Raw genomic sequence first — 226,424 nt, forward strand, 5'->3', positions numbered from 1 at the left:
TGATTTCGCCTGCGAAAATGGCGACCTCCTCGGCGAAGTCCATCATGGGGATCATTTTCAGCCAGATCCGGCAGGTTTGGTAAAACAGCCGCTCGGAGACTTCCACCAGCGGCTGATTGTCGGTCAGCCGCATGAAGGCATGAAAGAAATCGATGTTCAGTCTGGCGAACACCTTCATGTCCGGCGCAGCCTGCAACTCTTCGGCCCGTTTCCTGAGCTCCTCGAACAGTGCCAGCGTCGCCTCGTCGGGATGTTTCGGCGACAACCGTCCGACCAGTTCGTTGAGTTCCATCCGCAGCTGGTAAACCTGGGTCAGCCCTTCGAGATCGACGTCGGTCACGATAGTCCCGACGCCTTGAACCGACTGCAGCAAACCGTCCGCTTCCAGGATCTTGAGCGCCTTGCGCAAGGGGCTGCGGCTAATTCCGAACTCGGCAGCGAGCGCTTCTTCGCTGAGCCGCATACCGGGCGGATAATCCGACATGCTGATGCGTTCGCGCAGCGTGCCGTACAGGATCTCGAACCGTTCCTGGGCGCCATTAGCGTTTTCAAGCCTGGCCGCCAGTTCATCGGACGATGTCATGGCCGCTGTTCCAGGGCTGACGACAGGCCGGACAACATGTCGAGACTGGACTGGAGCTGGCTAACGCTGACATATTCGTCGGGCTGATGGGCCTGGGCGATCGAGCCTGGACCACAAACGACGACGGACATGCCGAGCGACTGGAACAGCCCGGCTTCGGTTCCGAACGCCACCACGTCGCACAGGTCGGATCCGGTCAGCTTGCAGACGATGTCCCGGGCCTCATTGTCCGACATGACCTCAAGCCCTGCCACTTCGCCGATGATTTCGGTGACAATACGAGCATCCGCGGAGACCACCTGCATCTCCGGCAACAGTTGCGTCCGGCAGTACTCTTCAAGCGCCTCCTTGATCAGTGTGGCATCGGCCTGCTGCACCGGCCGCATTTCCCATTCCACGGAACAGTTGCGCGCGATGACATTACGGGCCTTTCCGCCCTCGATCCGCCCGACCTGAACGGTCGTCCAGGGTGGCTGATAGCGCTCGTTGGAAAATTTCGCGCCCGCCTTCACCGTTTCACCCAGTTCCATGAGCCGCGTCATGAAACGCACGGCGTAATGGATGGCATTGACCCCCTTGTCCGGGTCCGAGCCGTGCCCGTCGGTCCCGTGAAAACAGGTGGTATACTCGTAACAGCCCTTGTGACCCTCGATGACCCGCATCGAGGTTGGCTCGCCGATGATGGCAACCGAGGGGCGGATCTCCTGGTTCTTCAGTTCCTCCACCAGATGCCGGGCGCCGAAGCAGCCGGTTTCCTCATCATAGGTCAGGGCCACATGCAGGGGGCGCTGCAGGTTCAGCTCCGCATGGTGTGGGGCCATTGCCAGAACGGTGGCAATGAAACCTTTCATGTCGCAGGTGCCCCTGCCGAAAAGCAGATCGCCCTCCTGGCGCAGCCGGAAGGGATCCGATGTCCAGTCCGATGCATCGGCCGGCACGACGTCGGTATGGCCGGACAGGACGATGCCGTCGGGCGCATCCGGACCGAGGGTGGCGAAAAGATTGGCCTTCTTGCCGGTTTCATCGCGCGAGACCGTCGTGCGGAACCCGTGGTGCTCCAGCAATTCCGAGGCATAGACGATCAGCTCCAGGTTGCTGTCGGAGGACACCGTCGGAAAGGCGATCAGCCGGTCCAGAATTCCGATCGTCTCGTTCATGAGGCTCATGATAGCGCCACCATCAGTCTTTCACGTAGAGCTTGCGCGGCTTGGAGCAGAAACATTCTGCCGGCCCCTTGTCCCTGATCAGAATGCTTTCGGTGATCTCGAGCCCCCAATCGTCCATCCAGAGACCCGGCATAAAATGAAAGGTCATTCCGGGCTCCAGGATCGTTTCGTCCTCGTCCCGGATCGATATCGTGCGCTCACCCCAGTCGGGCGGATAGGACAGGCCGATCGGATACCCGGCTCTGGCTCCGCGCTCGATCCCGGCAGCTTCCAGCGGTTTTGCGAGAGCCCTTGCGATGTCGCCCGCCCTGTTGCCGGCAACGGCAGCCTCAAGCCCGGCTTCCAGACCCTCCACGAGAGCGGCTTCCGCATCCTTCATGAATTGCGGCGGCTTGCCGAGAAAGACGGTCCGGCACAGGGGCGCGTGATAGCGGCGGTGGCAACCGGATATCTCGAAAAATGTCGCCTCACCCTTTTCAAGCAGCCGGCCGTCCCATGTCAGATGCGGCGCGGCGGCATCGGCGCCCGACGGCAATAGCGGTACGATAGCCGGATAATCGCCCCAGGCATCGTCCAGACCGCGGACGGCATCTGCGTAGATTTCGGCAACCACATCCACCTTGCGCACACCCGGTTCGACCCGAGCTAAGATCCCGTCGATGATCTTTTCTGAAATCCGCGCCGCCTTGCGGATATAGACGATTTCCTCTTCCGACTTCACCGTACGCTGCCAGTTCACCAATGCGGTCGCATCAACGAAGGTGGCATCGGGAAGTTCTTCTGTCAGGGTCAGATAGGCCTTCGCGGAGAAGTAATAGTTTTCCAGTTCGACACCGATCCGTTTGCCGGCATAGCCCTTGTCGCGAAGAATGGCGGCAAGGGTTTCCATCGGGTGCAGCTGGCTCGACTGGATGTATTTGTCGGCATATTTGGTGACCCGCTCCGGCGCCATCCATACGGTCCTCAAGGCGCCATTGGCGTCCTGACTCCGGCCCCACCAGATCGGATCTTCGTCGTGGAAGACGATAACGCCCTGGTGCACGTAAAACGACCAACCGTCGTAACCCGTGACCCAGGCCATGTTTGACGGATCTTCTACGAAAAGAACGTCGATATCCCGGCGCGCCATTTCCTTGCGGACCTTGGCAATACGGCGGTCATATTCGGCGGAACTGAACGGCAAATCATTCGCAGGCATGGTCGGGCATCTCCAAAACACCGTTATTGTGCACAACAGTTCTCCTAAAACGCGATTTACGCAAGCATTTTTCACGCAATCTCATTGACCGGCGACATTTTTCTGCGATGTTGTACACAACACGACATCGACCCTGTTCGATACCCGTCTCCAAAAGAGGAAACCCGACGCATGTCCTTGTCGCTGGCCGATGTGTTCGCCGCACAAAAGACAATTGCCGGGCAGGTCGTCCGAACACCTTTGATCCCCTCTCCGTTCCTGTCGGAGAGAGCAGGCGTGCCGTTTCTTCTCAAGATGGAAACCATGCAGCCGACAGGCGCTTTCAAGCTGCGTGGCGCCACCAACGCCATTCTGAATGCGCCCGCAGGCACCAAGGCGGTCACCTGTTGCTCCACCGGCAACCACGGCCGCGGCGTCGCCCATGCCGCGCGGCGGCAGGGGATCAACGCGACCATCTGCATGTCGTCCCTCGTTCCGCAGAACAAGGTCGACCGAATCCGGGCGCTCGGCGCGGACGTCAGGATCGTGGGTACTAGCCAGGACGACGCGATGGCCGAGTGCCTGCGCCTTTGCGATACGGACGGCTTCGTCGACATCTCGCCCTTTGACGATGGCTATGTGATCAGCGGCCAGGGCACCGTCGGCCTGGAGATGCTCCAGGAACAGCCGGATCTGAACATGCTTCTGGTGCCCCTGTCCGGCGGCGGACTGGCCGGAGGTGTGGCGCTCGCGGCAAAGGCCATCAATCCGGATATCCGGGTCATCGGCATTTCCATGGATCGGGGCGCGGCCATGGACGCATCGATCAAAGCCGGGCGGCCGGTGGAGGTCACCGAAGTCGCCAGCCTCGCGGATTCCCTTGGCGGCGGCATCGGCCTGGAAAACAAACTGTCCTTCGATCTGTGCCGAACTTTGCTGGACGAAATCGTGCTGGTAAGCGAAGGCGAAATCTACCAGGCCCTGCAAACGCTCTATTTTGAAGACAGTCACATTGCCGAAGGGGCGAGCGTCGTCGGCATTGCCGCCCTCCTGGCGGACAAGCTGCCGCTCCCGAACGGACCGGTCGCCACGATCATAACCGGCCGCAATGTCGATATGGCCCAATTTACCGACGTGATCACCGGCCGCCCGATCCAACTTGGCGACACCATCGTTGAGGGCAAATCCTATGACGCATGACATGAAAATCCTGACGGAGACGGAATTGCGCCGGGTGATTCATCTGGACCTTTCCGCAATCGACTGTATCGAGAAGGCCTTTGGTCTGCTCTCAACGGATAAGGTCGTGATGCCGCCGGTGCTGTCCATGGCGCTGAAGGACGCCAATGCCGAAGTCGATGTAAAGACGGCCTATGTTCCGGGTTTCGACGGGTTTGCAATTAAGGTCAGTCCCGGCTTCTTCAACAATCCGTCGATCGGCCTGCCGAGCCTCAACGGACTGATGATCCTGTTTTCTGCAAAGACCGGTCTGGTGGAAGCCGTTTTCCTCGACAACGGCTACCTGACCGACGTCCGCACAGCCGCAGCCGGCGCGGTCGCCGCCCGGCACCTGGCGCCCAAGGTGGTCAAGACCGCAGGGGTCATGGGAACCGGCGTGCAAGCGCGGCTCCAATTGCAGGCCGCTCATCTCGTTCGCCCCTTTGAAAAGGCCCTTGTCTGGGGGCGCGATTTGGAAAAAGCGAAAGCGACGGCCTCGGATCTTCAAAAAAACCTCGGTGTTCCGGTGGCTGCGGTCGAAGACCCGGAACAGCTCGTTTCCGAAAGCCAGTTGGTGGTGACGACCACTCCGGCAACCGAGCCGATCCTGTCCGCCGACTGGCTGCACTCGGGCCTGCATATTACCGCCATGGGCTCCGATCAGGACGAAAAGAATGAAATCGATCCGCAGGTCCTTCGGCGCGCAGACCTAGTCGTCTGCGACAGGGTCTCCCAGTGCGAGTTGCTCGGGGAACTCAGAAGCGCTCTTGCCGCGGGCACTATTCAGGATCAAAGTTCCTTCGTTGAACTTGGCGATATCGTCAGCGGAGAGCATGCGGGCCGCCAGGGCGACGATGACATAACCTTCTGCGATCTGACCGGAACAGGGGTTCAGGATACGGCAATTGCCACCTTCGTTCGGAGCCGTCTGCAAGGGACGGATATCGGCACCACCCTTTCGATTTGATCCGTTTTTTAAGGTCAGCACCCGATGCTCAAGTTGGACGACCGGGATCTTCAAATCCTGAAAGTGCTGGCGAATGAGGCCCGCATTTCAAAGGCGGATCTTGCCAAGAAAATCAACCTCAGCCCAAGCCCCTGCTGGAAACGGCTCGAACGGCTCGAAAAGGCCGGCATCATCGAGGGCTATCATGCCCGGATCGCGCTGAAACAGGTCGCGCCCCACGTCACGGTTTTCGTCACCATCGAACTGGAACACCACCGGGCGGAATATTTCCAGAGGTTCGAACAGGCCATTCGCGACCGGGACGAAATAACCGCCTGCTGGGCGATCGGCGGCGGCCTCGATTACCTTTTGCAGATCGTCACGCGGGATATCGACACCTACCAGCGGCTCATCGACGACCTCCTCGACCAGGGGCTCGGGGTGGTGCGCTATTTCACCTATGTCATGACGAAGGCGGTGAAAACCGGAACCGCCCTACCCCTGGACCTGCTCGCTCCTGCGTTTGCGATGGACGCTGTCGAAACCGTCACCGGCGAAATGAAATAATTCTCGGCAACCAAGCGCTTATTCAGTCAGATCGTCTGCAAAGACCCCATAATACGATAAAATCGTCTTCATCCCTGCCTGTAGGCTTTGTTTCAAGCCAGTCAGGGGGAAAGCACAGTGCAGACCGTTGAAGACGCACCTCTTTGCAAATCTCTTTTTGCCCAGATCGGCAATCGCCATCTGATCCGGCAGTTCGGTTATGTGAACGGACGCTGGCTGGAATCCGACACGCGGGTCTGTTTCCCGGTCACCGATCCTGCTGACGGCGCATGGCTTGGCGATGTCGCGAAACTCTCCGCCAGCCAAAGTGCCGACGCGGTGGCGTGTGCCGACCGGGCCTTTGAACCCTGGGCGGCGCTGCTGCCCCAGGAGCGGGCCGCTTATCTGATGAAGTGGCATGACCTGATCCTGGAAAACCGGGAAGACCTTGCCGTCATCATGACCCGGGAACAGGGAAAACCACTGTCTGAATCCCGTGGCGAGATCGACTACGCCGCGTCCTTCGTTTCCTTCTATGCCGAGGAAGCGAAACGGCCGAATATCGAAGGCGTTACCTCTCATCTGCCCGACGCGGAAATGGAAGTGTGGCGCGAGCCGGTCGGCGTCGCGGCGTTGGTGACACCGTGGAATTTCCCTTCCGCGATGATCACCCGGAAGGCTGCAGCAGCGCTTGCTGCCGGCTGCACCGTTCTGGTCCATCCCTCTGCGGAGACCCCGTTTTCCGCCCTTGCGCTTGCCGAGCTAGCCGATCAGGCGGGCCTGCCTCCTGGTGTTTTCAACGTCGTGACCGGTACGGCCTCCGAGATCGTCCCGTCGTGGACCGAAGATCCCCGCGTCCGTGCACTGTCCTTCACCGGGTCCACCGAAGTTGGCCGCCTGCTCTACCGCAACAGTGCAGACACCATCAAACGCCTGGTTCTGGAGCTCGGCGGCCATGCCCCGATGCTGGTGTTTGCCGACGCGGACCTCGATAAAGCCGTCGAACAGGCCGTATCGGCGAAGTTCGCGACCTCAGGACAGGATTGCCTTGCCGCAAACCGGATATTCGTCGAGCGCCCGGTCTATGACGCATTCTGTGCCGCTTTTGCGAAACGGACCGCCGCACTGACGACGGGCCCGGGAATGAACGACAGCGATATTGGTCCCATGATCAACGAACGTGCTGTCGAAAAACAGGAAGCGCATGTTCAGGATGCGCTCGCCCGCGGGGCGAAACTTCTGACCGGTGGCAAACGCCACTCGGCCGGATCCCTGTTTTTCGAACCGACGGTGGTTGCGGACGTTCCCGCCGACGCCCTGATCATGCGGGAAGAAACCTTCGGGCCGGTCGCGGCCATCGCTTCCTTCGAAGGAGAGGAAGAAGCGCTGCGGATTGCGAACGAAACCGAATACGGGCTGATCGCCTATCTGCACACAAAGGATCCGCGCCGGATCTACCGGGCCAGCCGCAGGCTTGCCTATGGCATGGTCGCAGTCAACCGCACCAAGGTGACCGGTGCTCCGATCCCGTTCGGTGGAATGAAACAGTCCGGCCTCGGGCGCGAAGGCGCCCGTTTCGGCATGGAGGCCTTCATGGACGTCAAATACGTCTGCCGCGACTGGGCGTGAACCAGAACCAAACCCGCAAACAAACGTTGATCATGAATGAAAGGAAGACCGATGTTGAAGAATGACAGGCTCGATGAATGGGACAGATCGAGTTTTTTCCATCCTTCAACGCATCTTGCCCAGCACGCGCGCGGTGAGAGCCCGAACAGGATCGTCACCGGCGGCTCCGGCGTCTTTATCGAAGACCGGGACGGAAACCGGCTGCTGGATGCGTTTGCAGGCCTCTACTGCGTGAACGTCGGCTACGGCCGGACGGAAATCGCCGACGCGATTGCCGAACAGGCGCGCGAACTCGCCTATTACCACGCCTATGTCGGCCACGGCACGGAAGCCTCGATCACCCTTGCGAAGATGGTGATGGACAGGGCTCCGAAGCACATGTCCAAGGTCTATTTTGGCCTCGGCGGATCCGATGCCAACGAGACCAACGTAAAGCTGGTCTGGTACTACAACAACATCCTGGGCCGCCCGGAGAAGAAGAAGATCATTTCACGCTGGCGCGGCTATCACGGCTCCGGCCTCATGACCGGTTCGCTGACCGGGCTGGAGCTGTTTCACAAGAAGTTCGACCTGCCGTTGTCCACGGTTCTGCATACCGTCGCTCCCGATTATTTCCGGCGCGAAGACCTCTCCATGTCGGAGAGCGACTTCGTTGCTTATTGCGTGGCCGAGCTGGAAGCTCTGATCGAGCGCGAGGGTGGCGACACCATCGCCGCGTTCATCGGCGAACCGGTTTTGGGAACCGGCGGCATCGTTCCGCCTCCTGCGGGCTACTGGGAAGCAATTCAACCGATTCTGAAAATGCATGACATCCTGCTGATTGCCGATGAGGTGGTCACTGGATTCGGCCGGCTCGGCAGCATGTTCGGCTCCGATCACTACGGCATGGAGCCGGATATCATCACGATCGCCAAGGGCCTCACCTCCGCCTACGCGCCGCTATCCGGGTCCATTGTGTCCGACAAGGTCTGGACCGTCCTGGAAAATGGCACGGATGAATTCGGCCCGATCGGCCATGGCTGGACCTATTCGGCCCATCCGATCGGAGCAGCCGCCGGTGTCGCGAATCTCGAACTGATCGACAAGCTCGGGCTGGTCGGAAACGCGGCAAAGGCAGGCGCCTATTTCAAGGCCGCGCTCACAGACACGTTCAAGGATCATGCTCATATCGGCGATATCCGCGGTGAAGGTCTGATGTGTGCACTTGAATTCGTCGAGAACCGGGCCGGCAGGACTTATTTCGATCCGGCCAAAAAGGTCGGTCCGCAAATCTCGGCAGCGTTGCTGGCGCAAGGCGTCATCGGTCGGGCCATGCCGCAGGGCGACATTCTGGGCTTCGCCCCGCCGTTGTGCATCAGCGAAAGCGAACTCGATCAGGTCGTCGACGCGACCAGGCAGGCCGTGGCGTCGGTTTTGAAATAACGAAGGGTACAAGGGCCGGCCCCTGGCCGGCCTGACCCGCCCTCGAATGTCGTGAAGTCCACAACGGAAGTAGCCGGCTGAACCAGTCGCCGACCGCCTTCCGGATAACAATTTTCAGTCGGAAACCGGCCCCGCCGTTCCGGCCTTTTTGCGTTGAACAAATTTTTCCCTGAAAATGCCCTTGAGCTAAATTTTGCAGCACCTAAGGGCAAAAATTACTCACTTTTTTCCTCCATCCCCCTTCCCTTCTCGCACAGATTTTGTTTTTCTTTCGGAGACTTAACCGAGCGGCATCAACAGACACCCATCAAGGGTGCGGGTACCGGACGGTTTTGAAGACAGAAGAATTAAAAGTCAGAACTTGGGGACAGCATGGCGGATAACCGGGGCGCGGCAGTACGCTACGAAAACGTCCAGAAGAGCTACGACGGGGAATCTCTGGTCGTTAAGAATCTTAATCTGGACATTCCACCGGGCGAGTTTCTTACGATGCTCGGACCCTCCGGATCGGGAAAGACGACCTGCCTGATGATGCTGGCAGGTTTCGAGCCAGCAACCCACGGCGAAATTTTCCTGAACGATCGACCGATCAACAACGTTCCGCCGCACAAGCGCGGGATCGGAATGGTCTTTCAGAATTACGCTCTTTTCCCGCACATGAGCGTAGCCGAGAACCTGGCATTCCCGCTCCAGGTGCGGAAGATGGGCAAGGCAGAGCAACAGGAAAAGGTCAAACGGGCCCTCGAAATGGTAGAGCTCGGTGACTTCGGCAATCGACGCCCGGCCCAATTGTCCGGGGGCCAGCAGCAACGTGTGGCCGTTGCCCGCGCTCTGGTGTTCGATCCCGAGCTCGTCCTCATGGATGAACCCCTCGGGGCGCTCGACAAGCAGCTGCGCGAGCAGATGCAATACGAGATCAAACACATCCATGAAAACCTCGGCGTAACGGTCGTCTACGTGACCCACGACCAGACCGAAGCGCTGACCATGTCCGACCGGGTTGCTGTGTTCAATGACGGCATCATCCAGCAGCTGTCGACCCCGGATTCGCTTTACGAAGATCCGCAAAACTCGTTCGTTGCCCAGTTCATCGGCGAGAATAACAAGCTGAACGGCAAGGTCGTCGAAGTGAACGGCAGCCAATGCCTGGTGGAACTCGGCGACGGCACGCGGCTGAAGGCCGACAAGGTCAACGTCAGCGGCGTGGGCGACAAGACCACTTTGTCGTTGCGTCCGGAACGCGTCGAGTTCGATCCAAGCGACCAGATGGACAATCTGGTCAAGGGCCGTATCGAGGAACTGATCTATCTCGGCGACCACATCCGCGTGCGCATGAATGTCGCCGGGAACGACGAGTTTATCGTCAAGGTGAGGAACCGGGGCGAAAAGCGCAAGCTCGATACCGGAGACATGGTTCAGATCGGCTGGGCGCTCAACGACTGCAAGGCACTCGACGCAGTCGGATAAGATCACTGGCGGCGCACGCCACGTGCCCGCCCGGGTGAGAAGACGGGAATTCCCGTTCATAACCAGAAAGAGGGAGCTATATCTATGAAGCTCAAATCAGCAATTCTTGCAGGGACTGCACTGGCCCTGTTCAGCACCGCCGCCGTGGCAGAAGACATGACGCTTGTGTCCTGGGGTGGTGCATACCAGGCGTCCCAGAAGGCCGCCTACACCGATCCGTATGTGAAGATGCATCCGGACGTTAACGTGATCTGGGACGAATCCTCCGCGGAAGCCGTGGCCAAGCTGCGCGCCATGAACGAAGCCGGCAACGTCACCTGGGACCTCGTTGACGTCGTGGCATCCGACGCTATCCGTCTTTGCGACGAAGGCCTGGCCCTGCCGATCGATCCGGACAAGGATCTGGCCGCAGCTCCGGACGGCTCGTCCGCTGCTGATGACTTCGGCGATCTTCTGGTTTCGGAGTGCTTCATTCCGCAGATCGTTTACTCCACCACCTTCGGCTACCGCACCGACGTTGACGAATGGGGCGGCAAGACGCCGGACGACATCTGCGACGTGTTCGACCTGGAAGCCTTCCCCGGCAAGCGGTCTCTCGAAAAGCGCCCGATCAACAACATGGAATGGGCTCTTCTCTGCGACGGCGTCGCGAAGGACGAAGTCTACGACGTTCTGGAAACCGAAGAAGGTCAGGCCCGCGCCTTTGCGAAGCTCGATACCATCAAGGACCAGGTCGTTTGGTGGTCTGCCGGTGCTGAAACGCCGCAGCTTCTCGCCGACAAGGAAGTCGTGATCGGTTCCACCTACAACGGCCGCCTGTTCTCGCTGATCGAAGAACAGAAGCAGCCGGTTGCCATGCTCTGGGACGCGCAGGTGTTCGATCTGGATGGCTGGATCATCCCGACCGGTCTGCCGGAAGACCGCCTTGCCGCTGTGAAGGAGTTCGTCAAGTTCGCGACCGACACGCAGCGTCTTGCCGACCAGGCCAAGTACATTTCCTACGGCCCGGCTCGTAAGTCCTCCGCTCCGCTGGTTGGCAAACACGCTGACCTGGGCATCGACATGGCTCCGCACATGCCGACCGACCCGGCAAACGCCAAGAACACCTTCCTCTATAACTACGAGTGGTGGGCTGACTACCGGGACGACATCGACGCCAAGTTCCAGGCTTGGCTGGCTAAGTAAGCCGTTCCCTGACACAGGACGGGGCCAACCGGGCCCCGTCCACCCCTCCGATTGAAAAAACCGGGACCGGTAGTCCAATGAGCGAAGCCAGCGATACAGTTCTGACGACAAAGGACGGACGTCCTTTGAAGGCAAGCCTTCGAAAGGCCCTGCGCCGCGAGAAATTGCGGGCATTCCTACTGATCGCACCACTGCTGGTGTTCGTCATTGTCACCTTCGTAGCGCCCATCGTGGACATGCTGCTTCGCTCCGTCGAAAACAGCATCGTGGAAGAAACGCTGCCTGAAACGGTCCAGGCACTGGCGAGTTGGGACCCGACGTCTGGGCAACTCCCGGACGAAGCGGTGTATGCGGCGCTGGCCGACGACCTCAAGGTTGCGGTGAAGGAAAAAACCCATACCCGGCTCGGGTCACGGCTGAACTACGAAGAAACGGGCATGTCCAGCCTGTTCCGCAAGACCGGCCGCAACGTCAAGAAAATGAAGGAAGGGCCCTACAAGGAGCAATTCCTGAAGGTCGACAAGGACTGGGGTGACCTCGCGGTCTGGCAGACGCTGAAACGGTTCTCGCCGCCTTATACGCCCGGCTACTACCTCGCGGCCGTCGATGCGCAGCAGACCCCGGACGGTATCCAGATGAAGCCGGAAGACGAGCGGGTTTACCTGCTGCTGTTCGGCCGGACGTTGTTCCTGTCGATCATGATCACGGTTTCCTGCCTCCTGCTTGGCTACCCGATTGCCTTCCTGCTGGCGGCCTTGCCGCTCAGAACCTCGAACCTCCTGATGATCCTCGTTCTCCTGCCTTTCTGGACGTCGCTGTTGGTGCGCACGTCCGCCTGGAAGGTGTTGTTGCAGCAACAAGGGGTCATCAACGATTTCCTCGTCTGGGTCGGCGTCGTGGGCGACGCGAACCGGCTGGTCATGATCAACAACCAGACCGGCACGATCATCGCCATGACCCATATCCTGCTGCCGTTCATGATCCTTCCGCTCTACTCGGTGATGAAGACAATTTCTCCGTCTTACGTACGCGCCGCAAAGAGCCTCGGCGCGACCGATTGGACCGCCTTCTGGCGGGTCTATTTCCCGCAATCGGTGCCCGGGATCGGCGCCGGTGCCGTGCTCGTGTTCATTCTCGCGATCGGGTACTACATCACGCCGGAACTCGTCGGCGGAACCAGCGGTATCTTCATCTCCAACCGGATCGCCTATCACATCTCCAGTTCGCTGAACTGGGGTCTCGGGGCGGCGCTCGGAACGATGCTGCTTGCCGCGGTTCTCATCCTGTTCATCGTCTACGACAAGATCGTGGGCATCGATAACGTGAAGCTCGGATAGGAGGCAGACCATGAGCGACCTTCCTGCATACGCCTCCACCGGTCAGCGCGCCTGGTACTATGGTTTCCGGATCATCTGCGGGCTGATCTTTTTCTACCTGATCTTCCCGATCCTGGTGATCCTGCCGCTGAGTTTCAACGCCGAGGATTTCTTCACCTTCACGAAGGCAATGCTGGCTTTCGATCCCGCCGGCTACTCGTTGAAGCACTATGAGGACTTCTTCACCAATCCGGACTGGCAACAGGCGCTGACCAACTCGTTCCTGATCGCGCCGGTGGCGACGATCCTGGCAACCGGTTTCGGAACCCTTGCCGCCATCGGGCTTTCCCAGTCCCACGTGCCGTTCCGTTCAGCGATCATGGCCATCCTGATCTCGCCTATGATCGTGCCGCTGATCATATCGGCCGCCGGCATGTATTTTTTCTACTCGCGCATCGGCCTGCAGGGCACTTACTGGGGCGTGGTCCTCGCCCATGCGGCGCTTGGCACCCCCTTCGTCATCATCACGGTGACGGCAACGCTGGTCGGGTTCGACCGCAGCCTGGTCCGTGCGGCCGCCAGCATGGGGGCAAACCCGGTCACGACCTTCTTCAAGGTGCAGATGCCGCTGATCATTCCGGGGGTCGTCTCCGGTGCTCTGTTCGCCTTCATCACCTCCTTCGACGAAGTCGTGGTCGTGCTGTTCCTGGGCTCCGCGGGCCAGAAAACCCTGCCCTGGCAGATGTTTACCGGTCTGCGCGAGCAGATTTCGCCGACCATTCTGGCGGTTGCCTCGCTCATGGTCGCGATCTCCGTCGTGCTCCTTACCGTTCTTGAACTTCTGCGCCGGCGGTCGGAACGCCTGCGCGGTCTTACCCCGGGATAAATCCGGGGTCCTGTTCCTCACAGAGGCCGGTGGCGGTACGCCAGTCGCCGGAGGTGATCGCGAGGCGATCTTCCTGGCAGACAACAAAATTCAATCAGGCCTGGCGGGCCGGCTTCTTCCAGAAGCCGGCCCGTTTTCCGTTTGGCCTCCAATGCAAGGAGAAAGTGAAATGAGTGCCGATATGGATCGTGTCTATGAAATGGAAAACGGCGAGAAGGCGTATCTGCCTTTTTCAGCCGCTGAAATGGACGGCCGGCAGGCAAGATTGCGCAAGCTGATGGAAGCGAAGCGGATCGATGCCTGCCTGTTCACCTCCTACCACAACATCTGCTACTTCTCCGGCTTCCTCTATTGTTCATTCGGGAGGAAATACGGATTCCTGGTCACGGACACGATCGCCACGACCATCTCCGCCGGGATCGATGGCGGCCAGCCCTGGCGCAGAACCCACGGCAACGCCCTCACCTATACGGACTGGCGCCGGGACAACTATTTCTTCGCGATCCAGTCGCTACTGAAAATGCCCAATCCGGCGATCAAACGGATCGGCATCGAGTTCGACCACGTGTCGCTCGACCTCAAAGCACAGCTGGAAGCCGCCCTGCCGGGGGTCGAGCTGATCGATATCGCCGCCGATGTGATGACCCAAAGAACCATCAAGAGCGCGGAGGAACATGTCCTGATCCGCGAAGGCGCGCGTATCTGCGATATCGGCGGTGCGGCCACGGTGGACGCGGTCGCCGCCGGCGTACCCGAGCACGAAGTCGCCATTGCCTCCACCAACGCCATGATCCGCGAAATCGCCCGTTCCTTCCCGTTCGTGGAGCTGATGGACACCTGGACCTGGTTCCAGTCGGGCATCAATACGGACGGCGCGCATAACCCGGTCACAAACAAGACAATCGAACCGGGCGACATCCTCAGCCTGAACTGCTTTCCGATGATCTTCGGCTATTACACGGCGCTCGAACGCACCCTGTTTTGCGACTATGCCTCCGACGCTCATCTGAAACTCTGGAACATCAACTGCGACGTCCATCGTGCGGGGCTCGACCTGATCAAGCCCGGGGCGCGCTGCTGCGACATCGCCACCGAACTCAATGACATTTACCGCAGCCACGATCTGCTGAAATACCGCTCGTTCGGCTACGGCCATTCGTTCGGCGTTCTCAGCCACTATTATGGACGTGAAGCCTCCGTGGAACTGCGCGAGGACGTGGAGACGGTTCTGGAGCCGGGCATGGTTGTCTCCATGGAGCCGATGATCATGGTACCGGAAGGTCAGCCCGGCGCCGGTGGTTACCGGGAACACGACATTCTGATCGTCACGGAAACGGGAGCTGAAAACATCACCGGCTTCCCGTTCGGTCCGGAACACAACATCGTCGCGTCCTGAATGCACGCCAGGCCGGGAAACCACATGGTTTCCCGGCCCACCGGACCGGAAATCAAGCAAGCATGATCTAGATCAATTCCCTGCCGCTTTGCTTTATTTAACATCGCAATTAATTAGATCGCCGCTTAGCCGCGACGCATAAGGGCTTTGTTATTCGGGAGGACGTCATGGGCGAAATCGTACTAGCCGCCAAGATCACGCATGTACCGTCAATTCTGTTGTCGGAGATGGAAGGGCCGCTGAAAGGCTGTCGCGACGGGGCCATGAAGTCCTTGCGCGAAATCGGCAAGCGGGCGCGCGACCGCGGTGCGACGACTTATATCGTCTTCGACACCCACTGGCTGTCGAACTTCGGCTTCCACATCAACGCCAATGCGCATCACAAGGGCACCTATACCAGCCACGAAGCGCCGCACATGATCCAGGATCTCCAGTACGAAATGCCTGGCAATCCGGCCCTCGCCGATGCGATCGCCGCGCGCGCGGCGGACAAGGGCCTGCAAATCCGCTCTCATCATGTTCCGACGCTGGCGCTGGAATACGGCACCGTCGTGCCCATGCATTACATGAATGATGATGGTGCCCAGACCGTGGTCTCAATCGCCACGCCGCTGTTTGCCGACTTCGAAGAAATCCGCAAGGTCGGCGAAGCGGTCAAGGAAGCGGTTGAGCAATCGGGCGAAAAAGCCGTACTCCTGGCCAGCGGGTCGCTGTCCCACAAGCTCTGGCCGAACAAGAAGCTCGGGCCCGATGCCTGGACCTCGATCTCGAGCGAGTTCAACAAACAGGTCGACATGCTGGTCCTCGATCTATGGCGCCAGCGCCGCTATCCGGAATTCCTCGAAATGCTGCCCGACTATGCCGTCAAGTGTGACGGCGAAGGTGGAATGGCCGACACGATCATGCTGTTCGCCGCCCTCGGCTGGGACGCCTATACCGGTGAAGCCGAGCAACTCTGCGACTACTTCCCAAGCAGCGGCAGCGGCCAGATCAACGTCGAGTTTCACGTGTAGCGGGAAACTTATTCGCTTCCCCTAAAGGATCAGGCGGGCTCAATTCACGAGCCTGCCTTTTTATTTTTTTGCCTATTTTTTTATCACATAAATCATGATTGCATACAATCTAGCTTCCAAGTCACGTTTCAAACAGCGCGCCCATATTCTAAAGCCACCGATATCCTCCATATTTTCTCCGTAATTACAATAATTTATCCCCTCTTTCCCACGAACACCCAACGGTTGGCACACAGGTTGCTAACTCCTTAACGAGGCCGTGGGCGGAGCTCTTCCTGCTCCCCTGCTCCAGTCCCTTAGGAGGTGCACCATGTCGAAATTTGAACTCAACCGCCGTTCTCTCTTGAAAACGTCCGCAGCCGGTCTGCTCGGACTGTCTGCTGCCGGCCTGCCGCGCATGGCATCCGCAGCCGGCCTGACGGTCGGCATCGTCTATGTCGGCCCGCGCGACGACTTCGGCTGGAACCAGGCACACGCCGTTGCGGCCGCCGCGCTGAAGGAAGTGCCGGGCGTGACTGTGGTCGAAGAAGAAAACGTGCCGGAGACCATCGCCGTTCAGAAGTCGATGGAATCCATGATCAATCTCGATGGCGCCGAGCTGATCTTCGCCACCTCCTTCGGCTACTACAAGCCGTTCGTGCTCGATCTCGCCGCCAAGTACCCGGACGTTCAGTTCCGTCACGCAGCGCCGCTGTGGACCGATGCGGACCCGAAGAACGCTGGCAGCTATTTCGGCTATCTGGACCAGGCCCATTACATCGACGGCGTTGCCGCAGGCCTTTCCACCACGACCAATAAGCTCGGCTTCGTTGCCGCCAAGCCGATCGGCACGGTTCTGCGGAACATCAACTCGTTCCTGCTGGGTGCAAAAAAGGTCAACCCGAACGCGACCGTCCAGGTCATCTTTACCGGTGAATGGTCCATGCCGGTGCGTGAAGCGGAAGCGGCCAACGCTCTGGTCGACGCCGGTTGTGACGTGCTGACCTGCCACGTGGACGGCCCGAAGGTGGTGATCGAAACCGCCGAAGCCCGTGGCATCAAGTGCTGCGGCCACAATGCCTCCCAGGCGCCGCTCGCGCCGAAGGGCTTCATCACCGGCGCCGAATACAAATGGGCCACCATCTACAAGATGTTCGCCAACGACCTGACCGAAGGCAAGACCCTGCCGAACTTCACAGGCGGCGGTTTCGACCTCGATTTCGTCCAGAGCACACCTTATGGCGCCGGCGCAACCGAAGCGGCGATCGCAGCAGCAGACGAAGCCCGCGTGGCCGTGAAGGCCGGTAAGCCGATCTTCACCGGTCCGATCAACAAGCAGGATGGCACACCGCTGCTGGCTGCCGGTGCAAGTCTCGACAACTACGATCCGTCCCTCGACCAGACCGACTACCTGATCGAAGGCGTGATCGGTTCGATCACCTGAGGCGACGCACGAACATCACCCCGGCAAATGGCCGGGGTGATGGCAAAAATGTAGCTCAGGACAGGCTAACGGCAGCGGGGACATTCACATGGTCGATGTGACCAAAGCGGACAGATTGGCGAGCGGACAGGGCAGCGCCTTCGCCGATACACTCGACCGGTTTCGGCGATCCTCCGAATTCGTGATCATGCCGATCCTGGCCCTGATTGTTTCCGGGGTTCTGTTTTCCATTTTCCTGCTGGCCCTCGGCAAATCGCCGGCCGACTTCTTTTCTCTGGTCTGGCGTGGCGGCTTCGGCACCAGCTTTTCCTGGCAGAACACGCTGGTGCGGGCTTCGCCGCTGATTTTCACCGCCCTCTGCGTCGCCATTCCCGCGCGGTTGGGGCTCGTGATTATCGGCGGCGAAGGGGCCCTGGTTCTCGGCGGCTTCGCGGCGGCAGCGATCGCGATACCCATGGTTCCCTGGGCTCCGGCCCCGCTTCTGCTTCCGGTGATGGCACTCGCCGCGATCGTTGCCGGTGGCATTTGGATTGGCTTCGTCGGGGCCCTTCGGCACTACCGCGGGGTCAACGAAACCATCGCCTCGCTGCTGTTGTTCTATATCGCCGTTTCGATCCTCAACTTCTTCGTTGAAGGCGCCCTGCGCGATCCCTCCGATCCGAACAAACCCTCCACCATGCCGATCGGGCGCGACAACATGATCGGCGCCATTCCCGGCACCGACGTTCACTGGGGCCTGGTCTTCGGTATTGTGCTTTGCATTCTCCTCTACCTGCTGATGAACCGCACCACGTTCGGTTTTGCCGCCCGGATTACTGGCGGCAACCTGCGCGCGGCTCAGGCACAAGGGCTGCCGGTCGGAAAGCTGATGGTGATCTCCTGCGCCATCGCAGGTGCCTGCGCAGGGCTTGCCGGTTTCTTCGAGGTGACCGCCATTCACGGCAAGGCTAATGCCTCGCTGATCGCCGGCTACGGCTTTACCGGCATCCTCGTGTCCTTCCTCGCCCGGCACAATCCGTTGGTGATCGTACCCGTCGCCATCTTCCTCGGCGGCATCGCGGCGTCCGGCGGCCTCGTACAGCGGCGCATGGACCTGCCCGATGCCACCGTGCTCGTGCTTCAGGGCCTCATCTTCGTGGTCCTGCTGGTGTCTGAAACCTTCTACGGCCGCCTGCCGTTCTTCCGGTCCAAGGGAGATCTCTGATCATGTTCGAAGATTCAGGCATTGCCACGGTTCTTATGGCGATGTTCGCAGGCGCGATCCGCGTCTCCACGCCGTTTCTGTTCGTCAGCCTTGGCGAAACGCTGACGGAAAAATCTGGACGGATCAATCTCGGCCTGGAAGGCACGCTGGTCTTCGGCGCCATGTCCGGCTACGCGATTTCCTATCATACTGGCTCTCCCTGGCTGGGCGTTCTGGTCGCCGGTCTGTGCGGGTCCTGCTTCGGTGCGCTGCACGGCTATTTGTGCAAGCTGCCGAAGGTCAATGACATCGCCATCGGCATTGCCCTGATGCTGTTCGGCACCGGCCTCGCCTTCTTCTTCGGCAAGGCCTATATCCAGCCCCAGGCACCGCGCCTGCCCTCGATTTCCTTGGGCTCCTGGACCGACAATCCGTCTCTGAAGCAGGCGCTCGAAATCAACCCGCTGTTCCTGCTCGGCATCGTTCTCGCCATTGTCCTGTGGTGGGGGCTGAAGAACACCCGCTGGGGCCTGACGGTGCGCACGACCGGAGACAGCGCGCCGGCGGCGCTTGCACTCGGCATCAACGTCAATCAGGTGCGGCTGCTCTCCACCATGGTCGGCGGTTTTTTCGCCGGCGTCGGCGGCTCGTTCCTGTCGCTCTACTATCCGGGAAGCTGGACCGAAGGGCTGTCTTCCGGTCAGGGCCTGATGGCTGTCGCCCTGGTGATCTTTGCCCGCTGGAACCCGCTGTACTGCTTCCTGGCCGCCCTTCTGTTCGGAGCGGCCGGCGCGCTCGGGCCTGCGCTGCAATCGATCGGCATCTCGCGCGGCTACCACTTCTTCAACGCGGCGCCCTACATCATGACCCTTCTGATCATGATCGCCAGCACATCGCCCAAGCGTTCCCTGAAGGGCGCCCCGGGCGAACTCTCCATCACCAAATAAGGAGCAAATCCATGAACGGACTTGGAGGTCTCAACAAATCCCCGAACGGTGTCGTTCTCGGCATGGTCCAGCTGCAGCTGCCGGTGGTGACCAACGAGATCGAACTGGCGGCCCAGACCCAGGTCATCGTCGACATGGTCGGAAAGGCCCGGCGCAACATGGCGTCAATGGACATGGTCGTCTTCCCGGAATACGCCCTGCACGGCCTTTCCATGGACACCAACCCGGAAATCATGTGCACGCTCGACGGACCGGAGGTCGCCGCCTTCAAGCAGGCCTGTATCGACAATGACATCTGGGGCTGCTTTTCCATCATGGAATTGAACCCAGGCGGCATGCCCTACAACTCGGGCCTGATCATCGACAACAAGGGCGAGCTGAAGCTCTACTATCGCAAGATGCACCCCTGGGTTCCGGTCGAACCCTGGGAGCCCGGCGATCAGGGCATTCCGGTCATCGAAGGTCCCAAGGGTTCGAAAATCGCGCTGATCATCTGCCATGACGGCATGTTCCCGGAAATGGCGCGCGAGTGCGCCTACAAGGGCGCGGAAATCATGATCCGCACGGCCGGTTACACCGCGCCGATCCGGGACTCCTGGAAGTTCACCAACCAGTCCAACGCCTTCTGCAATCTGATGGTCACGGCCAATGTCTGCATGTGCGGCACCGACGGCACCTTCGACAGCATGGGCGAAGGCATGATCGTCAATTTCGACGGATCGATCATTGCCCATGGCACCAGCGGGCGGGCGAACGAGATCATCACGGCGGAAGTCCGTCCGGATCTGGTCCGGGAAGCACGCATTAACTGGGGGGTTGAAAACAACATCTACCAGTTCGGCCATCGAGGCTATGTGGCCGTCAAAGGCGGCGCGCAGGATTGCCCCTACACCTATATGACCGACCTTGCGGCCGGCAAATACCGCCTGCCCTGGGAAGACGAGGTGGTGCACACCGACGGCATCTCCTGCGGCTTCGACGCCCCGACGCGAGCTTTCGGAGAAAAGGCCCTGAGCGATGCAGCGGAGTGACCTGCCATGAGCGTAGTTGACATCAAGACAGGCGAAGTCATGGGCGAACGTGAAGGCCCGGTTGCCGCCGATCCCTATCCCTGGCCCTACAATGGCGATCTGCGGCCGGAGAATACGGCGCTGATCATCATCGACATGCAAATCGATTTCTGCGGCGCAGGCGGTTATGTGGATGCCATGGGGTATGACATATCCCTGACTCAGGCGCCGATCGAACCGATCATGAAAGTGCTCGCCGAGATGCGGGCGCAGGGCTATCTCATCATCCACACCCGCGAAGGCCACCGGCCGGACCTTTCCGACCTTCCAGCCAACAAGCGCTGGCGCTCGCAGCGGATCGGCGCCGGCATCGGCGATCCCGGCCCTTGCGGCAAAATCCTCGTGCGGGGAGAGCCGGGCTGGGAGATCATTCCGGAACTTGCTCCGCTTCCGGGCGAACCGGTCATCGACAAGCCGGGAAAGGGTTCCTTCTGCGCGACAGACCTGGAATTGCTGCTGAACACAAAAGGTATCCGCAATATCGTTCTGACCGGGATTACAACCGATGTCTGCGTCCATACCACCATGCGTGAGGCCAATGATCGTGGCTTCGAATGTCTGATCCTGTCCGACTGCTGCGGGGCGACCGACAAGGGCAACCACGATGCGGCGCTGAAGATGGTCACCATGCAGGGCGGCGTCTTCGGCGCGGTTGCAGACAGCGCCACCTTCCTGGCGGGCATGAAGAACGCGAAGACGGGGAACTGAACCATGAGCCTGGCTGTCGAAACCCAAGCTGACGTCCGCCGCGCGATAGGTGTCGAGACCGTGGGCATGTCCAAAATCTTCGGCAGCCTCGTTGCGCTGGACGATGTCTCCATCCGCGTCACCCCCGGTTCGTTTCACGCGCTCCTGGGCGAAAACGGTGCAGGCAAGTCGACGCTCGTCAAATGCATGATGGGCTTCTACCAGCCGACGAAAGGCTCGGTTCTGGTCAACGATGCTGAAGTGGAGATCCCGAACCCGCGTGCCGCCCATGCGCTCGGCATCGGCATGGTCTATCAGCATTTCACGCTGGTCCCATCGCTGACCGCTGCGGAAAACCTGGTGATTTCCCGGGCCGACACGCCGGCGATCATCGACTGGACCAAGGAACGAAAAGGCCTGGAAGCCTTTCTGGAGACAACCCCGTTCAAGGTCCCGCTGAACGTGCCTGTTTCAGGACTGTCGGCAGGCGAAAAACAGAAGCTGGAAATCCTGAAGCAGCTCTACCTCGACCAGCGCTTCCTGATCCTGGACGAACCCACATCCGTGCTGACGCCGGACGAGGCCGACGAAGTGCTCGGTCTGCTGCGCGGCATGACGCAGGCGGGCGATCTCACCATCCTGATGATCACCCACAAGTTCCGCGAAGTGACCGCTTATGCCGATGCGGTCACCGTGCTCCGTCGTGGGCGGATGGTCGGAGCAGGCAAGGTCGCCGATCTCTCGGTGGAAGACATGAGCCACATGATGATCGGCGACACCACGATCCGGGAAAGTGCGGCCCGCCAAGTCCATGCGGACGCCAAGCTGAAACTCGAGGTCGCGGGGCTTTTTGCCGAAGACGATGAACAGCTGCCCGCACTGGAAGCGATCAACCTGAAGGTTCACAGCGGCGAAATCCTGGGGATCGCCGGCGTTTCTGGCAACGGCCAATCGGAGCTGATCGAGGTTCTCTCCGGCCAGCGGATTCCATCGGACGGCCGTATCTTCATCGACGGCAAGCCTTATGAGCCGGAACGCAAGCTCATGGACACCTTCAAGGTCTTCGGCTTTTCCGAGGAGCCGCTGAAGAACGTCGCGGTGCCGCGCATGAGCGTAGCCGAGAACATGGCGTTCCGGACTTTCGACAAACCTCCGATCTCGCCGTTCAAGGGCTGGCTGTCGCCGGCGCCCATGCGCCAGAAGGCACGGGACCTGATCGCCTCCTACAGGGTCAAGACGCCTTCCACGGAAGAGCCGATCGAAAACCTGTCCGGCGGCAACGTCCAGCGGGCGATCCTCGCCCGGGAACTGTCCGGCGAGGTCGATATCCTGATCGTCGCCAATCCCTGCTTCGGTCTGGATTTCGCGTCGGTCGCGGAAATCAGGGCCCAGATCATGGATCAGCGCAACCGGGGCGCCGCCGTGCTTCTGGTTTCCGAAGACCTCGACGAAATTCTGGAACTCGCGGACACGGTCGCGGTCATGTCGGAAGGCAAGATCACCTATACCTCGCCGATGGAAAAGACGGACCGGGCTACCATCGGCCATGCCATGGCGGGGCATCACTGATGATTACGGTCGATGCCAAACCCTTTGGGTTTTCCTTTGATCCGGCGTCCGTTGCACTGATCGTGATCGACATGCAGCGCGATTTCATCGAGCCCGGCGGCTTCGGCGAAACGCTCGGCAACGACATTTCCCACCTGCAGCGGGCGGTCCAGCCAACAGTCGATCTCCTGACCCTGTTCCGCAAAGAAGGCTGGCCGGTGATCCATACGCGCGAAGATCATCTGCCCGACCTCTCGGACTGTCCGCCAGCGAAACGCGACCGCGGCTCGCCAACACTGCGCATCGGAGATCCCGGTCCCATGGGGCGGATCCTCGTCCGCGGCGAACCGGGCGCTGAGATCATTCCGGCCTGCGGCGCGATCGAGGGCGAGATCGTCATCGACAAGCCAGGCAAGGGAGCCTTCTACGCCACGGATCTCGGTCCTATTCTGAAAAAGCTCGGCACCAAAAGCCTCGTCTTCGCCGGAGTGACCACGGAGGTCTGCGTCCAGACCACCATGCGCGAGGCCAACGACCGCGGTTTCGAATGTCTCCTGATCGAGGAAGCAACTGAAAGCTATTTCCCGGAATTCAAGGCGGCCGCGCTGGAGATGATCCGGGCGCAGGGCGGGATCGTCGGCTGGACGGCGCCGCTTGACACCCTGAAAGACGCAATCGCAAAGGAGGCGGCAACATGAGCGAGCCATTCGATGAAAAGGCCCATGTGGCGCATATGGAAAAGGTCATGGGTCTGACCATCAAGGACGACTGGCGTCCGGCCGTCGAGGCGAATGTTGCCGCGACCGCAAAAGCCGCGGAGCTTGTCATGTCCTTTCCTTTCGACGACGATCTCGAAGCCGCACCGGTGTTCCTTCCATGAGCAGTCTACCGAGCGATCAGAAAAGCTGGACGGCCGCACAGACCGTCAGCGCGGTAACCGGTGGGGATATCAGCGCCGAAGCGGTCGCGACCCATGCCTTGCAGACCGTCGACAAACTGGATGCACGAATCCAGGCCTTCACCGATATCACCGCGGACCGTGCCCTTTCGGAAGCCAGAGCCGTTGACGAAGCGCTTGCCGGTGGCGCGAAGTTGCCGCTGGCCGGCGTTCCCTATGCCGTCAAGAACCTGTTCGACATGGAGGGTGTGACAACGCGGGCCGGCTCCAAGATCAACCGGGAAAACCCGCCTGCCGCATCGGACGCGACCCTGATTGCCAAAATGAAGGCCGCGGGCGCAATCCTGATAGGCGGGTTGAACATGGGAGAATATGCCTATGATTTCACAGGCGAAAACGTTCATGACGTTAACTGCCTGAACCCCCATGACACGACCCGCATGACCGGAGGATCGTCGTCCGGATCGGGCGCAGCCGCGGCAGCCGGAATGGTTCCTGTCACCCTCGGGTCGGATACCAACGGCTCGATCCGCGTCCCTTCCTCCTTCTGCGGGCTGTTCGGCCTGAAACCGACCTTCGGCCGATTGAGCCGTACGGGATCCTTTCCCTTCGTCGGCAGTCTCGATCATCTAGGGCCCCTCGCCCGGTCCGCCGAGGATCTGGCACTCATTTTCGACGTGCTGCAGGGCCCGGACCCGAAAGATCACGCACAGGCAGACAAACCGGTGCTGCCGACGCTGGGCGAACTTTCCAAGGGCATCGACGGGCTCAAAATCGCCGTTGCCGGCGGCTATTTCAGGCAGCGGGGCATGCCCGAAGCCTTTCAGGCAGTGGACTTGATCGCAAGCGCACTCGGTGCCATTGGAGAAATCGAAGTTCCCGAAGCGGCGCGTGCACGCGCGGCTGCCTATGTGATTACCACCGTCGAGGGATCTTCGCTCCATCTGGACCGCATCCGCACGCGGCCTGACGACTTCGATCCGGACACGCGGGACCGGTTCATCTCCGGTGCCATGGTCCCAGGCGTCTGGGTCCAGCAGGCACAGCGTTTCAGAAGCTGGTTTCAGGCCATGATGCGCGAACTCTTTTCCCACGTGGACATCCTGCTGGCACCGGCGACGCCGTTTCATGCCCTGCCGTCGGGAACCAAGACGATCGTGCTCGATGGCGAGGAAATGCCGGCGCGACCCAATATCGGGATCTATACCCAGCCGATTTCCTTCATCGGCCTGCCGGTGGCAACCGTCCCAGTCTGGCTGGACGGTGCGAGCCTGCCGATCGGCGTCCAGGTGATCGCACCGGCGTGGCGGGAAGACCTGGCGCTGCGGGTCGCCCATCATCTTCAGACGACGGGCGTCGCTTCGGCTCCCGTTGCAAAACTCCAATAACAAAGAGGATTTCATGAGCGACGCACGCTGGGCAGGACGCAATTCCGACAAGGATCTGGTCCGCGACCGCATCTGGAATACACTGGTGGACACGGGTGTCAACGTCGGCCCGGTCCATAGTCGGATCCCGAACTATGCAGGCGCAGACCTTGCCGCCCTCAATCTATCCAAACTGGAAGCATGGAAAGCTGCCCGCACGGTCAAATGCAATCCGGACCCGCCCCAGATCCCGGTCCGGCTGCGGGCGCTCTATGACGGCAAGATCGTCTATGCGCCGGTGCCGGAGCTGGTGAAACCCTTTCCCTTCGTCCGGCTCGATCCGGAAAAGTTGGCAAAGCAGGGTATCCAGTTCGAACTGGCCGCCGTCTCCCAAGGGTTCGTCGAATATGGCGAACCGGTTGAATTCGAAGAGATGGAGATGCTCGACTTCGTTGTCGTCGGCTGTGTTGCCGTCACCCGCGAGGGCGGACGCACCGGCAAGGGTGGCGGCTTTGCCGATCTGGAACTCGGCATCTTCCGGGAACTGGGCAAGCTCAAGCCGGACACCCTTTTGACGACGACTGTCCATTCCTGCCAGGTCGTCCCCAACGATGACGTGATCATGCAGGCCCATGACAGTGCGCTGCACTACATCGCGACCGAACAGGAACTGATCGATACGAAAACGCCCTACCCGCAGCCGACCGGCGTTGCCTGGGACTTCGTCCAGGACGACCAATACCGGGACATTCCGTTTCTGAAGACCCTGCGGGATCGCATCGTCGCCAAGGCCGGAGCGCTCTGAGATGGAAATCAACAATCCCGGCGTGAAGGCCGAAGTCGAAAAAATCTTCGAAGAATACGAGACGGCGCTGGTGACCAATGACGTCGAGGTGCTTGACCGGCTGTTTCTGGATGCCCCGACGACGATCCGCTACGGTGGCGGCGAGAACCTCTACGGCTACGCTGAGATTGCGGCCTTCCGGTCCGCACGGCCGTCGTCGGGTCTGGAGCGATCCCTCGACAAGACGGTCATCACCACCTATGGCGCCGACTACGCAACGGCCTCGACGTTGTTTTACCGTGACAATGCACCGGGAAAGGTCGGACGGCAGATGCAGACCTGGGTCCGTACGCCGGAAGGCTGGAAGGTTGTCGCGGCCCATGTCAGCGTGATTGACGCGCCATGACCAAAGCGCGCACCGGGTTGTCGCGATACGCTGGCTGGATTAGGTGATTTGGAGATATTCCACCAATGCCTCCGACCACCCGGGTTCCGATCGTGTCCACAAAAGCAGAAATGAAACCCGCGAGCCGTACCCGCACCGAGGACATCCGGCTTCAACTTGCCGATGAGATCGTCAAGGGAGACCTGACGCCGGGCACCCAGCTCGACGAGATGGGCCTTGCGGCACGGTTCAAGGTTTCCCGGACCCCCATCCGCGAGGCTCTGCGCCAACTGGAAACCAGCGGGTTGGTGGAACTGAAGCCCCATCGCGGCTGTTTCGTCACCTATCTGTCCGCGGAAAAGCTGCAGGAAATGTTCGTGGCCATGGCAGAGATGGAAGCGATCTGTGCCGGGCTGGCAGCGATCAACATGACCCGCAAGGAACGCCGCGACCTCGAAGCTCTGCTCGAGGCGCTTGCCGAACCGATGCGTAAGGGCGATCCGCAGCGTTATCACGAGCTCAACGAAGAGTTCCACAACGCCATCTACGCCGGCAGCCACAACAGCTACCTGGCAGACCTGACGCTTGCCACCCGCAGACGGCTCGCCCCTTTCCGTCGGGCTCAATTTCGGACGCTGGGGCGGCTTGCCCGTTCGCAGGCGGAGCATACGGATATCGTGGAAGCAATCCTGCGGGGCGACCGGGATGCGGCGGCCGAAGTCATGCGCAGCCACATAGATACCGTGCGCAATGCGTTCGATACCTATGTGGAGCAGCTTTAGGCGTCTCTCCTAGCGCGTCAGCGATCCCGCCATGACGCACAGCAGTTCGAACATGATCGAAACGCCGAGCCAGGCGGTCCCACCGGAAGCATCGAAGGGCGGCGAGACCTCGACCAGATCGGCGCCCATGATGTTGACCCCCTCCAGCTCGCGAACGACCTGAAGCGCCTGGAAGGAATTCGGTCCGCCGACTTCCGGCGTGCCTGTGCCTGGCGCGAAGGCGGGATCGACAAAGTCGATATCGTAGGAGACATAGGTGGGTTTATCCCCGACGATCTCCCGCGCTTCGGCCATCACATCCTCAAGACCACGCTTGAAGAATTCCTCGATTGCAATGACCCGGATGCCAACGCTGTCGGCAAAGTCGCGATCTTCCCGGTCGTAAGTCGTCCCACGAATGCCGATCTGCACAACGCGCTTCGGGTCAAGGAGACCTTCCTCGACGGCCCGGCGGAACGGCGTGCCGTGGGTGTACATGCAGCCGTCGAAGTAGCTGTGAAACAGGTCCGTGTGGCTGTCGAAATGGATCATTCCGACCGGCGCATCGGAAGCGAGACCACGCAGGATCGGAAGCGAGCACAGGTGGTCACCGCCTGCGGTCAGCGGCACGACGCCTTTTGCCTTCACCTTCGCGTAGAATTCGGAAAAGCGCCTCAGGCTGTCCTGCACGTCTGCCGGATTGGGCGCGACATCGCCGATGTCGGCGCAATTGACCATCTCGAAGGGACGGACGCCGGTGGCGCCGTTTCCGGCCCGGATCATCGTGGAGAGATCACGCAACTGGCGCGGCCCGTGGCGCGGGCCCGGACGGTTCGTGGTGCCGGTGTCCCAGGGCGCACCGACAAGACCGATCTGCACATCCGCAATCTTCGGATCGTCCAGCGTCACATGCGGCAAGCGCATGAAGGTCGGGACGCCGGCAAAACGCGGCAGGTCGAAACCGGAAACAGGCTGGTAAAAGGGATCACTCATAGTGCACTCCAGGGGTCATCAATACATGGCACTGCCGCCATTGGCGCCGTAGCACTGGCCGGTGACGAAGCGGGCGCCGTCGCCGGCAAGATAGACGGCAAGAGCGGCGATTTCTTCGGGCCGGGCAAAACGGGCCAGCGGTGTTGCAAGGTCTTTCGCCAGGGCTTCCGGGCTCATGGTGTCGACACTGGTCATGTCCGTATCGACCGGCCCGGGGGCAATGGCATTAACAAGAATATCAGGCGCCAGTTCGCGCGCCATGGACCGGGTCAGGGACACGATGCCGCCTTTCGACGCACAATAGGCCGGCATCGCTTCACGGCCGAGAAAGGCGAGATCCGAAGCCATGCTGATGATCCGCCCCGGCCCTTCGGCTGTCGCCTGGCTGGCCATAAGGCGGGCCGCTTCCCTCGACACCAGGAACGCGCCCTTGAGATTAACAGCGATCACCTCATCGAACTCGGCGGCACTGGTGTCGAGCAGCGGCTTTTCACGCAGGATGCCCGCGTTGTTGACGAGAATATCAAGACCGCCGAACGCCTCACCGATCTCCGCGACCATATCGCAGACATCCTGCTCGACCGAGACATCGGCCCTGATTTCCAGCGCCTCCGGGTCGAACTCCTTGAGTTCTACCAGGGTCAAATAGGCTTCCGGATCACCGGGATGACAGATTGCGACACGAGCGCCCTCGCGGGCAAAGGCAAGGGCGATGGCGCGGCCGATGCCGCGCGATCCGCCGGTGACCAGTGCCCGTTTGCCTTGAAGGGCGCCGCTCATACCATGACCTCGCCGCGATCCGCATTGATCGCCTGACCGGTAATGTTGGCGGCCGCATTGGAGGCCAGAAACAGATACAGGCCAGCGACGTCCGCCGGTTCCATCAGCCCACCAATCGCCTGCGCGGAGACGATTTCATCCAGAAGGACATCCGGTGCGGCACCGGTCTTGTCCGCCATGGAATGAAGCGAGCGCATGGAGGCCTCGGTCTTCACCCAGCCCGGGCAGACCGCATTGACGGTGATGCCACGGGGTCCCAGTTCCTTCGCCCAGGTCCGGGTCAGCCCGATCAGGGCATGTTTGGAAGCGATATAAGCTGAGAAGTCCGGAACGGCGGTCTTGCCCCAGATAGACGAGGTAATCACCACCCTGCCCGGTCCGGCAGCTTCGAAAGGGCCTCGCGCGTGACGTTATAGGTGCCGGCCACGTTGACCGCCATCACGCGGGCAAATGTGTCATCGACTGCTGATTCCGGGTCGTTGAGCGGCGTCGGCCGCTCAAGTCCTGCATTATTGATCAAAACGTCGATCCGGTCGAAGCCGGCAATGGCGCGGGCGACATCGCCTCTGTCGGTGATATCGCAATGGAGACCCCGGACGGGAGAACCGGAAAGGCCGGACAACCGCTCCGCCGCTTCGTGAACGTCCTCGCCTTCCGCTAGAATGGCGAGCGTTGCACCAGATCGGGCAAAGCCTTCGGCAATGCCATAACCGATCCCCCGGCTCGCGCCGGTAACGAGGACCGTTTTTCCGGAGAAATCGAAAGCCGCCTGCATGACCCGATCCTATCCCAGCTCGTAGAATTCCCGTTTAACCGCCTTGGTAATATCGCGCCGGTATTGGGCCGCGATCAGCGCGCCTTTTTCCGGCGATGCACCCTTGGCGGAAATCAGCGAGCCTTCCGGCGCCACCCATTCCTTGCGCGGCGGCCAGACGTCATAGCATGGCGCATCGCCCGGCGCATTGTCCGGCACGAGATCGAAGCGAACCAGTTCGGGATGGAAATTCATCATCAGCGAGGTTTCGAGAACCGCGGCATGTTCCAGTTCGATCCCCGGATAGCCGTCCGGGAACACCTGGGCCAACGTCTCTTCCGTCAGGAATTCCCAGTGCTGCAGACACATGATGCGCACTCCCTTGTCGCCGACCTCGCGCATGGCAAGATCGATGCCTTCGGTCAGGAACCACAGGTTCTCATAGTTGCCGTCCAGCACGCAGATGCGCCGGGCGCCGTGGCGGACCAATTCGCGGATAATGTCGCGCAGGACAGCCGTCAGTGTCGCCCCGTCAAGACCGGTGCTGCCAGGGAAAAACGGACCGCCGGCGGACCGGGTCTGGGACTTGTAGCCGTAGGTGACGGGTGCCGCGACGACACCGCCGACTTCAGTCGCGATTTCACGGGCAATGGCGGACGGCAGCAGGTAATCCACCGCCATGGGCAGATGGGGCCCATGCTGTTCCAGTGCACCGGTCGGGATGAAAACCACCGGGTTCCGCTTCAGCGCGTCTGCATATTCCGGCCAGGTCATTTCCGACATCATGACGGGCGTTTTCGCGGTTGCTGCATTCTTCATTACTTGGAACCTTCTTCGCGCATCAGGCGCATGATGTGGCGTTCAAGGGCGCTGTAGCCCTCAAGCGAAATGACCTTTTCCTTGTCGGCGATGCGCTCACCCCGTTTGAATTCCGGCCGGATTTCTTCCTTCACGCGGCCGGGATGGCGCGACATGAAGACGATCTGGTCCGCGAGGAAGATCGCTTCCTCGATGTCGTGGGTGACCATGACAATGGTCGTGTCGGCGGTCTCGGCGATTTCCACCAGCAGTTCCTGCATGTGCCAGCGGGTTTCCGCGTCGAGGGCCCCGAAGGGTTCGTCCATAAGCAGGAGTTCCGGATCGTTGGCGAGCGTCCGGGCGATGGCGACGCGCTGGCGCATGCCGCCGGAAAGCAGGGTCGGATAGGCATCGGCGAATTTTGTGAGGCCGACCAGTTCGATGAAGTGATCCGCCCGCTCCCGACGCTCGGCCGCGGGGACCTGATTGACCTTCATGCCGAATTCGACGTTCTTGCGAACACTCAACCAGTCGAAGGATGTGTAGGCCTGAAACACCATTCCTCGATCCCTGCCCGGCCCGTCGATCCGGCGGCCTTCAAGGTCGAGTATTCCCGACGTCGGCGTTTCCAAACCCGCGATCATGCGCAGGACCGTCGACTTGCCGCATCCGGACGGGCCGAGAATGACGCAGATGTCGTTCTTCTTGACGTCGAAGGACACGCCGGAAATGGCTTCCACCGAGCGGCCGCGGCCAAGATCGAAGGTCTTGGAGATGTTCTGCAGCGACAGGATGGTTTCGCCGGGCGCGATTGTTTCGTTTGCCTGGGCCATCAGCGCTTCTCCTGCAGATAGGGGAACAACCAGCGGTGCAGGCGGTCGAACAGCAGGTCGAAGGTCAGGCCGAGCACGCCGATGACGATGATGCCTGCCATGATTTCATCGGTGTGCAGGAAGCGGCGCGCGCGCATCATCATGGCCCCGATCCCGGTGGTGGACGCGACGATTTCCGCGATCACCAGATAGGTCCAGGTGACCGCCAGCATCTGGCGCATGGCGACGACGATGTTGGGCAGGACGGCGGGCAAGATCACCGAGCGGACGATAGTGCCGCGGCCCGCACCGAGGGTCAGCGCCGTCTCGATCAGCTCGTTGCGGACATTCTTGGTGTGATCCATCACCAGCGTGATCAAGAAGAACACCACGCCGATGAACAGCAGCGCCAGTTTCGGCGCCTCGCCGGTGCCGAACCACATCAACAGAACCGGAATGAACGACGGTGCCGGCAGGTAGCGCCAGGCGGAAACGAAGGGATTGAAGATGGCCTCTGCCGCGGGAAAGGCGCCCATCACCACGCCGAGCGGAATGGCGACCAGGGATGCAGCCAGAAAGGCGACAATCACGCGACCGATACTGATACCGACATCGGCAGCAAATCCGCGTTCGACAAAGAGTTCATAGATGGTCACCAGCACCTTTTGCGGCGCCGGGACGAGAAGCTGATTTACGGCACCGGTTTCGGTTGCAAGCAACCAGATGCCGAAGAAGACGACCCAGATCCCGATTGCCGATACGATAATCTGGTATCGGGACACGGGCTGGCGAATGGCGAAGAATGGCCGCCGGGAGGATTTCTCTGAAACAGGATCTGGCATGATGCCCTCTGATTTCGATCAGCGGGAGAAAGGAAAAGTGCGGCCCGCATGCACAGTTCTACGAGCCGCACTTTTTCTCAGTTAGCCGTGAAGGACTGCCGGTAACCGCTGGCTACCAGATCGCCCATCAGGCTGCAGTCGATACCTTTTGCGGCATCGATCTTGTTATTCATCAAACCAAGCTTGATCCACCAGTCGTTGGTCAGCGTGACCACATCCGACATGGACCCGTTGGCGAGGCCGAACGGAGGTTCGCCGTCCAGGACGCCGCACATACGGGCCGCCTCGTCGAAGTCGAACATGTAGATGCCGCCTTCGAAGCTCTTGCCGTTGGTGCCGATGACGTAACCGACGTCTTCGAGGGGCCACTGCAAGTAGTCTGCAATGAGCGCATTGGTTTCTTCGGTGTGGTCATGCCAGTAACCGAGACCATCCCAACGCGCTTTCAACATCGCCACTGCCGCTTTGCGGTTCTTTGCGATGAAGTTCTTGTTCATGAACAGGGAGTCCATGAAGATACCGGTCTTCAGCATGGCCGGATCGGCGGTGTTGACGACGCTGTGCGCGCCCTTCATCGCTTCCAGAACCTTGCTGATCCAGGGTTCGTACATGTAGGCCGCCGACAGATCGCCGGAGAGCATAGGTCCGACGGCTTCATCGGCGTTCAGGTTCACCCATTCAACCTGATCCGGCTTGATCCCCTGGCTGTCGAGCCACAGGCCCATCAGCAGGTGGCCGATATAGGCCTGCGGTGCGCTGACCTTCTTGCCGGGCAGGTCTTCCGGCTTGACGTCCGGCGCCAGGATGATGTGGTCGACGCCGTAGGACGGGTTCATGAAGGCCACGTTGACCACGTCCGTACCGCTGTCGACGGTCAGCGGAATGTAATCCGCGGTACAGCCATAGACGTCGATCTGACCGGCCGCCAAAGCCGAGTGCCCGCCGAGCGGATCCTCGAAAATGGTGATGTTCATGTCGTAGTCAGGAACGAGGTTCTTTTCCTGCGCGACCTTCAGCATCGCGTAGCCCGGCCAGGACACGCAGATACCGACATTGATGGTTTCCTTCGCCTGGGCCGAAGGAATGGCAGCGGCGCCGGCAATCGCCAGCGCGCCCAGGAGCGATTTGATTCCGTTTTTCATAGTCACGACTCCGAAAGGTTGATCCCTGTTGTTGTTTTGATAATTTTTAGTCACATAAAAGTTTTTTGTGCAATACAATTTTTTAGACATTAAAGCTTTTAAATGCTAGAAATCCGATATGTCATTCAAATGCCGTTGGAATTCAGCCCATGACCAATTTGCGCGAGCGCCAGAAGGAAAGCCGGCGCCGAAAAATCCTCCAGGCCGCGCGCGAACAGCTGGTCGCCAACGGGTTTGAAGCCACCACGATCGAAACGATTGCGGAAGAAGCGGAAGTGTCCGCGGTAACGGTCTATAACTATTACGGAACAAAGACCGGCCTGCTGCTGGCCCTGGTTTCAGAGAGCGACACGCTGCTGCTGGAGCGCATGCAGGAGCTCCTGAAGACACCTTCCGAAACCATCGTCGACACCTTTTCCGCCTTTGCCGAAGTCATCCGGCAACACGCCCTTTCCTTCCTGACAAAGCCAGTCTGGCGTCAGGTCATTGCAGCCAGCATCATCGAAGGCGATTCCCAATTCGGCAGGAGTTATGCCCAACTAGACCGGGAGCTCGCCCGTCAGTTGACGAAGATCCTGGAGAAGCTCAAGGACCGGGGCGGTCTCGGCGCCGATACCAATCTCGATGTGCTTGGCGATTGTCTTTTCCAGCTGCAGAACGCCCGTTTCCTACAGTTCGTTTCGTCGGATGACATGACCAACGAGGCGGTGGACCGGTATTTGCGGGAGGACATGGAGGCTCTTTTGGCAGCGTGTCCGGACTAGGGTGCGGATCCATAACCGCCGCCGCTGACGATCAACTGATCAATTAAATGGCAGAGCCCACAAATGCTCTGCCTTTTTTTTGTGCACCTGATCGAAGGGCCGTTGGGTCGTCACCGACAGGATCTTTCCATGCCAACCGATAACCCATTATTTTTTCGATATATTTCTGGAGCCAAACCGAAATCAGAAGCCGTTTGGCACAGGCCTTGCGAGAGTTGTGGTGTGCAGCGCGCCTAGGGATCCGCTCTCGATTGAGAGACAGGACCGAGAGGTGCAAGCCGGACAGACGCAGGACAACCTGCCCGATAGGTCCGGTGACACGGCGGGACAAAAACCCGGGAGACCACTGCACAGGTTTGCGCGCGCAGACCTTCTCCCGGATGTGCGCGAGAACCTCGTTTAACGGCTGCGCCAACAGCGGCCCAGACAGGAGACGCGTACTGTTATGATCCGAACTTTCGCCAAATCCCTTTGCCTGGCAGCAGCGGTCGCTTTGCCTCTTTCTGCCTCCTCCGCCTTCGCCGAAGTGAAAACCGACTTCAAGGTCGCCTGGTCCATCTACGCTGGGTGGATGCCATGGGGATACCTGCAGGAGTCCGGCATCATGAAGAAATGGGCCGACAAATACGGCATCACTGTCGAAGTGGTGCAGCTCAACGACTATATCGAGTCCATCAACCAGTACACGGCTGGTGAATTCGACGGTTGCGCCATGACCAACATGGACGCGCTCTCCATTCCTGCTGCCGGTGGTGTCGACACCAGCGTTCTGATCGCCGGCGACTATTCCAACGGCAACGACGGCCTGATCCTCAAGGAAGGCGGGGAACTTGCCTCCATCAAGGGCCAGAACGTCAACCTGGTCGAACTGTCCGTCTCCCATTACTTCCTGGCACGCGCACTTGAGTCCGTCGGCCTGTCTGAAAAGGATATCACGGTCGTCAACACCTCGGACGCCGACATGGTCTCCGTTTACGGCACGCCGGAAATCACGGCGGTCGTGACCTGGAACCCGATGCTGTCCGAAATTCTCGCCAACCAGAAGGGCGAGCTTGTTTTCGACAGCTCCAAGATCCCGGGTGAAATCATCGATGCCATGATGATCAACACCGAAACGCTCAAGGACAACCCAGCCCTCGGCAAGGCCCTGGTCGGCGCATGGTTCGAAACCTTGTCCCTGATGGCGTCCGATACGCCGGAAGGCAAGGCCGCCCTGGAATCCATGGCTGCTGCCTCCGGCACAGATCTCGCCGGCTACAAGGCACAGCTCGCAGCCACCGCGCTGTTCTACACCCCGGAAAAGCTGCTTGAGTTCACCACCGATGCCAAGCTGAAGCAGACCATGAAATTCGTTGCCGAGTTCCTCTACGACCACGGCATTCTAGGCGAAGGCGCTCCGAGCCCCGAATTCGTCGGCGTCGCTTTCCCGGACGGTTCCGTCTACGGCGACACCAATAACGTGAAGCTGCGCTTCGACAACAGCTTCGTGGAAATGGCCGCCAAAGGCGCGCTCTGACCAACCTGGACCCCGCTCCCTAGGAGGGCGGGGTCCCCCTCCTCCTTCGGAAATCCCGTTCGAAAGCAGGCCAGCCATGTCGAATAAACTGACCGCCTTTACCGAACTGCCCGCCGTTGACGTTTCCGGGCTCTATGACAGCGATCCGGACGCGCGACAGGCCGTTGCCCGCGAGCTTTACAAGGCCGCATCTGAGGTCGGCTTTCTCTATGTGACGGGGCATCCGGTGAACCGCGACCTGCGCGACCGGCTAATCGCCCAGACCAAACGCTTCTTCGACCTGCCTTACGAAGAGAAGATGAAGATCTACATCGGCAGGTCGACCAGCCACCGGGGCTATGTTCCCGAAGGCGAGGAAGTCATGGTCGGGGGAAAAAAAGACCGGAAGGAAGCGCTCGATCTCGGGTACGAGCTTTCTGAAGATCATCCGCTGATCAAGGCCGGCACGCCGATGGTCGGGCCGAACCAGTGGCCGGACCTGCCGGGCTTTCGCGAAGACGTCTATGCCTATTACAAGGCCATCTTCGACCTCGGCAAACACCTGATCCGAGGCTTTGCTCTTGCGCTTGGCCTGGACGAAACCTTCTTCGACGGTCTCATCACCGCGCCGCCTAGCCAGTTGCGGCTGATCCATTACCCGTTCGATGCCGAGGCCAGCGACGTGCAGGGTATCGGTGCGCATACCGATTATGAATTTTTCACGCTGCTGCTGCCGACCGCCCCCGGTCTGGAAGTCATGAACGGTGCGGGCGAATGGATCGACGTGCCGCTGCTTCCAGACGCCTATGTGGTCAATATCGGCGACATGCTGGAGATCCTGAGCAACGGCACCTTCGTCGCGACCTCCCACCGGGTCCGCAAGGTCAAGGAAGAACGCTACTCCTTCCCGCTGTTCTTCTCGTGCGATTATCACACGCGGATAGCCCCCCTTCCGGAGCTGGTCCCTGCTGACGGAACCTCGAAATACGAGCCGCTGATCGCGGGTGATCACCTCTACGCCCAGACCGCGCAGAGCTTCACCTACCTGATAGAAAAGCTGGCGCGGAAGGAGATTACCCTGCCGGACAACGCCAAGGACCTGTCGTCCTTCGGTCAGTTTGCCCGTCACGCGGATAAGCAGGACGCCTGACGGTATGAAGCTCATCAACCGTAAACCGTCCCGGCGCCTGACCCTGTTCCTGGGTCTGCTGCCGTTCGCCGCCCTGCTCGTTACCTATCTGATCGCAAGCGACATGCGGCTTGCCGTCAACCCGTCGGACAAGCTGCTGCCGTCTTTCGAGACCATGGCCAACACCATGAGCCGGATGGCGTTCGAACCGGACAAGCGCAACGGCGACTACCTGTTGTGGACGGACACGGCCGCAAGCCTCTACCGCCTGTTCGCCGGGCTCGCCATTTCCGCGGTCATTGCAATTGTCATCGGTCTTGCCATGGGTGTGCTGCCGGTGGCCCGCGCCTTCTTCGCCCAGTTCACAGCGGCGTTTTCCCTGATCCCGCCGATCACCGTGCTGCCGATCCTGTTTATCACCCTCGGCCTTGGCGAGGCAGCCAAGATCGGGTTGATCATTGTCGGGACGACCCCGGCGATGATCCGCACCCTTGCCCAATCCGCGCTCGACATTCCGCGCGAACTGGTGATCAAGGCGGAGACCCTTGGCGCGTCGAGCTGGCAGATCACGACACGGCTCTACCTGCCCCACATCCTGCCAAATCTCCTTGTCGCTCTGCGGCTCGGTCTTGTTCCTGCCTGGATCTTCCTGATCTCGGCGGAAGCGATCGCCTCAACGGAAGGGCTCGGCTACCGGATCTTTCTTGTGCGCAGGTACATGGCCATGGATCTGATCCTGCCCTACGTCGCCTGGATCACGCTGCTTGCCTTTATCCTCGACCGTTTGCTTTTGATCCTGTCCAAGCGGGCGTTCTCCTGGAACCACCTGGAAGGAGACAGCCTGTGAGCCCACAGCCCAAGCTCTCCGTCCGAGATCTCTTCAAGGAATACGACGGCGCTCCGATCCTCGAACGGGTGAACATCGATGTTCCCGAGGGTGCGTTCTGCACCATCGTCGGAGCCTCCGGCTGCGGCAAGTCAACCTTTTTGCGCATGCTCCTGTCCCAGGAACAGCCGAGCCGGGGCGAGATCCTGCTCGACGGTGCGCCGCTGCCGGAGGAGCCAACACCGGACCGCGGCATCGTCTTCCAGCGCTATTCGGTCTTTCCGCATCTGACGGTGTGGCAGAACCTGATCCTGGCGAAGGAATTCGAACAGGCCCCACTGACCGGACGCTTGTTCGGCACTGCGCGCAAGAAGGCGCGCGACGACATCGGCGAGCTGCTGGAGCGCATCGGCCTGACGCTGGCCACCGACCGTTATCCGGCGCAGCTTTCCGGCGGCATGCAGCAGCGCCTTGCCATTGCCCAGGCCCTGGTGAAACGGCCGAAGATCCTGCTGCTCGACGAGCCCTTCGGCGCGCTCGACCCCGGCATTCGCAACGACATGCACGAGCTTCTTCTGGGGCTCTGGCGCGAACTCTCCATGACCGTCTTCATGGTGACCCACGATATCAACGAGGCCTTCAAGCTCGGCACCCGTCTGCTGGTGTTCGACAAGGTTCGCCACGACCCGCAGGCCCCCCACGCCTACGGGGCGACCATCACTTACGACCTTCCGGTCGACAAGACCGACCGGCAGAAAAAAGAACTGGCCGAAACGCTTCTGCACGACCAGCTCGATTCCGCATGAGAAAAGGAAAACCTTCATGACGATCTTCGACAACCACGGACCCTCGACCCGGAACCGCGCAGCGGGCCGGCTGGATCGGACCAAGCCGAGCCGCCAGCACCATCCCGACTTCGACAAGCTTTCCCTCCGCGGCTGGAAGGCTGCGGAGAAGGAAGGCACCCTGCCCTCCGCCGCCTGGGAAAAGGAAAAGGCCTGGGCCCTTCGCATGGGCCTGACCGGCTCTGATTGCCTCACGGACAAGTCGATCCCGACCTTCGCCCGCGGAGAACTGCCGCACTATGCCGGCATCAACACCTTCCTCAAGGCTCCTTACATCGAAGACGTTACCCAGGTCGGTGCCTATGACGCGGCCGTCATCGGCATTCCGTTCGACGGCGGCACCACCTACCGCCCGGGCACCCGCTTCGGCCCGCAGGGCGTGCGCAAGATCTCCGCGCTTTATACGCCCTACAACTACGAAATGGGCGTCGATCTGCGCGAGCAGATGACACTTTGCGATGTCGGCGACGTGTTCACGATCCCGGCCAACATCGAAAAGACCTTCGACCAGATCACCCGGGCCGTCAGCCACGTGGTCTCGTCCGGCGCCCTGCCGATCATGATCGGCGGCGACCATTCCATCGGCTTCCCGTGCGTGCGCGGCATTGCCCAGTGCACGTCCAAGCGCATCGGTATCGTTCACTTCGACCGCCACATCGACATCCAGGAAAAGGATCTCGACGAACGCATGCACACCACGCCGTGGTTCCATGCGACCGACTTGGCGAACGTGCCTGCCGTCAACCTTGTTCAGGTCGGCATCGGCGGCTGGCAGGTGCCGCGCGAAGGCGTGGAAATCGCCCGCAAGCGCAACACCAACATCTTCACCATGCGCGACGTGGAAGAACTTGGTCTTGCCGAAACCGCCGCCCGCGCCCTGGAACTGGCCTGGAAGGATGCGGACGCGGTCTACATCTCCTTCGACATCGACAGCGTCGACTGCGGCTTCGTGCCGGGCACCGGCTGGCCGGAGCCGGGCGGCTTCCTGCCGCGCGAAGCGCTGGAACTGGTGTCGCTCGTGGCCGCCGAAGGCATCTGCGGTCTTGAGGTCGTGGAAGTCTCGCCGCCCTACGACACCTCCGACATCACCGCACTGCTCGCCACCCGCGTGATCGTCGACGTGCTCGGCACGCTGGTGTCCCACGGCAAGATGGGCTCGCACAAATCCATCATCGACAAGCCGGTTTCGATCCCGGCCGGTCCGGACGTGGAGTAAGCCCCATGGGACACGGTCATCACCACCATCACCACGGGCATTCCCATGATCATTCACACGGGCATAACCACCATCATCATGATCACAGCCATGGCCATAGTCACGGGATGGGGCACAATCACGCCCATGGCGAGGCCGATCACCTGCATTCGCATGTGCACGGTACCTCGAGCCGGGAAAGGGTCGAGGAAGTCAAGGTTCTGGCGACGAGCTTCGTCGACGGCTTCCGGGCAGCGGAAGACAAGACCAGCTACCTGAGGCTCGCCGGCATACCGTTCCAGCGGCCGGGCAAGGACGGACTGACCATGAGCCTGGTCGACGCGGCCATTGCCTCCAACTGGCAGATCGGCACCGCCTCACCGGCCTTTGCCTCGCGGGAACTGGTCTACATGCCGTTCCCCGGCAACATGGTCTCCCACCGCGAGAGCATGACCTTCACCTATGTCTCACTCACCGAACGGGCCGACATCGATCTTGTCGACCTGCTGTCGGAGCGCATCGAAAACGGAGAAACAAACCAATGAAACGCATCCTCACTGGCCTGCTTGCCGCTTCTGCAGGCCTGACCGCCGCCGCGCCTGCCTTCGCCCACTCCGGCGACCACGCGCACATTCACTTGGGCGAAGCAGCCAGCCATATCCTGAACTCGCCGTTCCATGTGGCCGGTATCGCAGTCGGCGCACTGATCGTTGCCTCTGTCGTGTGGAAAGTTGCCGCCAAGCGTTAAGCCCCGAACTGTCCAAACATGGGGGGCGTCCCTAGGGCGCCCCTTGCTGCCTTAATTTAAATCCCCAACAATATCCTTCGGACCGGTCCCTCTCCTCGGGGTTGCGCCTTGTCAACGCAGTGTTGCCTTACCAACGATATAGAACCGATTGTATCGTTGTGTGTTGACCCAGCCAGCCAAAGACCGCTTCCGTGACCGACCGTCCTGCCCTACCTGTGAACGCCCATTCCCTGTCCGGTGCGGATATCCTGGAATGCCTGCACGTTTCGGCATCCGAAGGCTTTACAGACCACGACGTCAAGGAAAGCCGGGCGCGTTTTGGCGGAAACACCATTGAAACGCGTAAAAAGGTGCGGCCGCTCCTTGTCCTGCTGCATCAGGTCAAGAGCCCGGTCGTCTATCTGCTTGGCGCGGCCGCAGTCCTCGCACTCTATTTCGGCGAGTGGACCCAGGGGGCCGCAATCCTCGTTGTCCTGGCTCTGAATTCCGCGATCGGTTTCGGAACGGAAATCAAGGCAGCACGATCCATAGAAGCCTTGCGGACGCTCGGTACCCGGTCTGCGCGGGTTCGGCGAAACGGCAAGGTTGTCATTGTTCCCGCGGATGACCTCGTCGTCGGCGACATCGTTCTCCTTGAAGGCGGCGACGGGGTTTCCGCCGATATCCGCCTGATCGAAGCCTCGAATGTCGGCGCCGATGAATCGGCCCTGACCGGTGAATCCGTCGCCGTCGACAAATCACAAGAGCCGGTGGCAGCCGACACACCTGTCGCCGATCGCACCTCCATGCTGTTCAAGGGCACTTTCGTCACCCGGGGCAGCGGAACTGGAATTGTCGTCGCAGTCGGATCGGGAACTCAACTCGGCCGCATCTCGCAGCTCGCCGAAGAAGCTCAGCCGGAAGACTCCCCGCTTGAGAAAGGTCTGGCGAAGTTGTCCGGGCAGCTGGTCTGGGCGACACTCATCTTGACCGCCCTCATTGCCGGGACAGGCATTTTGAAGGGCGAAGACATGCGTCTGATGGTCGACAGCGCCATTGCCCTTGCTGTTGCCGCTATTCCGGAAGGACTTCCGGTGGTTGCCACGCTGACGCTTGCCCGCGGCATGTGGCGGATGGCGCGCCAGAATGCGCTGATCGAACGCCTGCCGGCCGTCGAGGTCCTCGGGGCGACAACCGTGATCCTGACGGACAAGACCGGAACGCTCACGGAAAACCGGATGGCGGTCCGCCATCTTTGGGTGCCGGACGAAGAGATGGAACTCACTCCGGCCGAGGACGACGGAATACCCGACACGCCGAAGCAGGATCTTGAAAGTCAGCCGCAATTTCGGCAGTTGGTGGAGGTGGCTGTTCTTTGCAACAACGCTGCTCTCGGAGAGAACGAAACCGACCACAGCGGCGACCCGATGGAACAGGCCCTGCTGCGCCTCGGAGATCGGACGGGGCTGGCCCAGAGTACCTTGCTGGCATTGTATCCGCGCGTAAGCGAAACTGCCTTCGATGCCTCCACCAAAATGATGGCAACCGTTCATGCGGGCGAGGACCGTTTTTTCTATGCCGTGAAGGGTGCTCCGGAAATGGTGCTGCGCCGGTCTGCCTTCATTGCCACCGCCGACGGCGTGTCCGCGATGGACGATGTCAGACGAACGGAATGGACAGACCGCATCGAAACACTCGGCCTCCAAGGCCTGCGTGTCCTGGCTTGTGCCGCCAAGACCGCAGAGACGGCCGAGGATGATCCCTATAGCGGGCTTACCTTCCTCGGGCTGATCGGCCTCGAAGATCCGGCGCGGGTTGATGTCCCCGACGCCATTCGCGGTTGCCGGGAGGCCGGGATGCGGGTCGTCATGGTGACCGGTGACCACGCGGTGACAGCGCGCAGCATCGCCCGCGACGTCGGCCTGGGAAGCGAAGCCTCCCGCATGGTCGACGGGCCGGAGTTGTCGGGCACGGATCCTTCCAAAACAGGCAAGCTGCTGGAAACGGATATCTTCTCCCGGGTCGACCCATCTGAAAAGCTCGCTCTGGTTCGAGCCTTTCAGAATTCGGGAGAAATCGTGGCCATGACGGGCGACGGGGTCAATGATGCCCCTGCCCTGCGCCAGGCGGATATCGGCATTGCCATGGGACAGCGGGGAACGGATGTCGCCCGGCAGGCGGCGGCCATGGTCCTGCTGGACGACGCGTTCCCGACGATCGTAAAGGCGGTTCGCGAAGGCCGGATCATTTTCGGCAACATACGCCGTTTCGCCGCCTATCTGCTGTCCTGCAACCTGAGCGAAGTCATGGTCGTCGGCATTGCCGTCCTGTCCGGCCTGCCTCTGCCGATCCTGTCGTTGCAGATCCTCTATCTCAATCTCGTCACGGATGTCTTTCCCGCCTTTGCACTGGCGCTCGGCGAAGGGGAAAAGGACATCATGAAACAGCCGCCACGACCACCGAAAGAACCGATCCTTGGACGGATCCAATGGTCGGCAATTATCGCCCAGAGCCTCGTGCTGACGGCCGGAACATTCGGGGCGTTGTTTGCCGCTGAACTGTGGCTCACACTCGACCCGGGTGAGCTGGTGACGATCACCTTCCTGACCCTTGCCTTTTCCCAGCTCTGGCATGTGTTCAACATGCGGCACAGACGGTCAGGGCTGTTGCGCAATGAAGTGACGCGAAACGTCTGGGTTTGGGGTGCCATCGTCCTGTGCACCCTGTTGCTTGCCGTTCCGGCCTACATCCCTGTGGTCGCAGACATATTGCAGATCGTCCCGCCCGATCGCGATATGTGGTTGATCATCCTCGGCATGAGTATTGCGCCGCTCGTGGTCAATCAGATTGGCGCGATATTGATCGCCCGTTTCCGCCGTTAACTCCTACCCAGGCTTCAGTCAGCCGGCGTCGGCAACCAGACCAACCGCTTCGATGGCGGCAATGGCGCAGGTCTCGTCGTTGTCCGAGCTATCGCCGGTGATGCCGACCGCGCCGATGATCCTTCCGTCCGGATTGCGGGCCAGGACGCCACCTGGAACCGGCACGAGCGACCCGTCTGAGAGCGCGTTCATGGACTGGATGAAATAGGGCTGCTCCTGTGCCCGCTTGAACAGCGCACGCGAACCGAGACCCATGGAGATCGCGCCACGGGCCTTGCCCTGTGCGATTTCCGGACGCAGCGTGCTGGTGCCGTCCTGGCGGGACAATGCCTTCAGATGACCACCCGCATCCAGAACTGCGACTGTCAACGGCTTCAACCCCATCTCCGCGGCCTTGGCGAAGGCGGTGGTCATGATTTCATGCGCCATGTCCTGGCTGATTTCGCTGGTCATCGATCTTTCGTCCCGTTTGTTGCCGTGATGCCCGAGTCAATTTGCGGCAATCGCCGCGCCGTCTTTCAGCATCCGGTCGATTTCGCTCGTGCTGTAGCCCGCCTCGGCGAGGACTTCGCGCGTATGCTGACCCAGCAAGGGTGCAGGCCGGCGGACACCGCCCGGTGTGTCGGAAAATTTCACCGGCACCCCGATCGTCTTGACCGCGCCGGCAACCGGATGATCCGTCTCAACGATCATCTCCCGTGCCAGTGCCTGCGGGTCCTGATGCATGTCTGAAATCGACAGGACCGGACCAGCCGGAAAACCGCCCTGCTGCAGGAGGTCAAGCCATTCGGCGCTCGGCTTCAGCCGAAAGATATTATTCAATTCGGCTTCCAGCTCGTCCAGATGCGCCATCCGGTCGGCATTTGTGATGAACTGCGGATCCTCCGCCAGATGCTCCGCGTCGATCAGTTTCAACAAACGCAGCCAGTTGGTCTGGTTGGCCGCGCCGATGTTGATCCAGCCATCCGCGGTCTGGAACGCCTGATAGGGCGCGTTCAAGGGATGGGCGGAGCCCATGGGCCCGGGAGAGACATTTGTCGCGAACGCGATCGCCGACTGCCAGTAGGTATGGGTAATACCGGCTTCGAACAGGGAGGTGTCCACCTGCTGGCCTTTGCCGGTCTTCAGGCGGCGGACATAGGCCGCAAGGCAGCCCATCGCGCCAAGAATGCCTGCGGTGATATCGGTCACCGGCGCCCCGACCTTGACCGGCGGCCGGCCATGCCCCTCGCCAGTGATGGCCATGAGGCCGGACATGCCTTGCGCAATGAGGTCAAAGCCGCCGCGATCCGCATAAGGTCCGGTGCGGCCGAAGCCGGAAATGCCGCAGTAGATCAGACCTGGATTGAGCTCCTTCAGCGTCTCGTAGCCGAGGCCGAGTTTGTTCATCGTGTCTTTTCGGTAATTCTCCACCAGGATGTCGGCGTCCTTGATGAGCCGGAGCAGCGCTTCGCGGCCCTTCTCGCTCTTGAGGTTCAGGACGATGTCGCGCTTGTTGCGGTTCATCATCATGAAGGCGGCGGATTCGCCCTCAATGGACGGCGGAACGCTGCGGCGGGTGTCGTCGCCCGTTTCCTTTTCCACCTTGATCACTTCGGCGCCCATGTCGGCCAGCATCAACCCGCAGACAGGGCCCGCCATGATGTGCGCGAGCTCGATCACCTTGCAACCGTCGAGCGGCCCCTTGATGTCATCGGCCATCTCAGCGCCCCTTCCAATCCGGACGGCGCTTGCCGAGAAAGGCTTCCAGGCCTTCGCGGAAGTCCTCGCTCATGTAGCACATCTCGATCAGGTCCCTGTCTTCCAGGACCGATTGCTGAGCTTCCTTCAGCCGGCGCAAGGCTTCTTTGGTTGCGCGCAGGGTCAGCGGCGCAAAGGTCGCCATCTGATCCGCCAGTTCCTCCGCCCGCGCCATCAGTGCCTCCTGGGTGCCCAGCACTTCCGACACCAGCCCGAGAGCCGAGGCCTCGTCCGCACCGATCAGCCGAGCGGTGAAAATCAATTCTCGGGTACGTCCGGCTCCAACCAGTGACACCAGCCGCATCAGGTTGGAGGTGGACAGACAATTTCCGAGAGTGCGAGCGATCGGGAACCCGAATTTCAGGTCTTTGGACGTCAGACGCAGATCGCAGGCAGCAGCAATTCCCGCACCTCCGCCGGTACAGGCGCCGTGGATGGCGGCGATGGTCGGTACCGGACAACGCTCGACGGCAGTCATGACGGCGTCGATCTTCTCTTCGTAAGAGAGCGCGTCCGACGGCGTCTTGAATGCGCGGAACTGGGAGATATCGGTTCCAGCCGCGAAAGCCTTGTCCCCGGCACCGGTGACGATGATCGCCTTGACCGACCTATCCGAGGGGACGGTGCTGCACACCTCGGCAAGGCGTTCATACATGTCGAAGGTCAAGGCGTTGCGAGCCTGGGGGCGGTTCAGGGTGATCCGCCCGATCCCGTCTCTCACCTCGTAGATGAGTTCTTCCGATGATGTCGTCATGGGTTCTCGGCCTGCCTTAGCGATAGAAATAGTCGACCAGGAACATCGGTATCGCCGGAATGTAGGTGCACATCAACAAGACGGTCAGCAGAACCGCGACGAAGTAGATGTTGACCTTCGACACTTCCCAGATGTTCGCCCGGGCAATCGAGCACGAGGTGATCAGCACGCTCGCAACCGGCGGCGTCTGCTGGCCGATGGCAAGATTGAGGGTCACCACGAGGCCGAAGTGAACCGGATCGATCCCGACCTGCTGGATCAGCGGAATGACGATCGGCACGACCAGGATAATGGCTGCGGCCGAGTGCAGGAAAAAGCCGATGACCAGGAAGAACAGGTTCAGGATCAAAAGGATCGCGTATTTGTTGCTGGTGAAGGCCAGGATTTCGGCCGCGATCTGCTGCGGGATCTGGGCGCGGGTCAGGAAGCCGCCCATCAGGACGGAAGCGGCGACCAGCAGCATCACAACCGCGGTCTGCATGCCGCCGTCAAGCATGGCCGCCTTCAGGCGGCGCAAATTGACCTCGTTGTAATAGATCCCGATCACGATCGACGCCAGCACCGCGAGGCCGGCTGCCTCCGTCGCCGTGACGAACCCGCCGAAAATACCGCCCAGAATGATGACCGGCAGCGCGAAGGTCGGCAGGGCATCGAGGAAGGTCGCTTTCAGCGTGGCCACATTGAAAGCATCCTCGACGGGGAAATCATATTTGCGGGCGAAGAAATAGGCGACGCCCATCAGGCCGGCCGCTCCGATCAGGCCCGGTACGAAGCCGGCGACGAAGAGCTGTTCCACCGACGTATTGGCCGAAACCGCATAGAGGATCATAGGGATCGACGGGGGAATAATGATGGCAAGAGAGGCGGAAGACGAAGTTACGGCCGCCGCGAACGGAGCGCCGTAGCCCCGCTTCTTCATCGCCGGGATCAGGATCGAACCGATGGCCGCGACATCGGCAACAGCACTTCCCGAGATTTCAGCAAAGAACAGCGATACGCCGATGGTGACCATGGACAGGCCACCGCGAACGAAGCCGATGAGGGCTGCGACGAAGGCGATCAGCCGGCGCGATATTCCGGACGCATTCATGATGGCACCGGCAAGCACGAACATCGGGATCGCGATCAGTGAGAATTTCGTTGAGCCGTCATACATGTCGAGCGCCATGGTGACGATACTGTCGGTTCCTTCGGTGACCACGAGCCCGAGCAGTGCCGACACGCCAAGCGCAACGGCGATCGGCACATTCAGGCAGATCAATGCGACCAGCGTGATAAACATCCAGAAAATCAGCATGGCTCAGGCCTCCTCGTGAATTTCGGGATGTTCCAGGGAATGTCCGGCAGCGGTCGCTTTCCAGTAATCCGGCAAACTGAGCAGTTCGGCGACGATGAACAGGATGGCACCAACCGGGATAACCGATTGCGTGAACTGCACCGGCATCCAGGTCAGGGCGACGAGCGTATCGCCCTCCAGAACCTCGAGGACTTCAAGACCGGTTTTGGCGAGAAGCACAAAGAAGGCCAGGACGCAGACCTCTGCTACGAGGACCGCGCCCATGCGGGCCGGCATGGGGATCGCGAGGAGAACGCTGTCGAAGCCGATGTGGCGGCGCTTCAAGGCAGCAAGGGCAGCGCCGTAATAGGTAATCCACGACAGCAGGATGGCCGCGATCTCGTCGTACCAGGAGAGCGAGTTATGCGCGAGGCGATAGGCCACCGCGACGATGACAACGACGGTCAGTGCGACCATCAGCAAAATGGTGATCCACTCCAGGAGCCACCCGAGTAGAGACTGCAATCCCCTGAGCATTCGATGATCCGGTCGTCTTGGCGTCGGACGCCCGTCCGCCCTGCCGCTTCCGGCCGGTCGTTACGGTTGCCCGATGCAGGCGTTGAATGGCGTTGTGAAAGGGAGCCCGGGAGAAATCCCGGGCTCTTTTGGCTCTTGTTTTTTAGGTGCCGTCTGCCAGCGAACGGACCGTATCGACCAGTTCCTGTCCGCCTTCGACTTCGGCCGCGAAGTCGTCATAGATCGGCTTGGAGGCCTCGATGAAGGCGGCATTGTCGGCCGTGTTCACCTGGATACCGCCTTCCTTCAGGTTGTTCAGCAGCTCGACCTCCAGCTTGGCAGCTGTGTCATAGACAAAGGCCTGGGTTTCCTTGCCGCATTGTTCCAGCCCTGCCTGGACGTCTTGCGGCAGCTTGGCGAAATGCTTGTCAGAAACGAGCAGATAACCTGGTGTGTAAACGTGACCGGTAATGGACAGGTACTTCTGCACCTCCTGGAACTTCGCAGACCAGATCTGGGCGTAGGGGTTTTCCTGGCCGTCGATCACACCGGTCTGGAGGGCGGTGAAGACCTCCGAGAACGACAAGGGCGTCGGATTGGCACCATAAAGCTTGAACATCTTCACGCGCCATGCGCCCTTCGGCGTGCGCAGCTTGATGCCTTCCAGATCCGCCGGAACGTTGATAGGCCGGACATTGTTGGTGATGTGGCGGAAGCCGTTTTCCCAGATGGCCAGGATCCGGTAGCCCTTTGCCTGCACCGCCGGCTGCAGCGTGCTTTCCAGAATGGCAGCCTCGACCCGCTTCATGTGATCCCGGTCGGAGATGATATAGGGCATTTCAAAGACGCCAAAGACGTCGGAAACAGAAGACATGACCGAAGACGGCAGGGAAAAATCCACCTGACCGAGCTTCAGCTTCTGGAGCAGTTCCTTGTCCTTGCCGAGCTGCGAGGAGCCGAAGGTCTGCACATCCACCTTGCCGGCGAGTTTCTCGTTGGCGCAACGGGCGAATTCATTGGCGCTGGCCTCAAACAGGGAACCGGGCGCTCCCACATGACCGAATTTCAACTCTAATGGATCGGCCAATGCCGGGCTTGCCAGCCCGACCGAAAGTGCCACACCTGCTAAAATCTTGCTGAGTTTCATCGTTTCCTCCCTCGATTTTACTCTGCATCGTCTTCTTGTTTTTGTTGTTTTTCCTTCCATCCGAGCGCCCCGTGAACACGGGATGCTCTTCCTTTTTCAGATCGATCAACTTTTCAGCTTTCATGTGAGACACATGAAAGCCGGTCAATCTTGCGGAATGCTCCGCTTATTCGGCAGCCTCTCCCGCTGCCTGAACCTGTTCACGACCCGTCAGGCTGTCGAGCGCCGCCTGCGCGCCGCCGCGCCGGTACGGGATCCCCGCCAGTTCCATGCCCATTTCGACACCGGACAAAGTGCCCATCAGCATCAGGTCGTTGAAATCTCCCAGGTGACCAATCCTGAACACCCGGTCGGCGAGTTTCGCCAGGCCGTTGCCGAGCGACATATTGAAATTCTCCAGGGTCACTTTCCGGAAATTGTCGGCGCTGTGGCCTTCAGGCACGAAGACTGCGGTCAGGGATCCGGAATAATGCTCCGGATTGGTGCAGACCGTTTCAAGTCCCCAGGCGGCAACCGCCTTGCGTGCCGCGCGTCCATGGCGCTGATGGCGAGCGAAGACGTTGTCGAGGCCTTCCTCGTGCAGCATCTTCACCGCCTCGACCAGCCCGTAAAGCAGGTTGGTGGCAGGCGTATAGGGGAAGTATCCGCTGGCATTCGGACCGGCCATATCCTCCCATGACCAGTAGGACCGCGGCAAAGCTGCCGTTTCCGATGCCTTCTTCGCCTTCTCAGACACGGCATTGAACGACAGCCCCGGTGGAAGCATCAGTCCCTTCTGCGACCCACCGACCGTCACGTCCACTCCCCATTCGTCATGGCAGTAGTCGATGGAGGCCAACGACGAGATGGTGTCGACCATCAGAAGCGCCGGATGACCGGCGGCATCGATCGCCTTGCGGATCTTCGCAATTGGACTGACGCAGCCGGTCGAGGTTTCGTTGTGAACGACACAGACGGCCTTGATCTCATGGCCCGTATCGGCGCGTAGACGTTCCTCGATTGCCTCCGGATCGGCACCAGCCCGCCAATTGCTTTCGATGAATTCGGTGCGGATCCCGAGCCGCCCGGCCAGTTTGTTCCAGAGCGTCGAGAAATGCCCGGTCTCGTACATGAGGACGAGATCGCCCGGCGACAGCGTGTTGACCAGAGCCGCTTCCCAGGCACCAGTGCCGGAACCCGGATAGATCACCACCGTGCCTTCGGTCTTGAAGATGGAGCGCATGCCGTCGAGCGCCTGCCTGCCGACTTCGGCGAAAGCGGGACCGCGGTGGTCGATCGTCGGCATGTCCATGGCCCGCAGAACGCGGTCCGGAACATTCGTCGGACCCGGTATCTGAAGAAAATGCCGCCCAGACGCTGCCATAACTGCCCTCCCGAAAAATTCGCTTGTCCGGCGCACTTGATCGGCGCCCGTTTTCTTCATAATGAATATTGTATTCAAAATTCAAGTCAAGGTCTGATTAACACATGTCGCTGGAAACCGATCTGGAACACCGCCTGAAAAAGGACATCGAAGGTGACGTTTTCTGCGACCGGTTCAGCCGCGGCCGTTACGCCACCGATGCTTCGGTCTACCAGATGTTCCCGCGCGCGGTGGTCGTGCCGAAGAGCTTTGCCGATGTGGAGGCAACGTTGGCGATTGCGCGCGAGGCCGGTGTTCCCGTGCTGCCGCGCGGCGGCGGCACGTCCCAATGCGGCCAGACCGTCAACGATGCGATCGTCATCGATTTTTCCAAGCATCTGAACCGGATCGTCGAGGTCGACCGTGAAAACCGGACCGCTGTCGTGGAGCCGGGGCTGGTGCTCGATCACCTGAATTCCGCGCTGAAGTCGGACGGTCTCTGGTTTCCCGTCGACGTGTCGACTGCTTCGCGGGCCACACTTGGCGGCATGGCCGCGAACAATTCCTGCGGCGCGCGCTCCATCCGCTACGGCATCATGCGCGACAACGTCCGAGCATTGGATGTTCTCCTCGCCGACGGTGGCCAAGCCCGTTTCGAAGAAACCTCCCGCGAAGTTGCCGGTCTGAATGCGCTACGGGACAACCAGCAACTGGTCCGGGACCTTCTGGATCTGGGCGAACGGGAACAGCAGGAAATCAGGACAAAGTTCCCTGACCTCGTCCGCCGGGTCGGCGGCTACAACATCGACGCGCTGATGCCGAACGGTGCGACCAACAAACTGCATGAACTGCTGGTCGGGTCTGAGGGCACCCTTGCGGTGACACGGCAACTGACCCTGAAGCTCTCGCCGGTTCTCGGCAAAAAGGCCCTCGGGCTCTGTCATTTCCCGACCTTCTACGAAGCGATGGACTGTACCCGGCATCTGGTCGAGCTCGGCCCGACGGCGGTTGAACTCATCGACCGCAACATGATCGAGCTCGGCCGGGCGATCCCGATGTTCAAGCCGGTGGTCGATGAATTCGTCCGCGGCGAACCGGCGGCTGTTCTGATGGTGGAATTCGCCGAGGACGATCAGGACGAAAACCTGCGCAGGCTGGCCGCCCTGCACGACCGAATGGCGGACCTCGGTTACAGATGGGGCGATCCGGGCAAGAAGGAAGGCGGTGTCGTGGATGCCGTCGACCCCGCCTTCCAGTCCCGCATCATGGAAGTCCGCAAGCAGGGCCTCAACATCATGATGTCGATGAAGTCCGAGGGCAAACCGGTTTCCTTCATCGAAGATTGCGCGGTCCGTCTGGAGGATCTCGCCGAATACACGGACCGTCTGACCGGTATTTTCAGGAAATACGGCACGGAGGGGACTTGGTACGCCCATGCCTCTGTCGGCACCCTTCACGTCCGCCCGGTCCTGAACCTGAAGCTCGACCAGGACGTGAAAAAGATGCGCGCCATTGCCGAAGAGGCCTTCGAGATGGTGCGCGAGTACAAGGGTTCGCACTCCGGCGAACATGGCGACGGCATTGTGCGCTCCGAGTTCAATGGCCCCATGTTCGGCGATCGGATGATGCGCAACTTCGAATGGGTCAAGGACCGGTTCGATCCGGACGGACTGCTCAATCCTGGCAGGGTCGTTCGCGCCCCAAAGATGGATGACCGCAGTCTAATGCGCTATGCGCCGGATTATTCCGTGCCCGACATCGAGACGGTGTTCGACTGGTCCGACTATCCGGGCTCTGCGGGCGGCTTTCAGGGCGCAGTCGAAATGTGTAACAACAACGGTGCCTGCCGGAAGATCGCCGACGGCGTCATGTGCCCGTCCTACCGGGTGACCCGCAACGAAAAGGACCTCACCCGCGGCCGCGCCAATACCCTGCGGCTTGCTATTTCCGGTCAGCTTGGTCCGGACGCCTTCACCTCCGACGACATGGCCGAAACGCTGAAGCTGTGCGTGTCCTGCAAGGGCTGCCGGCGCGAATGCCCGACGGGCATCGACATGGCGAAAATGAAGATCGAGGTTCTGGCCGCTCGGGCGAAGAAAAATGGTGTCCGCCTGCGCGAGAAACTGGTCGCCTATCTGCCACGCTACGCGCCGGTCGCCTCCCGCCTGCCCTGGCTCATGAACCTGCGCGACCGGATCCCCGGCATGGCTCTTTTGTCTGAGAAAGTGCTCGGTCTGGCGGCCAGCCGCACGCTGCCGCGATGGCAAGGAGACTGGATCCGCCAGCCGCCGGCGTCTCAAGAGACACCGGATGTTCTGCTTTTTGTCGATACCTTCAGCCGCTATTTCGAACCGGAAAACATTCGCGCCGCCGAAACGGTCCTGCAGCGGGCCGGTTTCAAAGTCGGTCAGGCAGTCGCGCAGAACGGCGAACGGCCGCTTTGCTGCGGTCGGACGTTCCTGTCGGCCGGTCTCGCCGAAGATGCCCGGGCTGAAATGCTTCGCACCGTCACGACCCTTGCCCCTGCCCTTGAGCGCGGGGCCACGGTGATCGGGTTGGAGCCATCCTGTGTTCTGACCTTCCGGGATGAGGCCCCGGCCCTTCTCGGCGACGCGTGGAAGGCGGAGTACGCGAACCAATTCCTGCTGTTTGAGGAATTCATCGCCAAGGCTTCGGGCGAAGGCCGGTTCGACCTGCCGCTTGCGCCCCTGCCCCAGCAAAAAGCCCTTGTCCACGGCCATTGCCACCAGAAGGCGTTCAACACCATGGGCGCGCTGCAAAAGACCCTCGGCCTGATCCCGGATCTCAAGGTCGACGTGATCCCGTCGTCGTGCTGCGGCATGGCCGGTAGCTTCGGCTATCAGGCCGAAACCCTTGACATCTCACGGGCCATGGGCGAGTTGAGCCTGCTGCCGCGCATTCGGGAGGCAGACCCGGATACCCTGATCGTCGCCGGCGGCACCTCGTGCCGTCACCAGATAGAGGATGGCGCAAACAGGAAAGCGGTCCATGCGGCGCGCCTGTTGTGTCAGGCGTCCGATCTCGCGCAAGCGGCCATTTAGCAGGATAAGATCATGTCGTTGAACACCGTCATTCCGATCCCCCGCCGCACGCTCCATGACGAGCTGGTGGACCGGTTGCGCCACATGATCATCGAAGGCGAACTGGCTCCGGGAGAAAAGCTGTCGGAAAAGGACATCTGTGCCAGCTTCGACGTATCACGAACGCCGTTGCGCGAAGCCCTGAAGGTGCTCGCCAAGGAAGGACTGATCCAGCTCATCCCGAACCGGGGCGCCACCGTCGCCAAACTGACCATTTCCGATCTCGAGGAAGCCTTTCCGATCATGGGCGCGCTTGAGGCCGTCTCCGGTGAACTGGCCTGCGCCAACATCACGGATCCCGAAATCAGCCGCATGGAGCGGCTGCACAAGGATATGGTCGACTGCTTCAAGGCCCGTGACATGAGCGGCTATTTCCAGCGCAACGAGCTGATCCACAAGCTCATTCTGGATGCGGCGAACAACCCGACTCTTGTCGAAATGCAGCGCAGCCTCTCCGGGCGGATCCGCCGGGCCCGTTACATGGCCAACATGTCGGATGAACGCTGGGCCCAGGCCGTGGCCGAGCATGAAGAAATCCTCAAGGCAACCAAGGAACGAAACGGTCCCCTGCTGGGATCGCTCCTGAAAGCCCACCTGGCCAACAAGCTGGCCTCGGTGCGCGCCGCGCTGGCCGAATAACGTCCGGTTTCCGTTGCGATTACGCCAGCTTCGACAGGCGCTGGAAGAACGACAGGACGACCTGCTTCCGGTCGAGGTTCAGGGCTTCCGTATCCGCCGCCATCCGGTTGGCCGCTTCCCATAATTCGGCAAACGGCAGCATGTCCGCCGCGCGTCCACCGGATACCTGGTGCATCCGTTCATGCAGCCACATGCGCCAGATATGCAGGAATGCGTCCCAGTTGTCGTCCTGGTTCCGGGCCGCGACCAGATCCCCAAGCCCGTGAAGGGCTGCGACATCGACCTTGGGCACCTGTCCGGCCAGTGCGGTGAAGCCTTTGGCGATGGCAAGACCATCCCCGGCTAAAAGCGTCAGGGCCGAGCGCAGACTGCCGTCGGCAAAACGCGTCAATTCTTGCAAGGACTGCGGGTCGACGGTGGCTTGGGGCGCCAGTTCGGACAGGCCTTCGGCAATTTCCGTTTCCCTCAAGGGATCGAGATCAAGCCGCCGGCAGCGCGAGCGGATTGTCGGCAACAGCCGGCCGGGTGCGTGAGACAGGACCAGGAACAGGCAGCGCGCCGGCGGTTCTTCCAGGACTTTCAGCAAGGCATTCGCCGAGCTGATGTTCATATCGTCTGCAGCATCGACGATGCAGATCCGCCATGCGGACGACGACGCGGTGGTTCCGAAAAACGACACCGTCCGGCGCACCTCGTCGACCGGCAGTTCGGTCTTGAAACGCTTCGCCTTGTCGTCCCAGGGGCGGCGCAGATGCAAAAGGTTCGGATTGCCGCCGGATGCCACCTGCTGGAAGACCGGATGGGTCGGCGACAGGCCGAGGTCTGTTGCCTGCGCCACCTCTGCTCCGAACCGGTCCGGATGGGCGATGATGAACCGGGCAAAGTGGTAGGCAAGTGTCGCCTTGCCGATGCCTTTCGGCCCGCCGAGGATCCAGGCATGGTGCAGGCGTTCGGACCGGTACGCGTTGAGCAGCGCCTGTTCCGTCTCCCTGTGACCGATCAGCCGCGCCCGTTCGCGCGGCAAGGGCATCCCGTCCAGCCGGTCGGCTTCCGGGGCATCCATGGCGTCAGCTGCCCGTGCCATCTCCCGCCTCCACCGGCTCGGGTTTCCTGTCAGCGGGCGCCAATTCCTCGGCAAAATGGGAAAGCACGGCCTCCCAGATCTTTTGCTCGACCGCATCGGGGCTTGCACGGCCATCGATCACGGCAAAGCGGTGCGGCTCCTTTCGGGCAAGGTCGAGAAAAAGGATCCTGCGGCGGTCATGCACCTTCATCTCTTCGTTCTCGAACCGGTCGGGCGCCTCTCCTGCTCCGGTCTCGGAGCGGCTGGAGACCCGCGACATGCCGATATCGGCCGGCACGTCGATGAGGATCGTCAGATCCGGACGGACCCCGGCGACGGCCGCGGTTTCCAGCAAATCGAGATAGTTCGGATCGACCCCGGCCTCGCCCTGATAGACGCGGGTTGAATCCGCATACCGGTCGCAAAGCACCCAGTCGCCACGTCCGAGGGCCGGAATGATGGTGGTATCCACGTGATCGGCACGGGCGGCGGCAAACAGCATGGCTTCGCCCCGCGGCCCCAGATCGCGGGCCTCGCCGCTCAGCAGGATCTTGCGGATCTTTTCCGCCCCCGGCGAGCCGCCGGGTTCCCTGGTCACCACCACGGTCAGTCTCAAATCTTCCAGCCGTTTCCGCAACCGGGCGATCTGGGTGGATTTGCCGGCGCCCTCGCCGCCTTCGAAGGTGATGAAACGTCCCTGCACTTATCCGCCAATCCCGGCTTTTGTTCGATTGCCTGTCATAGGATTTCTAAAGCCAGCCGAACAGCAATTCCATCAGTCCGTCCAACGCCTTTTCCTGCATGCTGCCTTCAGGTACCGAGGCGCCGGTTTCCAGGGGCGCGCGATAGACGATCCCGTTCGCGCCGATCACCCGCAGCTCTCCGGTCGCAGTCCCGGCGGTAACCGGCGCAGTCAAGGGGCCGGAGTAAACGACACGCAACCGATAATCCAACGTCGTACCGCGCGGCAACAGCACCGACACATCGCTGCTTGCAATAAGCGGGACTTCGGACTGTGTGCCGCCGAAGACACGGGCATTCGCGATCGTGTCTCCGCGGGAATAGATCTTCGAGATGCCGAAGTACTCCCAAGAGCCTTCGATCACCTCTTTGGCCGCCGCCAGACGGGCCTTGTCGCTGGGAAGCCCGGCAACGGCTGCTATCACCCGCCTGCCGTCACGTTCGACAGAGGCAAGGGCCGCGTAGCCATCCGTTTCGCTCTGCCCGGCCCCGAGGCCGTCCAGTTCCCGGATCTCGCCCAGCAGCGGATCCTTGTTGCGCTGAAAGATCTTGTTCCAGGTGAAATCCGGCTGGGAGAACATCGGATAATAGGCGCGATGATTCTCCACGATGTAATCGCCGAGACGCACCAGATCGCGCACGGTCGTCTTTGCGACCTCGCTCTGATAGCCGGTCGGATTGACGAAGCGGGATCCGGTCATGCCGATGTTCTTCGCAAGGACCGTCATGCGTTCGGCGAATTTCTCCTCGCTGCCATCCAGGCATTCCGCCAGCGCGATCGCCGCATCGTTGCCATGGTGCACGATGAGCCCCTGAAGCAGATCGAGAACTTCAATCTCGGATTTGATGGCCGCGAACATGGTCGTTCCACCGGCCGGAGCACCGCCGGTCCGCCAGGCATGTTCACTGATCCTGCATTTGGTATGGGGCAGGATCTCGCCTTCCGACATGGCCGCGAAGACGGTTGCGGCGGTCATGACCTTCGCCAGCGAACCGGGTTCGAAAGGCTTGTCCGCCTCCTTGGCAAACAGAATGGTTTTGCTTTCGGGTTCGTAGAGATACGCCATCGGCGCATTGGTTTTGAGCGTCTCGGCCCCGGCCTCGGGCACAGGCAACCCCAAGCCGCCAGCCAGCAGGCCGGCCGCCACGGTCAACACTTTGAGATTAAGCACCAACGATTTGCCAGCACACGACATTGGAGCGACCTCCCGAATCCGGGACAAGAGTCGCCTGCCCAGAGGCCGGGTGCAAGCGTTTTCGACCCCGATTCCGGCTGTTTTCAGTTCCCGTTCCGGGCAAGGCGGGACGAGGGCACCGATCCGGCAGCCATGCCGGAAACCGCATCGTAGGCGGCATTGATCCGGTTGTTGGCGCTATAGGACGAAACGGCACTTCCACTCAGCAGATTGCGCGGAGTGCCGGCAGCCGGAACACGCAGGACGCCGAGCGTGCCGGAAGCAGCGCCGGCAGGGGCCGGTTCCGCGTAAGCGGCCGGTTGCGGGCTATAGGCTGTTGCAGCAACCGGGGCTGCCTGCGGCGCATTGGACTGAGAAAACGTATTGAGCGATGCCACAGCGATGGTCGACTGGCTGGACTCGAAAGCCAGCGCCGGATCATAGGCGACCTGATAGGTCGAACCCGTGTGAGACGCAGACGCCAGCAGGACGGATCCGCCGTAGGGCCGCGGCGCCGGTGCAGGTGCCCGACCGAAGACCGGAGCGGGCGGCGTTGCCTGAGCCATGAGGGTACCTGGCACCGTTCCTCCCGGAGTGACGGCTCCCGGACCGCTGTAGGATGCCATCAGGAAGGATTCGTCATGACCGTCCATGCGCGCGCGCCCGACGTATTCAACTTTCACCTTGGCCACACCGTGGCTCTTGGTGTCGAGCATCGTGGCGACGCGTTCGGAAAGGTCGATCACCCGGTTTCCATGGAATGGGCCGCGGTCATTGACGCGAACGATCATGGAGCGGCCGTTGCTCATGTTCGTTACCTTGGCATAAGACGGCAACGGCATGGTGGTGTGGGCCGCAGTCAGCGCATTCCGGTCGAAAATCTCGCCATTTGCGGTTTTGCGGCCGTGGAAAGTCGGACCGTACCAGGATGCCAGGCCGACCTTTTTGTAGTTCGGATCTTCTTTCGGTAGTACCACTTGCCGGCAATCTTGTATTTCTTGCCGACGATGTAGCGTCCGCCGCCTTTCGGCACGGGCTTCCCTTCGGCGACCACTTTCGGGCTGCCTTTGACACCGTATTTCTTCGGGCTGAATTTGGATTTCTGAACCGGACCCGTCGTCCCGCAAGCAGCAAGAAGTCCCGCTGCCATGACGACCAGAATACCGGTTCTGAGTTGCGCACCAAGGGTCGACCACCGGCTCCGATCACCGGTAGCGATCAGCAAGCCGTACTTTTCGGCTGCCGTTTTATCTGGTGCGGCTTTCGAGCAGGCGACCTTAGTGCCACCTTCAACGCCATCCCTAGCATCCCGCCGTCCTACTCACTACGCGTTGGCGGCCCGTGCACACGCGATTCCGTCTAGCACAATAATTCTGGCCTCCGGTTCACTTCGAGTCCCTTTTCCGGACAAATCGAAAGTGCCGAATGACCTGAATGCCCGGCCCCGCTCAGGCATTTGTTTCAGCTACTAGCACAAATGTTCTTACTGTAAAGTGAATGCGACGTCGAGATAGGACAAAGACCTAATGGCGGTTTTCCCAAGACCGGCGCTTTCTTGGGCGTCCCACGTCGCTGTTTTTCGGAGAGAAACACGAATGGCTCCGAGCGCTTTGCCGCCATCGACCTGTTTGTGACGCACGTCACAGAGCGAAATCCAAGACCGACCATAGTGTGTCCTTGTTGCTAGCGACCGCCCTGTCGCGAAGCATGCTGGGTTCACCACCCAGCTTTGGCCGCCGGTCTCTACCCTGCCCACGACACCACGACCGGCGGCCTCCCTTTCTTCCCATACCTCCACACGTCAGCCGGCACGCCTTCCCCCAGGGCGTGTCGGCCTCGTTGGCTCATACCTCTTGACTTTGTCGGCGGAACACTGGAAACGGGACGAACGGAAGAGTGGCCGAGTGGTTGAAGGCACGGTCTTGAAAACCGGCGAGCGTGCAAGCGTTCCGTGGGTTCGAATCCCACCTCTTCCGCCATTTCCCCTATTGCCCGACCGGAGACATGGGTAACAGTTTGTACCGGAGACATAGGTTACAACCTCGTGCCGAACGGGTTGTCGATTGTGTAGCGCGCAATTTCGAATGGCACGGCGCGCAACTTCACTTGGCATCTATTTCGTGAAGACCAGACCGACGCTTTTGCGGACTGATCAGGTCGGTGGGTTGATTGTGACCTTGCCGCCCTTGTGGCCGCATCGGAGCAGACCAGCGCCCTGGCAATGCGCTTTTCCCGGATCACCACATAGCCTGGGCCGTAATGCGCGATCAGGGCGTTGAGATCCAACGCCCGCCCTCGGCCGCACCGTGGGTTGCCGCAATGACCGTACAGGCGGTGATCCGCATCTTTCAGTTCCTGAAGTGTTGCTAACGAACGCAATCGGCCGCCCTGCTTTCCTTGCCCACGAATTGACGCGGCAGGCGCCCGCAACAGGCCACCTACCGCCTCACGATTAAAGCCCGTTTACGCCGCCTTTGAAAGCCGCTCGCTAGCGATCTGGTGATAGGCCTCTTCCCGCTCACACCCCAACAAACCGTCGCCCCGAGCGAAGGGCTGCAACGCCTGTTGTGCCGGAGCCTGCGAAAGGGTCGATGATCGTGCCGGCCGGGCAGACCTGCACCAGCGCGTCCATCAGAGGTAGGGGCTTGCCCGTAGTGTGCAGTTTCGGACCGCCGGCCATCACGCCGTGCCGGATCACACCCGGATAAGTCGGACCGTCCTTGTCATGCCACGGGCCTTTTGAGCCCCACAGAATGAATTCCGCCTGTTGGCGGAACCGCCCCTTCGCCGGCCGGCATGCTTCCGTCTTGTCCAGGGTACGCAGCCGCGATAGGTGAAGCCGGCCGCCTGCACCGCATTGATCATGACGGAAAGCTGCCGCCAGTCGGTGAAGACCAGGAAGGGCGATCCGGGCTTAAGCACACGGTGCGCTTCGGTCAGCCACATGGTCGACCAGAGCATGTAGGAATGCTGGTCCCGGTTCTCGCCGGAAAACTCAGGGTACTTTCCTGGATTGTTGACGTACTTTGCGTTCGCACTATCGCCGGCGCGGTCCTTGGCATGCAAGCCGCCCGAGCTATAGGGCGGGTCGGTTATGAGGGCGTCGTATTGCTCGGCCGATTGATCGGCGAGCCAGATCAGGGCGTCTTGTTGGAACAGTTGCCAGAGCATGTCTTCTCCAAAGGACGGCGCTCTTGGCGTTCGGAGAAGGGCTCGAATGGCCTCAGGGAATTCAAAGTCCCACATCGTGGGCACTTCAGTTCGATAACATCAGCTATCGCTCGTTCTGCTGCCTTGAACAAGAGGCGGCGGCAGCTCCCGCACCTGATTTCCTGCATTCCATCCTATTGAAGACTCGGCCACACTGGCGCGGCTCGCGCGAGCAGCGGGTGTGGCAGTTGTCTCTTGGTGCTGCCGGGCGGGCTGAAGTTTGGCGATGGAGGCCCGCCGTCCGGATCTTCGGGTCCGGACCACCCGTCCCCCTAAATCCTCCGCATGCTACAAACGATCATCATGCGGCTTTCCGCAATGTGACGCGCGTTCCGGGAAGGATGTTTACCGGCGCGCCGTTGTCCTGGTGCAGCCTGGTTGTCACCGCCTGGTTTGTGTCCAAGTCTATGTCGGTGCAGGTCCATTTCTGGAAGAACTCTCCGGCGCCATTTGAGGTCACGCGATCCCAGCCCCAATCGGCATCCGCCAGCGCGCCGTCGATCCCGAGAAAATATCGCGCACGCCGCCGGAAGCACCGGCCCAGCGAACATCGACGATGAGATCGTAACGTCCCGGTTCCGGCACAAGGATCCGTTCCGGGTTAGTGCTGGGATCGTGCGCCTTGCAGGTGTCCTCGACTTCCAGGTCAGACGCCCCGAAGGTGATCGCCTCATAGGGATCGCCGCCATCGTTCGGGATGGCCTGAACGGCCTTTTTGACCAGCTTCACCACCGGCTCATGGAAACCGGCGAACCGCTCTACCTTGACCGTACTGTCCGAACGGCAGTTTTCGGTCTTACAGAGTGCGCCCAGGGTCGGCTCAACATCGTTGAAGAAGGCGTAGTTGACCGAGTTTGTTCCGGAGGTTTCCACGCAGTTAATGAACAGCGTGCCCTGCGGATAGGTCGGGTGGTAATCGTTCTTAAGGTTCGCGAAGGCGGCGACCTTGTCGAAGTCGTCCCACGGGCCATTGTGGCCGGTATCGATGGCTTTCAAATTCATGAAAACGTTGTTGCGCGGAAAGTTCTCGGTCAGTGGCGCCGACGGCCCGGAGCACAGGAAGGCCTGAAGCCCGATCCGCCAGGAAATGCAATCAGCGACCAGGCACTCGACCGCCGTATTCGCCAGTTTCACTGCGTGGTCGTGCGCGTCATATAGGGTCCAGCCCAGGATCTTGCACCGGACATTCCCCGCGCCGCCGGTCACATCGATAAGCTGGCCCGCCAAGCCGCCGACGCCGTTGACCAGGCTCACATCGACGCAACCGCCAAGCACGACGCCGCGACAATGGCGATTGGCCGGCTCCCAAGTGAACAGGACTACGGCTCCTTCGACTGTCGTTGCCGCATTGACCGACAGGGTCACGGTGGTCGAACTGATCCGGGCGAGGATCGTCGCGACCAGATCGGCCCCACCCACACCGGCTCCCTTGACTGTGATCTGCTTGCCCACGTCGGTGCCGACGAAGGCACCGGAATAGGTATAGAGCGTCGGGTATCCGGCGGTCATCTTGCCGTCCGACGAATTGATCACCTGAACGCCAATGTCATGAAACCGGATGCCTTCGACCACAAGGTCGGTGCAATAATCGAAGGTGATTGACTGGATAGTGTCGTCGATCGTGACCGTCATGTCCCGACGAACGGCAAACATATCGTGCGCGTAAGGCCGGACCACCGTCGACGTCTTGTCGAGGTAGGCGAAATGTAGGCCCTGGCCGCTGTCGTCGCCGAAAACTTCGAGATCGGCAAAATAATGGTTCTTGCCGCGAACGACGCGGAAGGTGAAAGCGTTGTTCAGGTAGCCGTTTTCGTAGTGCGGAAGGACAAGGCCGTCGTTTTCGCCGTTGCCATTCCGGTCGAACGCGACCTGCATCATTGTCAGATTATCGCAATCGACGGCCTCGAAGGTCATTCGGAAGCCTTCTTCACCGGCCCCAAGCTGCTTAATCTTCAGGAAGCTCCAGTTCAGGCCGGCGACCCCGGTCAGCTTGCCGTTGACGCCGTAGGTTTCGAAGTCGCCGGTCAGCCGGTAGCCGGAGTTGATCGCGTTCTGGATCGCCGCCCGGTTGTCGTTGTCCGCGCCGTTGACTGCGCCGAAGCACTTTACGCTCGGCCACTTTTCCGACAGCACCCAGATCTTGCCATCATTAGAAATGATGTAACCGGCATGGGCCGGCACGGACGCGCCCTTGTGGTAATACCCGCCACCGCCATCGCCTGGTGCGCCATAGCCCATGATCCGCACTGACGTTACAATCGTCTGCAACATTAGCGCCTTCGAGAGTGGCCTTGTCGGCGAAAACAAAGGTACCGATTAGGTTTTGAACCTGCGCCGCCAAATCGGTGACGGGTATCCGCGAGACGTCGTTGATACCATCGGCCGTTCGATTGCCGATCAGTTCATCGATGGTCGATGCGAGAGGCAGGTTGATCGTTGCGCTCTGAGCGGTCATTTAAAACCCCTTTAAAGAACCGTTGCCTGACCGAGCGCGAACGCCATCGAAGGCGTCCCCCCCGGCGGTGAGTGTTTCGGCGAAGAAGTACCAACTGCCAGCCGGCACGGTTTCCGTGCGCGTGTAGTTCCCGCTCGCAGATGCGCCGAAAGTGACGATCTCGAACGGTGACGAGCCATCCGAATTTGCGGAATAGGTCAGCCGAATTTCCGCGATCGACGGATCGTCCGGCGTGGACATGGTGAAGTCCGCCTCGCCGGTACCGCCCGTGACCGATCCGGTGGTAACCGCCAGCGGAGGCGTCTCCGTATTGGCGACAACGGTTCCGGCAAAGCTGGTCGACCAGTCGCTTGAATACCCCTCGGCGCTGGTTGCCTTGCGCTGCATTTCGACCGTGTCGTCGGCCGCATAGCCGGTAACGATGATCGCTCCAGACCCTGCGGCTTCGGTGATCTCCGACCAGACGGTTCCGCCGTCGATCCGGTGCCGGATCGTGAACGTCGCCGCCGACGCGCCGCCTCCCGGCACCAACAGCACGATCAATCCGTCGCCGGCACCGCCCGCGAAATGGGTCTCGATCGACGACACGGCCGGGATATTCGGAACAGCAATGCTCGCCGGTCGCGTCTCCGCCCGCACGGCCATTCCAGGCGGGCGGCACATCGGCATCGGTCAAGGTGTCGATCTCTGGCGCCTGGGCCAGCATGGAAATGACATTGGTCATCTGCTCACCCGCCTGGACACCGGAGATCACCAGATCGATGCTTTCCTCGCCAGCAGGACCGAACTGGATAAGATCGCCGCGCACGGGAAGATCCCCGCCACCCGCAAGGATGATTGTGTCGGTCCGGCCCGGTACCGTGCGGATGCTCCGGAGAACACTTTCGAAGGTAGCGTCGTCGCCCGTACCGACCTGCTTCATGAACCGGACGGCGTAATTCACGCCCGCTCCCATCTCCACGTACCCGTCGAGGGTCACGGCCTGGCCGCGCACGGCCGTCACCTTGAGCGCCGCCAGCGTGTTCTTCAGCACCTCGTAGCTGGCCTTCACGAAATCACCGCGTGTCGCTGTCCGGACAGCCCCATCCTGCACGGCCGAAAAAACGTCCGGCCGGTAAATCACCTCATATTGCCGCCGCCGTGCCTCTATCCAGACCTCGTCCGGATCGGTCTTGCCGGGCAGCTGCAGCTCCTCGGTGACATCGATGTCCCCGGTGAAGCCCGGCCAACGGACAACGCGCTCACGTTGCTGATAGTCGGCCGTCTCGTCCAGGAAGCGCACGCGGAAGGCGTCGGGCGGCTCGATGTAGTTGCGCGACCAGGAAAAGTCGCGGCTGTTGCGCGAATTGATGTGTGCAACGACCAGCGCCTGCGGCCGGTCGATCACGACGCTCCACTTCGTCCCGTCGTAGCGTGGGGCAGCCCGGCCGGCGCCGGCGATTTCGGTAAGCGCGTCCCATGTCGATGCCTCAAAGTTACGGTCCCGGTCGTACTTGAGCCCCTTCACCCGGCAGAAGTCGTGCCAGTCCTGGAGCGCCTCCAGGTCGATCGCGCTGTCCGGTTCCGGCCAGGTGTTTTCCGGTCCCTGCAGCACGTGCCGGTAGTGGGAGGCGGGGTTGCGGGTTGCCCGTGTCACCCAGCGTTGTGTTGCGTGATCCCAATCCGGAAGCACCCGCTCGGCCACGGCGTTGAACGTGTCCAGCGACGAGTTGAGCTGATAGGTCGCCTTCACCCTGATCGCGACCAGGCACAGCGGCTTGTCGAAATTGAGCGGATATTCCGGCCGGAAGCTCTGCATCGCCAGCCAGTTGACCCGGTCGGAAGTGTTTGCATCCAGGCTTTCATCCGTGCCGCGCGCCAGCTCGATTTCCCAGCGTCCCCGGCTCGGCAGCGTCCACCTGAATTGTCGGAAGAAGCCCTCGCGCTTTTTCGCCGTAAAGGTGATCGTCGGGAGTTCCTGCCAGTCGCCTCCCGAAGCGGGCCTCTGCCGGATACGGATCGCCACGCTTCGCGATTGGGCATTGCCCTCTCCGTCGTAGTGGATCAGGCCGCCGGGAAAATGCCAGATAAGATTGACTTCCGCACAGTCGCCTGCCGTGAACCGGGAAGTCGGCGTCATCGGTCCGTCGCCGATCACGACGCCCGCGTCGTCCCGCAAGCGATCCCGCCGCAATTCGATGCCGAGGCTCTCCTCAATCACCTGGCTTGGATAGATCGTCACCGGTTCATCCGAGGCATAGCCTTCCCGGATCTCGGTCTGCACCTCGTCGAAGCTCTCGATCGGCGTCTCGCCAATCTTCATCCCGGACAGGGACACCGGGCCGTAGCCGAAGTTGAGCAACGCGCGCACGTACTGGTCATCGCCCACGATCTCCGAATAACTCGGCGCCGCGAACACCGGTGCGACCCGCACCTTGCCTAGGAGGGAGGGCACCACGCCGTCCGGCGCCATCTGATTGCGCCACCCGGAAATCTGGTAAAGGGGCTTTTCCGCCTGCAGCTCCTGCCCCGCATTTGCCCTGGGAGCACTCGGCGGAATAAGGGCGTTGACCAGGAAGCTGCCGAGGATCCCCAACCCGGCCGCCGCGACGCCGGCGGCCACCTGACCGAGCAGCGCCGATCCGGTCAGGCCCGCGATCAGCGGCCCGACCCAGACCTGGCCGATCGCGATCGCCGCGATCGAGACGGCAATCAGAAGCACGTTGCGCACCGTGTCCCCGCCCGGCACGATCCGGATCATCACGCGCACGCCGGCTTTGGGGGTGATCCGGTGCCAGGCGCGCGGGTCCGGCAGAAGCATTTCGCCCCGGTTGTCGACCAGCCACACCCTGGCGCGATCGCGGACCGTCTGCGGCACGCCGGGAAGCGCCAGATCCACGATCGCCGCCACGCTCAGGCCTTCGGGGGCCTCAAGGTCCAGCCGGCCGGCGTCGGGCCCGATCGCTGGAATGACCGAGACGGGGGTGCGCAAGGCCGGTCATGTCCGCACCTCGCCCAGGAGATCCTCGTGCCGCCAGAAGCCGGTCAGCCGTCGCGCCCAGTGCTCGTCCCGATAGAGTTCGATGCAGGACGGCCGGTCGTCGGTCACATGCAGCATCAGCCCTGGCCGCACGACGATACCAACGTGACACTCAAGCCGTCCGCGCCGGAAGGTGACGACGTCCAGCTCACGGGGATCCTCGACCGGGTGCCAGAAAGTTTTCGCCCCATTGATCAATCCGGAGATCTCGGCGCGCTCAGAGACTGCGGCGTAACCCTCGGTATAGGACGGAACGTGGACGCCGAACTCGCCCAGGACCAGGCGCACCAGCCCCCAGCAGTCGACGCCCGTCGCGGGTGCGGCCGAGGTCCTTGAAGGGAAGCCCGAGGAAGTCCTCGCTCCAGTGTTCGTCGCGTGGCTTCATGGGTGCAGCCCCGGAAAGCGTTCGCGCGTCATCCGGCCGGCCGGCCAGGGTTCCTCCGTCAGTGGCGCCCGCGACAAGGTCAGCGTGATGCCCTCGCCTTGCCCTTCCGCCCTGACCAGTTTGAAGTTCCGCCACTCCTGCTCGACGACGTCAGGAGAGGACGCCAACACCACAGCCATGGAGGCCTCGGCCCGCTCCGTTGTCGATCGCAGCACCTGCGCCAGTTCGTTGTCCACGCCCTCCATGACGACGCGCATGGCCGGCGGCGCGGTCTCCTGATCGTCCGGGATCAGAACCGAAACAAGGACAAACAGGAAAGCCTCGTCATCCTTCTTCGGATTGGCGCCCAGCCAGGTGGAGCGCGTGCCGTACTGCAGCGGTTCAACACTCAGCCGTTCGGTCGGATCGGTAGACAAACGGACGATCTGACTGGTTTCGGGATGGGTGAATTGCAGCAGGACGACTTCGACTTCTTCGGAGCCGTCCGCATCGAGCGCGAGCCGCGCGTTGAGGGAAATCTTCCGGCTCATGGCAGCACCGTCACGCTGAAGGACAGCTGCCAGTGGGCGCCGATCGCCGAATAGGACGGCAGCTGCTCGCCGAACAGGCAAAGCCAGGTTGCGGCAATGGTCAGATAATTGCCTGAGGCGTCCGTCAGAAAGGTGCCGTCAGCCATGGTCAAATAATCGCCGTTGCGCGACCAGTCTGGCATCAGGAAGGGCAAAGCGCCTTCGGCCGTATCTTCCACATAAAACCGCTCGAACCTCGCTCGCTCGTTGTGGGTGACGACAAAGGACATCTGGACCTGGTCGACGGCCTTGGAGATCCCCCGGCGCATCCGTGGCGGTCCCTGGTCGCCCTGGCCGCGCCGGCGCGCATCGCCACGCACGAGCTTCCAGTTGTCGCCAACCGGTTCGATCAGGTCCGTGGGCCAGCTTGGAAGCGTCATCGCCTTGTCAGCCTCCCCACGTTGCGCACGGCGCTCTGGGCGCTGCCGCGCTTGCCGATCGCGGAGCCGACCGCCTCCTCGAACCATACCTCCTGACGTTTTCCGCCCGGCGTATTCTCCTCGCGGGTGCGCGCTTCGAAGCCATCCGGCGGGGTGATGTTTTGCTGAAAGTTGAACTGCCCGCCGGCGCCCCGATCCTCCATGTTTCGGAGCGTCGAATTCGGCAGCACCATTGCGCCCCTGGACGTGCCGATCACCGGCTCCGGACCCGCGTCACCGACAATGCCGAACGATCCGTTCGGGATCAGCCCGCCCTTGGCATGAAAACCGCTGAAAATGGATTTGAAAATCGTCCCAAACAACCCGCCCGGACCGCCACCCGCCGGGGCGGACATACCGAACAGATTGGCAAGCGGCCCCTGTCCCAGCAAAGCCGCCTGAAGCACCATCCGCTGCAACGATTTCGCGAGATCTCCGAGCGTATCGTCCAGATCCCGGCTGCCGTCCAACAAGCCGTCGATCGCGTCCAGGGACATGTCGCCAAAAGTCTGGAATGCATCATTGAGGGCGTAGAGCTGCTCGCGTTCCCTGATGGTCGCGGCGACGAGGTCCTCGACCGCCTGCGTTTGTTCCGGTGTCGCGGCCGCGAGCGTGCCGCGCAGGCGGATCATTTCCTGTTGCACGGGATCGCTCTCGCGCAGGACGTCGAGTTCCTCCTGAAGGGTGGCGATCAAATCCTTTACCGCTTGGCGTTGGCGATCCAGTTCGCTGGTCCCGCCGCCGGCTCCGCCCAGGAGAGACGAGAGGGATGGCGGCAGTTTGGCCGGTGCCGGCGCGTTCACCGTCCTCCCGTCGTTAGCGCCAGCCGCGCCGAACGTGTCCGCGAACCGCCCGGCCGTCCGGTCGCCCTTCCCGGCTTTGTTCGTAACCGTACTGCCGCCCGTGGTGTCGATCGGCCCTTTGAAGTCCGGTGCGATCTCGTTTCCGAATATGTCGTGGGTGTTGGCCCACTCCACATAGCCCTTCAGCGTCTTCCAGCCTTCGCCCAGGTCATTCAAAAGACCGAGCACGCCCTTGATGGCCTCGGCAATCAGACCGAAGGCCGCCACCACGTCCTTTGCCATGTCCATGGCGTCCTGGCGGAAGGACGGATCCGCGAGCTTGTCGGCGAAGTCCTGAAGCGTGGGCAGCATGTCGCCGGCAATCTGGACGACGACCCCCCGGATCTGCGCCTTGATCCGCGCCAGAGTATCGTTGAACAGCTCCGCATCGTGGCCCATCTTGGTGCTGATGGTCAGTCCCAGACGATCGGCCTCCGCTGCCATATCGGCAAGGCCCTTGCGGCCGTTGTTCAAAAGCGGGATCAATTGCGCGCCTGATCGCCCGAAGACCTTGACCGCAAGGGCCGTCTTCTCGGAGCCGTTCTCCAGGGTCGCGAAGACATCGGCGAAATCCATCAGAACCGCGTCCGCCGACCTGAGCCGGCCCTCCGCGTCTGTCACGGCAATACCAAGGCCCTTGAAGATCGCCTGGAGATCCTTGTCCTTTCCGGATGCTGCCTGGGCCATGGCGTTGGACAGGCGGAAGATGCTTCCCGTCAGCGTCTCCAGGCTCACGTCGGAAAGATCGCCGGCCCAGGCGAGGCGGGACAGCGCTTCCGTGGTGACCCCGGACCGCGCCGCTGCTTTGCTCATGGCATCGGCGTGATCGATCGTCTTCTTGACCAGGATGCCGAGCGCCGCCGTTCCGGCCGCCGCCGCGATCGCAAGATTGCGCCCCATCTTGAGCGCCTTTGAGGCGGTCAGGTCGAAGGTGCGCCCGAGGCCGAGCGCCTTCCGCTCTGCCCTCTCAACGCCACGGTCAAACGCCTTGTCGTCGGTCTTGAGATCCAGAAGGGCTTCGCCGAGCCGTTCAGCCATCGCCCGGCTCCCCGGCCTCGCCGGCCGTGTTCGATCCGGGTGGCACGATCACCATTTCGATGCCGACGGCCGCAAGGGTTTCAGGAGTTGGCGCTGCGGCCTTCCTGCGCCCGCCCCCGGCGATTGCCTGCAAACGCCGCATCGCGTGCGTCACGTCCTTCTTGTCGGCATACCCGGAGGATAACAGCCCGATGCTGATCGCGCCCATGCGCTCTTCGGCCTGGAGGCGGGGCAGCATGGTCATATAGGCCCTCACGAGCGCGGCCGGCGCTTTGCGGAGCCACCAGTCCGGATCGCCGCCGAAGAAGCGCTGGAGCCGGGCGAGCTCGACGCCCCAGTCGGTGTCGCTGGGGTCTTCTTCCGGCTTTCCAGAACCATTTGCGCGATCGCTCCTGCCACCCGCGTCTTGCGTTGCAGCAGGAGCCGCGTAAAAAGCTCCGCGATCGCCATCTTGTGAGAGCCGGACAGACGGTCGAAGACCTCATCCGGACAGGCAACCAGGCAGCGCCTGCAAACCTCCGAAACCAGGCCCTCGACCTCTTCCTGATTGTCCTTGCCGGCGGCCGCCTCGATCTCCTGGCCTTTCACCGTGAACCACTGGCTGTCGAGGATGGAAAGCTCCTCGGCCGAATAGAGGTCAAACGCCTTTCCGTCGATGTTGATCTTCGGCCGGTCGATCAGCGTGTTGAGGTCGAGGACGGGTTGCTTGGCCATGGAGGGTTCCTTCGCCTGGTTCGATTGTGAGTGTGATGCCGCACCGCCTGCATTCGGCTTCCAGCGCGGCGAGCTTCTGGCGGGCGGTCCTGGCTGCCCGGCGGTGCCGGCCTTCTTCCCGCTTGTGCCGCCGGGCCGTCGCGTCGAGGTCTCGGGCCCTGGCCGACGCTGCCTGCTCATCCATAGTCGCGGCCTACGGCAACGCGACCTGATGCTGGATCACGAGCTGGCCGAAGGACGCGGCCTTCGTCACCGCGTTCGGATCCTTCAAGGCGGTGAACTCCAGCGCAAAGCCGGCGGGCTCGCCCTTCCGATAAACCGGCTCCGGATTTCCCGACTGGAAGCAGCGGGGCAGCTGGTACTGCATGTTCATGGCCGCCGCGTAGGGGCTCACGCCGGCGCGCAAAAGCAGCGCCATCGTCGCCACCTGTTCGCCCTGGTAGAACTGCAGCGTCTTGAAACCGGCCGTACCGCTGCCGGCCGCCGTGGTCGCAACGGTGTTCGAATTCAGACCAAGGCTGGTCGCTTCCAGCGTGACATCCAGGAGGGTGAACGAAATCATGAGATCTTCGGCGGTCCGGAAGGCCTTGAGAGGCGCGGTCGAGCCGAGGGACCGGACCTTGTTGAGTTCCTGGGCGTGTTGAACCGTCACGCCCTCCTCGTCCATGCTTTCGTCGCCATTGGTGCCGATCTTCACCCAGTTGCCGGCGGGATCGGCGTCGACGGCCGGGAAAGCCTCCCCGACCGGGGCGACATAAGCGGTGAACGGCGCCGCGATGATTTCAAAGGGTTCTGACATCTAGGAGACCTCCTGAAGGGCGTGAAAGGCTTGAAAGGGCCGGAATGCGACCGGCCATTGGGTGGGCTGGTCGCGGCGAGCGGATATGCCGCCCGCTGGCTCAATCCAGTGGATCAGGCACCCCGATACGACTTGGCGGCGAATGCTTGTCAGTGCGCGGCGGCAAATGCCGCCCAGGGCATTGGCTTCCAAGGGGGTGGCGCCATAGCAAAGCGCATCGACGCGTTGGGTGTCGTGATCCATGTAGCTGCCAGCAGCGAGCGAAACACCGCCCGAGGGCTGAAGCACGATCGCCGCGCGCGGCATGTGGCGGGTTTCACCTTTCGGCAGTTCGCCACCGAAGACGCGCGCGCCGGCGATGGCGGCAACATTGCCATCCGCCTTGAGCGCATCCACAAGTGCAATGATCAAACCCGCCTCAGCCACGAAAGCCTCGCAAACACCAAGCCCGGCGGGATGCCGGGAAGATGTGCCAAGGCTAGGGATCAGGGCTGCGGGGAAACATCCGCGCAGGTGCGCGGATGAATGGGACGGACGGGTGATTTCAGGAAAAGCCGGGCAAGCATCCGGGCGCCGGCCGGCGATGTCAAGGGGACTGGAATATCCCGTTCAAACCTTCTTCGAACGCCGTTCAAAGGCCTTTTTGATCCGCCCGGCCAGCTTGGGATATTCCTTGTCCGCGGCCGGCCGCAGATAAGGCCGTGCGGGGATCTCGACCGACTTCACGAAACGCACCGAGCCGTCGTCCTGGGGGATCGCCAGCGCCTTGGCGTTCTTGGCCTTGATGGTTCCGCCCAGCTCCTGGATCAGCGCATAGACCACATCGCGCGCGCCCCAGGTCCCCTTGACCCCGTCCGTCACCGGCGCGGCGTAATCCGCGATATCGATCGCCCCTTCCAGGGTGGCCGTCCGGTTCTGCCACTCGTGGTTCGCCTTGGCCTCGGCCGCGCACGCGGCCATGGTCCGGTTGACCCCTTCGATCTGGGCCTCGCGCATGTTCTTGGTAACGGCCTTGCCGAACCATTTCAGGGACTTTGTCTTGCCAGGCAATAGTTTCTCCCAAGGGCGATCAGAAAGGCCCGTCAGTCTATCGGCTTGAAGACAGTTTCCGTCTTAAGGACCACGATCGGCTTGTCCTGGAGATATGCAACAATTTCCGGAGCGTTCGCAATATAATCCGGATCGTCCACAATTCGCTTGTTTGTGACAAACATCGTTGCGAGCGGGACGGCTGCGCCAACTTCGAATGCAGTGGCGCTTTCGTTCAGATTGATACCGACGCCCGGATCGGTCGCATCCACCGGTCTGGGATTGATGCCAAGTCCGGACTGCGGTTCAACCAGCGCAATGACCGCATCGCGCTCGGCGGCAGTTAACACGAACATGGTAATTTCCATCAGGCAGCTCCGATTTCAGACAGGTAGGCATTCAAACGCGAATGCATGTTCGCAACATCCGTATCCGTCAAAATTGCGGGCGTAAAATATCCCGCCGCCATTCGAGTAGCGGAATAGGTCGGGCCTTTCAGGAACGTGATCGTCTCGGCCCCTGGCGTTGTATCCGTGAGCCCGGTTCCAACGGTTGTCACCGCGCCGTTGTCATAGGTGGTCACCTGGCCAGCACCCTTGCGCACGACGGTTTTGTGTGGGCTGGTCGAAACATTGACGTTGGCCGTTTCATACGCCCGGGCATGTCCGCCACCTGTCGTGCCAAGACGAATTCGACAGTTGGCATTTGATGTGCCCATGACGTCGGAATTCGCCGCTGCCGGATAGATATTCATCCAGTACCCCTTGGTACCGGATGTCGCCCCGAAGATCGTGTTGGCAGCTACGAAGCTATCCAGATAGCTGGTACCCGCCGTCGCCCAGGTAACCGCGATCCGCCGTCCAGTCCGGGCCACCAATAGCGCTCAACATCTGGGACGGATCTATCAGATTAACCCTGTTGCCTTGCGCATCCGCACCGGCGAACGAGATCCAGCCACCTGAGAATTTGGCAAACAGGCCATCTGATTTTAGGCCGAGAAAGAAGGTCTCAATAAGATCCTTTCTGGCATCGACCGGATCCACGGAAAACGCATCGAAATAGGCTTGGGCATCGGCGTCGTAGGTTGGCGCCGGCGGATCCCCAGGCGTGCCTCCAGGAGCATCCTTATTAATCCGCCCGAATTCCAGCCGTCCGAACCTCATCGCCGTCAGTCCTCGACGGTCATCACGGCCGCGCTCGCAGCCGTCACGCGACGGACCCGATACGGCGGCACGAAACCGGCCGACACGCCTACAAAGGCGACGACGTCCGCATTGTCGTTATCCATCGGTACAACAGTGATGTCTCCGGCCGCCAACATCACCACACCTTTCGGGATCGGATCGATATCCGACGCTGCCGGAGTGATGACCCGCGCCTTTTTACCGAAACTCTCCGGACCGCCCGAGACTCCTTCATAAGGATCGGTAGCCATTTCGTTCTCTCCTCTGCATCACCCTATCCGCATCAGCGCGGCTTCCAGGTGCGTGTGCTTGCGTTGCACCGGCCCGTCCACCTTGAGCCGGCCGGGAATGATGACAGTGCCTTGGCGATCCTTGATCGCGCTGATCTCGTCGCCCTCTTCGATATCGGCATCGAGCGCAAACATGACGCGCATGTCCTCGACCATGGCCGTCTTGTCGCCGTCGACGATCTCCCGCGAGCTCGTCGACCAGGCGAAGCATTTCAGGGTGCCCAGGGGCTGGAAATCCGGCACCGTCGGATTGCCCCAGCTGTCCGTGCCCGTCGCCTGGTCGCGCTCCACATCCGCGCGCATGGTCAGCCGGCCGGAGATCATTCGCGCAATCCCTTCAGCCAACGCCACACCAGCCAGGGAGACAGGATCAGGAACCAGGCGGCGGCCAGCGGCCAGAACACGGCCAGCAAGCTCCCCCAAAAAGACAAGACGCCACGCCCGTGCGCAGTCGGCTCTTCCCGGCTTCCCTTCGCGAAAAAAGCGAATACCGCGATCGCGACGAGTAGATAGATGCCGAACAGGCCGATCATGCCATCACCATGCCGTCGCGGCTCGCGAGCCCTTTCAGGATCGCTTCGCGCTCCGAGGCGGGATCCGTTCCCAGGGTGAACTGATAGTCCCCCGCCCGCTCCGATTTCAGCCCACCGCGATAGGTCAGATCCAGATGAACCAGCTTGATCGTCGCCTCCTCGCGCGCGGCCACCGCGCCGGCATTTCCGGCCGGCGTATAGGTCACCGAGACCAGCGGCGCCCAATAGTCGCGGGGATTGGTGCCGCCGTTGAGCCGCTGCAGGGTGCGCCCGCCATGCAGCACCCGGTAATCGTCGGCCGCAAGCGTCACGTCGTCTCCGGCCGCGCCGCTGTCGGCGGGATCGGTCTCGACGATCGTCACGCTCTCGCCCGTGTCGAGCGGCCGGGAAAGCCGCAGGGTCTTGAGCCAGCGCGCATCCGGATCGCCCAGGTCGCCGAGATCCACAGTGATCTCCCCGGCCGGTCCCAGGCGCGCGTCCAGGTCGGCCGTGATCCCGTCGATCATCGCCTGCAGCTCGCTGTCGGAAAGATCCGACCCCGTGCGTTCCTTTACCCGGTCGATCAGCGCCATGGCGTTACCCCAGCGCGGGCCCGGACCATGCAGTCCTTGGCCTCAAGCAACTTGCGCAGGCCTGCGGATTTTTCGGGGCCGTCCGGCAAGTCGGTGTCGAGCTGCTGGGCCAACTCCCCGATCGGGCGACTGACCGACTGCAGATGCTCCGGGAGATGGGCGTACTCAAAATACTTCATGATCGGATTTTGCATGGACTTTCCCCTGGTATGTGCGGGCGGCGGGCTATGCCCCTTGTTGCAGGCCTCCAATGTCCCCTTTCGGGGAGAGGTTGACCGCCGGGAGCCTCGCGAGCTGTACCGGACCGCCCTCTGGGTATTCGCTGACGGATTACCCGCCCTTGTTCTCGCCCGGCCGGAGTTCCTTGTCCCCGGCCGGGCCCGCTTCCTTCTGTTGCGCAGGACGGCTTACGTCCTTGCTCTCGGTATCCTTGCGGTCAGTTTGCGGCACCGGCCTTCTCCTTCGCCGCGTCGGCCCACTTGGTCCAGTCAGCCTCGCCCGATCCGGGGATCATCAGGGGCGGCTTGGCCGGATCGATGTCCGCCAGCGCCTGGAACGTTGCGATCCCCGCGTCGGCCAGCACCTTGGCGGTCGCCTTGCCAATGCCCTTGAGACTGGTCAGATCGTCTGCCCCGTCCTTGCCCGCCGGGTTCTGGCCGTCCTTCGATGTGGCGGGTTTGCCCGGCTTCGGCAAACCGCCATCGACCAGGCCGAACTGCTTGGCCGCGCTGTCCGGGATTTCATCGCCGGGCACCGCGTAGAGAAAGGCGGCGCGCTTGTCGCCCTCGGCAACGGCGGTCTTCTTGTCCGCCGTCAGGTAAAGCCTCTGTTTCGCAATCATGGTCTCGTCCTCGTTTGACCGGCCGCCGCCGTTAAAGGGTTTCGTACAGGTCGACGATCACCGCCGAGCCGTCGAGCGCCGAATTGAGCGTTGCGGTGTTGTTCTCCAGGGCCGAAGGGTCGACCGTGACGGTCGGCTCGGTTCCCTCGCGCAGATTGTCGAGGAAGGCGGCAAGGACCGTGTTGCGCGAGAGCGCCACCGGCAGGCCGAGCTTGGCGCCCAGCCCCACCCGCACCCGCTCGGTGTCGGCGGTGTCGTAAGGCGGCAGCGTGATGCCGGTCAACGTCTTGAAGGCCTTGTTGCCGGCAACCAGGGTGGTGCCGTTGAGCGCGATGGTCTCGTTGATGATCTCACCGCCGTTATTGATGCCGATGACATCGACGTCGCCGGTCACATTGGCGTCGTTACCCTTGACCGTGACGTTGCGGGCAACGTCCGGCTGGCCGTCGAATACGGTGACCAACGTATCGGTCGCCACGTCCAGGGCCGTATCGACCAGGACGTCATTGTCCGCGCCGAGCGCCGCCGCCCCGAGGGCGCAGGACATGACGCGGGGAAGAGATCCGGGGATCTTCGACATGGGAATTTCCTTTCCTGAAGGCGCTACCGGCCTTCGGCCTACTTGAGCGCGGGCGACAAGCTCCTACGCACTCAAGTAGGCGAAGCCGTTAGTGCACTCTTACAATCCCGTGACGTTGCAGAAGGCGGCGGGACGGAACAGCACCAGGGCCGCACGCATGTCACCGCGAACGGTGCGTTTGCCTTCAACGAACTGCGTGCCGACGTAGCCCACCTGAAGATCGACGCCCTTCTTTTCGAAGCCGCTGATCCAGGACGGCTGGAACGAGCCGGTCAGGCCGCTGCCGGCTGCCCGCGCCTCGTTCTGCGCGACCGGAAGCCCCCACAGGCGATCGGGACCGGCCTCGGACGGGCTGCCCCAGATATAGACACCGTCCGCCGTGCGCATCAGACGCACGTCCTGCCAGTCCTCCGGGTGGATGACATGGTGCGTCGGGATCGCCCGGCCAGTGACGCGGATCTTCGTCATCGCCTTGTAAAAGACGTCCGGCACGGGACCGGCTCCCTTCGCCTGGGTCTGGATACCGGCCACATTGACGATGCCACGCAGGTTCGGGGCAGACCCGTCACCCACATAGAGCTGCGTATCGAGCCGCTGGCGGATGCCGAAGGTAAGTCGTCCGTTGATGTAGCCCTGCATCATCGGAACGTCTTCCAGCTGCTCATCGGTCACCGGCAGGCTGTCGGTGATTTTGCGAACGTCCGAAGTTTTTTCGGTGAAGGCAAACGTGCTTTCGGCGTAAGTTCCACCCTCGGCCCGTTCGGCTGCTCCATGCGTGCGGGTCGTTTCCTCCATATATTTGATGGAGGTCATTCCCGTTTGGGAAAACGGGATGATGTCGATCAGCTGCAGCGGACGTGTGGTCGCTTCCACATACCCCGGCAGCCGCACGCTCTCCGGAGCATAGCCGGCGGACGTCGTCATCAGCGTTTTGGCCTGCAGCGTCATCGCCTGCATGCCCTTCGCCAGGATATCCGTCGGCAGCACGTCGAAGGAAAAATCAAGGCCCTGCGGCATGCCGCGCGTGAGCCAGTCCTGGTATGCCTTTTCCTCGGCGAGGAGTTCGCCAAGCCCCTTGACGATGATGGCCTGACCACCGCGATCGCCGCCGGGCATCGGCGGCCGGCGCAGAGCCTTTTCCCGGCTCGCCTGGTTCTTGGCAGCCTGCTCGGCCGCTTCCAGCGTCTCGGCCTTCTCGGCCAATTCGTTGAGTTCGCTGTCCATCTGCTTGACCTTTTCGGCCACAGCAATGGACCCCTTCACATCATCGCCCAGGCATTTGACCTTGTTGAAGTCGTACTGCTTCTGGCCGCTGTCGCTGCTCACAAGCGCTTCGGCGAAGACCTTGCCAAGCGCGTCCTGCTTTGCCGCGAGTTCGTCGCGGATCTCCTGAATGGTGTCGGGCATCAATCTCTCCATGTCCCGCTGTCAGACACAGGCCGCCACGTCCGCGCGATGACCGTTCAATGCAATCGCCCGCGATCGGCGCGGGCATGGTCTGAAGACTAGGAAGAGGAGTAGATCGGAAACATCCGCGCACCTGCGCGGGTGAAAGGGAAAAAGAGGCTTGAAATCGGGCCGAGACGCCCAAACTGCCCTGTCAGGGTGATTTGCTCAGCACTATACGGAACCACGATCAAATTTAAACAGGGTTTAAACAGCATAGAGCGCGATCAGGCTTTCTTGCGGGCCGTCCAGGCGTCCCTACCCCTCCATCGCGCTCTATGGCCGTTTATTTCGATGTGATTGCGCCCCACCGATCACCCGATCCGCAGCCTGGCGGAACGGGTCATGAAATTCGCCGCAAGCCGGGTGGCCTCCTCAAGCGCCTTTTCCTCGTCGAGCTGAGCCGGATCCGGATCGCCGGCCAGCAGGCCGTCGAGTTTCGCTTTCAGGTCCTGCAGCTGCTTCAGGCGCGCCTCGCTCATGGGGCGGCCCTGTCCCTCTCGCAAAGCCTTCACCGAACCGGCGCGCTCGATGATGTCGTCGATCCCGGCAAGCATCGCGTCGATCTGTTCGGCGAAACTGCCGTGCGATTTCATGGAAAGCGTCCCTGTCCCGATACCTGCCCCCCGGATCACGGGAGACACCTCGTGCACATCAAGCCGTTTCAGCACGCGCACCTGGTCGCCGTCCCGCTGCTCGATCGCATAGTCCAGGACACCAAAGCCGTAGGAATATTCCTGAACGCTTGTGCCTTTCTCCAGATCGAACTTGAGCGTCTTGTGCCAATCGCTTCCTGCCTGGGTTTCCAGGTTCAGATGCAGATCCGCATAGACAAAATTCCCATCCTCAAAGATCCGGGCCTTGCCGAGCGGCATGGCTTGCCGCTGGTGTGCCGGCAATATTGGCACCCACTGTTCGCCGCCGTTCTTCCAGGAAAACGCGCCGGGCAGGTAGGTGTCACCATCGCTGTCGACGGCGGAGAGATCCACGATGCGGGCCAGCCCCTGCCCCTCGCCGTCCATCTTCTCGATCGTGAGTGATTTCGTTTCGGTTTTCGCGGGCGCACTTCCTTTACCGCGTGCGTTCCCGGTCCAGGCATCATATTCCACGGGTCGGCAGTGTTTGCACGGCTGCTTAACGCCGTCGATGGTGACGCTGCCTGTGTCGTTGCAGTGTTTGCAGGGCATCAGTTGTCCTCTCCAAAATAAGGCGCAAACGATAGTGTTCCGTTCGGATGTTCGTCGGACGCCAATTGGCTGGCCTCGGCCGCCGTGACGATCGACCCGTTGCGCGCGATGTGATCCGGGTCGGAGCGGTCCGGTCCGAGCCGCCCGTCATAGATGATGAACTGCTCCAGGCCCGCCGCCTTCGCCCGCTCGATCGTGGAAATGTTCTGGGCGTACTTGGTTTCGGTGCGGGCAATGGTCCGGGCGCGCGTCTCGGCCGTTTGCCAGTGACCGCCTTCCACATAGCCGGCAATGCGGTTCGCCACCTGGGTGACCCCCTCGCCTTCCGCCCGGCCCTCGGCGATCGCATCGAACAGCGCCGCCCGCGTCTGCTTGGACAGATCGACCAGGCCGGAGCGTCGTCCCCCGGCACCGGCCACGGCACGCGCGACAGGGTCGGGCAGGCTTCCCGAGATCCCGGCAAGGTTCGCGGCTTCACTGACCTTCTTCGCCGTATCCACGTAATGCGCCTCGTAGATCTTCTGGAAGGTCGTTCTATGCGCGTCGATCCCGAGCCGGTCCAGGATCTGCGCGACCAGCAGCTCGTCCGATTTCGTTTCCGCTTCGGGCAGGTCCTTCGGTGTCAGATCCTCCGCATCCAGGAGAGGACCGGCCGCATCCTTTGCCGCGTTGCCGAAGTCCGCGAAGAACTTTTTCAGGCGCCGTTCAAAAGCCTTTTGAAGCGGGCCTTCCTGTTTCTGCAGGGCGTCGATAAAGGCGGCACCGGCCCGAAACGCAGATCGGCTCGCCCGCGACTTTGCGCCAAAGGCCTTGCCCGTATCGGCCGGCAGTTCCGGGCGAACCCCGGCTGGCGTTTCCAGCGACATGGCCGGCCGGAAATAGAAATCATGTTCTGGCAGGACTTCCAGCCCCAGGGCTTCCCGCGCCTCGGAGACCTTCGCGATTGGCCCGCCGGCAAGCGTCGTCCATCGGGTCGCCGCCTTGTCCATGTCGTCCTGGAGCGCGAGCACCTCGGATGTATCGAAATGCGTTTTCAACCCGGTGGCGTTGCCAAAGTCCGGCAACAGCGACCGGTCCAGTTCGTCCGCGAAGACCCGCAGGATCGGCAACAGCCCATTGCGCCAAGCAAGCTTCATCAGTTCGCTCATGGTCGCGCCGACCTTGGACGTCTGCAACCCCGCCCCGAAACCGACAACGGCGGCCGGAACCCCCAGGCAAGCGCAAACCCGTTCCTCGGCCACGTCCCGGCTCTCCGACATGTTCATCTGTTGCGGATTGAAGCCGAACTCCGAAACAGTCGTCGGCGCCCCCATGACCAGGGCGCCGCCCCGGCGATCGCCGGTAAAGTTCGCCTGGAACCAGGCCTTGGTCGCGGCCGCATCCTCGGGAGAAACCGAACCGCCGTCTTTCGGGCTGATAACCACGCCGGGCACGCCCATATTGCGCAGGAGCGACGCCACGAAATTGGAGCTTTCCAGATCCATGAAGATCTCGCGCAACACGCCTGCCAAAGGCGACAGGCCCTTGCGCGGATTGCGCGGGTCGAGACCATGGCGGAAATGCACCACGTCGTCCGGCTCCAGGTCGATCGGCGGAACCCCGCCGCCCGGCGAATATTTGTAGTGCGTGAGAAACTCCGAACCGTCATCGGACCCCTTCGGCTCCATCGTCCAGTGCGGGACGTACCAAAGCTCGGCCGGCCGGCCGATGATGGAGCGGACCTTGATCCAGTAGCCGTTGCCATCGATCAGATAGGACAGCAGCGTGGCCGCCCAGAGCATGATGTCGCCGTAAAACGGGTTCGGCCGGGCGACCAGCTCCAGCATCTTGTGCGTGGGGATCTCTTCGTGGCTGCCGTCCGTCTTGCGCCTGCGGACGGTCAGGACCGCCTCCGGCATTGCCCGCTGGATCCACATGATCGGCGCTGTCACCACCGAACTGTCCAGGCCGTCGCCGACGTCCTTCTTGTAGTTGTAGCGCGTCCGCTTCAGGAGCCCCATGGCGAACGGCAGGCCCGCGCCGTGACGCATGGCGGAAAGGGCCTTTGAAAAGCGTTTAAACATCTGCGGGGATCCAGTCCTTGTCCAGGTCGGGAACGTCGGGTGTTGAGGATGTGGAAACAGGCGCTTCCACCGGCCGCCAGCTGGATGCCGGCATGCCATCGGCGGCATGAAGGGCAAGAGCCAGGGCCCAGAAGCGGTCGGCGTGGCCGTCCGGCGTGCGCTCGGCGGTAAAGCGAATGTTGCCGGCAGCGGTCACCTGCTTGGTCACCTGGCGCAGGTCCGCCCGGATCTTCGGATCATCCGGGATCCGCAGGTTGCGGTCTTCCATGTTGCCGCGCACCGGATAGGCGAGCGCCTCTTTGACGGCAGCGGTGAAATTGACCGCCTCGACACGATACTTGCCATACTTGTCCTGGGCGTCGTCGGCCCAGCCGATGCCGAGGCCGGTGCTGTCGATCGCGGAGCGGCGCGCCCGTTCCAGCCAGGGCCAGATGACCTTTTCCTGGTCGGACTTTTTCATGTTTTGAAGGCAGATGACCTCACGCGTGAAAAACACGCCGCCGAGCTTCTCCAGGACCCAGATGACGGTCAGATCTTTCTTCCGGCCGATATCGACGCCGACATAGAGTTCGCCGCCTTCCATGAGCTGCCATTGCGTGCCGGCGCGGTACTCGCATGATGTGATCAGCTCGTATTCCAGAAAGGCCGCGTCATCGTCGGCCGGCTGGCACATGTACTCCTGAAGGAAACTCTCCTCGTCCGCGCACCCGGCCTTGACCCAGTCGTAATACTCCGCCTCGGTCATGTCCTGGCGTTCGTCATCGGCCGGCAGGGATTGCTGAAGCTTCCAGAGAAAACCGTCGTCCAGGGCATCCTGCAGCGTGACAGTATGAAGGCTGATCTTCTTCGGGTTGCCCTTCTCGTGATACTCGCGGATCAGCCCGTTGAAGAAGTTCTTCGAGCCGCGATGCGTGGAGATCACTTCCATGTTGCCGCCCCAGGTGATGCCCGGATAGGCGATTGCCCAGAGCTTGCGGGGATCGGGATGGAGCGCGAACTCGTCCAGGATGCGCCCGCCGCGCTTGCCGGCCTGGGCGTCCGGGTTCGAACTCATGGAGTTGATGCGCTTGCCGTTGGAGAACCGCAGCACATAGGCGCTGTGCTTGCCCTCTTCGTCGATCGCCTGTTCGCCCAGGTCGCGTGCGGCCATGTCGATACCGCCCGCCCAGAGCTTACAGTCTTCCAGGAATAGCCGCGCCTGAATGTCGTCGCGCGAAGAAACCCACTGATCATGCCGGGCGGTTTCCAGGGCTGTGCGCGATGTAGCGGCATAGGCCGTCGACCAGGACAAGCCGATCTGTCGGCCTTTCTCCATAAGTTTCAGGCGCGACGTGTCATAGATCCAGCGCGCCTGGTAAGGCAGGAAGATGGCCTCCCGGTTCTCGGGTATGATCAGCGCGCGGCCCATCAGGCGCCCCCGACAATCCGGCGGTTGATCTCGGCCATAGTCTCTTCGGAGATGCCCGCCTTGGCACCGACCTGCGCCACAGCGTCGGCCACCTCTTCGAGCTTCCGCCGCTGTTCTTCTTCCAATGACCGCCTGATTTCGATGGCATCTTTCTGGGCTGCGATCGCGGCCCGGTTCGCACGGGCGAGCGCGGCGATTTCCTTCGGCCCCAGATTACCTTCCGACAGAACGGCATCCACGGCCATCTTCAGGCGCTCGGCCACGGCGACGGTCATCTTGTCCGCCCCGTCCGTTCCCATGGTTTCGACCAGCGATCGGGACAGCCTCAGGCGTTCATCGTACTCGCGCCACTCCCGCGCCTTGCGCACCGAATACCGGCTGAAGGCGCCCTTGGAGATCGGCCCGATCCCGCGATCGGCCAACCGCGCGTTGAACTCCTTCAGGATCGCGGTTTGCGGCTGATTGCCGTTTCTCAGCTCATCGTGCAGCCAAAGCAGATCGCCGTCCGCTTCCTCCGGCAACATCTCCAGGCTGGAGAGCCGCCCTCGCCCCTGGCGCCGGCCGTCATCTGTCTCGGCCATCGCTCAGGCCTCGTCGTCCGGCCAGGCAACGCCGTCGATCATGGACCGGTTTTCGATGTGATCTCGACCGGTTCGGGTAATGCCGGCAATCAGCTTGCCTTCGTCCATTGTGATCGTCACGGCGCCCGCGGCTTCCAGCTTGCGCAGCTGGGCCCGGACCCATTCGATCGGCCTTGAAATCAGATACCGATCCAGGATGCCCTGGATCCTCTGCTCGTGCATGTGCCGGTTCGGCTCCTCCGCGATTTCCTGCAGGATCAACAGCCGGCCGCGCCTTTCCAGGAAATCGTCGTATTTGCCCTTGGTCATTGCCTGTCTTTCCCTTTGTTCAAGAGGTAGTTTTCGATCCGTTTCACGGCGTCATGGACGCCCTTGTATTCGGCCTCGATTTTACTCAGCAGTCCGTAGGCACGTTCCTGCTTGATGGCGATATCGTTGAAGTCATCCTTTGTCGGCAGATGATCGACCTCGTTTTCCACTTTCTGGATGCGCCGGTCGTGATCGATCAGCTTGTTTTCGTGTCGATCGATGGTTTCGCCGTTCGCCCGGCTGCGGGCCGTCAACCAGGTGTAGATGATCGCCCCGATCGAAAGGGCCGTGGCAACCGCCCCCAGCCAATCCTTGATGTCCTGCGTCACCGATGCGCCCCCTCGAATGAAGTCTGGCAACCCGCGCACCGGCGGGCCGACGGAAGGGCAAGCCGGCGGGCCTCCGGGATTGGGTCGCCACAGTCGACACACTCGTCGGCTCCCTGCCCCATGAGCTGCGCCCGGACCCTGGCGAGACCCGCGTCGCGCTCCTGCCCGACCCGGGCCTCCGCCAGCTCGATGTCGAAATTGCTCGCCCCGCTCACGCAGCGCTTGCCTTCTTCTCGTCCGTCCGTTTCCAGACATAGACACCCACCACGCCGGCCCAGGTGCCAAGCACAGTGCCGAGGAAGCCATAGGAGACGGACGCGTTAGCGATCGTCTGGACGTCGCCCACCCACATGAGCCGGACGAAGGACAGAACCAGGGCGAAACACGCCACCGCGAACAGGATCCCGTTCAACGGCCGCCAGATCCGGTTGAGCAGCTTCTCGCTCTGCGCATCTGCCGCGATCACGCGGTGATAGGACTGCACGGCGTCGCTTGCCGCCTGGGCCATCGCGCCGAGATCCGCATTGACGGTCCGGATCGCTTCGGTGGTCGCGTAAGGGTCCTTTTCGAAGTGGTCGGCGATCGCTTCCTCGGTTGGCTCGACGCCGAGCGTGTTGGCGATACTGCGAACGGCCGTATCGGCGATATCGGCGGCAACAGTGCCGGCCGCGCCGCCGCGCTGGCGCAGCACCTTGCCAAGGACGGTCGCGCCGACGTCCAGCGCAATTCCAATGAGAGGCGTCATAGCTTTCTCCCGATGGTTCTGAGGGCGAGTTTGATCTCGTCCCGGTAGGTCCAGGCGAAATAGCCGAGGACGAGAACAGTTGCGGCCAGGCTGCCCCACATAAGCCAATCGCCGTAGCCGGTGACTGCCGTATTGGCATCGGCCGCACCCGCGCCGGTGCCTGTCGATCCGGCTGCCGTCGTAACGGCCGTCTTGGTCTTCAGGTCGATGACCCGCTGGATCTGGTCGAGCGTGGCGCGGCCGAGGACGCCGTCATTTGGTGAGGTTTGGGTGCCCCGCCTGAAACGCCATCACGGCGTTGCGGATCGCATGCTTGTCGCCACGATGGCCGGGCTTGAGGAACTTGAGTTGCTCCAGCCAGACCAGCCCCTGTAGGTAGTCGTCGGTATTCAGCCGCCCAGGACGGCATGGCCTTTTCGACATGCGAGATCGACGTGGACTTCGGCGTGACCACCCACTCGGGCCAGCGGTTGAACTGGAGGATCGCCGCGCCTTCCTTGCGGCGCCGGACCAGGCCGGGCAGAACGCCGGCCTTTCGATGTCCGCGCCGTCACCTCGTAGCGCGCCGCCGCTTCGCGCACCTTGCCGGCAAGCAGGAGCTTGAACCACGACCACTTGAGCGAACCCGCCCCGCAGTTGTACGCCATATCGACTGAAGCAGCGGCCGCATGCGGGGTCACGGGAGCGACAGACGATTTCAGTCGCGATATGACCGGCGGCGCGTAGTCTTCCTCCATCAGCTTGCCGAGCAGGAAGAGCGCATCCGATTTGGTAATCGTATCGCCCGGCCGCATCTTCCGGCCGTATTTCGCCAGCCACCATTCGCGGAACACCTTGGAACCCCAGGTGAAGCCGTAGCCGATCGTACCCGTGCCGGTCGGATCCTTGTACCAGCGCAGGACAAGACCCTCGTTTCCTCCGGTCCAGGGGATCAGGCGCAGATCGTAAAGGGGTGCGGTCATGACGATGCCTCGTAAGCCGGTGGGCGCGCCCCAATCAGAAACTGGAGGCGCGCCCATTACCGGGAAGGGTTCGAGGTCAATCTGTCATGGGGAGGAAGAGACTATCACCCGCGCAGGTGCGCGGATGATCGGGCATCAGGTGCCGGTCTTGGGGAAAAGCGTCAGCTGCTCGGAAGTGATTTCCTTCGACGGCAGCCACCGGCGGACGGTCGCCACGTCGACGCGGATCGTCCTCGCGATCTCCGCGTTGGTCTCGCCCTTGGCGCGCATCACTTCCGCGCACCATTCACGCGCCAGAGGCACCTTGTAATAGCCGTAGCCCATCGCGTTGACAAGCTGGTCGACCTTGTCCGCGCCGATGGTTCGTGCCGCCAGAGAACGCCGGGTGGGAGTGTTTGGGCAGGTAGATCTCCGACCCGCCCACCGACAGGAACAGCGCCATGGCGCCTTCCACGCCGAGCGCCTTGACATAGGGTTCCAGATTGGCCGGCGGTGCCGGCATGTCCCCGCTCCCCTTCATGCCAGCGCCTTCCCTCAGGATCTTGCCAAGGCTGTTCTGGACATCGATCCACTGGCGGTCGGTCACCTCCATCGGCGTGTTGCCGGTGGTGGTAATCAGCCATGCGGTCAATGTCCCGGCCGGGTTCGCGTCCTTCTTGATCAGCTCGGCCCAGATATGCAGGCAGACCTGAAAGCGGAAGTCGTTGTAGAGCTTCGGCAGCTTCTGGTCCTTCCGAAACAGCCCCTCGTTTCCGGTCTTCTGCGGATCCACATCTTGAGCCCGTCGATCGCCTTGTCCGCGTCTGCGGCGTTCTGCAGGAACCGGTGATGATCGAAGCCGGTCTGCCGCTTCAGGAAGGCGATCATGGCGTCATCGGACTTGTTGTCGATCACGCCCAGGTTATGGCCCGCGATCCAGAGCGCCTGGAGCTTCTTCGCGAACTTTCCCGTTGCCCGGCTCGGCTCCGCGGATTGCGGCACAAGCCGCTCCAGGGCGCCGATTGACTTGAAGGCGTTGCGCACCTGTCATCTTGGCAGAAGACCGCAGGCCGGTTTCCCGTTCCAGAAGATCCCGATAGGTATCGTCATCCAGGCCGGCCTCTTTCTGGAGGATGTGGATACGGGCAAGCGCGCTCATGCCCCCTGCCTTTCCGCAATGATCGCGTTGAATTCGTGGATCGCCGCCGAAGCCAGGCGCATGTAGCTGTCCCGGTTGAACTCCCAATCCAGGGCAAGGTTCACCTCCATGATGCAGCCATCGCCCATCGGTTTCTGGATAACTGGCAGGCTGCCGGGTTTCATCTCCTCGGCGATGTGGGGCGGATAGGTGCTTTTTGAACATCGCGAAGGCAAGTCTTTCACAGTGGCTCATGTGCTCAATCCTTGTAGGGGAGCCGCGCCTGTTCAGCCTCGCCGACCGCGCCCGCGTCCCCCAAAGGTTCGGGGCGTGGCTCGGGTGCCTGTTTGGCTTCAAGCTCCAGTTTCAAAAGGTCTGTGGTAACGCGCTGCAGCTCGCCCGTAAGCCTGGGCAGGTGCTGCAGCCGATAGCGCCGCTGGTAAGCGACGCCCAGAAGTTCGTCCCTGCCGCCGACGCAACTTGGCGGTCTCACTCAACACATACTCTGACGGGTTGGTGAGGCGGGGCATGTCAGCCTCCCCACCCCACATCGCTTCGGCGATCTGGACGAGATCGTCGTATTCGTCGGCGACCGCATCGAGGCCGTTGGCGTGACCATCGTCCCAGGCCTTTTCGAACATCAGGTCGAGGGCCTTTTTCGGAAAGTGTCCGATGCGGTGACGGGCTTCGAGCTCCTGCCGGATGTTGGCTTCTTCCGACATGTCAGGATCGCCCCTATCACGGCCAAAGGCGGCTCGAATGACGTTGCCACCCAAAGCCTCAAGGCGTCGGCGGCAGAGACATCGCATTCGGCTTCCGGAACACCGGGCACGAGAAACGTCTCGTTGTCATAAGCCAACCGCGCCTTTGACCTTGACCAGATCGACGAGCTGATCATCAGACAGATCCGGGCGCATGGTGACGTTTTCGAGAAAGTCGATCGCCCCTTCCGGCACTTCCCCCCAGTCTTTCGCGAATTCGATTTCGCCGCTCCGCCAGCAGAATGCGACCCGCATCACGCCACCTTCGCCAGGTCGATCGTGACCGGCTCCCATTTCCCGTCCGGCGTGTCCCGCTTGTGGAAGCGGACATAGGTTTTCGACCCGGTCACCCGCATGGCATCCCTGATAGCCTGCATTGCGAGCTGCCAGCGTTCGTCCTCGATGTCGAAGCGAAGCAGCCATGAAGATCTCGGACCGGTTGATTTGGCCTTCCTTGTCCGTATTGAACGCCCGCGTGATGATGCCCCGGATCTCGGGCCGGGCATCCGCCGACCACTCGTTCAGGCATTCGTCGATCAGGTTCTTTGCGATCTGGAGCTGCGGACCGAAGTCGATGAAGTCGGCCACCTGGACGGTCCACCTTCAGGCAACCGTCAAAGGTCTGATAGGTACGGTTGCCCTTCGCGCCGCCGCGTTTCGTGCCATAGTCCTGTTCCAGGAGCGCATCGAACTCGCCCAGGTCCGTGAAGGTATGCCCCTTGAACCGTGCGATCTGTTCGGAGAGCGCTTCCGCGAACCACATTATCTTGCGCACGGTCTCGTCTTCCAGCTTGTCCTGGGGCTTCACCAGTTCGAGCGGCACGAGCTTGCCCTTGGCATCCCTCATGTACGGCTTTCCGTCCGCGTGGATGACGGCGTCGGCGGAAATCTGAACTTCCACTTTTCCGACTGTTTCACTCATCGTTAAAGGTCCTTTGAAATGGGGTTGATACCTCGTCCCGGCTCGGGATCACCCATAAGCCGGGCGGTAATGTCGGCGGTCTCGGCCGCTCTGATCAGATCCAGGTGCGGCGACACCCGGAACTTACGCAACACACCGGCGCCGGGTTTGACCCGGTCCGTTTCGTCCCGCGCCTCGTGGTCGGACGTCGAAAGCAGGTGTTCGACCCATAGGTCCGAACGAAGCTGCCCGCGCGCGGCCGCCATCATCCCGCGCGCCTCGGCTGTTGTGCAGTCGAGCCGGTCGGCGATGAACTCGAAGTCGTTGCCGAGGGCGCGGAGACCGATCAGCAGGGCAAGGTCGGTCTGTTTCCAGGTCTTCGGGTTACGCTTGCTCATGCCGCGTCCCCCCCGTCATCCGGCTTGCCCCAATCGATCCCGTAGAAGACCACGGGACCGGCGGTCGGCGCCGACCGCTTCTGGCCCGGATCCTTTCTCGGAAACATCGTGACCTTCGGGTCGGCCAGATCGACCAGGATCGGCGTCCTCGGCGCGACGTTGGCCTCCAGGCACTTCGCCTGCTGTATGCAATCGCGCAACACGAATTCCACCATCTGCACTGTTGTCGCCGAAAGGTGCAGTTCCTCCTTCGCGTTCTTGCGCCGGTCGAATTCCCGGAACATCATTTCCAGATCCTGGCTAAGCATCGTTGCCTCCCTTCAGGCGCGAGTGTGAGCACCCGGACCGGCAGGCCCGGTAGACCCGCGTCCGGATGGCGTTGGTGACGGCACGCGGCTTTCCCTGCCATGTCAGGCAGGCGTCCCGGCCGATCTCGCCCAGGACGGGACAGACAACCGTTGCGCCCATCAGCGCGCCACGGACCTTGTCCTCGACCTTGGACAGATCGCCCCGGTACTTGTTGCCGATAGTTTGGCTGATGACGGCGGGCGAATAGCCGAGGCGGGAAGCGCAGGCGTTGAGCCCTTGAGCCTGGGCCATCGCGGCCAGCTCGCCCACCCAATCGGGGGCCTTGCCGCCCCAGGCGTGCGCCGCCTTGTCCAGCATGGAAAGCCCGCTCATGCCGCGCACTCCTCGGCCACAGGAGCGCCCATGATCTCGCCCCGGTTTGTGTCGTAGACCATCTTTGAGCGCAGGATCTTCGGAGCCTTCGGCCCCGTATCCATGGACCGCTTCAGGCGCCAGATCCGGCTTTTCGTCCCGCTGCCCGGTCGCAACACCTGCAGGTAACCGGCGCTTTCAAGGTGGCGGGCGTAGGCCTTTGCGGTTTCGACGGCGATCGCGACGTCGTCGGTCGTCGCCGCGATCGCAAGCTCCCGGCTGTCGAAACCGGAGAGCGCGCGGATCGCAGTCCAGAGCTGCTCCTGTCCGAGCCCCTGTTTTGCGATCGTCCCGTCCCGGTTCAGGCGCGGCGTTGCCGCCGGCCGTTTCAGCAACCGGTAGAGCTGCTGGACCGTCGTGGTGCCAACGTTTGTGGGCACGCGCTGCCGGTCCGCGACCTCAAGGAAACCCGCCTTGGTCAGCCGGCGCACGTAATCGATGACGCAATCATTGACCGGGTCGTTGGTTCGTTCTCCGATCTGAGCAAGAGTGAACAGGGCCTGGGCCTTGCCCAGGTCCCGGATCACGCTCCAGTAGTGGTCATGCCCCCGATAGATCGGTTGGCCGGTGGTTACCCTGAGCTGAAGCTGGATGGACATCAGGCAGCCCTCCTGACGCCACGGCGGGGCGGTTCGCCGGTATAGAACCAACCGTCCGCAAAGCTGGACGCATCGAAAGCCGACTGCCGTGTGTTCCGGGCGTATTCCCGGATCTTGTTGAGGTTGACGACAATCCGGCGCGCGCGCCCCTGGGTCCGATCGACCATCAGGTCGACCAGGCCGTCATCAAGGTCGAGATCCGGACAGAACAGATCGGACAGCGCCCTTGCGTCGTCGAAGTCGCAAGGCTCGGCGGGCACCCATTCCAGCACCCGATTGTGCACGCGCTCCACCTTCATCAGCTTGGCGGGCAGCTGCTCTTCGCCGATCAGAAGAACCGGAACCTGGCTGTGCTCCTGGATCTCGCGCACCAGTTCCAGCATGCCTTTGTCGGCCAGCTTGTCAGCTTCGTCGATGATCAGCGGCCGTTCGAAATCATCGCCGAGCGCCATGATCGCTTCGGTGGTCAGATCCGCGTTCGTGTGTCGGGTGGGTTTGACATCGGCCTCGGCCAGAAGGTTTTCCAGGAACTTCTTCCGCGTCCAGCTATCGCCGACCTCAAGCCTCAGTGCCCGCCTCTTGTTTTGGGCGTAGATCGAGGCGTAGGTCTTGCCGTAGCCGGAAGGTCCGTGAAACACCCCGATCCCCGGCAGATGGGGACCGCGATGGATAAGCATTTCCATCAGCGACAAAAACCGGGCAACGTTTTTCACAGCCGCAAGCCCGCCGGTGGTGCTTGCATTGACAGACGTGTCTCTGTCCTTCATTCTTCGCTCCATTCTTACGTTGGAATTCCGGCTCTGAAGGCTGCCACCTTCAGGGCCTTTTCTCTGCCCTAGGACGCGGGCGGTACGCGTTTCTTGCGCTCCTGGTTGTCTTCCCAGACCAGCCGATAAGCGCGGTATTCAGGGCCGGCCTGATAGCCGGCAAGCCAGATGGCGTCTTCATCCGACAAAGGGGTTCCGCCCTGGATCCGCTCTTCAAATTGGAGGGCGCGGCGAAAACGGGCGTCGGGCGTCTCGAACCCGGAAATCTTGTGCACCGTTGCGGTGGGCTTGGCGTCGGCCTTCAGGCTTTCCATCATTGCCGCTTCCCGGTCACTCAGGGCGCGCGGCTCGCGCCGTTTCTTGACGTCTGCGGCGGCCTTGGTCTGCGCGGTTTCATGCCTTTCGGTCAGCTTGGGAAAGCTCAACACATCGGCATTGCGCTGATAGGCTGCGCGCTGTGCCTCCACGACGGTGCGCGGAGTAATCTTGCGCTTTTCGCGACGAATATCCGCGAGCCGTTCTTCTTCCAGGCGCTTCTGTTCCGCGCGGACCTTGGCGATGGTCTCGGCCGGATCGAGCCCGGCAAGATCCGGGTTCACCGCTTCGCCGAGGAATTCCTCGCCCGTCGGATCGAATAGCCAGACCCGGCCGAGATCCTCCGGATTGTGGCGGACCAGAAGGTCCCGGCCGGGCATGACATCGCCGGTGTAGTAGTATTCACCGTCGATCCGAATTCCCTGTGCCGTCACACGGCGTATGCCGTTTTGCCCGGCGATCGGCGCGAGCAGTACGTCCAACATGGACTGATCTTCGATCGCCTGGATTGGCCCGCTCCACGCGGCCGCGACCTCGTAGGGCGTATTGCGCTTCAAACCCTCATGGGGTGTTTGCGCATACTGCTCACAGCACCAGCGGTCCGCTTCCACTTGCAAATCCACCGCGCTCATTTCGACATGAAACAACTTGGCGTCGTCAGTACCGAGCCGAGCTGAGAACGCCTTGCGCTGTTCGATCACTTTCCGATCAGCAACCGAATGTCCGATAAAGCCCGGCAATGTCGCGGCGCAGTCCCGTTGGAACGTGCCGATCACCCGCTCCACAGTGCCCTTCTGTTCCGGGGAATAGGGTGCGGAGAAATCCTGTTCGATGCCCAAAGCATCGAGCAGCCGCACGGTAGCCTTGGCGGCAAAGTCGGAACCGTTATCCGTCTTGATCAGTTCGGGAACGCCCCAGGCGAGAAGGCATTTTCGGATCAGGAGGCCAACGGCGGCAGCTCTGGGCGTGGCCGTCACCAGGAGAACCGTGCGGCGGGAATAAAGGTCGATCGCCATGTAGATGTTCATACGGCCGTCCGTGGTCATAACATCGGACGGCGAGGCATCGATCTCCCACCGCTCGTTCAACCGGTCCACCCGGTTCGCGCCGCTGGCGACAAAGCGCACCTTGGACTTGTAGGCGTCCGGGTCTGTGATCTTGAGCAGTTCGTTTCCAAGCTCCGCCTTCCAGCCTTTAAGGGCGTTTTGAAACGTCCTCAAAGGCGGCATCGGAACCCGTTCCTGGCCTCGCTTGGTGTCGACCAGGATCGTCTTGCCGAACTCGGCGATTGCGGTGTTGCGGATGTGTTTCGCGGACAGGAACTGGTTGGAGGCGTAGACCGCGAGGCAATAGGCTTTCAGCCGTCCGCACTCGGCGCGGTCGAGGACGCCCGTCCCCTTGCGCGCCGAGGACGGATCGTGAGCGAGCCGGTTCATGTCGGACAGCGCATCGCTGCGCCAGCGGGCAAGGGTCCGCCTGGAGAGCCGTTTCACGGCCTCCCTCACCCACTCCGGTACCGGCACTTCGCCCCGCTCGTAGAGGTCGGAAAACAGATCATCCGCCGCGACCGCGTTCATGTCGGAAGATTTCCGGAAGCGGTCCGCCACCTTGAGCAGAACGAGCCGCGCGTCCCGCGCCTGCCGTTCGGCGGCGGACAGGGACACATCCGTTTCCGTCCGGAAGTCCTCTTGCTCGATCCGAACGAAGCCGGACGCATAGGCAAGCTTCTGAGGAAGCGGGAACAGGTCGATATGGTACTCGTACCCGCCGCCGCCTTCCCTGCCCTCACGACGGCGGCAGAGCGGCGTCCCCGCCCACGCCTCGCGCTCGATGGTCTTGAGCATGCCGCGCTTGGTTTCGGGAAAGCCGGGCAGCTTGAGATCCGCGATCTCCTGAGCAGTGAGCCAGAGTTTCATGACCGTCCTCCGCGCTCTGCCTTCTCCCGGTATCGGGTGTGGCTATAAAGCTCATTCCAAGCGATGTTCGCCTTCGTCCTCAGTTCGTTGGAGACCGGTTCACCGGCCTTGTTGAGCCGGGAATATTCGTTCGACGCCCGCCTGAGAGCGCAACGCGGAGAACCATCATCGCAATCGGGCAGCTTGCAGGAAAAGCAGGGATGGATATCGGCCTGTTTCATGCGCCCCTCCTAAGCTGTGCCTGGAGGATCTTCTTGCGCCCGTCGATCATCCGCTGATGGTCTTCGATCAGCGCCAGTTCGATGACGCTTTCGAACTTCTTCGCGACAACCGCCATGTTGAAATCATCGGCAATGAAGCCGAGCAGCTCGGTTTTTCCGGTCGCGTGAATAAGCGCGATGAACCGCTCGACCGTGATGTTGTTCTGGGTCTTCGCTTCCGAGCAGTAGGCGTCCAACATGGAAACGGTAATCCGGGTGCCGAGCTGTTCGCTCATGAGCCCGGCGATCGTCGCCCTGTTCTTCCCGCATTCGTTGCACGCCTTGGCAATGGCGCGGCTGATCCGGGACGCCAGCCGCGTGCCTGGGATCGCATCCGGTTCGAAACCGACGCTCACGCGCGGCGGTGTCCAGCCGGTGAACATGTCGATCGTGAAAGGGTCGGTCTCCTTAGGCATCGAGCCAGCCCTCCTTCTTCGCGAGCGCCACGATCTCCTTTTGGTAATGTTTGAAGAGGATGACGCGAGATGCTTTCGGCAGCTTCGAAAGGTTGTCCTGGGTCGAGCGGAACATCTTTTCAGAAGCAGATGGGAGCTTCTTACCTTCCGCAAGGATGACCGCATCCCCGACCGATGCGGCCTGGGGTGGCTCTGCGAACAGCAAGCCGAGGACCTTCTTCTGGTCGGCGGCGTTCAGGACGGACAGCGCCTTCAGGTCGCTCTGCTTCTGGGCGAGAGCGGTGCCTTTCAGGCGCTCGCGGGTTTCCTTCGACAGGCCCTCGAATATCTGGACGGCAAGCTCGACAGACCGACGCGAAAGCCCTGTGGTGTCGGTGGCATTTTGGCAGAACGCAAAAATTGCGATCTGCCTCTTTTCGCCGCCGGTGTGCTGGTTGCCGCGCTTACCGCCGTTCTTGGTTTCAGGATGCAGCGCCTCGTAAACGCGCTTCAGTTCGAACAGGGCCTCGCACCGTTCCAGGGCGTTGAAGTCCTTCCTTGCGAGGTTCTCCAGGATCTCGTGCAACCGCATCTCTGCCGCAGGCTGATCCGTCTTCGGCTCCAGGACGCGAGCCTTGATCTCTTTCCACTTGAGGAGCTTTGCCGCTGCGAGACGATGTCCGCCCGCGACCAGTTTGAAACCGGCCTCGGTGCGCTCCACATCGATCGGCGCTTTGTGTCCGACTTCCTCGAACATACCTGCCAGCGTCGCAGCCCACTCCGGGTCCACGTCCCTAAGGCGCCCTTCAGGCACCGAGATGTCGTCAATCTTTATCGACCGATCTGTCATGTCTCTAACTCGCTACGGGAGAAAAGACCGGGCGGCGGGCTGTACGGGCCCATGATGCCGCCCGGCAAGGGTCAAGGGAGGAAACGCCCAAGCAGGGCGCACTAACGCGGGTAGTCCCGCCGCCAGCCACACTGCGCAGTGGCTGCGTTTCCCCCGTGAGGTCCGGGGAAACCTTGAAACCGTCTTTGGCCGCGCCTACGCTCACCAGGAATTGCCTCTTTTCGGATATCCGAACGGGTTCAGATCCTGCCTGGCTGCCTTCGCCCTGTCCGCGATATCAGGGTCGCCAATTGCGTCTCGCTCGGCCTTCTCGGCAGCGCGGCTGTAGAGCGCGAAATAAAGGACCAGGAGAGCGACCACCGCGACCGCCAGCGTGAGGACCGCCCAGGCGGCGGTCAGGCCGATGTCGGCAACCAGACTGGATTGCGCCATTACGCGGCTTTCCTGTCCGGAGCGGCCGTGCGTTTCTGGCTAGCCGTGAGGGCCTCACACTTGCTAGAAAGGATTCGCGCGGTCCTGATGGGATACCGGTCCGGCCACAGCTCCTTGGGATCGACCTCAAGGAAATTCGCAATCTCCTCTTCGGCCTTGCGGACGGTTCGGTTCCAGACGTGGGAAAAGGAGTTCGGCTGCATGCCGGCCAGCTCCGCGAGCTTCCTCAGGGTCATGCCCTGGCGGTGAAGCTCGGCCTTTATCGAATGCTGGTCCCAGCCACCTGGGGGGACCTGAAGCGGTTTCGCCATTGGATGCCTCGCTTTGGGAAAACGGCTTGTTGCCGCAAGCCGTTTTCTTTGGGTTTTTGTTGTGACAACTCGGCGCGAATGATCGAGCCGATGAAATGGAGGTTGTGCGATTTTTCGCACTAAGTCAATGCGGTTTTCTGCATTGTGCGGATTTTTGCACTCATGCGTGATGGACACACTTGGTGACCGCATAAGGAAAGCTGCCGACGAAATCGGCGGGCTCGACAGCCTGGCTCAGCTAGCCAATGTCAAGCGCAGGACCATTTACGACTATGCCTCTAACAAGACCGAACCGAAGATTTCGACTTTGGTTGAGATCTCGCGTGTAACGGGAGTTTCCGTGGAGTGGTTAGCCGTAGGCAGTGGCATCAAGCAGGCGCGTGTCGAAATTGTCGACGTGCCAACGTCAATGACCGACGTCCGAAAATACGTCTGGAACATCGCCGCCACATTCTGGGAAAAGCTGCCCAGGCGCACAAAACCGGATCAGGCTGCCGACCAGTTCGTCGAGATGCTCGACTATCTGGTCAGCCGGAAAGACGTGGGCGATGATGCGGCTTCCGAGGTCATCCAGTTTGCCGCCGAACGGCTGAAGCGCACATCGTCTCAAGACGGCTCATGAGCGCGTCGTAATCCGGCACCCTATAACCGATCTCCGCAAGGGCCTGCCCGCCGATCACACGATCGCGGAAGACTTCGGCAACGCAGCCGAGCTGCGGATAGATCCGGCGATAGGGATTGCGCTTGAAGGCCCAGACGCAGGCGGGCCAGAGCCCCGAACGTTTCAGATGCTGCGCCAACGCCATCATCGCAACCGGACCGGCGTCCCCGCCCCGATTTCCGGGCAGGATGTAACAGGCATGGAATTCGCCGGGCACGTCTATTGCCGCGTCCCGGTTCGGCTTCGCCATGGCGAACCCAACGACCGCGTCGCCATCGAGCAGGACGTAGACCGCCTCGCCTGCCGGAGCCGTATCGAACCAGGTCCGCCACTGCTCCAGGCGATAGTCAACGGACCGAAGCGCCAGCACTTCGGGCGGCATGAAACGGTAGACCTCCCGCCAGCAAGCCGCATGAATTCGCGCTATGGTTTCCGCATCCGTTGCCTCTGCCGGCCGAATACCCGTAAGTGTAGACATCGCCTTTTATTCCCCATAAGTTGCAATTGTCAGTATTGCGTAGGGGAGGAAAGCGATGTTGGACCAGTCTACACGCGAATTAATAACGCGCCGGATGAACGGACTTCGCAATTACCGGTGCCTGGCCGCTGTCGGTGCTATTGCCTACATTGCGGGATTGGCAACTGTTTTCGTGCTTGGTCTGCTTCGGCCCGGCATCGGCGACGACGACTTGGCGAAGCTCGCGGCCCTGGCGTCGCGGTCAACCGGACAGCCGGCGACCGTCATCTGGATGGAAGCGCAGGCAAATCAGTCCTGGCCGCGCCGGCCGGAAGAGATCGCCAAGCGGCTTCTAGTTGATATCGATGTCGGGCAATGCGGTATCCGGCAAGCCTCGAACGGCAACCGATATGATGGGAAACCGCTCGCTCTTTATCCAGGCCACCGCAATAACTGAGTTGCGGTACCGGGCGATGCGGGTGCCCGTCCTTTCGTTCGATTGAACGGCAATATTCAGGAGCGCCGGGGATACCTGCGCTTCTGGCGGAAAGATCGAAACCAGGTCGCCGTCATCCTTGATCGCCAGGGACCAGCAGTCTCCGCACTGTGTCTTTACGTCCACCAGCGCGAACGGCGAGGTGACCGCCACGAAGGTCAACGCTCCGATCCGCTTGACCAGCGGCACGAATGATGCCCCGGAGGTGCGGCCGACGACAGCCTTGCCTGCGACCAGGCCGGACCGCGACAGGCCTTCCTTGAAATACGTCCGATCGGACAGGTCGAGGTCCTGCGGCGGATATTTGTAGCTGTCGTGCTTCAATCGGCCATCCGGGCCGATCACAATAATTGCCCGCGTGCCTGGGACGCCCTCCGCAACGCGCTTCAGCTCCTCATGGACAAGCCGGTCGTTGCGCAGGGTCGACACGATCACCGCCGCCGCGTCGAGGGCCTGATCAGCCGCGTAAAGGACGCGCTCGGCGGTCAACTCCGAGATCCGCGCGTCCTGGCTGGCGGCGGCTAGAATTTCTTCTTCAGTTGTCTGCGCAAATGCCGTCAAGGAAAGGCACATTATGAGGGCGAAACCAACAATCCGGAAGGAACACATAAAGACCTCAATAGATTCGCAATAACTTAATAAGGCTATCGAATTAATTTCCCCTGAGATACCAATCGCGGCGGGAACGCAGGTTGCATTGCCGGCCAGAACTCGGAAGACGATTGTTCAATGGGACATATCTGGTCTATCAATGGCGGGAAAAGGGAAATGTCTGGGGAGCCCGTCGAATGAAATCTCACTATTTAATGTGCGCCGTGCTTGCGGCTGGGGTTTCCGGATGCGCTTACAAGGCGGAGACGATTTCTTCGCCCGCGTACAATGTGCCGCTGTCCTACAGCTCGAAGATCGGCGGAAAATGGCTGCTGGCGGTTGATGCCGATCGCTTTTCGACTGTCGTTCGGCCTTCGGGATATCAGTGTTCCGCCCATAACTATCCGCTCGACCTGAAGGGCAGCTTTCAAAGCTCGGTACGCCAGACGCTGGAAAATGTGTTCGCGGATCTGGAAGTGGTCGACAAGCCGGTGCCGGCGGATCAACTGGCTGCGCGCGGAGCGCGTGGAATGATCGCCATCAGGGCTGAGGATATTCGCGGCCGCCTGGATATGCTTCCCGGCTTCGTGTCCGCGACGGCACGAACACGGGTTGAGTTGGCGACTGCCGTCACCGTCGACGGGCGTCATGGCCGCCTCCTTGGCAAGACGGTCGAGGGGGACGCGGAAGCCGAGAGCGGTGCCGGCTTCGCCTGCGAAGGTGGCTCAAAGGCCCTTGCCGATGCCGCCGGCCAGGCCATGCGTGACAACGTTCGCGAGTTGGCAGAGACCCTTGGTAACGCGCCAAAGCTCCGCTGAATTAATGCCCGCTCAAACGGGCTGTAAAGGCTGTTTGAAAGTTCCCACCTCGGCCGGCACCGCAATTGATCGGGCTTCTCACCATCGGCGGAAACGCGCCGTTTTCGCAAGGTGGGAACTGGTAAGCATTGCTGCCCTTTTCAGTTCCCACCTCAAACTTGCGCGGTGTTTGATTTCTTTACGTATTTTCAAATGGCACGAAATCGGCCAGCCGCGATCTATCGTCCTCGTGCCATCCTAACTTGCGCGCCACTCTCCGCCAGGTTCCCCGGCTCCCCGCCAACGATCGGCAGATTTCCGCCAAAATCCCCCGGTCCCCGCACTTCCCCGGTTTTCCCCGTCAGTGCCATCCGTACTTGCGCGTTACAGATTGTCTGTAATGTTCTCTGCTCCAGGTCGATATATCCCAGATCATAGCTCCTGGAGCTGATCAGCCAAATTCCCTCGCCTACGTTTGAGCTCAGACAGGCACCGATCGGTCGTTGCTGGTATATCCGTCCCGAGCACGCATCGGGCAATGCACCTTGAGAACTTCATGAGGATCAGGGCATTGCCGGTTTGCTTTGCAAAAGTGCGACTGATATGAAGTCCGCCAACTTCAATTGCAGAGCCTTTCACGAACATGAAAATCATCCTCGACGAAGAAAACCGGACCCTTACCCGTCAGGACGAAAACGGTTCTGAAACGCTGCCGCTGTATTCGGACGCAGCGCTTAATGCGTTGATGCCGCTCTATACGCGCATCGGCTGGAACCAGAAATACTCGTACCGGTTTTCCTGGTTCGGACGACCGATCATCCAGCTTCCTGAGGACATGTTGCGCATCCAGGAAGTCATTTATGACGTCAAACCCGATCTGGTCATTGAAACCGGCGTGGCCCATGGCGGCTCCCTGATTTATTACGCCACGCTGCTCGAAGCGATTGGAAAAGGTCAGGTGCTTGGAATAGACATTCTCATTCGCCCACCCAACCGCCGGGCGATCGAGAGCCACGCACTATCCAAGCGGATTGACCTGATCGAAGGCAGCTCGACGGCTCCCGACATCGTCGAGAAGGTCAAGGCCTATGCGAAAGACCATGAAAAGATCCTGATTATCCTGGATTCAAACCATAGCTACGCCCATGTCATGGACGAGCTTGAAGCCTATGCAGATCTTGTAAGCCCTGGCTCTTACATCGTCGCGACCGATGGCATCATGCGTGATCTCACGGACGTACCGAATGGCGATCCGTCCTGGACAAAGGACAATCCCTCCAACGCAGCAGAAGATTTCGCGGCGGCCCACCCGGAATTCACGATCGAAGCACCGGTACCAGCCTTCAACGAATCCACGATTGCCGAGGCCCCAACCTATTGGCCGAGCGCGTGGCTGAGGCGGCGGACTGACTAAAGCATGTCCGATAGATCCTGCCCGGTTTGCCACAGCCCGTCCAACAGCCGCATACTCGATCGCTCGACCAGTCCCGCGCTGCAGAATGCAGTCTATGCAGATGCTGAAACGGCACGACAGAGCGGCATTTGTCCGCTTGAAATCCGGGCTTGCGATCGCTGCGGTTTTGTCTGGAACGCAGCGTTTAATCCGGAATTGATCGACTACGCGGACAACTACGACAATGCGCAGGGTTACTCGGACGTCTTCAAATCGCATCTGCGCGATCGCATAGACCGGATTGTCTCAAGCGCACCTGCGGGAAAACTGGAAATCCTTGAAGTCGGATGCGGCCAGGGCGACTTCCTCGCCGATCTTACTGCAGCCTTCGGACAGGACCGGATTACGCGCGCCGTTGGTTTCGATCCGGCTTGTCGCGATGACAAACGATCCGACAAGATCGAAATCTTCAAGGAGTACTTTAACGCCGACACCGCGCAGAAGAACCGGATTTCTCCGGACATCATTGTCAGCCGGCATACGATCGAGCATGTGCCGGACCCGGTTAAGTTCCTGAAAGACATCCGGCGCGCCCTGCCGGAAGGCAATACTGCAAAGATCTATCTGGAGACACCGACGAACGACTGGATCATTCGTAACGGCGTCATGCATGACTTTTTCTACGAGCATTGCTCGCTTTTCACGCTCGGCTCGATCGCGATCGCTTTCGAGCAAGCCGGTTTCGTGCCCGAAGTCACCTCAACCTGTTTTGACGGCCAGTATCTGTGGGCGGAGGGGCAGTCGGCAGAGCCGTTAAACCGTTCGGGTTTTCGCGCCTTGGAAACCAACTATGTAAAGATCTGGACCGAGCGGGCTTCAAAATATCGAGCTGACGGGCCTATCTACATCTGGGGTGCAGGCGCCAAGGGCGTTACGTTCGCGACAATCATCGATCCGGAAAAGATACTTTTTTCCGGCCTTGTCGACATCAACCCTGCAAAACAGGGGCACTTTATCGGCGGCACCGGTCACCCTGTCGTTTCAGTCGACGACCTCGTCAATGTTCAGCCGTCAGCGGTTTTCGTGATGAACCCCAATTACGAAACCGAAATCCGGACGTCGCTGGACGAACGGGGCCTGACACCGGATATCATCCTCGTTCACTAGGCACGTTCGCTATCGGTGCGGGACCATGGTTTCCCACTGATCAGAGCGACGCCCGCCACCAGTCCAGCGTTTCCTGAACCCTTTGCTCAAATGTCGCAGCCGGGCGGAACCCAACTTCCTGCTCGAGACGAGTGATGTCTGCGACGATGCGCTGGGGTTCGCCCGGCCGATCCGGGAGAGCTCCAAGCTTGATCAGTTCTGGATTTCCAGACGCTCTTCCGAAAGCTTCCGCAAACTGTGCAATGGTTACGGCTTGCCCTGAACCAATATTGACGGGACCTTCTGCCTTGGACAACGCCAGTTCGGCGATCGCAGCTCCGGCATCGATGGTGCTCAGGAAATCGCGAACTTGTCTGCCGGAAGAGCATCGCGCTTCCTGTCCTGAAGTGAGCGCTCGACAGATCGATCCACCCAGGCGGCCAGGATCCTCGAATGGCCCGAACAGGAAAAAGAGCCGCGCCCAGGCAAACGATACGCCGATCTGACTGCAGTAACTTTCGCACACCCGACGTGTTGCATCCTTCGCCACGCCATACAGCATCGATGGCGCCGCTGCAGTCATCGTTTCCTTGAATTTTTCATGGTCGGCCGCCAGATCGTATTCCGCGCAGGTTCCAGCGAATATCGCGCGCTTTCCACCTCGTGCCGCGAAAGCGAGCAACAACCTGAGCGAGGCCCCGACCCAGGTCAAATTCTCGGCCGCGGTCCAGAACTGGCCGTGCCGCGTAACCCACGCCAGATGGATAAGGACATCAGGTTTCGCCTGTTCAACCAACCGGTCCATATCGCCCTCGAGAAGATCCATGCTGATCCACTCGTCACAGGATATCTCCTGTTTTCGATCCCGGCCGACGCCAGTGACGTGATGCCCCTGGGCAGCAAGATGTTCCGACACCTGACGCCCCAGGAAGCCTGAAGCACCGGTCAAAAGGATTCGTATAGGTTCAGCCATACTCCTGAAGTCCTTCGTTCTATTGGCACGGGCGGGAATGCGGGAAAAGCAAAGGCAAATCATTGTTCCACGCGCCCGATTCGCCTTACCGGAAAACTACAGTAAAAAGGCTGCCCCATCAGCTGCAGAGCCTATGGATCAAAAATACCTTTGTTTTGCAGTCCGCATCAAACAGCAGATCAGAGACGAGTGGTGAAACCGACGTTTGGAAAGAAATAAAAACTTTAAAAAAAGGCGTTCTCTATAAGAATTTCCAACAATAAGTATTCTGACCATTTCTGTCCGACGACTTCAGAATTAAAAGCTCGACACTCATTTGAAAGCGACCTAAATTCCGGCCGTTTCCTTTGGATTGGACCGGATTACACATGCAAGCGGTGATACTTGCCGGGGGGCTCGGAACGCGAATTTCCGAGGAAAGCCATCTTCGCCCCAAACCCATGATCGAGATCGGCGGCAAGCCCATTCTTTGGCATATCATGAAGATCTATGCTGCAAACGGCATTCATGACTTCATTATCTGCCTCGGCTACCGGGGCTATATGATCAAGGAATATTTCGCCAACTACGTCCTGCATGCCTCCGATGTGACGATTGACGCGCGAAGCGGCGAAATCATTTATCACCAGACGACCGCCGAGCCCTGGCGGGTCACGCTGGTCGACACCGGCGAGAGCAGCATGACCGGAGGACGGGTCCGGGCGGTCCGGAACTACCTGACCCCCGACGAGCCCTTCTGCCTGACCTATGGCGACGGTGTCGCGGATATCGACATTGCCGGTGAAATCGCCTTTCACAAAGAACACGACAAGTTGGCGACCCTAACCAGCGTCGTTCCGCCGGGACGATACGGCGCCCTTGAAATGACCGGTAACCGGGTCGACTGCTTCACGGAGAAGCCCCCCGGAGACAACGGGCGCATCAACGGCGGCTTCTTTGTTCTGGATTACAAGGTGCTCGACTATATCGAAGGGCCGCAGACGGCATTTGAATCGGAACCGTTGAGCAATCTGGCCGAAAACGGTGAATTGATGGCCTGGCGCCATGACGGGTTCTGGCATCCGATGGACACCCTGAGGGACAAGAACCATCTGGAAAACCTTTGGCAGTCCGGCAAGGCTCCGTGGAAGGTCTGGTAGACCGTGGTGGTTTCAAGTTCGAATTTCTGGTCCGGAAAACGGGTTCTGCTGACCGGCCACACCGGCTTCAAAGGCGCTTGGGCGACTTTGATGCTCACGGCCCTCGGCGCCCATGTAACCGGCTTCGCGCTGCCGGCCGAAGATGAAGAGAACCTGTTCGACCTTGCCGACTGTGCGAGCGGTATCGAGTCCCACATCGGAGATCTGCGCGATCCGTCCGCCGTATCGGCAGCGGTCCAAGCGACCAAGCCGGATGTTGTCCTTCATATGGCTGCACAGGCGCTTGTGCGCCGGTCTTACGCCGAACCGCTCTTCACCTGGCAAACGAACGTCGATGGCACTCTGAACCTGCTTGAGGCCTTGAAGCCGCTTCCGTCTCCGCCCGTGGTTCTTGTGGTGACCACGGACAAGGTCTACCGCAACGACGAAACGGGCCGGCCGTTCAAGGAAACCGATCCGCTCGGTGGCCATGACCCCTATTCGGCATCCAAGGCAGCATGCGAGATCCTGACGGAAAGCTGGCGGTTGAGCTTTGCGGAGCGCTCCGGCATCAAGGTCGCCACGGCACGCGCCGGTAACGTTATCGGCGGCGGCGACTTCTCCGAAGACCGTATCGTCCCGGACATCTGGCGGGCTGTCCGAGGCGGATACGAACTGGAGCTGCGCAATCCGGAGGCGACGCGCCCCTGGCAGCACGTGCTCGACTGTTTGTTCGGCTATCTCCTCTATATCGAAGCGCTCGCCCAAAATCCGGACGTTCCACCCGCGCTGAATTTCGGACCGGCGGGCGGCCATCCGCCGACAGTGCGGGACATAGCGGAACGTATCCTCAACGCCGTGTCGTCCTCCAGCCGCTGGGCCATGTCCGGCAATCCGGGGCCTCGTGAGATGCTGAAACTGAGCCTCGATACACATCTGGCCCGAACATCTATAGGCTGGGCGGACTATTTGACGGAAGAACGGCTTGTTGACTGGACGGCCGAGTGGTACCGGGCTTATGCGGAAGGGGCGGATATGCGTGCGTTCACGCTCGAACAGATCAACACATTCTTGACCATCGCAAGCCGGAACCAATGACCAAAGCTTCCCCTGACTGCCGCTTCTGCGGCGAGGCGCTCGACACGATCTTCGCGGACCTCGGCACCACGCCTCTTTCGAACGCCTATGTCACCGCTGAGGACATTGCGGAGAACCGCGATACAGCCTACCCGCTTGTCGTGCGTGTCTGTTCGCATTGCCTTCTCGTTCAGGCGGATGAAGTTGTCGCCCATTCCGATATCTTCGATCGGAACTACACTTATTTCTCCTCCTATTCCGACAGCTGGGTTGCGCACGCCAAACGCTATGCGGAGGACATGGAACAACGCTTTGCTCTCGGGCCGGAAAGCCTGGTGGTCGAGGTCGCGAGTAACGACGGTTATCTCCTGCAGCACTTCAAGGCTGCCGGCATTCCCGTCCTCGGTGTCGAACCGACCGCAGGAACCGCCGAGGCAGCGATTGCCAAAGGCATCGACACCCGGATCGACTATTTCAATGAGGCAACCGGGAAACAGCTTGCAGCAGAGGGGCGCGTTGCCGACCTGACCGCGGCCAACAATGTGCTTGCCCATGTGCCTGACATTCTGGATTTCGTTCGCGGCTTTACGGAAATTCTCGCACCCGACGGCGTCGCGACCTTCGAATTCCCGCATATTCTGAACCTGATCAGGCTGAACCAGTTCGATACCATCTACCACGAACATTACTCGTACCTGAGCCTATTCACAGTAGAACGCGTCTTCGCGAAGGCGGGGCTGCGCGTCTTCGATATCGAAAAACTGCCTACCCATGGCGGTTCCCTTCGGATCTTCGCCTGTCTTGAAACTGCAAAGCATCAACCGACTGCCGCCGTGGCCGACATGCGTGCCGAAGAAAAGGCGGCTCAACTCGACCGGTTGGAGGGCTACACCGGCTTCCAGGAGCAGATCCGCAAGGCCTGCGTGGATTTCCGGACATTCCTTGCAAGGGCCCGCGCGGAAGGCAAGACGGTTGCTGCCTATGGGGCCGCGGCAAAGGGCAATACGTTTTTCAATGTCTGCGGGATTACCGCCGATGATATTCCGCTGATCGCCGACCGCAGCCACGCCAAGCAGGGCAAGTTCCTGCCCGGCAGCCACATTCCGATTGTTGCGCCGGAAGATCTTGTTGCCGCCAAACCGGACTACGTCATGATCGTTGCCTGGAACCTCGCGGAGGAAATCCGAAGCCAACTTGCTGATCTGGAACGAGGCGGCACGAAATTCGTGGTCGCAATACCGGAAACCCGAGTGCTGTGATGCTTTCGTTTCACGAAACGCATCTGAAGGATGTCATCCTCGTGGAAACCGAGGGCCACCGCGATGAACGCGGCAGTTTCGTCCGGCTTTATTGTCCGGAAAGCTTTTCAAAGGCAGGCATCGACTTCGTATCGACTCAGATCAACCTGTCGACCAATCACAAACGCCATACCCTGCGCGGCATGCATTGGCAGGACCCGCCCCATGCGGAAGCCAAACTGGTCCGTGTGATGACCGGGGAAATCTATGATGTCGTTGCCGATATCAGGCCCGATAGCCCGACTTATGGCCGTTGGCAGGCGTTCGAACTTTCCGCCGATAACCAGCGCGCCCTGTTCATACCAGAGGGCTGTGCGCACGGCTTCCTGACACTGCAGGACGAGACGAACGTTCTTTACCAGATGGGTAGGACTTATGTGCCGGGCCATGCACGCGGTTTCCGCTACGATGATCCTGCGTTCGCGATTACCTGGCCTGCCGTCCCCGCGTATATCTCCGAGGCTGATCTCACCTGGGCTTCATATTCGTTGTGAAGCCGCCATTTGAGCCCCCCCCCGTTAGGCCAATTTTTCGGTCGACGAAGAGCCATGAGAAAAACTGACTGACAGCCCGGTTTTCTTCAACGTCCGACCAGGCTTTTGAGTTTTCCACGCACATGGCGCCGAAGGCGATAGCGGGTTTTCCAGCCTGAATCCTTCCAGAACATCTTGAACAGCCGTCTCCGCGTACGCAAAGGCAGGGGCGGCATCTTCTTCAAGACGCGATAACACCCAATCGTGTAGTCCCATCGCTGGCGGAATTTTTCAAACAGGGACTTTGCCGTATAGACCTTCTCGGAGGCCGAACCTTCAAAGAAAATATATTTCGGACCTTCAACCCACACGACTTGGCCACGAATGACAAATTCGGCGACGGTGTAGGAAGCGACACACCACGGGCTGCGCAACTTTGGCAATCGCTCTTTCAGGATCTCGGGTGCCCCATTCGAACGATAGATTCCGTAGAACCATTCAGCCGGAAACCAAAGGCCCTTTAACTTGTCGCCGCTGGTGACATGTTCCCAGAAGGACAGAACCTCCGAAGCAGGATTGATAATCCGCTCTCCTTCCGGACTTACACGTTTGGTAGACCCTGTCGCCAGAAGCTTGCTCTTGTCTTCCTCCAGGGCATTCAACAATTTCGACAGATAGTCCGGGGTCGATAAATCATCACAAGCGCGAAGGCAGAAATACTCGCCACGGTGACTTCCTATTTCAATCGCCTTCAGAAAGTTATCTATGACTTTCAGATGTTCTTCGTTCTGGACAACTTCAAACCGATCGTCTCTGCTGCAAAATTCCTCGGCGATTTCCAGACTTCTGTCCGTCGATCTGTTCTCAACAATAATTGCCCGAAAATCTCTATAATCCTGCGCAGCGATACACTCGAGGCTTTTCAGCATCGTTTTCTCGCCGTTGTATATGGGAAACACAACGACCAGCTTATCTTTCTTCATCTGTCACTCCCCGACAAAGATTGTGGCCGCGGCGCTTTTCTCAAAGACTATTTCTACAAACAGCCAATTTTTCATGCATTTCATCGAACTGCCACATCGGGTTGGTGAGAAGACGACACGTTACTGGCGGCTTGCCGCTGCCAAGTCAATAAGCCCCTTGCCGTGCGACGCCGGGTCGATGCCAGTCGAGAGACATGGGGGACACCTCGCGCGGAACGGGGCCCCGATCAACTGCAGTGTTCTCCATGCCGGGGCTGAGTTTTCCGCCCAAGATCGTTATCTCGGGGTGACGCCCCGTTCTATTCTCCGAAATATTCAGGATAGATTTCATGATATCGCCGACGGAGGCCGGGCGTTCCGTGGGTTCGGATCCCTTCCTCTCCGCCATCTGCCACTGTGTCCGACCCGGTTCTACAGGCAGCGCCTGGGCGCGGGGAGTCTCGTTTCAAAAATAATCCGGATTACGCGCGACGATCTGATCGACCGTTTCAAGGGTGCCGGACAGGTGCGAGCGGACGGCCTCGTCGGTCGCCTGGACATTGCCGCTCTCGATCGCATCCAGAATCAGCCGGTGATAGTGCAGGATGTTGGCGGCCTTTCCCGGATCGGGGAGATTGAGATTGCGCAGACGGTCGATATGGCCCGACCTGGAGGCGACCAGTTGCCAGAGATTGGCAATACCGACTGCCTGGAACAGGGACAGATGGAACCGCTTGTCGAGCATCGAGAACAGGCCGAGATCACCATCGGAAAGCGCGGTCTCCTGTAAATGCAGGATCTTCCGGGCCTGATCGATGGCCTTCGGGTCTCCCGATTTCGCAAGGCGTCTGCACACCTCGAGTTCCAGGGAGAGGCGCAGGGTCTGGGTTTCTCGGGCGTGCTCGACGTCGATCTTTGAAACTTCCGTCTTCGACTGCGGATAGATGGTCAGAAGACCCTCCTCCTCGAGCTTCATCATTGCGTCGCGGACGGGCGTCTGGCTGACGCCGTAGTGGGTGGCGATGTCACTGCGCGACAGGTTCTGGCCGGGTGCCAGTTCGAGCGAAACAATCCGTGCCCTGAGCGAATCCTGGATCTGCTGGCTCACGGAAATGCGCTTTATCCGCTCTCCCTGGCCATTCTCCACGGCGTTGCCGAGATCATTCAGCAAGTGAACCGACTCGAAATTCATCGCGATGTTTCCCGTACCTTCCGTCGAACGTTTTCATAAAACCATATAACAGACTTGCAAATGATACACTAATATATTAGTGCATTAGCTGTTCGGGAGGAGGAGTTCCCGCGCTTTTCGTCAGGAGGAAATCATGAAATCAACCTTCGCCGCGCTTCTCGCGGTCTCCGTTTCCGCGCTCGCCTGCAGTGCGAATGCCGAAACGCTGAACATTCAGACGTCGTTCAACGCGGGTGATTTTTCGACCCAGTATCTGACCGAGAACTGGCTGCCGAAAATCAAGGACATGACGGATGGACGTATCGAGATCGTGCTGACGCCGAACGGGTCCGTCGTCCCGGCCAAGGAAACGCCCGATGCGGTTGCCGCCGGCGTTCTGGACGGCGATTTCACCTCGGTAAATTACTTCTCCGGCCGTGAACCGGCCTTTGCCATCATGGGCGACCTGATTTCCGGTTACGACACGCCGCAGCAGATGATCGGTTTCTGTAAGGACGGCGGCGGCGAAGCCATCATGCAGAAGGCGGCCGACTCGATCACGGACGGCGAAGTCCACGTCATCGCTTGCGGCCCCTACTCCCGCGAAGCGTTGCCGGCGCGCGTGCCGGTCCGTACGTTCGAGGACCTCGCCGGCAAGAAAATCCGCTCGCCGGAAGGCCTGGCGGCGGCGGTCTTCCAGGCTGCCGGCGCGTCTCCGGTTTCCATTCCGTTTTCCGAGGTCTTCGGTGCTCTGGAAAAGGGGATTGTGGATGCCGCCGATGCCTCGGCCTATGTGAATAACGACGCGACCGGCCTGCACGACGTTGCGCCCTACCCGCTCTATCCGGGCATCCACTCCATGCCATCCATGCAGTTCACCATCAACACGGGAAAGTGGAACGCACTGTCAGAGGCCGATCAAAAGGCGCTTCGCGACTGGTGGTATGAGGCCATGTTCGCGATGGCTGCCGAAGTCAACAGGAAGGACGCTGAACTGGCCGCCCGGGACGATGCCAGCGAAAAGATCGAGGTGATCAACTGGGACCAGGCAGACCGGAACAAGCTGCGCGAGGTTGCCCGCAAGCAGTGGGAGGTCTTCGCCGAAAAATCGGCGCTGGCGCAGGAAGCACTTGATGCCAACATCTCCTACATGACCGAAATCGGTCTCTTCAAGAAATAGGTCTAGAGCAATTTGCGCGCCTGCTTGCTCTCTGTGGGAGCAGTGCGCGCAGATCTGCCCGATGCCACCGGAGAGACCTTATGAAACGCCTACTCGCCCGCTATGCCAGCATCATGAGCCGCGTTAGCGTGTTCATCGGCCATGGCTGTTCCGTTCTTCTTTTTGCCTGCGTGATCGTCTCCGCAATGGAAGTCGTCATGCGGTATGGTTTCGACCGGCCGACGGTCTGGTCCACCGAGCTCGCCATGACGCTTTGCGCCTCCGCCTGGGTGCTGGCGGTCGGTTATGTCACCGAACGCAACCGGCATATTTCAATCACCATGATCGAGGGCCTCGTCAGCCCCCGGGTCTGGCGGATCCTGCGCCTCGTCCAGATGCTCGTTGCGACCGGCGCCCTCATCGTCCTCACCATGGCGTTGTGGTCGCCGGCCCTGAAGGTGCTCAAGCGGACCGAATATTCCGGGACCGCGTTGAATTCCATACAGCCCACTTATCTCAAGGTCGTGCTGGTCGTCGGCTGCATCCTCTACATTCTCCAGCTTTCCGCCAACATCATCAAATGGGCGCTGGGCACCGAAGGGGAGACCGCCGGTGGGCATTGAAGTCATTACTCTTCTGATTGTCGCGGCCCTTCTTGCGCTGATGGCGCTGGGTGTCCCGCTCGGGGTCACGACGCTCACCGTCTCTCTCGGCACCGCGATCCTCTATTTCGGCGAACGGGCCGGCTTCTTCATCGTCGCGGCAAACGTGGGGGAAGTGCTCCACAAATACGAGCTCATCGCCGTTCCCTTCTTCGTCTTCATGGCCAACGTTCTGGAACGGTCGGGGATCGCGAAATCCCTGTTCGATTCCATGGCGATCATGGGCGGACGCTTCCGCGGGTCCGTCGCCGTACAGACCTGTATCGTGGCCGTGGTTCTGGCCGCCATGTCGGGGATCATGGGCGGAGAGATCGTGATGCTCGGCCTCATCGCGCTGCCGCAGATGCTGCGCCTCGGTTACGACCGCAAACTTTCCATCGGCATCATCTGCGCAGCCGGAGCGCTTGCGACCCTGATCCCGCCATCGGTCGTGCTCATCATCTACGGGCTTGCCGCCCAGGTCTCCATCACCAAGTTGTTCGCCGCTTCCGCCGTGCCGGGGCTGATCCTGGCAGGCCTCTTCATCACCTATATCCTGATCCGGGTCCGGCTGAACCCGGCCATGGCCCCGATCTACGATATTCCGGAAACCGGCCTGCCCTTTTTTCAACGGCTGAGACATCTCAAGGGGGTGATCCTTCCGGGCATTCTGATCGGTGCGGTTCTGGGCGTGATCTATTCCGGTATCGCAACCGTGACAGAGGCCGCGGCCGTCGGGGCCGTCGGCGCGTTGTTCGTTGCCGCCGTGCGCAAGGAACTTTCCTGGACCATGGCGCGCGATGCCATGCGCCAGACAGCGCTGACGGTCGGGTCCATCATCTGGCTGGTGCTGGGTGCCGTTTCCCTCATCGGGATCTATAACCGGATCGGCGGCGGCGAGTTTTTGCGCGGCATGCTTACGTCGCTGGATATCGCCCCGATCATGGTGATCGTCGTGATGATGCTGATCGTCATGGTGCTGGGCACCTTCCTGGAATGGATCGCAATCATCTTCATCACCGTGCCGATCTTCGCGCCCGTTGTGGTCGATCTCGGCTTCGATCCTGTCTGGTTCGGCGTGCTCTTCGCCATGAACATCCAGATCTATTACCTGTCGCCGCCTTTCGGTCCCGCGTGCTTCTTTCTGAAGTCGGTGGCTCCGAAAGACATCCAGCTCCAGGAGATCTTCGGCGCGGTGCTGCCGTTCATCGGCCTGCAGGCAATCGGCCTGTTCCTGGTCCTGCTCTTCCCGGACCTGGCTCTCTGGCTGCCGAACATGCTGAATTGAGGAGAATGCGATGCCTATCACGGATCAGGATCTCACCCGTCAGGACGAGGACATCTCCCCGCAGGAGTTCCAGGCCGAAGAAGCCCGGGAGGCCGACTTCGGCAACTGGCCGGAGCTTGCCGGACTGGTTTTCACCGCCTTCGTCATTTGGCTGACTTTCGCCTTCACCGGATAAGAACAATGTCGCACAAAGCCCCAAAAGATCTCCGTTCCGCGCGCTGGTTCGCCCCGGATGACCTGCGCAGTTTCGGTCACCGGTCGCGCATGATGCAGCTCGGCTATTCCGAAGACGACTTCAGGGACAAGCCGATCATCGGCGTCCTGAACACCTGGTCGGAACTCAACACCTGCCATTCGCATTTCAAGGAGCGGGTGCAAGACGTGAAACGGGGCGTGACCCAGGCCGGCGGCTTCGCCGTCGAAATGCCGTCGCTTTCCGTAGACGAGAGCTTCACCAAGCCCACGTCGATGCTCTACCGAAACATGCTCGCCATGGAGACGGAGGAGATGATCCGCTCGCATCCGCTCGACGGTGTCGTGCTGATGGGCGGCTGCGACAAGACCACACCGGGCCTCGTCATGGGCGCCCTGTCTGCCGGCGTTCCGATGATCTACCTGCCGGCGGGGCCCATGCTGCGCGGAAATTACGCCGGCAGAATTCTCGGTTCGGGCTCGGATGCCTGGAAATACTGGGACGAACGCCGCGCGGGCAATATCACCGACGAGGAGTGGCTCGGCATCCAGGGCGGCATCGCGCGCTCCGCCGGCACCTGCATGACCATGGGTACGGCCTCCACCATGACCGCCATCGCCGACGCCATGGGCCTGACCCTGCCCGGTGCATCCTCCATCCCGGCGGTCGATTCCGGCCACCAGCGCATGGGCGCCGATTGCGGGCGGCGTATCGTGGAGATGGTCTGGGAGGACCTGACTCCGGACCAGATCGTCACCGAGGCCGCCTGCCGCAACGCGGCCGTGGTCGCCATGGCGACCGGCTGTTCCACCAACGCCGTCGTCCACCTGATCGCCATGTCCCGGCGTGCCGGTATCGACCTCGCCCTCGACGATCTGGACGCGCTCGGACGCACCACACCGCTCATCGCCAATGTCCGCCCCGCCGGCAAGGACTACCTGATGGAGGATTTCTTTTACGCCGGGGGCCTGCGCGCGCTGATGAAGCAGATCGAGGACCGACTGGACCTCGGTGCGCTGACCGTCACGGGGAAGACACTGGGCGAAAACCTCGAAGGCGCGGAGGTCTATAACGACGACGTCATCCGACCGTTGTCCAATCCGGTCTACCGGGAAGGATCGCTTGCGGTGCTGCGCGGCAACCTGTGTCCGGACGGTGCGATCATCAAGCCCGCGGCCTGCGATCCGAAGTTCCACTTCCACGAAGGGCCAGCGCTCGTTTTTCGACAGCTATCCCGAAATGAAGGCGGCAATCGATGACGAGACCCTGGAGGTCACGCCGGACCATGTGCTGGTGCTGCGCAATGCCGGCCCTCAAGGCGGACCCGGATTTCCCCGAATGGGGCATGCTGCCGATCCCCAAAGCGCTGATCAAACAGGGGTATCGCGACATGCTGCGGATTTCCGATGCCCGAATGTCCGGCACGTCCTACGGCGCCTGCGTGCTCCATGTGGCCCCGGAAAGCTATATCGGCGGTCCGCTTGCCCTCCTGAAGACCGGCGACACGGTGCGCCTCGACCTCGCCAACCGGCGTCTCGACATGCTGCTCGGCGAAGAAGAACTGGTCGCACGCCGCAAGGCCTGGGTTTCCCCGAAACCCCGTTACGAGCGCGGCTACGGCTATCTGTACCAGCGCCATGTCACTCAGGCGGACAAAGGCTGCGACTTCGACTTCCTGCAATCGGACTTCGGCCGAACGGCCGGCGAACCGGACATTTTCTGAAGTTCCCTCTCAAAGGACTCCACCATGAGCGACTACATTCTTTCCGGTGAAACCCGGGCCCGACTGATGAGGATATCGACAGCTTCGCTTGCGACCCGCGCTTTTCAAGCGGGGGCTTGCGCAACCAGTTCGTACAGGGCGTCGGTCCCGTCTCGCGAAAGCCCCACAACATGGTCGGCCAGGCCTTCACGCTTCGCTATATTCCCGCCCGCGAGGACCGGAATGAAATCACGGTCTTCCGGAACGAGGATCACCCGCAGCGGGTCGCGATCGAGCAGTGTCCGGGAGGTCATGTTCTGGTGATGGACAGCCGAAAGGACGCACGTGCCGCCTCGGCCGGTTCGATCCTGATCACGCGCATGCAGGTCAGGGGGCTGTGCCGGTGTCGTCACCGACGGGGGCTTTCGCGACGCGGACGGCATCGCTGCCCTCGACATGCCCGCCTATCACGCCCGTCCCTCCGCCCCAACCAACCTGACCCTGCACGAGGCGATCGACATCAATGTCCCGATCGGTTGCGGCGACGCGGCCGTGTTTCCCGGCGATGTCGTGGTGGGTGACGGCGACGGCGTCATCGTGATCCCGGCGCACCTCGCCGATGAAATCGCAGAAGAATGCGCCGGCATGGAGGACTTCGAGGCCTTCGTGCTCGAAAGCGTGCAGGCCGGACACACGATCATCGGGCTCTATCCGCCGACGCGGGCAGAAACGCAGGAACGTTTCAAGGCGTGGCAGGAAGATCGCAAGAACCGATGATCGCACCGGGGCGACAGATCAGATCTAAGCCTACCCTGTCGCCTCGTCGAAATATTCCGGATGAGCATTCATGATTTCGCCAACGGAGGCCAGGGTGCCAGAGAGATGCGCCCTTACCTGCGCCTCCACATCGTCGAGCCTGCCGCCCGATATGGCCTCCAGAATACCTTCATGGGCCTTGAGCACATTGGTCATCTTGCCGGGATCGGGCAGATTGAGGCGTCGCAGCCGGTCGATGTGGCCCGAGCGGCCCGAAATCAGGTGCCACAAGGCCGGAACGCCCGCCGCCTGGAATAGCGAGAGATGAAACAGCCGGTCGAGAGCTGTGAATTCGGGGATATCCCGGTCCTCGCCCGCCATCTTCTGCATCCTGAGGATCCTGTAAGACGGCAATAAAGCGTCCGGATTTCCGGCCGCAGCGAGCGACTTCGCGACTTCCAGTTCGACGCCGAGACGCAGGAATTGGGTTTCGCGTGCATGCTCGACGTCGATCTTCGTTACCAGGGTCTTGGATTGCGGATAGGAGATGACGAGACCCTCCTTCTCCAGCTCCTGTATGGCTTCGCGAACCGGTGACTGGCTGACGTCGTTTTCCTTGGCAATGGACGCGCGGGACAGGACGGTGTCCGGCGGGAGATCCAGGGATATGATCTGCTCCCGAAGCTTTGCATAAACCCGTCCGGCGGCCGAGCCGGGATGAACCGGTCCGGCGCGATCATGGGACGCTTTTACCAGAGCCTCGGTCAGGGAACTGACATTCATGAACTATCAACCTCGCAGAGCGGAATCATCGGGACCTACATTAGCTGGCCAGGAAGGAAAAGAGAAAGCGCGGGAAATGCCACGAGCAGCGCGAGAAACACCAGCAGTGCAGCGAAATAAGGAACCGAGGCCTTCGAAAATTCGCCGGTCTTGACCTTGAGAATCCCGCATACGGTGAACATGATGACGCCGACCGGCGGCGTCAGCCCGCCAATATTGATCAGGGTGACGATCAGGATCCCCATGTGTACCGGATTGTAACCGGCCTGAACCAGCACCGGCAGCACGATCGGGGTGACCAGCAGGATATTGGCAGCCCCTTCCAGGAACATGCCGCTCACCAGCAGAAGCAGCAGGACCAGGATCAGGATCGCAATCGGTTCGCTGGTAAGCGTGGTCACGAGTTCCGCAATCTGCTGCGGCCCCCTTTCGATGGTCACCGCATACCCGAGCACGGCCGCCATCATGATCAGGAGCATGACCATTCCCAGATCCGCTACCGTGCCCTTTGTCGCCTCGTATAGCTTCGCGAAGCTCAGCTCCCGGTAGACGAAGAAGCCAACGAACAGTGCATAGAAAACCAGAAACGCGCCGTGCCTCGGTCGCGGGTGAAAAAGCCGAACCGGAAGCCCACGATCAGGATGACCGGAAAGGCAAGCGCCCAGACACTTTCCCGGAAACCGGCCCAGAGCTGGCACAAGGTCGGCGGGGGTCGCGAGGTCTGGCGCGTAGCCGTTTTTCCTCGCGACGATCCAGGCCGTCACCATCAGGGTCAGTGTCAGCAGAATGCCGGGCACGATACCGGCCAGAAACAGCCGGCCGATCGACACTTCGTTGATGAAGCCGAACAGGATCAGACCGATGCTCGGCGGGATGGTGGCGGTGATGATCGAGCCGAAGGCAAGTACCGCCGCGGTGGCCGCCTTCGAATAGCCCCCCTTTTCGATCATGCTGGGTCCGAGCAGCCGCGCTTCCATGGACGCATCTGCGACAGCAGAACCCGATATTCCACCCATCATAAGACTGAGCGCAATGGAAACCTGGCCGAGGCCTCCCGCCAGCCAGCCGGTCAGGAGCCGTGCGAAATTGATCAGGCGGTCGGTGATGCCGGTGGAATTCATCAGATTGCCGGCGAATATGAAAAACGGCACCGCCAGCAGCGGAAAGCTTTGCGTGGCCGTTACCATCTTCTGGATGGCGACGGTCGGCGGGCATCGTGCCGGTCAGCACGAAAACCGGAAACGACGCCAAGGCCAGCGCGAAGGCCACCGGGATACCGCACAGCAGAAACAGGGCAAATAGGCCTGCAATGAGAAGCAACATCAGGAAACGGCCTTCTGGCGGATGCAGTGAACGAGCTTGACCAGCAATGTCCGGATCATCAGGGCAAACCCGACAACCATGCTGGCGTGGAAATAGGAGCCGGGCGTCTGCAGGGCGCCGTCCAGCCGGGGATGCATGAGGATCATGTTTTTCCAGGCGAACTTCATCAGATAGACAAGCAATGCGATCACCACGATCAGGTTGACGATCTCCATCACTTTCCGCCCGACAGGCCCGAGATTGTCGAGGATCAGGCCGATACCGAAATGGCGATCATCCTGCAGGGCAAGGTCGATCGCCAGAACGCAAAGCCAGAGAAACAGCAACTGCGCGATCTCAACCGACCAGATGATTGGAGACCCGGCGGCCCGGGCAACGGATGCCACGCCGACGAGGATCACGACGGCGGCGAGCAGGAGAGCGGCGCAGGCGAATTCGACCCGTCTCAACATGAGAAGTGTCCTTTATTATTCGTCTGCGCCTTGAGGATGAGAGACAATCCTAGCGACCGAGCACTTTGTTGACGATGGCCGCTTCGGTTTCCAGATTCAGCATGCCGTAGACACCGGCAACCGCTTCCTTGAACGGCGCCAGATCGACCTCGGATATGGTCACTCCGCTCTCGGCCACATCGGCGAGTGCCTGCTCGCCGAGTTCGATCGTGAGCTGCGACGCATAGCGACCGTTCTCGACCGCAAGGTCCCGCACGATCTTCTGGTTTTCCGGGGAGATTTGGTCCCACGCGTCGGCGGAAACCACCAGGGCGGTCACCAGCTGAATATGGCCGGTCTTGGTGACATGTTTGATCACCTCGTAGAGCTTCGCGCCCTTGATCGCCGTCGGCTGGGCCTCGGCCGCATCAATCGAGCCAAGTTGCAGAGCCGAATAGACCTCCCCCCAGGCGATCGGGGTCGGTTCGGCGCCCATGGCGCGGATGGTTTCGATCCAGATCGGCGCGCCGATCGTCCGCATGCGCACGCCCTTCAGGTCCGCCGGTGTCGATATCGGCTTCTGGGTCAGGGCATGTCGCGGGCCCTGATACCAGTTCGAGGCCAGCATCACGAGGCCGGATTTTTCTTTCAATTCATCGCCCCAGCCAAGGTACTCCGAGGAAAGGGCGAATTTGTCGGCCTGTTCATAGGTATCGAACAGGAACGGCGCGGACATGATCGCCAGAGACGGCACGAAGCTTGACAGGCGCGCCACGTCGGTCACCGTACCGACATTCGCCCCTGCCCGTGCCTGGTCGATCATTTCCGTCGTGTCGCCCAGTTGCGAATTGTGGAACACCTGCACCAGGACTTCGCCATTGGTCGCCTTTTCGACCTCTGTCTTGAACTTATCCAGCCCCTGCCCCATCGGATCATTCGGCGCAAGCACGGTGCCAATGCGAAGGGTCGTGGCGGCGAATGCGGGCATGCTCATGCTCAGGCCGGCTGCCAAGGCAACACAGACTCCGAGCGCTTTCATGGTTCGTTTCATAGGTTCCTCCCGTTAACAACAACCAATTTCATATACTAATATTTTAGTTGTTTTGATTTGCTAATTACGTTCGATCACGTCTGTCAATCTGTTTATTGTCAGATCTCGCAGGTCCGAATTCAGCTCATCCCGAGACCCGAACGCTCGGTTTTTCCACGTCGTTACAATGCGTTAGATGCAAGGCGGCGTATCACCGAGGGATGACCGGTTTCCGCACAGGCCGGAGACCGGCCGCTGCGAAAAATCCCGGCGGTTTCATCGTCACGGTATATTTGAGAAAGACAGGATCTGGAACGTGGACTTTCAGGCTCCTGCGGAGCCGACGGTCATGCCGCCGCAGACGTAGAGCACCTGTCCGGTGACAAAACCCGAGCGCACATCGAGCAGATAGCTGACCGCGTGGGCAACATCTTCTGGTTCGCCGACCCGACGAACCGGGACCGAATTGATGATGGCCCGGGTTCTTGGCGCACCGGGCGGATTGGCCTTGTCGAACAGTTCTGTGCGGATCGGGCCCGGCCCGACGACATTTGCCGTGATCCCGTATTCGCCCAGTTCCAGCGCCCAGGTCTTGGCCATGCCGATCAACCCGGCCTTGGTGGCGGAATAGGCGGTGCGCAGTTCCTTCCCAAGGGCCGCCCTTGAGGCCATGTTGACGATCCGGCCGAAGCCGGCCGCGCGCATGCCCGGGAGCAGCGCCTGGGTGCATTGCATGGCACAACGCAGGTTCAGCGCCACGACCTTGTCGAACTCCTCCAGCGTCTGTTCGCCGACGGACGCGGGCGCGACCAAGCCGACGTTGTTGACCAGACGGGTGATCGGTCCGCCTTCCAGCGCACGTTCGAGTGCATCCGCCGTCTCGGCCGGATCGGAAAGATCGGCCCGAATGCCGTCGCCGATGCGATCGATGACGACAGGCTCATAGCCGTCGCTCCGGCAGCGTTCGGCGCAGGCAGCCCCGATCCCGGCCACACCGCCGGTGATGAGAACACGCGCCGTCATACTGTTGCCACCGGCGTTACCGGCGACCCGACCGCACCGGGAAGCCGGAGCGGCGGTGCCGTCAGCAGAAAGCGGTTGCGCCCGTTTTCTCCAAGCCAGGCCGCCAACGGTGTCAGGTGCCAGAGTTCGCCGAGCGGAATGCCGTTCTTGAACAGGCAATGTTCGTGCAAGGGTAAAGTCGAACAGCAGTCCCGTTCGCATGGGCGCGCCGGATGGGCCTCGACCGCGTAATTGTCGGCAATTAGAGCAGCCAATCCGCTATCGGTGATCCAGTTGAGAAGCCTTCCGTCCCGGCCATCGAGGACGGCGCAGGAATTGTGCAGCCGTTCCGGATCCGGCGTCCTACCCATATCCAGCACCACCTGGGCGAAACCTGTATGCAGGCAGACCATGTCGCCCTCCTCGACGACGACTTTGTCCTGCTCGAGGATCAGCATCAGGATATCGTAGCCGACATGGGTATGTGCATCGCCAAGATGGGCGTGGAGGTCGATCATCACTGCCCTGCCCTGGATGCCATGCGCGGCCATGTTCTCGATCCCGAGGGCGCCGGCATGGGACGTGCTTTCCGGCCTCATGGCCGGGCCGATGCCGGCGTCATCGACCGAGCTCGGACCGACGATCTCCGTTCCGGCGCGAAAGCCGTTGTAGAAAACGTGCTCCAGTTCGCCGTCGCCGTCCACATCGAACTGGCCGCCGACATGGGCAAGCGCATCCCACTGGGTGGAATACTGCAGATGCAGGATTGCAAGGTCATCGCACAGGACATCGCTCGAGCCGCTGTCCGGGCCCAGGGTCGCGTTGAAATTCACCTGACCATCTCGCAGGGTCGGCCGCAGGATCGGTGGTTTCCGGCGCGGGTTCAGATCGCTGCCGCCTGGATAATCGAGCGGAAGCGACAGGCAGAAGGCGATGCCCTCCACGGCTTCGGCCAGTCCCTGACGCAGTTTTTCGCGTGTCACCAGGTTCAGGCGCCCCAATTGGTCGTCCGGGCCGAAATCCCCCCAATTGGACCCTTTCGGCCGGTGTTTCCAGCGCCGAGCGGTCATCGTCTGTTCCTCCCCATTTTCCTATCAGTTTATGCCCGCACCGCCGGTCTGCAAGTCCCGTTTCATCTGCCCCGAATAGGTTCGGTAATCGACTTCCAGAACGTAGCGATCGCTGTCGAGATAGGTCTTCTTCTGGTTCGCGCGATGGACATCGACTTCCCGTTTCCGGTCCGCCGGTCCGGGCAAGGACATTTGCCCGGAAAGCAGGCTGGCGATCCACTTTCCCTGGAGTTCCACCAGAGGAATGGTCGGGCCCACCGGCTGAACCAAGCCTGCGAAGATCAAGCCCGGATAGCGCAGGGACAGCATGCGCCGATAGAGGCACCCAGCCTCCTGCTTCGGATCGAACACATCGGTCGGCAGAAAGGGAAAGGTGATGTTGTAACCGGTGGCGTAGATGATGGCATCAAGGGCCTCTTCCGAGCCGTCAACGAACGCAACAGTCTTGCCCCGCAATTCCCGAACATTCGGCTTCACGCTGATGTAACCGTGGCCGATATAGGGGAGCAGTTCCTGGCTGAGGGTTGCGTGTTCCCGCCACATGGGATGTTTCGGGCGCGGCAGGCCGAACCTGCGCTGATCGCCGACACCGAGCGGGATCAGCCACGACATGATCCGCCGGGTCGTCTTGGTGGACAGCCGGAAACGCCGGGCGATGGCGCCGGACACCTGATCGATCGGTTTGCCCATCAGGTATTTCGGCATGACCCAGGCGCTGCGCCGCGTCGAGACGTAGACGTGCTTTGCCCGTCGCGCGATATCGACCGCGATATCAACTGCGGAATTGCCGATCCCGACCACCATCACGCGCTTGTCCGCGAAGGGATCGGCTGTGCGGTAGTGGTGCGCATGGCTTTCCGGGCCATCGAACTTTCCCGGAAAACCCGGCAGTTTCGGATCCGACAAGTGTCCGTTGGCAACAATCACTGTACCGTATTCCCGCTCCTCACCAGAGGCAAAACTAACGCGGAAGCGCTCGCCGATCGGCTCGACGGACATAATCTCCGTCTTGAACGTCACCAGATCCCGGAGGCCGAAACGATCGGCATATTTCTCCAGATGCTCCAGGAACTGTTCGTGGCTAGGAAAATCCGGAAGATCCGGATCCAGCGGGAAATCGGAATACCCAAGATTGGGGCGTGACGTATCGATGTGGAGCGAGGCATAGCAGGAGCTTTGGCCGTTGTCGTTTTCATAGCGCCATATGCCACCGATATCGGAGCCCTTCTCGAACACCTCGACAGCAAGCCCGACCTCCTTCAGTGCCTTAGCGACGGTCATTCCGGAAGACCCGGCGCCGATGATGCAGATATCCGCCTTGGAAACCGTCTGTTCTGTCTCAGCCAAATCAGTCATCCTTGTTGTGAAGATAATCGAGGATCAGCGCGTCCAGGTCAGCGTCGGGGCCCAGACCGAGACCGGCTGCACGGCGGGACACGAAACGGCGCGGCCAACCATCGACGATGGCCTGAACGCCCGGGTCCGGCTTGTAGGTGACACGGCCCAGGCCGCCGTGCCGCGCGGCAGCCTCGGTCAACTCGGCCACAGTGACAGACAAGGCGGGCAGATTGAGCGCGCGCTTGGGCGGCAACCGGTCAGACGACACATCATGAAGACGTAGCAGAGCACGTACCACCGCGCCGGCGGACACAATTGGGACCAAGGTCTCAGGCGACAGCAGGACGTCCACATCCATCCCTTTCAACGGCTCGCGAACAATCGCGGCCACCTGATCGGAGACCGCCGGCGCAGGCGCGCCGGGTCTTGTCAGCACGATCGGCAAGCGGAGGCTCCGTCCATCGATCCTCCCGAGCCGGGAATAATCGGCGATCAGCAATTCATTGATCGCCTTATGGGTTCCATAGGTCGTGGCCGGGACCGGATTGCAGTCGTCATCGACCTCCTCGGGCAACACTCCGCCGTGAATGGCGATGGAAGACGTGAAGATGACCGTCGGCCTGTTCTGCGCCAATTCCATGAGCGTGCGGAGCGCCTCGACATTGACCTTGTAGGCGAAGGACGGGTCCGTTTCCGCCTGCAGGGTGAGTAATGAGGCCATATGGAACAGGGTATCGAAGCCTTCGGCCGACAGGCTTTTGACGAAACCGCGATCAGACAGATCTCCCTGCCGAACTGAGACATCGATCTCCGTGGAGACTGAACAGGCTGCGGGATGAACATCCGCCAGGACGATCCTGCGGATCGGTTTGCCGCCGATATGCCCCTCCGCGATCAGCTCTTTCAACAGCCGGCGCCCGAGAAACCCAGCAGCTCCGGTGATAAGAACGCTGCTCATCTTTATTCCGTCCTCCCTCTTCCCTCCTGCACGCATGTTTCAGCCACGCCGTCAGGTTTACCCCTGTTGGCGCATGCGCGAACCGCGCGCCCTTCCCGTAACGGGCTGGACTTCACACCCAAAAAAACATACTACTTAGTAGGTTTTTTAGTATACACTTGTCATGACTGTCAATCGGGCTAATTGCCGGACAAGGCCCTTAACGCGAAGCGATCGATCGCCTATGAAAACGAATGTGCGATGTGGAGAAGACCGTGACAGACAAAGCGCAGAATGCGGACGCACTGGCGCCCGAGCCGATCAAGAAGGTGCGCAAGCGTGAGCTGAAGAAGGAGGAAATCATCTCCAGCGCGGCCAGTTGCTTCATGGAGCGCGGCTACCACGCCACAAGCATTGACGACGTGGCCCGGCGGCTCGGCAGCACCAAAGGCCGGATCTATCACTACTACGCGTCGAAGACCGACCTGTTCTTTGACGTCCACCGGGTCGGGATGACGTACCTGTTCGACGCCCTTCGCCCTGCCCTTTCCACAAAGGGGGATGGAGCGACGGTGTTACGGGTCATGTTGATGGCCCATGCGCAGGCCATGCTCGAATACCACACATTCGAAAACGTGGTTGCCCAGGGCGTCCAGCTCCACCGGTTCGAGGCGACTACGCCCGATCAGCGTGAGACACTACGCGAGCTCATTTCCAGTCGCGATACCTTCGAGAAGCATTTCAAAGAGGCGATCGCCGCAGGCATCAAAGACGGTACTTTGCGCAAAGTCGACGTCTCGGTGACTGCCAAGGTTCTGTTGGGAGGCCTGCAATGGTCGATCTTCTGGTATCGTCCGCGCGATAACGATACCGCAGCAACCCGCAAGCGTCTCGCCGGCAAAATGGTCGATCCACTGATGGAAGGTGTGGTTGCGACTCGTGCCTAACGGACGGACAGGCTGTCGGCCAACAGTTGTTCCGCCGCTCGGCTCAAATGACGTTCCTTGTGGCTCAGAAGCGTGAACGACCGAGCCGGCAGTTCGAAATTGACGCGGGCGAGCCCACCCGCCGCAATCCAGGGCGCGGCTACGACTGACGAAACAGCGCTCGCCACCCGGCTTGACCGGACCGCTGACAGCACGGCTTCGTTTGAGGGCAGTTCCATCACCACATCGAATGCGGATGGAGCAACGCCCAACCCTTCCATCGCGGCTTCAAAGGCCGAACGGGTGCCGGAACCGGGTTCGCGCAGGACCCAGGCCGTCTTATCGATGAGGTCCTGAGGGGTGACCAATCGGCTATCCGAGAGCGGATGCCCGGGGCTTGTGACGATCATCAGCGCATCATTGGCAATATGGCGTTTGCGCAGTAGCGGATTTTCAAGTTCTCCTTCTACATAACCGATGTCAGCGGCACCGGTTTCAACCGCCTTCGAGACCGTCTCGGTATTGCCGATGGCGAGCGAAAGCTCGATGCCGGGGTAGCGCGTATGGAACCCCATCAGAACACCCGGCAGCCAATAGCTGGCGATAGTCTGGCTAGCGGCAATGGCCAGCACCCCGCGCTGGAGCCCTCCGAGTTCGCCCAGGAAGCGTTCGGCGGACTGCATCCGCGTCAAGGTCGCCCGTGCCTCGTCCAGAAAGAGCCGCCCCTCGGCGGTGATTGCAAGACCGCGCCCGACCCGGTCAAAAAGCTGAACGCCGTAAAAATCCTCAAGCTTGCGAATTGCCGAACTGACAGCGGATGGCGTCAAATGAAGCGTCTCAGCCGCGCGGGTCAGATGTTCCCGCTCGGCGACGGCCACGAAAATTGTCAGTTGCTCGAAAGTCATAGAGATCCGCATTCCGTTCGAAATAATCGAACATACCATATGATATTATCTGATTTTTTCTTACGTTTAAAAGGAGCAGGCTGCCCCCTGTCAAATGCCATGGATGCACAACGATGCTCACAATTCCCAGAATGCACAGCCTCCGGGATACCGCCGCCATCAAGATCCTGCCCGGTTTTTCCCTGGCGATCCTGGTTTCGGCCGCCGCGTTTGCTGCGGAAGGGTTGGAACTCTGGCTCACCGGTGAGCGATATGTCGAGAATCTGGTCCTGGCTATTGTGATCGGGACTGCCGTCCGAACGTTCATCCCCCTCTGGGGAGGCCTAGAACAAGGAATAGCCTTTTCGGCAAAACGGGTCATGGAGGCGGCGATCGTCCTTCTCGGCGCCTCGATCAGTCTGCAGGCCCTTGAAGCAGCCGGTGGATCTCTTATCGCCGGAATAATGGGGCTGGTCGCCGTTGCGATCCTGACGAGTTATGCCGTCGGGCGCGTCTTCGGCCTCAATCGAAACCTCGCCATGCTTGTTGCCTGCGGCAATTCCATTTGCGGCAATTCCGCCGTGGCCGCGGTTGCGCCCGTTATCAAGGCAGAAAGCGATGAGGTTGCCACCGCCATTGCCTTTACCGCGGTCCTTGGAGTGGCTGTCGTTCTCGCGCTTCCTCTGGCCCTGAACGCCTTTTCGATGACAGCATCCCAATATGGCGTCCTTTCGGGACTGACCGTTTACGCTGTTCCCCAGGTTCTGGCGGCAGCCCAACCCGGCGGTCTCATCGCCATGCAGACCGGAACCCTGGTCAAACTGATCCGTGTCCTGATGCTCGGACCGGTGCTGCTGACGCTTGCGGCCAGCCGGGGGCGTGATGGAGAAACAACCGTCCGGCTGAGGCAGGTATTGCCGTGGTTCATCGTCGGCTTTGCGGCGATGATGGGTCTGCGCTCCGCCGGACTGATCCCGGAACAACTGGCCGCGCCGTTGGGGCACATGTCCAATGCCTTGACGGTCATCGCCATGGCGGCCCTTGGCCTCACGGTCGACATTCGGTCAGTCTTGCGCGCGGGAGGCCGCGTCATCCTCACCGCAAGCCTTTCGATCATCCTGCTCATCGCCACAAGCCTTGGCCTGATCGCCATGCTTCATATTGCATGATGCCTAGATGAAGGTCCGATAGTGCCAAATGAAGCGCGGAGGAAACATTGCCTCAGCGCCTGAACAGAGGCGTTTCAGCAGGCCTGGGCCGTTTGCTGCAGCACATTATCATCCAGGTCCTTGACCAGATCGGCGATCGATGTCGTCTCAAGCGGCCCGAAGAACTGATCCAGTGCGACTTCAAGCACTTCCTTGAACTTGCAGCAATGGAAGATGCTGCAGGAACTCGGGTCGCTGAAACATTTCACCAGACAGAAATCCGTTTCGAACATACGGACCACTTCCGCCAGAAAAATCGTTTCCGGTGGCTTGTTAATCCAGATCCCGCCGCGCCGTCCGGGTATCGATGCGATCATCCCAGCTTTTCTGAGTTCCTGGACGGCTGCAACTACTTGTGATCGGTGACCGATATAGCGCTCTACCAAATCATCAATAGAGATCTTTTCCCCTTTCAGAAGGGACAGGTGGATCAGGATTTTGACAGCTATATCGGTGCGTTCAGTAAAACGCATTGTTATTATCCCAGCTCGTTAAAGTCGCCACAGAGCCCACCACTCAATTTTAAATTTATACATATAACTACCGAGTACATAAAATATCTTATCGATATAATCAGTAAAACCATATATTTCCCTTGTATGGTTAACAAGCGTGAGTCTTATTTAGCTAATTGAGATATAATTGATATATTTTTTTACTACACGCACACGATGTATACTAAATTTTATTATCTACTTGACGCAGGATTTACCCATGCTTTCCCCTGATCAGCATGAACTTCGCGAATATATCGATTTTATTGACTTGAACCGCCAAGATGTCATTGCAGCGAGGAAAGCCTGGGATATCATCCGCCCCAATATAAATGACGTACTTACCTACTTTTATAGTTCGCAAATAATGAAACAAACTGAAAGACAATTTCCGAAGTTCGATATTCCCACCTTGATCAGCAAGCAGATTACTCATTGGGATACGCTGTTTTCAGGCGGCCTTGACGAAGATTATGTAAATAGCATCAAGAGAATAGGTTCCGCTCATCGCCGCATTAATGTCTCACTGCCTTATTATGTAATTTCTTATGGAGTATTCCTGAATGAGTTTGAGCGAATTCTCAGATTTCACCATAAGAATCAGAGCGATATTGTAAATCTTATGTCCGGGTTGAGGAAATTCATCCTACTCGATCTGGCACTCGCCTGCTCAGCGGAGAGGCCCATATCCACGACCGAATAAATTTAAGCTGGCTAATATATTTTAGTTATCTACGATTCCTGTGGATATTTCGAATTTCATCGAAATTAGCCAATTCTCGCTTGGTTTTCGGAGCCCTGAACACCGGGTAAGAGCGTTCATGCAGTGAATCGATGGAAGAGCGCCTAGAACCCGATGCATACAGGTCGTCCTAATTCGCAGCCTGCGCGAGAATTTTCATGAACTGCCGCGCATCGGCTCGCAACGATTTCGTATGCCGTCCCAGATCCTCAGCGGAAGTCCGAACAATATCGGTCATGCTCGAAACTTGCTTTGAAGCGTCGGTGATACCCGCAATAGATCCGGTAACCGACCGGGTCCCGTTTGAGGCAGCCTGAACGCTCTTGCTGATTTCGCTCGTCGCCTCTTTCTGCTGCTCGACGGCCGCAGCAATAGAAGCGGAGATCTCGTTCATCCGTGCGATTGTCTGGTTCACACTTTCGATCGCGGTTGCCGACTGATCGGTTGCCCCCTGAATGTCCTGGATCTGATCGCCGATCTCCGACGTTGCCTTAGCAGTCTGACCGGCTAGATCCTTTACCTCGGCCGCGACGACGGCAAACCCCCGTCCGGCCTCACCCGCTCGGGCTGCCTCTATTGTGGCATTCAGCGCGAGCAGGTTGGTTTTCTCGGCGATATCATTGATCAGTCCGACGATCTCGCCAACCCGATTGACCGCCTGGGTCAGGGACGTCACGGTGTCGATCGCAACTGAACTCTGAGCAACAGCCGTATCGGAAATTTCGTAGGATTCGGTCACCTGGCGCCCGATTTCGGTGACGGAAGCAGCCAGTTCCTCTGTCGCAGCGGCAACCGTTTGCACATTGCCGGCGGCGTCCTGTGAACTGAGACTTACCGTATCGGCTTCCGCCCGTGTCCGCTCAGTGGCCCCTGTGAGCTGCACCGAGGCATCCGACAACCTGTCGGTCGCCGCCGTCAGTTCGTCGGTGGATGACACAATGGAGCGTTCAAAATCCGAACTGAGGCGCTCTATCGTCTCGCGGCGGTCACGTTTTCCAGCTTCGATATAGACGGAAAGCGCCAGATCCATATCGAGCATGGCCGCCTTGACGATGGCAGACCGAAGACGCTTGTTTTCTTCTCCGGCCTTCTTGTTGAAGCCTTGCCAGGCCTTGCTGCGCGCAATGGTGTCGCACAAACCGCAAATCAGGAAGCTGTAGGCGCCAATGTACCAGCGCGGCTCCAGACCCAGCTTGTTGTGGACTTCGCCGATTGCGGTGACGGAGCGCACATAGTCCTCATCGAACCGGCCTTTGAGAATTATGCCCCAATGCCGGGTCTGCGCAGCCTTCGCATGCTCAATATGCCCCGCGTCCCGAAAGAAGTTCTTCGTCTCCGGGAATTGGCCGACGTGCTCATAGAAACGATCAAGAATGCCCGGAATGACAGCGAGTACCCGCTCGCGGTTATCGGCAAGAGCCTCAAGAAGGTCTTCGCTCAAACCAATGAATTTAAGCCGCTTATCGTCGGTTGTATTCCGTTTTCCAGGCTTCAACATTTTTCCGCCCCACAAAGAATGCTCGATACGGGAGAAAAACTGAGTTCTCATACTTAAAAAGATATTTATCCATGTTATTTATAACAATAACAATACTTACATATGCAACTATTTCGTGCTTTAGGCAGACCTTCAAAACAGCTGAAAAAGAATCCGGATTTTTACATAGTCATTGAAATCTATAGTTGAATTTCAATCTTCTCCCTGTGCAAGCGAGCTCGATGTTCAGAATCGGGCCGATACGGGCGCAATTTTTATTTTCGAATTTTCTTTTATCCAAACGCTCCAGCGCCCCCTCAAAGCGGCACCTGCCTGGATGTTTTGTTGCCGATACCGTGCGGACGCAAGGCCATACCCTGATAATCAAGGCACCAGATGCGCCCCTTTCCTCAAGCCTCAACCCTGTCTTCGAGACGGAACCGAAAGATCCGGGCGATCTGCTGGAGTGCCGTTTCGAACTCCTGATCCGTTTCATTGTCGATCCGGGTTTCGAAGGCAGCCAGGATCATATCCTTTGTCGCGCCTTTCACGGCAAAGATGAAAGGAAAGCCGAACTTCGCCAGATAACGACCGTTCAGGTCGGTGAAGCGGGCGAATTCCTCAGCCGTCAGCTGGTCCAGGCCGGCACCGGCCTGTTCCTTTTTTGAATCCTCAGCCATTTTGCCGGCCATGGCGGCCTTGCCTGCCAGATCCGGATGCGCGCGGATCAGGTCAAGTTGCATCCCGTGCGAAGCATCGCGCATGGCCGTCTCAAACGCGGTTATCAGATCATCCCGAGCAGCGAACGGACCGAGCGCATGCGCTTCTTCCGCCACCCAGGCGCTGTGTTCGGCCACATCGCCAAATGCGGCTACGAATTCCGGCTTCGGCATCCGGTTGATTTCGGCCAAAGACCACATGGCGCCTCACCTCTGCTGGGTAATCCACGCACCGAACGTGGCGCGCTCTTCTACGGTCATGCCGGTTTCGTTTCCAAGCGGCATGGTATCCGCCTGAACGGCCTGTTGCATGATCAGGTCGGCGTAGCGGTGGAGTTCCTCGATTGTTTCCAGTTGAATTCCCTTCGGGGCTTCTTCGAAACTCTCGTGCGTCGGGACGGCCGCGTGACACATGGCGCAGTGTTGTCTGGCCATCGCCACAACAGTTGCATCCGATACCATTTCGCTGCTGCTGAAATCCCTGGGTGCGGTCATGATCACCGCGATCAGGAGTCCGACGGCCGCAACCGGAAGCGACCACCAGAATTTCGCGAACTCGTCACCGGCTTCATGCCGGTTGAAGAAGTGACGGACCATGCCGCCCATGACCAAAATGAGCGCCACCAGAAGCCAGGAATGCGGATGGCTCGTCAGCATCGGATAATGGTTCGAGACCATCATCACCAGCACCGGCAGGGTCAGGTAGTTGTTGTGAACCGACCTTTGCTTGCCCATCGCACCGAGCGCTGCATCCGGCGCCTCGCCGGCCAGGAGGCTTGCGGCAATCTTCTTCTGGTTCGGGATGATGATGCCAAAGACATTCACCGCCATGATCGTACCGACGAAGGCACCGACATGGATAAAGGCGCCCCGTCCGGAATAGACGTGGGTAAAGAGATAGGACGCGCCCATGATCAGGGCGAAAACGCATACCGCGAGGAGCGGCGTGTTCCGCCCGATGGGCGACTTGCACAGGCGGTCATAGATCAGCCAGCCGGCGCCGAGCGAGGCAACGGAAATAAGCACCGCCTCGCCGGGCGTCATGTCCAGCACCGACGGGTCGATCAGATAGGAGGACGCGTTGACGTAATACTGGACGACCAGAAGAGCAAAACCGGTGACCCAGGTGAGATAGGCCTCCCATTTGTACCAGATCAGATCGTCCGGCAATTCCTTGGGGGCCACGAGGAACTTCTCGACGTGATAGAAGCCACCTCCGTGCACTTCCCATGCGGTTCCGGCAACGCCTTCCTTCATCTCAGCCCGCTTGCGCAGGGAAAGGTCGAGCGCGATGAAATAGAAGGACGTGCCGATCCAGCCGATACCGACGATCAGATGAGCCCATCGAAAAAGCAGGTTTAACCAGTCCATTGCAAAGGCAAAGGTCATATCGGCATGTCCATGTTTTCAGAAATTTCGTGACATCCGGAGCAGAAGGCTCCGGATGTCTTTTTCATTCGGTCGTCATGACGACCGGGGTCGTCTTATTGCGGCAGCTTGTCGTCGATGCCCTTGACGTACCAGTTCATGCCGAGGATCGCGCCGTCCTCAAGCGTCACGCCGTCTTCGGCAGCAACAGACCCGTCCTGCTTGGTAATCGGTCCTGTGAACGGCTCCCAACCGGCGGTGATCTTGGCTTGGGTTTCCTTGGCCATGGCAACAACGTCTTCCGGCAGGTTCGTGTAAGGCGCCATGACGACATGGCCTTCGGCAAGGCCGGCCCAGGTCGACTTGGATTCCCACTTACCGTCCAGCGCTTCCTGGATCCGCTCGATGTAGTAAGGGCCCCAGTCGTCGACGATTGCCGTGTACTGGGCCTTCGGAGCGAAGGAGATCTGGTCGGAAGCCTGACCGAAGCCGTGTACGCCGCGCTCTTCAGCCACCTGCAGCGGCGCGGTGGAATCGGTGTGCTGGGTGATCACATCGGCGCCCTGGTCGATCAGGGCCTTGGCCGCATCCGCTTCCTTGCCCGGGTCGAACCAGCTGTTGACCCAGACGACCTTCAGCTTGAAATCCGGGTTGACGGACTGGGCACCCAGCATGAAGGCATTGATGCCCGCGACCACTTCCGGAATCGGGAAGGACGCAATGTAGCCGGCCGTGCCGGTCTTGGACGTCTTGGCCGCGATCTGGCCGATGATGTAGCGGCCTTCGTGGAACTTGGAGTTATAGGTCGCGACATTGGCCGCGGTCTTGTAACCGGTGGCGTGTTCGAACTTCACCTTCGGATATTTCTTCGCCACCTTGATGGTCGGGTTCATGTAGCCGAAGGACGTGGTGAAGATGATGCCGCAGCCATCACGGGCAAAACGCTCGATGGCGCGTTCCGCGTCCGGGCCTTCCGGGACGCTTTCCAGATAAGCGGTTTCGACCTTGTCACCGAAGTGCTTTTCCACGTCCTTGCGCCCCTGGTCGTGCTGGTAGCTCCAGCCGAAATCGCCGACCGGGCCGACATAGACGAAACAGGCCTTGAGATCGGCCGCAGAGGCTGCGGAGGAAGCGGCAGCAAACGCAATTGCCGCGACTGTCGCTTTCAGAAGGTTCTTCATTTTGACTATCCCCTCAGGATGGTGTTCGACATGCGATCTTCTTCAGGAAATGCCGCATCCGGATCGCATCGGATGCCGCATTCGGACAGGCGCTTTTCTCCCTTCACCTGTCCGGAACGAACGGCTTGCCGAGGCAAGCCGGGGTATTTACGAGCGTCAGCCTGCGGTTGGCCGATATCAGCACCAGCACCACAATGGTCGCCAGATACGGCAGGCTCGACAGAAATTGCGATGGTATGCCCGCTCCAAGTGCCTGCGCATGGAAGGTGAGCACCGTGACAGCACCGAAAAGATAGGCGCCGGCGATCACACGCATGGGCAGCCAGGAGGAGAACACCACCAAAGCCAGCGCGATCCAGCCGCGGCCGGCGGTCATGTTCTCCACCCATTGAGGCGTATAGGCAAGCGACATGTAGCTGCCGGCAAGCCCTGCACAACCGCCCCCGAAAAGAACCGCCAGGAAGCGGACCTTGAGCACGGAATAGCCAAGCGCGTGCGCCGACGTGTGATTGTCTCCGACCGCGCGCAGGATCAACCCGATACGCGTGCGGAACAGGCAATAGGCGACGATCCCCACCAGGGCAAAGCTCAGGTAGACGATCGCGTCCTGCTGAAAGAACACCGGCCCGATGAACGGAATTTCCGACAGACCGGGAATATCCAGCTCCGGCAGACGCAGGCCCGGAACGCCGATGTAGGCTTCGCCGATCATGCCCGAAACGCCGAGCCCTAGAATGGTCAGGGCCAGGCCGGTCGCCACCTGGTTGGTCACGAGCCCGAGCACGAGAAAGCCGAACAGGGCGGACATCGCCATACCCGCGACGATCGCCGCCAGAACGCCGAGCGCTCCGGAACCGCTCTGGTTGGCAACCGCGAAGCCGACCACGGCGCCCATGATCATCATGCCTTCCACACCCAGGTTCAAAACACCTGAACGCTCCACGACAAGTTCACCGATGGCCGCGATCAGCAAGGGCGTTGCGGCCGTTATGACGGTCAGAAGGACGGCCTGGACGATATCAAGCACGGGACACCTCCCCGGTTGCCAAAGTGCGGCGGGAATGAAGGCGGATGCGATACAGGATCAGCGTATCGCAGGCTAGGACGAAGAACAGCAGCAGCCCCTGTATGACGCTCGCGATCTTGTCGGATACGCCCATGGACGCCTGCACGGCCTCCCCGCCGATGTAAGACAGGGCCAGCACGAAGCCGGCGATCAGAATACCGACCGGATTGAGCCGGCCAAGAAAAGCCACGATAATCGCGGTAAAACCGTAGCCCGGCGAAATCGTCGGCAGGAGCTGATTGAGCGAGCCGGAAACTTCCATCGTGCCTGCAAGCCCCGCCAGGGCGCCGGCAAGCGCAAATGAGAAAAGGGTGAGCCGCTTTGCGGAAAACCCAGCAAACGCACCCGCCCTGGGGCTTTCGCCCATGACCCGGATTTCAAAGCCTTTCAGCGTCCGGGCAAGGACTATTGCAAGGACAATGACCACGATCACCGCAATGGGCGCGGCAATGCTCATCCGGCCGTCGCCGAGCAGCGGCAGCGTGGCCGCTTCGGAAAACAGGCGGGATTCCGGAAAATTGTAGCCGCCGGGGTCACGCCACGGTCCGCGCACCAGGTAGTCGAGCAGGAGGCTCGCCACATAGACCAGCATCAGGCTGGTCAGGATCTCGTTGGCATTGAACCGGGTTTTCAGGACGGCCGGGACAAGACCCCAGACCGCCCCGCCGAGTGCGCCGAGGACGAGCATCAGCGGCAGGGTCAGCGACGTTTCGAAGTCCGGGAAGACAATCGGCAGAAAGCTGCCGCACAGGGCGCCGAAAACAAACTGTCCCTCGGCACCGATGTTCCAGTTGTTGGAGAGATAGCAAACGGACAGTCCACAGGCGATCAGCACCAGCGGTGTCGCCTTGACGATGATTTCCTGGACCGACCAGCTGTCCGTCAGAGGCTCGATGAAGAACTTGTAGAGACCAAGAATCGGGTCCGTGCCGGAGACTGCGAATAGGATCGCGGCTGCCACGAGGGTCAACCCAACAGCGATCAGTGGCGACAGCAGGGCCATTTTCCGGCTCTGTTCCTTGCGCTTGACCAGTTCGATCCGCATTACGCCCTCCCCGCCTTCTTTTCCGCCCCGCCGGCCATGAGAATACCGACCCTCTCGCGCGTCATGGACCGGGCGTCCTCCGGAACCGACAGATGGCCGCGGGAAATCACCGCGATCCGATCGGCGATTTCAAAGATCTCGTCGAGATCCTGACTGATCACCAGCACGGCCGAGCCTGACCGGGCCAGATCGATCAAGGCCTGCCGGATCAAGGCCGCCGCCCCGGCGTCGACACCCCAGGTCGGCTGATTGACAACCAGAACGCCGGGATTGCGGTCGAGTTCGCGTCCGACGACGAATTTCTGAAGATTCCCGCCGGAAAGCGAACGGGCTTCCGGATCGTCGCGGGACATGCGCACGTCAAAGGTCTTCTTGATCTTCTGCTCCAGTTCCGCGGCACGTGCCTTGGACACTAAACCGGAGCCGACCACGCCATCACCGGTGCTATGGCGGGTCAAGACGACATTGCCGGAGAGTTTCATTCCGGGAACCGCGCCATGTCCCAGACGTTCTTCCGGGACGAAGGCCGCATTCTGCTTTCGACGCCAGGTGACGTCGCGATTGCCGCAGGGCTGGCCATCGAGAACGACCATGCCCGGATCCACCCGCATCTCTCCGGAAATCGCATCGAACAGTTCGCCCTGCCCGTTACCGGCAACGCCTGCGATCGCGATGATTTCGCCAGTATGCACATCCAGGTCGATGTTGTTGAGGCGGGTGGCAAAGGGTGTCGCCGCAGGTGCGCTCAGGCTCGAAAGTTTCAGCCGGACGGGACCGGGTTCAGGCGCCATCGCTCCATGGTTGACCGCGACCACTTCGGAGCCGACCATCATACTTGCCAGGCTCGCGGCCGTTTCCCGCGACGGGTCGCATTCGCTCACCACCTTGCCATGGCGCAGGATGGTCGCGTGATGGCAGATCCGCTGCACTTCCTCCAGGCGGTGGGAAATATAGAGAACGGCGCAGCCTTCGCCTGCCAGACGCTGCAGTGTCAGGAACAGGCGGTCGGCCTCTTGGGGCGTGAGGACCGACGTCGGCTCATCCATGATGATGAGCTGAGGCTCCTGGAGAAGGCAGCGGACGATTTCGATGCGTTGGCGGATACCGACGGGCAGGTCCGCGACCACGTCCTGCGGATTAAGCGGCAGGCCGTAATCTTCGGAGACTGCTGTAATTCTTGCGGCAAGGGCTTTCATGTTGCCCGGATTGGGTAGCGCCAGTGCGATGTTCTCTACGACAGTCAGCGCCTCGAACAGGGAGAAATGCTGAAACACCATGCCGATGCCAAGCGCGCGGGCGCTTGCCGGGTTGTCGATGACCACCGGCTTGCCCTGCCAGATGATTTCGCCGCCATCCGGTTCCAGCGCTCCGTAGAACATCTTGACCAGCGTCGACTTTCCGGCGCCGTTTTCGCCCAGAAGCGCGTGGATTTCACCCTTGTTGAGGCCAAGGTCGACGTGATCATTGGCAAGAATGTCGCCAAAGCGCTTGGTCAGGCCTTGGGCATGAAGCAGATTACCCGTGGCGGGACGCTCGGCCCTGCCCCCTCCCGCCTTGCGGCTTCTTGTCAAAACATCACTCACGACACGTTTCCCCCGCTCTGCCGTCTTAATTAGCGTGCGCCTGAGGCCACGCAAACCGGTCGGGGTTGGCTGTCTCTTTTACCGCAGCCTCGTCCCGCTCCAGAAGGTCAGCGGCAATTCCCGCCGCAATTGCTGCCGGATGTTTCGACCGGATCGCCGGCAAACCGACCGGGCAGACCATCGTTGACACCACGGCAGGCGCAAGTCCCCGTGTCTTCAACCGCTTTTCGAAGCGGGCTCGCTTCGTGGCACTGCCGATGACGCCACAATAGGTGAAGCGCTGCTGGGCAAGGCCGGCCGCCATGATGTCCTCGTCCAGCGCATGCGAATGGGTCATGGCTAAAACGAAGGCGTTGTCCGGCGCCTGGGCCAGGCATTCCGCAACAGACCGGTCGTCCCGGTTCAAGAGCAGCTTTCGGACATTGCCGGGTACCGCCTTCGGGAAGGCATCTTCCCGACTGTCGAGCCACGTGATGTCGAAGGGCAGCGGCGCGAGAGCCAGGATCAGTGCCCTGCCCACATGGCCGGCACCAAAGAGATAAAGCGGCCGCCGATAGTCGCCGAAGGTTTCGAGGAGCGTTCCGTCGTCCTCAAGGCGAAAACCGAACTCCTCCGACAGTTTGACGATCTGCCGGTCAACCGCAATGCCGGATTGAACCCGAGCCTGGGTAGCGAAAGGCACTCTTTCGGCCTCACGCTCGGCCAGCATGAGTGCCATCGGCAATTGAGCGGGTTCGAGGGTTTCAATGGCCACATCGACGCGGCCACCACAGCATTGGCCCAGGTCCGGCCCCAAGGACACGGTACGCAGCTCCAGGCCTTTGTTTTCGTCCCCAAGCGCCCTTCTTGCCCAGCGAAGTGCTTCGAATTCGAGCGTGCCGCCGCCAATGGTGCCGGAAAACCGGCCATCGGCCCAAACGACCATGCGCGCGCCGGTTTCGCGCGGCGTGGAGCCACCTGCGGTCGCGACGGTGACGAGCGCGCAAGGCTCCCCTCCTTCAAGCGACCGGACGATGTGGCCCCAGACAGTCATTCCGCGGACTGCCTTGTCCGCATGCCGCGGACCGCCTTCATGATGGCTTCAGGCGTCGCCGGTGCATCCAGATCCGGGATGACGCCCGGATTCAGGCTCGCGACCGCGTCATTGATGGCACAGAACACCGAATTCGCCAGCATGACCGGAGGCTCGCCGACGGCCTTGGAGCGGTAGATGCTGTCCTGCGGATTGCCCTTGGATTCGTAGAGCTTCACCCGGAAATCCTCAGGCACGTCGGAAGCCGTCGGGATCTTGTAGGTGGACGGCGCATGGGTGCGCAGCCGACCAGATTCGTCCCACACCAGTTCCTCGGTGGTGAGCCAGCCCATGCCCTGAACGAACCCGCCCTCGATCTGACCGATGTCGATGGCAGGATTGAGCGAGTGCCCAACGTCATGCAACAGATCCACCCGGTCGACCGTCATCTCGCCGGTCATGGTGTCGATGGTCACTTCGGCGCAAGCACCGCCATAAGCGAAATAGAAGAACGGCCGGCCCGAAGCGCTTTCCCGTTCCCAGGTAATCATCGGTGTTGCGTAGAACCCGGCATGGGACAGTTGGATCCGCGCGACATGAGCCTGTTTGGCGACTTCGGCAAGGGAGAAGGACTTGTCACCGACCAGAACCTTGTTGTCGCCGAAATAAATGGCGTCGACGGAACACCGATGCTGTTCGGTCAAGAAGTCGATCAGCCGCTGCTTTATTTCGCCCGCCGCCTTCTTTGCCGCCATGGCATTCAGGTCCGTGCCGGATGAGGCAGCCGTCGGCGCGGTGTTCGGCACCTTGGACGTATTGGTCGCGGTAATCACAACCTTGTTCATGGTGACGCCGAATTCCTCCGCCACCACTTGGGCGACCTTCTGATAGAGGCCCTGCCCCATCTCCGTGCCGCCGTGATTGAGATGCACGGAACCATCGGTGTAGAGATGAACCAGCGCCCCGGCCTGGTTCAGGTGTTTCAGCGTGAAGGAGATACCGAACTTCACCGGTGTCAGCGCCAATCCCTTTTTCAGGATCGCATTTTCGGCGTTGAAGGCTTTGACCTTCTCCCGCCGAGCCCAGTAATCGGAGCTTTCCTCAAGTTCGGCGATCAGGTCATGCATGACCTGATATTCCTCCACCGGCATGCCATAGGGCGTCAGATTGCGCTCGCCGTCATAGAAATTGATCTTGCGGACTTCCAGGGGATCCTTGCCGAGCGTGATCGCGATGGCATCGACCATGCGTTCCGCGGCCAACATGCCTTGAGGGCCGCCGAAGCCCCGAAAGGCGGTATTGGAACAGGTGTCGGTGCGAAGCCGCCGGCTTCTAATTACCGCATCGGGATAGAAATAGCTGGAGTCGGCGTGGAACATGGTGCGGTCGTTTACGCCGAGCGACAGGTCCGCAGAATAGCCGCAACGGGCCAGGAAGTTCAGATCAACGGCGCGGATCTTCCCCACGCTGTCATGTCCGATCTGCCATTCGACGCGAAAATCATGACGCTTGCCGGTCATGATCATGTCGTCGTCCCGGTCGAGCCGCATCTTGCAGGCCCGCCCCGTCTTGGCAGCCGCAAGCGCCGCCAGAGCGGCCCATTGGTTTGCCTGGGATTCCTTGCCGCCGAATCCGCCGCCCATGCGCCGCACTTCCGCAGTCACCGCCGCATCCGGCACGCCGAGGACCTTGGCAACGGTATGCTGGATTTCCGTCGGGTGTTGGGTGGAGGAATGGACGAACATGCCGCCATCTTCCTGGGGGATCGCCATTGCGACCTGACCTTCCAGGTAAAAATGCTCCTGGCCACCGATGTGCATCACCCCGGACAGGGTCTTTTCGGCCGCGGTCATACCGGTTTCCGGCGAACCGCGGCGGAACTGATAATCAGGCAAAACCGTGATGTCGGCTGCGACCGCGTCTTCCGGTGTAATGATAGGCGTGATCGGCTCGACTTCGATATCCGCCAGCAAGGCCGCGCGGCGCGCCGCATCGCGGGTTTCGGCGACAACCGCAAAGGCAACCTGTCCGTAGAACAGGATCTCCTTTTGCGCCAGAACGGGATCGTCTCCAAAGGCGGAAGAACAATCGTTCGTGCCTGGAATATCTTCCGCTGTCAGCACGGCAACCACACCGGGCGCCTGGCGGACCTTGTCCAGATCCAGCTTGACCAATTTACCGCGAACGGCCTTGCGGGCCCAACCTGGTACCACATGCAGGGTTCCAACCGGCTCTACGATATCGTCGATATAGATGGCCTTGCCGGAGACATGCTTTTCCGCGCTGTCGTGAGGCAGCGCCTTGCGCACATGGCGCAGGCCGGATTCGGCCATATTCGGATCAAGCGGCGCGGTCATTCGGCAGCCTCCCGTGCAGCCAGAACGCGCACCTGCGCCGCCTCTGTGCCGCTTGCCTCCATCAGGGCCTTCGCCAGCAAGGCTCTTGCGGTTTCCATGCGATACTCAGCGCTCGCGCGCATATCGGTCATCGGCGTGTAATCGGAGAGCAGCGCCTTCATCCCGGCACCCCAGGTCGAGGGATCCTCCAGCGAAGCGCCGATAAGGGCCGTTTCGGCTCCCTTCGCCCGCTTCGGCGTTCCGGCCATGCCGCCGTAGGCGATCCGGGCCTCGGTGATCTTGCTGTCCATCACAGTGAAGCGGAACGCTCCCATGACGGCGGAGATATCCTGGTCGAACCGCTTTGAGATCTTGTAGCAACGGAAGATCTGGTTCGGATCTGGCCTGGGCACGAAGACACCGGTGACAAATTCATCCTCTTTCCGGTCCTGCCGGCCGTAGTCGATGAAGAAGTCTTCCAGCGGCAGCGTTCTGGATCCGTCCGCATTCTGTAGTTCCAGCGTGGCACCGAGCGCGATCAGCGCCGGGGGCGTATCTCCGATCGGAGACCCGTTGGCGATGTTGCCACCGACGGTTCCCGAAACCCGAACCTGTTTGGAACCGATGCGGCGCCACAATTCGCCGAGATCCGGCGACAGAGCAGCGATGGCGGTTTCGCAGGTGACGTAACTTGCCGTCGCCCCGATCAGCAGTCCGGAAGGTGTTTCCTCAATCCGATCCAATCCGTAGATCCGGCCGAGCCAGATCACCTTCGGCAACGCACGCAGCTGTTTGGTAATCCAGAGACCGACATCGGTCGCACCGGACACTATCGTTGCATCCGGATGCTGCCGATAAAGAGCGGCAAGCCCGTCGATGCTCGTCGGAGAGGCAAAGAAGCTTTCGCTGTCGCCGATGAAGATATCACTGGAATCGGTGATCAGACGCAGTTTTTCGCGGGTTTCGTTTCCTCGCCAGGCAAAGGCGTCATCGGCGCTGTCGAAGCAGCTCTCCAGAGCAGCATCGATGATCGGCCGGTACCCGGTGCAGCGACAGAGGTTTCCGGCGAGCCAGTCGGTCACCGCCTTGCGGCTCCTGGTTTCACCTTCGGCATGATAGAGCGTAAACAGGCTCATGATGAAACCCGGCGTGCAGAAGCCGCACTGGGATCCATGCAGATCGGCCATGGCCCTTTGTACCGGGTGGAGACGGCCGTCCTCGGCGAGATCCTCGACCGTGACCAGTTCCGCACCGTCGATCATACCTAGCAGCTGAATGCAGCTGTTGACCGGCTGATACACGAGCTTGCCTTCGACGAGCCGGCCTATGGCAACGGTGCAGGCACCGCAATCGCCCTCGCCGCAGCCCTCCTTCGTGCCCTTCTCGCCGGCGCGAAGCCGGAGGTAGTCGAGCAACGTCTCCGTCGGCTTTACATCGCTGAGCTCGACGATTTCGCCGCCCTTCAGGAACCGGATGGTGTCGCGCATGGGCCTCAGCTCCCCCGGTAGGTGGAATATCCAAAGGGCGAAAGGAGGAGCGGCACATGATAGTGTCCGCCTTCTTCCGCAATTCCGAACCGGATCGGAATGATATCAAGGAACAACGGATCGGGAAGCGCTTGGCCGATGGCTTTCAGGTAGTCGCCGGCATGAAACCTCAGTTCATAGGTTCCGCGCTTGAAGGCTTCGCCTTGCAGGATCGGACCATCCACGCGACCGTCGGAATTGGTGACGTGCGTGGAGACATGGACCGTCTCCGTCCCGATCGACCACAGTTCGATCGTCAGGCCTTGCGCCGGTTTGCCAAGAGCCGTGTCCAGCACATGTGTCGTCAGACGCCCCATAGTTCCCCTCATGCCCAGGACGATGGCTTCGAAAACTTCGCCATCAAATTGTCAAAAAATGAGCTTGCCTGAAAAATCGCCAGTCCCATAGCGCTCATTTGCGTTCTTTATGTTGCCTTTTCGGCAGCAATAGAAGGCAGTTGATCCTTTAGCGAGAGCACAGCATGATCGAAAAACATGCCCGGAGCCAGAGCCAGAGCCCTCAATGAAGAGGTCACCACACATAAAAGATCGCCTTGAAGCGGCCGGTCCGCAAGCGGTCGGAACACCAGTCGGCCCAGTTCCAGATCCTCCTCCGTACCAATGCGCGTCTGAAAGCCGATGACCCTGTCTTCCCGGGCCAGCGCGCGCATGAACCGCAGGGAGTTGGTCTCCACATAGGTCCGGGTCGAGCCGGGGATCTGCCGCCGAACCACGTCGATTCGGGTGCGCAGGGAGAGCCCTTCCGCCGGCAGGGCAACCGGATATTTCAGACACTCCGCGAGCGTCAGGTTGCTCTTGTCAGCCAACGGATGATCGGGTGTCATCAGGGCTCCGATGGCCAATTCGTGCTGATAGGCGATGGTTAGCGTTGACGTGCGCGGCGGATCGAAGGTGAAACCCACATCCGCTTCCCCGGCCTCGACCAGACGGGCGGCTTCCTGGGAACTGGTCACGGTGACGCCGACATGAATACCGGGATAAGACCGGCGGAAACTGCTGATCAGGTCCGGCAGGAGGGATTCCGACACGCTTTCGACCACGGCCACCGATACCGAACCACGCCGCAGGCCCTTCAGGGCGTCCAGCTCGGCAGTCGTTGCTTCGAAATCGGAATAGGTCCGGCGCACATGGGCCAACAGGATTTCACCTGCCTGGGACAGCCGGAGCCGGCGCCCGACGCGTTCGAACAGCTGCAGCTCCAGCGCCTCTTCCAGGTACAGGATCTGCCGGTTGACCGCGGATGAGGCAACATTCAACTCTCGCGAAGCCGCGCGGACAGACCCAAGCTCCGCGACCGCCGCGAAATAGCGCATGGCAGGGGCATAGAGGTGCCTCGACCGGTCCTGTCCTCTGCCCCCGCGCACGTTCAGTTCCTCACGGGATCAGAACCGTCGTTCCAGTGGTCTTGCGGCCTTCCAGATCCTTGTGTGCCTGGGTGGCATCCGCAAGCCGGTATTCCTGATTGACTTCGATCTTGACCACGCCGGACTTAACCACATCGAACAGATCGTTAGCGGTCATTTCCAGGTCCGACCGGCTAGCGATATAAGTGAAGAGCGTCGGGCGCGTGGCAAACAACGAGCCCTTTTGCGCCAGAAGACCCATATTGAAGTCGATGATTGGACCCGACGATTGGCCGAAACTGGCCCACAGACCAAGCGGCTTCAGGCAGTCTAGAGAGCCGGGATAAGTGTCCTTGCCGACGCTGTCGTAGACGACATCGCAGCCCTTGCCACCGGTGATCTCCTTGACCCGTTCGACGAAGTCTTCCTCGCGGTAATTGATGACGTGCGTATAACCGTGCGCCTTGGCCAGCTCAGCCTTTTCGGCGGATCCGACGGTGCCGATCACGGTCGCGCCCAGATGGGCTGCCCACTGGCCGGCGATCAGGCCGACACCGCCTGCAGCGGCGTGAAACAGGAGCGTTGTGTCAGCGGTGACATTGAAGGTGCGGCGCAGCAGGTACTGGGCGGTCATGCCCTTCAGCATCATGCCGGCTGCGGTCTTGTCGTCCACACCGTCCGGGATCACCACCAGACGGTCGCCTGGTACCAGGCGTTCCTGGGCATAGGCGCCGAGCGGACCGACATAGGCGACGCGATCGCCCGGCTTCACGTGGCTGACGCCTTCGCCCACCGTCAGAACGACACCGGCGCCTTCGTTTCCGGGAATGAAAGGCAGGCCGTTGGGCGCCGGATAAAGGCCGCTGCGGAAATAGGTGTCGATGAAGTTCAGGCCGATCGCGGTGTGGCGGATACGGACTTCGCCCGGCCCCGGTTCGCCGACCTCGACCTCTTCCCAGGTCAGAACGTCCGGTCCCCCGGTTTCATGCACACGCACCGCCATAACCATTTTGCTGTCCTCCGATATTCGTTCCGGGCCGAACCGGCCTCAACTCGTTCTAAGGCTATACAGCCTTGTTCTTCCGGCGCCGGTTATGGGCAAGCACATTGACCACTTCCACGCCGGCCGAAAACGCCATGGCGAAATATATGTAGCCGCGCGGGATGTGAAAACCCAACCCGTCGGCCACAAGTGCTACGCCGATAAGGAGAAGAAAGGACAAGGCCAGCATCTTGGTCGTCGGGTGTTTCTTGATGAATTCGGCAACGGGCCCTGACGCCAGATACATGACCGCCATGGCAATGACCACGGCCGCGACCATGACCTCGATATGTTGCGCCATGCCGATCGCGGTGATGATCGAATCGACGGAAAAGACCATGTCGATCACCACGATCTGCGCGATGACCGCGGCAAAAGAGGTGCCGACGGTCCCGGTCATTCCTTCCTCTTCCTCGTCCCCTTCAATGCCCTTGTGGATTTCATGAGTCGCCTTGACGAGCAGGAACAGCCCGCCGCCGATCAGGATCGCGTCGCGCCAGGAAAACGCATGGCCGCCGACATCGAAAAGCGGGGCTGTCAATCCGACAAGCCATGTCAAGATACTGAGCAGGATGATGCGAAAGATGAGGGCCAGAGCAAGCCCGATCCGGCGAGCCCGGTTTGCGAAATGGGCCGGCAACCTGGAGACAACGACCGAGATAAAGACGATATTGTCGATCCCGAGCACGATCTCCATGACGGTCAGCGTCACGAGGCTCGCCCAGATCTGGGGATCCGTTACCCATCCAAGCATGGCTTCTCCAGTGTTGCGATGAGACTCTGCCCTAGTGCGGCGGATTTGAAATACGCCACATTTCCACAGCGTACCCCGGCGCGTATTTCAAATCCGAAAACCGCACTAGAAACATATACTGGCTAGTCACCCCTTTGAATCTGAAGTTCGTTCGGAGTTTGCTGAGAAATGAGACGAACTTCAGATTCGGGTGACTAGCAGAATCGATCCAGTGCCTGTTGTACGGCTGAGACACCGAGCAGGTAAAGACTGGTGAGGGTCAGTACCATTTCACCGGTATCCGACAATGTCATGTCGCCGATGACGGCCATTGCGGCAAAGGCAAACCAGACGGCGGTTACCAGAAGCGTCAACGGACGCCAGCGCCGGACCCGGACCGGATGGATGAACTTGACCGGAACGAAGCTCATCACACAGCAGACAAGCACGAAGCCGATCGTGAACCCTTCTGAGGGAGACAACACCATCAGCCCGAAAATCACCATGTTCCAGCCCGCGGGAAATCCCTTGAAGGCTCCGTCAAGCGTCTTCATGCCGCTGTCGGCGAAATAAAGCGCGCCGGTAAAGACCACCAGCCCGCCGCAGATCCAGTTCCACGGTTCGGTAAGCATACCGCTTGCGGAGAGCGCAAAGGCGGGCAAAAACACGTAAGTCGCGTAGTCGATCACGAAATCCAGCGAGGCGCCGGACCAGCGTGGCAGACGCTCGGCGATATTGAACCGGCGGGCGAGCGGCCCGTCGACCCCGTCGACCACCAGGGCAAGCCCGAGCCATGCAAACATTTCCGCCCACGCGCCACGCGATCCGGCCAGAAGCGCAACCAAGGCGATCGGCGCACCGGAGGCGGTCAGAAGATGGATCAGGAACAGCGCCGGTTCGCGGCCTTGCTTTTGCGTGGGGATGTCTGTCACGGCATTTTCGTCGCTTGTTTCGGGCAAGGCTTATCGAGCCGAACCCGGCCTCCGGGTGTCAGTATTTCAATTTCGTGACAGTTTGAACAGCTTTTTTAGCTCAGGCACCACTCGCCACAGCCATTGCGAGCGCCATGCCCCAGGCAAGACAGAACACGCCGACCACCTTGGGAAACCAGAAGCTCGGGAACGTCTTCTCGATTGCCATGATGGCACCCAGGAGCGCAATCCAGACGATGTTCATGACGCCGACCGCAAACATAACCGTCATCACGGCCCAGCAGCAGCCGAGACAGGCCAGCCCCTGGACCACGCCTTCACGCAGCGCGCCAATGGCGCCACTTTTGCCCAGAAAGGCCCAGTGGGGGTACCAGCAGCGGTTCAGACAGGCCCATTTGGCGGGTGTGAACTGATAGATGCCGGCGGCAATCAGCACGCTCGCCGAAACGGCCAGACTGAGCGGCGCCATCATCGGCGAAACCGCATTGGCGGCGGTCAGACCCCATTGTGCAAGCGTGGCGACCAAAGCATAGACGGCCCAGACGAGAAGATAACCCGCTGCGACCAGCAGCGTGTTCTTCGACGCATCGCCGTCGGCAGCCGCCGTTCCATTCTTTTCGCGGATATAGGCGCGCAGCATCGGCAGCGCAGAGGGCAGCATCATGGCAAGGGCCATCATCAGCCACATCAGATAGACCTTCAAAAGGTCGACAAAGCCCCACACGGCGGCAGGCATTCCAAAGGTCGCGGCGGATGTCGGCAGACACAGGGCGGCAATGGCCGCACGTGCTTCCTCCGGCAGACCCGCATATTGATTGAACAGGTTGAAAAGACCCATCCCCGGCCCGGCTTCCGTCATATCCATGACGGAAATCATGTCGGCAACCATGACGCCGAGATAGGCCCAGCCCATAAACACGAGAACGGTCAGGCAGGCCATCACCAGCGGCCAGCCGCGCATCAGCATGTCCTCACTTAATGGAGGGCGGCGATCATCTGCAGGTGAGAACCCGTTGTCATCCACGGCCAATGTCCGCTTCGCTCCTGTTTCATGCAGTCTCTTCGATACGGTTTGCGCCTGACCTTCGTCCCGCGGCGTGTGTCCGGTTTAAGCCCTATTTCATGTGGCGCCTTGATCTGGCGCATTTGGACCTTGCCAAAGACCGGTTCTTTCCGGCATGCGTCATTGGATCGCGGAAGCTGGCAACAGTCGGCCTTGATATCCGACGAGAATAGCTCATCCTCAAGGAAAGCAGCAAACGTGAGCCAGTGCCATGACTGAAAAGCGGAGCCCCAGCAAACTCTACGATGTCGCCGTCATCGGCGCCGGTCCGTCCGGACTGACCGCGGCTCTCGCCTTCGCGCAAAGAGGACTGGATACCCTTCTGCTGGCGCCGGAAGTCAATCATACCGACGGGCGCACGACAGCCCTTCTGCAGGAATCGGTCGCCTATCTAGAAACCCTCGGCGTCTGGGGCAAACTCGCGCCCAAGGCTGCTCCCCTGCGCCGGATGCGGCTGATCGACGACACCAAACGCCTGATCCGCGCACCGGAAGTCACCTTCGACAGTGCGGAACTGGAACTGGACGCCTACGGCTACAACTTGCTCAACACGGACCTGAACACCGTCCTGGAGCAAGAAGCAGATACACAGAACGGTTTGACTTTCGTCCATCGGGCGGCAGAGGCATATCGCTTTGGTGACGACAGCGTCACCATTGAAGATACGTCCGGCGGGACGTATCAGGCCCGGCTTGCCGTAGCAGCGGACGGCCGAAACTCGCAGCTGCGGAAATCTGCCGGCATCGATGTCAAACGCTGGGGCTATCCGCAAGTCGCCCTGGTTCTGAACCTGGCCCATGATCGGCCCCATGGCGATGTCTCGACGGAGTTTCACACTCCGACCGGCCCGTTCACGCTTGTCCCCCTGCCCGGACGCAATTCGTCGCTCGTCTGCGTCGAAACGGAAGAGGGAGCCGACCGTCTTTTCAAGATGCAGGACGCTTATCTGGAGCAGGAACTGGAACAGCGTGCCCATTCGATCCTCGGCAAATTCAGGATCGCCAGCGAACGGCAGAGATATCCTCTTTCCGGACTTGCGGCGAAGACGCTGGTCGGCCGGCGGGTCGCCCTGATCGGCGAAACCGCCCACGTGTTCCCGCCCATCGGAGCCCAGGGCCTGAACCTCAGCCTACGTGACGTGGCTGCCCTTGTCCGCCTGATCGCAAGTGCGCACGACAGGGGCGCCGATATCGGCTCAGCGGCCGTTCTGGCAGCTTATGACCGGGAACGGAGAACAGATATTTCCTCGCGCACAGCTGCGGTCGACGCATTGAACCGCTCGCTGCTGAACGGCTTCCTGCCGATCCAGCTTGCCCGCAGCACCGGCCTTTATCTGGCCGACCGGATCGGGCCGCTGCGCCGCTTCCTTATGCGGGAAGGCATTGCACCGGGTACGAAGTCACTGGCCGACAGCCTTCTGCCACGACGGAAGTCAGCCTAGGATTTCCGAAATCCCGGGGCAATCGGCACGACCGTTGCTTCCACCTCGACATTCCCGGCCGGTGCCTGGAAGCCGAATAAACCGCGTTCCTCAAAATGGGGATCGTTGCGCGCGTCCTCGAAGGTTTTCACCAGGCAGGCGCAGCAATCGGCCTTCGTCAGATCCTCTTCCCAATCGACTGCGCTCCGGGCGACCAAGGCAGCAGCGATTGCTGCCGCGGTCGCTTGCGGGTCCTTGCGGTCGTCACGCAAGTTTTCGGGGATATCGAGCAAGGCGCAAAGCCGCTGCCAGAACTTTTCCTCAAGAGCCCCGACGGCGACCACTTTGCCATCTGCCGCCGGATAAAGCCGGTAACGTGGCGAACCGCCGGTCAGGAGCGCAGAACCGAACTCCGGAACCGGCTTGCCGGCCGCATGAAATGCATGGGCGAAAAGACCGAAGGTGAACATGGCGTCGCTCATGGAGATGTCGAGCCAGGCGCCCATGCCTGTTTTCTGACGCTGAAGCACCGCCAGAAGGATATTGATCATGGCGGGAAAGGAGCCGCCGCCGATGTCCGCGATCTGCGCCGGCGGCAAGGAGGGATATTCTGACGAACCGCAGGACTGGGCCAGAAGCCCGCTCAAGGCCAGATAGTTGAGATCGTGGCCGGCCATTTCCGCCTTCGGGCCGTTCTGGCCGTAGCCGAAATCGAGCAATAGATCAGTTCGGGAAAGCGTGCGCTCAATGACTCATAACCGAGACCGAGGCGTTCCATCACACCGGGTCTGAACTGTTCGACCAATATATCCGCACTGGCCAGAAGCGGGTCGAGCTGTGTCATCGCATCCGAAGCCTTGAGATCGAGTTCGACGACCTCCTTGCCCCGGTTCAGCTGTGCATAGAGCACCGAGACCCCATCCTCGAAGGGCGGGAACCGGCGCATGTCTTCGCCACCGGGCTTTTCCACCTTGATAACCCATGCCCCGCTTCCGCAAGCATCAGGGTAGCGAGCGGCCCGGGCAGCAGCGTGGTGAAATCGAGAACGGTCAGTCCTTCAAGCGGTTGCGGCACACTTTCCTCCTCCGATGACGCTTCCAGTTCAAGAAGTGACGGAGTTTCAGCCGGTGTGCAAGACGCCGTTGGTGATCGCCCAGATAAACCCGGTGACGGTCACCACCGAGGCCATGGTGCCGAACAGGACGAAGCTGGAAGCCCGCTGAACATAGACATTGTACTGCTGAGCGATAACGAAAACGTTGGTTGCCGGCGGCAGGCAGGCCATGAGAACGGCGGTCGCCACCCACACCGGGTCGATGCCGCCGATCCAGGTCAAGAGGAGATAGACCAGTACCGGGTGAACGATAAGCTTGACCACAAGAACGGCCGGCAGTTCGATCGGCACCCGGCCGGCAGGGCGAAGAGCGATGCTCACGCCCATGGCAAACAGCGCACAGGGGGCCGCCGCATTGCTCAAGTAGCGCAACATCGTGTCAACCGCCGCCGGCGGCTTGAAGCCGACCGCTGCCGCGCCCACACCCAGAATGGTCGCAACGATGAAGGGATGGGTGAAAACCCGCCAGGCAATCAGCCGGATGGTCTTGGCTATGGGTTGCTTGTCGGTTCCACCCACGGCCATCATCAAGGGAGCCAAAATGAACAGCAGCGTGTTGTCGAAACACAGGATCAGGGCCGTCGGCACGGTGGCGCCGGCCCCGAGCACGGCAAGCGTGAGTCCGGGGCCCATGTATCCGATATTGGAATAGGCGCCAGCAATCCCCAGCATGGTGGATTCAGGGATGCTCCCGTTTGTCGCGAGGACACCGATACAAAAAGCGATCGCGAAAACCGTATAGGTCGTGAACGTCGTCGCGGCGACGAAGGTCGGATCCGTCAACTGTTCGATCGGCGTTTCCGACAGCAGGCGAAAAAAAAGCGCCGGGAGCGCGATATAAATAATGAAGAAGTTCATCCAGGCCAGGCCGGACTCAGGCAGGTCGCGGAGCTTGGCCGCGATCACACCCAGAAAAATAAGCCCGAAGAAGGGAAAAGCGAGCGAGATGATGTCTTGCATGGATTGGTCCGAACGGGATCCTGCGTATCGAAGAGGTTGGCCCAAAGGCCAGCCGATGACGCAGTCACGCTTGCATCCTCGAAACACCTTGGCTAATCACGCCTAGCCTGTTCACCGCAACGGGTCAATCGCCAGATTGGCTGACCGCGGGTCCTGCCCACCCTTGTACACATGGTCTCCAGAGAGCCCGAGCTCCAATAGATGTTCCAGGATCACGATCGTAATCACCGATGGCCCGCTCCTCCACGCTCCTAGATATCCGCTACCGGGCAGAAGCCGCCGTTCTCAGGACGGCAATCTTTCTGTTTCGGCTTGTTCCCGTGGATGTGGCTTCTGCCGTTATGGGCTTCTTCTGGCGCAAGTTCGCGCCGTTCAACAGCCGTCACCAACGCGCCTTGAAGCATCTGGAACTGGCCCTGCCCGAAACGAGCGAGAAACAACGGCAGACCATCGTCCGTGGCATGTGGGATAATCTCGGTCGCGTGGCGGCCGAAACCTTCCATATCGCGGACCTGATGAAACAGGATGACCGGTTCACAGTTCGGGTGGACGAGCGCACCGAACGGTTCCTCACCGAAAACAAAGGCTGCGTCTGGGTATCCCTGCATACCGGAAACTGGGAACTCTGTGTTCAGCCCCTGGTCAAGAACGGAAGCGAAGTGACCGGGGTCTATCAGGCGCTTACCAATCCGATTACGGATGAGATCCTGCGTGACATTCGCAAGGATCTTTACCGCGGCGGACTCCATTCCAAGGGGCACCAGACCGCACGCAAGCTGATCAGCGCCGTTCGCCGGGGCGGAAATGTCGCGATCATGGCCGATCTGCGCGAAACCCGGGGGATCCGGGTGCCTTTCTTCGGCCGGCGGGCTTACGCCACTCCCGTCCCCGCCTCGCTTGCGCGCACTTGCGGCGTTCCGATCGTCGTTGGCCGGGTGGTGCGAACCAAAGGCGTTCATTTTCGGATCGAGGGTCGCTGCATCGACGTGCCCGTGACCGACGACCGCAGGGCGGACATCGAAGCGGCAACCCTCGCGTATCACGGAATTTTCGAGGAATGGATCCGTGAGTGCCCGGAACAATGGATGTGGATCCACCGCAAGTGGGCACCTTCCTGACTATCGGATTGACCGATCCGGCCTGAAGAAAGTCGCCGGTCCACCTTTCGGCGTATGGTTGCGGCGCAGCAATCGGGTTATATGTCGCCAAACTCTGGAGGAACCATGATGAAAACGCCCCGCTCCTTTTACCAGCCGCTTGCCATCGGCGCGCCCGCACCGTTCCGCGAATTGCCGGTTTCCCTGGAGCGGATGATCCACTTCGTGCCGCCCCATGTGGAAAAGATGCGCGCAAAGGTGCCGGATCTGATTTCCAAGGTCGACGTCGTTCTCGGCAATCTCGAAGATGCCATTCCCGCCACCGCAAAGGAAGACGCCCGCAAGGGCTTCATCCAGATGGCAAGCGAGAATGAATTCGGCCAGACCGGCCTGTGGACCCGGGTCAACTGCCTGAACAGCCCGTGGTTCCTGGACGATCTCCTGGAAATCGTTCCGGCGGTCGGCGACAAGCTGGATGTGATCATGCTGCCCAAGGTCGAAGGCCCCTGGGACATTCACTACCTCGATCAGCTGCTGGCACAGCTCGAAGCCAAGGCAAGCCTCAACCGGCCGATCATGATCCACGCCATACTGGAAACCGCCGAAGGCGTGAAAAACGTCGAGGATATTGCGGCCGCAAGCCCGCGCATGCACGGCATGAGCCTTGGACCTGCAGATCTGGCCGCTTCGCGCGGCATGAAAACTACGCGCGTCGGCGGCGGCCATCCCGACTACGCGGTCCTGAGTGATGCCGTGGAAGGTTCGGCCCGAACCGCTTTCCAGCAGGATCTCTGGCATTATACCGTCGCCAAGATGGTCGACGCCTGCCTCTCTTACGGTCTGAAGCCGTTTTACGGTCCGTTCGGCGACTTTTCCGACCCGGAAGCCTGCGAGAGCCAGTTCCGCAACGCCTTCCTTATGGGATGTCTCGGCGCCTGGTCGCTACACCCGAACCAGATCGACCTGGCCAAGAAGGTCTTCAGCCCCGACCCGGACGAAGTTGCCTTCGCGAAGAAAATCCTGGACGCCATGCCCGATGGCACTGGTGCGGTCATGATCGACGGCAAGATGCAGGACGACGCAACCTGGAAACAGGCCAAGGTGATCGTCGACCTGGCCCGTCTGGTGGCGACCAAGGACCCGGATCTTGCAAAAGTTTACGCTCTCTAGAGGAAGGGGTACTATACTACATCGCCAATGCGACCGAGCGATAACGCTTGCAAGCCCGGCTTGAGCGCGTTATCCCGGCAAAAAAGGCCGATTGGTCAGGTAGTTTAGGATGCGTACGGCAAAATTCAGAATTGGTCAGGTCGTGCGGCACCGGATTTATCCCTTTCGGGGCGTCATTTTCGATGTCGATCCGACCTTCAGCAACACCGAGGAATGGTGGGACGCCATTCCGGAAGACGTGCGCCCGGTCCGGGATCAACCATTCTATCATCTGCTTGCCGAGAACGAGGAGACGGAATACGTCGCCTACGTCAGCGAGCAAAATCTTGTCCCGGACATGACCGGCGAGCCGGTCCGCCATCCTCAGGTCGACGAGATTTTCGAAGAGATGGGCGATGGATCCTACGTGCCGCGGACGGTCGAGATCCACTAGGGCCAGACCCGACGGACGCAACAAGCGTCCATTGTGATGTCCGCCCAAAATGAAAAACGCCGCATCCGAGAAAGATGCGGCGTTCTTTTTTCCAAAACAGGAACAGGTGCTTACTGGGCAGCGTTCTTCTGAGCGTCGATCAGTTTCTGGCGCGCTTCTTCGGCACGGCGCTTCAACTCATCCTGCAACTCGGTCTGCTTCTTCTGAAGCTCGGCCACATCCATAGCCTCTCCCTCATAGACTTTGGTGAAGCCGATCAGGGTGATTTCCAGCGGAATGGCCTTGGCCTGCTGGTTGAACGTGGTCAGGGTAATCTTGTTGCCCTGCTTCATCGAAGCAATAAAGCCGTCATCGACGACAAGTTCGGCGACACAGGTGGTGGGCACGCAGATGGAATACTTGGCCTGAACCAGCTTGCCGCTGTCGATCTGGACGCCCAGGCCAGGCTGAATCAGACGACCGGTCGGAACGGCGATGATCAGAAGCTTGCGGGCTTCACCATCGATTTCCTTGACGCCGAAGCTGCTCAGGAACTGGCCGGTATTGGTGCGCAGTTCAAGGCTCGTAAAGCAGACCTGCTTGTTCACCTTCGGATCGACGTTGCAGATCTTGACCCAGGGGGAATCGCCATTTTCCTGAGTTTGGGCCGACACACTGACCGCCGAAGAGGGAAGTGCCAGCGCGGCAAAGGCGCAGCCGACCAAAACCCTTTTCAAAATCTTTTTCATTTGAAACATCCTCAACCTTCCGTACGCGGATCTTTGCGCTTTCTTGCTCCATTCGGGCGGCAACTTCAAGTACCAGGACCCCAGACAACGCTTTGAAACACCGTATAGCGGCGATTACGGCAATAGGGTGACCGATATGCAACGGAATCCGATTTTGCCGGAACTACTGGATATCATGCATTCAAAGGCGGTCCGGCGCGCGCCGAAACCTTGCTTGTGGTAGGATTTCGCGGAGAATCAAACCACGGTTAAGTGATGATCACTGGCTTCTTCCGCAGGTTTGCAACGGCCATGGGCCTTGCGGTCGCTGTTTTAAACGGGTCCCGGCTGGTATTGGCGGCCGGAGCGATTTTGCTTGCGCCGCTGTCGCCGGCTCGAGCGGACGATGAGAATATTACCTGGGTGCATGCCATCGCCATGCACGGCAACCCGGCCCTTGGGCCCGGTTTCAAGTCCCTGCCCTATGCCAATCCCGACGCGCCCAAGGGCGGCGTACTGACGCTCGGCGTTCAGGGAACCTTCGACAGCCTGAATTCGTTTATCGTCCAGGGCGGCTGGACCAGCGCGCGCGGCATGAAGGAGCGTGCATTCGGCTCCAACATATTCGAAAGCCTGCTGGCCCGTTCCTATGCGGAGCCCTTCACTCTCTATGCCCATCTGGCCGAGCGCGTACGCATGCCGGAAAGCCGGAAATGGATCGAGTTCGAGCTCAACCCGAAGGCACAGTTTTCCGACGGGTCCCAGGTGACGGTTGAAGACGTGATCTTTTCCCTGGACCTCATCCGCGACAAGGGCCGACCGCCCTACAGCGGCTGGTACGGCGAAATCGTCAGCAAGGAAATTACCGGGGACCGGACCCTCAAGATCACTTTCGGCGATGGAGAAAACCGCGAGCTGCCGCTGCTGATAGCCATGGCCCCGATCTTTTCCAAGGCCCATACGAACGCGGAGACCTTCGACAAATCGACGCTTAATCCGATAATGGGAACAGGTCCCTACATCTTTTCGAAAATCGAACCGGGACGGCGCGTGATCTATCGGAAGAACCCGGACTACTGGGCGAGAGACCTGCCGATCAAGGCCGGTTTCGATAATTTCGACGAGATCCGCATCGAATATTATCGGGACGAGACGACCTTGCAGGAAGCCTTCCGCAAGGGGCTCATCGATGCCCTCCAGTTCGGCGACCCGGTTCGCTGGGAGACCGGGTTCGACTTTCCTGCCGTCAAGGATGGAAAGGTGATCAAAGCGTCCATCCCGAAGGAAACGCCTGCGAATATGCGCGGCATTGCGTTCAATACACGTCGCGAGGTCTTTGCGGACCAGACCGTGCGCGGGGCGCTTTCGATGCTGTTCGATTTCGAATGGGTGAACCGGAACATCTATTTCGGCCTTTATAAAAGAACAGCCGGGTATTGGGACGATTCCGTCCTGTCCTCCGTAGGCCGGCCTGCGGGAGAAAAAGAAAGAGCCCTGCTTGCCCCCTTCCCCGGCGCGGTCACGCCAGAGGTCATGGAAGGCACTTGGCGGCCGCCGATGACGGATGGCTCCGGGCGGGACAGGAAAGTCCTGCGTGCAGCGCTCGGTCAACTCAAGAATGCCGGATACGCCCTGAACGACGGCCAGCTCGTCAATCTGACCACGAATACCCCGCTGGCTTTCGAAATTCTGACCAAGAACGAAGATGAGGAAAAGCTGGCGCTTTCCTACGCCAGAACGCTGAAGCTGATCGGCGTCGCCGTGCAGGTTCGAACGGTTGATCCGTCCCAGTTCGAGGACCGGCGGATCCGGAGGGATTTCGACATGGTGTTCAACACCTGGTACTCCTCGCTTTCGCCCGGCGCGGAACAGTATGGCCGCTGGTCGTCCGCAGCCGCGAGTGCGGAAGGCTCCTTCAACATTGTCGGAGCCCACAGCCCGGCGATCGATGCCATGATCGACGCCATCGTCGGCGCCCGCACGGAAGAAGACTTCACCGCCGCCGTCAGGGCCTTTGATCGCATCCTCATTTCCGGCGCCTATGCGGTCCCCCTTTTCCACGTATCGGACGATTGGGTCGGTCACTGGAGCCGCGTCGTTCCGCCGAAAGTGAATTCGCTTTACGGCGTGGAGTTTGATACCTGGTGGTCCGCGGACGCGGCGGTCAACTGATCGGAGCAAAGAACAAAGATCATGAAAGTCACGCCTGACACCCTGTCCGATCCCTACCATGCAACCGATGCCTGGGGCGACACGACCCTGGACATGCTGTTCCGGCAGACCGCGCAACTGCATCCGACGCGGATGGCAATCGTGGATGCGCCCGACCGAGCCAACTGGACCGGTGGCGACAGCCGCAGCCTGACTTATCAGGAGGCAGAGCGGGAAATCGACCGACTTGCCGCCTTTTACCGCGCCATCGGCCTGACGACCGACCATGTGATCGGCGTGCAATCCCCCAATACCGTCGACACAGTGATCGCTATACTGGCCGCGCTACGTGCCGGACTGATCGTCTCGACGCTGCCGCTGCACTGGCGGCAGAAGAACGTGCTGGAGGCCCTCAATTCCGTCGGCGCGAAAGGCTTCGTCGCCGCAGACCGCATCGAAACGCGCAATGTCGGAGCAGCCGCCCGGGACGTCGCCGCGGATCTTTTCAGTCTCCGCTTTGTTTTCGGTCTCGGCAAGGACATCCCCGACGGCCTCATCGAACTGGGCCCCATGCTGGCGGAGATGGGAGACGACCTGACCTTTGACGAAGGCGAGCGGGACAAGGCCGCCGATCACGTGGCAACCATTTCCTGGACGCGGTCCGGCAGCGAAACGGTTCCTGTGCCCCGCTGCCACAATCACTGGATCGCTTCGGCCCGGCAATGCGTGCATGAAGCCGGACTGAAACACGGCGAGCGCATACTCGTCCCCTATTCGCTGAGCGGTCTGACCGGGATCGGCGCAGGGCTCGTCCCGTGGTTGCTCGTCGGCGGAACGCTGCATCTGCATCACCCGACGTCTCTTCTGCAACTGTCGCGGCATGCCAATGCGATCGGTGCCGATTACGTGCTGACCCCGGGACCATTGACTCAGATCCTCGACAAGAAGCTGGTTCAGGAGACGACGACCATCGTCGCCGCCTGGAATGTCGCAGCACCCAAACCCGGCACATTTACGCCGCACCACAAGGTCGTGGATCTCCACATCGCCGACGAATTCGCCCTTGTCGCAAAGGCACGCGGTCCGTCGGCCAAGGTGCAGGCGACTCCGCTGGGAAAACAGGCGGGGCCGAACGGGTGTGAGAGCGGGCCAGCCCTTTTGGAAATCGCAGTCAACAAAGTCGAGAACGGCGCCCATGCGCTCCTGCAGGTCAAGGGGCCCATGGTTCCCGAGATCGGCTGGCATACGCATGCAGGCACGCATCCGCATCAACGCGACAAGGAAGGTTTTCTGAATACCGGTATTCCGGTGGAGCAGAACGAAGACGGCCTGAAGGGGTTCGGCATACCCGGCGCCCAGGCCAACGGAGTGGGCGACCTGGAAGCGCTCGACGAAATCTATTCCGCATATCCGGGTGTCAGCGAAGCGGCCGCGTTTCTGGTCGACGACGAAGTTCTCGGCGCCCGGCTCTATGCAGCCCTGGTTCCGGTATCGGGCAATGTTCCCGACGCCAAGGCCTTTTTCGCCTATCTCGACGCCGATGGAGTGGATCTTGCCAAGATACCCTATCGCGTCCTTGTGCTGCAGGCTCTCCCGCGGAACAACGACGGAACAATAGATCGCGAGCGACTGACCTTGCGTACCCAACGGCTACCGGCTGCGGTGGCCTGAGCCATCCCTGGCGGAAACGGAAGCATATGGACCAGGACAATTCACTTCTCTGGCAGGGTCCGGTGTGGTTCGCCGGCCGGCCTTCGCCGGTAAGCGCGGGCTCCATTCCAGGACTTCCCGGCGACATCGACCTGATACAGAGCTTTGCGGGCGCGAATGGCGTGGACGACCGCCTGCCGAGCGCGATCATTGTCGATATCTCCTCAATTGCAGAAGCCGACCGGGACCGTTTCTTTGCCTGGTTGGATGGTCTGGTCACCGGGCTTCCCACGGATGTCCCGATGCTCTTCCTGAGCGGTCCGGATGACGTCGTGCCGAGCCGTCCGAAACCCAGTGCCACGATCAACCGAGCCGTGCCGGACGACGTTCTGTTCGACGCCATCTGTGCTCATCAACGCGCCCTCATGCGCTTCGAGGAAGCGCGGATCCGCCGTCTCGTGTTCGGCCGAATTCCCGGTTACGGAGCAGCCCCCCATTACAAGGGGACCAGCGGATTGCTCGTCGTAGGGCTCGGTGGTCGCTTTCCGGACCTGCAGGAAGCGAGCGGCCGGAAAGTTGAGGTTATCGGCGCGTTTACCCGGGATATGGCCGAAAACTACCTTTCCCAACGGGCGTTCGATGCCGTCATTCTGGATTCCACGCTCGATGAAACGCTGGAAAGCCTGCGCCAGATCCGCATGGATTCCCGCTTTGCCGCCATTCCTGTCCTGGTGGTAACAGACAAACCGGGCGATACCGCCATGCTGTTCAAGGCAGGCGCAAACGACGTTCTGACCCTCCCTCTGGACGGCTCCAATCTGCGCGCCCGGCTTGCGACAGCCATCCGCCATGGCAAACGCCGGAGGCTCGCCGACAAGGTGCTGGCGGAAAGCCACCGCTGGCTGACGCAGCAACTGGACAAGGGCGGGCTCAGCCAGGAGGACTATCAACGCTACCTGGCGCGTGCGGGGCAAGCGCTTGCCCTGCGCGGGCTCGCGCTTTGCGAAATGAAACTGCTTCCTGAGAATTTTATCCTTCCGGAACAAACGACCGCCCTTGCCGAAAACCTCTATGGCACACTGCTTTCGGTCGCCGACGCCACCAGCCGCGAGGAGGACCTAGTCTGCGTGGTCAACGACATAGGCCCTGTCGCAGTGCTGAAGAGCCAAAGGGGTAAGGGCCGGCTGCAGGCCCGGATCGAGGCGATCCTCGGCCACACAGTCCTTTGAACCCCGTTATTCGAACCGGCGACTGGAACACGCCTGCCAGAAACGCTTATGTTCGGTAGGTTGAAGAGTAGCCGGGAGACGGGATTTGACTGAAGACACACCTATTGCCGTGGACGTGGTGTCAGACGTGATGTGCCCATGGTGCTATATCGGCAAACGACGGCTTGAAGCCGCTCTGGCCCAGTTGACCGATATCAAGGTGGCCGTTCGCTGGCATCCCTTCCAGCTCGATTCTACATTGCCGAAAGAAGGCAAGGACAGGCAGGCCTATCTCAATGACAAGTTCGGCGGTCCGGAACGGGCACAAGGGATCTATGCCAAGATCAGTGACGCCGGCCGGCAGGAAGGGATCGATTTCGCATTCGACAAGATCAAGGTTTCGCCGAATACGCTCGACAGTCACCGTCTGATCCTGTGGTCGCGCGCGGATGATTTGCAGGACGAGGTCGTAGAACTTCTGTTCAAGGCCTATTTCCAGGACGGAGAAGACCTGACGAAGCCGGAAACGCTGGTGAAGATCGCCGATGAAGCGGGGATGCAATCGGACCTGGTCGACCAACTTCTGGAGACCGACAGCGATCTGGAAAAGACCAAGCAACAGATCGCTCGCGCCCAGGAACTCGGCGTGACGGGTGTGCCCTGTTTCATCATCGACGGCCGGTTCGTGCTCGCGGGAGCCGAAAAGCCTGAAACCATCGCCGCCGCCATCCGCCATGCAGAAGAAACCCGGACTTCCGATCCGGAGGCCGTTTCCCAATAACGGCAACAGCACCGAACGAAAAAAACCCCGCCGTTCGGCGGGGCTTTGCTTTTGCGCAACTCAAGTGGCCCGGATCAGGCTTTCAGGATCGACCGGCCGGCATAGACCGCCTGCGGCCCAAGTTCTTCCTCGATCCGGATCAGCTGGTTGTACTTCGCCAACCGGTCGGAACGGGCCAGCGAGCCGGTCTTGATCTGTCCGCAGTTGGTGGCAACGGCGAGGTCGGCAATGGTTGCGTCTTCCGTTTCACCGGACCGGTGCGACATGACAGCCGTGTAGGAGGCCTTGTGGGCCGTTTCTACAGCATCCAGGGTTTCCGACAGGGTGCCGATCTGGTTGACCTTGACCAGGATCGAGTTGGCCACGCCCTTTTCGATGCCCTGACGCAGACGTGCGGAGTTGGTCACGAACAGATCGTCGCCGACGAGCTGGCACTTGGACCCGAACAGATCGGTTGCCGCTTTCCAGCCGTCCCAGTCGTCTTCGGCGAGCCCGTCCTCGATGGAAATGATCGGATAACGGGATACCAGGTTTTCCAGATACGCGGCCATTTCTTCCGGCAACAGGGACTTGCCCTCGCCTTCGAGGACGTACTTACCATCCTTGAAGAACTCGGTGGAAGCCGCGTCGAGGGCGAGATAGATGTCTTCGCCCGGCTTGTAGCCGGCGCTTTCGATCGCCTTCATGACGAAACCGATAGCCGCGTCGGTGGATTCCAGGTTCGGTGCGAAGCCACCCTCGTCGCCAACGTTGGTGTTGTGGCCGGCCGAGGCCAGGGCCTTTTTCAGTGTGTGGAAGACTTCCGCGCCCATGCGCACCGCGTCACCGAGCGTATCGGCGCCGACCGGCATGATCATGAACTCCTGGAAATCGATCGGGTTGTCGGCATGGGCACCGCCGTTGATGATGTTCATCATCGGGACCGGAAGGGTCCGGGCCGACGTGCCGCCGACATAACGATAAAGCGGCAGGCCGGAGGCCTGTGCGGCGGCCCGGGAAACGGCCAGGGAAACACCGAGGATCGCATTGGCGCCGAGGCGTGCCTTGTTCGGGGTGCCGTCCAGATCGATCATCGCGCTGTCGATCTTCAGCTGATCTTCCGCATCGAGACCACCAATGGTCTCGAAGATTTCGCCGTTGACGTTGTCGACAGCGTTAAGAACGCCCTTGCCCAGATAGCGGTCGCCGCCGTCGCGCAATTCAACCGCTTCATGCGCACCGGTGGAGGCCCCGGAGGGAACCGCGGCGCGGCCGAAGGAACCGTCTTCAAGAAACACATCCACTTCCACGGTCGGGTTGCCGCGGCTGTCGAGAATCTCACGCGCCGTAATGTCGACGATTGCGGTCATCGCAGTACTCCTTGTTTCGTATCGTAGTGCGGCAGGCCGATGATCCGGCGCCGATTTCGTTTGTCACCGGATCGAGCACTTGCCTCAAGTGAAGAGGCCGCACCACCCGGATAGGAAAAGGGCCAGGCAAACGCCCGGCCCGGATGATCTAACTCAGTTCGCAGCCGGCTTTACGACTGCATCAAGCGCCTTCAGCTGTGCAAGCAAAGCGCCAAGATCCTTTAGCGGCACCATATTTGGGCCGTCGGACGAGATCGTGTTGTCCGGATCCGGGTGGGTTTCGACGAAAAGCCCGCCGACCCCGACCGCCACGGCTGCCCTTGCCAGGACGGCCACCATGCGGCGGTCACCGCCCGAAGAGCCGCCGAGGCCACCGGGTTGCTGGACCGAATGGGTTGCATCGAAAATCACCGGAGCTCCGGTTTCGGCCATGATCGGCAAAGCCCGGAAATCGCTGACGAGCGTGTTATAGCCGAAGCTGACGCCGCGCTCGGTCAACAGCACATTCGCATTGCCGGTTTCAACGATCTTCATCAGAACGTTTTTCATGTCCCAGGGAGCGAGAAACTGGCCCTTCTTGACGTTGATGATTGCGCCGGTTTTCGCGGCTGCGACCAGGAGGTCCGTCTGACGGCAAAGAAAGGCCGGGATCTGCAGGACATCCACAACTTCTGCAACCGGTACGCACTGATCCTCGGAGTGGATGTCGGTCAGAACGGGCATGCCGTAGGTTTCCCGGATCTCGGCGAAGACCGGCAGCGCATCGTTCAGACCGACACCGCGGGTGGCGGCCAAGGACGTGCGGTTAGCCTTGTCGAACGACGCTTTGAACACGACCGGAATATCAAGCGACCCTGCGATTTCCTTGACCGCTGCGGCGCATTCAAGAACATGCGCGCGGCTTTCCATCTGGCATGGACCGGCAATCAGGCTGAACGGCAACGTGTTGCTGAAACAAACGTCGCCGACCCGGACTTCTGTGTTCGGCTGGGACATGAAACTTCCTAAGGGTCAGTGGGCAGGCCCCGGCGGGCCCTTAATAAGGCGCCCGTTCCATAGCGTTCTTTTTCCATGGCTGCAATATGGGCAGACGACAGATCCAGAAGTAACCAACTTTACAAAGTTTTCCCGCCAGCCGTTCGAACTCTCGCTTGACGTTCGGGAACAATGTATATTGCATTGCACACGCCGCGATTTCGACATGAATTCACGTCATGGTAATTTTGCGTATGTATTTAGAGCGGTCAGGAACGTGTCGAATATCAGCGTTGAAGCACAATACCTGAATGCGTTTTTTGAATTTGAACCTCTCTCATTTTGAACAAAACTCCCGGAAAGAGACAAAATGACCCAGAAGATTAGGAAAGCAGTCCTTCCCGTAGCCGGTCTTGGGACGCGCTTTCTGCCTGCGACCAAGGCCGTACCGAAGGAAATGCTGACGATCGTCGATCGGCCGATCATTCAATACGTCGTGGAAGAAGCGCGCGCTGCGGGCATCGAGCACATCGTCTTCGTGACCGGACGGAACAAGCACGTGATCGCTGACCATTTCGACCGAGCCTATGAGCTTGAAGATACGCTCAAGAGCCGGAACAAGACCGAAGCACTGCAGCTTCTGGAAAAACTGCGCCCGGCTGCCGGTTCGACCAGCTTCACCCGGCAGCAGGATCCGCAAGGGCTCGGTCATGCCATCTGGTGCGCCCGGGACATCATCGGCCCCGAGCCGTTCGCCATTCTGTTGCCCGATGTGATCATCAAGTCCGGAACCAGCTGTCTCAAGCAGATGGTGGATGTCTATAATGAAACCGGTGGCAACATCATTGCCGTCGAAGAAGTCCCGGAAGACCAGACCCATAAGTACGGCATCGTGGAACTCTCGGAGAAACTCACCGATCGGGCCAGCAAGATCAAGGGAATGGTTGAAAAGCCGGCGCCTGGAACCGCGCCCACCAACCTCATGATCACAGGGCGCTATATTCTGCAGCCGGAAATCTTCGGCCTTCTGAGCCGCCAGGAAAAAGGTGCAGGCGGTGAGATCCAGCTGACCGACAGCATGCTCGCGCTGATGGAAACCCAGGTCTTTACTTCGCTCAAATTCGAAGGCCGCAGTTACGATTGCGGCTCCAAGGCCGGGTTCCTGAGCGCCAACATCGCCTATGCGCTGGAACAGCCGGATCTTGCGGCCGAGCTGGTTCCGCTTCTCGGTGACCTGATCAACAAGCGCGACGCAGCCGAATAATATGAGCGGCGGCCTAACGGCCGGCGTTATTGCTCTTGCAAGGGCAAGACCTTACCGACTAGGACTGGGCCGGCCTCCCGTAAAAGGGGCCGGCCCTTTCTTTTCGCTCCTACACCCGGAAACGCAGATGACGTCCGCCGTACCGATTTCCAGAAAAGTCGCCGTCATCGGTCTGGGGTATGTCGGCCTCCCTGTTGCCGTCGCGTTTGCGGGAGCCGGACATCGGGTTACCGGTTTCGATATCAAGACGGACCGGTTGAAAGCCCTGCGAGCCGGCGACGATGTAACGTCATCCGTCAGCCCGGCGGAATTGCGGCAACCCGGCCTGACCTTCACCGGTGACCCGCGTGACCTTGCGGAGTGCGAGATCTTTATCGTTGCGGTTCCAACGCCGATTGATCGCGCAAAGCGCCCCGATCTGAGGCCCTTTGAAAGTGCCGCGCGGACCGTTGGTTCTGTCATGAAGAAGGGCGCGATTGTCGTCTTTGAATCGACGGTGTTTCCCGGCGCCACGGAAGATATCGCGGTCCCGATCCTGGAAGAGGCATCCGGATTGGCATTCGGCCGGGATTTCGAGGTCGGCTATTCGCCGGAACGGATCAACCCCGGTGACACAGTCCACAGCTTTGCCGATATCATGAAGATCGTCTCTGCAAGCTCCGAGGCTGCAACCGACACCCTGTGCGAATTCTACGGCTCCGTTGTCACTGCGGGTATTCACCGTGCCCCGTCCATCAAGGTGGCGGAAGCCGCAAAGGTCATCGAAAACACCCAGCGGGATCTCAACATCGCGCTGATGAACGAGCTCGCGGTCCTGTTTCATGCCATGGACATCGATACCCGCGACGTACTGGCAGGCTCGGGGACCAAGTGGAACTTCCTGCCGTTCCAGCCGGGGCTTGTCGGCGGGCACTGCATCGGTGTCGATCCCTACTACCTCACCCACAAGGCTCACGAAATTGGCCTTACACCGCAGGTGATCCTGGCCGGTCGCGGAACCAACGAAGCCATGCCTGCCTTCATTGCCGGGAAAATCATTCAGGCCTGTGTCAAGCTCGGGCGAAAGATGCCGCCGAAAATCGCTGTCCTTGGCCTCACCTACAAGGCCAATGTGCCCGATACGCGTAATTCCAAGGTGGTCGACCTTATCCGGGAACTGGCCGACTTCGGCGCCGATGTCCGGGTTCACGATCCGCTTGCCTTAAGCGACGAGGTTGAGGAGGAATACGGGCTTCAGCTGTCTTCGCTTGAAGAGCTCACCGGATCGGATGCCGTGATCCTCGCGGTTCCGCACGCGGTGTTTTTCACGGATGATGACGCCTGGCCGGTTATCCTGCCGCTTCTCGGCAGTGGTGCGACGCTGGTGGCTGATCTGCCCGCAAAGCTTGCTCGCTCCCAAAAACCTGATGAGGTCACCCTCTGGCGGCTGTAATGCTTCCATCAGCAGCCAGGAACAGAACCGCGGCTAAATTGTCCGTCTTTTCAATGAGTTTTCCGGCAAACTGTATTCCTGCCGCGTTTTGAGCAACTTGCATAATTTTACAACGATGCGGATTTCCGAATCTCACCTATACTGACAAAATACCAACAACAAGGAAGGTCCGGTCATGCGGGTTTCAGTCTTTGTCAGTGTTTGGGTTGTTTTCGCAGCAATACTCTTCTCCGGCCGTACGCCGGCCGAAGCGCAAGCTGCCCCGCCGGACGGCGCCGTCTTTCATAAAATCATCAAGGACCAGATGAAGGCATTCGCGGCCGGAGATGCGAATACCGCCTTCTCCTATGCGACGTCGGCGCTTCAGCAGCGCTTTCAGACGCCTGCAATCTACCTGGATGCGGTCAAGCGGGGCTATCGCCCGGTTTACAGTCCCAGGGACATCACCTTCGGAACGTCCAAGGTGACCAGCAAGGGCCCGGTCCAGGAAGTCTATCTCACCGACCCGGACGGCGAAGACTGGCTCGCGCTCTACAGTTTCGAACAGCAGGAAGACGGGAGCTGGCGGATTTCCGGCTGCTATCTGACCAAGTCCAGCGGTTATCCGGCTTAACAGCCAAGCCGAAAGGATCTACCCGTTCTGGGCTTCAGAGCGGGGCGAGATCGCCGCGCTCCCAATCTTCCTTGGTCTTGAGGCGGAAGTCTTCGAAGGTTCCCGCATCGATGGCGTCGCGCATGCCCTGCATCAGCGACTGGTAATAGGCCAGGTTGTTCCAGGTGAGCAGCATGCCCGCCAGACCCTCGCCCGCGCGAACGAGGTGATGCAGGTAAGCCCGTGAATAGGTGCTGGTTGCCGGGCATTCGCTGGCTTCGTCGAGCGGACGCGGGTCGTCGGCATGGCGGGCGTTCTTCAGGTTCACCTTGCCGAAACGGGTATAGGCCAGGCCGTGGCGGCCGGCACGGGTCGGCATGACGCAATCGAACTGATCGATACCGCGCGCCACACTTTCCAGAATATCGTCGGGCGTGCCCACTCCCATCAGGTAACGCGGCTTGTCGACCGGAAGGCCCGGGTTGGTGATGTCGAGCATCCGCAGCATGACGTCCTGGGGCTCGCCGACGGCGAGGCCACCGACCGAGTACCCCTCGAACGGCATTTTCGACAGTTCTTGGGCGGACCGGATACGCAGGTCCTCCACGTCACCGCCCTGGACAATGCCGTAAAGCCCCTGCCCCTTTGCCGGGCCATCCATCGTTTCGAACTGAGCACGCGACCGCTCCGCCCAACGGAGCGACAGTTCCATGGCGCGTTCGACTTCCTCCCGCGGGGCCGGCAGGCGGATACACTCATCAAGCTGCATCTGGATATCGGATCCTAGCAGGCCCTGGATTTCCACGGACCGTTCCGGCGTCAGATGATACTTCTGGCCGTCGATGTGGCTCTGGAACCGGACACCGGTTTCGTCCAGCTTGCGCAACTGGGCAAGCGACATGACCTGGAAGCCGCCACTGTCGGTCAGGATGGTGTGCGGCCAGTTCATGAATTTGTGCAGACCGCCCAGGCGGTGAACCCGTTCCGCGGTCGGGCGCAGCATCAGGTGATAGGTATTGCCGAGCACCACGTCCGAGCCGAGGTCCCGAACCTGGTCCGGATACATGGCCTTGACGGTGGCCTGGGTGCCCACCGGCATGAAGGCGGGCGTGCGCACGAGCCCGTGCGGTGTCGTGATTTCACCCCGCCGGGCGAGGCCATCGGTCTTCAGAAGCTTGAAGGAAAATCGGTTTCCGGTGCTCGCCGACATTGTCATAAGTCCTTTTCGACCGCGCCGCTGGTGGGAAACAGCAGACAGGCATCGCCGTAGCTGTAAAAACGGTATTCTGCTGCAATCGCATGGGCATAGGCCCGCTGCATGGTTTCAAGGCCGGAAAAGGCCGACACCAGCATGAACAACGTCGAGCGCGGCAGGTGGAAGTTGGTCATCAACACATCGACCGCCCGGAACTTATAGCCCGGCGTGATGAAAATCGATGTTTCGCCCGCGAATGCACACAGGCCGCCCGGCTCCTGCGCCGCGCTCTCCAGGATCCGCAGGGATGTGGTCCCGACGCTGACGACCTTGTTGCCACGCGCCCTTACCGCTTGGAGCGCATCGGCCGTCTCGGCAGACACCTCGCCATATTCGGCATGCATCCGGTGGTCTTCGGTGGTCTCGCTCTTGACCGGCAGGAAGGTGCCCGCGCCGACATGAAGCGTCACCCGATGCTGTTCGATCCCGTGCGCAGTCAGGCTTTCCAGCAGCTCTGGCGTGAAGTGCAAACCGGCGGTCGGGGCTGCAACCGCGCCTTCTTTTTCGGCAAAGATCGTCTGGTAATCGAGCCTGTCCTGCTCGTCTTCCCCGCGCTTGGCGGCGATATAGGGCGGCAGGGGAATATGGCCGACGGCGGCAATCGCTTCATCGAGGCTCGGTCCCGACAAGTCGAACACCAGAAGGACTTCCCCGGCCTCGCCTTTTTCGGCTACCGTCGCGTCCAGGGTTCCCAGCAGACAGGCCTCCCCCTCACCGCCGAAACGGATCCGATCGCCGACGGCGAGTTTCTTGGCCGGACGGACGAACGCCCGCCAGCGATCAGGGCCGGACCGTAAATGAAGCGTCGCGCCGATTTTGGCGACCGCCTCACCGCGGGCTCTGGTCCCCTCCAGCTGAGCCGGGATCACTTTCGTATCGTTGAAGACAAGGGCATCACCGGGTTCCAGGCAGGACGCAAGATCCCGCACGCCCGCATCGCTCAGTTCAGGCTCGGCTTCCGGACGGACCACCAGCATACGCGCAGCATCACGCGGCCGGGCGGGCCTGAGGGCAATCCGCTCGTTCGGCAGGTCGAAGTCAAACTGGTCTACGCGCATCCGTCGTCGGTCCGGTTCGCACCGGCATCCCTGATGGGGTTTACAAAGAAAAGCAAGGAGCCGTGCTGATAACTGCCAGACGGACATTTATCAACCGTCATCGGTTCAACGGTCCGGCCAAAAGAAAGCAGCGCGATGCCGGGCACCGCGCTGCTCTCATCAATTCAACAGTTCACTTAGGCAGCGTCGGCCGCAACCTTGATCGAAACGATCTTGTCCGGGTTCTGAACCGGTTCGCCGCGCTTGATCTTGTCGACGTTGTCCATGCCTTCGATCACTTCGCCCCAAACCGTGTACTGGCCATCGAGCCACGGTGCATCGGTGAAGCAGATGAAGAACTGGCTGTCGCCGGAATTCGGGTCCATGGCACGGGCCATGGAACAGGTGCCACGCTTGTGCTTTTCGTTGGAGAATTCCGCCTTCAGCTTCTGGCCGGAACCGCCTGTTCCGGTGCCTTGCGGACAGCCTGTCTGGGCCATGAAGCCATCGATCACGCGGTGAAAGACGATGCCGTCGTAAAAGCCGTCGCGAACCAGTTCCTTGATGCGGGCCACGTGGGTCGGCGCCAGGTCCGGCTTCATCTCGATGATGATCGGGCCCTGGGTGGTTTCCATCAGAAGGGTATTCTCGGCGTCCTTGATATCGGCCATTTCATTTTCTCCGTTATTTCTATTCGATTTGGACTACAGGTCAGCCGGCGTCGGCTGCCACCTGCATCTTGATGATCTTGTCGGGATGCGCGGGCGGCTGGCCTTTCACGATCTTGTCGACGAATTCCATGCCATCGACTACATCGCCCCAGACCGTGTACTGGCCGTTCAGATGCGGTGCATCGTCAAACATGATGAAGAACTGGGAATTGGCGCTGTTGGGATCCGACGTCCGCGCCATGCCAATGACCCCGCGCTGGAACGGCGCGTCGGAAAATTCCGCCGGCAGGTCGGGAAGGTCAGAGCCTCCGGTACCGGTGCCGGTCGGATCGCCGCTCTGGGCCATGAAACCGTCGATCACGCGGTGGAAGACAATGCCATCGTAGAAACCGTCACGGGTCAGCGTCTTGATGCGTTCCACGTGCTTTGGCGCCAGATCCGGGCGCAGACGGATCGTTACCCGGCCGTCCTTCAGATCGAGGTAAAGCGTGTTTTCCGGATCAAGATCAGACGCTCCGGCCAATGCGGGCATAAACAGGATCGACGCGATCACCGCAAAGATGGTTAGAAATCGTGACACAGGGTCCTCCGATCGGGTTATCTGGCGTCAGCCGCCAGGTGTTTCAGACTGACGGTCAGCTGGTTCTGAGCTTCAAGGGTTCCGCGACGCTTCCCGGGACAAAGGCCGAGCTGTCACCCCCCATCTTTGCGATCTGCCGCACAAGCGTGGCCGTGATATGACGGACGTTGGGAGATGCGGGCAGGAACACGGTTCTGATTTCCGGCGCGAGCGTTCCGTTCATTCCGGCCATCTGCATTTCATAGTCCAGATCCGTGCCGTCGCGCAGGCCGCGGACAAGGAACTGGGCGCCGTTTTCGCGTGCGAAATCGATCACCAGATTGGAGAATGCCTTGACCTCGATACGGGCTGCGTCGTCCGCGCCGAAGGCTTCCTGCGCGCAGGTGTAGATCATCCCGACGCGCTCATCGAAACTGAAAAGCGGTGCTTTGCCTGGGTGAATACCGATGGCCACAATCACTTTGTCGGCAAGCGCAAGGGCCTGACGCAGGATGTCCATATGACCATTGGTGACCGGATCAAACGACCCGGGATAGAGCGCTGTTCGTATCATAGGCCCTTCCATACTCTGCCTGCGCCGAACCTACAAGCGCCCCCCTCGACCTCCTCTGAAACAGGGAAGTGAACAAGATCCGTAAGAACTGCCAATGAGGATTCAGCGGATTTAAAGACAAAAGCTTTAAAAGTGTGACAAGCGTCACGGCACAAGAAGCCGATCCCGCAGATAGTGGTTCTCATAGGGATGGACAACAGACGCGCAGGGAGTAACGCAAATGTCCACATATCAGAAAGCCACTTCGGACCTGTTCTTGCAGAAATTCGGCAAGGACGTGTTTCAGTCAAACAAGACCGCCGCCTACCCGGCTGGCGCCGCGCAGATTGCCGGCATTCTGGGTCTGGCTTTGCTGGCGGTTCTGATCGCAGGTTTTGTCACGCTGCAGCCCGCGGAATCCTTCACACCCGCACGGGCCGCCGATATGGGCATGGTCCAGGGGCTGGAAGCCACCAAGTCCGACCGTTCGAAAGCGACCCTTCCGGCCTCCTGCGAGGGGCAGGCATGGGGTGCCTGGAGCACGGATTGTACCGCTGCCCTGACGGGTTCGTCCTCGGTTCGCAATGTCGGCTACGTCACGGTTGAGCAGCCGTCGAAGACGGTCAATGAAACGATCCTGGCCCGCTATCCGGCGACGAACTGACCGCACCAGACCACTCCCCTTCAAAAAACAGCGGCTCAGGCAATGCCTGGCCGCTGTTTTTGTTCGCAGTCACCGATCAGAGATTATTCGGCGTCGCCTTCCGGAGCCTCCGGAGGGGTTTCCCCAGTGTCGGATCCGGTATCGGATCCGGTTTCACCGCCTTCACCTTCGATCTCTTCTTCCTCGTCCACTTCGCTGATCCGTTCGACGGCGACGACCTGTTCGTCCTTTGCCGTCTTGAACACCGTCACACCCTGTGTGGCGCGACCGGCGATACGGATGCCGTCGACCGGGCACCGGATCAACTGGCCACCATTGGTCACCAGCATGATCTGATCGGTGTCCTCGACCGGGAAGGATGCGGTCAGGTCGCCGTTACGGGCGTTGACGGCCATGGCCGTGATGCCCTTGCCGCCACGGCCCGTCACCCGGTATTCGAAGGAGGACGTCCGCTTACCGTACCCCTTTTCGGAAATGGTCAGGATGATCTGCTCGGCAGCGCCCATCTCCGCATAGCGGTCCTGGGCGAGTTCGCCGGCAACGACATCTTCCTCGTCATGACCGTTGCCGCTTTCCTCCGTCTCGCCGCGCAAGGCGCGCGACATTTTCAGGTAAGCGGCCCGTTCTTCCGCGGTCACATCGATATGATGCAGGATCTGCATGGATATGACCCGGTCCTCGTCGGCAAGCCGAATGCCGCGCACGCCGACCGAATTCCGGCCTGCAAAGACACGTACATCGGTCACGGGGAAGCGGATGCACTGGCCCGAAGCCGTCGTCAGCATGACGTCGGAATGTTCCGAACACGTCTCCACGCCGACGATCCCGTCGCCGTCCTCCAGCTTCATCGCGATCTTGCCGTTTCGGTTGATCTGGACGAAGTCGGAGAGCTTGTTGCGTCTCACCGTGCCGCGGACGGTCGCGAACATGACGTCGAGGTTTGCCCAGCTGTCCTCATCTTCCGGCAAGGGCATGATTGAGGAGATCTGTTCGCCCTGCTCCAACGGCAGCATGTTGACCAGCGCCTTGCCACGCGCGGTCGGTCCACCTAGCGGCAGACGCCAGACCTTCATCTTGTAGGCAATGCCGCGTGAGGAGAAGAACAGCACCGGCGTGTGGGTGTTGGCGACGAACAGGCGGGTTACGAAATCCTCGTCCTTCGTCGACATGCCGGAACGGCCTTTGCCGCCACGACGCTGCGCGCGGTAAGTGGCCAGCGGGACGCGCTTGATATAGCCCTCGTGCGACACGGTCACGACCATGTCCTCGCGCTGGATCAGGTCCTCGTCATCGAAATCCGCCCCGCCTTCGGTGATCTCGGTCCGCCGCGGTGTTGCGAACTCGTCCTTGATCTCCAGCATTTCGGTGCGGACGATTTCCTGGATCCGGGCGCGCGAACGCAGAATGTCCAGATAATCGGCGATCTCCGCGCCGATCTTGTTCAGCTCGTCCTCGATTTCGTCGCGACCCATGGCCGTCAGGCGCTGCAAGCGCAGATCGAGAATGGCCCGGGCCTGTTCCTCGGAGAGCTTGTAGGTACCGTCTTCCTGCACCATATGGCGCGGATCGTCGATCAGCCGGATCAGGGCTTCCACGTCCTGCGCCGGCCAGTTCCGCTCCATAAGCTGGCGGCGGGCGGTCGCCGGATCGGGCGCGCTGCGGATCAGCTTGATGACCTCGTCGATATTGGCAACGGCAATGCCCAGGCCGACCAAGATATGGGCCCGGTCACGCGCTTTCTTCAGAAGGAAACGCGTTCTTCTGCCAATGACTTCTTCGCGGAAGCTCACAAATGCCTTGAGCATATCCGAGAGGATCATCAGCTCCGGCTTGCCGCCGTTGAGCGCGACCATGTTGCAGCCGAAAGACGTCTGCAGCTGGGAGAAGCGGTAGAGCTGGTTGAGGACCACATCGGCAACCGCATCGCGCTTCAATTCGATCACGACGCGCATGCCGGAGCGGTCGCTCTCGTCCCGGATATCGGAGATGCCCTCGATGCGCTTGTCGCGCACCATTTCGGCGATCTTCTCGATCATCGTGGACTTGTTCACCTGATACGGGATCTCGGAGACGATCAGCGCCCAACGGTCCTTGCGAACCTCTTCCACATCGACCTTGGCCCGCATGACGACCGAGCCGCGGCCCGTCTCGTAAGCAGAACGGATGCCGGAGCGCCCGAGGATCATGGCGCCGGTCGGGAAATCCGGACCCGGCACGATCTGCATCAGTTCTTCCAGCGACAGCGCCGGGTTTTCCATGATCGCGATCGCAGCGTCGATGACTTCGCCCAGATTGTGCGGCGGAATGTTCGTCGCCATACCGACGGCGATACCGCCGGCGCCGTTGACCAGGAGGTTCGGGAACTTCGCTGGCAGGACGACAGGCTCGCTTTCGGAGTTGTCGTAGTTTTCCTGGAAGTTGACCGTGTCCTTGTCGATGTCGTCCAGGAGCTTGTGGGCCACCTTCTGCAGACGGCACTCGGTATAGCGCATGGCCGCGGCCGGATCGCCGTCGACGGAGCCGAAGTTGCCCTGCCCGTCGATCAGCGGCAGACGCAGGGAGAAGTTCTGCGCCATACGCACCAGCGCATCGTAGATCGCGCTGTCGCCGTGCGGGTGATATTTACCCATGACGTCACCGACCACGCGGGCCGACTTGCGGTAGGGCTTGTTCCACTCGTAGCCATTCTCGTGCATGGAGAACAGGATGCGGCGGTGAACGGGCTTGAGGCCGTCGCGGACATCTGGGAGAGCACGGCTGACGATCACGCTCATGGCGTAATCGAGATAGCTGCTCTTCATTTCATCGACGATTGAGATCGGTTTGATGTCCGACGGGCTCGCGCCGGAAGGGGTGGTGTTATCCTGGTCTGCCAAGGATGGAACTCTTAATCGTTGTTATTGCTTTGCCGTTTATATACGATTCCACATAGGCGGCCAAATTTCAGGCACATAACACGCCAACTAATCTTCCTTTGTTTTCAATTGCTTGCACCGACAATTCACAGGCGGAAAAATAGATTGCTGCAACAGCTGTCCAGACGCGCCAGAATTGCGCCAAAAGCAACCGATTTTCCCCCTTCAAACTGGCCGGGAACAGCGCATGACCGACTACTTCATCAATGCCTTCGCCACGTTGTTCGTGACCATTGATCCTGTCGGACTGGCCCCGATGTTTCTGGGCGTCACCGCCGGGCTTTCGGCCGCCGACCGCAAGCGTGTCGCCATCCGCGCCACAGTTACCGCAGCCCTCATTTTCCTGCTGTTTTTCGTAGCCGGTCAGTCGGTTCTCAACGTGCTTGGCATTTCCGTCTCCGCCTTCCGGGTCGCCGGTGGAATCCTGCTGTTTCTGATCGCGGTCGAGATGGTCTTCGGCAAAAGGCAGCAGCGCAAAACGGAAACGGCGGAGAAAGCGGTCGAGCATCACCCGCCCGCCGACTTTCACGAAGTGGCTATCTTCCCGCTTGCAATCCCCCTGATCGCCGGACCGGCGGCCATCAGTGCGGTGATCCTCTTGAGCGGACAGGCGCCCGATACCCTGTCCTATCTTGGCCTGGCGGCTGTCATTGTCATTATCCTCGGCAGCTGCCTGTTCGCTTTTCTGCTGGCAGACCGGATCGAACGCCTGCTGGGCGATACGGCGCAACTGGTCATTACCCGGTTGCTCGGCGTGCTTCTGGCCGCGCTTTCGGTCCAGTTCATCGCTGACGGCGTCCTGGCCTTCATCAGGACATGACGCCGCCGGCGTCTGATTACCGTTTCGATACCGGCTTGCCGTCGTCGCGCAGCACAACATAGATCGCCGGAATTACCAGCACGGTCAGCAGCGTTGAAGACGCGAGGCCGAAGAGCAGCGAGATCGCAAGCCCCTGGAAAATCGGGTCGGCCAGGATCACGGCCGCGCCGATCATGGCGGCCAACGCCGTCAGCAGGATCGGCTTGAAACGGATCGAGCCGGCCTCCAGCAGCACATCCTTCAGGGCCCGGTTCTCGGACCGCGCGTGTCGGATGAAATCCACCAGCAGGATCGAGTTGCGCACGATGATGCCGGCAAGCGCGATAAAGCCGATCATCGACGTCGCCGAGAACGGCGCATGGAACAGCCAATGGCCGATCATGATGCCGATCAGGGTGAGCGGCACCGGCGTCAGGATCACCAGCGGTATCTGGAACGACCGGAACTGCGCCACCACCAGGAAATAGATGCCAAGCAGGGCGACCATGAAGGCGGCGCCCATGTCGCGGAAGGTCACCCAGGTGATTTCCCATTCGCCGTCCCACAGAACGGCCGTGTGGGCATCGCTGATCGGTTGTCCGTGCAGAATGACCTCCGGCTTGGGCAGATCGCCCCAGTCGGTCGCGTCGATCTTGTCCTGCACGGCCAGCATGCCGTAGACGGGCGCCTCGAATTCGCCGGCCAGATCCGCCATCACCATGACCACCGGCCGCGCGTTGTGCCGGAAGCGCAGATAGGAGGACGGTTCACGCGACAGATGGACGACATCGCCAAGTTCGACGACGGACCGGTTCCCCGGAATCGCATTGGCCGGCACCGGCGTTGACAGCAGGCGTTCGGACAGCACCCGTTCGCCCTTGGGCAGGGCCAGCGCGATTTCCACCGGCCGGCGGCCGTCGCCGCGGTGGGAATAGCCCACGACCGTCGTCCCGAGCAGGCTCTGGATGGTGTTGTAGACATCGGCTTCCGAAACACCGTGGTATTCCAGGTTGTCCTGATCGATGGAGATCCGGACCCGTTCGGTCGGCTGGCCGTAGCTGTTGTCGACATCGACGATGAACGGGACTTCCTTGAAAATCTGTTCCAGATTCGCCGCAACCGCCCGCCGGACCTCCGGCGTGGGCCCATAAACTTCCGCCAGAAGCGTTGCCAGCACCGGCGGTCCCGGCGGCACTTCGACCACCTTGAGCGAGGTTCCCTCCGGCACCTTCACGGCATTCAGCCGCTCGCGGATCTCAAGCGCGATTTCGTGGCTGGTCCGGTCCCGCTCCCCCTTCGGCAGAAGATTGACCTGAAGGTCGCCCTGCTCTTGGGCTTCACGCAGGAAATAATGGCGCACCAGACCGTTGAAGTTGAACGGCGCCGCGGTGCCGGCGTGGCTCTGGATCGAAACGATCTCGGGGACATCGAACAGGCCGTTGCCGATTTGCGTCAGAACCCGGTCCGTGTCTTCCAGAACCGTGCCTTCCGGGAAGTCGGCAACGACCTGGATTTCCGACTTGTTGTCGAAGGGCAGCAGCTTGACCGTCACGTCCTTGGAATAGATCAGCCCCATGGAGGCGAGCGTCGCGACACCGACCAGGAGCAGGAAGATCCAAGCCCCGGCCTTCGTGCGCAGGATCGGAGTCGCAACGGCGCGATAGACCCGGCCGAGGGCGCCGCCATCGCTTGCCTCGCCGTGACCATCCCCATGCAAGGGCGCGTTGCCCGACGTTTTCAGCATGAGCCACGGGGTCAGGACCACCGCAACGAAGAAGGAAAACAGCATGGCTGCGGAAGCGACTGCCGGGATCGGGCTCATGTAAGGCCCCATCAGCCCGGACACGAACATCATCGGCAGGAGCGCGGCAACGACGGTCAGGGTCGCCACCACCGTCGGGTTGCCGACTTCCGCGACGGCCTCGATCGCCGCCTGGATTCTTGACCGGCCATCCTTCATCGCCCAATGCCGGGCAATGTTTTCAATGACGACAATCGCATCGTCGACCAGGATGCCGATTGCGAAAATGAGCGCGAACAGACTGACGCGGTTGATGGTGTAGCCCATCAGTTGGGCGGCAAAGAGGGTCAGAAGGATCGTGGTCGGAATGACGATCAGGACGACGATCCCGTCCCGCCATCCGATGGCAACCGCCACCAGGATAACGATGGACAAGGTCGCCAGCCCCAAGTGGAACAGGAGTTCGTTGGCCTTTTCGTTGGCCGTCTCGCCGTAGTCCCGAGTGATGTGAACCTCGATGTCCTCCGGGATCAAACGGCCCTTCAGGTCCTCAAGGTGTTCCAGAACCTGTTCGGCGATGACCACGGCGTTGGCGCCGGCCCGCTTGGCGACCGCGATCTCGACGGCTGGCAGCCGGCTGACGGTACCGTCCTGCTGGCGCTGCATGTGCCATGCCCGTTCTTCCGACTGCCTGGCGCCAATAACGGTCTTCGCGACATCTTTCACATAGACCGGATGCCCGTCACGCGTGGTCAGAAGCAGCAGGCCGATATCCGGCACGCCGGTCAGGGTCTGCCCGGCCACGACCGGCAGGTTCTTGCCCTGATCGCGCACGGCGCCGGCAATAAACGACCGGTTCGCCGCCTGCACCTTGCCGATCAGCTGATCCAGGGTCACGCCGTAAAGAGAGAGTTTTTCAGGCTCCGGTTCGACCCGGACCATCTCGGTACTGCCGCCGATCAGGTAGGTCAGGCCGACGTCATCCAGCCGCGAAATCTCGGTACGGACCTCGTCGGCGAGTGCATAGAGGTTCTTGTCGCTCCAGCGGTTCGCTACTTCCGGCTTTGGCGTCAGGGTCGCAACGACAATGGCGACATCGTCCACGCCGCGGCCGACAACGAGCGGCTCTGGGATCCCCGACGGGATCCGATCCATGTTGGCCTTGATCTTTTCGTGGACCCGCAGGATCGCATCGTCGGAATCCGTCCCGACAAAAAAGCGAGCGGTCACCATCACCCGATCATCCACCGTCTGGCTGTAGACGTGCTCCACGCCGTTGATCGCCTTGACGATGGTTTCGAGCGGTTCGGTCACGAGCTTCACCGCATCCGGCGCCTTGAGGCCGTTGGCCTCCACCAGAATATCGACCATAGGCACGGAGATCTGCGGCTCTTCCTCACGCGGCAGGGTGATCAGCGAAATCGTACCGAGCACAAGGGCGGCAAACAACAGGAGCGGCGTCAGCGGCGAGGTGATGAACGCCTTTGTCAGAACACCGGAAAGACCGAGCCTCATGGCTGCACCAGCCTGTCGCCGTCTTTCAGGCCGCTCAAGACTTCGACGTAGGGCTTGCCGTCAACGGTCTGCCGGTCGCCGAGTTCCACGACGATCTCCAACGTTTCGCCGCCGTCCGCGGCCAGCTTGACGAAATCGAGCCCGAAACGGGTGGAGATGTATTCCTCAGGAACGATGATGGCCTGCCGTTTGCCGACCGCAATACGGACCTGGATACGCTCACCGACAAAGAAGTCGCCCAGACCCGGCACCTCGGCATCGGCGACCACCCTGCCCTGGCTGATCTTCGGGTAGACCTTTACGATATGGCCGACCGCGGACGATCCATCGGCTTTCATCGGCTCGGCTCCGAGCATCACCTCATCACCGACCTTCATGGTCCGGGCGTGGCGCTCAGGCACCTCGATGCGCAAGAGAAAGCCTTCCTGGGCCACGGTTGCGATCACCTCGCCGCCCATGACGAAGGACCCAGCCGTTACCGGCACATCGAGGACACGTCCGGAGGACGGCGCAAGAACCTTGCCTTCCGTCATCTGCTGTTCGAGGACCGCCTTTTCGGCCTCTGCGGCCTTGAGCGTGTTCTGTGCGACGATCAGCTGGGTTTCGAGCTGGTCGATCCGGGACTTGGCGATGGTCCCGCGTTCAAACAGTTTCTGGGCGCGATCATATTCGAGCTGGTAATTATCGACATTCGACTTGGACGCGGCGATCTTGGCATCCAGGGCGAGGCGTTGCAGGGTCAGCTTTTCATCGACGATCTGAGCGATCTGTTCGCCCTTCTTGACGTAACTGCCGTCGTCAACGGAAAGGTCCTGCAAAGTGCCGGAAATACGCGCACGGGCCGGTACATCGACCGCGGCCTGCACGGTTCCGTAAACGGTTTTGGTGTCGGTCACGGTTTGGGGCTTGACCAGGAGGTCCTCGGCCAGCGCCAGGCTGTTCATTCCAGCAACCGCAAGGACAAGCAAGGCTCCGAACCTTGTCATTTTCCCCCGAAACCGGCGCCTTTCGGCCGGTTTGCTATCGCCATTTCGCATACCAACTCCTGATCGCTTGTGCCGTTTTGCCCAGATAAACACCCGGACACGTTCACGCAAGATATAGTTTCATATTATTGAAACTTTCGTAGCGCATTGATTTAACTCAGAAACAGCAATTTTTTTTCACGATCCGGCTCTGTTCCCCAAAAACGCGATGCTCATTCTGGCAGAGGATAGACCACCCGCAGTCCGAAACCATGAACGGAATCGCGCGCCCGTACGATGACTTGATCAAGGTTATCCGGAATGCGGACACCGCTCAATGAACGGGTAAAAGGCTGTTCATTTACATGGGGATGAGCCAAAATCCTTTCGCCGAGGATTTTGCCGTCCGGCGTCTCGATACGCCACAAATTGGCATAGTGATCCCAGCCTTCGTCCGCGTGGTGCAAGGTGACGTCGAAACGCCAGGTTCCGTCGGGAGACCGGTTTGCTTCCACCTTGACGACGCTGACTTCGTTGGCACCGGACGGCGTGGCTCCAAAAATTGCCGACAGGGCCAAAAACCCCGCTCCAATTATCTGCCGCATTGCCTTTTCCCTTCTTCGTCTTGAAACTGATGCCATGCTTTTTTACCGATAACGGAACGGAATCAGGATTCACGACGTTGTCATCGAAACGGCCTCATCGCCGTCCTGAGCGCTTACGGAGACAATTTGATGGCCGGACATGGCTCAAAAAAAGTGATTTACGCCGCTCTTGCAGGCAATACGCTTATCGCAATTACCAAGTTCGCAGCCGCCGCCTATACCGGCTCGTCCGCCATGCTGTCGGAAGGCATTCACTCCCTGGTGGACACAGGCAATCAAGGTCTGCTGCTCTACGGTATTAAAAAATCCAAGCAACCGGCAGACAAGCGCCATCCCTTCGGCTACGGGGCAGAACTTTATTTCTGGTCCTTCGTGGTCGCTATCCTGATTTTTGCGGTCGGTTCCGGAGTGTCGATCTATGAAGGCATTCAGAAGGTCATCCATCCCCATCCCGTCTCGGACCCATATATCGCCTATATCGTGCTCGCCCTCGCGATGGTTTTCGAGGGAGGCGCCTGGTGGATCGCCTACAAGGAATTCAACCAGGCCCGCGGCTCGAAGAGCTTTGCCCGGGCCATGCATGACTCCAAAGATCCTACCGTTTTCACAGTGCTGTTCGAGGATACGGCAGCAATGCTCGGCTTGATCGTCGCCTTCATCGGCCTGCTCGGAGCCCAGTTCCTGAACCTTCCCTGGCTCGACGGCGCTGCCTCTATCACCATCGGCCTGATCCTGGCCGGAACGGCCGCCCTGCTTGCCTATGAAACCAAGGGACTGCTGATCGGCGAAGGCGCGTCTTCCGAAATCGTCAACTCGATCAAGTCGATCGTCGCCGCCGCTCCGGCGGTCCATTCACTGAACGAAATTCGTACCCTGCACCGGGGGCCGCAGGATATTCTGCTGGCGCTGTCGCTGGATTTCGAGGACAGCGTCAATGTCGGCACCGTGGAAGATACGATCTACGCCCTGGAAATTGCGATCAAGAAGCAGAATCCATCCGTGACCCGCCTGTTCATCGAAGTTCAGGCCAGGGAACACCACGAGGAAATGCTGAAGGCTGAACTGGAGCAACTCGAGGTTTCGCCCCCGGCTGGCAACGCCTAGGACCTCAGGCTTCCAGGTTTCAAGGCGGCGGTCGACCCGTTAGGATGCGCTTCGAGGGAAGATCACCATGACCGAAGCTGAAAAAGCGGCCAGAAAGCGCCTTCTGGCGATGAAACAGGAACTCGAAGCGCTCAGTGAGATGTCGGAAGGCGCCCGGGCGACTGTTGAACTCGACCAGCAGTCGGTCGGACGCCTGTCCCGCATGGATGCCCTTCAGGGACAGGCCATGGCGCAGGCCTCCGAACGCCAGCGAAAAACGGACCTGGTCCGGATCGAGGCGGCACTGAAGCGGATCGATGACGGCGATTACGGCTACTGCCTTGAATGCGGCGAAGAAATAGCTGCCAAACGGCTGGAAATCGACCCGGCCGCTGCCCTTTGCATCGCCTGCGCAAATTGATGATCCGGCCGGCCAGTTGCGCTGACATTTCGTTACATTAAATTGATTGATTTTCCGCGTGCAGTCCGCGCTATTTCGGATCATATTTTTTTCGCCGCTGATATTGCTTCACGGTGACCGTTTTTCACGCCGGACGGGGAAGTGAATGGCAGCCTGGAAACAGTTAGCGCTCATCCTGATCGTAAGTGTCGTTGCAGCGGGCCTATGGGCCCGGTTCTATCCCGGTGCCGGCGATCAGCTTGACCGTTGGGGTGTCGATTGGCTTCCTTTCGAAACGGCCAAGGTGAAACCGGTTGGAGCCGGCGAAAAGCGAAAGGGCCGCGGTGGGCAGGCAGGCGTCGTAGCGACCGCCCCGGTCATCGAGTTGACAATCAACGACCGACTTTCGGCAATCGGAACCGGTCGCGCGGCCCGCTCGGTCGAAGTCAGCCCCTTCAGCAGCGGCCGTCTTACCGATATTCTCGTGCGATCCGGTGCGACGATAAAAAAAGGTCAGGTGCTTGCGAAGCTCGACTCCGATGCGGAAGAAATTGCAGCGGAACGGGCTGCCCTCGCGGTTCGCGACGCCGAAGCGCGGCTTGAGCGGATGAAGGCCCTGCAAAGGACGAATACGGTCACAGCCGTGCAGGTGACCGATGCCGAACTCGTCGTAGACAACGCCCGCCTTCAGTTGCGAGAAGCCAAACTCGCTTTGGCGCGGCGTTCCATCGAATCTCCAATCGAAGGTATCGTAGGCATCCTGCCGATTACTGCTGGCAATTACGTCACCTCCCAGACCGTTATCGCGATGGTTGACGACCGGTCCGAAATCCTGGTCGATTTCTGGATACCGGAACGTTATGCGTCCGCTGTTACAGTCGACATGCCGTTGACAGCCACATCGGTCGCCCGCCCGGGCGAGACTTTTGAGGGAAAAGTCAGCGCGATCGACAATCACATCGATTCCACCAGCAGGACCCTCCAGGTGCAGGCGAGCCTGCCGAACGAAGCCGACCGTCTGAGGGCCGGCATGTCCTTCCTTGTGGCGATGCGCTTTCCCGGCGACCAATATCCTGCCGTCAGTCCGCTTGCGGTGCAGTGGGGGTCCGACGGCGCCTACGTCTGGGCAGTCAGGGACGGAAAGGCAGCACGCGTGCCCGTGCAGATCGTGGAGCGCAATACGGACAGCGTGCTTGTAAACGCCAAACTGACCACCGCGGACGAAGTCGTGACCGAAGGCCTGCACCTAGTTCGCCCGGGCGCCGAACTGAACGTCGCCAATCAGAAAACACCCCTTTCTGCCCCCTCTTCCGCGGAACCGGCAACGGCCGCCCAAGGCTCGTGATGATCCGTGCTCGTGATGTTTGGGGCTCGTGATGTTTGGGGCTCGTGACGATGGGAAGGTTTTGACATGAATATCGGCCGCAGACCTGAACTTGGATTGACCGCACTTTTTGTCCGGCGCCCGGTGTTCGCCTTCGTCATCAACATGCTGATCGTGGTGGCCGGCCTGGCAGCCTTTTTCGGCGTGGAAATCCGCGAGTTGCCTGATGTCGATCGGCCGGTTATCACCGTCAGGACCACCTACCCGTCCGCGGCCGCCGAAACGGTTGACCGGGAACTGACCGGCGTGATCGAAGGCGCCGTATCGCGCGTTTCCGGCGTCAAGTCGATCTCGTCCACCTCTTCTTATGGCGACAGCCGGGTCACGGTCGAATTCGCCGATGACGTCAACCTGGACACCGCAGCCTCCGACATGCGCGACGCCCTCGGCCGTGTCGCCAATGACATCCCGGAAGATGCCGATCCGTCCCGGATCATCAAGGCCGATGCCAATTCTTCGCCCGTCGTGCGGCTCGGACTGACTTCGGACCGGACATCGGTTGAAGACATGACCGTCCTTGTCGAGGATGAAATCTCCGATGCGCTTGCTGCCGTTCCCGGTGTTGCCGATGTTCAGGTTTATGGCGACCGCGAGAAGATTTTCCGCATCGACATCGACCAGGCCAAGATGGCGAGCCTCAATCTCACTATTGCCGACGTGGCCCAGGCGCTGTCCTCCATGGCCTTCGACACGCCGGCCGGTTCCCTGACCAGCCGGGACCAGGATCTGATCGTCCGCGCGACCGCGTCGGTGAACACGCCGGACGCTTTTGAACGCATGATCATCAATCGCCGTGCCCGGCTCGGAGACTTCGCGACGGTCACGCTCGGACCGGATCTCGGCCAATCGCAGCTCAGGGCGAACGGCAAGTCCGGGATCGGCATGGGCATTGTTCGAGCGGCCCAGTCAAACACGCTGGAAATCTCCGAAGGGGTGCGCGCCGCGGCGGCGCGTATCCAGGAAAACCTCCCTGAAGGCATGACGATCGAGGTCACCAGCGACGATGCGACCTTCATCAACGGTTCGATCCACGAAGTCGAAATCGCGCTGATCATCTCCGTCAGCGTCGTGCTGCTGATCATCTACCTGTTCCTGTGGGATTGGCGGGCCACCCTCATTCCCGGCGTGTCCATGCCGGTGGCCCTGATCGGCACGCTCGCGGCGATCTATCTCGCCGGCTTCTCGGTCAATATCCTGACCCTGCTCGCACTCGTGCTTGCGACCGGCCTTGTCGTCGATGATGCGATCGTGGTTCTGGAAAACATCGTCCGCCGGCGCAATGAAGGCATCGGCCCAAGGGCAGCTGCGGTGCTCGGTACCGACGAGGTGTTCTTCGCCGTGATTGCGACGACGGCGACGCTGGTTGCGGTCTTCGTGCCGCTTTCCTTCCTTCCGGGGCAGACTGGCGGACTGTTCCGCGAATTCGGCTTCGTGCTGGCCATCGCCGTTTTCCTGTCGTCCATCGTGGCCCTGTCACTGTGCCCGATGCTGGCATCGCGGATCCTCAAATCCGGATCCGATCACTCCGGACATGGCGGGTTGACCGGCGGCCTCGGACGCGCCCTGTCCGCACTCTACCGGCGAAGCCTGAGCGCCTGCCTCAACGCCCCCCTGGTCGTGGTCGCGGTCTCAATTTTGTTTGCGGCAGCCGCCGGGCTGATGTTTCCCATGCTCAAGTCCGAGCTGACCCCGCCGGAAGACAGGTCCCTGGCTTTCCTGCGGATATCGGCACCGGAAGGCGTCAGCCTCGATTATCTGGCCAATCAGATACAGACCATCGAAGGGCTTCTGCAGCCCTTCCGCGACGAGGGTGAAATCAACAGCACCTTTTCCGTTGCCGGCTGGAGAGGATCTTCCAATCAGGGGTTCATGGTTTTGCGCCTTGCGCCCTGGGAGGAGCGTAGCCGGTCGCAGCAGCAAATCGTCTCGGACATCAACGGTCTGGTGCGAAACGTGCCGGGTGTCCGTGCTTTCGTCTTCCAGCCCAACAGCCTCGGAATTCGCGGCGCCGGTTCCGGCCTTCAATTCGCGGTTGCGGGCAACAACTACGCGGAGTTGGGGGAAACAGCTGCCCGTGTCGTGGCCGAGATGGAAAAGGATCCGCGGTTCCGGCAAGCGCGATTGACCAGCGAGGCCACCCAGCCGCAGCTTTCCGTATCGGTCGACCGCGAGCGTGCATCGGATCTCGGGATCGATATCAACGGCCTGGGAACGGCGATGCAGGCGATGCTTGACGGCCGCAAGATCGGCCAGGTGTTCATCGACGACCGGGCTTTCGACGTGAAGTTCGTCTCCACGACCAATCCGATCAACGACCCGACTGATCTGGAAAACATCTTCATCAAGACCGGTGACGGGCGTTTCGTACCTGTCTCGACAATCGCAAGCCTGGTCGAAAAGGCTGTTCCCCCGTCTCTTTCCAGAGAACAGCAGATGCGCGCGGTGGGGATTACCTCCGGACTGGCCCCCGATTTCGCGCTCGGCGAAGCCTATGAGGCCGCCCAGGAAATCGCGGAACCGCTCCTTCCGCCCGGCTCTCGTATCATTCCGCTTGCCGAAACGGCGACGCTCGGCGAGCAGTCGTCGAGCATGGCGCGAACCTTCGGTTTTGCGATCGTCATCATCCTGCTGGTGCTCGCGGCGCAATTCGAGAGTTTCATCAGCGCCCTGATCATCATGGCAACCGTACCGCTGGGCCTTGCCTGCGCGGTCTTTGCAATGCTCCTGACGGGCACAACACTCAACGTCTACAGCCAGATCGGGCTTGTCCTGCTGGTGGGCATCATGGCCAAGAACGGTATTCTGATCGTGGAATTCGCAAACCAGCTGCGCGACCGGGGACAGGGCGTGCGCGAAGCGATCGAGAATGCCTCCAATGTCCGGCTTCGGCCCGTGATGATGACCATGATATGTACCATTGTCGGCGGCGTTCCGCTGATCATGGCGGTCGGCGCCGGGGCCGAAGCCCGCATCGCACTCGGTTGGGTGATTGTCGGCGGTCTCGGACTGGCGACCCTCTCGACCCTGTTCCTCACCCCGGTCGCCTATCTGCTTCTTGGGCGCTTCGTGACGCCCAAGGCGGAAGAGGAAGAGCGGCTGCACAAGGAAATCGATGCCGCCAAGTCCATCGAGGTCGCACCGGGCGAATAGGCGGACCGATCCTAGAGGCGGTGGACCTGCACATACCCGGTCCACCACAGCAAAAAATCACGCCCGTGTCAGCGTACCCAACCTTCGGTTTTCATCAGTTCCGCCCCTTCCTCACCGGTCAGGAAGCTCAGGAATTGAGCCGCTTCCGGATCGGCTTCCGGTGACAGCGAAACATTGACGTCGCGCCAGACGCGGTGGTCGGGATCGATTTCGACCATGTCCGCAACATCGGTATGGGTCAGCGGCCAGTTCGGCCACGTGATCCAGGCATCCGCATCCTGTCCTTCAAAGGCCCTATAGCTGGCTCCACTGCCCTTGGCATAGGCGACGATGTTCCTGCGGAAGGCCTTGATCGCCTCGAGATTGCCTGTCCTGCCGACGACATCTTCCCAGACACCGGTTCCGGACGTGTTGTAGACGCCCGCTCCTTCCGTGACGACGATCCGCATGCCGTCCTTGAGCAAGTCACTGATGCCGGTGATCCCTTTGGGATTGCCCTTTTTCACTGCGATGACGGAGGGACGTATATAAATCGGCTCGACGGTCTCGGAGGTGAAGGTCTTGTAGGTTTCGAGAAAGGCCGTCATCGACTGCTCAGATGTGCCCCACAGAATGTCGGCATCATGCTGGGCGTCCGCCGACCATTTCCGCTCGGGTCCGGCGATGATTTCCACGGGGATCCCGGTCTTGGCGCTAAAGGCATCGGCCACCTTTTTGAAGGCCGTGTGCGGCCCTCCTGCGCCATAGAGTTTGACCACTCCGTCCTTGGGCTGATGCCGGATCGACGGGTCATAAAGCGGCGGGGACGCATATGTCGGCACAATGGCCATGAGCCATGCGCCGGCGGCGAGGGAAAGAATGGAGGTCCGGAGGGGGGCTTTCATAGTCTGACTACTCCTGAAATATTTGTCTGCGAGAGGTCTTGGGAACCGCTCGCGCGCGGTGAGGCCGTGCCTGTAAGCAGCAGCCTTTGGAGAAGACGCTGTATGGCGACCTTCTAATCCCGCGCCTCCGGCGAAAGGTGTTCACAACCGCGTCAGCGGAGAGCGGCAATCGGAAGGACAATCAGCTTGAACACATCGTCGCACAGGGCGGGCCATCAAATGGGCCATTTGACGGTCAACTCAGTCGAGCCCTAGTGAGATCCGGATTATCCTGCAATCAACGGATCGGTCTTGTAGAGCAATGGTTCGGTGAGGCTTGAAAGCGATACCTTCTGTCTGCCGTCGGCATCGAAATTGTCCGGACTGAGAAAGGTTTCAAACGCCTCGGAAAGAGCCGGCCAATCCTTGTCGATCGCTGCAAACCAGGCCGTATCCCGATTGCGCCCCTTTACGACGGTCGCCTGCCGGAAAATGCCCTCATAAGATAGGCCGAGCCTCTGGGCCGCCCGCCGCGATCCCGCGTTAAGCGCGTTGCATTTCCATTCATAACGCCGATAGCCGGCCTCGAAGGCCCATTTCATCATGAGGTACATGGCTTCGGTGGCCGCTACGGACTTCTGCAGAAGCGGGGAAAAATTGATGTGGCCGACCTCGATCGATCCGTCCTTCGGGCTGATGCGCAGGAAACTGGCGACGCCGGAAACGAGCTTTTTGTCGAGGCGCTCGATGGCGAAGAAATATGGGTCCTTCGCACCTTCGAATTTCCTCACCCAGCCCTCGAAGCTGTTCAAGGTGTCGAAGGGACCGTAAGGCAGGTAATCCCAGATCCGGCCTTGCCGGTCTGTCCCGAAGGCTTCGAGCAGCGGCTCGGCATGTTCGGCTACAGTCATCGGAGCCAACGCGACGTAGGTCCCCGTTAGGCTGAGATCCTCGGGTGCGGCTGGCTCATGCCATCCGGCAAGTTCTTCATTCAGGTCCCTGGGCACTGTCACACTCCGTCCGTTGAAGGAAAGCCGAGGGTTTCTGGCTGGAACAGATCCCCTGTTTTCGTGCGTTTCCTTTGGCTGAACCTACAAAAGAACTGTCAGCTGCGGACCGGCGTTTCCGGCCTACACCTCAATAGATGGGCAGAATCGCCGTCCATCGTCCATTTATATCGAAACACAGATCCGCATCCGGATCACAAGGGGCGACGCGATGTTTCAGATCGTATCTGAATAAGATCAGGTCCCCGATGTCGGAATAATTCTCCACTTTCATGAGCTTGTTGTGCGACGAGACGATTTCCGTGGCACCCTGATCGAAGTTCCTGCCCTTCTTGCTCAAATTCAGGATGAGCCCGTAGTTCACCGGAAAACGAGGATGGGTATGCCAATCGAAGAACCCTCCTCCTCTCGGGTAATGGATGATCTGGATGCGTTTCTTTTCTGAAACGATCCGACGTTCATCGATCACAAATCTCGACTGGAAAGAGATCATTTCCCGAAACAGGTTTTCTACCGGCGTATCGGCAAACTCATTATCGAAATGCGTGAGCTGTATGGTTCTGAAAATTCTGTCCGTTTCCACCCTGCTCGGTAATACATCGATGGAATAGAAAAAACCGTTTTCATCTTTTCTATGAGGCAGCTTCCGCATTTTCTGATGACAGAGACCAACCGCCTTGTCGCAGAGATCGCCACTCAGGAAATCCTTGATGACGTAGAGCTCATTATCGAAATAGGGCGTTATTGCGTAGCCCGCATTCTCAACCGCGTTTATGTCGATCATGGCAACTCCAACGTCTTTTGATTTTCGGCTTTCGGGAGTGTGGCCAGGAAACATTAAAATACATTCGAATACTCTGCCGCAACCGAAGGCGCGCATGGAATACGCTTGGCGGCAAAACAATGATTTGCGGCCTCAGATCAAGGACTGTCTCCATCCTAAATCCGCACACGACGCTCCGCTCGTTCAGATCCCGTACGGTTGGTACCGGTCTGAATATGCTTGTTTGGAGGTCGAATTCTACGGCGCCCGGATCACCCGCGGCTTGCTTCTGGAAAGTATGAGAGGCATAGCCGCCTTAGCGATCCACTTCCATCGGAAGCTCGGACCGGAGATATGATCGTCGACCCAATCAAGCAGCCCTCGCCGCTTTCGGCGCTATCTGTCGACACCTGACTTCTGACAACGGCGCTGTCCGCAACAGAGCAAACCTCAGAAGTGGTTCTTGTAATCTTCTATGCTGACCCAATCGTTGACAATTCGATCCGCAAGCAAGGGAGCGGCCCTGCCTTCATCGAGAAGATGATTTGACGGGTCCGGGTTGGAATAGGATTCGTTCAAAATACCCTTTGAAAAATCGATCGTTTCCAGGGTTATGTCGATGTAATAGACACCCAATTTCCGGGCGAGGCTCTGCAGCCGGCTATTGTACACCAAAGTCAGCGCTGTCCTTTGATATTGCGTCGCCTTCACTTCCGCGCGCGCGCCTTTCAGGAACTTCCTATCGGCATCATCGGGAATGGTCGGTAGGACGCTTCCGAAGATGCAGACCCGCTCCGGTTCGTATTTTGGCAAAATGTAGCTGGTGACAAATTTCTCGTAATTTTTCAACGACCGCTCGAGCTGATCGAAAATGGAAACCTTTTTCTGTTGCGCGAGGTACCAGAATACGAAACCGCAATCGACCTCACCCAACATGATCCCGACATAGTCGTATTTCCCCTCTTCAAGGTCCATGAGCTGTTCCTTGAAGACATCCATGCCATCGAAACTCGCATTCGGATTGACGGCACCTTGAGGCGTAACACCACCCACGCATAGGACGTCGATCTCGAGTTCTCTGTTGTCCGGAATGTTGTCGAACTGGTACTGAACAGCGACACCGTTCAGCTGTTGGACATAAATATCGCCAAGCAACAGCAATCGACTCATTTCGCTACCCTTTGCCTATGTGTCGAAACAAGCAAACCTTATCGTCCCCGTCGACATGAGCATCTATGCGGCTGTCTTGTAATCATCCAACACTTTTTTGGATGGATTTGCAGGAAGCCGCAGGCTCCACCGACGCCTTACTCCCACTCGATGGTTCCCGGAGGCTTCGACGTGATGTCATAGGTGACGCGGTTGATCCCCTTCACCTCGTTTATGATCCGCGTGGCGGTTTCCCCGAGGAACTCGTGACTGAAGGGATAGTAATCCGCCGTCATTCCGTCGACGCTGGTTACCGCGCGCAGGGCGCAGGCGTAGTCATAGGTCCGCCCGTCGCCCATGACCCCAACGGTGCGCACAGGAAGGATCGCGACGAAGGCCTGCCAGATCTCGTCATACAGTCCATGCTTGCGGATCTGGTCGATGTAAACCGCATCGGCCTGGCGCAGGATATCCAGCTTATCGTGGGTAATCTCGCCGGGACAGCGGATCGCAAGACCAGGGCCGGGAAAGGGATGGCGTCCGATGAAACTCTCCGGCAGGCCGAGTTCACGCCCTAGCGCCCTGACCTCGTCCTTGAACAATTCGCGCAGGGGTTCGACCAGTTTCAGACCCATCTTTTCCGGCAGGCCGCCCACGTTGTGGTGCGACTTGATCGTCACCGACGGGCCGCCTGAGAAGCTGACGCTTTCAATCACGTCCGGATAGAGTGTGCCCTGAGCCAGAAACTCCGCACCTTCGATCTCGTTGGCATGCTTCTGGAACACGTCGATGAAGAGCCGGCCGATGATCTTGCGCTTTGTTTCCGGATCCGACTGGCCTTCCAACTCGCCGAGGAACAATTCACTCTCGTCCGCGTGAATGAGCGGGATGTTGTAATGGTCCCGGAACATGCTGACGACTTCGTCGGCCTCGTTCAGGCGCAGCAGGCCATGGTCGACGAAGACACAGGTCAACTGGTCGCCGATCGCCTCGTGGATCAGAACAGCGGCGACCGAACTGTCCACGCCGCCGGAGAGGCCGCAGATGACCTTCTTGTCACCGACCTGTTCGCGGATCTTCGCGATGGCATCCTCACGATAGGCGCCCATGGTCCAGTCACCGGTGAAGCCCGCGATCTTGATAAAGTTCTCGTAGAGCTTCCGGCCGTTCGGTGTGTGGTGCACTTCCGGATGGAACTGGACCGCATAGAAATGGCGCGACGGATCGGCGGTGATCGCAAAGGGCGCATTCGGAGAAGTGCCGTAGACTTCGAAACCAGGAGCGATCTCGCTGACGTGATCGCCGTGGCTCATCCAGACCTGTTCGCGCTCGTCCTCGAACCAACCGTTTAAAAGATCCAGCTTTTCGCCTTTGGGAACGACATAGGCCCGGCCGAACTCAGCCGTCTTGTGTCCCCGCTCAACCTTTCCGCCAAGCATCTGCATCATGGCCTGCTGGCCGTAGCAGATCCCCAGGATCGGAATACCCAGATCGAACACCGAACTCGGCGGCATCGGCGCCCCTTCGTCGAAGACGGAGCACGGTCCACCGGAGAAAATCACCGCCTTGGGCGAAAACTCGGCCAGGAAGGCGTCGGTGACGTTCTGATAGGGGTGAATTTCGCAGTAGACTTTCAGCTCGCGCAGGCGCCGGGCGATAAGCTGGGTGACTTGGGAGCCGAAATCGATGATCAGGAGACGGTCATGCTGGGTCATGGCAAGCTTCTAATGCCTTCCGCCGGGAAATTGAACCACCAATAACAACGGCTTCCCGCATTTTCGCAGGAAATATGGGGGATGACACCGCTGATGCGATCCCTCGCCCTATTCCCACCCAATCCGTTCATCAGGATCGGCAGCCGATGCCAAGAAGCCGTTTGATAACGTGCGATTCGCTTTTGACGGTTTCCAATTGCGCTCCTAGGCTTGGTCGTATCAGTGGCGCCGAACCGCCGGTTCGCGCAAAATGTAAGGACAATTTCATGACATCTTCGGCCAGGCGCGCCTTTGAACATGCATTGTCCCTGGAGCGGGCCGGAGATGGCGAGGCCGCCCTTGCCGCCTATCTGGAAGCGCTTGATCTGGCGCCTGACGACGTCGAAATCGCCTACCGGACGGCAACGGCCCTTTTGCGTGCCGGCATGCTGGAGGAAGCCGTCTCCCAGCTCAGGCGAATCGTCTTCGCCGAACCGGCCCACACGGCGGCCCGCGCCAACCTCGGCAACTGCCAACTCCTGCTCGGCGACCTGGCCAATGCCGAGCTCAATTTCCAGGAAGTCCTGGAAGGCGCGCCAGACAATCACAACGCGCTTTTTGGTCTGGCGACCGTCCGGTTGCAACAGGACAAACCGCAGGAAGCTCTCGCTCCCGCCCAACGGCTCCTCGACCTTCTTCCAAACAGCGCCCCTGCCCAGACGCTCTATGCCCAAAGCCGTGCCCGCGACCCGCAGCCATCGGCGTCCATAGCCGCCTTCCGCAAGGCCCTTCACATCGACCCGGCCTATGTCCCGGCGCTCACTGGCCTGGCCGAAGTCTTGATTCGGGCGCGGCGTTTCAAGGAGGCGATCGCGCTTGGAAAAGAAGCCATGGCCCTTCAACCTGCCAATGCCGATGCATACCGCATTGTCGCCAGCGCCCATCAGGCAGCTGGTGAATTCGGCACCGCACGGGATGTGCTCCTAAAAGCGCTGAGCCTGAAACCCGGGGACGCCGATGTGCTCACGCGCCTCAGCGTCGCGAGCCGCAAGCTGGAGGATTACGCGGCAGCCCTGCTGCATGCCTGGCAAGCCCACACCAGACAGCCGAACAGCAAGGAGGCCGGAAATGCGCTGGGGTCTGCACTTGCCGCCTTGGGGCACCCCAAGGATGCCAAGGCTGTCTTGACCGCGATTGCCCAGAAGCGCCGGTTGGAACCGGATGTCGAAAGCCGCATCTCGGCCCTGTGTGCGGAGACCGAAGCGCGAGAGCGCAGCGGAATCGCGGCAGCAGAGACCATTCCGGCCGAACCATCCGGTCCGGGAACAGACGAAGAAGAAAAGAAATAGGCCTCTTCAGCCCGTTCTTTCCATCAGTGCCAAAAAGAATCCGTCAGTCCGCGTCGTTGCCGGGGTCAGCATGATGTCACCCCGGTCATTGGCATAGGCCGGCTCAGCAACACCCGGCAGCCGCGTGCGCCATGTTTCCAGCGCCGAGACAGGAGAAAAACCAGAGTTCTGCGATAGAAACCAGGTGACCTGATCGGCATTTTCCTCGGGCAACAGCGAGCAGGTCACATAGGCGAGCCGTCCGCCCGGCTTAACGTATTGCGATGCGTTGGCAAGAACCTTGCGCTGATCTTCGATGCGATCCGCGAGCGCCTTTTCCGACAGGCGCCACTTGGAATCCGGACGCCTGCGCCAGACACCCGTTCCGGTGCAGGGCGCATCGACAAAGACGAGATCCATCTCACCGGCGAGGCCATCCAGTCCAGCGCTTTTGGGGTCGCGAACCTGGACATTGCGCGCGCCGGCCCGCTGCAACCGTTCATGGATCGGCGCGAGCCGCAAGCGGTCCGCATCATAGGCGTAGATCTGGCCACGGTTTTCCATCTGGGCCGCAAGCGCCAGCGTCTTGCCGCCGCCACCGGCGCAATAGTCAAGCACCTGCATGCCCGGCTCCGGCCCGGCCAGCAGCGAAACCAGTTGACTCGCCTCATCCTGAAGTTCGAACCAGCCTTTGCGATAGCCTTCTTCCGCCTGCACATGCGGCATGCGCGCAGCACCCGGCTTCGGCGCGATCCGCATACCGACAGGCGACAACGGACACGCTACGGCGCCTGCATGGGAAAGGCGTTTGAGCAGCTTCTCCCGGTCCGATTTCAAGGTATTGACCCGCAGATCGATCGGCGCCCGGGCTGCGAGCGCCTGGCCTTCGGCGACGGCATTTTCGCCGAACACCTGCTGGAATTGCGGCCAGAGCCATTCGGGAACATCGGCAGCCGCAGCGCCTTCCACCGGCTGGTCCGGTTCGCCCGTAAGAGTTATCCGTTCCGCATCGCTCAAGGCTTCCGGGGCATGCTGATCCTCGGACAGGACGGTTTCGAGCCGTTCCAGGCCGTTTTCCCACGTCAGCGCATAAGTCGCCAGCGCCAGCAGGCGCGGACTGTCCGACCCCACCCGGCAGGCAAGGCTCGCCTTGTGGCGCAAGGCATCGAAGACCAGATTACCGATGACCGTCCGGTCACCGGAACCGGCGAACCGGTGCGCGGTCCCCCAATCCTTCAGGGCATTTTGAACCGGGCGATGGCGGGTCTCGACCTCTTCGAGAACCTCAATTGCCGCAGATAGGCGTCCGCCATCCTTCATGAAAAACTCCAGCCCGTCATCGGCAATCAGGTCGATGACACGGTATAGGTATTACACATTCGTCGGGTAATTCGGGCTTTCGCGCGTGATGGTGACATCATGCGCATGGCTCTCGCGGAGACCGGCTCCGGAAATACGCACGAAACGCGCCTTTTCCTGGAATTCCGAAATCGTCTTTCCGCCCACATACCCCATCGCCGCACGCAGGCCGCCGGCCAGCTGATGCAGCACGCTCGACAGAGCGCCCTTGTAAGGCACCTGTCCTTCAATTCCTTCCGGCACGAGCTTCAGCGTATCGCGCACTTCCGCCTGGAAATAGCGGTCCGCGGAACCGCGTGCCATGGCGCCGACCGACCCCATGCCCCGGTAGGACTTATAGGAACGTCCCTGGTGAAGGTAGACCTCACCGGGGCTTTCCTCGGTTCCAGCCAGCAGGGAACCGACCATGACGGAGGATGCACCGGCGGCGATCGCCTTGGCAAGGTCGCCGGAATATTTGATTCCACCGTCGGCGACGACCGGAATGTCGTGCTTGTTGGCTTCTTCCACCGATTCCAGGATCGCGGTCAGCTGAGGAACACCGACACCCGCCACGATCCGGGTGGTGCAGATGGATCCCGGACCGATCCCGACCTTTACCGCATCCGCACCGGCATCGATCAGGGCCTTGGTAGCCTCCGATGTCGCCACGTTGCCGGCCAGGACCTGGACGGAATTCGACAGGGTCTTGACCTTGGACACCATTTCCAGGACCCGTGCGGAGTGACCGTGCGCGGTGTCGACGACGACCATGTCAACACCGGCATCGACCAGACGTTCGGCACGTGCCATACCCTCATCCCCGACGCTGGTCGCAGCCGCGACGCGCAGCCGACCCTGATCGTCCTTAGACGCATTGGGATTAAGTTTGGCCTTTTCCATATCCTTGACGGTGATGAGGCCGATGCAGTTGTTTTCGCCGTCGACCACCAGCAGTTTTTCAATGCGGTGCTGATGCAGCAGGCGCTTGGCTTCATCCTGGCTGACGCCGTCGGAAACGGTGACCAGGTTTTCACGGGTCATCAGTTCGTAGACCTTCTGGCCCGGGTTCGATGCGAAGCGCACATCGCGGTTGGTGAGGATCCCGACCAGCCGTCCGGTGTGCTGACCGCCCTGCCCGCCGTTTTCCACCACCGGAACGCCGGAAATCCCGAACCGTTCCATCAGATCGAGGGCGTCCTGCAAGGTCGCGTCCGGACCGATGACCAGCGGATTGACCACCATGCCGGATTCGAATTTCTTCACCTTGCGGACCTCTTCGGCCTGCTGGTCGAGCGACAGATTGCGGTGAATGACGCCGATCCCGCCGGCCTGGGCCATGGCAATCGCAAGACGGCCTTCGGTGACCGTATCCATTGCGGAAGAGATGATCGGCAGATTGAGAACCAAGTCCTTGGTCACCCGGGAGCGAAGCTCCGTCTGACCCGGCATGACTTCCGAATGTCCGGGGATCAGCAGGACATCATCGAAGGTGAGCGCTTCCATTCCGGTCGCCGGAACAAAGAATGAGGCCATTGCCAATTCCCCCTGAGCTAGTGGGCATGAGTTAATGAGCATGTGCGACGCAGGAACGGTGGGGTTCTTGCATCTGACGATTCGCTTCGGCTTTGCCGGAGAAGTTGGCGCGGGTCAATAACATGCAGGTGACAGGAAGAAAAGCCCCTGTCCCGCGAAACCGGCAGCAAGTTTGCCGCAACCGGAGGATCGAAGGCTATTCGCGTTCGTCTTCCTCGCTCATGCCGCGGAATCCCTTGGCGATCACATAGAGTTCCGGGCTTTCCTTGCGGCTGGCCGGCGGCTTAAGGTGAGAGACGGTCTTGAATTCCCGCTTCAAATCGGCAAGCAGCTCGTTTTCCGTTCCCCCGCGAAACACCTTGGCCAGGAACGAACCGCCGGGCACCAGATTGTGGCGGGCAAAATCGATCGCGATCTCGAAGAGATGGGTCGTGCGCAGATGATCCGTCTGGCGGTGACCGGTCGTCGGCGCTGCCATATCGGAGAGAACCACATCCGGCTTGTGACCGCCGAGCGCCTCGATCAAGGCGTCGGGCGCATCATCGTCCAGGAAATCCTTTTTCAGAAAAACAGCGCCGCGGACATGGTCCATGTCGAGATAGTCGATGCCGACGACCTTCGGTGCGTCCACGCTCGATTGCACGCGTTCGACTGCGACCTGACACCAGCCACCCGGCGCCGCCCCCAGATCGACCACTCGGTAGCCGGGTTTGAGGAGCCTGTGCTTATCGTCGATTTCAATCAGCTTGTAGGCCGCACGCGACCGGTAGCCGTCGGCCTTCGCCCGGCGCACATATGGATCGTTCAGCTGCCGCTGCAGCCAGCGGGTGGAGGATTCGCGCCGGCCGGCTGCGGTTTTCACGCGCACACTCAGACCCCGGTCGCCGGATCCCCGTTTTGATCGGCTCATGGTTTGCCTCTTTGACGGCCCGTTTGCCGGCCGTTCGTTTTTCTTCTCGACCACACACCATCGGCGGCCATCAATTCTGTCAGAATGCCTTCGCGCAGACCGCGGTCGGCGACGCGCAGCCTGGAGCAGCTCCAGCGGCGGCGGATCGCCTCAAGGATGGCGCAGCCGGCAAGCACTAGATCGGCACGATCCGCCCCAATACAAGGGTTTTCGACGCGCTCTTCGTAAGGCATGTCGCGCAGGCGATCAATCATAGCCCCAACCTGGGTGTTCTCAAGCCATGCGCCATCGACCCTCCTGCGGTCATAGCGCTTCAACCCGAAATGGACGCCTGCAAGCGTCGTCACCGTCCCTGACGTGCCGAGCATATGCACCCGGCCAGAGGCAATCGCCGCCGTCAGTTCCTCTCCCAGGCTGAAAGCCGCCAAGTGTTCGGCGGCATCGGCCACCATGGCCTCGAAGATATCCGGCGTGACGTGCACGCCACCGTGACGCTCGGCGAGATTGACAACGCCTACGGGAAGGGAAATCCAGGAGCGGATGAACCGGGTCAGGGCATAGCCGCGCGCGCCGCACCGATTGCGCAGGTCCAGCCAGACAATTTCCGAAGATCCACCACCGATATCGAACAGGATGACGCCTTCGGCTTCCTGGTCGACAAGCGAAACGCATCCGGCCACGGCAAGCCGGGCTTCGGTTTCGCGGTTGACGATTTCTAGTGCGAGCCCTGTTTCCGCCTGAACGCGGGCAATGAACTCCGTTCCATTTTCGGCCGCCCGGCAAGCTTCGGTGGCGATCAGCCGCGACCGTTCCACACCGCGTTCGGCCAGCTTGCGGTGACAATTGGCGAGCGCATCGATCGCCCGGTCCATCGCCGCTTCGCCCAGACGCTTGTGCGCTCCGACACCCTCGCCCAGCCGCACAATTCGCGAATAGGCATCAACGACCCGGAAACCGCGCTCCTCGGGCCGCGCAATCAGCAGACGGCAGTTGTTGGTTCCCAGATCCAGCGCGGCATAGAGCTTGCGGTTCTCTTGACGTGCGACCGGATTCCGGCTTCGGCTTGCCGCACCGGCTCTAGGCGCACGACCGCGTCCCTCCGGCTGGTTCTTGCCAAGGACCGGCCTTCTGCGCCCGGATCTGGACGATTGCGGCTGGGCTCCGTTCACGGGTGTTGCCGGCAGATCCTCCGATCTGCGGGTTTCATCGTCGCTCGGATTGTCCCGGGTCGCGATCCTCTCGGCCGCTTCCCGGCCCGCGCCACCATTTTTGCCACCACGCTTGCGGTTACGCCGACGCTTTGCCTTCTGGCCCTTTGCGCTTCGCGGACCGTCGGCTGGGTTCCGCCCGTCCGCGGCCATATCCGCCCTTGCCTGCAAACCGCCGTTTGCAGGCCTGCAATCTGCCTGAAGTGCCGATGCGAGGCCGGAATCCGCCTGTCCGCTGGAGGATGCCGCTGCTGGCGGAGCGGAACGTTGCGCTCCGTTTTCCACCGCGCTGTGCATCTTGCCGCCACGCCGCCTGCGTCGCCGGCGTTTGGACCGCGTTTGCGCCTTGAGGGCGCTGTCGATTCCGGACGCATCAGGGGCACCGCGCCCGGGTTCGGGCGGTTCCTGACCTGACTGTGTCACGTTTCAGCCTTTCGGCACGAAGCCGGACCGCAAGCGCTCCGCCCCATGCATATCTTTCGTTGGTGAAACTGTAACAGGTTGTCTGTGCGGCGAAAAGCGTCAGATTTTAATTAAAGGGCTTCCGGCTCCCGGCCCTGCGTGACAGTGAGACCGGACACTTGAAAAATGCATCTGCCCTGTTGCATCCTGCCCCAAGTTGGATATATACGCTGCCTACAAGGTTGGCGCCTTGGCCCGCTCGGGTCGAAACTGCCCTGCATTGCCCTGACGAAAGCGATCTCAGCGGCGTGCCCCTGTTGGGGAATAGGTTAACGGTAGACCCGCGGACTCTGACTCCGTTAGTCCTGGTTCGAATCCAGGTTCCCCAGCCACCTACCTTCAAAATATCGGCATATTTCCTTAGCAACGCTTGACCTCCGCCTTCTTGCTCCTGCGATTCTGGGTAACAATCGGGGCCTATATAGCTAAGTCGAACCTCCCCTCCCGCGCAATCGGGACGGAAATCTGCGCCGCGCTGCGCCGCCGAACGCCAAGCAAGGCCGAGATTAGGCTGCCGAGCATGGGCCCGAACAGGAACGGCAGAGGCAGGTTCTGAAAACAGAGGGCCGCCAAACCGGCCACCGAAAGCGCAAGCGACGTTGCCTACTGCCTTAACTTGGTCTTGTTGAATTCAAAAGCCAAGAGAAACGCTACTCGGAAAGCGGTGCAACTGCATTCTACTGTATACTAAATTTACTCCAGCAAATGGACGGTGACGGGATTTCGTCCAGATCCCCTCCGCACACAGGGACTCAGCGGCGCTCGAAAAGTAAGGTAAGGCGAGCCTCAAGGGCGTGGCGGATGTGAGCGCGTGCCGCCTGTTCGGCCGCCTCCGGCGAGCGCGCCTCAATGGCGGCCAGAATCAGGCCGTGCTCGACTTCGGCGCCCTCCACACGCCCCTCGACGGTGAAGGTCGTGTCCGAAAGCAATGCAAGTGAGTCGTTCAGATCCTGCAGCATGCGGATCAGATAGGTATTGTGAGCCGCTTCGTAGATCGCCTCATGGAAGATCATGTTGATCCGCGCACGCTCAGAAGAATCGCTCTCCGACCTGAAAAACATCTCAGCCACGTGCTTGAGGCCGGCGATTTCGCTTGAAGAGGCATTTTCCGCCGCAAAACGGGCGGCTGCGCCCTCCAGAACGCCACGCATGGCGTAAAGTTCCATGACCTGGGATCGGGTAAGTTCGACGATCGTCCAGCCGCCACGCGCGCTTTCGACCAGACCCCTCGCCTGCAGCCGCGCCAGTGCCTCGCGCACCGGCGTGCGGCTGACGCCGAGTAGAGTCGCGATCTCGTCTTCGCGCATCCGCGACCCCGGCGGCAGCGTGCCGTTACGGATCCGCTCCAGCAGTGCCTGATAGACCTTGCTACCCCGGGAGCTATCTCCCCGGCCGCGTTCCTGCCGTCCCAACATTACGTCCTGATTCACCATCCTGCCTCTTTCATGGGGCCGTTCCTTCACGCCGTCGGAGCAGCGATCCGGCATCATAGGCATAAAAATACCTTCTGGAAATTTTAGTCGACATTAGTATACAAAGGTATCCTATTTATATATATACGTCGGACATGGTCCGGAGGCCCCGCCTTCCGGGAAATGAGGGGGAGAGCAGCATTATGACAGTTGAGAGCATCGACACCGATGTTCTGGTGATCGGCGGCGGCAATGCGGCGCTCTGCGCAGCCATCGCCGCCCGACGCAAAGGCGCGAAGGTGCTGGTGGTCGAGGGCGCGCCGAAATTCTACCGGGGCGGCAACACCCGCCACACCCGCAACATGCGCTGCGCCCATGACACGGCGACCGACACGCTGACCGGCCCCTATACGGAAGACGAATTCTGGGACGACCTGCTGCGCGTGACCGAAGGCAACACCGATGAGGCGCTTGCCCGGCACATGATCACCAAGTCCAAGGAAATGCTGACCTGGATCACCGAACAGGGCGTACGGTTCCAGCCGTCCCTCGGCGGCACTCTGAGCCTGGGGCGCACCAACTCCTTCTTCCTCGGCGGCGGCAGGGCGATGCTGAACGCACTCTACCTGACGGCGGAAAAGCTCGGTATCGACGTGCTCTACGATGCCCCGGTGGCAAGCCTTGAGATCGACAACGGCACGTTCCGCTCCGCCACTGCCAGGGTCAACGGCAAAGACACGAAAATCACCGCCAAGTCCCTCGTTGCCGCTGCTGGCGGTTTCGAGGCGAATATCGACTGGCTGAAAGAAGGCTGGGGCGAATGCGCGGAAAACTTCCTGATCCGCGGCACGCCTTATAATCGGGGCGACGTGCTGAAGATGCTGCTGGGCAGCGGCGTGGAAGCCATCGGCGATCCGACCCAGTGCCACGCGGTCGCCATCGACGCGCGGGCGCCGAAATTTGATGGCGGCATCATCACCCGTCTCGACTGCGTCGTCTTCGGCATCGTGGTCAACCGGAAGGCGGAACGTTTCTATGACGAAGGCGAGGACTTCTGGCCAAAGCGCTACGCCATCTGGGGCCGGCTCGTTGCCGCCCAACCGGACCAGATCGCCTATATCATCTTCGACAGCAAATCCCTGAAGAAGTTCATGCCGTCCCTGTTCCCACCGATCGAGGCGCAATCGATCGCGGAACTGGCGCAGAAGCTCGAGCTTCCGGCGGACACGCTTGAAGCAACGGTCAACGGTTTCAACGATGCGGTTCAGCCGGGCACCTTCGATCACACGGTCTTCGACGACTGCCGCACCAGGGGGCTTGCGATCGAAAAGACCCATTGGGCAACGAAGCTGGAAGACCCGCCCTACTATGCCTATCCGGTGCGGCCGGGCATCACCTTCACCTATCTCGGCACCCGCGTCGACAAGGAAGCCCGAATGCAGATGGCTTCGGGCGGGGGAGCGGAAAACATGTTTTCGGCCGGGGAAATCATGGCCGGCAACGTGCTCGGCAAGGGCTATGCCGCAGGCGTCGGCATGACCATCGGCAGTGTCTTCGGAAAAATCGCAGGCGAAGGAGCCGCTCAGCATGCATGCAACTGATCATCTGCAGGAAGCGGAACGGCTGATGACGGTCTGCAACTCGTGCCGCTATTGCGAGGGCGTGTGCGCGGTCTTCCCCGCCATGGAACTGCGCCGGAGCTTTGCCGACGGCGACCTGAACTACCTGGCGAACCTCTGCCACAACTGCGGCGCCTGCTACGCGGACTGCCAGTTCTCGCCGCCGCACGAGTTCAATGTCAACGTGCCGAAAACCCTCTCTCAGGTTCGCACCGACAGCTACCGGCACTACGCCTGGCCGAAGGCGTTTCAGCCGATGTTCGACCGCAACGGCCTCGCCATTGCGATCGTCGCGGCCCTGTCCATCGCAGGCTTCATCCTCGGCTTTGCGGTCTGGCACGACCCGTCGGCGCTGACTTCGACCACCGGCAACTTCTATAAGCTGATGCCGCATAACGCGATGGCCGGCCTGTTCGGCGCTGTCGCGCTCTATGCGGCGCTGGCCCTGATCATGGGTTTTGCCAATTTCTGGAAGGATGTCGGCGTGAGTAGCGTTGCCGCCGGGTCCGGGCTTTCCCTGTGGCAGGCGGTCAAGGATGCTGCCGCGCTTCGCTATCTCGATGGCGGCGGGGTCGGTTGCTACAATGAGGACGAACGGCCGACCGACAACCGGCGGCTCTATCATCACCTCACCTTCTACGGCTTCCTGTTGTGCTTTGCGGCCACTTGTACCGGCACGATCTATCATTACGGCTTCGGCTGGGAAGCGCCCTACGGCCTGTTCTCGCTGCCGAAACTGTTCGGCATTCCCGGCGGGATCGGCCTTGTGATCGGCCCGATCGGACTGATGAAGGCCAAGTTGACACGGTATCCGGACATGGTCGACAAATCGAAATTGGGCATGGAGACCGCCTTCCTTGCCATGATGTTTGCGACCGGACTGACCGGCCTGCTGCTGATGGCTCTCAGGGACACCCCGGCGCTCGGCATTACCTTGTCCCTTCACCTCGGCGTCGTCTTCGCCCTGTTCCTGACCATGCCCTACGGCAAGTTCGTGCATGGCTTCTATCGCTTCGGCGCTCTGGCGCTTTATGCGGCGGAAACGAAGGCCGATCGTCCCGCAACTGCAGGCAAGACCGCATGACCCAAATCGGCAACCGCTTCGGCGTGAACACCTATTCCTATACCCAGAGCATGCGTGCCTCAGACTGTCTGCGGCACTTGGCAGAACTGGGTGTGGCGGAAATCGAACTGATGCTTTATCCCGGCCATCTCTGGATTTCAGATGGACCCGAGGCGGTCGCGGAAACCTGCAAGGCGCTTGGCGATAGCAGCCTGACGCTCACCACGATCAACACCCCGAACATCGATCTGAACATTGCCGCCGCCGCAGAGGAAATGCGACGCGCGAGCCTTGAGCTCAACAGCGCGTTTCTGCATCTCGGCTCGGACCTCGGCGCAAAGGCGATGGTCCTCGGCCCGGGCAAGCCCAACCCGCTGTTCCCGCTGTCGAACGACGTTCTGGAAGGCTATTTCTTTCAGGCGCTCGATACGCTTCTGCCCCTGGCGGCGCGTCTTGGCATCGAAATCTGGATCGAGAACATGCCCTTCGCCTTCCTGCCGGATGCGGAAGGCCTGATGGCGTCCCTCGCGCGCTATGGCGAGGCGGACCTGAAAATCTGCTACGATGTCGCCAACGGCCATTTCATCGGCGAGGATCCGGTCGAGGGACTGAAGACAGTCGCCTCCCGCCTTGCCCTTGTCCACCTGTCGGACACCACCCGTCAGATCTACCGGCACGATGCAGTCGGTGAAGGCGATCTCGATTTCGAGGTTCTGCCGGACGCAATCGCCGCCGTCGGCCATAAGGAGCGACCCATTCTGGAGATCATTTCCAGAGACCCCGAACGGGACTTTCCCCGGTCCGTGGCCGCCCTGAAGAATTACGGATTTTAAGAAAAAACCCGACCGTCGAAACGGCCGGGCAAGGAGGGCAAAGTCTGCTTTCCTCTATGATGACCCGGCTTCAGATCATCCCGCCGTTCGGCTGGACGATCTGGCCAAGGACCCAGGACGCCTTGTCGGAGGCGAGAAACGCCACGACTTCGGCGATTTCCTCCGGCTGGCCAACCCGGTTGAGCGGGCTCATGGCGGCGGACCGTTTCAGGGCTTCCTCGTTCTTGCCGGCACGGAAAAGATCCGTATCGACCGGCCCCGGCGCCACGCCGTTGACCCGGACACCCCGGCCCGCCAGCTCCTTCGACATGGATCGGATCAGACATTCGACCGCCGCCTTGGTTGCGCTGTAGGGTCCGACCCCTGGTACTGCATTGCGAACCAGAGACGTGGTGGTGGCGATGATCGAGCCGTTATCAGCCACGTTCCGGGCGGCTGCCGCGAGGATGTTGAACGCGCCGACGATATTGACTTCGACCAGCTTGCGGAAATTGTCCGGATCGAACTGGGCCATCGGCCCGGGAGGCACGTTGATTCCCGCATTGGCCAGCACGCATGTCGGCGCTGCCCCGAAATCTTGAGCCACATCGGCAAAGACCTTCGCGACTTCGTCCGGCTTCGTGATGTCGACCTTGTAGCCCTGGACGCGAGTGCCTGCGGCCGCGGTCACTGCATCCGGCGCGCTGCTGACATAGGTATAGGCGACGTCGAACCCGTCCTGGTTCAGTTTCTTCACGCAGGCGGCGCCAATACCCCGGGACCCGCCGAAGACGATGGCGATTTTCTTGCTCATGATTGTTTCCTTGTTGTCGCCGGCAGGCCTCACCTGCCGGCAATCCGATTGAGAGTGAGTGTCAATTCAGTGAAATCGTGATGACGCGCTCTTCCGTCATTTCGTGAACCGCGTAATACGGCCCCTCCCGACCGAAGCCGCTGTCCTTCGAGCCGCCATAGGGCATCATGTCCACGCGCGAACTGGAGGTTTCGTTGATGTGAACGCCACCGACCTCAAGCTTCAAGGCGGTATGGAACGCATCCTTGATCCGATTGGTGAAAATACCCGACGCCAGGCCGAACGGTGTCGAATTGACCCGGTCGATCGCCTCTTCCAGCGTATCGAACGGAACCAGACAGACGACCGGTCCGAAGATTTCGCAGGCACCGACATTCATCGCGACATCGATGTCGGTCAGAAGGGTCGGTGCAAGCACGGCTCCCTGGCGCGTGCCGCCGGCAAGTGTGCGCGCACCCTTGGCGACGGCTTCGGCAATCCAGCTTTCGATCCGGATCGCTTCCTTTTCGGAAATCAACGGGCCGACGAACGTATCCGGGTCCTGCGGATCGCCGTAGGACAGGGCCTTGACCTTTGCCGTCAGTCGGTGCTGAACATCGGCCATGATCTTCCGATCGACCATCAGGATCTGGACCGAGGTGCAGACCTGACCGGCCTTGCGGTATCCCGCGTTGACGATCTTCGGCAGCGCCGTATCCAGGTCCGCGTCGTCGCACACCAGCGTGAAGGCGATCGAGCCGAGCTCCATCTGCGTCCGCCGCAGACCGGCTGCTTTCTGGATGCTTCGGCCGACTTCCGTGCTGCCGGTGAAGGCGAAAAACCTCACCCGGTCATCGCCGAGCAGGGCTTCGGCGATCCGCCCCCTGCCCTGAACCAGCGACAGAAAGCCTTTCGGCATGCCCGCCTCGACCAGGACCTCGACCAGCTTCATCGCCGTCAGGGGCGTGTTGCTGGACGGCTTCAGGATCACCGAATTGCCTGCAGCAAAGGCCGGCGCGATCTTGTGGGTCACGGTGTTGAGCGGTGCGTTGAACGGCGTGATCGCGGCAACGATCCCAAGCGGCACCCTGACCGTGAACGCCAGCCGGCCGGACTGGTTCGGCGCGCCTTCCAGAGGGATGACGTCTCCGGCGAGCCGGCGAGCCTCTTCCGCCGAAAGCCGAAGGGTCTGGATGCAGCGGTTGACCTCGCCGCCCGCGTCCGTAGCGGTAAAGCCTGCTTCCTGCTGCATGATACGGATGAAGTCGTCCCGTCGTTCTGCCACCAGCACCGAGGCACGGTCGAGGATCGCACCCCGCTCATAGGCAACCGGAGCGCCTGCCTTGAAAGCCGCGTGCGCGCTATCGATCACTTTGGCGATCTGTGCATCGCTCGGCGACGAAATGCTCGCCATGGGCTGGAGCGTGTATTTGTTCAGGAGCGTAAACGGCTCCCCCTCGCCCGGTTCCCAACTGCCGTCGATGTAGAGCGGAAAAGTCTCCGACTGACCCAGCCCAAAAGTGTCTCGCATATCATTCATGATGGATCCTTTCCTGCCGGGTCAAAGCCAGAGGATTTCTTTTCTGTAGTCGATGTCGGTCAAAAGGGCCTCGGCCGGGCCTTCGTGGAACACCGCGCCGCGTTCGAGCGCGAACACCCGGTCCGACAGAGCCAGGACGAGGTCCAGGTTATGTTCCACGATCAGGATCGGAAGCTCCTGCCGCAGCTTGTCGAAGACGGTGAAGAGTTCCTCGACGATGGCCGGAGCCAGTCCCTCGAAAGGCTCGTCCAGAAGCAGGAGCTTCACATTGCCCGAAAGCGCCCGGGCCACCGCCAGCATCTGCTGTTCGCCACCGGAGAGGTAATCGGCCGCCGTGTGATAGCGTTCCTTAAGGCGCGGGAACATGTCGAGGATCTTCTCCTCGCTCCACACCACCGCACCGTCGCCATCCGTCGACCGCGCCAGACGGCCGAGCGCGAGATTATCGCCGACGCTCATGCCGGAGAAGATGCCCCTCCCTTGCGGAACATAGCCAACACCGGCCCGCGCGATATCGGGCGCGGACAGGCCGACAAGTTCCTGACCGTCGAACCGGATGCTTCCGGTTTTCGGTGGCACGAGGCCAGCCAGGCTCTTCAACAGCGTGGACTTTCCGGCCCCGTTGCGGCCGAGCAGCGCCACGATCTCGCCTTTGCGGATATTCAGGGTCGCATCGTTGAGAATATGGCTCTTGCCGTAGAAGGTGTTGATGCCCTCGATCACCAGCAGCGGTTTGGCCGCCGCGTCCAGGCCGGCCACCCGGCCGGTGACCGGCGGCGTGCCAGTGCCGGTGTAGATTTCCTGCACATGCTTGTCGGCACGCACCGCTTCCGGACCACCGGTCATCAGGACTTCGCCCTGGTTCATGACCGTCACTTCATGGGAAAGCGACAACACCCGGTCCAGATCATGCTCGACGATAAGGACCGGAATATTTTCCGCCATCCGCCGGACCAGACTGGAAACGCGCTCGCGTTCCGCCGCCGCAAGGCCGGCCAGAGGTTCGTCCAGCAGCAGGATCTGCGGCTTGGAGGCCAGCGCAATCCCGAGATCGACCAGACGCTGACCGCCATAGGACAGGTCGCCGCCGTTGATGTCCTCGATCCCTTCCAGCCCGAGGAACTTGGTCAGCTCTTCCGTATGCTCATGCACGTCGTCGTAGCTGTCGATATCCCGCCAGGAATTGTAACGGCAGGTGTGTTTGGCCTGGATGGAAAGACGCAGGTTCTCGTAGATCGACACCCCTTCGAACAGGTTGGTGATCTGGAACGACCGGGCCAGTCCCTTTTCCGCGATTCTATTGGCGGAAAGCCCTTCTATCGGGTTGCCATTGAGCCGGACCGCGCCGCCGTCGGGCGGGAACATGCCGGAAATCAGGTTGAAGGTCGTGGTCTTGCCGGCGCCGTTCGGTCCGATCAGGGCATGGATCTGGCCGCTGTCAACGGTCAGGGAGACCTGATTGACCGCCTTGTAGCCGCCGAAGCTCTTGTCGATGGCCTCGACCTGAAGCACCGGACCGGAGCGCGGTTCCGGACGAAGGAACCCGGGAAGAGGCAGACCGTCGTAGATCTTCCGACGGCTCATGGCAGCCGTTTCTTCCGGCGCCGGCCGCAGCTTGTTGCGGATCTGCCCCCAGATCCCGGCGATACCGCCCGGAGAGTAGAGCACGAAGGCGACGAAGATCAGCCCGAACCAGAGCAGCCAGTTGCCCGTCCAGATGGAGAACATCTCGCGGAACAGGATGTAGAACATAACCCCGATCGCCGGACCGAGAATATTGTTCATGCCGCCGATGACGACCATTGCCAGCAATTCGCCGGAGAATGCCACAGAGGTGGTCTCCGCCGACACCAGGTAGTGTTCGAAGCCGGAGAGCGCACCGGCAAGACCGGTGATGACGGCGGAAAGTACATAGGAAATCAGCTTGTAGCGCTGAATGTCATAGCCCTGAAAGGCAGCCCGTTCCTGATTTTCCCGGATCGCGACCAGCACATGGCCGAACGGCGACCTCAGCAGGCGGATCATGAAGAACAGGACCAGCACGGCGACCACGGAAATGAAGGCGTAGTAGTTGATGCTGTCATCGAGATCGATCGGCCCGAGCGTTCCCCGCACCAGATTGCCCAGACCGTCCTCGCCGCCGGTCACTTCGGTCCAGCGGAAGGCGATGGTGTAGCTGAGCGCGACCAGAGCCAGGGTCAGGAGGGCGAAATAAACGCCCCTGCGCCGCAGGATCAGCATGCCGATCACCAGCGCCATCGCGGCGACGAAGACCATCGACAGCAGGATGGGCAGAATAATCTGGTCGGCGAACAGGTTTCGCTGGGCAAGTGCTGCCGCATAGGCCCCCATGCCGAACCACATGGAATGGCCGAAGGAATGAAGCCCCGTATAGCCGACCAGAAGATTGAGGCCAATGGCGGCGATGGCCAGGATCACCACGACGGATGCCGTGTTCACCGTGAGGCCGATCATCGGCAACAGCACCGGCAGGACCACCATCACGGCCACGCCGATCCAAAGCGGCTGGTATTTTTGCAGAAGTGTCGTTTTCATTATTCGAATTTCTCGATCCGCTCACCCAGAAGTCCGCGCGGACGGAACATGAGCACCAGGAACATGAGGACGTAGATGGAGGCGGCACCGGCCGCCGGATAGAAATAGATGGTCACCCCGCGGACGACGCCGACGAGAAGTGCGGCCAGGATCACGCCCCAGAAGCTGCCGAGCCCGCCGATGATGACGACAACGAAAGCGACCGTGATGATTTCCGCGCCCATGGCGGGATGGACGATGGTGATGGGCGCAAACAGAGCGCCGCCGAGTGCCGCGATGGCAACACCGAGCACGATGACCGTGGTCATGTAGGGTTGGAGCCTGATCCCGAGTGCTGCGACCATGTCGGGCTGTTGAATGCCTGCGCGCACCACGCGGCCGAACGAGGTCTTGTTTAAAAGCATCCAGATGCCCGTCAGGACGACAATCACGACGCCCAGGAGGAACAACCGGTACTTGGAAAACAGGAAGTCGCCGATGAAAACCGGGCCCTTCAAATCTTGCGGCAGGGAAACCGGGATCGGGGCCGCGCCCCATATGATCCGGATCAGCTGTTCGCCGACCATGGCGAGCCCGAAGGTGACCAGAAGGCTCAGGATCGGATCAGCACGGTAGAAACGGCGCAGGATGAAACGCTCGAACAGAATTCCGAGCAGTCCGACGATCACGGGCGACAAGACCGCCCCACCGGCAAAGCCGAAAACCTTGGCAATCTCGATCGAGATGTAGGCGCCGAGCGCATAAAAGGCGCCATGCGACAGGTTCACGATGCCGCCGACGCTGAAGATCAGCGACAGACCAAGGGCGATAAGCAGGTAATAGCCTCCGAGGACGAGACCGTTCACCACCTGCTCCATCAGGAAGACGAATTGCATGTCAATTTCCGAACATGGGGCACGGCGCCCTGACCTCCGGATTGCATTCAGGCCCCTGCCCTCGCGCTCCGATTGTCAGAGAGGATCTTCGACTTGCGGTTTCCGCCGGATCCGCCGTGCAGACTTTCCTACGGACGGGCGTCGAAGGACGCCCGTCCAGCTTCAGGTCTTCAGACTGCGATGCGCGTCAAAGCTTGCATCCGTTCTGTTCGACGGTCGGGAAAATCGATTCCAGAGTTTCGTCCGCCGCCGGGACTGGACCGCCGAGAACGATCATGTCGTGCTCGTTTTCCGCCTTTTGGTCGACCGAGAAAGCGAAGGCTTCCTGGATCAGCTGGTGATCGCCTGCCCGGAAATAGCCGTCCCGGTTTTTCAGGAGATCGAACTTCTGTCCGGATTCCAGATACTCGATCAGGTCCGACGTGCCCACGGACTGGGTATCGCCGATCGCCTTGGCCATGATCCGCATAGCCACGAAGGAAATCCAGGAGTGGTTCTCAGGCAGTTTCCCATAGGCTTCCTTGAACGACGACACGTAGGCCTTGGTCCCTTCGGTATTCAGGGTGTCGTACCACGGGGTCGGCCAGGTGCCGCTCAGGTTGCCGATGCCGGCCGCCCAGGCGTCGGCCGTGTTCAGGTTGAAACCGACCGTCGGGAACGGGAGACCGTATTCGGAATACTGCTTGACGAAATTGGTCACCTGGTTGCCGGCGAGGTTCAGACAGACGACGTCCGGTTGAGCCTGACGGATCTTCAGCAGGTAGGGGCTGAAGTCGGTGACGTCGGTTGCCACCAGATCGTCGGAAACGAGAATGCCGCCATTGGCGTCGAAGAAGGCCTTCGCGGCGCGCAACAAGTCATGCCCAAAAACATAGTCGGCCGTCAGCGTGACGAATTTCTTGCCATTGACCATGCCCTCGCGCTTCAGCGCGCCACCGACCGCGTTCACCATCACGGTATTCGGAATGTCGGTACAGAACATATACTTGGAACAGCTGTTGCCGCGCAGGGTGTCGGAGCGCGGTCCGACAGCGATGAACAGTTTCTTGTTGCGCTCCGCGACCTGCGAAATCGCCCGTGCCGATGCGGAACTGATTTCGCCGATCAGGAAGTCGACTTTGTCCTGCTCGATCATGCGTTGCGCCTTGGTGGTGGCGACATCCGGATTGATCGAATCTTCGGAGATCAGTTCCAGCATCTTGCCGTTGACGCCACCGGCTGCGTTGATCTGATCGACGGAAAGCTTGATGCCGAGCGTGGCATATTCGCCAAGGACGCCGAGGAAGCCAGTCTTGGGGGTCAGGTGACCGACCTTGATGACGTCCTGCGCCCTGAGGATGCCCGGCATCCCGAGGACGGAACCGGCCGCGATCCCGGCCGCGCCGAGTTTCAATGCCGAGCGGCGGGTCACCAGGCTGCTGCCCGACCCACCTGAGCTGTTGCGATTAGTCATGGTATTTCCTCCCATTGTGCACGATCCACTGAGAAATATTGTTTTTCAGGTTATTCGCGCTGATCTTCGGACCAGCTTGGTCGATGATGAGTGGATTGTAGAAAATCCTTTTTTTTCGCGGAAATATTAAATAAAGAGACGGGTTATAAGGTGGACTTATGGCCAAAACAGGAGTTAGATCGTCAACATGCTAGACACACGCCAACTCCGTTATTTCGTGCAGATCGTGGAAAGCGGCAGCCTGTCCAAGGCGTCGCGTCAGTTGCTGATTGCCCAGCCGGCGCTAAGCCAGCAGCTCGCAAAGCTCGAGGACGAGGTCGGCAAGCCACTCCTGCACCGCTCCTCAAAGGGGGTTTCGCCCACCGAAAACGGCCTTGCGCTCTATCATCACGCCCGCTTCATGCTGCGTCAGCTCGACCAGGCGCTGTCGATTGCGCGCAGCGATACCGGCGCCGTTCAGGGCATGGTCTCCGTCGGGCTGCCCGCCACCACCGTCGCGGCGATCGGGCTCAGTCTCGTTCGCAAGATCCGGGAACGTTATCCGAGCATTCTGCTCAACGTGGTCGAAGGCATGAGCGGCCACATCGGCCATCTGATGCGCCTCGGCCAGCTGGATCTGGCCGTGCTGTTTTCCAGCGATATCTCCTCAGAACTCACGGTCGAGCCGCTTCTGATCGAAGAACTGTTCGTCATGATCCCGAAGCACAGCAAACTCGTCCCGCCGGGCAGAAAATCGATCACCATCCAGGAAGCTTCGGAAATTCCGCTGATCCTGCCGACTGGCTCACACGGCCTCAGGCAGCGGATCGCCGCCGAGTTCGAGAATCGGGGCCTGTCGACCAACGTGGTCGCGGAAATCGATTCCCTGTCGCTGCTGATGAACTGCGTCTATGACGATATCGGCGCCACCATCAAGCCGATGGGGGCAGTCATGCAGGAAGGTGCCAGAGGGCGCCAGTGGCGTTGCCTGCCGATTTCGGATGCCCGGTTCCGCCGGCGCAACTTCCTTTATTCGCTTGCCCCCGAACATCTGTCGACCGCGGCAGCCGTGGTCGCAAAGGAATTGAAGGAAACCGCGCAGGAACTGATCGACAACCATGAGTGGGAAGGTTTCGAGGACAATTCGGTGTTGCGCACCCTGGCCTCCTCAAGCGTTATGATCTGACGCCAGCCGGAAAGGATTTCGGCGCGGATAATGCCCGCGCCGAAGCTGTGTAGAAAAAGCGCTGTTCGCCTATTCGTCTTTCAACGGCGTCGTAACCACGATGAAGGTCAGATCGCCCAGTCCGGAATTCTGGATCGAGTGCCAGCATCCCGGCGGAATGAAGATGACATCGTGCTTGCGCACCACCTTCGTTTCGTCGTCGATCTCCATCAGGCCCTCACCGTCGAGAACGTGATAGACCTGCTCCTGCACCTTGTGAACGTGGCGCTCCACATAGGCCATCGGCTGGTAGGTGGAAATCCGGTAGTCCAGCTGCGCGGATCCGGTTGTATCCGGATGCACCAGAGCCTTGGACAGCGCACCGCCGAAGTGTCCCGGAAACTGCTGCCACGGCTCTTCCGCGATGTTGCGGATACATGCTTTGCCTTTTTCGGCCATTCGTTTTCTCCCTTGAAAGTCAATCCGCATCGCCGGGGCGCCAGGGCCTACCGAACACCGGCTGTTTCGGTACGATCGGCGGCAATTCCCAGGCACCGGTCGCCGGCGGCCTGATGTCGGCATCCACATGAACGTCGATCAGGGCCGGACGGTTGGCGGCGATCGCCTGTTCCAGCACCCCTGCAAAATCCTGCGACCGGGTGACGGTGTAGCCATCGACCCCGGCAGCGCGCGCCCAGGCGGCGAAGTCCGGGTTGTAGGGTTCGTGGTTCGGGCCCTGATAGAAGGCCGTGCCGTATTCGCGGCCGTCGAAATAGGCGTATTGCAGATCGCGGATCGCGCCCCAGGCGAAGTTGTTCCACACGATCCAGACCACGGGAATGTTGTACTCCACCGCAGTGCACAGCACATGGGGCACCATGGTGAAGCCTCCATCGCCGCAGACGGAAATCACTGGCCGGTCGGGGGCGGCCAATTTCGCCCCCAGCGCCGAACTCGGACCGAAGCCCATGCCGGAATAGCCCCAAGTGTTCAGCATCGACTGCGGCCGGCGCGATTCCCAGAACTGCATGAACCAGTTGTGGTGAATGCCGGAATCCAGGGTGATGATGCCGTCATCCGGCAAGATCTTGCGGCAATCGGCGACAATCCGCTCCGGTCGGATCGGCGAGCTATGCATGTCAAATCCGGGCTGTACGAATTTGTCCCACTCAGCCTTCCAGCCGACGATCTGGGAGCGCCAGCCTTCCAGACGCTCGCCGGCCCCGATATTGCGCCGGTCGAGTTCGCTGAGCACCTGGCGCAGGAAGGCCCTGGCATCGGCGAGAATGCCCATGTCCGGCGGATAATTGCGGCCGATTTCGGCGTGGTCGACATCCACATGGATAAGCTTCGTTTCCGGGAAATTCCAGGAATAGCCCGGCATCCACGACGAGGCCGAGCGATCGTCGAAGCGCGCACCGACGGCCAGCACAAGATCGGCATGACGGCCGGCCTGGTTGGCCTGATAGGCGCCGTTGCGTCCGATGAAACCGAGTGACAGCTCATTGCGCATGTCCATGCAGCCCATGCCGTTCGGCGAGCTGATCACCGGAATGGACAGCCGTTCGGCAAGAGCGACCAGTTCACCGGCCGCTTCCGACAAGGTCACGCCGTGACCGATGAAGATCACGGGACGCTCAGCCGCCAGCAGCCAGTCCGTTGCCTGGGCGATGTCCGCTTCGCTCGCCCCGCTACGCCGGGAATTGAAGCCCGCCCATGCCGGCTCTTCCTTGACTTCGGCCTCTTCGACGAAAAGGTTGTAGGGCACATCCAGATTGACCGGGCCCGGGCGGCCGCTGGTCATTGTCTGGGCCGCTTGGCGCATGGCGAGCGGCAGCATTTCGACCCGTGTCGGCTGGAATGAACGCTTCACCACCGGCTTGATGACGTTGTTGAAATCAGCCTGATGATGCTGGTTCAGTTCCTGGAACGGCCCCCGGTTGAACTGGGACGTCGGCACGTTGGCCGTGATCGAAAACACGGCCGAGGAATCTGTCTGCGCGACTGCCAGCCCCATGATCAGGTTGGCGGACCCGGGCCCGGTCGACGTCAGGGTCGCGGCCGGTTTGTGGCTGACCCGGAAGAAGCCGTCGGCCATATGGGCTGCGGTCTGTTCATGACGAGGCGAGACCAGCTTGACCTCGTCCTTCACGTCGTAAAGCGAATCCAGAAGCCCCACATTGCCATGGCCGCAGATCCCGAAGACATACGGGATCTTCTCCTTGACCAGAAATTCGGCGATGAGGTCGCCGCCCTTGCGTTTCGTCATGTTTCCTCGCCTAAGCGTTTTCTCTTGTGATGGAAGCGGCGGTATCGACGGCGGCCGCATGGCGCGCCGCGATCCAGCCGAAAGTCATGGCCTGGCCTAACTGGGCACCGGCCCCTGGATATTCGCCGCCGAAGGCGGACTGCATGTCGTTGCCGCACACATAAAGCCCCGGGATCGGCTTTCCTCCGCCATCCAGAACCTGCGCATTTTCGTTCGCAACAAGCCCACGGCTGGTGCCAAGCGGAGTCGGCCAGACCGCGACCGCATAAAACGGAGCTTTGCTAATCGGACCGATACACGGATTGGGCTTGACTCTAGCGTCACCATTGCCGCGGTCGTAAATCGCCTCGCCCTTGAAGAACTCCGGGTCACGGCCGTTCTTCGCGTAGCAGTTATAGCGTTTCACCGTTGCTTCCAACGCATCGGCCGGGACACCGATTGCACCGGCCAGCTCCACAATGGTCGCGCCCTGTTTCAGGTAGCCGTTCTCCACGTATTTACGCAAACGCGGCGTTCTCGGCCGGATAAGACCGAGGCCGTATTTGCTGATAAAGCCCCGGTCGACCACCAGCCAGGCCGGCACCGCCGCGCCATTGCCGCCACGCGCATACATGGCGCGGACGAACTCGTGATAGGAGACGGCTTCGTTGGTGAACCGGTTGCCGGTGGCATCCACCGCGATCAAGCCCGGCTTCGAGCGGTCCAGCACGATATGCGGATAGACCCCCGTGGACCCGTCGGGCCGCGTCATGAGCGAACTTGGAAACCACTGGGCATTGTCCAGGCCTTTGGGGCCAAGAACCGCTCCGGCAGCAAACGCCAGATCCAGCGTCTTGCCCACACAGCCGGGCGCTGCCGGGGTATACCGGGCCACCGGTTCTGGAAGGTTTTCAGCACGCTTTTCCGCACTTGCCGGAAACCCACCGCCGGCAAGGACCACGCCACGGCGGCTGGAAATGCGGACCGGTTTGCCATTATGGATCATCTCCACGCCGACGACACGGTCGCCATCGCGGACAAGTCTCGTGGTTTCCGCTCCGGTCAACACCGTTACCTGCCGGTCCTGCAGCGCCTTCAGCAAGCGGCCAACAAGCGCATTGCCGAGCACCAGCCGGGTCCCACGCTTGTAGGTGAACCGCTCCGCAAGGAAACGGGTCACCAGCCGCAACCCGAGCCACATGGCCGCCGGGTCGCGATCCGCGCGCAGCAGCTTGAACGCCTCGACACGGGTTATCATCAGGCCGCCAAACAGCATGAGTTCCGGCAGCGGCCAGGCCAACCGATCAAAATCCGCGCCAAGATCCCGGCCATCGAAGGCCAGCGGCTCCAGAGGCCGGCCACCGGAGGCCGCGCCTGTCACATCCTGGCGATAATCGGGTGCGGTCATGTAGGGCTTGAAGCGCAGGTCCGCATGCGCCTCCAGATCGGCGAGCATCTTCGGCGCCGCATCGAGAAAAGCCTGCCACATGCTCCGCTCACCCCGTTCACCAACCAGACCGGACAGATAAGTTTCAGCCCTTTCACGGTCGCCTTCGATCCCTTCCGCCCGCATCAGGTGATTGTCCGGCACCCAGACCGTTCCCGATGACCTGGCACTCGTCCCGCCGATAACCGGCTGGTGCTCGAGAACGAGCACATCGAGCCCGGCGAGCGAAGCAGACAAAGCCGCAGTCAACCCGCCAGCGCCGCTGCCAAGAACGACAAGATCGGCTTCCAAAGGTTCGGTAACCGGGATGTGCTCCCGCTCGCTTCGCATGACTTCAACGCCGCTCGTCACTTCGCGCAGGCAACCGGGTTACCCGCCACGCAAAAATCTGAGGCGAACTTCTTCGCGGCCAATTTTTCCTCCCACCCCGGAGCTTGGTCCGGTGATTAGCCGCATACGCTGGCACGCATACCGACACGACTCTACTTTCCGAGTTTGACAATGTAGAAGAGCCGAACGCGTTGGAAAAATATCAAAATCCAAACGGGCTATAAGCCCAGCATATAGGACGAAGCGCGCCGCGAACCTGGCTGCTGCCGATTTGGCTCACGGCCTGGAATACTGCCGAAGCTTCCTCCTCGTCCCCCTTGGGCTGGGAAAATACAGCAGTTTCCAATGCCATATGCCTTGCGCAAATATCGGGCCTTCGCCGCCAGACGCGTTCATCTTCTGATCGAAAAGAACATATCGAGCGCCATTGCGATCACGGCGCTCTTGTCTTCCAGCACCTTGAAGCCGGATATATATTTGCGCACGCCATATTGCATGATGCCGCCGTGCATCAGCCAGACCGGCTCGAGTTCCTCCAGGGAGACCTGGGCATCGTCTTCCCTGCCCTGTTCGACCCGAAGTTCACGCACCAGCCGCTTCAGGATCAGTTCCTCGACGACGTGATTGTACCAGCGGTTGATCTGGGCATCGCGCAGGCTGGCGAAATAATAGATCCGCAGCCATTCCGGTTCGAAGATCGTGTCGGTATAGGCGTTGTAGAAGGTCTCGAAACGAGCGCGGACCGGAAGCTCCCGGTTCTTTAACAGCACGTCCCAGTCGGAATTCCAGCGGTCGAGATAGACCTTGCGGTAGACCGCCTCGATCAACTTGTCCTTGTTCGGAAAGTACCGGTAGAGGAGCGGCTGGGTCACGCCGATGCGGCGCGCCAGTTCGCGAGTACTGCCTTCGAAACCGACTTCGGCGAAATAGCTCGCGGCAGCGGCGATCATGCTGTTGATGCGCTCTTCCGGCGGCAACCGCTTTTGAGGCTGCTTCTTCTGCCGCTTTTTTTCAAGAACCGGCGGATCGATCAGACCGCTCCAATTCTCGTCATCTCCCTGCACGCGTTCTCTCCGCCCCTTTGACAGGTTCTTATAGACGATTTTTTCCGGAGTTGCAGCGTAACGATTTATCATGTGATAAATTATTTTGAAGTCCGGATTCGAACCAACCGGGCAATGGGGGATTGCGCATGATCGTATGGGGACGAACCACCTCGATAAATGTCCAGAAGGTGCTGTGGCTGCTGAACGAGCTCAATCTCCCGTTCGAGCGGATCGATCTCGGCGGGAAATTCGGTGGCCTGGACGCGCCGGACTACCGCGCGCTCAATCCCACGGGCAGGATCCCGACCCTCGCCGACGGTTCCGTGGTCGTGTGGGAATCGAACGCCATCCTGCGCTATCTCGCCGGCAGTTACGGCAATGCGGACATCTGGGGGGAGACCTGGGCGGAACGCGCCCGCGCCGACATGTGGATGGAGTGGTTCCAGAACAGCATCTATCCGGACTTCATCACCGCCTTCTACCAGTGCGTCCGGCTACCGGCAGCGGAACGCGATCCGAAGAAACTGGCCGACGCCACCAGGGTCCTGACAGAGGCCTATACCCAGTTCGACAGCGAACTCCAGACCCGCAGCTACGTGGCCGGCGATCATTTCACCATCGGCGATATCCCGGTCGCCGCCAGCCTGTACCGCTATTACACCATGGGGCTGGATCAGCCGGACCTGCCGGCGCTTTGGTCCTATTACAAGCGGATTGCGGCGCGTCCGGCCTACAAGGAGATCATCATGACTTCCTACGATTCCTTGAGGGTTACGGAACCGACCTGACGCCCGCCCGCAACCACGGGCGGGGTCTGTTTCGGCAAGTCCGGATCAGATGCCGAGGAACTCGGCGATGACCCGGTTGAAGGCATCCGGATTGTCGCAATTGAGGATGTGCGCGACCGCCGGGATTTCCGCATAACGGCTGCCGGGGGTCTCGTCGGCCATATGCCTCATGGCGGCTGACGGCGACGCCATGTCCTCGGCACCGGAAACGAACAGGATCGGCACGGCAAGACCCGGAAGATCCTTCAGATAATCCAGCTTCTTCAGCGCTTCCGCACAGCCGCAATAGCCTTCCGCCGTCGTTCTCAGGAAATCGGCCTTGAGCTCCGCCACGAGATCCGGAGCGGCTTTCTGCGTTTCCGCCGTCAGCCAACGGGCCAACGTCCCTTCCCAGATAGACCCGATCCCGCCTTTCTCGATCATGGCGATGCGATCGATCCAGCTTTGCACGAACGGCGGCGGTGCATCGGCCCGGGCCGCGCAGCAGATCGCCTTTGTCAGTCGATCGGGATGAGCAAGCCCCAGGCCCATGGCAGTCATGCCGCCCATGGAAAGCCCCATGAAAATGGCTTTTTCAACGCCGTGGGCATCCATCACCGCAATGGCATCGCCGACGAGCGCATCCAGCGAATAAGGCCCTATCGGGGTCGAGCTGCCCCCATGACCGCGGGTGTCGTAACGCAGGACCCGGAACGCGCCCTCGAGCAGATCGAGCTGAGGCCGCCACATGTCCCGTGTGGTGCCCAGACCGTTTGACAGCACGATCCAGGGGGCACCCCCCCGCCCGGACACTTCCGTTTCGATCACGATCCCGTCGCCGAGGTCGAGACGCTGCACATTGCTCATGCCGACATTTTCTCCTTCAAAGAGGTTCCGGCCGCCGCATTGACCTTCGGCAGAACCTGTTCCGCCATCAGGACCATGGACCGGCGCGCCAGATCCTTGTCGGCCCAGTCATGGCCAGCATAGAGCAGCGTCCCGATTTCGCCCGTCGTTTCCTGGAAGGCAAGCAGTTCGTCGGCAACCTTATCCGGCTCGCCGAAGATGACAAGTTCATCCAGGACATATTCCAGCGTCACCGCCTCGTCCGGCATGGAGCGGTCGGACTTGAACAGTTCCGCCCGGCCGTTCTTCTTCATCTTGGTCAGGATCTGGTTGTAATAGTAGCGATAGGGGCTGTCCGGTCCCTTGGCATAGGCCTCCGCCTTGGCCGCATCCTCGCAGACGAACACGCTCTTGGCGACGCGCCAGTCGGCGGGCGACGCCGGGCGTCCAGCGCGGGTGCAGCCCTCGACATAGTTCGGCCAGTGGGTCGCGACCCATTTCGGCAACAGGAAGTTCGCTGAAATCGGCTGCCACCCGCGCGCGGCCGCTTCGATCACACCTTTGGAAAACGGCGCCACGACCGTGCAGATGATCGGCGGATGCGGGTCCTGAAGGGGTTTGGGGATATAGCCCTGGCCGATTTCCGGCAGCATGGTGCGCGCAACCGAAACGTTCCAGTACTTGCCCTTGATGTCGTAGGGCGGTTCGCTCGCCCAGATTTCCAGGATCTGGTTGATCGCCTCGACGAACATCTCGTTGCGGTTTTCGTCCAGGTTGCCGAACACCTCCGCATCCGACAACAGGCCGCCCGGCGAGATGCCGAAGTTGAACCGGCCGTCGAGCAGATGGTCCAGCATGGCAATTTCGGCGGCGACCGCAGCCGGATGGTTATTCGGCAGGTTGACCGTACCCGTGCCTAAGCGGATGTTTTTGGTCGCATCTCCGAGCGTCGCGATGAAAAGCGCGGAACTGGTGATGTTCTCGGCCCGGTCGGTGACGTGCTCACCGCAATAGCCTTCGACGAAACCGAGCTCATCGGCGAGAATGAAGGCCTCGCGATCTTCGCGCAGGCACTGGCGCCAATCCTTGTCCAGCGGATGGATCGGCATGGTGAAAAATCCGAGTTTCAAGAAATCCCCTCCGAGCTTTCTGACATGAGAAAGAAGGGCCCGAAGGCCCACTGCCTCTCACGGTAGAGGCAGTGGGAATGTCATGAAAAACAATATTACCTGACTTCTTCCATCAGAAATCCTGAAGGAAGGATTGTCAGTCGACCTTGTATTGCACCAGCCAGGTGTGGCCGAGTTTCTCCGACGCCTTGATATAGGCGTTCATGACTTCGATACCCGGCATGCTGCGGCTTTCGGCCTCCTTGGCCTCCTTGGCCGGGAAGGCAGCCAGGCTTTCGGCCCAGGCCTTGCGGGTCTCCTCCGGCAGCTTCTTGATGAAGGCACCGTTTTCCTCCAGTGCCGCCAGCCCCTTCGCCTGGCTCTGGTCCATCATCGCGCCGTTCTGGTCTTCCCAGGCACGGCCGACTTCGATGATGATCTTCTGAACGTCTTCCGGCAGGGAGTTCAGCTTGGCGACATTGACCGTCAGCGCCACCACCGGCATCGCGCCGAAACCGATCAGCGTGTAGTAGGGCGACGGTTCGTAGTACTTGAAGCCGTTGTAACCCGCCGGCGTCATCAGCCAGCCGTCATAAACGCCGGTCTTCATGGCCATGTAGCCTTCCGGCAGCGTCGACTGGACCGGGATGGCGCCTGCGTATTCCAGCCATGGCAGGTTCGGACCGGCACCGCCGATCTTGACCCCCTTCAGGTCCTCCACCTTGTTCCATTCCATCTTGGTGCCAAGGTGATAGTTGTCCCAGGCACCGAGGCCGAGCAGCTTCTGGCCATAGTCCTTTTCCATGACCTCGCTCAGCCACGGAACCTCGTCATAGACCATGCGGGCCGCCTTGATGGCATCCGTCGAGCTCTGTGGCCCGAACGGCTCGTAATAGGGGAAATTGTGCAGAAACAGCTTTGCGGGCTCGAAGCACACACAATAGCCGCCAAAATCGATGACGCCGCTCTGAACCAGCTCAAGCGTTTCGGCCACACCGGCAATCGAACCGCCGTAGGCCTCGATGAATTCGACCTTGTGACTGGTCTCTTCGGCAACCCGGCGCTTGACCTCCTTGACGAAGAACTCGGACATGGCGGTTACGTAAGGGGCCGGTCCCTTCGGGTGACCGGACGCGATCCGGAGCGTGAAGCTGTCCGCGGATACCGCGCTGCCTGCGCAAATCGATGCCACGATCGTGGCGACCCCGAGGATCTTCCCGGGGAAACTGGAAATTCTCATCTGTGTCCTCCCAACAACCTCTGACCGGCCGGACGCCGCCCACCTCAGCGCCGTCCAAACTCCCGCCAGTTCAAAAGTGGACCCAACATAAATTATCGATCGCTAAATAGCAATTGCGGGAATTTCCACTCTGGAATAGGCTACAGTCAGAATTCGGCGCCGCGTGGGGAGCGGTGGCAAAAGGGGGGACGACGTTTTGATCCTGGGAAGTGCAAATCGCCAGATGGTTCGACTGGCGCGTGCCATCCACGTGGTTTCATCAGTTTGGGTGTTCATTCTGGCTTTGGTGATTCTGGTGGATGTGTTCGGCCGTGTGCTGTTCAACCACCCGCTGGAAGGCACCAAGGAGATCCTGCAGAACTCGGTGATCGCGGTCACTTTCCTGCAGCTGCCGCTGGCGATCTACACAGGCTCGATGCTGAAGACGACGATGTTCAGCCAACATCTGTCACCGCTCCTCCTCAAGCTGATCCGCTCCGGCGTTTTCCTACTCGGCGCTGCCCTGTTCATCGCCCTGGTCAAGGCGTCCTGGCACCCGGCGATGGAGGCGGTGCGAATCGGCGAATACGAGGGCGAAGGATCCCTCCGAATCTACACCTGGCCGGTGCGCTTCCTGATGATCGCAACATCGGCCTTCGCGGCCTTCGCCTATCTCACCATGTTCATCGTCAACTGGTTCGGCACCCTGACGGCGGACGACGGCCTGCGCGACGTGTAACCGCAAAATTCAAATAACAACGACATTCGTCCCGGGAGGGGGAAGAAGTGGAAACTCTGATTTTCATGGAGCTTGGACTGCTCGTCCTGTTGGTGGTCCTTGGCGTCCATGTCGCCGTTGCCCTGGGGGTCGTGAGCGCGATCGGCGTCTATATGATGCTCGGAAGCGCGGATATCGCCCTCTCGCTGCTCGGCAACACAGCCTATGAAGCCCTGCGCAAGGACATCTTCATTGTCATTCCGCTGTTCGTCCTGATGGGCGACTTCGTCAGCCGCTCCGGCGCGGCCCGCGATCTTTACTCCCTCTGCAACCGCGCCCTGCACCGCCTGCCCGGCCGGCTTGCCATCGCGACCGTCGTCGGCAACGCCATCTTCGCTGCAATTACCGGGGTTTCGATCGCGGCGGCAGCGACGTTCTCGCGCCTTGCCTATCCGGAAATGGTAACGCTCGGCTACAAGCGCACCTTCTCACTCGGTGTCGTTGCCGGCAGCGCCTGCCTCGGCATGCTGATTCCGCCAAGCATCCTGCTGATCGTCTGGGCGATCCTGACCGAGGAATCGGTCGGCGCGCTGTTCATCGCAGGCCTCCTGCCCGGTCTGCTGCTGGCCCTTGCCTTCTGTCTTTACTGCATCGGCGCCGCCATCGTGTCGCCGTCGACCGCTCCGTCCGCCCCGGCGCAGTCCGAAACGAAACCCACACCCGAGGAGCTCCGCAGCGAGCTGACCGGCGGGCTGTCGATCCTGTTCCTGATCGTGCTGGTCATCGGCGGCATCTGGTTCGGCTTCCTGACGCCGACCGAGGCCGCCGGTTTCGGCGCTGTCGGCGCCGCCATCGTCGGCTGGGTGAAAGGCATGCGCGGGCGGCAATTCCTTGATGCGATCTATAGTGCCGGCAAGACAACGGCCCCGATCATGATCCTGCTGATCACGGCCTCCATGTATTCACGGTTCCTCGCCATGGCCGGCGCCGTGAACATTATCCAGGGCGTCTTCTACAACGTCAGCGACAACCCGGTGGTGATCGTCGCGATGATTATCGCCGCCTGGCTGGTGCTGGGCATGTTCGTCGATTCCATCTCCATCATTCTGCTGACCGTGCCGATCTTCGCGCCGATGGCCGATGCCATGGGGCTGAACCCGCTCGCCTTTGCCATCTTCGGCATCCTGGTGATCGAGGCCGGGTTGCTCACCCCGCCCTTCGGGCTGCTGGTGTTCACGGTGAAGGCGGCCGTGCCCGATCCGACGGTCAGGCTCGGCGAGATTTTCGCCGGCTCAATCCCCTACTGGATCCTGATCATTCTGGTGGCTGTCACCGTTCTGGTCTTCCCCGGCCTCGCCAGCTGGCTGCCCGAACAGATGATGTAGCCGGACTTTTCGACGTCACAAGCCACCGACGCGCAAGCGTCGGTGGCAGTCGGCGATCATGTGTTCCGTCTGGCGGGTCAGTTCGTCGGCAAACAGGCTGGCCACCTGGCTGAGCGCCCGGGTGCTGGAAGAGACCAGAAGATAGTCCAGCGGCATGGCCGGTTCCGTGATCGGATGCAATGCGCGGGTTTCACCGTCGAGATCCGGATAACACAGGATCGCGGGCGCGATCGTCGACCAGTCCGAATTGGCGACAAGCTCCAGCGTGCCGAACATGGTGTCCAGCTCCATGATCGCCGTGACGTCGAGGCCATAGGCGTTGATGTAGGTGTCGATCTTTGCCCGCCGGGCATTTTCCGGTCCCGGCAACACCAGCTTCAAGCCCTTCAATTTCGTCAGCGCCACCGGCTCCAGATGAGGCGGGCCCACCTTCGGACCGGTCACGAAAAGCTCCATGTCGGACGCCAGATGCCGGGCATTCAGGCCCGGTTCCAGCTGGCCGGAGGGAACGACGGCAAAGTCCAGCGCGCCCCTGGCGACATCGCGCAGCAGAACTGCGCTAAAGGCCTCGGCCACCCGGACCGTGACCTCCGGAAAGTCGGCTGCAAAGGCCTTGAGCGTCGGTCCGAGCACCGCCCGGGTGAAGGTCGGCATCAAGCCGACCTTGATCTGGCCGGACACGGTTCCCGACAGCGCTTCCACATCCCGGCGGGCGGCGCTGACGCTTTTCAGGATATCGACGGCATGGCCGTAAAGACGCTTCCCCGCCGCGGTCGGTTCGACACCGGAGCGCGAGCGAATGAACAGGCTGGACCCGAGGCTCTGCTCCAGTTCCTTGATCTGCATGCTCAGGCCCGACTGGGTGGCATTCTCCCGTGCGGCGGCTGCGGTGAAGGTTGCTTCCTCATAGACGGCGACAAAGGTGCGAAGATGCTGGAGCTTCATTTTTCCATCAGCGTTTCTGATCATAAATTACAAGTATTATAATTTGTCCTGAAGCATACGCCTGTCTAGTGTCTAATGCATAGATTACGGACGGAAACAGGAAAAAGATGGCCATGAAATCTGCCGAAGCGTCTTTGGCGGCGGACGACGCCCCTTTCATCGATCCGGCGGACCTGCGCAACACGCTCGGATGTTTTGCGACCGGCGTCGCGATTGTCACCACACTAAGCGCGAACGGCCGGCCGGTCGGCATGACCATCAATTCGTTCAATTCCGTCTCGATGGACCCGCCGCTGGTTCTGTGGAGCATCGCCAGGAAAGCCCCGAGCTATGACGCCTTCCATGCGAACGGCAGTTTCGTCGTCAACATCCTGAGCGAACATCAACACGAACTGTGCCTGCAGTTCAGTCGGCCGTCTGAAGACAAGTTCGCCGGTGTCGATTTCGAGCCAGGCCTCAACGGCATACCGCAGCTCACGGGAGCCGCCGCCCATCTGGAATGCATGACTCACGACCGCGTCGAGGGCGGCGATCATACGATCATCATCGGCCGCGTCATGAGGCTCCAGGCGTCAGATGCCATGCCGCTCCTTTTTCATCGGGGAATACTGCGCGGATTTGACGGTCGAATTTGAGACCTACCGACAGATTGCAAAATCTTTATTCCGTACCGATGTCATGGTTTGTTTTTTACATCGGACCGAGTCGGCCCACGGCCTCCTTTTCAGACCCCAATCAGGTCAAAATCCGCGACTGCCGTAACAAAAAGAAACAAACAGGCTTTGAGCTTGTCGGTCTTGCGCACCAGACTTCGCCACAGGACCGAGGAACAATTCCCGAGACAGATTTTCACCAAGCCGATTCTTCCATGCCAGGCACCACATCGGCATTCTCTCGATTTATTGGCTTGGCTTGAATCCAGGTTCCCCAGCCAACTCCCATTGAAGATTTTCCGATCGATTAAAAAACCGGCCAGTCCAAGCTGCCGGGATCGCAATTTTTTGCAATTCTCACCGCATGTAATGTAGCAAGTGAAAATCCTCGTTGATTTAATGGATCCGAATTTTGAACGCGCTTCGCAATATCGACCTCAATCTCCTTGTCGTATTTGAGGCTATCTATTCCTCAGGAAACATCACGTCCGCAGCGCGCAAGCTTGGTGTCAGCCAGCCGACAATTTCAAACTCACTGGCCCGATTGAGGGACAGTATCGGCGATCCCTTATTCGTCCGCGAAGGACGCGGTATCAAGCCGACAGTCAGGGCTATGCAGCTGATCGATTCCGTTCGTCAGGCGCTCATACTGATCGAAGGCGGCATATCGCAGGCGGAGAGTTTTGATCCCACGGTCGACAAGCGCCATTTCCGGATAGCGATGCTGGACCTGTTCGAGCCGATCATCATGCCGACGCTGATGCGAGAGGTTCAATCCAGCGGCAACATCTTCTTTGAAATCCTGCCGGCGGCCGACGGCAAGATGCTGCGGCAAAAACTGAACGACGGGTCGATCGAACTGGTCGTCGCCGATTACCAATCGCAAGTCAATGATGCTGTCTGCGAGCCCCTGGGTCCAGTCAAAGCCGTTCTGATCGCCCGAAAGGGCCACCCGGACATCGATGGAGCAATTACCAAGGACGTATTTTCCAAACTTGGCCATGTCGCCATTTTTTCGGATGTCTGGGGCCGCGCCCGCATAGTCGAGGTTCTGGAACGCCTGAACATACGCCGCAATGTTGTTTATTCGGTCCCGAGATTTTCCTCATTTCCGAACATTGTGGCGTCTACGGACCTGATCGCGATGGTCCCATCCAAATTCGCCAAAGCCATTGCGGAGTTTTATCCACTTCAAATTCTGCCGTTGCCCTTCTCTGTACCCGATGAACAGATGTTCTACATGACCTGGAAAAGCAGCAACACCGATGAACCTCATCACAAATGGCTCAGGGAAAGAATGACTGAGATATATTCCGGGTCCGCGCCAGAACACACACCGGCAAACTAGTTCCGGTTTTCAGGCGTTTTTTTCGCCCACACCATTAGTCTTGTGGCCCTCCAGAAATGCCACGCCCCCCAGATCCCGGCAATCTGTACGAAGACGAGCGCATACGCCAAAGACCGGTTTCCGGCATCCGCCATCAGCGTATCGCTCACCAGCCCGACCAGAGCGGGCCCAAACCCCAACCCGATCATGTTGAAGGCGAACAGATAGACAACTGTCGCCATCGGACGCATTTCATTTTCGAAGCGATTGTGAATGAGCGCAAAGGTCGGTCCGGAAATCGTGTTCGCGAAGAAGGTCGCGATTACAAGTGCGGAAAGCGCCACAACGCTGTTGTCGGCAAGCAGAAATGTCAGCGCGAACGGTTTTGCCGCAAGCAATCCGATTATAACGACATAGATCCGCCGGTGCGGACCCGACAACCCCAGGTAATCCGCAAACCTGCCCGCCAGAACACTGCCGACCGTGCCGACAATTCCGACAGAAAAAGCCAGAAAGATGCCTGTCTGCGCCTGACTTAATCCGTGAAAGCGGATGATATAGGTGGCATACCAGGTCAGGGCGCCGAAAGTTACAATCCCGGAAATTGCAAACCCGATGAAAATGTGGAGCAAGACACGGTCGGTCCATACACGTTTCACCGTCGACCTGAAGAGCGTTTTCACCACACTCGGATCGGGGGCAGTTTCTGTTCTCGCCGGCTCGCTGGTCACAAAACGCAGAATTATGGCAAGGGCGATCCCGGGCAATCCTGCGATGACGAATGTCCAACGCCATCCATAAACCTGTCCCACGATACCGCCGATCAAAAAGGCGAACAGGATCCCGATTGTCGAGCCCGCCATATAGATCCCCATCGCCGTTGTCCTGCGATCTTCGGGATAGAGATCCGAGATGATGGCTTGTGAGGGGCTCACGGCGCCGGCCTCCCCAATTCCGACACCGACACGCAGCAGGGCAAGCTGAATGAAAGACTGGGCCGCACCCGTCACAATGGTCAGAGAACTCCACACAAAAGCGGATGCAGCAACGATGTTTCGTCTGTTAAACTTCGCCGCAAGTCTCGCGATCGGAAATCCGAACAACACATAGACGACCGTGAAGAACAATCCGGACAAGAGCCCCAGCTGCGTATCGGACAAGCTGAATTCCTGACCGATCGCGTCCAGGCTGATATTCAGAACATGGCGATCCAGCTGATTGACGGCCAGAATCGCCGTCAGTACCAGCAACATGTGCGTTGGAGAGTGGCTGTGCTTCTTCCTGGTCGGCATTAATCCTGACCGGACCGCTGTTACCTGCGATCGATCTCCGTGCGGAATAGTCTCGTCCGCCATTCTCCGTTTGCTCCCCCCGTCGGAACGTTTACAAACTCTTGCTTGTCACGTTTTTCAAAATTTCGACGGATAGACTTCCGTTCACATTTACCTGCCCTGCCGGATCAAACATCCGGACCGGCTATCGTCAGCTACATAAGGCTGCGCACTAGTTTCATCATTTACCATATAACGAAAGAACCGATAGGCTGAGCTATAGCCATCCAGCATCGATATTTCCACCAGTGACGTTTTAATTATCTGATTTATTTAATTTTTTCCTTCCTCTTTCCGCCGTGAAAAAGTTAATACATTCTTATCGTGAATATATCGTATTCTAATTATTGCAATTGTTTGCGTTCCCCCCGTGACGATAGCTAGGCGCTACGTTGCCAGTCCATCCCGGGGAGTCTTCGAGTTATGTTGTTGTATGCAACATATATTAAATGCAGCCGTAGCCTTCTACATCGCCCGATAAAGTCGTTCGTTACCAGCAAAGCGTTCTCCTTGCTCGTGATTGCTTTCGGCCTGTCTTTAATTCAGCCAGTTCATGCTGAGACCATATTCCAGGTTATTTCCTCCGCCCAAAAGTCGCACCCTGCGGTGACTGGCGCCGACAAGCTGGCAAAGGCCGCGGACGCAGATCGCAAAGAGGCTTTTTCCGGTTATTTCCCAACGGTTGCCCTTGAAGGCAATGCAGGGTTCCGTGAACGCAATGAGTCGGAAGGCAGCAACGGCTCGACGGCCGATCTGGGGGTAACCCTTTCCCAGCCCCTCTTCGACGGGTTCCAGACGAAAAACAGAGTCGCGGCCGCGGATGCGGCGCGCGACGTCGCCGGGTTCGAAATCGAAACCCGCCAGGTCCGCGTGGGCCTGGATGCGGCAACGGTCTATCTGGATGTTCTGCGCACCAGCGAGATCGCCGCGGCCGCGAACCGTTACAAGGCGCAGGTCGACGGCGTTCTTGCCAAGCTCAATCAGAGAGCAGCTGCCGACAGCGGTCTGCGGGCACAAGTAACGTTGGGCCAGGCGCAGCAACTCGAGGCAGCCCTTGCGGCCGTCGCCGCGCGCACCCAGAACCAACTGGCCGGCGCGCAATTCATGGAAGTCGTAGGCTACAAGCCAAATCGCCTTGCTGGCGTGTCCCTGAAAAATCTCCACCTGCCGAAATCGGCAACGTCAGCCCTCCAGCTTGGCACGACATCCCACCCCGCACTCAAGGCGGCGGCATCCGAAATCCGGAAACAGAAAGGGCTTTACGGGTCTGCCCGGTCCGATTTGTTTCCCAAGGTCGACCTCGTTGGACGTGCCGAGCTCGGCCAGGACCTGAACGATGTCGAAGGGCGGACTCATTCCGTCTTCGGCGGCGTGCGCCTGACCTACAAGTTCGCCACCGGCGGAGGGGAACACTACCGCACCCGCTCCGCGGAATACCGTCTGGATGCCGCGACCGACGAGGAGCGCGAGATCCAGATGAAGGTGCGCCGTCAGGTTCTCGATGCCTGGGCCGGCTGGCAGATCGCATCGGAATCCTACGCGCTCGTGGCGCAACGGCGAAACAAGAGCCGCCAGATCCTGTCCGATTACCAGGGACAATTCGACGCCGGCAAACGCGAACTTCTCGATTTCTTCTTTGTGCTGTCGCAGCAGTACGACGCCGAAAAGGCGGAAATTGACGCGCGTTACAACAATCTTCTCAGCGCATTTCAGTTACTCGCGGCCATGGGCACGATCCCCACGGCCGGTTAAGGGAGCTCATTTCCATGACGCTTGTTTTGAACATTACCAACAGCAACGGTGAAACCGAGCGCCTGTCCCTGAGTTTGAACGGAACCTATGCGATCCCCGAAGGCAGTGTGATCGGCGTCGAGAGCATCAGCGGCCTCACCGATCTTCAATGGCAGAACGGCCGGCTTACGCTCACGTTCACTGACGGCGTCGTCGTCCTCGAAGGCATTACCGCCGAGCAGCTCGAAGCTCTTGCCCCTGCGTTTGGAGACATCCAGACTTCGGCTTTGGGCAATAACGGCGAAACCGATGGCGGCGGCCTCGATCTCGCCCGCCTGTTTTCTGGCGCCAGCCAGACCGGCGGCAGGTCTTCCGTAAACAGCTTCGAAATGGGCATTGAAACCGGTCTCGACAAAACGGACGGCGGACAAGGCCAACGTTCCATTACCCCGTCCGCACCGCAACAGAACGAAACACAAACAACGACGAATTCCGCGCCATTGGCGGAAGCTATTTCCGGACTGGTCAGCGAGAAACGGTACCGCGATCTCGTTGTCGGCGCTTTACACCGACGCGGATACCGCCGACACGCACAGCTTCTCGATCGACACGACCGGAACAGCCGGCCTGGTCACCCACAACGGCGATGGCAAATTCTCTTACGAAACCAACGGCGCCTTCGAAAGCCTCGGAGCAGGACAGACAGCGACCGACAGCTTCACCTACACGGTCACGGATTCAAACGGGGCATCTTCCACGCCGACCCGCGACGGTTACAATCGAAGGCGCGAATGACGCGCCGGTCGGCATAAACGGGTCGGCCTTAGGTGATGAAGACACGGCCATCATCGGCACCGTCACCGCTTCCGATGTCGACGGCGACAACCTGAGTTATGCGCTCGCCACCGGCGCCGCCCCGGCCCATGGTTCGGTCGCTTTCAACGGCAGCCAATACACCTACACGCCCAATACCGACTTCAACGGCTCCGACAGTTTCGATGTTGTGATCTCTGATGGAAACGGCGGCACCGATACGGTCACCATAGACATCACCGTCAATCCCGCCAACGACGCGCCGGTCGGTACAAACGGCGCCGCATCCGGCGACGAAGATACGGCCATCACCGGCATTGTTGCAGCCTCCGATGTCGACGGCGACAGCCTGACCTATGCGCTTGCCGCCGGCGGCGCTCCGGACCATGGCTCCGTGTCCTTCAACGGCAGCCAGTACACCTACACGCCCGATGCCGACTTCAACGGCTCCGACAGCTTCGATGTCGAGATCTCCGATGGAAACGGCGGGCACCGATACGGTCACCATCGACATCACCGTCGATCCGGTCAATGACGCGCCGGTTGGCACAAACGGATCGGCCTCGGGCGATGAAGACACCGCAATTATCGGTACGGTCTCGGCCACTGATCTCGACGGCGACAGCCTGACCTATTCGCTGGCGACCGGAGGCGCCCCGGCCCATGGCTCGGTCTCCTTCAACGGCAGCCAGTACACCTACACGCCCGACGCCGACTTCAACGGCTCCGACAGCTTCGATGTCGAGATCTCCGATGGAAATGGCGGAACCGACACCGTCACTATCGACATCACCGTCGATCCGGTAAACGATGCGCCGGTGGCGGGCGAACGATGCCTTCTCCGGGTCCGAGGACACCCAGATCACCGGCAACGTGCTGGTTGATAACGGAGCCGGGGCCGACCGCGATATCGACGGCGATACACTGACTGTCACCGCCGGCACCTTCGCCACCGCCGAGGGCGGATCGGTGACGATCGACGCCAATGGCGCCTTCACCTATACTCCTGCCGCTGACTTCAACGGGTCGGACAGCTTTACCTACACAGTCTCCGACGGCACCACCACCGATACCGGCTACGGTCAGCCTCACCATCGGCGCGACCGACGATGCCCCGGTCGCCGTGGCCGACAGCTTTACCGTCGACGAGGACAGCGGCGCGACCGTTTTCGATGTGCTGGCTAACGACACCCGACACCGACGGCGGCCTCTGATCGCCATCCAGTCGGTCACCCAGCCCACGGGCGGCACGGTGACCATCGTCAACGGTGGCGCCAACGTCAGCTTCACGCCGGATGCCGACTTCAACGGCTCCACCAGCTTCACCTACACCCTGAACGGCGGTGCCACCGAGACCGTCTCCGTCACCGTCACGCCCGCCAACGACGCGCCGGTCGCAACCGATGATGCTTTCTCCGGCTCTGAGGACACTCCCAATCACCGGCAACGTGCTGGTTGATAACGGCGCCGGGGCCGACGGCGATATCGACGGCGATACACTGACTGTCACCGCCGGCACCTTCGCCACCGCCGGGGGCGGATCGGTGACGATCGATGCCAATGGCTCCTTTACCTATATCCCGGCCCCGGACTTCAACGGTTCAGACAGTTTCACCTACTCGGTCTCTGACGGAACCGCCGTCGACACGGGCACGGTCTATCTTTCTGTGGGCGCGACCGACGATGCCCCGGTCGCCGTGGCCGACAACTTCACCGTCGACGAGGACAGCGGCGCGACCGTTTTCGATGTGCTGGCCAACGATACGGACACCGACGGCGGCCTGATCGCCATCCAGTCGGTCACACCAACCAACCGGCGGCACGGTTACCATCGTCACACGGCGGCGCCAATGTCAGCTTCACGCCGGATGCCGACTTCAACGGTTCGACCAGCTTCACCTACACGCTGAACGGCGGGTCAACCGAGACCGTCACTGTCACCGTTACCCCTGCCAATGACGCGCCGGTGTTATCCGCAACAGGAACGCCGTCCGCCGTCGATGAGGCAGGCGACGCCTCCACCCAGGACATCGACGCGCTGACCGGCAACCTGACGGTCTCCGATTCCGATGTGGGCGACACGCTGACCGCCTCTATAAATGGTGCTCCGACGCTCGCTTGGAGCGGGGGAACCCTCAGCGCCGCCCAGGAGGCAACCCTGCTCGCAGCCCTTGGAACCGGCAGGCTCTCTTTCGACGGAAGCGCATCCGCCGACGGATCCGCCCAGTGCGCTCGGCTGGAGTTGGGACCCGGCCGCCGCCGACCTCGATTTCCTGGCAGCAGGTCAGACGCTCACGGTCACTTACGACGTGGCGGTGGGCGACGGAACGCAAACAACCACCACACAGCCCCTCACCTTCACCATTGCCGGCTCCAACGACGCTCCGGTCGCCTACATGGATACCGGCACGCTGACCGAAGACGACGGCCCGACGACCTTCAACGTCCTTGGCAACGACATCCTCGATCTGGATGCCGGTGCGCTGAATACGGTCACGGTCGGCAACATCACGCTCGGGGCCAACAACTACGGGCTCACCGCGAGCGATGTGCAGGTCACCGTCACGGCCGACAACCAGTTGACGGTCGAATTGGTCGGCTCCGGCTGGGATGCCCTGCCGAACGGAATTACCATCCCGCTCACGGTCCAGTACCGCCTGAACGGCGACAACGGGGAATTCGCTGGC

At 60.5% G+C, this 226,424-nt stretch carries 226 protein-coding genes, 2 tRNA genes and 8 pseudogenes (1 of these 236 cut by a window edge); 92 read left to right on the plus strand and 144 right to left on the minus strand.

The window, feature by feature from the left end; genetic code table 11:
• The 3 genes in view from ABIN98_RS26680 to ABIN98_RS26690 are tightly spaced (at most 13 nt apart) and all read right to left on the minus strand, a layout consistent with a single transcriptional unit that may run on beyond the window.
• Positions 1-583 carry the 5' portion of a GntR family transcriptional regulator gene (locus ABIN98_RS26680; protein WP_346914908.1) on the minus strand. 119 nt of this gene lie to the left of the window's left edge, so only the first 583 of its 702 coding nucleotides appear in the window; its start codon is at positions 581-583; its stop codon lies off the left edge, out of view.
• Entirely contained in the window at positions 580-1,749 is a 1,170-nt protein-coding gene (gene argE, locus ABIN98_RS26685; protein WP_346914910.1) for an acetylornithine deacetylase, read from the minus strand. The genes ABIN98_RS26680 and argE overlap by 4 nt, the downstream gene beginning before the upstream one ends.
• A gap of 13 nt (positions 1,750-1,762) precedes the next feature.
• Positions 1,763-2,947 carry a M24 family metallopeptidase gene (locus tag ABIN98_RS26690; protein WP_346914912.1) on the minus strand — a complete coding sequence of 395 codons (1,185 nt, stop codon included), beginning with the start codon at positions 2,945-2,947 and terminating at the stop codon, positions 1,763-1,765.
• 171 nt (positions 2,948-3,118) lie between these two features.
• On the opposite strand from ABIN98_RS26690, the gene eutB reads away from it, so the two are divergent.
• From eutB to ABIN98_RS26805, 23 genes are all read left to right on the plus strand, one after another.
• Positions 3,119-4,126, plus strand: a complete 1,008-nt coding sequence (eutB, locus tag ABIN98_RS26695) for a hydroxyectoine utilization dehydratase EutB (protein WP_346914914.1) — start codon at positions 3,119-3,121, stop codon at positions 4,124-4,126.
• Positions 4,116-5,111, plus strand: coding sequence for a cyclodeaminase (locus tag ABIN98_RS26700; protein WP_346914916.1), 996 nt, complete (start codon positions 4,116-4,118; stop codon positions 5,109-5,111). The genes eutB and ABIN98_RS26700 overlap by 11 nt, the downstream gene beginning before the upstream one ends.
• Before the next feature lie 24 nt (positions 5,112-5,135).
• Entirely contained in the window at positions 5,136-5,657 is a 522-nt protein-coding gene (locus tag ABIN98_RS26705) for an Lrp/AsnC family transcriptional regulator (RefSeq protein ID WP_346914918.1), read from the plus strand.
• A 117-nt stretch (positions 5,658-5,774) separates the two neighbouring features.
• A complete protein-coding gene (locus ABIN98_RS26710; RefSeq protein ID WP_346914920.1) occupies positions 5,775-7,265 on the plus strand; it encodes an NAD-dependent succinate-semialdehyde dehydrogenase in 1,491 nt (496 codons plus the stop codon).
• A 51-nt stretch (positions 7,266-7,316) separates the two neighbouring features.
• Complete coding sequence (locus ABIN98_RS26715) at positions 7,317-8,687, plus strand: aspartate aminotransferase family protein (RefSeq protein WP_346914922.1); 1,371 nt, start codon at positions 7,317-7,319, stop codon at positions 8,685-8,687.
• Between the two features lie 372 nt (positions 8,688-9,059).
• Positions 9,060-10,154 (plus strand): ABC transporter ATP-binding protein, encoded by a 1,095-nt coding sequence (locus ABIN98_RS26720; protein ID WP_346914924.1) that lies wholly within the window; start codon positions 9,060-9,062, stop codon positions 10,152-10,154.
• Between the two features lie 84 nt (positions 10,155-10,238).
• Positions 10,239-11,339, plus strand: coding sequence for an extracellular solute-binding protein (locus ABIN98_RS26725; RefSeq protein ID WP_346914926.1), 1,101 nt, complete (start codon positions 10,239-10,241; stop codon positions 11,337-11,339).
• Positions 11,340-11,416: 77 nt separating this feature from the next.
• Positions 11,417-12,676 carry an ABC transporter permease gene (locus ABIN98_RS26730; RefSeq protein WP_346914928.1) on the plus strand — a complete coding sequence of 420 codons (1,260 nt, stop codon included), beginning with the start codon at positions 11,417-11,419 and terminating at the stop codon, positions 12,674-12,676.
• Positions 12,677-12,686: 10 nt separating this feature from the next.
• A complete protein-coding gene (locus tag ABIN98_RS26735) occupies positions 12,687-13,541 on the plus strand; it encodes an ABC transporter permease (RefSeq protein WP_346914930.1) in 855 nt (284 codons plus the stop codon).
• A 169-nt stretch (positions 13,542-13,710) separates the two neighbouring features.
• Entirely contained in the window at positions 13,711-14,937 is a 1,227-nt protein-coding gene (locus ABIN98_RS26740; RefSeq protein WP_346914932.1) for a M24 family metallopeptidase, read from the plus strand.
• A gap of 167 nt (positions 14,938-15,104) precedes the next feature.
• The gene (gene hpaD / locus ABIN98_RS26745; protein ID WP_346914934.1) at positions 15,105-15,950 is read left to right on the plus strand and encodes a 3,4-dihydroxyphenylacetate 2,3-dioxygenase; all 846 of its coding nucleotides are present in this window, start codon (positions 15,105-15,107) and stop codon (positions 15,948-15,950) included.
• Positions 15,951-16,260: 310 nt separating this feature from the next.
• On the plus strand, positions 16,261-17,373 hold the full coding sequence (locus ABIN98_RS26750) for a BMP family ABC transporter substrate-binding protein (RefSeq protein WP_346914936.1): 1,113 nt from the start codon (positions 16,261-16,263) through the stop codon (positions 17,371-17,373).
• Positions 17,374-17,461: 88 nt separating this feature from the next.
• Positions 17,462-18,577 carry an ABC transporter permease gene (locus ABIN98_RS26755; protein WP_346914938.1) on the plus strand — a complete coding sequence of 372 codons (1,116 nt, stop codon included), beginning with the start codon at positions 17,462-17,464 and terminating at the stop codon, positions 18,575-18,577.
• Positions 18,578-18,579: 2 nt separating this feature from the next.
• Positions 18,580-19,503, plus strand: coding sequence for an ABC transporter permease (locus ABIN98_RS26760; RefSeq protein WP_346914940.1), 924 nt, complete (start codon positions 18,580-18,582; stop codon positions 19,501-19,503).
• An 11-nt stretch (positions 19,504-19,514) separates the two neighbouring features.
• Entirely contained in the window at positions 19,515-20,534 is a 1,020-nt protein-coding gene (locus tag ABIN98_RS26765) for a formamidase (protein WP_346914942.1), read from the plus strand.
• Between the two features lie 39 nt (positions 20,535-20,573).
• Positions 20,574-21,281, plus strand: a complete 708-nt coding sequence (locus ABIN98_RS26770; protein WP_346915380.1) for an isochorismatase family cysteine hydrolase — start codon at positions 20,574-20,576, stop codon at positions 21,279-21,281.
• Between the two features lie 3 nt (positions 21,282-21,284).
• A complete protein-coding gene (locus tag ABIN98_RS26775; protein WP_346914944.1) occupies positions 21,285-22,829 on the plus strand; it encodes an ABC transporter ATP-binding protein in 1,545 nt (514 codons plus the stop codon).
• Positions 22,829-23,506 carry an isochorismatase family cysteine hydrolase gene (locus ABIN98_RS26780; RefSeq protein WP_346914946.1) on the plus strand — a complete coding sequence of 226 codons (678 nt, stop codon included), beginning with the start codon at positions 22,829-22,831 and terminating at the stop codon, positions 23,504-23,506. The genes ABIN98_RS26775 and ABIN98_RS26780 overlap by 1 nt, the downstream gene beginning before the upstream one ends.
• Positions 23,503-23,688, plus strand: a complete 186-nt coding sequence (locus ABIN98_RS26785) for a DUF4089 domain-containing protein (protein WP_346914948.1) — start codon at positions 23,503-23,505, stop codon at positions 23,686-23,688. Before ABIN98_RS26780 ends, ABIN98_RS26785 begins: the two co-directional genes overlap by 4 nt.
• Complete coding sequence (locus ABIN98_RS26790; protein WP_346914950.1) at positions 23,685-25,094, plus strand: AtzE family amidohydrolase; 1,410 nt, start codon at positions 23,685-23,687, stop codon at positions 25,092-25,094. The genes ABIN98_RS26785 and ABIN98_RS26790 overlap by 4 nt, the downstream gene beginning before the upstream one ends.
• Positions 25,095-25,107: 13 nt before the next feature.
• Positions 25,108-25,878: a 5-formyltetrahydrofolate cyclo-ligase gene (locus ABIN98_RS26795; protein ID WP_346914952.1), complete on the plus strand. Its 771-nt coding sequence runs from the start codon at positions 25,108-25,110 to the stop codon at positions 25,876-25,878.
• 1 nt (position 25,879) lies between these two features.
• Positions 25,880-26,263: an oxalurate catabolism protein HpxZ gene (hpxZ, locus tag ABIN98_RS26800; RefSeq protein ID WP_346914954.1), complete on the plus strand. Its 384-nt coding sequence runs from the start codon at positions 25,880-25,882 to the stop codon at positions 26,261-26,263.
• Between the two features lie 65 nt (positions 26,264-26,328).
• Entirely contained in the window at positions 26,329-27,024 is a 696-nt protein-coding gene (locus tag ABIN98_RS26805; protein WP_394701632.1) for a GntR family transcriptional regulator, read from the plus strand.
• Positions 27,025-27,033: 9 nt separating this feature from the next.
• Here the strand turns inward: ABIN98_RS26805 and speB are convergent, their stop codons facing one another.
• From speB to ABIN98_RS26840, 7 genes and pseudogenes are all read right to left on the minus strand, one after another.
• Entirely contained in the window at positions 27,034-27,996 is a 963-nt protein-coding gene (gene speB / locus ABIN98_RS26810) for an agmatinase (RefSeq protein WP_346914956.1), read from the minus strand.
• Between the two features lie 18 nt (positions 27,997-28,014).
• Positions 28,015-28,776, minus strand: coding sequence for a 3-oxoacyl-ACP reductase family protein (locus tag ABIN98_RS26815; protein WP_346914958.1), 762 nt, complete (start codon positions 28,774-28,776; stop codon positions 28,015-28,017).
• Positions 28,773-29,551: pseudogene (locus tag ABIN98_RS26820) on the minus strand (SDR family NAD(P)-dependent oxidoreductase). The gene ABIN98_RS26815 and the pseudogene ABIN98_RS26820 overlap by 4 nt, the downstream one beginning before the upstream one ends.
• A 9-nt stretch (positions 29,552-29,560) precedes the next feature.
• The gene (locus ABIN98_RS26825) at positions 29,561-30,349 is read right to left on the minus strand and encodes a creatininase (RefSeq protein WP_346914964.1); all 789 of its coding nucleotides are present in this window, start codon (positions 30,347-30,349) and stop codon (positions 29,561-29,563) included.
• A complete protein-coding gene (locus ABIN98_RS26830) occupies positions 30,349-31,161 on the minus strand; it encodes an ABC transporter ATP-binding protein (protein ID WP_346914966.1) in 813 nt (270 codons plus the stop codon). Before ABIN98_RS26830 ends, ABIN98_RS26825 begins: the two co-directional genes overlap by 1 nt.
• Positions 31,161-31,982, minus strand: coding sequence for an ABC transporter permease (locus tag ABIN98_RS26835; RefSeq protein ID WP_346914968.1), 822 nt, complete (start codon positions 31,980-31,982; stop codon positions 31,161-31,163). Before ABIN98_RS26835 ends, ABIN98_RS26830 begins: the two co-directional genes overlap by 1 nt.
• 77 nt (positions 31,983-32,059) lie before the next feature.
• Positions 32,060-33,124 (minus strand): ABC transporter substrate-binding protein, encoded by a 1,065-nt coding sequence (locus tag ABIN98_RS26840; protein WP_346914970.1) that lies wholly within the window; start codon positions 33,122-33,124, stop codon positions 32,060-32,062.
• A 149-nt stretch (positions 33,125-33,273) separates the two neighbouring features.
• On the opposite strand from ABIN98_RS26840, the gene ABIN98_RS26845 reads away from it, so the two are divergent.
• The 9 genes from ABIN98_RS26845 (at position 33,274) to ABIN98_RS26885 (ending at position 42,987) form a co-directional block, all read left to right on the plus strand.
• Complete coding sequence (locus ABIN98_RS26845; RefSeq protein WP_346914972.1) at positions 33,274-33,888, plus strand: TetR/AcrR family transcriptional regulator; 615 nt, start codon at positions 33,274-33,276, stop codon at positions 33,886-33,888.
• A gap of 445 nt (positions 33,889-34,333) precedes the next feature.
• A complete protein-coding gene (locus tag ABIN98_RS26850; RefSeq protein ID WP_346914974.1) occupies positions 34,334-35,404 on the plus strand; it encodes a putative urea ABC transporter substrate-binding protein in 1,071 nt (356 codons plus the stop codon).
• Between the two features lie 76 nt (positions 35,405-35,480).
• A complete protein-coding gene (locus tag ABIN98_RS26855) occupies positions 35,481-36,533 on the plus strand; it encodes a 2-oxoglutarate and iron-dependent oxygenase domain-containing protein (RefSeq protein ID WP_346914976.1) in 1,053 nt (350 codons plus the stop codon).
• Positions 36,534-36,537: 4 nt separating this feature from the next.
• Positions 36,538-37,359 carry an ABC transporter permease gene (locus ABIN98_RS26860; RefSeq protein WP_346914978.1) on the plus strand — a complete coding sequence of 274 codons (822 nt, stop codon included), beginning with the start codon at positions 36,538-36,540 and terminating at the stop codon, positions 37,357-37,359.
• Complete coding sequence (locus ABIN98_RS26865; RefSeq protein WP_346914980.1) at positions 37,356-38,144, plus strand: ABC transporter ATP-binding protein; 789 nt, start codon at positions 37,356-37,358, stop codon at positions 38,142-38,144. The genes ABIN98_RS26860 and ABIN98_RS26865 overlap by 4 nt, the downstream gene beginning before the upstream one ends.
• A 16-nt stretch (positions 38,145-38,160) precedes the next feature.
• Complete coding sequence (locus ABIN98_RS26870) at positions 38,161-39,399, plus strand: agmatinase family protein (RefSeq protein ID WP_346914982.1); 1,239 nt, start codon at positions 38,161-38,163, stop codon at positions 39,397-39,399.
• A gap of 5 nt (positions 39,400-39,404) precedes the next feature.
• Positions 39,405-39,923 carry a hypothetical protein gene (locus ABIN98_RS26875; protein WP_346914984.1) on the plus strand — a complete coding sequence of 173 codons (519 nt, stop codon included), beginning with the start codon at positions 39,405-39,407 and terminating at the stop codon, positions 39,921-39,923.
• Positions 39,920-40,126, plus strand: coding sequence for a hypothetical protein (locus ABIN98_RS26880; protein WP_346914986.1), 207 nt, complete (start codon positions 39,920-39,922; stop codon positions 40,124-40,126). Before ABIN98_RS26875 ends, ABIN98_RS26880 begins: the two co-directional genes overlap by 4 nt.
• A 191-nt stretch (positions 40,127-40,317) precedes the next feature.
• Positions 40,318-42,987 carry a cation-transporting P-type ATPase gene (locus ABIN98_RS26885; RefSeq protein ID WP_346914988.1) on the plus strand — a complete coding sequence of 890 codons (2,670 nt, stop codon included), beginning with the start codon at positions 40,318-40,320 and terminating at the stop codon, positions 42,985-42,987.
• Between the two features lie 18 nt (positions 42,988-43,005).
• On the opposite strand, the gene ABIN98_RS26890 is transcribed toward ABIN98_RS26885, so the two are convergent.
• From ABIN98_RS26890 to ABIN98_RS26920, 7 genes are all read right to left on the minus strand, one after another.
• Complete coding sequence (locus ABIN98_RS26890) at positions 43,006-43,440, minus strand: heme-binding protein (protein WP_346914990.1); 435 nt, start codon at positions 43,438-43,440, stop codon at positions 43,006-43,008.
• A gap of 36 nt (positions 43,441-43,476) precedes the next feature.
• Positions 43,477-44,688 (minus strand): CoA transferase, encoded by a 1,212-nt coding sequence (locus ABIN98_RS26895; RefSeq protein ID WP_346914992.1) that lies wholly within the window; start codon positions 44,686-44,688, stop codon positions 43,477-43,479.
• Between the two features lies 1 nt (position 44,689).
• Complete coding sequence (locus tag ABIN98_RS26900) at positions 44,690-45,481, minus strand: enoyl-CoA hydratase/isomerase family protein (protein ID WP_346914994.1); 792 nt, start codon at positions 45,479-45,481, stop codon at positions 44,690-44,692.
• A 16-nt stretch (positions 45,482-45,497) separates the two neighbouring features.
• Positions 45,498-46,778 carry a TRAP transporter large permease gene (locus ABIN98_RS26905; protein ID WP_346914996.1) on the minus strand — a complete coding sequence of 427 codons (1,281 nt, stop codon included), beginning with the start codon at positions 46,776-46,778 and terminating at the stop codon, positions 45,498-45,500.
• 3 nt (positions 46,779-46,781) lie between these two features.
• Positions 46,782-47,294: a TRAP transporter small permease subunit gene (locus ABIN98_RS26910; protein WP_346914998.1), complete on the minus strand. Its 513-nt coding sequence runs from the start codon at positions 47,292-47,294 to the stop codon at positions 46,782-46,784.
• A gap of 142 nt (positions 47,295-47,436) precedes the next feature.
• On the minus strand, positions 47,437-48,420 hold the full coding sequence (locus ABIN98_RS26915; RefSeq protein ID WP_346915000.1) for a TRAP transporter substrate-binding protein: 984 nt from the start codon (positions 48,418-48,420) through the stop codon (positions 47,437-47,439).
• Between the two features lie 166 nt (positions 48,421-48,586).
• Positions 48,587-49,783: an aminotransferase class V-fold PLP-dependent enzyme gene (locus ABIN98_RS26920; protein WP_346915002.1), complete on the minus strand. Its 1,197-nt coding sequence runs from the start codon at positions 49,781-49,783 to the stop codon at positions 48,587-48,589.
• Between the two features lie 104 nt (positions 49,784-49,887).
• On the opposite strand from ABIN98_RS26920, the gene ABIN98_RS26925 reads away from it, so the two are divergent.
• Complete coding sequence (locus tag ABIN98_RS26925) at positions 49,888-52,824, plus strand: FAD-linked oxidase C-terminal domain-containing protein (protein WP_346915004.1); 2,937 nt, start codon at positions 49,888-49,890, stop codon at positions 52,822-52,824.
• 12 nt (positions 52,825-52,836) lie between these two features.
• Positions 52,837-53,502 (plus strand): GntR family transcriptional regulator, encoded by a 666-nt coding sequence (locus tag ABIN98_RS26930; protein WP_346915006.1) that lies wholly within the window; start codon positions 52,837-52,839, stop codon positions 53,500-53,502.
• Positions 53,503-53,521: 19 nt separating this feature from the next.
• On the opposite strand, the gene ABIN98_RS26935 is transcribed toward ABIN98_RS26930, so the two are convergent.
• The 4 genes from ABIN98_RS26935 to ABIN98_RS26950 all read right to left on the minus strand — a co-directional run bounded on the left by ABIN98_RS26935 (position 53,522) and on the right by ABIN98_RS26950 (position 57,458).
• Positions 53,522-54,586, minus strand: a complete 1,065-nt coding sequence (locus ABIN98_RS26935; RefSeq protein ID WP_346915008.1) for a DNA polymerase III subunit delta' — start codon at positions 54,584-54,586, stop codon at positions 53,522-53,524.
• A complete protein-coding gene (gene tmk, locus ABIN98_RS26940) occupies positions 54,570-55,268 on the minus strand; it encodes a dTMP kinase (protein ID WP_346915010.1) in 699 nt (232 codons plus the stop codon). Before tmk ends, ABIN98_RS26935 begins: the two co-directional genes overlap by 17 nt.
• A 46-nt stretch (positions 55,269-55,314) precedes the next feature.
• Positions 55,315-56,478, minus strand: coding sequence for a D-alanyl-D-alanine carboxypeptidase family protein (locus ABIN98_RS26945; RefSeq protein ID WP_346915012.1), 1,164 nt, complete (start codon positions 56,476-56,478; stop codon positions 55,315-55,317).
• A gap of 107 nt (positions 56,479-56,585) precedes the next feature.
• Positions 56,586-57,458, minus strand: a complete 873-nt coding sequence (locus tag ABIN98_RS26950; RefSeq protein WP_394701633.1) for a septal ring lytic transglycosylase RlpA family protein — start codon at positions 57,456-57,458, stop codon at positions 56,586-56,588.
• 913 nt (positions 57,459-58,371) lie between these two features.
• Between ABIN98_RS26950 and ABIN98_RS26955 the strand changes: the two genes are divergently transcribed.
• Positions 58,372-58,460 (plus strand) — tRNA-Ser (locus ABIN98_RS26955).
• A 539-nt stretch (positions 58,461-58,999) separates the two neighbouring features.
• On the opposite strand, the gene ABIN98_RS26960 is transcribed toward ABIN98_RS26955, so the two are convergent.
• The 33 genes from ABIN98_RS26960 to ABIN98_RS27120 form a co-directional block, all read right to left on the minus strand.
• A complete protein-coding gene (locus ABIN98_RS26960; RefSeq protein WP_346915384.1) occupies positions 59,000-59,161 on the minus strand; it encodes a DNA methyltransferase in 162 nt (53 codons plus the stop codon).
• A gap of 14 nt (positions 59,162-59,175) precedes the next feature.
• Positions 59,176-59,652 carry a DNA methyltransferase gene (locus tag ABIN98_RS26965; protein WP_346915014.1) on the minus strand — a complete coding sequence of 159 codons (477 nt, stop codon included), beginning with the start codon at positions 59,650-59,652 and terminating at the stop codon, positions 59,176-59,178.
• Positions 59,619-59,819, minus strand: a complete 201-nt coding sequence (locus tag ABIN98_RS26970) for a Com family DNA-binding transcriptional regulator (RefSeq protein WP_394701634.1) — start codon at positions 59,817-59,819, stop codon at positions 59,619-59,621. Before ABIN98_RS26970 ends, ABIN98_RS26965 begins: the two co-directional genes overlap by 34 nt.
• 328 nt (positions 59,820-60,147) lie before the next feature.
• Positions 60,148-61,962 carry a hypothetical protein gene (locus ABIN98_RS26975; RefSeq protein ID WP_346915016.1) on the minus strand — a complete coding sequence of 605 codons (1,815 nt, stop codon included), beginning with the start codon at positions 61,960-61,962 and terminating at the stop codon, positions 60,148-60,150.
• Positions 61,963-62,093: 131 nt separating this feature from the next.
• Positions 62,094-65,117 (minus strand): hypothetical protein, encoded by a 3,024-nt coding sequence (locus tag ABIN98_RS26980; protein ID WP_346915018.1) that lies wholly within the window; start codon positions 65,115-65,117, stop codon positions 62,094-62,096.
• Positions 65,118-65,123: 6 nt separating this feature from the next.
• A complete protein-coding gene (locus ABIN98_RS26985) occupies positions 65,124-65,453 on the minus strand; it encodes a peptidoglycan endopeptidase (RefSeq protein ID WP_346915020.1) in 330 nt (109 codons plus the stop codon).
• 93 nt (positions 65,454-65,546) lie between these two features.
• Positions 65,547-66,080, minus strand: coding sequence for a hypothetical protein (locus tag ABIN98_RS26990; protein ID WP_346915022.1), 534 nt, complete (start codon positions 66,078-66,080; stop codon positions 65,547-65,549).
• Positions 66,077-66,499: a hypothetical protein gene (locus tag ABIN98_RS26995; protein ID WP_346915024.1), complete on the minus strand. Its 423-nt coding sequence runs from the start codon at positions 66,497-66,499 to the stop codon at positions 66,077-66,079. Before ABIN98_RS26995 ends, ABIN98_RS26990 begins: the two co-directional genes overlap by 4 nt.
• Positions 66,496-68,418, minus strand: a complete 1,923-nt coding sequence (locus ABIN98_RS27000) for a hypothetical protein (protein WP_346915026.1) — start codon at positions 68,416-68,418, stop codon at positions 66,496-66,498. Before ABIN98_RS27000 ends, ABIN98_RS26995 begins: the two co-directional genes overlap by 4 nt.
• Positions 68,411-68,662 carry a hypothetical protein gene (locus tag ABIN98_RS27005; protein ID WP_346915028.1) on the minus strand — a complete coding sequence of 84 codons (252 nt, stop codon included), beginning with the start codon at positions 68,660-68,662 and terminating at the stop codon, positions 68,411-68,413. The genes ABIN98_RS27000 and ABIN98_RS27005 overlap by 8 nt, the downstream gene beginning before the upstream one ends.
• A gap of 8 nt (positions 68,663-68,670) precedes the next feature.
• The gene (locus tag ABIN98_RS27010) at positions 68,671-69,132 is read right to left on the minus strand and encodes a hypothetical protein (protein ID WP_346915030.1); all 462 of its coding nucleotides are present in this window, start codon (positions 69,130-69,132) and stop codon (positions 68,671-68,673) included.
• 193 nt (positions 69,133-69,325) lie between these two features.
• Positions 69,326-69,931 carry a hypothetical protein gene (locus ABIN98_RS27015; RefSeq protein ID WP_346915032.1) on the minus strand — a complete coding sequence of 202 codons (606 nt, stop codon included), beginning with the start codon at positions 69,929-69,931 and terminating at the stop codon, positions 69,326-69,328.
• On the minus strand, positions 69,932-70,342 hold the full coding sequence (locus ABIN98_RS27020) for a DUF3168 domain-containing protein (protein ID WP_346915034.1): 411 nt from the start codon (positions 70,340-70,342) through the stop codon (positions 69,932-69,934).
• A gap of 198 nt (positions 70,343-70,540) precedes the next feature.
• A complete protein-coding gene (locus ABIN98_RS27025) occupies positions 70,541-70,981 on the minus strand; it encodes a phage morphogenesis protein (protein ID WP_346915036.1) in 441 nt (146 codons plus the stop codon).
• Positions 70,982-71,013: 32 nt separating this feature from the next.
• Positions 71,014-71,328 carry a hypothetical protein gene (locus ABIN98_RS27030; RefSeq protein WP_346915038.1) on the minus strand — a complete coding sequence of 105 codons (315 nt, stop codon included), beginning with the start codon at positions 71,326-71,328 and terminating at the stop codon, positions 71,014-71,016.
• The gene (locus ABIN98_RS27035) at positions 71,328-71,714 is read right to left on the minus strand and encodes a hypothetical protein (protein ID WP_346915040.1); all 387 of its coding nucleotides are present in this window, start codon (positions 71,712-71,714) and stop codon (positions 71,328-71,330) included. The genes ABIN98_RS27030 and ABIN98_RS27035 overlap by 1 nt, the downstream gene beginning before the upstream one ends.
• Positions 71,715-71,769: 55 nt before the next feature.
• The gene (locus ABIN98_RS27040) at positions 71,770-72,123 is read right to left on the minus strand and encodes a hypothetical protein (RefSeq protein WP_346915042.1); all 354 of its coding nucleotides are present in this window, start codon (positions 72,121-72,123) and stop codon (positions 71,770-71,772) included.
• A 5-nt stretch (positions 72,124-72,128) separates the two neighbouring features.
• Positions 72,129-72,395 carry a hypothetical protein gene (locus ABIN98_RS27045; RefSeq protein ID WP_346915044.1) on the minus strand — a complete coding sequence of 89 codons (267 nt, stop codon included), beginning with the start codon at positions 72,393-72,395 and terminating at the stop codon, positions 72,129-72,131.
• 18 nt (positions 72,396-72,413) lie between these two features.
• A complete protein-coding gene (locus ABIN98_RS27050) occupies positions 72,414-72,779 on the minus strand; it encodes a hypothetical protein (protein WP_346915046.1) in 366 nt (121 codons plus the stop codon).
• On the minus strand, positions 72,755-72,967 hold the full coding sequence (locus ABIN98_RS27055) for a hypothetical protein (protein ID WP_346915048.1): 213 nt from the start codon (positions 72,965-72,967) through the stop codon (positions 72,755-72,757). The genes ABIN98_RS27050 and ABIN98_RS27055 overlap by 25 nt, the downstream gene beginning before the upstream one ends.
• Positions 72,964-73,539, minus strand: a complete 576-nt coding sequence (locus ABIN98_RS27060; protein WP_346915050.1) for a hypothetical protein — start codon at positions 73,537-73,539, stop codon at positions 72,964-72,966. Before ABIN98_RS27060 ends, ABIN98_RS27055 begins: the two co-directional genes overlap by 4 nt.
• Complete coding sequence (locus ABIN98_RS27065; protein ID WP_346915052.1) at positions 73,530-73,733, minus strand: hypothetical protein; 204 nt, start codon at positions 73,731-73,733, stop codon at positions 73,530-73,532. Before ABIN98_RS27065 ends, ABIN98_RS27060 begins: the two co-directional genes overlap by 10 nt.
• 242 nt (positions 73,734-73,975) lie before the next feature.
• Positions 73,976-74,380 (minus strand): helix-hairpin-helix domain-containing protein, encoded by a 405-nt coding sequence (locus ABIN98_RS27070; protein WP_346915054.1) that lies wholly within the window; start codon positions 74,378-74,380, stop codon positions 73,976-73,978.
• 31 nt (positions 74,381-74,411) lie between these two features.
• A complete protein-coding gene (locus tag ABIN98_RS27075; RefSeq protein ID WP_346915056.1) occupies positions 74,412-74,960 on the minus strand; it encodes a hypothetical protein in 549 nt (182 codons plus the stop codon).
• Between the two features lie 99 nt (positions 74,961-75,059).
• A complete protein-coding gene (locus tag ABIN98_RS27080; protein WP_346915058.1) occupies positions 75,060-76,367 on the minus strand; it encodes a phage major capsid protein in 1,308 nt (435 codons plus the stop codon).
• Between the two features lie 353 nt (positions 76,368-76,720).
• Positions 76,721-77,593, minus strand: a complete 873-nt coding sequence (locus ABIN98_RS27085) for an HK97 family phage prohead protease (protein ID WP_346915060.1) — start codon at positions 77,591-77,593, stop codon at positions 76,721-76,723.
• Positions 77,593-79,656, minus strand: coding sequence for a phage portal protein (locus tag ABIN98_RS27090; RefSeq protein ID WP_346915062.1), 2,064 nt, complete (start codon positions 79,654-79,656; stop codon positions 77,593-77,595). The genes ABIN98_RS27085 and ABIN98_RS27090 overlap by 1 nt, the downstream gene beginning before the upstream one ends.
• Positions 79,649-81,064, minus strand: a complete 1,416-nt coding sequence (locus ABIN98_RS27095; protein ID WP_346915064.1) for a terminase large subunit domain-containing protein — start codon at positions 81,062-81,064, stop codon at positions 79,649-79,651. Before ABIN98_RS27095 ends, ABIN98_RS27090 begins: the two co-directional genes overlap by 8 nt.
• On the minus strand, positions 81,064-81,645 hold the full coding sequence (locus tag ABIN98_RS27100) for a phage protein Gp27 family protein (protein ID WP_346915066.1): 582 nt from the start codon (positions 81,643-81,645) through the stop codon (positions 81,064-81,066). The genes ABIN98_RS27095 and ABIN98_RS27100 overlap by 1 nt, the downstream gene beginning before the upstream one ends.
• A gap of 3 nt (positions 81,646-81,648) precedes the next feature.
• Entirely contained in the window at positions 81,649-81,954 is a 306-nt protein-coding gene (locus ABIN98_RS27105) for a hypothetical protein (RefSeq protein WP_346915068.1), read from the minus strand.
• The gene (locus ABIN98_RS27110) at positions 81,951-82,283 is read right to left on the minus strand and encodes a DUF2730 family protein (RefSeq protein ID WP_346915070.1); all 333 of its coding nucleotides are present in this window, start codon (positions 82,281-82,283) and stop codon (positions 81,951-81,953) included. The genes ABIN98_RS27105 and ABIN98_RS27110 overlap by 4 nt, the downstream gene beginning before the upstream one ends.
• Positions 82,280-82,405, minus strand: coding sequence for a TraR/DksA C4-type zinc finger protein (locus ABIN98_RS27115; protein WP_346915386.1), 126 nt, complete (start codon positions 82,403-82,405; stop codon positions 82,280-82,282). The genes ABIN98_RS27110 and ABIN98_RS27115 overlap by 4 nt, the downstream gene beginning before the upstream one ends.
• Before the next feature lie 89 nt (positions 82,406-82,494).
• Positions 82,495-83,028 carry a 3TM-type holin gene (locus tag ABIN98_RS27120; RefSeq protein ID WP_346915072.1) on the minus strand — a complete coding sequence of 178 codons (534 nt, stop codon included), beginning with the start codon at positions 83,026-83,028 and terminating at the stop codon, positions 82,495-82,497.
• A 120-nt stretch (positions 83,029-83,148) separates the two neighbouring features.
• On the opposite strand from ABIN98_RS27120, the gene ABIN98_RS27125 reads away from it, so the two are divergent.
• Entirely contained in the window at positions 83,149-83,403 is a 255-nt protein-coding gene (locus tag ABIN98_RS27125) for a hypothetical protein (protein WP_394701635.1), read from the plus strand.
• Between the two features lie 14 nt (positions 83,404-83,417).
• On the opposite strand, the gene ABIN98_RS27130 is transcribed toward ABIN98_RS27125, so the two are convergent.
• The 4 genes from ABIN98_RS27130 to ABIN98_RS27145 form a co-directional block, all read right to left on the minus strand.
• Positions 83,418-83,990, minus strand: a complete 573-nt coding sequence (locus ABIN98_RS27130; RefSeq protein WP_346915076.1) for a glycoside hydrolase family protein — start codon at positions 83,988-83,990, stop codon at positions 83,418-83,420.
• A gap of 135 nt (positions 83,991-84,125) precedes the next feature.
• Positions 84,126-84,293: a hypothetical protein gene (locus tag ABIN98_RS27135; RefSeq protein ID WP_346915078.1), complete on the minus strand. Its 168-nt coding sequence runs from the start codon at positions 84,291-84,293 to the stop codon at positions 84,126-84,128.
• Positions 84,277-84,762 (minus strand): hypothetical protein, encoded by a 486-nt coding sequence (locus tag ABIN98_RS27140; protein ID WP_346915080.1) that lies wholly within the window; start codon positions 84,760-84,762, stop codon positions 84,277-84,279. Before ABIN98_RS27140 ends, ABIN98_RS27135 begins: the two co-directional genes overlap by 17 nt.
• Complete coding sequence (locus ABIN98_RS27145; protein ID WP_346915388.1) at positions 84,651-84,905, minus strand: phage protein GemA/Gp16 family protein; 255 nt, start codon at positions 84,903-84,905, stop codon at positions 84,651-84,653. Before ABIN98_RS27145 ends, ABIN98_RS27140 begins: the two co-directional genes overlap by 112 nt.
• Here ABIN98_RS27145 and ABIN98_RS27150 point away from each other — a divergent pair.
• Positions 84,819-84,995, plus strand: a complete 177-nt coding sequence (locus ABIN98_RS27150) for a hypothetical protein (protein ID WP_346915410.1) — start codon at positions 84,819-84,821, stop codon at positions 84,993-84,995. The genes ABIN98_RS27145 and ABIN98_RS27150 overlap by 87 nt on opposite strands.
• A gap of 37 nt (positions 84,996-85,032) precedes the next feature.
• Here ABIN98_RS27150 and ABIN98_RS27155 read toward each other — a convergent pair.
• The 16 genes and pseudogenes from ABIN98_RS27155 to ABIN98_RS27230 all read right to left on the minus strand — a co-directional run.
• Positions 85,033-85,128 (minus strand): annotated as a pseudogene (locus tag ABIN98_RS27155) (regulatory protein GemA); the annotation flags it as partial.
• Complete coding sequence (locus ABIN98_RS27160; protein ID WP_346915082.1) at positions 85,125-85,352, minus strand: hypothetical protein; 228 nt, start codon at positions 85,350-85,352, stop codon at positions 85,125-85,127. The pseudogene ABIN98_RS27155 and the gene ABIN98_RS27160, both read right to left, overlap by 4 nt.
• Before the next feature lie 108 nt (positions 85,353-85,460).
• Positions 85,461-85,829: a hypothetical protein gene (locus ABIN98_RS27165; protein WP_346915084.1), complete on the minus strand. Its 369-nt coding sequence runs from the start codon at positions 85,827-85,829 to the stop codon at positions 85,461-85,463.
• A 126-nt stretch (positions 85,830-85,955) separates the two neighbouring features.
• A complete protein-coding gene (locus ABIN98_RS27170; protein WP_346915086.1) occupies positions 85,956-86,123 on the minus strand; it encodes a hypothetical protein in 168 nt (55 codons plus the stop codon).
• Positions 86,123-86,715: pseudogene (locus tag ABIN98_RS27175) on the minus strand (DUF3164 family protein). Before ABIN98_RS27175 ends, ABIN98_RS27170 begins: the two are co-directional and overlap by 1 nt.
• A 77-nt stretch (positions 86,716-86,792) precedes the next feature.
• Entirely contained in the window at positions 86,793-87,167 is a 375-nt protein-coding gene (locus tag ABIN98_RS27180) for a hypothetical protein (RefSeq protein ID WP_346915088.1), read from the minus strand.
• A complete protein-coding gene (locus ABIN98_RS27185) occupies positions 87,164-87,475 on the minus strand; it encodes a hypothetical protein (RefSeq protein ID WP_346915090.1) in 312 nt (103 codons plus the stop codon). Before ABIN98_RS27185 ends, ABIN98_RS27180 begins: the two co-directional genes overlap by 4 nt.
• A complete protein-coding gene (locus ABIN98_RS27190; RefSeq protein WP_346915092.1) occupies positions 87,468-87,848 on the minus strand; it encodes a transcriptional regulator in 381 nt (126 codons plus the stop codon). The genes ABIN98_RS27185 and ABIN98_RS27190 overlap by 8 nt, the downstream gene beginning before the upstream one ends.
• Positions 87,845-88,486: a hypothetical protein gene (locus tag ABIN98_RS27195; RefSeq protein ID WP_346915094.1), complete on the minus strand. Its 642-nt coding sequence runs from the start codon at positions 88,484-88,486 to the stop codon at positions 87,845-87,847. The genes ABIN98_RS27190 and ABIN98_RS27195 overlap by 4 nt, the downstream gene beginning before the upstream one ends.
• The gene (locus ABIN98_RS27200) at positions 88,486-89,253 is read right to left on the minus strand and encodes an ATP-binding protein (RefSeq protein ID WP_346915096.1); all 768 of its coding nucleotides are present in this window, start codon (positions 89,251-89,253) and stop codon (positions 88,486-88,488) included. Before ABIN98_RS27200 ends, ABIN98_RS27195 begins: the two co-directional genes overlap by 1 nt.
• 68 nt (positions 89,254-89,321) lie before the next feature.
• Positions 89,322-91,484, minus strand: coding sequence for a DDE-type integrase/transposase/recombinase (locus tag ABIN98_RS27205; protein ID WP_346915098.1), 2,163 nt, complete (start codon positions 91,482-91,484; stop codon positions 89,322-89,324).
• On the minus strand, positions 91,481-91,705 hold the full coding sequence (locus ABIN98_RS27210; protein WP_346915100.1) for a hypothetical protein: 225 nt from the start codon (positions 91,703-91,705) through the stop codon (positions 91,481-91,483). Before ABIN98_RS27210 ends, ABIN98_RS27205 begins: the two co-directional genes overlap by 4 nt.
• Positions 91,702-92,160, minus strand: a complete 459-nt coding sequence (locus tag ABIN98_RS27215) for a hypothetical protein (protein ID WP_346915102.1) — start codon at positions 92,158-92,160, stop codon at positions 91,702-91,704. Before ABIN98_RS27215 ends, ABIN98_RS27210 begins: the two co-directional genes overlap by 4 nt.
• Positions 92,153-92,989 carry a ParB N-terminal domain-containing protein gene (locus ABIN98_RS27220; RefSeq protein ID WP_346915104.1) on the minus strand — a complete coding sequence of 279 codons (837 nt, stop codon included), beginning with the start codon at positions 92,987-92,989 and terminating at the stop codon, positions 92,153-92,155. Before ABIN98_RS27220 ends, ABIN98_RS27215 begins: the two co-directional genes overlap by 8 nt.
• Before the next feature lie 201 nt (positions 92,990-93,190).
• A complete protein-coding gene (locus ABIN98_RS27225) occupies positions 93,191-93,421 on the minus strand; it encodes a hypothetical protein (protein ID WP_346915106.1) in 231 nt (76 codons plus the stop codon).
• Entirely contained in the window at positions 93,421-93,732 is a 312-nt protein-coding gene (locus tag ABIN98_RS27230; protein ID WP_346915108.1) for a helix-turn-helix transcriptional regulator, read from the minus strand. The genes ABIN98_RS27225 and ABIN98_RS27230 overlap by 1 nt, the downstream gene beginning before the upstream one ends.
• 169 nt (positions 93,733-93,901) lie before the next feature.
• On the opposite strand from ABIN98_RS27230, the gene ABIN98_RS27235 reads away from it, so the two are divergent.
• The gene (locus tag ABIN98_RS27235; protein ID WP_394701646.1) at positions 93,902-94,354 is read left to right on the plus strand and encodes a helix-turn-helix domain-containing protein; all 453 of its coding nucleotides are present in this window, start codon (positions 93,902-93,904) and stop codon (positions 94,352-94,354) included.
• On the opposite strand, the gene ABIN98_RS27240 is transcribed toward ABIN98_RS27235, so the two are convergent.
• Positions 94,299-94,871, minus strand: coding sequence for a GNAT family N-acetyltransferase (locus tag ABIN98_RS27240; protein WP_346915112.1), 573 nt, complete (start codon positions 94,869-94,871; stop codon positions 94,299-94,301). The two genes, ABIN98_RS27235 and ABIN98_RS27240, sit on opposite strands and share 56 nt — an antisense overlap.
• Before the next feature lie 331 nt (positions 94,872-95,202).
• Positions 95,203-95,907 (minus strand): histidine kinase, encoded by a 705-nt coding sequence (locus tag ABIN98_RS27245; RefSeq protein ID WP_346915114.1) that lies wholly within the window; start codon positions 95,905-95,907, stop codon positions 95,203-95,205.
• Between the two features lie 227 nt (positions 95,908-96,134).
• Between ABIN98_RS27245 and ABIN98_RS27250 the strand changes: the two genes are divergently transcribed.
• The 3 genes from ABIN98_RS27250 (at position 96,135) to ABIN98_RS27260 (ending at position 99,294) form a co-directional block, all read left to right on the plus strand.
• Entirely contained in the window at positions 96,135-96,755 is a 621-nt protein-coding gene (locus tag ABIN98_RS27250; protein ID WP_346915116.1) for a hypothetical protein, read from the plus strand.
• Positions 96,756-97,377: 622 nt separating this feature from the next.
• Complete coding sequence (locus tag ABIN98_RS27255; protein ID WP_346915118.1) at positions 97,378-98,148, plus strand: CmcI family methyltransferase; 771 nt, start codon at positions 97,378-97,380, stop codon at positions 98,146-98,148.
• Positions 98,149-98,151: 3 nt separating this feature from the next.
• Entirely contained in the window at positions 98,152-99,294 is a 1,143-nt protein-coding gene (locus tag ABIN98_RS27260) for a class I SAM-dependent methyltransferase (protein ID WP_346915120.1), read from the plus strand.
• Positions 99,295-99,334: 40 nt separating this feature from the next.
• Here ABIN98_RS27260 and ABIN98_RS27265 read toward each other — a convergent pair whose 3' ends face one another.
• Positions 99,335-100,246: an NAD(P)-dependent oxidoreductase gene (locus tag ABIN98_RS27265; protein ID WP_346915122.1), complete on the minus strand. Its 912-nt coding sequence runs from the start codon at positions 100,244-100,246 to the stop codon at positions 99,335-99,337.
• A gap of 368 nt (positions 100,247-100,614) precedes the next feature.
• Between ABIN98_RS27265 and rfbF the strand changes: the two genes are divergently transcribed.
• The 4 genes from rfbF to rfbC are packed head-to-tail and all read left to right on the plus strand — an operon-like array spanning position 100,615 to position 104,233.
• A complete protein-coding gene (gene rfbF, locus ABIN98_RS27270; RefSeq protein WP_346915124.1) occupies positions 100,615-101,385 on the plus strand; it encodes a glucose-1-phosphate cytidylyltransferase in 771 nt (256 codons plus the stop codon).
• 6 nt (positions 101,386-101,391) lie between these two features.
• A complete protein-coding gene (gene rfbG, locus ABIN98_RS27275) occupies positions 101,392-102,462 on the plus strand; it encodes a CDP-glucose 4,6-dehydratase (RefSeq protein WP_346915390.1) in 1,071 nt (356 codons plus the stop codon).
• On the plus strand, positions 102,459-103,700 hold the full coding sequence (locus ABIN98_RS27280; RefSeq protein WP_346915126.1) for a class I SAM-dependent methyltransferase: 1,242 nt from the start codon (positions 102,459-102,461) through the stop codon (positions 103,698-103,700). Before rfbG ends, ABIN98_RS27280 begins: the two co-directional genes overlap by 4 nt.
• Positions 103,700-104,233: a dTDP-4-dehydrorhamnose 3,5-epimerase gene (rfbC, locus tag ABIN98_RS27285; protein ID WP_346915128.1), complete on the plus strand. Its 534-nt coding sequence runs from the start codon at positions 103,700-103,702 to the stop codon at positions 104,231-104,233. Before ABIN98_RS27280 ends, rfbC begins: the two co-directional genes overlap by 1 nt.
• Before the next feature lie 86 nt (positions 104,234-104,319).
• On the opposite strand, the gene ABIN98_RS27290 is transcribed toward rfbC, so the two are convergent.
• Positions 104,320-105,195: a glycosyltransferase family 2 protein gene (locus ABIN98_RS27290; RefSeq protein ID WP_346915130.1), complete on the minus strand. Its 876-nt coding sequence runs from the start codon at positions 105,193-105,195 to the stop codon at positions 104,320-104,322.
• 445 nt (positions 105,196-105,640) lie between these two features.
• A complete protein-coding gene (locus ABIN98_RS27295) occupies positions 105,641-106,366 on the minus strand; it encodes a GntR family transcriptional regulator (RefSeq protein WP_346915132.1) in 726 nt (241 codons plus the stop codon).
• Positions 106,367-106,499: 133 nt separating this feature from the next.
• Between ABIN98_RS27295 and dctP the strand changes: the two genes are divergently transcribed.
• The 6 genes and pseudogenes from dctP (at position 106,500) to ABIN98_RS27325 (ending at position 112,105) form a co-directional block, all read left to right on the plus strand.
• Positions 106,500-107,525, plus strand: a complete 1,026-nt coding sequence (gene dctP / locus ABIN98_RS27300; RefSeq protein ID WP_346915134.1) for a TRAP transporter substrate-binding protein DctP — start codon at positions 106,500-106,502, stop codon at positions 107,523-107,525.
• Positions 107,526-107,605: 80 nt separating this feature from the next.
• Entirely contained in the window at positions 107,606-108,127 is a 522-nt protein-coding gene (locus ABIN98_RS27305) for a TRAP transporter small permease (RefSeq protein WP_346915136.1), read from the plus strand.
• Entirely contained in the window at positions 108,117-109,433 is a 1,317-nt protein-coding gene (locus tag ABIN98_RS27310) for a TRAP transporter large permease subunit (RefSeq protein WP_346915138.1), read from the plus strand. Before ABIN98_RS27305 ends, ABIN98_RS27310 begins: the two co-directional genes overlap by 11 nt.
• A 10-nt stretch (positions 109,434-109,443) precedes the next feature.
• Positions 109,444-109,608 (plus strand): hypothetical protein, encoded by a 165-nt coding sequence (locus tag ABIN98_RS27315; protein WP_346915140.1) that lies wholly within the window; start codon positions 109,444-109,446, stop codon positions 109,606-109,608.
• Between the two features lie 5 nt (positions 109,609-109,613).
• Positions 109,614-111,349: pseudogene (araD, locus tag ABIN98_RS27320) on the plus strand (L-arabinonate dehydratase).
• Positions 111,350-111,373: 24 nt separating this feature from the next.
• Positions 111,374-112,105 (plus strand): annotated as a pseudogene (locus tag ABIN98_RS27325) (ribonuclease activity regulator RraA).
• A 30-nt stretch (positions 112,106-112,135) separates the two neighbouring features.
• Here the strand turns inward: ABIN98_RS27325 and ABIN98_RS27330 are convergent.
• Complete coding sequence (locus ABIN98_RS27330) at positions 112,136-112,867, minus strand: GntR family transcriptional regulator (RefSeq protein ID WP_346915142.1); 732 nt, start codon at positions 112,865-112,867, stop codon at positions 112,136-112,138.
• A 35-nt stretch (positions 112,868-112,902) separates the two neighbouring features.
• Positions 112,903-114,054, minus strand: a complete 1,152-nt coding sequence (locus ABIN98_RS27335) for a TRAP transporter large permease (RefSeq protein WP_346915144.1) — start codon at positions 114,052-114,054, stop codon at positions 112,903-112,905.
• Here ABIN98_RS27335 and ABIN98_RS27340 point away from each other — a divergent pair.
• The gene (locus tag ABIN98_RS27340; RefSeq protein ID WP_346915146.1) at positions 114,041-114,169 is read left to right on the plus strand and encodes a hypothetical protein; all 129 of its coding nucleotides are present in this window, start codon (positions 114,041-114,043) and stop codon (positions 114,167-114,169) included. The genes ABIN98_RS27335 and ABIN98_RS27340 overlap by 14 nt on opposite strands.
• Positions 114,170-114,189: 20 nt before the next feature.
• On the opposite strand, the gene ABIN98_RS27345 is transcribed toward ABIN98_RS27340, so the two are convergent.
• The 6 genes from ABIN98_RS27345 to ABIN98_RS27370 all read right to left on the minus strand — a co-directional run bounded on the left by ABIN98_RS27345 (position 114,190) and on the right by ABIN98_RS27370 (position 120,019).
• Complete coding sequence (locus ABIN98_RS27345) at positions 114,190-114,642, minus strand: TRAP transporter small permease (protein ID WP_346915148.1); 453 nt, start codon at positions 114,640-114,642, stop codon at positions 114,190-114,192.
• Between the two features lie 49 nt (positions 114,643-114,691).
• Positions 114,692-115,672 (minus strand): C4-dicarboxylate TRAP transporter substrate-binding protein, encoded by a 981-nt coding sequence (locus ABIN98_RS27350; protein ID WP_346915150.1) that lies wholly within the window; start codon positions 115,670-115,672, stop codon positions 114,692-114,694.
• A gap of 303 nt (positions 115,673-115,975) precedes the next feature.
• Positions 115,976-116,674, minus strand: coding sequence for an SDR family oxidoreductase (locus ABIN98_RS27355; protein ID WP_346915152.1), 699 nt, complete (start codon positions 116,672-116,674; stop codon positions 115,976-115,978).
• A complete protein-coding gene (locus ABIN98_RS27360; protein WP_346915154.1) occupies positions 116,671-117,723 on the minus strand; it encodes a cyclase family protein in 1,053 nt (350 codons plus the stop codon). Before ABIN98_RS27360 ends, ABIN98_RS27355 begins: the two co-directional genes overlap by 4 nt.
• 24 nt (positions 117,724-117,747) lie before the next feature.
• Positions 117,748-119,070: an NAD(P)-binding domain-containing protein gene (locus ABIN98_RS27365; RefSeq protein WP_346915156.1), complete on the minus strand. Its 1,323-nt coding sequence runs from the start codon at positions 119,068-119,070 to the stop codon at positions 117,748-117,750.
• Between the two features lies 1 nt (position 119,071).
• Entirely contained in the window at positions 119,072-120,019 is a 948-nt protein-coding gene (locus ABIN98_RS27370; RefSeq protein ID WP_346915158.1) for an NAD-dependent epimerase/dehydratase family protein, read from the minus strand.
• A 254-nt stretch (positions 120,020-120,273) separates the two neighbouring features.
• Here ABIN98_RS27370 and ABIN98_RS27375 point away from each other — a divergent pair, with 254 nt between their 5' ends.
• Complete coding sequence (locus ABIN98_RS27375; RefSeq protein ID WP_346915160.1) at positions 120,274-120,945, plus strand: TetR/AcrR family transcriptional regulator; 672 nt, start codon at positions 120,274-120,276, stop codon at positions 120,943-120,945.
• On the opposite strand, the gene ABIN98_RS27380 is transcribed toward ABIN98_RS27375, so the two are convergent.
• Positions 120,942-121,829 carry a LysR family transcriptional regulator gene (locus ABIN98_RS27380; protein WP_346915162.1) on the minus strand — a complete coding sequence of 296 codons (888 nt, stop codon included), beginning with the start codon at positions 121,827-121,829 and terminating at the stop codon, positions 120,942-120,944. The two genes, ABIN98_RS27375 and ABIN98_RS27380, sit on opposite strands and share 4 nt — an antisense overlap.
• 113 nt (positions 121,830-121,942) lie before the next feature.
• Here ABIN98_RS27380 and ABIN98_RS27385 point away from each other — a divergent pair, with 113 nt between their 5' ends.
• Positions 121,943-122,977, plus strand: coding sequence for a YeiH family protein (locus ABIN98_RS27385; RefSeq protein ID WP_346915164.1), 1,035 nt, complete (start codon positions 121,943-121,945; stop codon positions 122,975-122,977).
• Between the two features lie 74 nt (positions 122,978-123,051).
• On the opposite strand, the gene ABIN98_RS27390 is transcribed toward ABIN98_RS27385, so the two are convergent.
• Entirely contained in the window at positions 123,052-123,489 is a 438-nt protein-coding gene (locus tag ABIN98_RS27390; protein WP_346915166.1) for an Rrf2 family transcriptional regulator, read from the minus strand.
• Positions 123,490-123,730: 241 nt separating this feature from the next.
• Here ABIN98_RS27390 and ABIN98_RS27395 point away from each other — a divergent pair, with 241 nt between their 5' ends.
• The gene (locus tag ABIN98_RS27395) at positions 123,731-124,213 is read left to right on the plus strand and encodes a protoglobin domain-containing protein (protein ID WP_346915168.1); all 483 of its coding nucleotides are present in this window, start codon (positions 123,731-123,733) and stop codon (positions 124,211-124,213) included.
• Between the two features lie 169 nt (positions 124,214-124,382).
• Here the strand turns inward: ABIN98_RS27395 and ABIN98_RS27400 are convergent, their stop codons facing one another.
• The 16 genes from ABIN98_RS27400 to ABIN98_RS27475 all read right to left on the minus strand — a co-directional run bounded on the left by ABIN98_RS27400 (position 124,383) and on the right by ABIN98_RS27475 (position 142,596).
• Positions 124,383-125,801: a globin-coupled sensor protein gene (locus ABIN98_RS27400; protein WP_346915170.1), complete on the minus strand. Its 1,419-nt coding sequence runs from the start codon at positions 125,799-125,801 to the stop codon at positions 124,383-124,385.
• A 338-nt stretch (positions 125,802-126,139) separates the two neighbouring features.
• Positions 126,140-126,649, minus strand: coding sequence for a 2-oxo-4-hydroxy-4-carboxy-5-ureidoimidazoline decarboxylase (uraD, locus tag ABIN98_RS27405; RefSeq protein WP_346915172.1), 510 nt, complete (start codon positions 126,647-126,649; stop codon positions 126,140-126,142).
• 6 nt (positions 126,650-126,655) lie between these two features.
• Entirely contained in the window at positions 126,656-127,837 is a 1,182-nt protein-coding gene (locus ABIN98_RS27410) for a urate hydroxylase PuuD (protein ID WP_346915174.1), read from the minus strand.
• A gap of 95 nt (positions 127,838-127,932) precedes the next feature.
• Positions 127,933-128,997, minus strand: a complete 1,065-nt coding sequence (locus ABIN98_RS27415; protein ID WP_346915176.1) for a BMP family ABC transporter substrate-binding protein — start codon at positions 128,995-128,997, stop codon at positions 127,933-127,935.
• Between the two features lie 103 nt (positions 128,998-129,100).
• Positions 129,101-130,024, minus strand: coding sequence for an ABC transporter permease (locus ABIN98_RS27420; protein WP_394701637.1), 924 nt, complete (start codon positions 130,022-130,024; stop codon positions 129,101-129,103).
• Positions 130,017-131,108: an ABC transporter permease gene (locus ABIN98_RS27425; protein ID WP_346915178.1), complete on the minus strand. Its 1,092-nt coding sequence runs from the start codon at positions 131,106-131,108 to the stop codon at positions 130,017-130,019. The genes ABIN98_RS27420 and ABIN98_RS27425 overlap by 8 nt, the downstream gene beginning before the upstream one ends.
• The gene (locus ABIN98_RS27430; protein WP_346915394.1) at positions 131,108-132,679 is read right to left on the minus strand and encodes an ABC transporter ATP-binding protein; all 1,572 of its coding nucleotides are present in this window, start codon (positions 132,677-132,679) and stop codon (positions 131,108-131,110) included. The genes ABIN98_RS27425 and ABIN98_RS27430 overlap by 1 nt, the downstream gene beginning before the upstream one ends.
• A 37-nt stretch (positions 132,680-132,716) precedes the next feature.
• Complete coding sequence (gene xdhC / locus ABIN98_RS27435; RefSeq protein ID WP_346915180.1) at positions 132,717-133,724, minus strand: xanthine dehydrogenase accessory protein XdhC; 1,008 nt, start codon at positions 133,722-133,724, stop codon at positions 132,717-132,719.
• A complete protein-coding gene (gene xdhB, locus ABIN98_RS27440; protein WP_346915182.1) occupies positions 133,721-136,060 on the minus strand; it encodes a xanthine dehydrogenase molybdopterin binding subunit in 2,340 nt (779 codons plus the stop codon). Before xdhB ends, xdhC begins: the two co-directional genes overlap by 4 nt.
• Positions 136,057-137,526: a xanthine dehydrogenase small subunit gene (xdhA, locus tag ABIN98_RS27445; RefSeq protein ID WP_346915184.1), complete on the minus strand. Its 1,470-nt coding sequence runs from the start codon at positions 137,524-137,526 to the stop codon at positions 136,057-136,059. Before xdhA ends, xdhB begins: the two co-directional genes overlap by 4 nt.
• 5 nt (positions 137,527-137,531) lie before the next feature.
• Positions 137,532-137,882: a hydroxyisourate hydrolase gene (uraH, locus tag ABIN98_RS27450; protein WP_346915186.1), complete on the minus strand. Its 351-nt coding sequence runs from the start codon at positions 137,880-137,882 to the stop codon at positions 137,532-137,534.
• Between the two features lie 107 nt (positions 137,883-137,989).
• Complete coding sequence (locus ABIN98_RS27455) at positions 137,990-138,949, minus strand: LysR family transcriptional regulator (protein WP_346915188.1); 960 nt, start codon at positions 138,947-138,949, stop codon at positions 137,990-137,992.
• Between the two features lie 10 nt (positions 138,950-138,959).
• Complete coding sequence (locus ABIN98_RS27460) at positions 138,960-139,937, minus strand: quinone oxidoreductase (protein ID WP_346915190.1); 978 nt, start codon at positions 139,935-139,937, stop codon at positions 138,960-138,962.
• Between the two features lie 55 nt (positions 139,938-139,992).
• Positions 139,993-140,724, minus strand: a complete 732-nt coding sequence (locus tag ABIN98_RS27465) for a TerC family protein (RefSeq protein ID WP_346915192.1) — start codon at positions 140,722-140,724, stop codon at positions 139,993-139,995.
• Positions 140,725-140,918: 194 nt separating this feature from the next.
• The gene (locus ABIN98_RS27470) at positions 140,919-141,635 is read right to left on the minus strand and encodes a CDP-alcohol phosphatidyltransferase family protein (protein WP_346915194.1); all 717 of its coding nucleotides are present in this window, start codon (positions 141,633-141,635) and stop codon (positions 140,919-140,921) included.
• 100 nt (positions 141,636-141,735) lie between these two features.
• Positions 141,736-142,596, minus strand: coding sequence for a DUF2182 domain-containing protein (locus tag ABIN98_RS27475; RefSeq protein ID WP_346915196.1), 861 nt, complete (start codon positions 142,594-142,596; stop codon positions 141,736-141,738).
• Positions 142,597-142,909: 313 nt separating this feature from the next.
• Between ABIN98_RS27475 and ABIN98_RS27480 the strand changes: the two genes are divergently transcribed.
• Positions 142,910-144,139, plus strand: coding sequence for a UbiH/UbiF family hydroxylase (locus ABIN98_RS27480; RefSeq protein ID WP_346915198.1), 1,230 nt, complete (start codon positions 142,910-142,912; stop codon positions 144,137-144,139).
• Here the strand turns inward: ABIN98_RS27480 and ABIN98_RS27485 are convergent.
• Both ABIN98_RS27485 and ABIN98_RS27490 read right to left on the minus strand, forming a co-directional pair.
• Positions 144,136-145,064: pseudogene (locus ABIN98_RS27485) on the minus strand (CaiB/BaiF CoA transferase family protein). The gene ABIN98_RS27480 and the pseudogene ABIN98_RS27485 sit on opposite strands and share 4 nt — an antisense overlap.
• Before the next feature lie 174 nt (positions 145,065-145,238).
• Positions 145,239-146,192, minus strand: a complete 954-nt coding sequence (locus ABIN98_RS27490) for an AEC family transporter (protein ID WP_346915204.1) — start codon at positions 146,190-146,192, stop codon at positions 145,239-145,241.
• A gap of 230 nt (positions 146,193-146,422) precedes the next feature.
• Here ABIN98_RS27490 and ABIN98_RS27495 point away from each other — a divergent pair, with 230 nt between their 5' ends.
• The 3 genes from ABIN98_RS27495 to hspQ all read left to right on the plus strand — a co-directional run bounded on the left by ABIN98_RS27495 (position 146,423) and on the right by hspQ (position 148,892).
• On the plus strand, positions 146,423-147,310 hold the full coding sequence (locus tag ABIN98_RS27495; protein WP_346915205.1) for a lysophospholipid acyltransferase family protein: 888 nt from the start codon (positions 146,423-146,425) through the stop codon (positions 147,308-147,310).
• A gap of 108 nt (positions 147,311-147,418) precedes the next feature.
• Entirely contained in the window at positions 147,419-148,459 is a 1,041-nt protein-coding gene (locus ABIN98_RS27500; protein WP_346915396.1) for a CoA ester lyase, read from the plus strand.
• 109 nt (positions 148,460-148,568) lie between these two features.
• Complete coding sequence (gene hspQ, locus ABIN98_RS27505) at positions 148,569-148,892, plus strand: heat shock protein HspQ (RefSeq protein ID WP_346915207.1); 324 nt, start codon at positions 148,569-148,571, stop codon at positions 148,890-148,892.
• Positions 148,893-149,002: 110 nt separating this feature from the next.
• Here hspQ and ABIN98_RS27510 read toward each other — a convergent pair whose 3' ends face one another.
• A complete protein-coding gene (locus ABIN98_RS27510; protein ID WP_346915209.1) occupies positions 149,003-149,620 on the minus strand; it encodes an invasion associated locus B family protein in 618 nt (205 codons plus the stop codon).
• 255 nt (positions 149,621-149,875) lie between these two features.
• Between ABIN98_RS27510 and ABIN98_RS27515 the strand changes: the two genes are divergently transcribed.
• The 4 genes from ABIN98_RS27515 to ABIN98_RS27530 all read left to right on the plus strand — a co-directional run bounded on the left by ABIN98_RS27515 (position 149,876) and on the right by ABIN98_RS27530 (position 155,389).
• A complete protein-coding gene (locus ABIN98_RS27515) occupies positions 149,876-151,771 on the plus strand; it encodes an extracellular solute-binding protein (protein WP_346915211.1) in 1,896 nt (631 codons plus the stop codon).
• A gap of 21 nt (positions 151,772-151,792) precedes the next feature.
• Entirely contained in the window at positions 151,793-153,421 is a 1,629-nt protein-coding gene (locus tag ABIN98_RS27520; protein ID WP_346915213.1) for a class I adenylate-forming enzyme family protein, read from the plus strand.
• A 26-nt stretch (positions 153,422-153,447) separates the two neighbouring features.
• Complete coding sequence (locus ABIN98_RS27525) at positions 153,448-154,629, plus strand: hypothetical protein (protein WP_346915215.1); 1,182 nt, start codon at positions 153,448-153,450, stop codon at positions 154,627-154,629.
• 85 nt (positions 154,630-154,714) lie between these two features.
• A complete protein-coding gene (locus tag ABIN98_RS27530) occupies positions 154,715-155,389 on the plus strand; it encodes a DsbA family oxidoreductase (protein ID WP_346915217.1) in 675 nt (224 codons plus the stop codon).
• 74 nt (positions 155,390-155,463) lie between these two features.
• Here the strand turns inward: ABIN98_RS27530 and eno are convergent, their stop codons facing one another.
• Positions 155,464-156,738: a phosphopyruvate hydratase gene (gene eno, locus ABIN98_RS27535; protein ID WP_346915219.1), complete on the minus strand. Its 1,275-nt coding sequence runs from the start codon at positions 156,736-156,738 to the stop codon at positions 155,464-155,466.
• Between the two features lie 153 nt (positions 156,739-156,891).
• The gene (gene kdsA / locus ABIN98_RS27540; RefSeq protein ID WP_346915221.1) at positions 156,892-157,734 is read right to left on the minus strand and encodes a 3-deoxy-8-phosphooctulonate synthase; all 843 of its coding nucleotides are present in this window, start codon (positions 157,732-157,734) and stop codon (positions 156,892-156,894) included.
• A gap of 349 nt (positions 157,735-158,083) precedes the next feature.
• On the opposite strand from kdsA, the gene galU reads away from it, so the two are divergent.
• From galU to ABIN98_RS27555, 3 genes are all read left to right on the plus strand, one after another.
• Positions 158,084-158,977, plus strand: coding sequence for a UTP--glucose-1-phosphate uridylyltransferase GalU (gene galU, locus ABIN98_RS27545; protein ID WP_346915223.1), 894 nt, complete (start codon positions 158,084-158,086; stop codon positions 158,975-158,977).
• 127 nt (positions 158,978-159,104) lie between these two features.
• Positions 159,105-160,409, plus strand: a complete 1,305-nt coding sequence (locus tag ABIN98_RS27550) for a nucleotide sugar dehydrogenase (RefSeq protein ID WP_346915225.1) — start codon at positions 159,105-159,107, stop codon at positions 160,407-160,409.
• Positions 160,410-160,584: 175 nt separating this feature from the next.
• A complete protein-coding gene (locus tag ABIN98_RS27555; protein ID WP_346915227.1) occupies positions 160,585-161,022 on the plus strand; it encodes a DUF4864 domain-containing protein in 438 nt (145 codons plus the stop codon).
• 34 nt (positions 161,023-161,056) lie between these two features.
• On the opposite strand, the gene tgt is transcribed toward ABIN98_RS27555, so the two are convergent.
• The 5 genes from tgt to coaD form a co-directional block, all read right to left on the minus strand.
• Positions 161,057-162,211, minus strand: a complete 1,155-nt coding sequence (tgt, locus tag ABIN98_RS27560; protein ID WP_346915229.1) for a tRNA guanosine(34) transglycosylase Tgt — start codon at positions 162,209-162,211, stop codon at positions 161,057-161,059.
• 2 nt (positions 162,212-162,213) lie between these two features.
• Entirely contained in the window at positions 162,214-163,314 is a 1,101-nt protein-coding gene (queA, locus tag ABIN98_RS27565; protein ID WP_346915231.1) for a tRNA preQ1(34) S-adenosylmethionine ribosyltransferase-isomerase QueA, read from the minus strand.
• A gap of 176 nt (positions 163,315-163,490) precedes the next feature.
• Entirely contained in the window at positions 163,491-163,964 is a 474-nt protein-coding gene (locus ABIN98_RS27570; protein ID WP_346915233.1) for a peptidylprolyl isomerase, read from the minus strand.
• A 40-nt stretch (positions 163,965-164,004) separates the two neighbouring features.
• Positions 164,005-164,496 (minus strand): peptidylprolyl isomerase, encoded by a 492-nt coding sequence (locus ABIN98_RS27575; RefSeq protein WP_346915398.1) that lies wholly within the window; start codon positions 164,494-164,496, stop codon positions 164,005-164,007.
• A gap of 103 nt (positions 164,497-164,599) precedes the next feature.
• Complete coding sequence (gene coaD, locus ABIN98_RS27580) at positions 164,600-165,097, minus strand: pantetheine-phosphate adenylyltransferase (protein WP_394701638.1); 498 nt, start codon at positions 165,095-165,097, stop codon at positions 164,600-164,602.
• Positions 165,098-165,317: 220 nt separating this feature from the next.
• On the opposite strand from coaD, the gene ABIN98_RS27585 reads away from it, so the two are divergent.
• Positions 165,318-165,740, plus strand: coding sequence for a phosphopantetheine adenylyltransferase (locus ABIN98_RS27585; RefSeq protein WP_346915235.1), 423 nt, complete (start codon positions 165,318-165,320; stop codon positions 165,738-165,740).
• An 83-nt stretch (positions 165,741-165,823) separates the two neighbouring features.
• On the opposite strand, the gene gyrA is transcribed toward ABIN98_RS27585, so the two are convergent.
• Positions 165,824-168,616, minus strand: a complete 2,793-nt coding sequence (gene gyrA, locus ABIN98_RS27590) for a DNA gyrase subunit A (RefSeq protein WP_346915237.1) — start codon at positions 168,614-168,616, stop codon at positions 165,824-165,826.
• A 226-nt stretch (positions 168,617-168,842) separates the two neighbouring features.
• Here gyrA and ABIN98_RS27595 point away from each other — a divergent pair, with 226 nt between their 5' ends.
• A complete protein-coding gene (locus tag ABIN98_RS27595; RefSeq protein WP_346915239.1) occupies positions 168,843-169,475 on the plus strand; it encodes a MarC family protein in 633 nt (210 codons plus the stop codon).
• A 16-nt stretch (positions 169,476-169,491) separates the two neighbouring features.
• Here the strand turns inward: ABIN98_RS27595 and ABIN98_RS27600 are convergent, their stop codons facing one another.
• The 3 genes from ABIN98_RS27600 to ABIN98_RS27610 form a co-directional block, all read right to left on the minus strand.
• Positions 169,492-172,710, minus strand: coding sequence for an efflux RND transporter permease subunit (locus tag ABIN98_RS27600; protein WP_346915241.1), 3,219 nt, complete (start codon positions 172,708-172,710; stop codon positions 169,492-169,494).
• Entirely contained in the window at positions 172,707-173,654 is a 948-nt protein-coding gene (locus ABIN98_RS27605) for an efflux RND transporter periplasmic adaptor subunit (protein WP_346915243.1), read from the minus strand. Before ABIN98_RS27605 ends, ABIN98_RS27600 begins: the two co-directional genes overlap by 4 nt.
• A 254-nt stretch (positions 173,655-173,908) precedes the next feature.
• Positions 173,909-174,280, minus strand: coding sequence for a hypothetical protein (locus ABIN98_RS27610; RefSeq protein WP_346915245.1), 372 nt, complete (start codon positions 174,278-174,280; stop codon positions 173,909-173,911).
• A gap of 129 nt (positions 174,281-174,409) precedes the next feature.
• Between ABIN98_RS27610 and ABIN98_RS27615 the strand changes: the two genes are divergently transcribed.
• The 4 genes from ABIN98_RS27615 to ABIN98_RS27630 all read left to right on the plus strand — a co-directional run bounded on the left by ABIN98_RS27615 (position 174,410) and on the right by ABIN98_RS27630 (position 180,297).
• Positions 174,410-175,384 carry a cation diffusion facilitator family transporter gene (locus tag ABIN98_RS27615; RefSeq protein WP_346915247.1) on the plus strand — a complete coding sequence of 325 codons (975 nt, stop codon included), beginning with the start codon at positions 174,410-174,412 and terminating at the stop codon, positions 175,382-175,384.
• Between the two features lie 67 nt (positions 175,385-175,451).
• Entirely contained in the window at positions 175,452-175,784 is a 333-nt protein-coding gene (locus ABIN98_RS27620) for a TraR/DksA C4-type zinc finger protein (protein ID WP_346915249.1), read from the plus strand.
• Between the two features lie 145 nt (positions 175,785-175,929).
• A complete protein-coding gene (locus ABIN98_RS27625; RefSeq protein ID WP_346915251.1) occupies positions 175,930-177,108 on the plus strand; it encodes an efflux RND transporter periplasmic adaptor subunit in 1,179 nt (392 codons plus the stop codon).
• A 66-nt stretch (positions 177,109-177,174) separates the two neighbouring features.
• On the plus strand, positions 177,175-180,297 hold the full coding sequence (locus ABIN98_RS27630; RefSeq protein WP_346915253.1) for an efflux RND transporter permease subunit: 3,123 nt from the start codon (positions 177,175-177,177) through the stop codon (positions 180,295-180,297).
• Positions 180,298-180,365: 68 nt separating this feature from the next.
• On the opposite strand, the gene ABIN98_RS27635 is transcribed toward ABIN98_RS27630, so the two are convergent.
• The 5 genes from ABIN98_RS27635 to guaA form a co-directional block, all read right to left on the minus strand.
• Positions 180,366-181,181, minus strand: a complete 816-nt coding sequence (locus ABIN98_RS27635) for a substrate-binding domain-containing protein (RefSeq protein WP_394701639.1) — start codon at positions 181,179-181,181, stop codon at positions 180,366-180,368.
• A gap of 266 nt (positions 181,182-181,447) precedes the next feature.
• Positions 181,448-182,167, minus strand: coding sequence for a GNAT family protein (locus ABIN98_RS27640; RefSeq protein WP_346915255.1), 720 nt, complete (start codon positions 182,165-182,167; stop codon positions 181,448-181,450).
• A gap of 130 nt (positions 182,168-182,297) precedes the next feature.
• On the minus strand, positions 182,298-182,951 hold the full coding sequence (locus ABIN98_RS27645; protein ID WP_346915257.1) for a hypothetical protein: 654 nt from the start codon (positions 182,949-182,951) through the stop codon (positions 182,298-182,300).
• Positions 182,952-183,380: 429 nt separating this feature from the next.
• Positions 183,381-184,100 (minus strand): hypothetical protein, encoded by a 720-nt coding sequence (locus tag ABIN98_RS27650; protein ID WP_394701640.1) that lies wholly within the window; start codon positions 184,098-184,100, stop codon positions 183,381-183,383.
• Positions 184,101-184,237: 137 nt separating this feature from the next.
• Entirely contained in the window at positions 184,238-185,794 is a 1,557-nt protein-coding gene (gene guaA, locus ABIN98_RS27655) for a glutamine-hydrolyzing GMP synthase (RefSeq protein WP_346915261.1), read from the minus strand.
• 266 nt (positions 185,795-186,060) lie between these two features.
• Here guaA and ABIN98_RS27660 point away from each other — a divergent pair, with 266 nt between their 5' ends.
• A complete protein-coding gene (locus ABIN98_RS27660; protein ID WP_346915263.1) occupies positions 186,061-187,122 on the plus strand; it encodes a tetratricopeptide repeat protein in 1,062 nt (353 codons plus the stop codon).
• A 6-nt stretch (positions 187,123-187,128) separates the two neighbouring features.
• Here ABIN98_RS27660 and ABIN98_RS27665 read toward each other — a convergent pair whose 3' ends face one another.
• The 4 genes from ABIN98_RS27665 to ABIN98_RS27680 form a co-directional block, all read right to left on the minus strand.
• A complete protein-coding gene (locus ABIN98_RS27665) occupies positions 187,129-188,421 on the minus strand; it encodes an RsmB/NOP family class I SAM-dependent RNA methyltransferase (protein ID WP_346915265.1) in 1,293 nt (430 codons plus the stop codon).
• A gap of 51 nt (positions 188,422-188,472) precedes the next feature.
• Entirely contained in the window at positions 188,473-189,975 is a 1,503-nt protein-coding gene (gene guaB, locus ABIN98_RS27670) for an IMP dehydrogenase (protein ID WP_346915267.1), read from the minus strand.
• Between the two features lie 196 nt (positions 189,976-190,171).
• Positions 190,172-190,885, minus strand: coding sequence for an RlmE family RNA methyltransferase (locus tag ABIN98_RS27675; protein ID WP_346915269.1), 714 nt, complete (start codon positions 190,883-190,885; stop codon positions 190,172-190,174).
• Positions 190,882-192,390, minus strand: coding sequence for a Ppx/GppA phosphatase family protein (locus ABIN98_RS27680; RefSeq protein ID WP_346915404.1), 1,509 nt, complete (start codon positions 192,388-192,390; stop codon positions 190,882-190,884). Before ABIN98_RS27680 ends, ABIN98_RS27675 begins: the two co-directional genes overlap by 4 nt.
• Before the next feature lie 423 nt (positions 192,391-192,813).
• Here ABIN98_RS27680 and ABIN98_RS27685 point away from each other — a divergent pair.
• Positions 192,814-192,887, plus strand: a tRNA-Gln gene (locus tag ABIN98_RS27685).
• A gap of 420 nt (positions 192,888-193,307) precedes the next feature.
• Here ABIN98_RS27685 and ABIN98_RS27690 read toward each other — a convergent pair.
• A complete protein-coding gene (locus tag ABIN98_RS27690; RefSeq protein WP_346915271.1) occupies positions 193,308-193,970 on the minus strand; it encodes a GntR family transcriptional regulator in 663 nt (220 codons plus the stop codon).
• Between the two features lie 200 nt (positions 193,971-194,170).
• Between ABIN98_RS27690 and tcuA the strand changes: the two genes are divergently transcribed.
• Genes tcuA through ABIN98_RS27705 form a run of 3 tightly spaced genes read left to right on the plus strand, consistent with a single transcriptional unit; the run spans position 194,171 to position 197,482 of the window.
• Positions 194,171-195,568 carry an FAD-dependent tricarballylate dehydrogenase TcuA gene (gene tcuA, locus ABIN98_RS27695; protein ID WP_346915273.1) on the plus strand — a complete coding sequence of 466 codons (1,398 nt, stop codon included), beginning with the start codon at positions 194,171-194,173 and terminating at the stop codon, positions 195,566-195,568.
• Positions 195,555-196,670: a tricarballylate utilization 4Fe-4S protein TcuB gene (tcuB, locus tag ABIN98_RS27700; protein WP_346915275.1), complete on the plus strand. Its 1,116-nt coding sequence runs from the start codon at positions 195,555-195,557 to the stop codon at positions 196,668-196,670. The genes tcuA and tcuB overlap by 14 nt, the downstream gene beginning before the upstream one ends.
• Entirely contained in the window at positions 196,667-197,482 is an 816-nt protein-coding gene (locus ABIN98_RS27705; protein ID WP_346915277.1) for a sugar phosphate isomerase/epimerase family protein, read from the plus strand. The genes tcuB and ABIN98_RS27705 overlap by 4 nt, the downstream gene beginning before the upstream one ends.
• Before the next feature lie 70 nt (positions 197,483-197,552).
• On the opposite strand, the gene ABIN98_RS27710 is transcribed toward ABIN98_RS27705, so the two are convergent.
• From ABIN98_RS27710 to ABIN98_RS27730, 5 genes are all read right to left on the minus strand, one after another.
• Positions 197,553-198,275, minus strand: a complete 723-nt coding sequence (locus ABIN98_RS27710) for an SDR family oxidoreductase (RefSeq protein ID WP_346915279.1) — start codon at positions 198,273-198,275, stop codon at positions 197,553-197,555.
• Positions 198,276-198,336: 61 nt separating this feature from the next.
• A complete protein-coding gene (locus ABIN98_RS27715; RefSeq protein ID WP_346915281.1) occupies positions 198,337-199,794 on the minus strand; it encodes an aldehyde dehydrogenase family protein in 1,458 nt (485 codons plus the stop codon).
• Positions 199,795-199,815: 21 nt separating this feature from the next.
• Complete coding sequence (locus tag ABIN98_RS27720; protein ID WP_346915283.1) at positions 199,816-202,350, minus strand: branched-chain amino acid ABC transporter ATP-binding protein/permease; 2,535 nt, start codon at positions 202,348-202,350, stop codon at positions 199,816-199,818.
• Complete coding sequence (locus tag ABIN98_RS27725; RefSeq protein WP_346915285.1) at positions 202,350-203,225, minus strand: branched-chain amino acid ABC transporter permease; 876 nt, start codon at positions 203,223-203,225, stop codon at positions 202,350-202,352. The genes ABIN98_RS27720 and ABIN98_RS27725 overlap by 1 nt, the downstream gene beginning before the upstream one ends.
• Before the next feature lie 187 nt (positions 203,226-203,412).
• Positions 203,413-204,678, minus strand: a complete 1,266-nt coding sequence (locus ABIN98_RS27730; RefSeq protein WP_346915287.1) for an ABC transporter substrate-binding protein — start codon at positions 204,676-204,678, stop codon at positions 203,413-203,415.
• A 187-nt stretch (positions 204,679-204,865) separates the two neighbouring features.
• On the opposite strand from ABIN98_RS27730, the gene ABIN98_RS27735 reads away from it, so the two are divergent.
• A complete protein-coding gene (locus ABIN98_RS27735; RefSeq protein ID WP_346915289.1) occupies positions 204,866-205,843 on the plus strand; it encodes a LysR substrate-binding domain-containing protein in 978 nt (325 codons plus the stop codon).
• A 69-nt stretch (positions 205,844-205,912) separates the two neighbouring features.
• Here the strand turns inward: ABIN98_RS27735 and ABIN98_RS27740 are convergent, their stop codons facing one another.
• The 4 genes from ABIN98_RS27740 to ABIN98_RS27755 all read right to left on the minus strand — a co-directional run bounded on the left by ABIN98_RS27740 (position 205,913) and on the right by ABIN98_RS27755 (position 210,911).
• Complete coding sequence (locus ABIN98_RS27740; RefSeq protein ID WP_346915291.1) at positions 205,913-206,281, minus strand: cupin domain-containing protein; 369 nt, start codon at positions 206,279-206,281, stop codon at positions 205,913-205,915.
• Positions 206,282-206,300: 19 nt separating this feature from the next.
• Positions 206,301-208,091, minus strand: coding sequence for a thiamine pyrophosphate-binding protein (locus ABIN98_RS27745; RefSeq protein WP_346915293.1), 1,791 nt, complete (start codon positions 208,089-208,091; stop codon positions 206,301-206,303).
• A gap of 10 nt (positions 208,092-208,101) precedes the next feature.
• The gene (locus tag ABIN98_RS27750; RefSeq protein ID WP_394701641.1) at positions 208,102-209,868 is read right to left on the minus strand and encodes an FAD-dependent oxidoreductase; all 1,767 of its coding nucleotides are present in this window, start codon (positions 209,866-209,868) and stop codon (positions 208,102-208,104) included.
• A 371-nt stretch (positions 209,869-210,239) separates the two neighbouring features.
• On the minus strand, positions 210,240-210,911 hold the full coding sequence (locus ABIN98_RS27755) for a TetR/AcrR family transcriptional regulator (protein WP_346915297.1): 672 nt from the start codon (positions 210,909-210,911) through the stop codon (positions 210,240-210,242).
• Between the two features lie 128 nt (positions 210,912-211,039).
• Between ABIN98_RS27755 and ABIN98_RS27760 the strand changes: the two genes are divergently transcribed.
• The gene (locus ABIN98_RS27760; protein WP_346915299.1) at positions 211,040-211,681 is read left to right on the plus strand and encodes a glutathione S-transferase family protein; all 642 of its coding nucleotides are present in this window, start codon (positions 211,040-211,042) and stop codon (positions 211,679-211,681) included.
• 45 nt (positions 211,682-211,726) lie between these two features.
• On the opposite strand, the gene ABIN98_RS27765 is transcribed toward ABIN98_RS27760, so the two are convergent.
• The 3 genes from ABIN98_RS27765 to ABIN98_RS27775 form a co-directional block, all read right to left on the minus strand.
• Positions 211,727-212,527, minus strand: a complete 801-nt coding sequence (locus tag ABIN98_RS27765) for an alpha/beta fold hydrolase (RefSeq protein ID WP_346915301.1) — start codon at positions 212,525-212,527, stop codon at positions 211,727-211,729.
• Positions 212,524-213,636, minus strand: a complete 1,113-nt coding sequence (locus ABIN98_RS27770; RefSeq protein WP_346915303.1) for an LLM class flavin-dependent oxidoreductase — start codon at positions 213,634-213,636, stop codon at positions 212,524-212,526. The genes ABIN98_RS27765 and ABIN98_RS27770 overlap by 4 nt, the downstream gene beginning before the upstream one ends.
• Before the next feature lie 136 nt (positions 213,637-213,772).
• Positions 213,773-214,855: a C4-dicarboxylate TRAP transporter substrate-binding protein gene (locus ABIN98_RS27775; RefSeq protein ID WP_346915305.1), complete on the minus strand. Its 1,083-nt coding sequence runs from the start codon at positions 214,853-214,855 to the stop codon at positions 213,773-213,775.
• A gap of 223 nt (positions 214,856-215,078) precedes the next feature.
• On the opposite strand from ABIN98_RS27775, the gene ABIN98_RS27780 reads away from it, so the two are divergent.
• Entirely contained in the window at positions 215,079-215,573 is a 495-nt protein-coding gene (locus ABIN98_RS27780) for a TRAP transporter small permease (protein ID WP_346915307.1), read from the plus strand.
• 47 nt (positions 215,574-215,620) lie between these two features.
• Complete coding sequence (locus ABIN98_RS27785) at positions 215,621-216,937, plus strand: TRAP transporter large permease (protein WP_346915309.1); 1,317 nt, start codon at positions 215,621-215,623, stop codon at positions 216,935-216,937.
• A 15-nt stretch (positions 216,938-216,952) separates the two neighbouring features.
• Here ABIN98_RS27785 and ABIN98_RS27790 read toward each other — a convergent pair whose 3' ends face one another.
• Complete coding sequence (locus tag ABIN98_RS27790; RefSeq protein ID WP_346915311.1) at positions 216,953-217,882, minus strand: LysR family transcriptional regulator; 930 nt, start codon at positions 217,880-217,882, stop codon at positions 216,953-216,955.
• A 113-nt stretch (positions 217,883-217,995) separates the two neighbouring features.
• Here ABIN98_RS27790 and ABIN98_RS27795 point away from each other — a divergent pair, with 113 nt between their 5' ends.
• Positions 217,996-218,517 carry a flavin reductase family protein gene (locus ABIN98_RS27795; protein ID WP_346915313.1) on the plus strand — a complete coding sequence of 174 codons (522 nt, stop codon included), beginning with the start codon at positions 217,996-217,998 and terminating at the stop codon, positions 218,515-218,517.
• A gap of 430 nt (positions 218,518-218,947) precedes the next feature.
• Entirely contained in the window at positions 218,948-219,883 is a 936-nt protein-coding gene (locus ABIN98_RS27800; RefSeq protein WP_346915315.1) for a LysR family transcriptional regulator, read from the plus strand.
• On the opposite strand, the gene ABIN98_RS27805 is transcribed toward ABIN98_RS27800, so the two are convergent.
• Positions 219,880-221,217: an MFS transporter gene (locus ABIN98_RS27805; RefSeq protein ID WP_346915317.1), complete on the minus strand. Its 1,338-nt coding sequence runs from the start codon at positions 221,215-221,217 to the stop codon at positions 219,880-219,882. The genes ABIN98_RS27800 and ABIN98_RS27805 overlap by 4 nt on opposite strands.
• A gap of 399 nt (positions 221,218-221,616) precedes the next feature.
• On the opposite strand from ABIN98_RS27805, the gene ABIN98_RS27810 reads away from it, so the two are divergent.
• On the plus strand, positions 221,617-222,945 hold the full coding sequence (locus ABIN98_RS27810; RefSeq protein WP_346915319.1) for a TolC family protein: 1,329 nt from the start codon (positions 221,617-221,619) through the stop codon (positions 222,943-222,945).
• Here the strand turns inward: ABIN98_RS27810 and ABIN98_RS27815 are convergent.
• Positions 222,942-223,355: a hypothetical protein gene (locus tag ABIN98_RS27815; RefSeq protein WP_346915321.1), complete on the minus strand. Its 414-nt coding sequence runs from the start codon at positions 223,353-223,355 to the stop codon at positions 222,942-222,944. The genes ABIN98_RS27810 and ABIN98_RS27815 overlap by 4 nt on opposite strands.
• On the opposite strand from ABIN98_RS27815, the gene ABIN98_RS27820 reads away from it, so the two are divergent.
• The 8 genes and pseudogenes from ABIN98_RS27820 to ABIN98_RS27855 all read left to right on the plus strand — a co-directional run.
• Positions 223,321-223,719, plus strand: a complete 399-nt coding sequence (locus tag ABIN98_RS27820; protein WP_394701643.1) for an Ig-like domain-containing protein — start codon at positions 223,321-223,323, stop codon at positions 223,717-223,719. The genes ABIN98_RS27815 and ABIN98_RS27820 overlap by 35 nt on opposite strands.
• A gap of 13 nt (positions 223,720-223,732) precedes the next feature.
• Complete coding sequence (locus tag ABIN98_RS27825; protein WP_346915406.1) at positions 223,733-224,272, plus strand: cadherin-like domain-containing protein; 540 nt, start codon at positions 223,733-223,735, stop codon at positions 224,270-224,272.
• Positions 224,214-224,621 (plus strand): cadherin-like domain-containing protein, encoded by a 408-nt coding sequence (locus ABIN98_RS27830; protein WP_346915325.1) that lies wholly within the window; start codon positions 224,214-224,216, stop codon positions 224,619-224,621. The genes ABIN98_RS27825 and ABIN98_RS27830 overlap by 59 nt, the downstream gene beginning before the upstream one ends.
• Entirely contained in the window at positions 224,611-224,922 is a 312-nt protein-coding gene (locus ABIN98_RS27835) for an Ig-like domain-containing protein (RefSeq protein ID WP_346915327.1), read from the plus strand. The genes ABIN98_RS27830 and ABIN98_RS27835 overlap by 11 nt, the downstream gene beginning before the upstream one ends.
• Positions 224,861-225,196 (plus strand): Ig-like domain-containing protein, encoded by a 336-nt coding sequence (locus ABIN98_RS27840; RefSeq protein ID WP_346915329.1) that lies wholly within the window; start codon positions 224,861-224,863, stop codon positions 225,194-225,196. The genes ABIN98_RS27835 and ABIN98_RS27840 overlap by 62 nt, the downstream gene beginning before the upstream one ends.
• Complete coding sequence (locus ABIN98_RS27845; RefSeq protein WP_394701647.1) at positions 225,144-225,647, plus strand: cadherin-like domain-containing protein; 504 nt, start codon at positions 225,144-225,146, stop codon at positions 225,645-225,647. The genes ABIN98_RS27840 and ABIN98_RS27845 overlap by 53 nt, the downstream gene beginning before the upstream one ends.
• Positions 225,626-225,868, plus strand: a pseudogene (locus tag ABIN98_RS27850) (VCBS domain-containing protein); the annotation flags it as partial. The gene ABIN98_RS27845 and the pseudogene ABIN98_RS27850, both read left to right, overlap by 22 nt.
• Positions 225,837-226,310: pseudogene (locus ABIN98_RS27855) on the plus strand (VCBS domain-containing protein); the annotation flags it as partial. The pseudogenes ABIN98_RS27850 and ABIN98_RS27855, both read left to right, overlap by 32 nt.
• Positions 226,311-226,424 lie beyond the last annotated feature (114 nt).

Source organism: uncultured Roseibium sp. (genome assembly GCF_963675095.2).
In the GTDB taxonomy this organism is placed as follows: domain Bacteria; phylum Pseudomonadota; class Alphaproteobacteria; order Rhizobiales; family Stappiaceae; genus Roseibium.

Excerpts from the sequence above, each read along its gene's own strand:
- ABIN98_RS26750 (WP_346914936.1), top strand. The coding sequence starts at position 16,261 with ATGTCGAAATTTGAACTCAACCGCCGTTCTCTCTTGAAAACGTCCGCA.
- ABIN98_RS27180 (WP_346915088.1), bottom strand. The coding sequence starts at position 87,167 with ATGAGCAAGCGTAACCCGAAGACCTGGAAACAGACCGACCTTGCCCTG.
- ABIN98_RS27130 (WP_346915076.1), bottom strand. The coding sequence starts at position 83,990 with ATGACCGCACCCCTTTACGATCTGCGCCTGATCCCCTGGACCGGAGGA.
- ABIN98_RS27080 (WP_346915058.1), bottom strand. The coding sequence starts at position 76,367 with ATGCCCGACACCATTCAGGAGATCCGCGACGAACTCGCGGCAAAGCAG.
- uraD (WP_346915172.1), bottom strand. The coding sequence starts at position 126,649 with ATGTGGTCTTTGGCCGAAATCAACCGGATGCCGAAGCCGGAATTCGTA.
- ABIN98_RS27510 (WP_346915209.1), bottom strand. The coding sequence starts at position 149,620 with ATGAAAAAGATTTTGAAAAGGGTTTTGGTCGGCTGCGCCTTTGCCGCG.
- ABIN98_RS27630 (WP_346915253.1), top strand. The coding sequence starts at position 177,175 with ATGAATATCGGCCGCAGACCTGAACTTGGATTGACCGCACTTTTTGTC.
- ABIN98_RS26835 (WP_346914968.1), bottom strand. The coding sequence starts at position 31,982 with ATGCCAGATCCTGTTTCAGAGAAATCCTCCCGGCGGCCATTCTTCGCC.
- argE (WP_346914910.1), bottom strand. The coding sequence starts at position 1,749 with ATGAGCCTCATGAACGAGACGATCGGAATTCTGGACCGGCTGATCGCC.
- ABIN98_RS27780 (WP_346915307.1), top strand. The coding sequence starts at position 215,079 with ATGGTTCGACTGGCGCGTGCCATCCACGTGGTTTCATCAGTTTGGGTG.
- ABIN98_RS27805 (WP_346915317.1), bottom strand. The coding sequence starts at position 221,217 with ATGGCGGACGAGACTATTCCGCACGGAGATCGATCGCAGGTAACAGCG.
- ABIN98_RS27480 (WP_346915198.1), top strand. The coding sequence starts at position 142,910 with ATGACTGAAAAGCGGAGCCCCAGCAAACTCTACGATGTCGCCGTCATC.
- ABIN98_RS26845 (WP_346914972.1), top strand. The coding sequence starts at position 33,274 with ATGACCAATTTGCGCGAGCGCCAGAAGGAAAGCCGGCGCCGAAAAATC.
- ABIN98_RS27040 (WP_346915042.1), bottom strand. The coding sequence starts at position 72,123 with ATGAGGTTCGGACGGCTGGAATTCGGGCGGATTAATAAGGATGCTCCT.
- ABIN98_RS27030 (WP_346915038.1), bottom strand. The coding sequence starts at position 71,328 with ATGGAAATTACCATGTTCGTGTTAACTGCCGCCGAGCGCGATGCGGTC.
- ABIN98_RS27625 (WP_346915251.1), top strand. The coding sequence starts at position 175,930 with ATGGCAGCCTGGAAACAGTTAGCGCTCATCCTGATCGTAAGTGTCGTT.
- ABIN98_RS26825 (WP_346914964.1), bottom strand. The coding sequence starts at position 30,349 with ATGAAGAATGCAGCAACCGCGAAAACGCCCGTCATGATGTCGGAAATG.
- ABIN98_RS27415 (WP_346915176.1), bottom strand. The coding sequence starts at position 128,997 with ATGAAGAACCTTCTGAAAGCGACAGTCGCGGCAATTGCGTTTGCTGCC.
- uraH (WP_346915186.1), bottom strand. The coding sequence starts at position 137,882 with ATGGGGCGTCTGACGACACATGTGCTGGACACGGCTCTTGGCAAACCG.
- ABIN98_RS27710 (WP_346915279.1), bottom strand. The coding sequence starts at position 198,275 with ATGAGCAAGAAAATCGCCATCGTCTTCGGCGGGTCCCGGGGTATTGGC.
- rfbF (WP_346915124.1), top strand. The coding sequence starts at position 100,615 with ATGCAAGCGGTGATACTTGCCGGGGGGCTCGGAACGCGAATTTCCGAG.
- ABIN98_RS27775 (WP_346915305.1), bottom strand. The coding sequence starts at position 214,855 with ATGAGAATTTCCAGTTTCCCCGGGAAGATCCTCGGGGTCGCCACGATC.
- ABIN98_RS27475 (WP_346915196.1), bottom strand. The coding sequence starts at position 142,596 with ATGCGCGGCTGGCCGCTGGTGATGGCCTGCCTGACCGTTCTCGTGTTT.
- ABIN98_RS26900 (WP_346914994.1), bottom strand. The coding sequence starts at position 45,481 with ATGACGACATCATCGGAAGAACTCATCTACGAGGTGAGAGACGGGATC.
- ABIN98_RS27715 (WP_346915281.1), bottom strand. The coding sequence starts at position 199,794 with ATGAATGATATGCGAGACACTTTTGGGCTGGGTCAGTCGGAGACTTTT.
- ABIN98_RS27495 (WP_346915205.1), top strand. The coding sequence starts at position 146,423 with ATGGCCCGCTCCTCCACGCTCCTAGATATCCGCTACCGGGCAGAAGCC.
- xdhB (WP_346915182.1), bottom strand. The coding sequence starts at position 136,060 with ATGACCGCGCCGCTTGATCCGAATATGGCCGAATCCGGCCTGCGCCAT.
- ABIN98_RS27055 (WP_346915048.1), bottom strand. The coding sequence starts at position 72,967 with ATGATCGGCCTGTTCGGCATCTATCTACTCGTCGCGATCGCGGTATTC.
- ABIN98_RS27845 (WP_394701647.1), top strand. The coding sequence starts at position 225,144 with ATGCTTTCTCCGGCTCTGAGGACACTCCCAATCACCGGCAACGTGCTG.
- ABIN98_RS26970 (WP_394701634.1), bottom strand. The coding sequence starts at position 59,819 with ATGCAGGAAATCAGGTGCGGGAGCTGCCGCCGCCTCTTGTTCAAGGCA.
- ABIN98_RS27665 (WP_346915265.1), bottom strand. The coding sequence starts at position 188,421 with ATGAAGGATGGCGGACGCCTATCTGCGGCAATTGAGGTTCTCGAAGAG.
- ABIN98_RS27525 (WP_346915215.1), top strand. The coding sequence starts at position 153,448 with ATGGACCAGGACAATTCACTTCTCTGGCAGGGTCCGGTGTGGTTCGCC.
- ABIN98_RS27635 (WP_394701639.1), bottom strand. The coding sequence starts at position 181,181 with ATGAAAGCCCCCCTCCGGACCTCCATTCTTTCCCTCGCCGCCGGCGCA.
- ABIN98_RS27725 (WP_346915285.1), bottom strand. The coding sequence starts at position 203,225 with ATGCAATTCGTCTTCCTGATGGAGCAGGTGGTGAACGGTCTCGTCCTC.
- ABIN98_RS27315 (WP_346915140.1), top strand. The coding sequence starts at position 109,444 with ATGCCTATCACGGATCAGGATCTCACCCGTCAGGACGAGGACATCTCC.
- ABIN98_RS27200 (WP_346915096.1), bottom strand. The coding sequence starts at position 89,253 with ATGAAGGACAGAGACACGTCTGTCAATGCAAGCACCACCGGCGGGCTT.
- ABIN98_RS27330 (WP_346915142.1), bottom strand. The coding sequence starts at position 112,867 with ATGAATGTCAGTTCCCTGACCGAGGCTCTGGTAAAAGCGTCCCATGAT.
- ABIN98_RS27660 (WP_346915263.1), top strand. The coding sequence starts at position 186,061 with ATGACATCTTCGGCCAGGCGCGCCTTTGAACATGCATTGTCCCTGGAG.
- ABIN98_RS26730 (WP_346914928.1), top strand. The coding sequence starts at position 11,417 with ATGAGCGAAGCCAGCGATACAGTTCTGACGACAAAGGACGGACGTCCT.
- ABIN98_RS27390 (WP_346915166.1), bottom strand. The coding sequence starts at position 123,489 with ATGCGTTTTACTGAACGCACCGATATAGCTGTCAAAATCCTGATCCAC.
- ABIN98_RS27690 (WP_346915271.1), bottom strand. The coding sequence starts at position 193,970 with ATGTTGGGACGGCAGGAACGCGGCCGGGGAGATAGCTCCCGGGGTAGC.
- eno (WP_346915219.1), bottom strand. The coding sequence starts at position 156,738 with ATGACCGCAATCGTCGACATTACGGCGCGTGAGATTCTCGACAGCCGC.
- coaD (WP_394701638.1), bottom strand. The coding sequence starts at position 165,097 with ATGATACGAACAGCGCTCTATCCCGGGTCGTTTGATCCGGTCACCAAT.
- ABIN98_RS26690 (WP_346914912.1), bottom strand. The coding sequence starts at position 2,947 with ATGCCTGCGAATGATTTGCCGTTCAGTTCCGCCGAATATGACCGCCGT.
- ABIN98_RS26720 (WP_346914924.1), top strand. The coding sequence starts at position 9,060 with ATGGCGGATAACCGGGGCGCGGCAGTACGCTACGAAAACGTCCAGAAG.
- ABIN98_RS27650 (WP_394701640.1), bottom strand. The coding sequence starts at position 184,100 with ATGAGTCGATTGCTGTTGCTTGGCGATATTTATGTCCAACAGCTGAAC.
- ABIN98_RS27335 (WP_346915144.1), bottom strand. The coding sequence starts at position 114,054 with ATGGTAACGGCCACGCAAAGCTTTCCGCTGCTGGCGGTGCCGTTTTTC.
- rfbC (WP_346915128.1), top strand. The coding sequence starts at position 103,700 with ATGCTTTCGTTTCACGAAACGCATCTGAAGGATGTCATCCTCGTGGAA.
- hpxZ (WP_346914954.1), top strand. The coding sequence starts at position 25,880 with ATGGAAATCAACAATCCCGGCGTGAAGGCCGAAGTCGAAAAAATCTTC.
- ABIN98_RS27015 (WP_346915032.1), bottom strand. The coding sequence starts at position 69,931 with ATGTCAGAACCCTTTGAAATCATCGCGGCGCCGTTCACCGCTTATGTC.
- ABIN98_RS27190 (WP_346915092.1), bottom strand. The coding sequence starts at position 87,848 with ATGAGCGGGCTTTCCATGCTGGACAAGGCGGCGCACGCCTGGGGCGGC.
- ABIN98_RS27295 (WP_346915132.1), bottom strand. The coding sequence starts at position 106,366 with ATGAATTTCGAGTCGGTTCACTTGCTGAATGATCTCGGCAACGCCGTG.
- ABIN98_RS27705 (WP_346915277.1), top strand. The coding sequence starts at position 196,667 with ATGACCCAAATCGGCAACCGCTTCGGCGTGAACACCTATTCCTATACC.
- ABIN98_RS27500 (WP_346915396.1), top strand. The coding sequence starts at position 147,419 with ATGAAAACGCCCCGCTCCTTTTACCAGCCGCTTGCCATCGGCGCGCCC.
- ABIN98_RS27380 (WP_346915162.1), bottom strand. The coding sequence starts at position 121,829 with ATGACTTTCGAGCAACTGACAATTTTCGTGGCCGTCGCCGAGCGGGAA.
- ABIN98_RS27595 (WP_346915239.1), top strand. The coding sequence starts at position 168,843 with ATGACCGACTACTTCATCAATGCCTTCGCCACGTTGTTCGTGACCATT.
- ABIN98_RS27760 (WP_346915299.1), top strand. The coding sequence starts at position 211,040 with ATGATCGTATGGGGACGAACCACCTCGATAAATGTCCAGAAGGTGCTG.
- ABIN98_RS27620 (WP_346915249.1), top strand. The coding sequence starts at position 175,452 with ATGACCGAAGCTGAAAAAGCGGCCAGAAAGCGCCTTCTGGCGATGAAA.
- ABIN98_RS26925 (WP_346915004.1), top strand. The coding sequence starts at position 49,888 with ATGTCGCTGGAAACCGATCTGGAACACCGCCTGAAAAAGGACATCGAA.
- ABIN98_RS27265 (WP_346915122.1), bottom strand. The coding sequence starts at position 100,246 with ATGGCTGAACCTATACGAATCCTTTTGACCGGTGCTTCAGGCTTCCTG.
- ABIN98_RS27730 (WP_346915287.1), bottom strand. The coding sequence starts at position 204,678 with ATGACTAATCGCAACAGCTCAGGTGGGTCGGGCAGCAGCCTGGTGACC.
- ABIN98_RS26770 (WP_346915380.1), top strand. The coding sequence starts at position 20,574 with ATGGGCGAACGTGAAGGCCCGGTTGCCGCCGATCCCTATCCCTGGCCC.
- ABIN98_RS26735 (WP_346914930.1), top strand. The coding sequence starts at position 12,687 with ATGAGCGACCTTCCTGCATACGCCTCCACCGGTCAGCGCGCCTGGTAC.
- ABIN98_RS27010 (WP_346915030.1), bottom strand. The coding sequence starts at position 69,132 with ATGGCCAAGCAACCCGTCCTCGACCTCAACACGCTGATCGACCGGCCG.
- tgt (WP_346915229.1), bottom strand. The coding sequence starts at position 162,211 with ATGTCGGCGAGCACCGGAAACCGATTTTCCTTCAAGCTTCTGAAGACC.
- ABIN98_RS27570 (WP_346915233.1), bottom strand. The coding sequence starts at position 163,964 with ATGGCCGATATCAAGGACGCCGAGAATACCCTTCTGATGGAAACCACC.
- ABIN98_RS27410 (WP_346915174.1), bottom strand. The coding sequence starts at position 127,837 with ATGACCTTTGCCTTTGCAATGGACTGGTTAAACCTGCTTTTTCGATGG.
- ABIN98_RS27240 (WP_346915112.1), bottom strand. The coding sequence starts at position 94,871 with ATGTCTACACTTACGGGTATTCGGCCGGCAGAGGCAACGGATGCGGAA.
- ABIN98_RS26840 (WP_346914970.1), bottom strand. The coding sequence starts at position 33,124 with ATGAAAAACGGAATCAAATCGCTCCTGGGCGCGCTGGCGATTGCCGGC.
- ABIN98_RS26880 (WP_346914986.1), top strand. The coding sequence starts at position 39,920 with ATGAAACGCATCCTCACTGGCCTGCTTGCCGCTTCTGCAGGCCTGACC.
- ABIN98_RS26775 (WP_346914944.1), top strand. The coding sequence starts at position 21,285 with ATGAGCCTGGCTGTCGAAACCCAAGCTGACGTCCGCCGCGCGATAGGT.
- ABIN98_RS26785 (WP_346914948.1), top strand. The coding sequence starts at position 23,503 with ATGAGCGAGCCATTCGATGAAAAGGCCCATGTGGCGCATATGGAAAAG.
- ABIN98_RS27060 (WP_346915050.1), bottom strand. The coding sequence starts at position 73,539 with ATGGCGCTGATCGACCGGGTAAAGGAACGCACGGGGTCGGATCTTTCC.
- ABIN98_RS27615 (WP_346915247.1), top strand. The coding sequence starts at position 174,410 with ATGGCCGGACATGGCTCAAAAAAAGTGATTTACGCCGCTCTTGCAGGC.
- ABIN98_RS26935 (WP_346915008.1), bottom strand. The coding sequence starts at position 54,586 with ATGGCACGGGCAGCTGACGCCATGGATGCCCCGGAAGCCGACCGGCTG.
- xdhC (WP_346915180.1), bottom strand. The coding sequence starts at position 133,724 with ATGACTGTCTGGGGCCACATCGTCCGGTCGCTTGAAGGAGGGGAGCCT.
- ABIN98_RS27425 (WP_346915178.1), bottom strand. The coding sequence starts at position 131,108 with ATGCGGATCGAACTGGTCAAGCGCAAGGAACAGAGCCGGAAAATGGCC.
- ABIN98_RS27585 (WP_346915235.1), top strand. The coding sequence starts at position 165,318 with ATGTCCACATATCAGAAAGCCACTTCGGACCTGTTCTTGCAGAAATTC.
- ABIN98_RS26890 (WP_346914990.1), bottom strand. The coding sequence starts at position 43,440 with ATGACCAGCGAAATCAGCCAGGACATGGCGCATGAAATCATGACCACC.
- ABIN98_RS27165 (WP_346915084.1), bottom strand. The coding sequence starts at position 85,829 with ATGTCGGAAGAAGCCAACATCCGGCAGGAGCTCGAAGCCCGTCACCGC.
- ABIN98_RS27745 (WP_346915293.1), bottom strand. The coding sequence starts at position 208,091 with ATGACGAAACGCAAGGGCGGCGACCTCATCGCCGAATTTCTGGTCAAG.
- ABIN98_RS26915 (WP_346915000.1), bottom strand. The coding sequence starts at position 48,420 with ATGAAACTCAGCAAGATTTTAGCAGGTGTGGCACTTTCGGTCGGGCTG.
- ABIN98_RS26910 (WP_346914998.1), bottom strand. The coding sequence starts at position 47,294 with ATGCTCAGGGGATTGCAGTCTCTACTCGGGTGGCTCCTGGAGTGGATC.
- ABIN98_RS27005 (WP_346915028.1), bottom strand. The coding sequence starts at position 68,662 with ATGACCATGCTGCCCCGCCTCCAGGCCGAAGAGCGCATGGGCGCGATC.
- ABIN98_RS26965 (WP_346915014.1), bottom strand. The coding sequence starts at position 59,652 with ATGCTCTGGCAACTGTTCCAACAAGACGCCCTGATCTGGCTCGCCGAT.
- tcuB (WP_346915275.1), top strand. The coding sequence starts at position 195,555 with ATGCATGCAACTGATCATCTGCAGGAAGCGGAACGGCTGATGACGGTC.
- ABIN98_RS27085 (WP_346915060.1), bottom strand. The coding sequence starts at position 77,593 with ATGCCCTGCAAACACTGCAACGACACAGGCAGCGTCACCATCGACGGC.
- ABIN98_RS27345 (WP_346915148.1), bottom strand. The coding sequence starts at position 114,642 with ATGTTGAGACGGGTCGAATTCGCCTGCGCCGCTCTCCTGCTCGCCGCC.
- dctP (WP_346915134.1), top strand. The coding sequence starts at position 106,500 with ATGAAATCAACCTTCGCCGCGCTTCTCGCGGTCTCCGTTTCCGCGCTC.
- ABIN98_RS27600 (WP_346915241.1), bottom strand. The coding sequence starts at position 172,710 with ATGAGGCTCGGTCTTTCCGGTGTTCTGACAAAGGCGTTCATCACCTCG.
- ABIN98_RS27490 (WP_346915204.1), bottom strand. The coding sequence starts at position 146,192 with ATGCAAGACATCATCTCGCTCGCTTTTCCCTTCTTCGGGCTTATTTTT.
- ABIN98_RS27360 (WP_346915154.1), bottom strand. The coding sequence starts at position 117,723 with ATGACCGCTCGGCGCTGGAAACACCGGCCGAAAGGGTCCAATTGGGGG.
- ABIN98_RS27830 (WP_346915325.1), top strand. The coding sequence starts at position 224,214 with ATGGAAACGGCGGGCACCGATACGGTCACCATCGACATCACCGTCGAT.
- xdhA (WP_346915184.1), bottom strand. The coding sequence starts at position 137,526 with ATGCGCGACACCATCCGGTTCCTGAAGGGCGGCGAAATCGTCGAGCTC.
- ABIN98_RS27075 (WP_346915056.1), bottom strand. The coding sequence starts at position 74,960 with ATGTCGAAGATCCCCGGATCTCTTCCCCGCGTCATGTCCTGCGCCCTC.
- ABIN98_RS27465 (WP_346915192.1), bottom strand. The coding sequence starts at position 140,724 with ATGCTTGGATGGGTAACGGATCCCCAGATCTGGGCGAGCCTCGTGACG.
- queA (WP_346915231.1), bottom strand. The coding sequence starts at position 163,314 with ATGCGCGTAGACCAGTTTGACTTCGACCTGCCGAACGAGCGGATTGCC.
- ABIN98_RS27395 (WP_346915168.1), top strand. The coding sequence starts at position 123,731 with ATGCTTTCCCCTGATCAGCATGAACTTCGCGAATATATCGATTTTATT.
- ABIN98_RS27225 (WP_346915106.1), bottom strand. The coding sequence starts at position 93,421 with ATGGCGCAATCCAGTCTGGTTGCCGACATCGGCCTGACCGCCGCCTGG.
- ABIN98_RS26830 (WP_346914966.1), bottom strand. The coding sequence starts at position 31,161 with ATGGCCCAGGCAAACGAAACAATCGCGCCCGGCGAAACCATCCTGTCG.
- hspQ (WP_346915207.1), top strand. The coding sequence starts at position 148,569 with ATGCGTACGGCAAAATTCAGAATTGGTCAGGTCGTGCGGCACCGGATT.
- ABIN98_RS26895 (WP_346914992.1), bottom strand. The coding sequence starts at position 44,688 with ATGGCCGATGACATCAAGGGGCCGCTCGACGGTTGCAAGGTGATCGAG.
- guaB (WP_346915267.1), bottom strand. The coding sequence starts at position 189,975 with ATGGCCTCATTCTTTGTTCCGGCGACCGGAATGGAAGCGCTCACCTTC.
- ABIN98_RS27205 (WP_346915098.1), bottom strand. The coding sequence starts at position 91,484 with ATGAAACTCTGGCTCACTGCTCAGGAGATCGCGGATCTCAAGCTGCCC.
- ABIN98_RS26790 (WP_346914950.1), top strand. The coding sequence starts at position 23,685 with ATGAGCAGTCTACCGAGCGATCAGAAAAGCTGGACGGCCGCACAGACC.
- ABIN98_RS27645 (WP_346915257.1), bottom strand. The coding sequence starts at position 182,951 with ATGATCGACATAAACGCGGTTGAGAATGCGGGCTACGCAATAACGCCC.
- ABIN98_RS27555 (WP_346915227.1), top strand. The coding sequence starts at position 160,585 with ATGCGGGTTTCAGTCTTTGTCAGTGTTTGGGTTGTTTTCGCAGCAATA.
- speB (WP_346914956.1), bottom strand. The coding sequence starts at position 27,996 with ATGAGTGATCCCTTTTACCAGCCTGTTTCCGGTTTCGACCTGCCGCGT.
- ABIN98_RS26805 (WP_394701632.1), top strand. The coding sequence starts at position 26,329 with ATGCCTCCGACCACCCGGGTTCCGATCGTGTCCACAAAAGCAGAAATG.
- ABIN98_RS27400 (WP_346915170.1), bottom strand. The coding sequence starts at position 125,801 with ATGAGAACTCAGTTTTTCTCCCGTATCGAGCATTCTTTGTGGGGCGGA.
- ABIN98_RS27260 (WP_346915120.1), top strand. The coding sequence starts at position 98,152 with ATGTCCGATAGATCCTGCCCGGTTTGCCACAGCCCGTCCAACAGCCGC.
- ABIN98_RS26780 (WP_346914946.1), top strand. The coding sequence starts at position 22,829 with ATGATTACGGTCGATGCCAAACCCTTTGGGTTTTCCTTTGATCCGGCG.
- ABIN98_RS26995 (WP_346915024.1), bottom strand. The coding sequence starts at position 66,499 with ATGACGCTTCCAAGCTGGCCCACGGACCTGATCGAACCGGTTGGCGAC.
- ABIN98_RS27255 (WP_346915118.1), top strand. The coding sequence starts at position 97,378 with ATGAAAATCATCCTCGACGAAGAAAACCGGACCCTTACCCGTCAGGAC.
- eutB (WP_346914914.1), top strand. The coding sequence starts at position 3,119 with ATGTCCTTGTCGCTGGCCGATGTGTTCGCCGCACAAAAGACAATTGCC.
- ABIN98_RS27605 (WP_346915243.1), bottom strand. The coding sequence starts at position 173,654 with ATGAACAGCCTGGCGCTGGCCGAGGACCTCCTGGTCAAGCCCCAAACC.
- ABIN98_RS27250 (WP_346915116.1), top strand. The coding sequence starts at position 96,135 with ATGAAATCTCACTATTTAATGTGCGCCGTGCTTGCGGCTGGGGTTTCC.
- ABIN98_RS27170 (WP_346915086.1), bottom strand. The coding sequence starts at position 86,123 with ATGCGGGTCGCATTCTGCTGGCGGAGCGGCGAAATCGAATTCGCGAAA.
- ABIN98_RS26715 (WP_346914922.1), top strand. The coding sequence starts at position 7,317 with ATGTTGAAGAATGACAGGCTCGATGAATGGGACAGATCGAGTTTTTTC.
- ABIN98_RS27100 (WP_346915066.1), bottom strand. The coding sequence starts at position 81,645 with ATGGCCGAGACAGATGACGGCCGGCGCCAGGGGCGAGGGCGGCTCTCC.
- ABIN98_RS26740 (WP_346914932.1), top strand. The coding sequence starts at position 13,711 with ATGAGTGCCGATATGGATCGTGTCTATGAAATGGAAAACGGCGAGAAG.
- ABIN98_RS27350 (WP_346915150.1), bottom strand. The coding sequence starts at position 115,672 with ATGAAACGAACCATGAAAGCGCTCGGAGTCTGTGTTGCCTTGGCAGCC.
- ABIN98_RS26990 (WP_346915022.1), bottom strand. The coding sequence starts at position 66,080 with ATGAGCCGGAAGATTTCCCTCAACGCGCGGCTCGCGCTCGATGCGGAC.
- ABIN98_RS27790 (WP_346915311.1), bottom strand. The coding sequence starts at position 217,882 with ATGAAGCTCCAGCATCTTCGCACCTTTGTCGCCGTCTATGAGGAAGCA.
- ABIN98_RS27810 (WP_346915319.1), top strand. The coding sequence starts at position 221,617 with ATGTTGTTGTATGCAACATATATTAAATGCAGCCGTAGCCTTCTACAT.
- kdsA (WP_346915221.1), bottom strand. The coding sequence starts at position 157,734 with ATGTCCCAGCCGAACACAGAAGTCCGGGTCGGCGACGTTTGTTTCAGC.
- ABIN98_RS27115 (WP_346915386.1), bottom strand. The coding sequence starts at position 82,405 with ATGGGGCAGGGAGCCGACGAGTGTGTCGACTGTGGCGACCCAATCCCG.
- ABIN98_RS27280 (WP_346915126.1), top strand. The coding sequence starts at position 102,459 with ATGACCAAAGCTTCCCCTGACTGCCGCTTCTGCGGCGAGGCGCTCGAC.
- ABIN98_RS26765 (WP_346914942.1), top strand. The coding sequence starts at position 19,515 with ATGAACGGACTTGGAGGTCTCAACAAATCCCCGAACGGTGTCGTTCTC.
- ABIN98_RS26855 (WP_346914976.1), top strand. The coding sequence starts at position 35,481 with ATGTCGAATAAACTGACCGCCTTTACCGAACTGCCCGCCGTTGACGTT.
- galU (WP_346915223.1), top strand. The coding sequence starts at position 158,084 with ATGACCCAGAAGATTAGGAAAGCAGTCCTTCCCGTAGCCGGTCTTGGG.
- ABIN98_RS27515 (WP_346915211.1), top strand. The coding sequence starts at position 149,876 with ATGATCACTGGCTTCTTCCGCAGGTTTGCAACGGCCATGGGCCTTGCG.
- ABIN98_RS26815 (WP_346914958.1), bottom strand. The coding sequence starts at position 28,776 with ATGAGCGGCGCCCTTCAAGGCAAACGGGCACTGGTCACCGGCGGATCG.
- ABIN98_RS27740 (WP_346915291.1), bottom strand. The coding sequence starts at position 206,281 with ATGGCCGAAAAAGGCAAAGCATGTATCCGCAACATCGCGGAAGAGCCG.
- ABIN98_RS26875 (WP_346914984.1), top strand. The coding sequence starts at position 39,405 with ATGGGACACGGTCATCACCACCATCACCACGGGCATTCCCATGATCAT.
- ABIN98_RS26760 (WP_346914940.1), top strand. The coding sequence starts at position 18,580 with ATGTTCGAAGATTCAGGCATTGCCACGGTTCTTATGGCGATGTTCGCA.
- ABIN98_RS27520 (WP_346915213.1), top strand. The coding sequence starts at position 151,793 with ATGAAAGTCACGCCTGACACCCTGTCCGATCCCTACCATGCAACCGAT.
- hpaD (WP_346914934.1), top strand. The coding sequence starts at position 15,105 with ATGGGCGAAATCGTACTAGCCGCCAAGATCACGCATGTACCGTCAATT.
- ABIN98_RS27305 (WP_346915136.1), top strand. The coding sequence starts at position 107,606 with ATGAAACGCCTACTCGCCCGCTATGCCAGCATCATGAGCCGCGTTAGC.
- ABIN98_RS26755 (WP_346914938.1), top strand. The coding sequence starts at position 17,462 with ATGGTCGATGTGACCAAAGCGGACAGATTGGCGAGCGGACAGGGCAGC.
- ABIN98_RS27220 (WP_346915104.1), bottom strand. The coding sequence starts at position 92,989 with ATGACAGATCGGTCGATAAAGATTGACGACATCTCGGTGCCTGAAGGG.
- ABIN98_RS26920 (WP_346915002.1), bottom strand. The coding sequence starts at position 49,783 with ATGGCAGCGTCTGGGCGGCATTTTCTTCAGATACCGGGTCCGACGAAT.
- ABIN98_RS27795 (WP_346915313.1), top strand. The coding sequence starts at position 217,996 with ATGAAATCTGCCGAAGCGTCTTTGGCGGCGGACGACGCCCCTTTCATC.
- ABIN98_RS27610 (WP_346915245.1), bottom strand. The coding sequence starts at position 174,280 with ATGCGGCAGATAATTGGAGCGGGGTTTTTGGCCCTGTCGGCAATTTTT.
- ABIN98_RS27575 (WP_346915398.1), bottom strand. The coding sequence starts at position 164,496 with ATGCCCGCATTGGCCGGAGCGTCTGATCTTGATCCGGAAAACACGCTT.
- ABIN98_RS27120 (WP_346915072.1), bottom strand. The coding sequence starts at position 83,028 with ATGACGCCTCTCATTGGAATTGCGCTGGACGTCGGCGCGACCGTCCTT.
- ABIN98_RS27385 (WP_346915164.1), top strand. The coding sequence starts at position 121,943 with ATGCTCACAATTCCCAGAATGCACAGCCTCCGGGATACCGCCGCCATC.
- ABIN98_RS26870 (WP_346914982.1), top strand. The coding sequence starts at position 38,161 with ATGACGATCTTCGACAACCACGGACCCTCGACCCGGAACCGCGCAGCG.
- ABIN98_RS27045 (WP_346915044.1), bottom strand. The coding sequence starts at position 72,395 with ATGGCTACCGATCCTTATGAAGGAGTCTCGGGCGGTCCGGAGAGTTTC.
- ABIN98_RS27290 (WP_346915130.1), bottom strand. The coding sequence starts at position 105,195 with ATGAAGAAAGATAAGCTGGTCGTTGTGTTTCCCATATACAACGGCGAG.
- ABIN98_RS27720 (WP_346915283.1), bottom strand. The coding sequence starts at position 202,350 with ATGAAAACGACACTTCTGCAAAAATACCAGCCGCTTTGGATCGGCGTG.
- ABIN98_RS27035 (WP_346915040.1), bottom strand. The coding sequence starts at position 71,714 with ATGAATATCTATCCGGCAGCGGCGAATTCCGACGTCATGGGCACATCA.
- ABIN98_RS26905 (WP_346914996.1), bottom strand. The coding sequence starts at position 46,778 with ATGCTGATTTTCTGGATGTTTATCACGCTGGTCGCATTGATCTGCCTG.
- ABIN98_RS26725 (WP_346914926.1), top strand. The coding sequence starts at position 10,239 with ATGAAGCTCAAATCAGCAATTCTTGCAGGGACTGCACTGGCCCTGTTC.
- ABIN98_RS26860 (WP_346914978.1), top strand. The coding sequence starts at position 36,538 with ATGAAGCTCATCAACCGTAAACCGTCCCGGCGCCTGACCCTGTTCCTG.
- ABIN98_RS26975 (WP_346915016.1), bottom strand. The coding sequence starts at position 61,962 with ATGTTGCAGACGATTGTAACGTCAGTGCGGATCATGGGCTATGGCGCA.
- ABIN98_RS27150 (WP_346915410.1), top strand. The coding sequence starts at position 84,819 with ATGATCGAAGCCGGTCTGCCGCTTCAGGAAGGCGATCATGGCGTCATC.
- ABIN98_RS27065 (WP_346915052.1), bottom strand. The coding sequence starts at position 73,733 with ATGCAAAATCCGATCATGAAGTATTTTGAGTACGCCCATCTCCCGGAG.
- ABIN98_RS27195 (WP_346915094.1), bottom strand. The coding sequence starts at position 88,486 with ATGTCCATCCAGCTTCAGCTCAGGGTAACCACCGGCCAACCGATCTAT.
- ABIN98_RS27675 (WP_346915269.1), bottom strand. The coding sequence starts at position 190,885 with ATGAGCCGATCAAAACGGGGATCCGGCGACCGGGGTCTGAGTGTGCGC.
- ABIN98_RS26795 (WP_346914952.1), top strand. The coding sequence starts at position 25,108 with ATGAGCGACGCACGCTGGGCAGGACGCAATTCCGACAAGGATCTGGTC.
- ABIN98_RS27230 (WP_346915108.1), bottom strand. The coding sequence starts at position 93,732 with ATGGCGAAACCGCTTCAGGTCCCCCCAGGTGGCTGGGACCAGCATTCG.
- ABIN98_RS27460 (WP_346915190.1), bottom strand. The coding sequence starts at position 139,937 with ATGGTTATGGCGGTGCGTGTGCATGAAACCGGGGGACCGGACGTTCTG.
- ABIN98_RS27090 (WP_346915062.1), bottom strand. The coding sequence starts at position 79,656 with ATGTTTAAACGCTTTTCAAAGGCCCTTTCCGCCATGCGTCACGGCGCG.
- ABIN98_RS27355 (WP_346915152.1), bottom strand. The coding sequence starts at position 116,674 with ATGACGGCGCGTGTTCTCATCACCGGCGGTGTGGCCGGGATCGGGGCT.
- ABIN98_RS27735 (WP_346915289.1), top strand. The coding sequence starts at position 204,866 with ATGCTAGACACACGCCAACTCCGTTATTTCGTGCAGATCGTGGAAAGC.
- ABIN98_RS26850 (WP_346914974.1), top strand. The coding sequence starts at position 34,334 with ATGATCCGAACTTTCGCCAAATCCCTTTGCCTGGCAGCAGCGGTCGCT.
- ABIN98_RS27215 (WP_346915102.1), bottom strand. The coding sequence starts at position 92,160 with ATGCCTAAGGAGACCGACCCTTTCACGATCGACATGTTCACCGGCTGG.
- ABIN98_RS26930 (WP_346915006.1), top strand. The coding sequence starts at position 52,837 with ATGTCGTTGAACACCGTCATTCCGATCCCCCGCCGCACGCTCCATGAC.
- ABIN98_RS27095 (WP_346915064.1), bottom strand. The coding sequence starts at position 81,064 with ATGGGCCGCGCGCTGATCATACCCGAGAACCGGGAGGCCATCTTCCTG.
- ABIN98_RS27680 (WP_346915404.1), bottom strand. The coding sequence starts at position 192,390 with ATGCACAGCGCGGTGGAAAACGGAGCGCAACGTTCCGCTCCGCCAGCA.
- tcuA (WP_346915273.1), top strand. The coding sequence starts at position 194,171 with ATGACAGTTGAGAGCATCGACACCGATGTTCTGGTGATCGGCGGCGGC.
- ABIN98_RS27235 (WP_394701646.1), top strand. The coding sequence starts at position 93,902 with ATGGACACACTTGGTGACCGCATAAGGAAAGCTGCCGACGAAATCGGC.
- ABIN98_RS26960 (WP_346915384.1), bottom strand. The coding sequence starts at position 59,161 with ATGGCCGGCGGTCCGAAACTGCACACTACGGGCAAGCCCCTACCTCTG.
- ABIN98_RS27210 (WP_346915100.1), bottom strand. The coding sequence starts at position 91,705 with ATGAAACAGGCCGATATCCATCCCTGCTTTTCCTGCAAGCTGCCCGAT.
- guaA (WP_346915261.1), bottom strand. The coding sequence starts at position 185,794 with ATGACCCAGCATGACCGTCTCCTGATCATCGATTTCGGCTCCCAAGTC.
- ABIN98_RS27000 (WP_346915026.1), bottom strand. The coding sequence starts at position 68,418 with ATGGCTGAACGGCTCGGCGAAGCCCTTCTGGATCTCAAGACCGACGAC.
- ABIN98_RS27105 (WP_346915068.1), bottom strand. The coding sequence starts at position 81,954 with ATGACCAAGGGCAAATACGACGATTTCCTGGAAAGGCGCGGCCGGCTG.
- ABIN98_RS27070 (WP_346915054.1), bottom strand. The coding sequence starts at position 74,380 with ATGATTGCGAAACAGAGGCTTTACCTGACGGCGGACAAGAAGACCGCC.
- ABIN98_RS27550 (WP_346915225.1), top strand. The coding sequence starts at position 159,105 with ATGACGTCCGCCGTACCGATTTCCAGAAAAGTCGCCGTCATCGGTCTG.
- ABIN98_RS26705 (WP_346914918.1), top strand. The coding sequence starts at position 5,136 with ATGCTCAAGTTGGACGACCGGGATCTTCAAATCCTGAAAGTGCTGGCG.
- ABIN98_RS26700 (WP_346914916.1), top strand. The coding sequence starts at position 4,116 with ATGACGCATGACATGAAAATCCTGACGGAGACGGAATTGCGCCGGGTG.
- ABIN98_RS27370 (WP_346915158.1), bottom strand. The coding sequence starts at position 120,019 with ATGAGCAGCGTTCTTATCACCGGAGCTGCTGGGTTTCTCGGGCGCCGG.
- ABIN98_RS27185 (WP_346915090.1), bottom strand. The coding sequence starts at position 87,475 with ATGCTTAGCCAGGATCTGGAAATGATGTTCCGGGAATTCGACCGGCGC.
- ABIN98_RS27765 (WP_346915301.1), bottom strand. The coding sequence starts at position 212,527 with ATGAGCAATGTGCAGCGTCTCGACCTCGGCGACGGGATCGTGATCGAA.